Annotated in this window: 190 protein-coding genes, 3 tRNA genes and 1 riboswitch; of the genes, 102 read left to right on the top strand and 91 right to left on the bottom strand. The window is 71.2% G+C overall.

Annotated elements, in window-relative coordinates:
- Positions 1-162: 162 nt before the first annotated feature.
- Positions 163-405: a mycoredoxin gene (locus ACIQ1J_RS20760; RefSeq protein WP_403558542.1), complete on the bottom strand. Its 243-nt coding sequence runs from the start codon at positions 403-405 to the stop codon at positions 163-165.
- Between the two features lie 177 nt (positions 406-582).
- Between ACIQ1J_RS20760 and ACIQ1J_RS20755 the strand changes: the two genes are divergently transcribed.
- The 4 genes from ACIQ1J_RS20755 (at position 583) to ACIQ1J_RS20740 (ending at position 4,145) form a co-directional block, all read left to right on the top strand.
- Positions 583-2,784 (top strand): ATP-dependent DNA helicase UvrD2, encoded by a 2,202-nt coding sequence (locus ACIQ1J_RS20755; protein WP_403558540.1) that lies wholly within the window; start codon positions 583-585, stop codon positions 2,782-2,784.
- A 164-nt stretch (positions 2,785-2,948) separates the two neighbouring features.
- Positions 2,949-3,281, top strand: coding sequence for a hypothetical protein (locus tag ACIQ1J_RS20750; protein WP_403558538.1), 333 nt, complete (start codon positions 2,949-2,951; stop codon positions 3,279-3,281).
- Positions 3,282-3,456: 175 nt separating this feature from the next.
- Complete coding sequence (locus ACIQ1J_RS20745; protein WP_055417960.1) at positions 3,457-3,825, top strand: WhiB family transcriptional regulator; 369 nt, start codon at positions 3,457-3,459, stop codon at positions 3,823-3,825.
- Positions 3,822-4,145: a hypothetical protein gene (locus ACIQ1J_RS20740; RefSeq protein ID WP_403558536.1), complete on the top strand. Its 324-nt coding sequence runs from the start codon at positions 3,822-3,824 to the stop codon at positions 4,143-4,145. The genes ACIQ1J_RS20745 and ACIQ1J_RS20740 overlap by 4 nt, the downstream gene beginning before the upstream one ends.
- A 107-nt stretch (positions 4,146-4,252) precedes the next feature.
- Here the strand turns inward: ACIQ1J_RS20740 and ACIQ1J_RS20735 are convergent, their stop codons facing one another.
- Both ACIQ1J_RS20735 and ACIQ1J_RS20730 read right to left on the bottom strand, forming a co-directional pair.
- A complete protein-coding gene (locus ACIQ1J_RS20735) occupies positions 4,253-5,662 on the bottom strand; it encodes an ABC1 kinase family protein (protein ID WP_403558534.1) in 1,410 nt (469 codons plus the stop codon).
- Positions 5,655-6,869 (bottom strand): TOMM precursor leader peptide-binding protein, encoded by a 1,215-nt coding sequence (locus tag ACIQ1J_RS20730; protein ID WP_403558532.1) that lies wholly within the window; start codon positions 6,867-6,869, stop codon positions 5,655-5,657. Before ACIQ1J_RS20730 ends, ACIQ1J_RS20735 begins: the two co-directional genes overlap by 8 nt.
- A 256-nt stretch (positions 6,870-7,125) precedes the next feature.
- Here ACIQ1J_RS20730 and ACIQ1J_RS20725 point away from each other — a divergent pair, with 256 nt between their 5' ends.
- The 4 genes from ACIQ1J_RS20725 to ACIQ1J_RS20710 all read left to right on the top strand — a co-directional run bounded on the left by ACIQ1J_RS20725 (position 7,126) and on the right by ACIQ1J_RS20710 (position 11,034).
- Positions 7,126-7,722 carry a M48 family metallopeptidase gene (locus ACIQ1J_RS20725; protein WP_210960571.1) on the top strand — a complete coding sequence of 199 codons (597 nt, stop codon included), beginning with the start codon at positions 7,126-7,128 and terminating at the stop codon, positions 7,720-7,722.
- 148 nt (positions 7,723-7,870) lie between these two features.
- Positions 7,871-9,568 (top strand): TerD family protein, encoded by a 1,698-nt coding sequence (locus ACIQ1J_RS20720; protein ID WP_403558530.1) that lies wholly within the window; start codon positions 7,871-7,873, stop codon positions 9,566-9,568.
- Positions 9,569-9,581: 13 nt separating this feature from the next.
- Positions 9,582-10,262 (top strand): AIM24 family protein, encoded by a 681-nt coding sequence (locus tag ACIQ1J_RS20715; protein ID WP_403558528.1) that lies wholly within the window; start codon positions 9,582-9,584, stop codon positions 10,260-10,262.
- A gap of 16 nt (positions 10,263-10,278) precedes the next feature.
- On the top strand, positions 10,279-11,034 hold the full coding sequence (locus ACIQ1J_RS20710) for an AIM24 family protein (RefSeq protein ID WP_210960568.1): 756 nt from the start codon (positions 10,279-10,281) through the stop codon (positions 11,032-11,034).
- A 65-nt stretch (positions 11,035-11,099) separates the two neighbouring features.
- On the opposite strand, the gene ACIQ1J_RS20705 is transcribed toward ACIQ1J_RS20710, so the two are convergent.
- Both ACIQ1J_RS20705 and ACIQ1J_RS20700 read right to left on the bottom strand, forming a co-directional pair.
- A complete protein-coding gene (locus tag ACIQ1J_RS20705) occupies positions 11,100-11,615 on the bottom strand; it encodes an NUDIX hydrolase (protein ID WP_403558525.1) in 516 nt (171 codons plus the stop codon).
- Entirely contained in the window at positions 11,612-13,075 is a 1,464-nt protein-coding gene (locus tag ACIQ1J_RS20700; RefSeq protein ID WP_403558523.1) for a zinc-dependent metalloprotease, read from the bottom strand. Before ACIQ1J_RS20700 ends, ACIQ1J_RS20705 begins: the two co-directional genes overlap by 4 nt.
- 192 nt (positions 13,076-13,267) lie before the next feature.
- Between ACIQ1J_RS20700 and ACIQ1J_RS20695 the strand changes: the two genes are divergently transcribed.
- The 3 genes from ACIQ1J_RS20695 to ACIQ1J_RS20685 all read left to right on the top strand — a co-directional run bounded on the left by ACIQ1J_RS20695 (position 13,268) and on the right by ACIQ1J_RS20685 (position 16,442).
- The gene (locus ACIQ1J_RS20695; protein WP_210960565.1) at positions 13,268-14,389 is read left to right on the top strand and encodes an SDR family oxidoreductase; all 1,122 of its coding nucleotides are present in this window, start codon (positions 13,268-13,270) and stop codon (positions 14,387-14,389) included.
- Between the two features lie 140 nt (positions 14,390-14,529).
- The gene (locus ACIQ1J_RS20690) at positions 14,530-14,991 is read left to right on the top strand and encodes a molybdenum cofactor biosynthesis protein MoaE (RefSeq protein WP_403558521.1); all 462 of its coding nucleotides are present in this window, start codon (positions 14,530-14,532) and stop codon (positions 14,989-14,991) included.
- A gap of 356 nt (positions 14,992-15,347) precedes the next feature.
- Positions 15,348-16,442: a PDZ domain-containing protein gene (locus tag ACIQ1J_RS20685; RefSeq protein WP_403558519.1), complete on the top strand. Its 1,095-nt coding sequence runs from the start codon at positions 15,348-15,350 to the stop codon at positions 16,440-16,442.
- A gap of 31 nt (positions 16,443-16,473) precedes the next feature.
- On the opposite strand, the gene ACIQ1J_RS20680 is transcribed toward ACIQ1J_RS20685, so the two are convergent.
- Positions 16,474-17,016 carry a PPA1309 family protein gene (locus ACIQ1J_RS20680; protein WP_210960562.1) on the bottom strand — a complete coding sequence of 181 codons (543 nt, stop codon included), beginning with the start codon at positions 17,014-17,016 and terminating at the stop codon, positions 16,474-16,476.
- A 164-nt stretch (positions 17,017-17,180) separates the two neighbouring features.
- On the opposite strand from ACIQ1J_RS20680, the gene ACIQ1J_RS20675 reads away from it, so the two are divergent.
- The 4 genes from ACIQ1J_RS20675 (at position 17,181) to ACIQ1J_RS20660 (ending at position 22,747) form a co-directional block, all read left to right on the top strand.
- Complete coding sequence (locus ACIQ1J_RS20675) at positions 17,181-20,165, top strand: UPF0182 family protein (RefSeq protein WP_403558828.1); 2,985 nt, start codon at positions 17,181-17,183, stop codon at positions 20,163-20,165.
- A gap of 74 nt (positions 20,166-20,239) precedes the next feature.
- Positions 20,240-20,313 (top strand) — tRNA-Met (locus ACIQ1J_RS20670).
- A gap of 240 nt (positions 20,314-20,553) precedes the next feature.
- Positions 20,554-22,371 (top strand): tetratricopeptide repeat protein, encoded by a 1,818-nt coding sequence (locus tag ACIQ1J_RS20665; RefSeq protein ID WP_403558516.1) that lies wholly within the window; start codon positions 20,554-20,556, stop codon positions 22,369-22,371.
- A 302-nt stretch (positions 22,372-22,673) separates the two neighbouring features.
- A tRNA-Met gene (locus ACIQ1J_RS20660) sits at positions 22,674-22,747 on the top strand.
- 113 nt (positions 22,748-22,860) lie between these two features.
- Here ACIQ1J_RS20660 and ACIQ1J_RS20655 read toward each other — a convergent pair.
- The gene (locus ACIQ1J_RS20655) at positions 22,861-23,277 is read right to left on the bottom strand and encodes a Fur family transcriptional regulator (protein WP_310871323.1); all 417 of its coding nucleotides are present in this window, start codon (positions 23,275-23,277) and stop codon (positions 22,861-22,863) included.
- 144 nt (positions 23,278-23,421) lie between these two features.
- Here ACIQ1J_RS20655 and ACIQ1J_RS20650 point away from each other — a divergent pair, with 144 nt between their 5' ends.
- The gene (locus ACIQ1J_RS20650) at positions 23,422-24,873 is read left to right on the top strand and encodes a catalase (RefSeq protein WP_403558514.1); all 1,452 of its coding nucleotides are present in this window, start codon (positions 23,422-23,424) and stop codon (positions 24,871-24,873) included.
- A gap of 126 nt (positions 24,874-24,999) precedes the next feature.
- On the opposite strand, the gene ACIQ1J_RS20645 is transcribed toward ACIQ1J_RS20650, so the two are convergent.
- On the bottom strand, positions 25,000-25,407 hold the full coding sequence (locus tag ACIQ1J_RS20645; RefSeq protein ID WP_210960557.1) for a cyclic nucleotide-binding/CBS domain-containing protein: 408 nt from the start codon (positions 25,405-25,407) through the stop codon (positions 25,000-25,002).
- A gap of 142 nt (positions 25,408-25,549) precedes the next feature.
- The gene (gene hisN, locus ACIQ1J_RS20640) at positions 25,550-26,350 is read right to left on the bottom strand and encodes a histidinol-phosphatase (protein WP_403558512.1); all 801 of its coding nucleotides are present in this window, start codon (positions 26,348-26,350) and stop codon (positions 25,550-25,552) included.
- A 471-nt stretch (positions 26,351-26,821) separates the two neighbouring features.
- Between hisN and ACIQ1J_RS20635 the strand changes: the two genes are divergently transcribed.
- Positions 26,822-27,448, top strand: a complete 627-nt coding sequence (locus tag ACIQ1J_RS20635) for a TetR/AcrR family transcriptional regulator (protein WP_403558510.1) — start codon at positions 26,822-26,824, stop codon at positions 27,446-27,448.
- Positions 27,449-27,459: 11 nt separating this feature from the next.
- Here ACIQ1J_RS20635 and ACIQ1J_RS20630 read toward each other — a convergent pair whose 3' ends face one another.
- The 4 genes from ACIQ1J_RS20630 to ACIQ1J_RS20615 form a co-directional block, all read right to left on the bottom strand.
- A complete protein-coding gene (locus ACIQ1J_RS20630) occupies positions 27,460-27,783 on the bottom strand; it encodes a multidrug efflux SMR transporter (RefSeq protein ID WP_121749126.1) in 324 nt (107 codons plus the stop codon).
- 148 nt (positions 27,784-27,931) lie between these two features.
- On the bottom strand, positions 27,932-28,945 hold the full coding sequence (gene rsgA / locus ACIQ1J_RS20625; RefSeq protein ID WP_403558507.1) for a ribosome small subunit-dependent GTPase A: 1,014 nt from the start codon (positions 28,943-28,945) through the stop codon (positions 27,932-27,934).
- Positions 28,946-28,957: 12 nt separating this feature from the next.
- Positions 28,958-30,274, bottom strand: a complete 1,317-nt coding sequence (gene aroA / locus ACIQ1J_RS20620; protein WP_403558505.1) for a 3-phosphoshikimate 1-carboxyvinyltransferase — start codon at positions 30,272-30,274, stop codon at positions 28,958-28,960.
- A gap of 138 nt (positions 30,275-30,412) precedes the next feature.
- Positions 30,413-31,135 carry a M50 family metallopeptidase gene (locus tag ACIQ1J_RS20615; RefSeq protein WP_403558503.1) on the bottom strand — a complete coding sequence of 241 codons (723 nt, stop codon included), beginning with the start codon at positions 31,133-31,135 and terminating at the stop codon, positions 30,413-30,415.
- Positions 31,136-31,239: 104 nt separating this feature from the next.
- On the opposite strand from ACIQ1J_RS20615, the gene ACIQ1J_RS20610 reads away from it, so the two are divergent.
- The 10 genes from ACIQ1J_RS20610 to ACIQ1J_RS20565 all read left to right on the top strand — a co-directional run bounded on the left by ACIQ1J_RS20610 (position 31,240) and on the right by ACIQ1J_RS20565 (position 41,509).
- Entirely contained in the window at positions 31,240-32,055 is an 816-nt protein-coding gene (locus ACIQ1J_RS20610; RefSeq protein WP_403558501.1) for an SOS response-associated peptidase, read from the top strand.
- Between the two features lies 1 nt (position 32,056).
- Positions 32,057-32,695: an alpha/beta family hydrolase gene (locus ACIQ1J_RS20605; protein WP_403558499.1), complete on the top strand. Its 639-nt coding sequence runs from the start codon at positions 32,057-32,059 to the stop codon at positions 32,693-32,695.
- A gap of 257 nt (positions 32,696-32,952) precedes the next feature.
- On the top strand, positions 32,953-33,636 hold the full coding sequence (gene sigR / locus ACIQ1J_RS20600; protein ID WP_003973756.1) for an RNA polymerase sigma factor SigR: 684 nt from the start codon (positions 32,953-32,955) through the stop codon (positions 33,634-33,636).
- Positions 33,633-33,944: a mycothiol system anti-sigma-R factor gene (rsrA, locus tag ACIQ1J_RS20595; protein WP_053136860.1), complete on the top strand. Its 312-nt coding sequence runs from the start codon at positions 33,633-33,635 to the stop codon at positions 33,942-33,944. Before sigR ends, rsrA begins: the two co-directional genes overlap by 4 nt.
- Positions 33,945-34,085: 141 nt before the next feature.
- Complete coding sequence (locus tag ACIQ1J_RS20590; RefSeq protein WP_403558496.1) at positions 34,086-35,408, top strand: HD-GYP domain-containing protein; 1,323 nt, start codon at positions 34,086-34,088, stop codon at positions 35,406-35,408.
- Entirely contained in the window at positions 35,405-36,946 is a 1,542-nt protein-coding gene (locus ACIQ1J_RS20585; RefSeq protein ID WP_403558494.1) for a metal-dependent phosphohydrolase, read from the top strand. Before ACIQ1J_RS20590 ends, ACIQ1J_RS20585 begins: the two co-directional genes overlap by 4 nt.
- 114 nt (positions 36,947-37,060) lie before the next feature.
- Positions 37,061-38,041, top strand: coding sequence for a hypothetical protein (locus ACIQ1J_RS20580; protein WP_210960548.1), 981 nt, complete (start codon positions 37,061-37,063; stop codon positions 38,039-38,041).
- 103 nt (positions 38,042-38,144) lie between these two features.
- The gene (gene def / locus ACIQ1J_RS20575) at positions 38,145-38,795 is read left to right on the top strand and encodes a peptide deformylase (protein ID WP_121749134.1); all 651 of its coding nucleotides are present in this window, start codon (positions 38,145-38,147) and stop codon (positions 38,793-38,795) included.
- A gap of 249 nt (positions 38,796-39,044) precedes the next feature.
- Positions 39,045-40,136 carry an epi-isozizaene synthase gene (cyc1, locus tag ACIQ1J_RS20570; RefSeq protein WP_403558491.1) on the top strand — a complete coding sequence of 364 codons (1,092 nt, stop codon included), beginning with the start codon at positions 39,045-39,047 and terminating at the stop codon, positions 40,134-40,136.
- Positions 40,133-41,509 (top strand): cytochrome P450, encoded by a 1,377-nt coding sequence (locus tag ACIQ1J_RS20565; RefSeq protein ID WP_403558489.1) that lies wholly within the window; start codon positions 40,133-40,135, stop codon positions 41,507-41,509. The genes cyc1 and ACIQ1J_RS20565 overlap by 4 nt, the downstream gene beginning before the upstream one ends.
- A 21-nt stretch (positions 41,510-41,530) precedes the next feature.
- On the opposite strand, the gene ACIQ1J_RS20560 is transcribed toward ACIQ1J_RS20565, so the two are convergent.
- On the bottom strand, positions 41,531-42,499 hold the full coding sequence (locus ACIQ1J_RS20560; protein ID WP_403558487.1) for a GlxA family transcriptional regulator: 969 nt from the start codon (positions 42,497-42,499) through the stop codon (positions 41,531-41,533).
- A gap of 92 nt (positions 42,500-42,591) precedes the next feature.
- Here ACIQ1J_RS20560 and ACIQ1J_RS20555 point away from each other — a divergent pair, with 92 nt between their 5' ends.
- Positions 42,592-42,837, top strand: a complete 246-nt coding sequence (locus ACIQ1J_RS20555) for a hypothetical protein (RefSeq protein ID WP_210960543.1) — start codon at positions 42,592-42,594, stop codon at positions 42,835-42,837.
- On the opposite strand, the gene ACIQ1J_RS20550 is transcribed toward ACIQ1J_RS20555, so the two are convergent.
- From ACIQ1J_RS20550 to ACIQ1J_RS20525, 6 genes are all read right to left on the bottom strand, one after another.
- The gene (locus ACIQ1J_RS20550; protein WP_403558485.1) at positions 42,750-43,781 is read right to left on the bottom strand and encodes a ribonucleotide-diphosphate reductase subunit beta; all 1,032 of its coding nucleotides are present in this window, start codon (positions 43,779-43,781) and stop codon (positions 42,750-42,752) included. The genes ACIQ1J_RS20555 and ACIQ1J_RS20550 overlap by 88 nt on opposite strands.
- Positions 43,781-46,168 (bottom strand): ribonucleoside-diphosphate reductase subunit alpha, encoded by a 2,388-nt coding sequence (locus ACIQ1J_RS20545; RefSeq protein ID WP_403558483.1) that lies wholly within the window; start codon positions 46,166-46,168, stop codon positions 43,781-43,783. Before ACIQ1J_RS20545 ends, ACIQ1J_RS20550 begins: the two co-directional genes overlap by 1 nt.
- 123 nt (positions 46,169-46,291) lie before the next feature.
- Positions 46,292-46,453, bottom strand: a riboswitch (cobalamin riboswitch).
- A 57-nt stretch (positions 46,454-46,510) separates the two neighbouring features.
- Positions 46,511-47,017 (bottom strand): GNAT family N-acetyltransferase, encoded by a 507-nt coding sequence (locus tag ACIQ1J_RS20540; RefSeq protein WP_403558481.1) that lies wholly within the window; start codon positions 47,015-47,017, stop codon positions 46,511-46,513.
- 68 nt (positions 47,018-47,085) lie between these two features.
- On the bottom strand, positions 47,086-48,696 hold the full coding sequence (gene mctP / locus ACIQ1J_RS20535) for a monocarboxylate uptake permease MctP (RefSeq protein WP_403558479.1): 1,611 nt from the start codon (positions 48,694-48,696) through the stop codon (positions 47,086-47,088).
- Entirely contained in the window at positions 48,693-48,950 is a 258-nt protein-coding gene (locus tag ACIQ1J_RS20530; RefSeq protein ID WP_403558477.1) for a DUF3311 domain-containing protein, read from the bottom strand. The genes mctP and ACIQ1J_RS20530 overlap by 4 nt, the downstream gene beginning before the upstream one ends.
- Positions 48,951-49,108: 158 nt before the next feature.
- On the bottom strand, positions 49,109-49,873 hold the full coding sequence (locus ACIQ1J_RS20525; protein WP_053136900.1) for a GntR family transcriptional regulator: 765 nt from the start codon (positions 49,871-49,873) through the stop codon (positions 49,109-49,111).
- Positions 49,874-50,327: 454 nt separating this feature from the next.
- On the opposite strand from ACIQ1J_RS20525, the gene ACIQ1J_RS20520 reads away from it, so the two are divergent.
- From ACIQ1J_RS20520 to ACIQ1J_RS20505, 4 genes are all read left to right on the top strand, one after another.
- Positions 50,328-51,605, top strand: coding sequence for an extracellular solute-binding protein (locus ACIQ1J_RS20520; protein WP_403558474.1), 1,278 nt, complete (start codon positions 50,328-50,330; stop codon positions 51,603-51,605).
- A 109-nt stretch (positions 51,606-51,714) separates the two neighbouring features.
- The gene (locus ACIQ1J_RS20515) at positions 51,715-52,701 is read left to right on the top strand and encodes a sugar ABC transporter permease (protein ID WP_337303943.1); all 987 of its coding nucleotides are present in this window, start codon (positions 51,715-51,717) and stop codon (positions 52,699-52,701) included.
- The gene (locus ACIQ1J_RS20510) at positions 52,698-53,528 is read left to right on the top strand and encodes a carbohydrate ABC transporter permease (protein WP_337303942.1); all 831 of its coding nucleotides are present in this window, start codon (positions 52,698-52,700) and stop codon (positions 53,526-53,528) included. Before ACIQ1J_RS20515 ends, ACIQ1J_RS20510 begins: the two co-directional genes overlap by 4 nt.
- 8 nt (positions 53,529-53,536) lie before the next feature.
- A complete protein-coding gene (locus tag ACIQ1J_RS20505) occupies positions 53,537-55,027 on the top strand; it encodes a glycoside hydrolase family 3 protein (protein ID WP_403558471.1) in 1,491 nt (496 codons plus the stop codon).
- A gap of 327 nt (positions 55,028-55,354) precedes the next feature.
- On the opposite strand, the gene nagB is transcribed toward ACIQ1J_RS20505, so the two are convergent.
- Positions 55,355-56,140 (bottom strand): glucosamine-6-phosphate deaminase, encoded by a 786-nt coding sequence (gene nagB / locus ACIQ1J_RS20500; RefSeq protein ID WP_403558469.1) that lies wholly within the window; start codon positions 56,138-56,140, stop codon positions 55,355-55,357.
- A gap of 132 nt (positions 56,141-56,272) precedes the next feature.
- Positions 56,273-57,025, bottom strand: coding sequence for an SDR family oxidoreductase (locus ACIQ1J_RS20495; protein ID WP_403558467.1), 753 nt, complete (start codon positions 57,023-57,025; stop codon positions 56,273-56,275).
- A gap of 97 nt (positions 57,026-57,122) precedes the next feature.
- On the opposite strand from ACIQ1J_RS20495, the gene ACIQ1J_RS20490 reads away from it, so the two are divergent.
- On the top strand, positions 57,123-57,770 hold the full coding sequence (locus ACIQ1J_RS20490; protein WP_403558465.1) for a TetR/AcrR family transcriptional regulator: 648 nt from the start codon (positions 57,123-57,125) through the stop codon (positions 57,768-57,770).
- A gap of 427 nt (positions 57,771-58,197) precedes the next feature.
- Complete coding sequence (locus ACIQ1J_RS20485; RefSeq protein ID WP_403558463.1) at positions 58,198-59,673, top strand: sensor histidine kinase; 1,476 nt, start codon at positions 58,198-58,200, stop codon at positions 59,671-59,673.
- 201 nt (positions 59,674-59,874) lie between these two features.
- Here ACIQ1J_RS20485 and ACIQ1J_RS20480 read toward each other — a convergent pair whose 3' ends face one another.
- Entirely contained in the window at positions 59,875-60,132 is a 258-nt protein-coding gene (locus ACIQ1J_RS20480) for a WhiB family transcriptional regulator (protein ID WP_003973730.1), read from the bottom strand.
- A gap of 321 nt (positions 60,133-60,453) precedes the next feature.
- Positions 60,454-61,422 (bottom strand): diacylglycerol/lipid kinase family protein, encoded by a 969-nt coding sequence (locus ACIQ1J_RS20475; protein WP_403558461.1) that lies wholly within the window; start codon positions 61,420-61,422, stop codon positions 60,454-60,456.
- A gap of 125 nt (positions 61,423-61,547) precedes the next feature.
- Between ACIQ1J_RS20475 and ACIQ1J_RS20470 the strand changes: the two genes are divergently transcribed.
- A complete protein-coding gene (locus ACIQ1J_RS20470) occupies positions 61,548-61,994 on the top strand; it encodes a hypothetical protein (RefSeq protein ID WP_210960527.1) in 447 nt (148 codons plus the stop codon).
- 60 nt (positions 61,995-62,054) lie between these two features.
- Here ACIQ1J_RS20470 and ACIQ1J_RS20465 read toward each other — a convergent pair whose 3' ends face one another.
- From ACIQ1J_RS20465 to ACIQ1J_RS20455, 3 genes are all read right to left on the bottom strand, one after another.
- A complete protein-coding gene (locus tag ACIQ1J_RS20465) occupies positions 62,055-63,140 on the bottom strand; it encodes an RNA polymerase sigma factor SigF (RefSeq protein WP_210960526.1) in 1,086 nt (361 codons plus the stop codon).
- A complete protein-coding gene (locus ACIQ1J_RS20460) occupies positions 63,137-63,550 on the bottom strand; it encodes an anti-sigma regulatory factor (RefSeq protein WP_210960525.1) in 414 nt (137 codons plus the stop codon). The genes ACIQ1J_RS20465 and ACIQ1J_RS20460 overlap by 4 nt, the downstream gene beginning before the upstream one ends.
- Positions 63,551-63,801: 251 nt before the next feature.
- Entirely contained in the window at positions 63,802-64,062 is a 261-nt protein-coding gene (locus ACIQ1J_RS20455) for a UBP-type zinc finger domain-containing protein (RefSeq protein WP_210960524.1), read from the bottom strand.
- 61 nt (positions 64,063-64,123) lie between these two features.
- On the opposite strand from ACIQ1J_RS20455, the gene ACIQ1J_RS20450 reads away from it, so the two are divergent.
- Positions 64,124-65,716, top strand: a complete 1,593-nt coding sequence (locus ACIQ1J_RS20450; protein WP_403558457.1) for a Na+/H+ antiporter — start codon at positions 64,124-64,126, stop codon at positions 65,714-65,716.
- A gap of 132 nt (positions 65,717-65,848) precedes the next feature.
- Here ACIQ1J_RS20450 and ACIQ1J_RS20445 read toward each other — a convergent pair whose 3' ends face one another.
- Positions 65,849-66,757, bottom strand: a complete 909-nt coding sequence (locus ACIQ1J_RS20445) for a 1-aminocyclopropane-1-carboxylate deaminase/D-cysteine desulfhydrase (RefSeq protein ID WP_403558455.1) — start codon at positions 66,755-66,757, stop codon at positions 65,849-65,851.
- 36 nt (positions 66,758-66,793) lie between these two features.
- Complete coding sequence (locus ACIQ1J_RS20440) at positions 66,794-67,372, bottom strand: N-acetylmuramoyl-L-alanine amidase (protein WP_403558826.1); 579 nt, start codon at positions 67,370-67,372, stop codon at positions 66,794-66,796.
- 328 nt (positions 67,373-67,700) lie between these two features.
- Here ACIQ1J_RS20440 and ACIQ1J_RS20435 point away from each other — a divergent pair, with 328 nt between their 5' ends.
- From ACIQ1J_RS20435 to ACIQ1J_RS20420, 4 genes are all read left to right on the top strand, one after another.
- Positions 67,701-69,107: a family 2B encapsulin nanocompartment shell protein gene (locus tag ACIQ1J_RS20435; RefSeq protein WP_403558453.1), complete on the top strand. Its 1,407-nt coding sequence runs from the start codon at positions 67,701-67,703 to the stop codon at positions 69,105-69,107.
- 87 nt (positions 69,108-69,194) lie between these two features.
- Entirely contained in the window at positions 69,195-70,355 is a 1,161-nt protein-coding gene (locus tag ACIQ1J_RS20430) for a family 2 encapsulin nanocompartment cargo protein polyprenyl transferase (protein WP_210960519.1), read from the top strand.
- Between the two features lie 296 nt (positions 70,356-70,651).
- Positions 70,652-71,287: a GNAT family N-acetyltransferase gene (locus ACIQ1J_RS20425; RefSeq protein ID WP_403558451.1), complete on the top strand. Its 636-nt coding sequence runs from the start codon at positions 70,652-70,654 to the stop codon at positions 71,285-71,287.
- Positions 71,288-71,383: 96 nt separating this feature from the next.
- Entirely contained in the window at positions 71,384-71,968 is a 585-nt protein-coding gene (locus tag ACIQ1J_RS20420) for a dihydrofolate reductase family protein (RefSeq protein ID WP_403558449.1), read from the top strand.
- A gap of 158 nt (positions 71,969-72,126) precedes the next feature.
- Here ACIQ1J_RS20420 and sodN read toward each other — a convergent pair whose 3' ends face one another.
- Positions 72,127-72,522: a superoxide dismutase, Ni gene (gene sodN, locus ACIQ1J_RS20415; RefSeq protein ID WP_064729779.1), complete on the bottom strand. Its 396-nt coding sequence runs from the start codon at positions 72,520-72,522 to the stop codon at positions 72,127-72,129.
- A 145-nt stretch (positions 72,523-72,667) separates the two neighbouring features.
- Here sodN and sodX point away from each other — a divergent pair, with 145 nt between their 5' ends.
- Positions 72,668-73,105, top strand: a complete 438-nt coding sequence (gene sodX / locus ACIQ1J_RS20410; RefSeq protein ID WP_345629966.1) for a nickel-type superoxide dismutase maturation protease — start codon at positions 72,668-72,670, stop codon at positions 73,103-73,105.
- On the opposite strand, the gene ACIQ1J_RS20405 is transcribed toward sodX, so the two are convergent.
- Positions 73,009-73,638 (bottom strand): CGNR zinc finger domain-containing protein, encoded by a 630-nt coding sequence (locus ACIQ1J_RS20405; RefSeq protein WP_403558446.1) that lies wholly within the window; start codon positions 73,636-73,638, stop codon positions 73,009-73,011. The two genes, sodX and ACIQ1J_RS20405, sit on opposite strands and share 97 nt — an antisense overlap.
- A 98-nt stretch (positions 73,639-73,736) precedes the next feature.
- Between ACIQ1J_RS20405 and ACIQ1J_RS20400 the strand changes: the two genes are divergently transcribed.
- Complete coding sequence (locus ACIQ1J_RS20400) at positions 73,737-74,513, top strand: class I SAM-dependent methyltransferase (RefSeq protein ID WP_403558444.1); 777 nt, start codon at positions 73,737-73,739, stop codon at positions 74,511-74,513.
- A 61-nt stretch (positions 74,514-74,574) separates the two neighbouring features.
- Here the strand turns inward: ACIQ1J_RS20400 and ACIQ1J_RS20395 are convergent, their stop codons facing one another.
- The 3 genes from ACIQ1J_RS20395 to ACIQ1J_RS20385 are packed head-to-tail and all read right to left on the bottom strand — an operon-like array spanning position 74,575 to position 77,276.
- The gene (locus ACIQ1J_RS20395) at positions 74,575-75,336 is read right to left on the bottom strand and encodes an amino acid ABC transporter ATP-binding protein (protein WP_403558442.1); all 762 of its coding nucleotides are present in this window, start codon (positions 75,334-75,336) and stop codon (positions 74,575-74,577) included.
- Positions 75,333-76,283, bottom strand: a complete 951-nt coding sequence (locus ACIQ1J_RS20390) for an amino acid ABC transporter permease (protein ID WP_210960513.1) — start codon at positions 76,281-76,283, stop codon at positions 75,333-75,335. Before ACIQ1J_RS20390 ends, ACIQ1J_RS20395 begins: the two co-directional genes overlap by 4 nt.
- A gap of 30 nt (positions 76,284-76,313) precedes the next feature.
- Positions 76,314-77,276, bottom strand: a complete 963-nt coding sequence (locus ACIQ1J_RS20385; protein WP_403558440.1) for an ABC transporter substrate-binding protein — start codon at positions 77,274-77,276, stop codon at positions 76,314-76,316.
- Positions 77,277-77,917: 641 nt separating this feature from the next.
- On the opposite strand from ACIQ1J_RS20385, the gene ACIQ1J_RS20380 reads away from it, so the two are divergent.
- From ACIQ1J_RS20380 to ACIQ1J_RS20365, 4 genes are all read left to right on the top strand, one after another.
- Positions 77,918-79,147, top strand: coding sequence for an NADP-dependent malic enzyme (locus ACIQ1J_RS20380; RefSeq protein WP_403558438.1), 1,230 nt, complete (start codon positions 77,918-77,920; stop codon positions 79,145-79,147).
- A 367-nt stretch (positions 79,148-79,514) separates the two neighbouring features.
- Positions 79,515-80,480 (top strand): zinc-binding dehydrogenase, encoded by a 966-nt coding sequence (locus ACIQ1J_RS20375; RefSeq protein ID WP_403558436.1) that lies wholly within the window; start codon positions 79,515-79,517, stop codon positions 80,478-80,480.
- A gap of 79 nt (positions 80,481-80,559) precedes the next feature.
- Positions 80,560-80,769 carry a helix-turn-helix domain-containing protein gene (locus tag ACIQ1J_RS20370; protein ID WP_403558434.1) on the top strand — a complete coding sequence of 70 codons (210 nt, stop codon included), beginning with the start codon at positions 80,560-80,562 and terminating at the stop codon, positions 80,767-80,769.
- A complete protein-coding gene (locus ACIQ1J_RS20365; RefSeq protein ID WP_403558432.1) occupies positions 80,769-81,335 on the top strand; it encodes a Clp protease N-terminal domain-containing protein in 567 nt (188 codons plus the stop codon). The genes ACIQ1J_RS20370 and ACIQ1J_RS20365 overlap by 1 nt, the downstream gene beginning before the upstream one ends.
- 64 nt (positions 81,336-81,399) lie before the next feature.
- Here ACIQ1J_RS20365 and ACIQ1J_RS20360 read toward each other — a convergent pair whose 3' ends face one another.
- Together ACIQ1J_RS20360 and ACIQ1J_RS20355 are read right to left on the bottom strand one after the other, a co-directional pair.
- Positions 81,400-82,467, bottom strand: a complete 1,068-nt coding sequence (locus ACIQ1J_RS20360) for a helix-turn-helix transcriptional regulator (RefSeq protein WP_403558430.1) — start codon at positions 82,465-82,467, stop codon at positions 81,400-81,402.
- Between the two features lies 1 nt (position 82,468).
- Positions 82,469-83,419 carry a DUF4097 family beta strand repeat-containing protein gene (locus tag ACIQ1J_RS20355; protein ID WP_403558428.1) on the bottom strand — a complete coding sequence of 317 codons (951 nt, stop codon included), beginning with the start codon at positions 83,417-83,419 and terminating at the stop codon, positions 82,469-82,471.
- Positions 83,420-83,556: 137 nt separating this feature from the next.
- Here ACIQ1J_RS20355 and ACIQ1J_RS20350 point away from each other — a divergent pair, with 137 nt between their 5' ends.
- Positions 83,557-84,366: a hypothetical protein gene (locus ACIQ1J_RS20350; protein ID WP_403558426.1), complete on the top strand. Its 810-nt coding sequence runs from the start codon at positions 83,557-83,559 to the stop codon at positions 84,364-84,366.
- A gap of 36 nt (positions 84,367-84,402) precedes the next feature.
- On the opposite strand, the gene ACIQ1J_RS20345 is transcribed toward ACIQ1J_RS20350, so the two are convergent.
- The 5 genes from ACIQ1J_RS20345 to ACIQ1J_RS20325 form a co-directional block, all read right to left on the bottom strand.
- On the bottom strand, positions 84,403-84,588 hold the full coding sequence (locus ACIQ1J_RS20345; RefSeq protein ID WP_010061466.1) for a DUF6104 family protein: 186 nt from the start codon (positions 84,586-84,588) through the stop codon (positions 84,403-84,405).
- A 199-nt stretch (positions 84,589-84,787) separates the two neighbouring features.
- A complete protein-coding gene (locus tag ACIQ1J_RS20340; protein WP_403558423.1) occupies positions 84,788-88,633 on the bottom strand; it encodes a multifunctional oxoglutarate decarboxylase/oxoglutarate dehydrogenase thiamine pyrophosphate-binding subunit/dihydrolipoyllysine-residue succinyltransferase subunit in 3,846 nt (1,281 codons plus the stop codon).
- Between the two features lie 281 nt (positions 88,634-88,914).
- A complete protein-coding gene (locus ACIQ1J_RS20335; protein ID WP_210960504.1) occupies positions 88,915-90,039 on the bottom strand; it encodes a cell wall metabolism sensor histidine kinase WalK in 1,125 nt (374 codons plus the stop codon).
- Positions 90,036-90,776 (bottom strand): response regulator transcription factor, encoded by a 741-nt coding sequence (locus tag ACIQ1J_RS20330; protein ID WP_210960503.1) that lies wholly within the window; start codon positions 90,774-90,776, stop codon positions 90,036-90,038. The genes ACIQ1J_RS20335 and ACIQ1J_RS20330 overlap by 4 nt, the downstream gene beginning before the upstream one ends.
- Before the next feature lie 113 nt (positions 90,777-90,889).
- A complete protein-coding gene (locus ACIQ1J_RS20325; protein ID WP_403558421.1) occupies positions 90,890-91,588 on the bottom strand; it encodes a spermidine synthase in 699 nt (232 codons plus the stop codon).
- 167 nt (positions 91,589-91,755) lie between these two features.
- On the opposite strand from ACIQ1J_RS20325, the gene lon reads away from it, so the two are divergent.
- Positions 91,756-94,236 carry an endopeptidase La gene (lon, locus tag ACIQ1J_RS20320; protein WP_403558419.1) on the top strand — a complete coding sequence of 827 codons (2,481 nt, stop codon included), beginning with the start codon at positions 91,756-91,758 and terminating at the stop codon, positions 94,234-94,236.
- 59 nt (positions 94,237-94,295) lie between these two features.
- Here lon and ACIQ1J_RS20315 read toward each other — a convergent pair whose 3' ends face one another.
- A complete protein-coding gene (locus ACIQ1J_RS20315; protein ID WP_403558417.1) occupies positions 94,296-95,126 on the bottom strand; it encodes a lysozyme in 831 nt (276 codons plus the stop codon).
- A 240-nt stretch (positions 95,127-95,366) separates the two neighbouring features.
- On the opposite strand from ACIQ1J_RS20315, the gene ACIQ1J_RS20310 reads away from it, so the two are divergent.
- Complete coding sequence (locus ACIQ1J_RS20310) at positions 95,367-95,861, top strand: MarR family winged helix-turn-helix transcriptional regulator (RefSeq protein ID WP_210960499.1); 495 nt, start codon at positions 95,367-95,369, stop codon at positions 95,859-95,861.
- 18 nt (positions 95,862-95,879) lie between these two features.
- Here the strand turns inward: ACIQ1J_RS20310 and ACIQ1J_RS20305 are convergent, their stop codons facing one another.
- Positions 95,880-96,671: a protein phosphatase 2C domain-containing protein gene (locus ACIQ1J_RS20305; RefSeq protein ID WP_403558415.1), complete on the bottom strand. Its 792-nt coding sequence runs from the start codon at positions 96,669-96,671 to the stop codon at positions 95,880-95,882.
- 440 nt (positions 96,672-97,111) lie between these two features.
- Here ACIQ1J_RS20305 and ACIQ1J_RS20300 point away from each other — a divergent pair, with 440 nt between their 5' ends.
- Genes ACIQ1J_RS20300 through ACIQ1J_RS20280 form a run of 5 tightly spaced genes read left to right on the top strand, consistent with a single transcriptional unit; the run spans position 97,112 to position 103,171 of the window.
- Positions 97,112-100,318, top strand: a complete 3,207-nt coding sequence (locus tag ACIQ1J_RS20300) for a nitrate- and nitrite sensing domain-containing protein (RefSeq protein ID WP_403558413.1) — start codon at positions 97,112-97,114, stop codon at positions 100,316-100,318.
- Positions 100,315-100,824, top strand: coding sequence for a roadblock/LC7 domain-containing protein (locus ACIQ1J_RS20295; protein ID WP_403558411.1), 510 nt, complete (start codon positions 100,315-100,317; stop codon positions 100,822-100,824). The genes ACIQ1J_RS20300 and ACIQ1J_RS20295 overlap by 4 nt, the downstream gene beginning before the upstream one ends.
- Positions 100,821-101,261, top strand: coding sequence for a DUF742 domain-containing protein (locus ACIQ1J_RS20290; RefSeq protein WP_403558409.1), 441 nt, complete (start codon positions 100,821-100,823; stop codon positions 101,259-101,261). Before ACIQ1J_RS20295 ends, ACIQ1J_RS20290 begins: the two co-directional genes overlap by 4 nt.
- Positions 101,242-101,883, top strand: coding sequence for an ATP/GTP-binding protein (locus ACIQ1J_RS20285; protein WP_210960494.1), 642 nt, complete (start codon positions 101,242-101,244; stop codon positions 101,881-101,883). The genes ACIQ1J_RS20290 and ACIQ1J_RS20285 overlap by 20 nt, the downstream gene beginning before the upstream one ends.
- Before the next feature lie 25 nt (positions 101,884-101,908).
- Entirely contained in the window at positions 101,909-103,171 is a 1,263-nt protein-coding gene (locus ACIQ1J_RS20280; RefSeq protein WP_121749178.1) for a styrene monooxygenase/indole monooxygenase family protein, read from the top strand.
- Here ACIQ1J_RS20280 and ACIQ1J_RS20275 read toward each other — a convergent pair.
- From ACIQ1J_RS20275 to ACIQ1J_RS20225, 11 genes are all read right to left on the bottom strand, one after another.
- Entirely contained in the window at positions 103,135-104,292 is a 1,158-nt protein-coding gene (locus ACIQ1J_RS20275; protein WP_403558407.1) for an NlpC/P60 family protein, read from the bottom strand. The two genes, ACIQ1J_RS20280 and ACIQ1J_RS20275, sit on opposite strands and share 37 nt — an antisense overlap.
- A gap of 103 nt (positions 104,293-104,395) precedes the next feature.
- On the bottom strand, positions 104,396-104,785 hold the full coding sequence (locus ACIQ1J_RS20270) for a hypothetical protein (RefSeq protein WP_403558405.1): 390 nt from the start codon (positions 104,783-104,785) through the stop codon (positions 104,396-104,398).
- A gap of 31 nt (positions 104,786-104,816) precedes the next feature.
- The gene (locus ACIQ1J_RS20265) at positions 104,817-105,470 is read right to left on the bottom strand and encodes a TetR/AcrR family transcriptional regulator (RefSeq protein WP_210960491.1); all 654 of its coding nucleotides are present in this window, start codon (positions 105,468-105,470) and stop codon (positions 104,817-104,819) included.
- A gap of 62 nt (positions 105,471-105,532) precedes the next feature.
- Positions 105,533-106,471 (bottom strand): diiron oxygenase, encoded by a 939-nt coding sequence (locus ACIQ1J_RS20260; RefSeq protein ID WP_403558403.1) that lies wholly within the window; start codon positions 106,469-106,471, stop codon positions 105,533-105,535.
- Between the two features lie 45 nt (positions 106,472-106,516).
- A complete protein-coding gene (locus ACIQ1J_RS20255; RefSeq protein ID WP_403558401.1) occupies positions 106,517-107,020 on the bottom strand; it encodes a DUF3291 domain-containing protein in 504 nt (167 codons plus the stop codon).
- 57 nt (positions 107,021-107,077) lie between these two features.
- Complete coding sequence (locus ACIQ1J_RS20250) at positions 107,078-108,535, bottom strand: penicillin-binding transpeptidase domain-containing protein (RefSeq protein ID WP_403558399.1); 1,458 nt, start codon at positions 108,533-108,535, stop codon at positions 107,078-107,080.
- A 16-nt stretch (positions 108,536-108,551) separates the two neighbouring features.
- Positions 108,552-109,943: an FtsW/RodA/SpoVE family cell cycle protein gene (locus ACIQ1J_RS20245; RefSeq protein WP_403558397.1), complete on the bottom strand. Its 1,392-nt coding sequence runs from the start codon at positions 109,941-109,943 to the stop codon at positions 108,552-108,554.
- Positions 109,944-109,986: 43 nt separating this feature from the next.
- Positions 109,987-110,427 carry an SH3 domain-containing protein gene (locus tag ACIQ1J_RS20240; RefSeq protein ID WP_403558395.1) on the bottom strand — a complete coding sequence of 147 codons (441 nt, stop codon included), beginning with the start codon at positions 110,425-110,427 and terminating at the stop codon, positions 109,987-109,989.
- Positions 110,428-110,546: 119 nt separating this feature from the next.
- Positions 110,547-111,791, bottom strand: a complete 1,245-nt coding sequence (locus tag ACIQ1J_RS20235) for an ATP-binding protein (RefSeq protein ID WP_403558393.1) — start codon at positions 111,789-111,791, stop codon at positions 110,547-110,549.
- Positions 111,788-112,639 (bottom strand): hypothetical protein, encoded by an 852-nt coding sequence (locus ACIQ1J_RS20230; RefSeq protein WP_403558391.1) that lies wholly within the window; start codon positions 112,637-112,639, stop codon positions 111,788-111,790. Before ACIQ1J_RS20230 ends, ACIQ1J_RS20235 begins: the two co-directional genes overlap by 4 nt.
- Before the next feature lie 98 nt (positions 112,640-112,737).
- Positions 112,738-113,244 (bottom strand): dual specificity protein phosphatase family protein, encoded by a 507-nt coding sequence (locus tag ACIQ1J_RS20225; protein WP_403558389.1) that lies wholly within the window; start codon positions 113,242-113,244, stop codon positions 112,738-112,740.
- Positions 113,245-113,352: 108 nt separating this feature from the next.
- Between ACIQ1J_RS20225 and ACIQ1J_RS20220 the strand changes: the two genes are divergently transcribed.
- Positions 113,353-114,156 (top strand): nuclease-related domain-containing protein, encoded by an 804-nt coding sequence (locus ACIQ1J_RS20220; RefSeq protein ID WP_403558387.1) that lies wholly within the window; start codon positions 113,353-113,355, stop codon positions 114,154-114,156.
- A 13-nt stretch (positions 114,157-114,169) separates the two neighbouring features.
- Here the strand turns inward: ACIQ1J_RS20220 and ligD are convergent, their stop codons facing one another.
- Positions 114,170-115,051 carry a non-homologous end-joining DNA ligase gene (gene ligD, locus ACIQ1J_RS20215; protein WP_403558385.1) on the bottom strand — a complete coding sequence of 294 codons (882 nt, stop codon included), beginning with the start codon at positions 115,049-115,051 and terminating at the stop codon, positions 114,170-114,172.
- Between the two features lie 79 nt (positions 115,052-115,130).
- Here ligD and ACIQ1J_RS20210 point away from each other — a divergent pair, with 79 nt between their 5' ends.
- Positions 115,131-116,342, top strand: coding sequence for a Ku protein (locus ACIQ1J_RS20210; protein WP_403558383.1), 1,212 nt, complete (start codon positions 115,131-115,133; stop codon positions 116,340-116,342).
- A 32-nt stretch (positions 116,343-116,374) separates the two neighbouring features.
- Here ACIQ1J_RS20210 and ACIQ1J_RS20205 read toward each other — a convergent pair whose 3' ends face one another.
- Both ACIQ1J_RS20205 and ACIQ1J_RS20200 read right to left on the bottom strand, forming a co-directional pair.
- Positions 116,375-117,031 carry a hypothetical protein gene (locus ACIQ1J_RS20205; RefSeq protein ID WP_403558381.1) on the bottom strand — a complete coding sequence of 219 codons (657 nt, stop codon included), beginning with the start codon at positions 117,029-117,031 and terminating at the stop codon, positions 116,375-116,377.
- Between the two features lie 238 nt (positions 117,032-117,269).
- Positions 117,270-117,785, bottom strand: coding sequence for a nitroreductase family deazaflavin-dependent oxidoreductase (locus ACIQ1J_RS20200; RefSeq protein WP_403558379.1), 516 nt, complete (start codon positions 117,783-117,785; stop codon positions 117,270-117,272).
- 172 nt (positions 117,786-117,957) lie between these two features.
- Here ACIQ1J_RS20200 and ACIQ1J_RS20195 point away from each other — a divergent pair, with 172 nt between their 5' ends.
- Complete coding sequence (locus ACIQ1J_RS20195) at positions 117,958-118,494, top strand: MarR family winged helix-turn-helix transcriptional regulator (RefSeq protein ID WP_403558377.1); 537 nt, start codon at positions 117,958-117,960, stop codon at positions 118,492-118,494.
- Positions 118,495-118,506: 12 nt separating this feature from the next.
- On the opposite strand, the gene ACIQ1J_RS20190 is transcribed toward ACIQ1J_RS20195, so the two are convergent.
- The 10 genes from ACIQ1J_RS20190 to ACIQ1J_RS20145 form a co-directional block, all read right to left on the bottom strand.
- Entirely contained in the window at positions 118,507-119,253 is a 747-nt protein-coding gene (locus ACIQ1J_RS20190; protein ID WP_403558375.1) for a DUF4142 domain-containing protein, read from the bottom strand.
- Positions 119,254-119,450: 197 nt separating this feature from the next.
- On the bottom strand, positions 119,451-119,885 hold the full coding sequence (locus ACIQ1J_RS20185) for a PPOX class F420-dependent oxidoreductase (RefSeq protein WP_403558373.1): 435 nt from the start codon (positions 119,883-119,885) through the stop codon (positions 119,451-119,453).
- A 103-nt stretch (positions 119,886-119,988) separates the two neighbouring features.
- The gene (locus ACIQ1J_RS20180) at positions 119,989-120,909 is read right to left on the bottom strand and encodes a DUF3152 domain-containing protein (RefSeq protein WP_403558371.1); all 921 of its coding nucleotides are present in this window, start codon (positions 120,907-120,909) and stop codon (positions 119,989-119,991) included.
- Between the two features lie 268 nt (positions 120,910-121,177).
- Positions 121,178-121,513 (bottom strand): TcmI family type II polyketide cyclase, encoded by a 336-nt coding sequence (locus ACIQ1J_RS20175; protein ID WP_210960474.1) that lies wholly within the window; start codon positions 121,511-121,513, stop codon positions 121,178-121,180.
- Between the two features lie 85 nt (positions 121,514-121,598).
- The gene (locus tag ACIQ1J_RS20170) at positions 121,599-122,078 is read right to left on the bottom strand and encodes an SRPBCC family protein (RefSeq protein ID WP_210960473.1); all 480 of its coding nucleotides are present in this window, start codon (positions 122,076-122,078) and stop codon (positions 121,599-121,601) included.
- Between the two features lies 1 nt (position 122,079).
- The gene (locus ACIQ1J_RS20165) at positions 122,080-122,349 is read right to left on the bottom strand and encodes an acyl carrier protein (RefSeq protein WP_403558368.1); all 270 of its coding nucleotides are present in this window, start codon (positions 122,347-122,349) and stop codon (positions 122,080-122,082) included.
- A 74-nt stretch (positions 122,350-122,423) separates the two neighbouring features.
- Positions 122,424-123,707, bottom strand: coding sequence for a ketosynthase chain-length factor (locus ACIQ1J_RS20160; protein ID WP_403558366.1), 1,284 nt, complete (start codon positions 123,705-123,707; stop codon positions 122,424-122,426).
- On the bottom strand, positions 123,704-124,975 hold the full coding sequence (locus ACIQ1J_RS20155) for a beta-ketoacyl-[acyl-carrier-protein] synthase family protein (RefSeq protein WP_403558364.1): 1,272 nt from the start codon (positions 124,973-124,975) through the stop codon (positions 123,704-123,706). The genes ACIQ1J_RS20160 and ACIQ1J_RS20155 overlap by 4 nt, the downstream gene beginning before the upstream one ends.
- A complete protein-coding gene (locus ACIQ1J_RS20150; RefSeq protein ID WP_403558362.1) occupies positions 124,972-125,448 on the bottom strand; it encodes a cupin domain-containing protein in 477 nt (158 codons plus the stop codon). Before ACIQ1J_RS20150 ends, ACIQ1J_RS20155 begins: the two co-directional genes overlap by 4 nt.
- 249 nt (positions 125,449-125,697) lie before the next feature.
- Positions 125,698-126,924, bottom strand: a complete 1,227-nt coding sequence (locus tag ACIQ1J_RS20145) for a SchA/CurD-like domain-containing protein (protein ID WP_403558360.1) — start codon at positions 126,922-126,924, stop codon at positions 125,698-125,700.
- A 366-nt stretch (positions 126,925-127,290) separates the two neighbouring features.
- Between ACIQ1J_RS20145 and ACIQ1J_RS20140 the strand changes: the two genes are divergently transcribed.
- The gene (locus ACIQ1J_RS20140; RefSeq protein WP_403558358.1) at positions 127,291-129,228 is read left to right on the top strand and encodes an FAD-dependent oxidoreductase; all 1,938 of its coding nucleotides are present in this window, start codon (positions 127,291-127,293) and stop codon (positions 129,226-129,228) included.
- A 141-nt stretch (positions 129,229-129,369) separates the two neighbouring features.
- Positions 129,370-129,615, top strand: coding sequence for a patatin-like phospholipase family protein (locus tag ACIQ1J_RS20135; RefSeq protein WP_403558356.1), 246 nt, complete (start codon positions 129,370-129,372; stop codon positions 129,613-129,615).
- Between the two features lie 87 nt (positions 129,616-129,702).
- Here ACIQ1J_RS20135 and ACIQ1J_RS20130 read toward each other — a convergent pair whose 3' ends face one another.
- The 3 genes from ACIQ1J_RS20130 to ACIQ1J_RS20120 form a co-directional block, all read right to left on the bottom strand.
- Complete coding sequence (locus tag ACIQ1J_RS20130) at positions 129,703-130,116, bottom strand: DNA-binding protein (RefSeq protein WP_403558354.1); 414 nt, start codon at positions 130,114-130,116, stop codon at positions 129,703-129,705.
- On the bottom strand, positions 130,113-130,376 hold the full coding sequence (locus ACIQ1J_RS20125; protein ID WP_403558352.1) for a CopG family transcriptional regulator: 264 nt from the start codon (positions 130,374-130,376) through the stop codon (positions 130,113-130,115). The genes ACIQ1J_RS20130 and ACIQ1J_RS20125 overlap by 4 nt, the downstream gene beginning before the upstream one ends.
- A gap of 718 nt (positions 130,377-131,094) precedes the next feature.
- Positions 131,095-131,166 (bottom strand) — tRNA-Arg (locus tag ACIQ1J_RS20120).
- 190 nt (positions 131,167-131,356) lie between these two features.
- Here ACIQ1J_RS20120 and ACIQ1J_RS20115 point away from each other — a divergent pair.
- From ACIQ1J_RS20115 to ACIQ1J_RS19990, 26 genes are all read left to right on the top strand, one after another.
- Positions 131,357-131,836: a response regulator gene (locus tag ACIQ1J_RS20115; RefSeq protein WP_403558350.1), complete on the top strand. Its 480-nt coding sequence runs from the start codon at positions 131,357-131,359 to the stop codon at positions 131,834-131,836.
- A 134-nt stretch (positions 131,837-131,970) separates the two neighbouring features.
- Entirely contained in the window at positions 131,971-133,047 is a 1,077-nt protein-coding gene (gene nrtL / locus ACIQ1J_RS20110; protein WP_403558348.1) for an ArgS-related anticodon-binding protein NrtL, read from the top strand.
- Between the two features lie 18 nt (positions 133,048-133,065).
- Entirely contained in the window at positions 133,066-134,457 is a 1,392-nt protein-coding gene (gene lysA / locus ACIQ1J_RS20105; RefSeq protein WP_403558346.1) for a diaminopimelate decarboxylase, read from the top strand.
- Positions 134,458-134,625: 168 nt separating this feature from the next.
- Positions 134,626-135,918 (top strand): homoserine dehydrogenase, encoded by a 1,293-nt coding sequence (locus ACIQ1J_RS20100; RefSeq protein ID WP_403558344.1) that lies wholly within the window; start codon positions 134,626-134,628, stop codon positions 135,916-135,918.
- A gap of 6 nt (positions 135,919-135,924) precedes the next feature.
- Positions 135,925-136,983 carry a threonine synthase gene (gene thrC / locus ACIQ1J_RS20095; RefSeq protein ID WP_121749205.1) on the top strand — a complete coding sequence of 353 codons (1,059 nt, stop codon included), beginning with the start codon at positions 135,925-135,927 and terminating at the stop codon, positions 136,981-136,983.
- Between the two features lie 372 nt (positions 136,984-137,355).
- On the top strand, positions 137,356-138,285 hold the full coding sequence (thrB, locus tag ACIQ1J_RS20090) for a homoserine kinase (RefSeq protein WP_403558342.1): 930 nt from the start codon (positions 137,356-137,358) through the stop codon (positions 138,283-138,285).
- A gap of 411 nt (positions 138,286-138,696) precedes the next feature.
- Positions 138,697-140,808, top strand: coding sequence for a transcription termination factor Rho (gene rho / locus ACIQ1J_RS20085; RefSeq protein ID WP_403558340.1), 2,112 nt, complete (start codon positions 138,697-138,699; stop codon positions 140,806-140,808).
- A gap of 232 nt (positions 140,809-141,040) precedes the next feature.
- Entirely contained in the window at positions 141,041-142,825 is a 1,785-nt protein-coding gene (locus ACIQ1J_RS20080; RefSeq protein WP_403558338.1) for a trypsin-like serine protease, read from the top strand.
- Between the two features lie 342 nt (positions 142,826-143,167).
- Positions 143,168-144,316: an LCP family protein gene (locus tag ACIQ1J_RS20075; protein ID WP_403558336.1), complete on the top strand. Its 1,149-nt coding sequence runs from the start codon at positions 143,168-143,170 to the stop codon at positions 144,314-144,316.
- 124 nt (positions 144,317-144,440) lie between these two features.
- The gene (rpmE, locus tag ACIQ1J_RS20070; protein WP_064729851.1) at positions 144,441-144,665 is read left to right on the top strand and encodes a 50S ribosomal protein L31; all 225 of its coding nucleotides are present in this window, start codon (positions 144,441-144,443) and stop codon (positions 144,663-144,665) included.
- A 108-nt stretch (positions 144,666-144,773) separates the two neighbouring features.
- Positions 144,774-145,850 (top strand): peptide chain release factor 1, encoded by a 1,077-nt coding sequence (prfA, locus tag ACIQ1J_RS20065; protein WP_210960458.1) that lies wholly within the window; start codon positions 144,774-144,776, stop codon positions 145,848-145,850.
- A 46-nt stretch (positions 145,851-145,896) separates the two neighbouring features.
- Positions 145,897-146,742, top strand: coding sequence for a peptide chain release factor N(5)-glutamine methyltransferase (gene prmC, locus ACIQ1J_RS20060; protein ID WP_121749211.1), 846 nt, complete (start codon positions 145,897-145,899; stop codon positions 146,740-146,742).
- A gap of 50 nt (positions 146,743-146,792) precedes the next feature.
- Positions 146,793-147,440 (top strand): L-threonylcarbamoyladenylate synthase, encoded by a 648-nt coding sequence (locus tag ACIQ1J_RS20055; protein ID WP_053137111.1) that lies wholly within the window; start codon positions 146,793-146,795, stop codon positions 147,438-147,440.
- On the top strand, positions 147,437-148,117 hold the full coding sequence (locus ACIQ1J_RS20050) for a protein-tyrosine-phosphatase (RefSeq protein WP_210960457.1): 681 nt from the start codon (positions 147,437-147,439) through the stop codon (positions 148,115-148,117). The genes ACIQ1J_RS20055 and ACIQ1J_RS20050 overlap by 4 nt, the downstream gene beginning before the upstream one ends.
- 81 nt (positions 148,118-148,198) lie before the next feature.
- Positions 148,199-149,455, top strand: a complete 1,257-nt coding sequence (gene glyA, locus ACIQ1J_RS20045; RefSeq protein WP_403558332.1) for a serine hydroxymethyltransferase — start codon at positions 148,199-148,201, stop codon at positions 149,453-149,455.
- Positions 149,456-149,585: 130 nt separating this feature from the next.
- Complete coding sequence (locus ACIQ1J_RS20040) at positions 149,586-150,893, top strand: MraY family glycosyltransferase (RefSeq protein WP_403558330.1); 1,308 nt, start codon at positions 149,586-149,588, stop codon at positions 150,891-150,893.
- 287 nt (positions 150,894-151,180) lie between these two features.
- Positions 151,181-151,615 carry a hypothetical protein gene (locus ACIQ1J_RS20035; RefSeq protein ID WP_121749215.1) on the top strand — a complete coding sequence of 145 codons (435 nt, stop codon included), beginning with the start codon at positions 151,181-151,183 and terminating at the stop codon, positions 151,613-151,615.
- 210 nt (positions 151,616-151,825) lie between these two features.
- Positions 151,826-152,668 carry a F0F1 ATP synthase subunit A gene (gene atpB, locus ACIQ1J_RS20030; RefSeq protein ID WP_403558327.1) on the top strand — a complete coding sequence of 281 codons (843 nt, stop codon included), beginning with the start codon at positions 151,826-151,828 and terminating at the stop codon, positions 152,666-152,668.
- A 79-nt stretch (positions 152,669-152,747) separates the two neighbouring features.
- A complete protein-coding gene (gene atpE / locus ACIQ1J_RS20025; protein ID WP_009321656.1) occupies positions 152,748-152,978 on the top strand; it encodes an ATP synthase F0 subunit C in 231 nt (76 codons plus the stop codon).
- A gap of 40 nt (positions 152,979-153,018) precedes the next feature.
- Positions 153,019-153,573 carry a F0F1 ATP synthase subunit B gene (locus tag ACIQ1J_RS20020; RefSeq protein ID WP_121749216.1) on the top strand — a complete coding sequence of 185 codons (555 nt, stop codon included), beginning with the start codon at positions 153,019-153,021 and terminating at the stop codon, positions 153,571-153,573.
- Complete coding sequence (locus tag ACIQ1J_RS20015; RefSeq protein WP_403558324.1) at positions 153,570-154,385, top strand: F0F1 ATP synthase subunit delta; 816 nt, start codon at positions 153,570-153,572, stop codon at positions 154,383-154,385. The genes ACIQ1J_RS20020 and ACIQ1J_RS20015 overlap by 4 nt, the downstream gene beginning before the upstream one ends.
- Positions 154,386-154,539: 154 nt before the next feature.
- Positions 154,540-156,129, top strand: a complete 1,590-nt coding sequence (gene atpA, locus ACIQ1J_RS20010; protein ID WP_403558322.1) for a F0F1 ATP synthase subunit alpha — start codon at positions 154,540-154,542, stop codon at positions 156,127-156,129.
- A gap of 21 nt (positions 156,130-156,150) precedes the next feature.
- Entirely contained in the window at positions 156,151-157,068 is a 918-nt protein-coding gene (locus ACIQ1J_RS20005; RefSeq protein ID WP_403558320.1) for a F0F1 ATP synthase subunit gamma, read from the top strand.
- Positions 157,068-158,504, top strand: coding sequence for a F0F1 ATP synthase subunit beta (gene atpD / locus ACIQ1J_RS20000; protein WP_210960449.1), 1,437 nt, complete (start codon positions 157,068-157,070; stop codon positions 158,502-158,504). Before ACIQ1J_RS20005 ends, atpD begins: the two co-directional genes overlap by 1 nt.
- A 130-nt stretch (positions 158,505-158,634) precedes the next feature.
- The gene (locus tag ACIQ1J_RS19995) at positions 158,635-159,009 is read left to right on the top strand and encodes a F0F1 ATP synthase subunit epsilon (protein WP_064729863.1); all 375 of its coding nucleotides are present in this window, start codon (positions 158,635-158,637) and stop codon (positions 159,007-159,009) included.
- Positions 159,010-159,138: 129 nt separating this feature from the next.
- Entirely contained in the window at positions 159,139-159,585 is a 447-nt protein-coding gene (locus tag ACIQ1J_RS19990; RefSeq protein WP_210960447.1) for a DUF2550 domain-containing protein, read from the top strand.
- Positions 159,586-159,666: 81 nt separating this feature from the next.
- On the opposite strand, the gene ACIQ1J_RS19985 is transcribed toward ACIQ1J_RS19990, so the two are convergent.
- The 3 genes from ACIQ1J_RS19985 to ACIQ1J_RS19975 form a co-directional block, all read right to left on the bottom strand.
- Positions 159,667-161,493 (bottom strand): glycosyl hydrolase family 18 protein, encoded by a 1,827-nt coding sequence (locus ACIQ1J_RS19985; protein WP_403558317.1) that lies wholly within the window; start codon positions 161,491-161,493, stop codon positions 159,667-159,669.
- Between the two features lie 180 nt (positions 161,494-161,673).
- Positions 161,674-162,315 (bottom strand): response regulator, encoded by a 642-nt coding sequence (locus ACIQ1J_RS19980; RefSeq protein ID WP_403558315.1) that lies wholly within the window; start codon positions 162,313-162,315, stop codon positions 161,674-161,676.
- Positions 162,312-163,508, bottom strand: a complete 1,197-nt coding sequence (locus tag ACIQ1J_RS19975; RefSeq protein WP_403558313.1) for a sensor histidine kinase — start codon at positions 163,506-163,508, stop codon at positions 162,312-162,314. Before ACIQ1J_RS19975 ends, ACIQ1J_RS19980 begins: the two co-directional genes overlap by 4 nt.
- Positions 163,509-163,660: 152 nt before the next feature.
- Between ACIQ1J_RS19975 and ACIQ1J_RS19970 the strand changes: the two genes are divergently transcribed.
- Both ACIQ1J_RS19970 and ACIQ1J_RS19965 read left to right on the top strand, forming a co-directional pair.
- A complete protein-coding gene (locus tag ACIQ1J_RS19970; protein ID WP_403558311.1) occupies positions 163,661-164,251 on the top strand; it encodes a hypothetical protein in 591 nt (196 codons plus the stop codon).
- Positions 164,248-164,439 (top strand): DUF5708 family protein, encoded by a 192-nt coding sequence (locus tag ACIQ1J_RS19965; protein WP_403558309.1) that lies wholly within the window; start codon positions 164,248-164,250, stop codon positions 164,437-164,439. Before ACIQ1J_RS19970 ends, ACIQ1J_RS19965 begins: the two co-directional genes overlap by 4 nt.
- Here the strand turns inward: ACIQ1J_RS19965 and ACIQ1J_RS19960 are convergent.
- The 3 genes from ACIQ1J_RS19960 to ACIQ1J_RS19950 are packed head-to-tail and all read right to left on the bottom strand — an operon-like array spanning position 164,436 to position 166,579.
- On the bottom strand, positions 164,436-165,008 hold the full coding sequence (locus ACIQ1J_RS19960) for a cob(I)yrinic acid a,c-diamide adenosyltransferase (RefSeq protein WP_403558307.1): 573 nt from the start codon (positions 165,006-165,008) through the stop codon (positions 164,436-164,438). The two genes, ACIQ1J_RS19965 and ACIQ1J_RS19960, sit on opposite strands and share 4 nt — an antisense overlap.
- A 13-nt stretch (positions 165,009-165,021) precedes the next feature.
- Positions 165,022-165,771, bottom strand: coding sequence for an ABC transporter permease (locus ACIQ1J_RS19955; protein WP_403558305.1), 750 nt, complete (start codon positions 165,769-165,771; stop codon positions 165,022-165,024).
- A gap of 25 nt (positions 165,772-165,796) precedes the next feature.
- Positions 165,797-166,579 (bottom strand): ABC transporter ATP-binding protein, encoded by a 783-nt coding sequence (locus ACIQ1J_RS19950; RefSeq protein ID WP_403558303.1) that lies wholly within the window; start codon positions 166,577-166,579, stop codon positions 165,797-165,799.
- A 94-nt stretch (positions 166,580-166,673) separates the two neighbouring features.
- Here ACIQ1J_RS19950 and ACIQ1J_RS19945 point away from each other — a divergent pair, with 94 nt between their 5' ends.
- From ACIQ1J_RS19945 to ACIQ1J_RS19930, 4 genes are all read left to right on the top strand, one after another.
- Positions 166,674-167,315 carry a TetR/AcrR family transcriptional regulator gene (locus ACIQ1J_RS19945; RefSeq protein WP_403558299.1) on the top strand — a complete coding sequence of 214 codons (642 nt, stop codon included), beginning with the start codon at positions 166,674-166,676 and terminating at the stop codon, positions 167,313-167,315.
- Between the two features lie 136 nt (positions 167,316-167,451).
- The gene (locus ACIQ1J_RS19940) at positions 167,452-168,300 is read left to right on the top strand and encodes a 3-hydroxyacyl-CoA dehydrogenase family protein (protein ID WP_403558297.1); all 849 of its coding nucleotides are present in this window, start codon (positions 167,452-167,454) and stop codon (positions 168,298-168,300) included.
- A 174-nt stretch (positions 168,301-168,474) separates the two neighbouring features.
- The gene (locus ACIQ1J_RS19935) at positions 168,475-168,798 is read left to right on the top strand and encodes an STAS domain-containing protein (RefSeq protein WP_403558295.1); all 324 of its coding nucleotides are present in this window, start codon (positions 168,475-168,477) and stop codon (positions 168,796-168,798) included.
- Positions 168,799-169,077: 279 nt separating this feature from the next.
- On the top strand, positions 169,078-171,735 hold the full coding sequence (locus ACIQ1J_RS19930; protein WP_403558293.1) for an ATP-binding protein: 2,658 nt from the start codon (positions 169,078-169,080) through the stop codon (positions 171,733-171,735).
- 89 nt (positions 171,736-171,824) lie between these two features.
- Here the strand turns inward: ACIQ1J_RS19930 and nucS are convergent, their stop codons facing one another.
- Positions 171,825-172,496, bottom strand: a complete 672-nt coding sequence (nucS, locus tag ACIQ1J_RS19925) for an endonuclease NucS (RefSeq protein WP_121749232.1) — start codon at positions 172,494-172,496, stop codon at positions 171,825-171,827.
- A 279-nt stretch (positions 172,497-172,775) separates the two neighbouring features.
- Between nucS and ACIQ1J_RS19920 the strand changes: the two genes are divergently transcribed.
- A complete protein-coding gene (locus ACIQ1J_RS19920; protein WP_055421911.1) occupies positions 172,776-173,168 on the top strand; it encodes an SCO5389 family protein in 393 nt (130 codons plus the stop codon).
- Positions 173,169-173,247: 79 nt separating this feature from the next.
- On the opposite strand, the gene ACIQ1J_RS19915 is transcribed toward ACIQ1J_RS19920, so the two are convergent.
- On the bottom strand, positions 173,248-174,276 hold the full coding sequence (locus ACIQ1J_RS19915) for an LLM class flavin-dependent oxidoreductase (protein WP_403558290.1): 1,029 nt from the start codon (positions 174,274-174,276) through the stop codon (positions 173,248-173,250).
- A 265-nt stretch (positions 174,277-174,541) separates the two neighbouring features.
- Here ACIQ1J_RS19915 and ACIQ1J_RS19910 point away from each other — a divergent pair, with 265 nt between their 5' ends.
- Positions 174,542-174,874, top strand: a complete 333-nt coding sequence (locus ACIQ1J_RS19910) for an ATP/GTP-binding protein (RefSeq protein WP_210960433.1) — start codon at positions 174,542-174,544, stop codon at positions 174,872-174,874.
- Positions 174,875-174,880: 6 nt separating this feature from the next.
- On the opposite strand, the gene ACIQ1J_RS19905 is transcribed toward ACIQ1J_RS19910, so the two are convergent.
- The 7 genes from ACIQ1J_RS19905 to mce form a co-directional block, all read right to left on the bottom strand.
- A complete protein-coding gene (locus ACIQ1J_RS19905) occupies positions 174,881-175,750 on the bottom strand; it encodes an ABC transporter permease (protein WP_403558288.1) in 870 nt (289 codons plus the stop codon).
- Positions 175,747-177,024 (bottom strand): ABC transporter ATP-binding protein, encoded by a 1,278-nt coding sequence (locus ACIQ1J_RS19900; RefSeq protein WP_403558286.1) that lies wholly within the window; start codon positions 177,022-177,024, stop codon positions 175,747-175,749. The genes ACIQ1J_RS19905 and ACIQ1J_RS19900 overlap by 4 nt, the downstream gene beginning before the upstream one ends.
- 144 nt (positions 177,025-177,168) lie before the next feature.
- Positions 177,169-177,945 carry an ABC transporter permease gene (locus tag ACIQ1J_RS19895; protein ID WP_210960430.1) on the bottom strand — a complete coding sequence of 259 codons (777 nt, stop codon included), beginning with the start codon at positions 177,943-177,945 and terminating at the stop codon, positions 177,169-177,171.
- Positions 177,942-178,937, bottom strand: coding sequence for an ABC transporter ATP-binding protein (locus tag ACIQ1J_RS19890; protein WP_403558284.1), 996 nt, complete (start codon positions 178,935-178,937; stop codon positions 177,942-177,944). The genes ACIQ1J_RS19895 and ACIQ1J_RS19890 overlap by 4 nt, the downstream gene beginning before the upstream one ends.
- Positions 178,938-179,033: 96 nt before the next feature.
- Entirely contained in the window at positions 179,034-179,969 is a 936-nt protein-coding gene (locus tag ACIQ1J_RS19885) for a cellulose-binding protein (RefSeq protein ID WP_121749238.1), read from the bottom strand.
- A 208-nt stretch (positions 179,970-180,177) separates the two neighbouring features.
- Complete coding sequence (gene scy, locus ACIQ1J_RS19880) at positions 180,178-184,161, bottom strand: polarized growth protein Scy (RefSeq protein ID WP_403558281.1); 3,984 nt, start codon at positions 184,159-184,161, stop codon at positions 180,178-180,180.
- A 233-nt stretch (positions 184,162-184,394) separates the two neighbouring features.
- Positions 184,395-184,835, bottom strand: a complete 441-nt coding sequence (mce, locus tag ACIQ1J_RS19875; protein ID WP_210960426.1) for a methylmalonyl-CoA epimerase — start codon at positions 184,833-184,835, stop codon at positions 184,395-184,397.
- A gap of 149 nt (positions 184,836-184,984) precedes the next feature.
- On the opposite strand from mce, the gene ACIQ1J_RS19870 reads away from it, so the two are divergent.
- Positions 184,985-186,208 (top strand): acetyl-CoA C-acetyltransferase, encoded by a 1,224-nt coding sequence (locus ACIQ1J_RS19870; RefSeq protein ID WP_403558279.1) that lies wholly within the window; start codon positions 184,985-184,987, stop codon positions 186,206-186,208.
- 62 nt (positions 186,209-186,270) lie between these two features.
- Positions 186,271-187,227 (top strand): methylmalonyl Co-A mutase-associated GTPase MeaB, encoded by a 957-nt coding sequence (gene meaB / locus ACIQ1J_RS19865; protein WP_403558277.1) that lies wholly within the window; start codon positions 186,271-186,273, stop codon positions 187,225-187,227.
- A gap of 457 nt (positions 187,228-187,684) precedes the next feature.
- Here the strand turns inward: meaB and ACIQ1J_RS19860 are convergent, their stop codons facing one another.
- Positions 187,685-188,419, bottom strand: coding sequence for a PepSY domain-containing protein (locus ACIQ1J_RS19860; RefSeq protein WP_403558275.1), 735 nt, complete (start codon positions 188,417-188,419; stop codon positions 187,685-187,687).
- Between the two features lie 142 nt (positions 188,420-188,561).
- Here ACIQ1J_RS19860 and ACIQ1J_RS19855 point away from each other — a divergent pair, with 142 nt between their 5' ends.
- Together ACIQ1J_RS19855 and ACIQ1J_RS19850 are read left to right on the top strand one after the other, a co-directional pair.
- Positions 188,562-189,230 carry a response regulator transcription factor gene (locus ACIQ1J_RS19855; protein ID WP_121749245.1) on the top strand — a complete coding sequence of 223 codons (669 nt, stop codon included), beginning with the start codon at positions 188,562-188,564 and terminating at the stop codon, positions 189,228-189,230.
- A complete protein-coding gene (locus ACIQ1J_RS19850; RefSeq protein ID WP_403558272.1) occupies positions 189,227-190,669 on the top strand; it encodes a sensor histidine kinase in 1,443 nt (480 codons plus the stop codon). Before ACIQ1J_RS19855 ends, ACIQ1J_RS19850 begins: the two co-directional genes overlap by 4 nt.
- 28 nt (positions 190,670-190,697) lie before the next feature.
- On the opposite strand, the gene ACIQ1J_RS19845 is transcribed toward ACIQ1J_RS19850, so the two are convergent.
- The 4 genes from ACIQ1J_RS19845 to ACIQ1J_RS19830 all read right to left on the bottom strand — a co-directional run bounded on the left by ACIQ1J_RS19845 (position 190,698) and on the right by ACIQ1J_RS19830 (position 193,335).
- Positions 190,698-191,174, bottom strand: a complete 477-nt coding sequence (locus ACIQ1J_RS19845) for a MarR family winged helix-turn-helix transcriptional regulator (RefSeq protein WP_403558270.1) — start codon at positions 191,172-191,174, stop codon at positions 190,698-190,700.
- A 102-nt stretch (positions 191,175-191,276) separates the two neighbouring features.
- Positions 191,277-192,053: an AIM24 family protein gene (locus ACIQ1J_RS19840; protein WP_403558268.1), complete on the bottom strand. Its 777-nt coding sequence runs from the start codon at positions 192,051-192,053 to the stop codon at positions 191,277-191,279.
- Positions 192,050-192,700, bottom strand: a complete 651-nt coding sequence (locus ACIQ1J_RS19835; RefSeq protein WP_403558266.1) for an AIM24 family protein — start codon at positions 192,698-192,700, stop codon at positions 192,050-192,052. The genes ACIQ1J_RS19840 and ACIQ1J_RS19835 overlap by 4 nt, the downstream gene beginning before the upstream one ends.
- A 2-nt stretch (positions 192,701-192,702) precedes the next feature.
- On the bottom strand, positions 192,703-193,335 hold the full coding sequence (locus ACIQ1J_RS19830; RefSeq protein ID WP_403558264.1) for an AIM24 family protein: 633 nt from the start codon (positions 193,333-193,335) through the stop codon (positions 192,703-192,705).
- Positions 193,336-193,500: 165 nt separating this feature from the next.
- Here ACIQ1J_RS19830 and ACIQ1J_RS19825 point away from each other — a divergent pair, with 165 nt between their 5' ends.
- The 5 genes from ACIQ1J_RS19825 to ACIQ1J_RS19805 all read left to right on the top strand — a co-directional run bounded on the left by ACIQ1J_RS19825 (position 193,501) and on the right by ACIQ1J_RS19805 (position 197,033).
- Entirely contained in the window at positions 193,501-193,845 is a 345-nt protein-coding gene (locus ACIQ1J_RS19825) for a DUF3817 domain-containing protein (RefSeq protein WP_055421893.1), read from the top strand.
- The gene (locus ACIQ1J_RS19820; protein WP_403558261.1) at positions 193,842-194,135 is read left to right on the top strand and encodes an MTH1187 family thiamine-binding protein; all 294 of its coding nucleotides are present in this window, start codon (positions 193,842-193,844) and stop codon (positions 194,133-194,135) included. Before ACIQ1J_RS19825 ends, ACIQ1J_RS19820 begins: the two co-directional genes overlap by 4 nt.
- Positions 194,136-194,212: 77 nt before the next feature.
- Positions 194,213-194,725 (top strand): MarR family winged helix-turn-helix transcriptional regulator, encoded by a 513-nt coding sequence (locus ACIQ1J_RS19815; RefSeq protein WP_403558259.1) that lies wholly within the window; start codon positions 194,213-194,215, stop codon positions 194,723-194,725.
- A 142-nt stretch (positions 194,726-194,867) separates the two neighbouring features.
- Complete coding sequence (locus ACIQ1J_RS19810) at positions 194,868-195,209, top strand: DUF3817 domain-containing protein (protein WP_403558257.1); 342 nt, start codon at positions 194,868-194,870, stop codon at positions 195,207-195,209.
- Between the two features lie 123 nt (positions 195,210-195,332).
- On the top strand, positions 195,333-197,033 hold the full coding sequence (locus ACIQ1J_RS19805) for a methylmalonyl-CoA mutase (protein WP_403558255.1): 1,701 nt from the start codon (positions 195,333-195,335) through the stop codon (positions 197,031-197,033).
- Positions 197,034-197,427: 394 nt separating this feature from the next.
- Here the strand turns inward: ACIQ1J_RS19805 and ACIQ1J_RS19800 are convergent.
- Positions 197,428-198,198, bottom strand: a 771-nt coding sequence (locus tag ACIQ1J_RS19800; protein ID WP_403558253.1) for an IS3 family transposase, incomplete at its 5' end; no start/stop codon positions are given.

The following is a 198,198-nucleotide window of genomic DNA, read 5'->3' as shown; positions in this document are numbered from 1 at the left end:
GGGGCGGGGCCCCCCATCTGGTGGTGGGGGTCCGCCCCGCGGGGGCCGCGGGGGGGGTTTGGGGCGGCCCGCACCTGGTTGGCGGCGTGGGGGGGGGGGGCCCCCCCCCGGGGGGGGCGCCCCACCCCTCTGCACGTCTTGAACGTCTTGCCGTGCCGCCGCTTACGCGCCGACCTTCTGCTTCACCTGCGCCAGCGACGGGTTCGTCAGCGTCGAGCCGTCCGAAAAGAGCACGGTCGGCACCGTCTGGTTTCCGCCATTCGCCTTCTCCACGAACGCGGCGGACTCCGGGTCCTGCTCGATGTTGATCTCGGTGTACGCGATGCCCTCGCGGTCCATCTGGCTCTTCAGCCGACGGCAGTAGCCGCACCACGTGGTGCTGTACATCGTCACAGTGCCCGGCATGTCTATCGCGCTCCTTCGGCGGCTCGGGGATGAGGTCGCAGGGGAGGAACGTCTGTGGAGGCGCCACGATTCCCGATGCTGTTCAGGCGCGTGACGCCTGTCGCATTGATACGACTATCGGTGCCTGCCTGTGGACAACCGACTCACCCGTCTCCCGCGACCTGGCAGCATGGCGGTGTGACAGCAGCAACGCACTCCACCCTCTTCCCGCAGGTACCGGACTCGGCCGACGCGGTGCTCGAAGGGCTCGACCCCGAGCAGCGCGAAGTGGCGACCGCCCTGCGTGGTCCGGTGTGCGTGCTGGCGGGCGCCGGTACCGGCAAGACCCGGGCGATCACCCACCGCATCGCCTACGGCGTACGCGCCGGGATCCTCCAGCCCTCCAGTGTGCTCGCGGTCACCTTCACCAACCGTGCCGCCGGGGAGATGCGCGGCCGACTGCGCCAGCTCGGTGCCGTGGGTGTCCAGGCCCGCACGTTCCACTCGGCGGCGCTGCGCCAGCTCCAGTACTTCTGGCCGAAAGCGATCGGCGGCTCCCTGCCCAGGCTCGTCGACCGCAAGATCCAGCTCGTCGCCGACGCGGCCGCTGCCTGCCGCATCCGCCTCGACCGGGGCGAGCTGCGCGATGCCACCGCCGAGATCGAGTGGTCCAAGGTCACCCAGACCGTCCCCGCCGACTACGCCCTCGCGGCGGCCAAGGCCGGCCGTGAGGCGCCCCGCGACCCGGCCGAGATCGCCCAGCTCTACTCCGCCTACGAGGACCTCAAGCGCGGGCGTGGCGTCATCGACTTCGAGGACGTGCTGCTGCTGACGGTGGCCGTCCTCCAGGACCGTCACGACGTCGCCGAACAGGTCCGCGCCCAGTACCAGCACTTCGTGGTCGACGAGTACCAGGACGTGAGCCCCCTCCAGCAGCGCCTGCTGGAGCTGTGGCTCGGCGACCGCGACGACCTGTGCGTGGTCGGCGACGCCAGCCAGACGATCTATTCGTTCACGGGAGCAACCCCCGACCATCTGCTCGACTTCCGAGAGCGCCACCCCGGCGCCACCGTGGTCAAGCTGGTCCGCGACTACCGATCCACCCCCCAAGTGGTCCACCTCGCCAACGGGCTGCTCGCCCAAGCCCGGGGCCGCGCCGCCGACCACCGTCTGGAGCTGGTCTCCCAGCGTCCCGCGGGCCCCGAGCCCGTCTACACCGAGTACACCGACGAGCCGGCGGAGGCCGAGGGCGCCGCCCGGCGCATCCGTGAGCTCATCGACTCGGGCGTTCCGGCCGCCGAGATCGCGGTCCTGTTCCGCACGAACTCCCAGTCGGAGACCTACGAGCAGGCTCTCGCCGACGCCGGGGCCCCCTACCAGCTGCGCGGTGCGGAGCGCTTCTTCGACCGTCCCGAAGTGCGCAAGGCCGGCAGCTCCCTGCGGGCCGCGGCGCGCTTCGGCGGCAACGACTCCCTCCTCGACGACGCCGTCGACCTGCCCTCCCAGGTGCGTGCGGTGCTGTCGGGGGAGGGATGGACACCGCAGCCCCCGGCCGGGTCGGGCGCCGTCCGCGAGCGCTGGGAGTCACTGGCCGCCCTCGTCAACCTCGCGCAGGACTTCGCCGCCGCGAGAGCGGGCGCCACACTGAGCGACCTGGTGACCGAACTCGACGAGCGTGCGGGCGCCCAGCACGCCCCGACGGTGCAGGGCGTCACCCTCGCCTCCCTGCACTCCGCCAAGGGCCTGGAGTGGGACGTCGTCTTCCTGGTGGGCGTCGCCGAGGGCATGATGCCGATCACCTACGCAAAGACGGATGAGCAGATCGAGGAGGAACGCCGCCTCCTCTACGTCGGCGTCACCCGTGCGCGCGAACGCCTGCACCTGTCTTGGGCACTCGCCCGCTCACCCGGCGGACGTCCCAGCCGCCGTCCCAGCCGCTTCCTGAACGGCTTGCGCCCCGGCTCGGGGACGGCCGGCGGGCGTACGGCCGCGGGCGGGCCCGGAGGCGTGGAGCGTGGCTCCGGGCGCGGCGGCGCCGCGCCCGCCGTCCCGAGGCGGACCCAGCGGACCCCGGCCCGCTGCCGCGTCTGCGGTCGCACGCTCACCGATGCGGGCGAGATGAAGCTGATGCGTTGCGAGGGCTGCCCGTCCGACATGGACGAGGGCGTCTACGAGCGGCTGCGCGAGTGGCGTGCGATCCAGGCGGGGCGCAGCGGGCAGCCCGCGTTCTGCGTCTTCACCGACAAGACGCTGATGGCGATCGCCGAGTCCGTCCCGGAGGACGAGCGCGAGCTGGCACGCATCCCGGGAGTCGGAGCGCGCAAGCTCAACCGCTACGGGGCCGACGTCCTGGCCATCTGCGCAGGCCAGGACGGAGTGGGGTTTGACGAGGACGGCTGATACAAACTCGTCGAGAAAATAGTTTGCGCATGCCCCAGGAATCCCCATAGGTTCTTGGTCACGGGAACAGCGGCCTTCCCGGAGGCCCTGAATCCGTGTTGTACTTGCATATCCGCGGACTGGTTCGTCCCAGTCCCCCGAGACGCCGAGAGGAGGCGAGTCCAGTGATCAGCATCAACACCAGCTCCATCGTCAGCTCCACCGCCAAACTGACCGATCGCTCGGCCGTCTCCCTGTGCATGCTCGGCGTTTCCAACCCGGGCACCGGTCTGTCCGGCATTCGTGCCGTGCGTCCGGCCACCGTCTCCATTGCCCCCGCGGGCCTTCCCGTCCGTGAGCGCAATGAGCGACCGACCAAGGCACTGGAAGCAGCAGTAGAGGCGCAGGCGCAGGCCTATGCCTTTACCGCGACCGGTGCCGGATTCCGGAAGCAGACGACGCAGCACCACCAGATGTGGGCCTTCCGTGGGCCAGAACCCTGGAGTCATCCAGCCTGATCGGCGATCAGGCAGGCGCCTTCAGGGCCGCGGAACCCCACCCGGGATCCGCGGCCCTTCTGTTTGTCCTCGAACGGGGACGGCAGCACGAAGGAGCCTCGGGACAAGAAAAGAACCCGGTACCAAGCCGCCACCCGGCCGACCGGCCGGAACGACCAGACGAGGAAGACCACCCGTGCAACTCGAAGCGCACGCCCCGTCCGTACCGCCTTCCGACACGATCCCCAAGCCCGTCCCCACGGAGGACTCCACCTTGACCCCGCTCACCGCGCTCACCGCGCTCGACGACGCCATCGAGAACCTCGGCGTGCCCGTCCCCTGTCGCTCCTACGACCCGGAAGTCTTCTTCGCCGAGTCGCCGGCGGACGTCGAGTACGCCAAGTCCCTGTGCCGCACCTGCCCGCTGATCGAGGCCTGCCTCGCCGGTGCCAAGGAGCGGCGTGAGCCCTGGGGCGTCTGGGGTGGAGAGCTGTTCGTGCAGGGAGTCGTCGTAGCCCGGAAGCGGCCCCGTGGGCGCCCGCGCAAGAACCCGGTCTCGGCATGAACACCGCAGGAACGATCGACCGCCCCCTCACGTACGACCCCAAGAAGCAGGCCCCGATGAAGCCGTCCACCCACGACATCGCAGGCTCCGCGCCTGAAGACTTCACCACCAGCGACGCGAATGACTCGCGTCAGAACAGGACCCGTGAGATGCAACTCATCCCAGAAGCCCTGGCTCGTGCGCATATGCGCGACCGCCTGCATGAGGCAGAGCGGGAACGCCGGGCCCTGCGTGTGGCGACCGCTCGCCGGTTGCAGCGCCGGGCCGAGCGCGCCTCGCGGCGTGCCCGGCGGGCGCTCGCCATGGCGGTCATGCAGTAACCGAGCACCACCGAAGCGGTAGCCTCCCGGCCCGGAGGCGAAGCTCTCCCGGTAGGGGCCGGTCCGTCCGAACGGACCGGCCCCACGGCGCGTTCAGCCTCGGCGGCTCACGCCTTCGCCGCCGTCTCCTCCGCCTCGTACCCGTCCTCCGCTTCGTACTCGCCGTCCCCCTGCTCGCCTTCCTCCTGGGGGACGAACCCCACCAGCCACTCCTCCAGCTCATCGCGCAGCCGCACCGTTGCTCCCAGCTGGCACAGCACGCCGATGGTGCTCAAGGTCACGCGATGAATCAGCAGGTAGGCCGGCGGCAGGTTGAGCTGCTTGGCCAGTTGGTAGGCGGGGGAGCGGGGATCGCCGATGCGGGCAGCCTGGCTTCGCATCCAGCCACGGGTGAAGGTGAACTCGTCGACCCGGGCCGGTTCGATGATCGGCAGGAGGTAGTCGAGGACGGCGTCGGGGTCGAGCTCTATCGACTCCTTGACGAAACCCTCCGCGCAGAGCATCTCGTAGACGGCGTCCGCCTCGCCGTCCAGCGTCATCCGCAGGGCCGCCCCGATGGGTTCGGGCAGGCCGCCCGGGAGGCGGTCGACCGTGCCGAAGTCCAGGACGCCCAGGCGCCAGTCGTCCTCGCCGTCCGGTCCGCCGGGCAGCAGGCGGAAGTTGCCGGGGTGCGGGTCGGCGTGCAGAAGGCCGGTGCGCGCCGGGCCCGAGAAGAGGAAGTGGGCCAGGAGCTGGCCGGCCCGGTCGCGCTGCTGCGGTGTGCCGTCCGAGATGATCTCCGACAGCGGGATGCCGTCGATCCACTCGGTGACCAGCACCTGGTCGCACTGGTGGACGACGTCCGGCACCACGATGTCCGGGTCGTCCGCGAACTCCTCGGCGTGAGCCCGCTGGGCCTGCGCCTCCAGGTCGTAGTCCAGTTCCTCGGAGACCCGGTCCTTCAGCTCTGTGATCAGCGGCTTGATGTCCATGCCGGGGACCAGCGGGCCGAGCAGGCGGGCGAAGCGGCTGAGCTGGTTCAGGTCGGACAGCAGGGCCTCGCCGGCGCCCGGGTACTGCACCTTGACCGCCACCTCGCGGCCGTCGTGCCACACAGCCCGGTGCACCTGGCCGATCGAGGCGGCCGCGGCGGGCTTGTCCTCGAACTCGAGGAACAGGTCGTGCCAGTCCTCGCCGAGCCGCTCCGCGAGCACGGAGTGCACCGTACGCGTCGGCATCGGCGGTGCGGCCTCCTGCAACTTGGTCAGTGCCGCCCGATAGGGGCCGGCGACCTCCTCGGGCAGCGCCGACTCGAAGACGGACAGGGCCTGTCCGAACTTCATCGCCCCGCCCTTGAGCTCGCCCAGCACCTTGAACAGCTGCTCCGCGGTGCGCTGCTGCAGCTGCTGGCCGACCATCTCCGCGGACTCGCCCACGATTCGCTTGCCGAGCCCCCAGGTCGCCCGCCCGGCGAAGCCGAGCGGGAGCGCGGCGAGCTTGGCGGTCCGGGTGACCGCCTTGCGCGGAAGATCAGACATGCGCCCTCCAAGTCCCAGCCGGCCGCGGCGGTTCTGCCTCATGGCGTGCTTCCGCCGACGGTCCTTGCCCAGCCATTGTCGCGCGCCGCTCCCCATCCCCGGGTGTGTGTTCCTGCTTACCTTTTCCTGCGGCTCCGCACGGGCAAGCGGGATGCGGCCGGACCGGCCGCGTGTGCCACCGCAGACCGGGTAGTGAGACCTCCCAGCGCGCACCGGCGCTCGAAGGCGTGCGGCCGTCCAGGAAGGCGAGCGCGTGGGCCGCCGCGAGCCCGGCGACCGTCGTGGCGAGGGTGAGGTCGCAGGCCCGTACCTGGCGCTGTCGGCCCGAGCGCCACTGCGTCACCAGGCGGGGCCAGGCCGGGTCCCGGTCGGTGCGGTCCGCGTGCAGACAGCCCGCACACCCCGTCTCGCCGGGCAGGACGAGGGGGCCGACGACGCCGGTCCCCTCCACGACGCCGGCGTACAGGTGGGGCGTACCGGAAGCCATGAGCGATTCCGCGGCGGCAGGGTCGGGTGCGTGCACCGCGACGTCGTCGCGCGGCGCGACGATCACCAGGGAGAAGCCCGGTGCGCTCCCCTCGGGCGGCGTCGTGGGACCGCGGCGCGGCGGCCGGCCGGGGGCGGACCGGCGGACCACGCGGCGGGCCGTCTCGTCGCGGCGGTCGCCGACGGACTCGGCGGGCAACCCGCCCGGGGCGACGTCCCACGGCTCGACGCGACCGCCGTCGAGCACGTTGATCTCACCTACGCCCGCGCCCGACAGCAGACCGGCCAGCACCGCGCCCACCCGGCCCGCACCTCTCACCCGCACCCGCAGCGCGCGCCGGGCGGCCAGGTGTCTCATGGCATCCCCCGGTTCGGAGGTGCTCAGGGACAGTGAGGCGAGGTCGGGGCGGAGCCGGTCGAGGACCTCCTTCCTGCCCCGCAGGGCGTCGGCGTCCGGCCCGCCGCCCCGCGAGTCGTCGAGGAGCCCGGCCCGGGCCAGCCCTTCCACCACCCGGTCGACGTGTCCGTCCGGCAGGTCCATGCGCCGCCCCTCCTCGCGCAGGAGCGCCGGCCCGCGGGTGCCGTTGAGCAACTCAAGGAAGCTTCCCGTCGCCGTGTCCACCGGGCCGAGCGTCAGCGCGTGCGCCGGCGTCATCCCGAACTGCACGGTGTTCAGATCGCGCCAGCCGCGCCTGAGCGCGGGCTTCACCATCGGATGCATGCCAGGTCCCCCGTAGGTCTTCGACGGTCTTCCCCGTGTGTCCGGCGGTGGTCGGTCGCGTACCGGTTCCGCGGTCGGTCGCGAATCCGCCGGCGAGTGCCAGCATGCCCGGACGGGCGGCAGGGCGTCGAAAGTTGTCCACAGGCGAGGGGTATTCGTCGTACAAATCAGCCGTCCACCTCAAGGCGGGTGGCGGATCGGCACCGAACCATCGCGGAGCCGGGACTTCCCCGTGTGCAGCGGGTAACGTCGTGGCGTGTCCGCCGACCCACTGCACCGCGCCGGGGCGCCCCAGCGCACACCGACGAATCCGCCGCCGAACGGCTCGGGGGCGAGCGCGATCGAGGTCCGCAGGAGCACCCGGCGACGCCGGACGGTCTCCGCGTACCGCGAGGGCGACCGCACCGTCGTGCTGATCCCCGCCCGGATGTCCGAAGCGGAGGAGCAACGCTGGGTGAGCGTCATGCTGGACAAGCTGGCCGCCCAGGAGAGCAAGCGGGTCCTCGGCGACACTGAGCTGGCCGAGCGCGCGGAGCGCCTGTCGGGTCAGTACTTCGACGGCCGGGCCCGGCCCACCTCGGTCCGCTGGGTCACCAACCAGAACACGCGCTGGGGCTCCTGCACCCCGTCCGAGGGAAGCATCCGGCTGTCGCACCGTCTCCAGGGCATGCCCGAGTACGTCGTCGACTACGTCCTTCTCCACGAACTGGCGCACCTGCTCGTCCCCGGGCACGGGCCACGGTTCTGGCGGCTGCTGGAGGCGTATCCGAGGACCGAGCGGGCCCGCGGCTACCTGGAGGGCGTGGTCGCCGCCGACCGGCTGCCGCACGTACCCGGCGCTCGCAGCGAATAGCGTGCCCCCTCGAGAGTGCTCCGGCGGGGCGTTCGACACGGCCGCGCACGGGTTCTGTACCGGCTCGGTACCGACTTCCTCCCGTGTCCCGGGTTGCCGTTAGCCTGGCGCGACGCACTCGCATTCGGATGGGGGACGGTCGTAACGCATGGCCAGGGAATTCCAACGCGGCCACAAGGCCAGGATCAGTGACCTCACCGCGGGCACGGATCTGTACGTAGGCGTGCAGATCTCCGGCCCCGGACTGAGCTTCGACATCAGCTGCTTCGGTCTTGACGCCGACGAGCGGCTGTCGGACGACCGGTTCTTCGTATTCTTCAATCAACCGAAGACCCCCGAGGAGTCCATCCAGCTCCTGGGTGCGCAGGCGGGTGACACGGAGTCCTTCCGGGTCACCCTCGACAGGATCCCGCCACAGGTACAGAAGCTGTCCTTCACGGCGACGATCGACGGCGCCGGACAGATGTCGCAGGTCGGCCCCGGATACATCCGGATCGTCGCGGGCGGCGAGGAGGTGGCCCGGTATCCGTTCAGCGGCTCGGAGTTCTCCACCGAGCGCGCCGTGATGCTGGGCGACTTCTATCTGAAGGACGTGTGGCGTTTCGCCGCCGTCGGACAGGGCTTCGACGGCGGGCTGGACGCGCTGCTGAGGAACTTCGGCGGCGAGGTGGCCGAGGAGGAGGCGCCCGAGCCGCAGCAGCCGCAGGCCGGCGCCGCCCCGGGCTTCGCTCCGCCCGCCCAGGCCTCGGCGCCGCCGGCGTTCGGCGCGCCCGCCCACGCCCCGGCCCCTGCTCCCGCGCAGCCCGCGCCGCAGGGCTTCGCCCCTCCGCCCGGCGCCACGCCGCCCGCGGCCCCCGCTCCGGCTCCCGGGCCCGACGTGCACGCCGCGCAGACCATCGTCGCGCCCATGAACACGCCGCCCGGCGGTTCCGCGGTGCCGCCCCCTGCCCCGGCGCCCGCGCCGTACGGCCGGCCGGGCCAGCCCGGGCAGCAGCAGCCGCCGTACGGTCAGGTCCCCGGCCAGAGTGCCCCGCCGCCTCCCGGTTACGGCCAGCCGCAGGCCCCCCAGGCCCCGGCTCCGCCTCCCGGTTACGGCCAGCCCGCTCCGCCCCCCGGCTACGGCCAGCAGGCCCCGCAGGGCATGCCTCAGGCCCCGCAGGGCATGCCCCAGGGCGCGCCGCATGGCGCCGGGGTGATGGCCGCGCTCCAGCAGTTCAAGGAGACGGCGACCGGGCAGCGCTGGACCCAGCAGAACAAGAAGCTGGTCCGCGTCGACCTCGGCGCGGAAGGCCACCCCGTGCTGGCCCGGCAGGGCAGCATGGTGCTCTACCAGGGCAAGGTCGATTTCAGCTACAAGGGTGCCGGGTTCGCCGGCCGGGTCGTGGGCAACGCCACCGGCCAGGAGATGCAGCTCATGCGCTGCACCGGCAAGGGACAGGTGTTCCTCGCCGACAACTCCGCGATGCTGCACCCCATCGAGCTCCAGGGCGACGCCGTCTGCGTCTCCGCGGAGAACGTCCTCGCCTTCGACGAGAGCCTTCAGTACGAGGTCCGCCGCATCGAGGGACACGGCATACCCGGGGGCGCGCTGTTCACGATGCAGTTCCAGGGCACCGGCACGATCGTCGTCAAGACGCACGGCGTGCCCGTGGTGCTGCCGGTCACGCCCACCACGTTCGCCGACTGCAACGCCGTCGTCGCCTGGTCGGCAGCCGCCCAGGTGGTCGTCTCCAGCCAGGTGCGGATGCGCCGGAACTCCTACGCGGGCGACACGGGGGAGAGCGTCAACCTGCAGTTCCGGGCGGCGCCCGGCAACTTCGTCATCGTCCAGCCGTACGAGATCTGAGGGAGAGCCCGACATGAACCAGCCGCTCGCGGGCTACGCCCCCGCACCGGTCACCGCACGCATGGAGAACCACGGCAACCACATGCTGAAGGTCGCCATGCAGACCGGGAACGACCTCCTCGCGCGCGTGGGCTCGATGGTCGCCTACGAGGGCTTCGTGCAGTACGAGCCCAATCCGCCTGCCGTCCGCCAGATCGCGAAGGACTGGATGACGGGCGAGGGCGCCCCCCTGATGAAGTGCTCCGGCGACGGGCTGCTCTACCTCGCCGACTACGGTGCGAACGTCGTCGTCATCAACCTCAACGGCGACGGCATCTCCGTCAACGCCACCAACCTGCTCGCCTTCGACGCACAGCTCACGTGGGGCGTGGAGCGGGTCAAGGGCCTGGCGAAGTTCGCCGGACAGGGTCTGTGGAACACCAGGATCTCCGGTCAGGGCTGGGTCGCGCTCACCTCCCGGGGCAAGCCGATCGTGGTCGACTGCGGCGGTGGCGAGGACGAAACGTACGTCGACCCGGACGCGCTCGTCGCCTGGTCCCCGAACCTCAAGGTGAAGGGCAAGCGCAGCTTCAAGGCGCAGTCGCTGATCGGCCGCGGCAGCGGCGAGGCCTACCAGATGGCCTTCTCCGGTCAGGGCATCGTCGTCGTCCAGCCCAGCGAGGACAGCACCGACCGCCTCCGGGCCCGGGGCTAGGGGGAGCCAGAACATCATGCAGAGCCCGCTTTTCGCCTACAACGACCAGCAGACCCAGGAAGCCTGGAGCCTGCAGAACAAGCACATGCTGCGCGTCGCCCTGGAGGGCCACGACGACGTGCTCGCCCGCAAGGGCACGATGGTCGCCTACCAGGGACTCGTCGAGTTCGACGCCGAGTACCAGAGCAACAACCAGTCACGCGCGCGAGCGCACACCGGTGAGGGCCTGGACCTGATGCGCTGCCACGGGCAGGGCACGGTCTTCTTCGCCAACCTCGCCCAGTGCATCCACGTGATGGAGGTCGACCAGGAGGGCCTCACCGTCGACAGCAGCTACGTGCTGGCGATGGACTCGTCCCTGCACCACGAGGTCATCGCGGTCGACAGCCTGTACGGCATCTCCGGCTCGGGGAAGTACCAGCTCAACATCACCGGCCGGGGCAGGGTCGCCCTGATGACCTCGGGTGCCCCGCTGCTGATGCAGGTGACGCCCGACAAGTACGTCAACTGCGACGCCGACGCGATCGTCGCCTGGTCCACGGGTCTGCGCGTGCAGATGCAGGCCCAGACGCACTCCTCCGGAGTGTGGCGGCGCCGCGGCAGCACCGGTGAGGGCTGGGAGCTCAGCTTCATGGGCAGCGGCTTCGCGCTCGTCCAGCCCAGCGAGTTGCTGCCGCCGCAGAACGCCCAGCTCGGGCAGGGGATCGCCGCGCAGTACGGCATGGGCCAGCAGGGCGCCCGCGGCCAGAACCAGGGCAACGTCTGGAGCTGAGCGCGCGGCGCCGTGTCGCACGGCGTGTAAGGGGTGATCGCGAGGGCGGTCACCCCTTACCCGGTTCAGAGGCGGGCGAGGGCGGCCTCCAGCAGGCGTACGACCGACTCGTCTGCCACGTCCGCGACCTCGGCGTACGGGAACCAGCGCAGGTCGAGGGACTCGTCACTGATCGCCTCCACGGCCCCTTCCGGAGCCACCGCCGCGTACTGGACGTCCAGGTGCCAGGCGCAGGGCGTGTGGTGGCGGTCCAGCCGCACCGGGCCGCCGGGGACCAGGGCCAGACCGGTGATGCCGGACTCCTCGGTCCCCTCGCGCAGGGCAGCCTTCGCCAGCGTCTCGTCGACCGGCTCGCAGTGGCCGCCCATCTGCAACCACATCCGCATCTTCTTGTGGAGGGTCAGCAGGACCCGCCCGCGCGACGGGTCGATCACCAGGGCGCTCGCCGTGATGTGCCCGTCCGGGCAGGCCTTCCACATGCCGTCCGGGTGACTCGCGAGGTGGTCCAGGTAGACCTGGCGCAGCTCGTCCTGGCCCTCGTACGCCTTCAGGACCAGGACCGCGTCGTCATGGAGGCTCACTCGGTGCCTTCGCCCTTGCCGTCGGCGTCGTCCCGGCCCTTCTCGTCCTTCTCGTCCTTCTCGTCCTTCTTCTTCAGGTCGGGCTTGCCGGCCGCCTCGCCGAGCATCTTGTCCAGCTCGGAGAAGTCCAGCTGCTCGCGGTGGACAAAACCGTCCGGGTCGTCCAGGTCGATCGCGGTCGGCAGCATGTCCGGGTGGGCCCACAGGCCGTCCCGGCCGTCGACACCGCGCGCGTCCGTCAGGGACGCCCACAGACGGGAGGCGTCGCGCAGGCGGCGCGGGCGCAGCTCCAGGCCGATCAGCGTGGCGAAGGTCTGCTCCGCCGGTCCGCCCGAGGCGCGACGGCGGCGCAGCGTCTCGCGCAACGCGTCGGCGGAGGACAGGCGCGGCTTCGCGGCGGCGTGCACCACCGCGTCCACCCAGCCCTCGACGAGCGCCAGAGCCGTCTCCAGACGGGCCAGGGCCGCCTTCTGCTCCGGGGTGTCCTCCGGCTGGAACATGCCCTGCTGGAGAGCCTCCTGCAGCTGCTCGGGATTCTGCGGGTCGAACTGGCCGACCACGTCCTCCAGCTTGGCCGTGTCGACCTTGATCCCGCGGGCATAGCCGTCGACCGCGCCGAACAGGTGCGCGCGCAGCCACGGCACGTGCGCGAAGAGGCGCTGGTGGGCGGCCTCGCGCAGGGCGAGGTACAGCCGCACCTCCTCCTGCGACACGCCGAGGTCCTTGCCGAACGCCTCGATGTTCACCGGGAGCAGCGCGGCCTTGCCGGCCGGGCCGAGCGGCAGGCCCACGTCGGTCGAGCCGACGACCTCGCCGGCGAGCACGCCGACGGCCTGTCCGATCTGCGTGCCGAACATGGCTCCGCCCATGGACCGCATCATGCCGATCAGCGGGCCGGCCATGGCCTGCATCTCCTCGGGCAGCACGTCGCCCATGGCGGTGCCGACGCGCTCGGCGACCGGGTCGACCAGCTCCCGCCAGGCGGGCAGGGTCGCCTCGACCCACTCCGCGCGGCTCCAGGCCACGGCCGTGCCCGCGCCGGAGGGCAGGGCGGTCGCGTCGTCCAGCCACAGGTCGGCCAGGCGGACGGCCTCCTGGACGGCATTGCGCTCGGCGGGGCCGACGCTGGCGTCCTTCGTGCCGTCCGGCGTGCCCTGGGAGACCGTCTGGCGGGCGATCTGCTTGGCCATGTCCCAGTTCACCGGCCCGCCCTCGTAGGAGAGCATCTGGCCCAGCTGCTGGAACGCGGCGCCCAGGTCGTTGGGGTTCATGGAACCGAACATGGCAGCGAACGGGTTGTCCGCACCGGGGCCGCCGAAGCCTCCGGCTCCGGGCGTCCCGAATCCGAACGGGTTGGCCGGTCCCTGACCACCGCCGCCCTGCTGGTCCTTCTTCTTGCCTTCGTCGCCGTCGTCCGGCTCCTCCGGCGGAAGGCCGAATCCGAATGGGGTGTCACTCACGGGGTTCCTCGGCTGGTAGGGCCGCCGGTTCTTTCCGGCGGCACGGCTGCCCGACTTCACCACCCAGCGTAGACACCCGGGGCGGTTCGGGCCTCGGTGCTTCGCCGACTGACGGCCTGCGGCAGGATGGATGCCACCTGGTACGTACGCGTCGCTCGCGCCCGTACTGAAGACAACCGCTGGAGACGCCCGGTGAGTTCCCCAGATCCGCAGGTTCGCGCAGCGCGAAACCAGTCAACCAGTTCCGCCCGTTCAGGCGCGCGCGGACCCGTCGTCGCGGTCACCGGTGCCGCGTCCGGCGTAGGGGCGCTGCTCACCGAGCGGCTCGCCGCGTCCGACGAGGTCAGACAGGTCGTGGCCATCGACGAACGGCGCGGTGAGTGCGCCGCGGCGCAGTGGCAGATCCTGGACGTGCGGGACCCGGCCATCGCCGAGAAACTGCGTGGTGCGGACGTCGTGGTGCACCTGGCGCTCGACCTCGATCTGGAGACCGACGCGGCCGCCCGGACGGCTTACAACGTCCGGGGGACGCAGACCGTTCTGACCGCCGCCGCGGCGGCCGGCGTGCACCGCGTCGTGCTCTGTACCTCCGCGATGGTCTACGGCGCCCTTCCGGAGAACGAGCTGCCGCTGTCCGAGGACGCCGAGCTGCGCGCCACGGCCGAGGCCACGGGGGTCGGGGACCTGCTGGAGATCGAACGGCTCGCCCGGCGCGCGCCCCGCGCGCACCCCGGACTCAACGTGACCGTCGTCCGGCCCGCGGTGCTGATCGGAGGCATGGACACCGCGCTGACCAGGTACTTCGAGTCGCCCCGGCTACTGGTCGTGGCCGGGTCGCGGCCGGCCTGGCAGTTCTGTCACGTCGACGATCTGTGCAGCGCCCTGGAGTACGCCGTTCTGGAGAAGGCCGAGGGGGAACTGGCCGTCGGCTGCGACGGGTGGCTGGAGCAGGAGGAGGTCGAGGAGCTCAGCGGGATCCGGCGGATGGAGCTGCCGTCGGCGGTCGCGCTCGGCGCGGCGGCCCGGCTGCACCGAATCGGGCTGACGCCGTCCCCGGCCGGGGACCTGGCGTACACGATGTACCCCTGGGTGGTGAGCGGCAGCCGGCTGCACGACGCCGGATGGCGGCCGAAGTACACCAACGAGGAGGTGCTCGCGGAGCTGCTGGAGGAGGTCTCCGGGCGGCACACGGTCGCCGGGCGGCGCCTCGGCCGCAAGGACGCGACGGCGGCGGGAGCCGCGGGCGCGACGGTGGCGCTGCTGGGCGCGGCCGCTGTGGTGCGCCGGGCCCGCAAGGCGCGGCGCAGGATCTGACGCGGGCGCCGTGGCGGCACCGGGACTCCTGCGCCGTACCGACCGCCACGGGTCCCTGTAGGAGGCTCCAAAGCGCTACGCGCGCGTGCCGGGTGATAGCGCTATTCCGCGCCGTCCGTGCCGTGGGGCACGATGGGCGTATGGCAACCACCAACGACCACCCCGGTGAGCTGGCCGCGCCGGACCCCGTCAGGCTGATCGGCATCCGGGAGACGCCCCTGTCCGTGGACGAGGTCTTCCGGGCCGTCGGGGACGACGCGGCCGGCGGGACCGCGCTGTTCGTGGGGACGGTGCGCAACCACGACGACGGGACCGACGTCGACCGGCTCGGGTACTCCTGCCATCCCAGCGCCGAGGCCGAGATGCGGCGGATCGCCGAGAAGGTCGTCGCGGAGTACCCCGTACGGGCGCTCGCGGCGGTACACCGTGTGGGTGACCTGGAGGTCGGGGATCTCGCCGTGGTCGTCGCCGTGTCCTGCCCGCACCGGGGCGAGGCCTTCGACGCCTGCCGGAAGCTGATCGACGACCTGAAGCACGAAGTGCCGATCTGGAAGCACCAGACCTTCTCCGACGGGACCGAGGAATGGGTGGGCGCCTGCTGAAGGCGTCGCGAACACCCTTGCGTGACCACGCGTAGCTCCGGTTGCGTAACCGACCCCCCGGCGTGAGCGTTGTCACTGCGGATGGTTAATCTGCTGATCAGTCAGTCGCGGACGCTCATGGGGTTGGGAGGTCGGCATGGCAGCGCTTGCCTGGTTGCTGATTCCGCTTGTGGCGGCTGTCGGCGCGGGTCTGTGGGGCAGTTGGGCCAATCGGACTCGTAAGGCACGGAGCGACGGGCCCGAGCTGGACGGGTACGCCCGCTTCCGCGAGGCCATGGAGAGGCCCCGAACCGGGGCCTGACCGGACGGCCCAGCCCTGACGGTGTTCTGACAGCTCTGTCCCGTACTGTCGTGCCATGCCACGCCGCACCGCGACGATGCTCGCCTCCACCCTGATGCTGATCGCGCTCCTGTGCGCGGGTGTGTTCATCCCCGTGCCGTACTCGGAGATGTCCCCGGGGCCGACGGTGAACACCCTTGGGGACCACGACGGCGAGCCGGTGCTGCAGATCGACGGGCACAAGACCTATGAGGCGAGCGGCCACCTGAACATGACCACCGTCCGGGTCACCAGCGCCGAGTACAAGATGAACCTCGTGGAGGCGGTCTACGGCTGGCTGGCGCACGACAACCGCGTGGTGCCGCACGAGACCCTCTACCCGGACGGCAAGACCGAGGAAGAGGCCACGCAGGAGAACGCCGAGGAGTTCAGCCAGTCCCAGGAGAGCGCCAAGGTCGCAGCCCTGAAGGCACTCGACATCCCGGTGAAGTCCTGGGTGGTCGTCTCCACGGTCGTCAAGGACTCCCCGGCCGAGGGCCGGCTGCACGCCGGAGACGTGATCAAAGCGGTGGACGGTACGACCGTCAAGAAGCCCGCCGATGTCGCCGAGCTGGTGACCGAGCGCAAACCCGGACAGGACGTCGTCTTCACGATCGTGCCCGCCAAGGAGCAGGCCGCCGCGGAGAAGGAGGGCCGGACACCGACCGAGACGCAGCAGGTCAAGATCACCACCGCGACCTCCGACGACGCCGGCGAGAAGCGCGCCATCGTTGGGATCTCCGCGGGGACCGATCACACCTTCCCGTTCTCCATCGACATCAAGCTGGCCGACGTCGGCGGCCCGAGCGCCGGCCTGATGTTCGCCCTCGGCATCTACGACAAGCTCACCCCGGGCGACCTGACCGGCGGCAAGTTCGTCGCCGGCACCGGGACGGTCGACGACAACGGCAAGGTCGGCCCGATCGGCGGCATCGGAATGAAGACCATCGGCGCTCGCGACAAGGGCGCCCGGTACTTCCTGACGCCCGCCGACAACTGCGAGGCCGCCGCCGAGGACATCCCCGACGGGCTCACCCTCGTGAAGGTGGACACCATCGACGACGCCCTCGGCGCACTGAAGGACATCCGCTCCGGGAAGACCGCCGACCTGCCGAAGTGCCCGACCGGATGACGGACCGAGCAGCCGCGTAGAGCCCCTCGGGCTACTCCTCGAAGGTCGCCGTCAGGGCCTGGGCCAGCCCCGGCACCAGGTCGGAGCCCGTGAGGACCTCCGTGGCCGCGTCCTTCTCCCGCAGGCGCAGGGCCGAGTCGCGGGCACCGTCGCGCAGGACCGCGACCGTCATGCGGACCTCCTGGCGGTCGGGGTGCTCCGCCACCCACTGCGCCAGTTTCGTCTCGGTCAGGCCATCGGGGACCTGCGCCTCGGCGGACGGGGGCAGCATCAGTCGTTCCACCGCGAGCGCGCAGCCGACCACCGCGTCGGGCCAGGCGATGGTGCCCAGGAACTCGTCGAGCGGCTGGTCCGTTGGAATTTCATCCTGCTCGATCGGGGTCAGGCCGGAGCTCTCCGGCTCGTCCCGCAGACCGAGCCGGTCCGCGAGCGAGGGCTGATCGGCCTTCAGCCGTGCGGTGTCGACAAGTGCAAAGAGGCGTGCGGGCTGGTCCCAGCCGAGGCCGGAGACGTACTCGTCGATCTCGAGTACGGCCCGGGTGAGGGGGCTCGCTGCCATGGGGGTGTTGGACATAGTCACAATCCTGCCTCGTTACTGGCCCGAATCGGGAACCGAGTAAACGATGAGTAAGTTGCATAGGTGTGGGCCCACGATCACGGGGGCGCACGGGGGGCCCACGAACCCGAGGGCCTGACGGATCAACAGCGAACTTCGAGGTGCGCACCTTGGCTTTCCAGATGCCGGACCGCGGCGGAGGTCCCCCGACGGGGCCGCGGATCAGAGTGGGCCGCCCGTCCCGGCGTGTCCGAACCTTGCTGATGACACTCGGTGTCCTTGCCGTGCTCGCCATGGCGTTCACCATGTTTGCGGGATTCTGGACGGATTGGCTGTGGTATAGGTCGGTCCACTACTCGTCGGTGTTCAAGACGACCCTGTGGACCAAGATCGGACTTTTCTTCGTCTTCGGTCTGCTGATGGCACTCGCCGTCGGGTTCAACATCTGGCTGGCCCACCGGCTGCGGCCGCCGCTGAGCGCCATGTCGATGGAGCAGCAGAACCTCGACCGGTACCGGATGGGCATCGCCCCGTACAAGAGGTGGCTGCTGCTCGGCATCACGGCCCTGGTCGGCCTGATCGCCGGCGCCTCGGCGTCCGGTCAGTGGCGGACCTGGCTGATGTGGGTCAACGGCGTGCCCTTCGGGCAGAAGGATCCCCAGTTCAAGCTGGACGTCTCCTTCTACGCCTTCGACCTGCCCTGGTACCGCTTCCTGCTCGGCTTCGGCTTCGCCGCCGTGATCATCTCCGTGATCGCCGCCGCGATCACCCATTACCTGTACGGCGGGCTCCGTGTCACCAGCCCGGGCGCGCGCGCCACGGCGGCGGCCACCGGGCACCTGTCGGTGCTCATCGGGGTCTTCGTCGCCCTCAAGGCGGTCGCCTACTGGCTCGACCGGTACGGGTTGGCGGTGAAGTCCAGCGACTTCAAGGCGACCGACAGCTGGACCGGTCTGAGGTACGTCGACGCCAACGCCTACCTGCCGGCCAAGACGATCCTGTTCTGCATCGCCGTCATCTGCGCGCTGCTGTTCTTCGCCACCATCTGGCGGCGCACCTGGCAACTGCCCGTGACCGGCTTCGGTCTGATGGTGCTCTCCGCGATCCTCATCGGCGGTCTGTATCCGGCGCTCGTCCAGAAGTTCCAGGTCCAGCCGAACGAGCAGGCCAAGGAGGCGCCGTACGTCGAGAAGAACCTCAAGGCGACGCGCGACGCCTACGGCATCGCAGGCACCCAGGTCGCCGAGTACCCGGGCGTGAGCCAGACCAAGGACCAGACCAAGCTCCGTGACGACGTGGACGCCGCCGCGTCCATCCGGATCATGGACCCGAACGTCATCTCGCCGACGTTCCAGCAACTCCAGCAGATGAGGAACTACTACGCGTTCCCGAACAACCTGGACGTCGACCGATACAGCAAGGACGGCAAGGACCAGGACACGGTCATCGGTCTGCGTGAGCTGAACCTGGCCGGCATCCCGAAGAAGAACTGGATCAACAACCACTTCCGCTACACCCACGGCTACGGAGTGGTCGCGGCCAAGGGCACCGAGGTCGACTCCGAGGGCCGTCCGGTCTTCACCGAGTCCGACCTGCCGTCCAAGGGCGATCTCGGCACGTACGAGCAGCGGGTCTACTACGGCGAGAAGACCACCACGTACTCGATCGTCGGCGGTCCCCAGAAGGAGATCGACTACTCCGACGACAACGGCGAGAAGACGTTCAGCTACAAGGGCGACGGCGGGGTGGATCTGTCCAACCCGATCAACCGGGCGGCGTACGCGGCAGCGTTCAGCGAGCCGCAGATCCTCTACTCCGGTGCGATCGGCGAGGGCTCGCGGGTCCTGTACAACCGCACACCCAAGGAGCGCGTCGAGGCGGTCGCCCCGTGGCTGACCATCGACGGCGACGCCTATCCAGCGGTGGTGGACGGCCGCATCCAGTGGATCGTCGACGCGTACACGACGACGAACGGATATCCGTACGCCTCGCGTACGACGCTCGGTGACACGACCGCGGACTCGCTGACCGCGGCCAACAACCAGCGCGCGGTGGTGGCCCAGCAGAACCAGGTCAACTACATCCGCAACTCCGTGAAGGCGACCGTCGACGCGTACAGCGGTGACGTCAAGCTCTACCAGTGGGACACCGAGGACCCGGTCCTCAAGACCTGGATGAAGGCGTTCCCGAACACGGTGCAGGACAAGAGCGAGATCTCCGACACGCTGATGGCGCATCTGCGCTATCCGCAGGACCTGTTCAAGGTCCAGCGCGAGCTGCTCACCCGCTACCACGTGAAGGACGCCAACACGTTCCTCAGCGGCAGCGAGGTGTGGCAGGTGCCGGACGACCCGACCAACAAGTCGGGCGACGCGGTACCGCCGTACTACCTGAGCATGAAGATGCCCGATCAGAAGCAACAGGCGTTCTCGCTCACGACGACGTTCACGCCCAACGGACGTGACAACCTCAGTGCGTTCATGGCGGTCGACGCCGAGGCCGGGACAGAGGGCTACGGCAAGATCAGGATCCTGAAACTGCCGACCAGTACGACCGTCAACGGACCGAAGCAGGTCCAGAGCCAGTTGAACTCCGAGCAGGACATCGCCGAGACCATCAGGCTGCTGAGAGGCGGCGACTCCGAGGTCGAGTACGGCAACCTGCTGACGGTGCCGCTCGACGGAGGCCTGTTGTACGTCGAGCCGGTCTATGTGCGCGGTGGCGACCTCAAATACCCGCTGTTGCGCAAGGTCCTGGTGAGCTACGGGGGCAACACCGCCTTCGAGAACACGCTCGACGAGGCCCTCGCCAAGGTCTTCGGGGAGGCGGAGGAAGGCTCGACCCAGCCACCACCGGACGAGGGCGAGGACACCACCGAGCCACCGCCGACCTCCACCAACCCGACGGTCCGGGAAGCGCTCAGCGACGCGCAGAAGGCCTTCGACGCCGGCCAGAAGGCGCTGGAACAGAAGGACCTCGCCGCGTACGCGGAGGCGCAGAAGGATCTGGAGGAGGCACTGCAGCGCGCCGAGGACGCGCAGGCCAGGACCGACGAGAGCGGTGGAAAGAACGGGGACGACAAGAACGGGGACAAGGGCGAGGACGGCAAGGCCAGCCCGAGCCCGGACCCCACCGGAGATTCCGGCTCGGGCCAGGGCAGTGGCTGACCCGTTGCTACGAGCTGAGCGTTAGAGCTGGTCAAAGCCCATCCCGCGCCGTGCTAGGGTTGTGAACACAACGGCGCGGGGTGGAGCAGCTCGGTAGCTCGCTGGGCTCATAACCCAGAGGTCGCAGGTTCAAATCCTGTCCCCGCTACTGAAGTCGTGAGCTACGTGCGAACGGCCATGAAGGCCCGGATTCCGAAAAGGAATCCGGGCCTTTGTGATGTGCGAACGCATGTACCGGTGAGAGCTACGGCCGCGCCGTCAAGGGGAGTTGGGGCGATCTGTGTTTGACTTGTCTCCCTGTGGGCATGTCGACAAAACGCTGAAGTGACCTCACTGGCTGCGGTATACCGGATGTACCCAGGTTGCAGGTGGTGCGACGATGGACGTTATGGGGGACATGGCAAATCTGTTCGGGACAGGGCGTTTTGCGCAGCCGTCCGGTCAGGAGGAAGCCGCGGACGAGGCCCAGGAGGCCGCCGACGAGGCCGCCGAGGAAGTGCGCCTGCGGCTCGCCGTCGAGGCCGGCGAGGTGGAGGCGATGAGCGTCCTCGGGGCGATGCTGCTGCGCCGCGGCGACTTCGACGGAGCCGAATCCCATCTGCGTGCCGCCACCGCGGCCGGTGACCGGGCCGCCGCCAACAACCTGGGCGTCCTGCTGCACCAGCGCGGATACGCCGACGAGGCCGCCGGATGGTGGCGGATCGCCGCCGTCGCCGGGTCCGCCGCGGCCGCCCACGCGCTGGGGCGGCACTTCCGCGAGCGCGGGGACGAGCCCGCCGCCGAGTACTGGCTGTGCCAGTCGGCCGAGCAGGGCCATGTGCTGGGCGCCTACGCGCTCGCCGACCTGCTGGAGCACCGCGGTGACGACGCCGGCGCCGAGCGGTGGATGCGGGCCGCGGCCGACCGCGGGCACCGGGAGGCCGCGTACCGGCTGGCCCGGGCGCTGGACCGGCGAGCCGGGCAGGGCCGGGCCGGTGACGACGGGGCAACGGCCGCCGCGGCCAGGGAGGCCGAGCAGTGGTACCGGCAGGCCGCCGCGCGCGGCCACCGGCGGGCCGCACTGCACCTCGGAACGATCCTGGAGGCGCGGGGCGAGCTCAAGGAGGCCGGTCGCTGGTACCTGACCTCCGCCAAGGACGGCGAGGCCCGCGCCGCCTGCGCGCTCGGCTTCCTTCTGCGGGACGCCGGGGACAGCGAGAGCGCCGCCGTGTGGTGGCTGCGGGCCGCTCAGGACGGAGACGGCAACGCCGCCAACGCGCTGGGCGCGCTGCACGCCGAGCGCGGCGAGACCCAGACCGCCGAACGCTGGTACCGGGCCGCGATGGACGCCGGGGACGACAACGGGGCGTACAACCTCGGGCTCCTCTGCGCCGAGCAGGGGCGCACCACGCAGGCCGAGCAGTGGTACCGGCGGGCCGCGTACGCCGGACACCGGGAGGCCTCCAACGCGCTGGCCATCCTGGTGCTGCGCGGCGGGGACGAGACCGGCGCCGAGCCGTGGTTCTCCAAGGCCGCCGAGGCGGGCAGCGTCGACGCCGCCTTCAACCTCGGGATCCTGCACGCCGGACGGAGCGAGGACCGGGCGGCACTGCGCTGGTACGAGCGGGCCGCCGCCGCCGGGCACACCGAGGCGGCCCTGCAGGTCGGGATGGCGCGCCTGCAGGGCGGCGACGAGCGCGAGGCCGAGCGGTTCCTGCGGTGCGCGGCGGGGGGCGGCAGCGCGGAGGCCGCGTACCGGCTGGCGGCGCTGCTCGACGCACGCCGGCCGCCCGCGCCAGCACACGAGCTGGGGGAGACGGCACAGGAGAAGTCCGAGTGCGAGGAGTGGTACGAGCGGGCGGCCTCCCAGGGGCACCGGCGGGCCCAGGTGCGGGTCGGGATGCTGGCCGCGGCTCGCGGTGACGTGGTGGAGGCGGCGCGTTGGTACCGGGAGGCGGCCGAGGCCGGGTCCCGCAACGGCGCGTTCAACCTCGGGCTGCTGCTGGCCCGGGAGGGGAGCGAGCCGGAGGCCGTCGTGTGGTGGCGCCGGGCGGCGGACGCCGGGCACGGACGGGCGGCGCTGCGGCTGGCGCTGGTCTGCGCGCGGCGCGGGGAACTGGCCGAGGGACAGCGGTGGGCGGACCGGGCGGTGTCGCTGGGTCCGGCGGAGGTGGGAGAGCGGGCGGCTCGGCTGCGGGACGCGTTGCGGCAGGAGTTGTCGGCGTGACGCGTGCCGCTGCGCTGGGCCGGGGTGCTTTGGGGGCGCCGGCGTTTTTCTGGGCGGGGCGGGGCGGGGCGGGTCGGGTGGTCCGGCGCTGCCCGGGTGCCGCTGCGCCCACCCGTGCCGCCCCAGCGGCACGACTGCCCGCGGCGGCGGCGGTGTTGCGGCACGACTGTCCGCGGCTGCGAGGGTGTCGCGGTGGGACTACCTGCGGCTACGGCCGTGTCGCGGCGCGACCGCCCGCCCGCAGGTGTGGTGGAAGCGATTTGCTTCTGGTCGTGGGGTTGACGTAATGTTCCATTCATCGACGCGGGGTGGAGCAGCTCGGTAGCTCGCTGGGCTCATAACCCAGAGGTCGCAGGTTCAAATCCTGTCCCCGCTACTGAAGGCCGAGGGCCGGAATCCGAAAGGGTTCCGGCCCTCGGTGCGTTGGCACCCACGCGAAAGAGCCCCGGCGCCTGTCGGTGCCGGGGCTCTCGTGCGAGGGGAGGGGGCTTACGCCGCCGCGCAGTTCGGGCAGGTGCCGCGGTACGTCACCTCGACGTCCGAGACGGTGAAGCCGAAGCGCTCCGAGTCGGGGAGGTCGGCCAGCGGGTTGCCGATCGGGTGGACGTCGCGGATCGCGCCGCACTGGGCGCAGACCAGGTGGTGGTGCGGCTGGTGCGCGTTCGGGTCGTAGCGCTTGGCGCGCTTGTCCGTCGCGACTTCCAGCACCTCACCGAGCGATACGAGCTCGCCCAGGGTGTTGTAGACGGTCGCCCGGGAGATCTCCGGGAGCTTGCCCACAGCCCTGGCGTGCACCTCGTCGGCCGTCAGGTGGACGTGTTCGCCGTCGAGGACCTCGGCCACGACGCGCCGTTGCGCGGTCATGCGCCAGCCGCGTCCACGCAGCCGTTCCAGTAGGTCACTCATGCACACCAGCCTAACAGCAAGGGGGACCAGGTCCCGAACGTGTGTGACTTTGGAGTCTTACTTGACTTAGACATTGTCCATTGTAGGATCGGTAACGGCATTAGCCAAGGGACAGGTTTTGCAGGATTGGCGCAGGAGGCGTAAGTGACTCAGGGACCGCTCACTACGGAGGCCGGGGCTCCGGTAGCCGACAACCAGAACAGTGAGACCGCGGGCATCGGCGGCCCCGTGCTCGTCCAGGACCAGCTCCTGCTGGAGAAGCTGGCCCACTTCAACCGTGAGCGCATCCCGGAGCGTGTCGTGCACGCCCGTGGCGCCGGTGCCTACGGCACCTTCACGGTCACCGCCGATGTCACCAAGTACACCCGGGCGAAGTTCCTGTCCGAGGTCGGCAAGGAGACGGAGACCTTCCTCCGCTTCTCCACCGTGGCCGGCAACCTGGGCGCGGCGGACGCCGTCCGTGACCCGCGCGGCTTCGCGCTGAAGTTCTACACCGAAGAGGGCAACTACGACCTCGTCGGCAACAACACCCCGGTGTTCTTCATCAGGGACGCCATCAAGTTCCCGGACTTCATCCACACCCAGAAGCGCGACCCCTACACGGGCTCGACGGAGATGGACAACGTCTGGGACTTCTGGAGCCTGTCGCCGGAGTCGACCCACCAGGTGACCTGGCTGTTCGGTGACCGCGGCATCCCGGCGTCGTACCGCCACATGGACGGCTTCGGCTCGCACACCTTCCAGTGGAACAACGAGGCCGGCGAGGCCTTCTGGGTCAAGTACCACTTCAAGACCGACCAGGGCATCAAGTGCCTCACGCAGGCCGAGGCCGACAAGCTCGCCGGTGCGGACCCCGACTCCCACCAGCGCGACCTGCGTCAGGCGATCGAGCGCGGCGACTTCCCGTCCTGGACCGTCGGCGTGCAGATCATGCCCGTCGCCGAGGCCGCGACGTACCGCTTCAACCCGTTCGACCTGACCAAGGTGTGGCCGCACGCGGACTACCCGATCGTCTGGTTCGGCAAGCTGGAGCTCAACCGCAACCCGGAGAACATCTTCGCCGAGGTCGAGCAGTCGATCTTCTCCCCGGCGCACTTCGTGCCCGGCATCGGCCCGTCCCCGGACAAGATGCTCCAGGGCCGCCTGTTCGGCTACGGCGACGCCCACCGCTACCGCGTCGGCATCAACGCCGACCACCTGCCGGTGAACCGTCCGCACGCCACCGAGGCGCGCACCAACTCCCGTGACGGCTACCTGTACGACGGCCGCCACAAGGGTGCGAAGAACTACGAGCCGAACAGCTTCGGCGGCCCCTTCCAGACGGACAAGCCCCTGTGGCAGCCGGTCACTGTCTCCGGCGTCACCGGCGAGACCGCGACTCCGTCGCACGCCGAGGACAACGACTTCGTCCAGGCGGGCAACCTCTACCGGCTGATGACGGACGAGGAGAAGGAGCGGCTGATCAACAACATGGCCGGCGCCCTCTCCGACGTCTCGCGCGACGACATCATCGAGCGCGCGGTCAACAACTTCCGTCAGGCCGACGGTGACTTCGGCAAGCGGCTGGAGGCCGCGGTCCAGGCCCTGCGCGGCTGACGTCCAGCACTGGACCGCTTGTCGTAGCGGCGGGCCGGATCCCCGGGTACGGGGGTCCGGCCCGTTCGTCGTGTCAGCCGGAGTGTGTCCGGGGGTGCCCCCGGCCGCGCCGCCGGCGAGCTGTCGTCAGGCGATCACCGCCGGCGCCTCGGGTCGCGAGCGTTCCGGGGCCCAGCAGCGGATGATGTCGCGGACCGAGACGATGCCCGCGGGCTCGCCGCGGTCGAGGACGATGAGGTGGCGGAAGCCGCCGTGCGCCATCGCCCCGGCCGCCTCCTCCACGGTCCAGGAGGGCGCGGCGAACACGACGTCGGTGGTGGTGTGGGCGTGGGCGCGTTCGGTGTCCGGGTCCTGGCCCATGCCGACGGAGACGAGGACGTCGCGTTCGGTGAGGATGCCGATGCCGCCGGCGTCGGGGTCGTACACCACGGCCGCGCCGACGCGGCGCGCGGACATCAGTGCGGCGGCCTGGCGGAGCGTGTGGGCGGGGCCGATGGTGAGGACTACCGTACTCATGGCTTCGCGGACGAGCATGGGTGGAGCCACCTCCTGCCGGTGATCCATGAGTTAGTTCATGGATTCACAAATTCACAAGTGGGGGACTCTCAGAGTGGCAGGTAAAGCACGGGTCAACAAGAGGGCGGGCGGGAGCGCGTAGGGGGCGTCAGGCAGGCGCTCAGTAGCGCTGGTTGAGATACCCGAGAAGCTCGTCGTGGAGCCGCCCGTTCGACGCCGCCGCGTTGCCGCTGTTCGGACCGTCGCGGCCGTCGAGGCCGGTGAAGGTGCCGCCTGCCTCCGTGACGATGATCGCGGGGGCGGCCATATCCCAGAGAGAGAGCTCGGGTTCGGCGCAGATGTCGACCGAGCCCTCGGCGACCATCATGTACGGCCAGAAGTCGCCGTACGCGCGCGTGCGCCACACCTCGCGGGTCAGGTCGAGGAAACCGTCGAGCCGGCCCTGCTCCTCCCAGCCGCCGAGCGAGGAGTAGGCGAAGGAGGCGTCGGAGAGGGCGGAGACCTGGGAGACCTGGAGCCGGGAGGCCGAGGTCAGGCTGCGGCCGGTGAAGGCGCCGTGGTCCTTCACCGCCCACCAGCGGCGGCCGAGGGCCGGGGCGGAGGCGAGGCCGACGACCGGCTGGTAGCCGCCCTCGCCCGCCTCCATGAGGGAGATGAGGGTGGCCCAGACGGGGACGCCGCGCACGTAGTTCTTGGTGCCGTCGATCGGGTCGATGATCCAGCGGCGGGGGCCGGTGCCCTCGACGCCGTACTCCTCGCCGAGGACCGCGTCGCGGGGGCGGGCGCGGGCGAGGTGGCCGCGGATGAGTTCCTCGGCGGCCTTGTCCGCCTCGCTCACCGGGGTCATGTCCGGCTTGGTCTCGACCTTCAGATCGAGTGCCTTGAAGCGTTCCATCGTCGCGGCGTCGGCGGCGTCCGCGAGGACGTGGGCGAGGCGGAGGTCGTCAAGGTAGTCGGGCATGCGGTCACGGTATCTGTCGGGGGCGGGGCGGGGCTACCAGGGGTTTGGCGGGGCGGAGTGGGATCCGGGGGCGGGTGGTGGCGACGGGCGGGCGTGCGGCCCGGTGTTGGCGGGGTGCGGGTCTGTCCGGTTGGGGGGCGGAGGTGGGTGCGTGGTCCGGCGTGGCGGGGTGCGGGTCTGCCGACGCTGGGCGGAGGCGGGTGCGCGGCCCGGTGTTGACGGGGTGCGGGTCTGTCGGGCCTGGGCGGGGGCCGGTGCGCTGCCCGGCGTCGCGGGGTGCCGCTGCGCCCACCCGTGCCGCCCCAGCGGCACGACTGCCCGCAGCTGAGCCGGGAAGCGACTGCCCGCAGCTGAGCCGGGCAGCGGCTGCCCGCAGCTGCGTCGGGGGAAGCGGCTGCCCGTGCGAGGGCTCTTGACAGTGCCCCCATACCCGTCAAATCTGGGCACCAAGTCGCTCGGCCCGAGGAGGCGATGGTGCCTGCAGCCCGGGAGTCCCTGCTCGACGCCGCCTACACGGCACTGACGCGTCGGCCGTGGTCCGCTGTGCGGATGGTGGACGTGGCGGCGGCGGCCGGGGTGTCCCGGCAGACCCTGTACAACGAGTTCGGGAGCAAGGAGGGCCTCGCCAGGGCACTCGTCCGCAGGGAGGCGGACGGGTATCTGGCCGGCGTCGAGCGTGCGCTCGCCGGTGGTCTGGGCGGTGCCGTCGACCTTCGTGAACGGCTCACCGCCGCCGCGGAGTGGACCACGTCCGCCGCCCGCGAGAACGCGCTGGTACGGGCCATGCTCACCGGCTGCTGGAGCGAGCGGCTGCCCGCCCCGTCCCCGACGGCGGTGCCGTCCTCCTCCGCGGTGCCGGCCCAGCGCTGGGCCGACGGTCCACTGCCTTCGCCCGGGGACTTCGTCGCCCTCGTACGCGACCGTGCCGTGGCGGCCCTGAACGGCGCCGGCCCGGTCCCGAAGCCGAACACCACCGAGCTGGCCCGCTCCTGCGAACTGGCCGTGCGTCTCGCCCTGTCCTGCGTCGCGGCGCCGCCCGTCGAGGGCGGGGTGGCGGAGCTCGTACGCACCGCCCTGCCAGGCCGTTTGACGGCCTAGCGGCGAACGCGTCAGTGCGCCGAGCCCGACAACTGGAGCCCGATCACGCCGATGATGACGAAGCTGATCGAGACGATCTTCAGGGTCGACACCAGATCGCCGAGGAAGACCATGCCGTAGATGGCGGTGCCCGCCGCGCCGATGCCGGTCCACACCGCGTACGCCGGACCGACGTCGAGCTTCTTCAGGGCGAGGGTCAGCAGGCCGAAACTGCCCAGCGCGAAGACGCAGAAGGCAATGGTGGGCCAGAGGCGAGTGAAGCCGTGCGACAGCTTCAGGCAGACGGCGAAGCCGGTTTCGAGCACCCCGGCCACTATGACCAGCAGCCACGCCATGTCTTGTCCTCCCGTAGTCCCGTACCGTGACCGCTGCGTCGCCTGGTCTTCTTCGTATGGTCGCTTCGTCCGGCTTTGCTCAGGCCTGGATCCGGCTTGGTGCGATTATGCACTCACCGGTACCACGGCACGGCAAACAACGCGAAGGTCAGTCGCCTTCCTTCCGCTCCCGCGTCGACAGCAGCCGGCGCAGCGAGTACAGCCGCGCCGGATCCGCGTGTCCCTCGGCGACCCACGTGTCCAGAGCGCAGTCGGGCTCGTCGTGACCGCACGCGCGCGGGCAGCCCTCCGTGCCGGGCACCAGGTCGGGGAAGGCGTTGATCACCCGCGACGGGTCGATGTGCGCCAGACCGAACGACCGTACGCCCGGGGTGTCGACGACCCAGCCGCCCGCCTCGGAGGACAGCGGCAGGGCGAGCGCCGAGGTCGTCGTGTGCCGGCCGCGGCCCGTCACCGCGTTGACGTGGCCCGTCACGCGACGGCGCTCCTCGGGCACCAGCGTGTTCACGAGCGTCGTCTTGCCGACGCCGGAGTGCCCGACGAAGGCCGTGATCTTGCCGTCCAGATGTTCCCGTACGAGGTCGGCTGCGGCGCCGTTCTCCAGGCCCTCGCGGCTGGTGACGACGTAGGGGATGTCCAACGCCCCGTACAGCTCGAGGAGTTCGTCGGGCGGCGCGAGGTCCGACTTGGTCATGACCAGCAGCGGGGTGAGGCCGCCGTCGAACGCCGCGACCAGGCAGCGGTCGATCAGGCGGGGACGCGGCTCGGGGTCGGCGAGGGCGGTGACGATGGCGAGCTGGTCGGCGTTGGCGACGACCACCCGCTCGTAGGGGTCGTCGTCGTCCGCCGTGCGGCGCAGGACGGAGGTGCGCTCCTCGATGCGGACGATGCGGGCGAGGGTGTCCTTCTTGCCGGACATGTCACCGACCAGCGCCACCCGGTCACCGACGATCGCCGCCTTGCGGCCCAGTTCGCGGGCCTTCATCGCCATCACGACCCGGTCCTCGACGAGGCAGGTCAGCCGGCCTCGGTCCACGGTGAGGACCAGGCCCTCGGCGGCGTCCTCGTGTTTGGGCCGGGTGTGGGTGCGCGGCCGGTTGCCCTTGCGGTTGGGGCGGGAGCGGATGTCGTCCTCGTCGGTGTGCTTGCCGTAGCGGCGCATGGCGAACCGTCCCTACGCCCCGAGCATCCCGGTCCACAGGTCGGGGAATTCGGGCAGGGTCTTCGCGGTCGTCGCGACGTTCTCGATCTGCACCCCCTCCACCGCGAGGCCGATGATCGCGCCGGCGGTGGCCATGCGGTGGTCCTCGTAGGTGTGGAAGACCCCGCCGTGCAGCCGGCGCGGGCGGATGTGCAGGCCGTCGGCGGTCTCGGTGACGTCGCCGCCGAGTTCGTTGATCTCCTTGGTGAGCGCGGCCAGGCGGTCCGTCTCGTGCAGGCGCAGGTGCGCGACCCCGCGCAGCGTGGACGGGGTGTCCGCGAGGGCGGCGACGGCGGCGATGCCCGGGGTCAGCTCGCCGACCTCGCCGAGGTCGACGTCGATGCCGTGCACGGCACCCGATCCGGTGAAGACGAGCCCGTAGTCGGTCAGTTCGCAGGAACCGCCCATCTCGGTGAAGATCTCGCGGAGCCGGTCGCCGGGCTGGGTGGTGCGGGACGGCCAGTCGGGGACCACGACCTTCCCGCCGGTGACCAGCGCCGCTGCCAGGAACGGCTGGGCGTTGGACAGGTCCGGCTCGATCGTCAGGTCGCGGCCGAGCAGCGCGCCCGGCGTGACCCGCCAGACGTTCGGCTCGCCGCCGGACTCAGGGGTGTCGACCTGGGCGCCGACCGAGCGCAGCATGTCGACCGTCATGCGGATGTGCGGCATGGACGGCAGCGCGGAACCGGTGTGGCGGACCTCGACACCCTGGTTGAAGCGCGGGCCGGACAGCAGCAGGGCGCTGACGAACTGCGAGGACGACGACGCGTCGATCTCGACCGGGCCGCCCTCCAGGGCGCCGCCGCCGTGCACGGTCATCGGCAGCGTGCCGCGCGCGTCGTCGTCGATGCGGGCACCCAGGACGCGCAGCGCGTCGATCACGCCGTGCAGCGGGCGCTCGTACGAACGCGGGTCGCCGTCGAAGCGGATGGCGCCGTCGGCGAGCGTGGCGACCGGCGGGAGGAAGCGCATGACCGTGCCGGCGTTGCCGACGTCGACCGTGGCCGGGCCGCGCAGGCCGGCCGGGATGACCCGCCAGAACTCACCGGTGCCGTCCGGACCGACGCCCTCCTCGATCTCGACGCCCATCGCGCGCAGCGCCCCGGCCATCAGCAGGGTGTCGCGGGAGCGCAGCGGACGGCGCAGCCAGCCGGGCTCGGAGGCGAGCGCGGCCAGCACCAGGGCGCGGTTGGTGACCGACTTGGAACCGGGCACGTGGACGGTCGCGTCGACGGCCCCGCTCGCGTGCGGGGCGGGCCAGAGGGCGGTGTGCGTGGGGTTCACGGTCATGGGCCCCACTTTAATGGCTGAGGACGAACGGAGATCTTGATCAAAAGCGGCGAAACCTGACCGAAAGCGTGACAGTGCAATTCGACTGTGCAATTGCCCTGCATATATGCGGGAGCGTGGGGCCGGACGCGCCCCGGCTCACAGCTCCAGCAGCCAGCGCCCCCCGCCGATCAGCGAGCACAGCGACACCGCGTGGAACAGGAAGAACCACACCCCCGCCGGCGCGTGGGTCAGGCGGGCCAGCTGGTCCGCGTCCGAGTCCCCGGCGCCGCCCCGTGCCCGCTTCGCCTGCAGTTCGAACGCCGGCCGCACCCCGCCGAGCAGCAGGAACCACACCACCGCGTACGCGAACGCCGCCTGCACCTGCGGCCCGGCCAGCCAGGACACCAGGACGAACGTGGCGCCGGTGAGCACCACCGTCAGTACCCCGTACGCGTTGCGGACCATCACCAGCAGGGCGACGAGCAGTGCCGTCGCCAGCCACAGCAGCAGGGTGATGCGCCCCGCGGCGAGCAGCGCGGCGCCGCCGAGGCCGAGCAGCGGGGGAGCGGTGTAGCCGGAGACCGCGGTCAGGATCATCCCGAGCCCGTGCGGCTTGCCGCGGCTGACCGTCAGGCCGCTGGTGTCCGAGTGCAGCGTGATGCCGGTCAGCGTGCGCCCGGTGAGCAGGGCCACGAGTCCGTGGCCGCCCTCGTGGGCGATGGTGATGGCGTTGCGCGCCATCCGCCACAGCCCGGGCGGCACGACGACGGCGAGCGCGGCGACCAGGGTCGCGATCACCACCCACAGGTCGGGATCGGGCTGGGCGCCGGAGACCTCGTCCCAGAGGGAGGTGAGCGAGGCCGTAGCGAGGTGGTCCATGTTCGGTGAGGGCTCCTCGTATGAGCGGACTGGCGTGTGCGGTGCGCAGCACCTCGTTGAGGGGTGGTGGTCGGGAGAGGGGTGGGCCTGGCAGTGTGGCACGTATGTGCGGACGGTATGCGGCGAGTCGTCGACCCGAGGATCTCGCGGGAATCTTCGAGATCGAGAAGTGGGAGCCGGAGGAGACTCTGGAGCCCGACTACAACGTGGCTCCCACGAAGGAGGTCTACGCCGTCCTGGACCGTCCTCTGAAAGACGTCGAGGATCCGAGGCCGGTTCGCCAGCTGCGCAAGCTCAAGTGGGGCCTCGTCCCTTCCTGGTCCAAGACGCCCGAGGGCGGCGCCCGGATGATCAACGCGCGCGCGGAGACCGTCCACGAGAAGCCGTCCTTCCGTCGTGCGTTCACCACCCGGCGCTGCATCCTGCCCGCCGACGGCTACTACGAGTGGGTCACCGGCCAGCAGGAGCGCGACCTGGAGGTCGAGGGGCGCAGGAAGCGGCCGCGCAAGCAGCCCTACTTCGTGAGCCCGGCCGACGGGTCCGTGTTCGCCATGGCGGGGCTGTACGAGTTCTGGCGGGACAAGACGCTGCCGGACGACCACCCGCGGTCCTGGTGGGTCACCTGCTCGGTGATCACCACCGAGGCGGAGACCTCGCCGCTCGCCGTCGCCCCGGCCGACGGCCCGCACGCCCTGGCCGAGATCCACCCGCGGATGCCGCTGATGCTGACCCCGGACCGATGGGACGACTGGCTCGACCCGGCGCGCACCGACCCCGACGAGCTGACCTCGTTGCTGGCGCCGCCGCCCGCCGGACTGATGCGGGCGTTCCCCGTCTCCACGGCCGTGAGCAGCGTCCGCAACAACGGACCGGAGCTGCTCAAGGAGCTCGAGGCTCCGGAAGAGGGCACACTCTTCTGATGTGACCAGCGACACCACCGAGAGCATCGACACCGAAGCGGGCCCCGCCCGCATCACCTGGCACCCGGCACGGAAGCCCCGCCTCGTCCTCGCCGTCGGCCACGGCGCCGGCGGCGGCATCGAGGCGCGTGACCTGCGGGCGCTGGCGGCCGCACTGCCCGCGCACGATGTGAGCGTCGCCCTCGTCGAGCAGCCGTGGCGGGTGGCCGGCAAGAAGCTGGCGCCCGCGCCGAAGACGCTGGACGTCGGCTGGCGGGGCATCTGGCCCGCGCTCGCCGCGCCGGGGCTGCCGGTGATCTCGGGCGGCCGGAGCGCCGGTGCCCGGGTCGCCTGCCGTACCGCCACCGAACTGGGCGCCCACGCCGTCCTCGCCCTCGGCTTCCCGCTGCACCCACCCGGCAAGCCGGAGAAGTCCCGCGCCGACGAGTTGCTCGGGACCGGCGTGCCCACCCTCGTCGTACAGGGCGGCAACGACCCGTTCGGCAGGCCCCGGGAGTTCCCCGAAGGGGCGTACGACCTGATCGAGGTCCCGCACGGCGACCACGGCTTCGCCGTGCCCAAGCGGGCGGAGACCACGCAGGAACAGGCCCTGGAGCTGATCACCGAGGGTGTCGCGAAGTGGGTCGGCTCACTCGGGTGAACGCCCGGGAATGACCGGCGTGCGCCCACTGTTGTGGCGGACATACGTTGCTGTGAATCAGCACCGACGCCGTAGGAGAGGAAGTCCGCCGCATGGGTTCAGCCTTCTGCCCGAGTCGCAGCAGCCGTGCCGACCTGGACTGGACCGTGCTGCACGCCGCCAAGACCGCCCCTGTTCGGGCGGCGGGCGGACCGGATCGTCGTCTATCCTCCGATTCGAGTGGGACCGGTCTCGGTTTCACGACAACACTGGAGGAGGTGGGTCCGGTCACTGGGACCGACGCAGGGACCGAACACGGCCAGGCGGAGCAGCCCGAGGGCCGGGGCACGGGTGCGGAGTCGACCGCGGAGCGCAGCGCGCGCTTCGAGCGGGACGCGCTCGAGTTCCTCGACCAGATGTACTCGGCCGCGCTGCGCATGACGCGTAATCCGGCCGATGCCGAGGACCTGGTGCAGGAGACCTACGCCAAGGCGTACGCGTCCTTCCACCAGTTCCGCGAGGGCACCAATCTCAAGGCGTGGCTGTACCGCATCCTCACCAACACCTTCATCAACTCGTACCGCAAGAAGCAGCGCGAACCCCAGCGCAGCGCGGCCGAGGAGATCGAGGACTGGCAGCTCGCGCGCGCCGAGTCGCACATGTCGACCGGTCTGCGCTCCGCCGAGTCGCAGGCGCTCGACCACCTGCCCGACTCGGACGTGAAGCAGGCGCTCCAGGCGATCCCCGAGGAGTTCCGCATCGCCGTGTATCTGGCGGATGTGGAGGGCTTTGCCTACAAGGAGATCGCCGACATCATGGGGACACCCATCGGTACGGTGATGTCCCGGCTGCACCGTGGACGCCGTCAGCTGCGCGGCATGCTGGAGGACTACGCCCGCGACCGCGGCCTGGTCCCGGCCGGCGCCGGAGAGTCGAACGAAGCGAAAGGCTCGGGGTCATGAGCTGCGGAGAGCCGCACGAGACGGATTGCAGCGAAATCCTCGATCATCTCTACGAGTTCCTCGACAAAGAGATGCCGGACTCGGACTGCGTGAAGTTCGAGCACCACTTCGAGGAGTGCTCGCCCTGCCTGGAGAAGTACGGACTGGAGCAGGCCGTCAAGAAGCTGGTGAAGCGGTGCTGCGGACAGGACGACGTGCCGGGTGACCTGCGTTCCAAGGTCATGGGCCGGATCGACCTGATCCGCTCCGGGCAGTCCGTGCCCGAGCACGACGTCACGGCCGCGCCGCCGGCTCCGCAGGAGTCCTGAGTCTTCTGACCCGGTCCCGGCCGGGTCGGCCCGTGACGCATCACGTCACCCGTACGTGCTAATCCGCGGGTTATCTGCCCGCCTTCCCCTGCCGCCGTCCTAGGCTCCGGAGCCTGACAGGCATGGCCGGGGGAGGGGCACATGGACGCGGTACCGGCGCGGGCACACGCGTACGTCGCCGGTGTCGTCCTCGCCGCCCTGCTCTGCCTGAGCCCCCTGCCCCAGGTGCATGCGCCCTGGTGGGCCGTGCTGCTCCTCGCCGGGCTCCACGCGGGAAGCGAACTGGTCGCACGGTCCCGTTTCGTCGGGACCTGCTATCCCGTACTGCTGGCCGGGGCCTTCCTGCTGCCGCCGCCCGCCGCCGCACTCGTGGCGCTGCCCGGGGCCCTGCTGTCCCCGGTGGCGCAGCGGCCCTTCGCCCTGCGGCGCGTCTGGCGGGCCGCGCAGCTGACGCTCGCCGTGTGGGCCGCCGCGCGGGTCCACTGGGGGTGCGGCGGGCGGGACGCGGTCGTCGCGCCCGACTTTCCGTACGCGCTCGTGCCGGCCGGGGCCGCGGTACTGGCGTTCTGCCTGGTACTGGCCCTGCTGGACGGCGGCATCCGGGTGCTCGCCGACCGTGTGCCGGCCGGGCGTGCCTGGCGGGGGTTCTCCGGATCGCTCGCGCCGATCGCCGTGCACGGGCTCGCCGGGTTGATGATGGCAGTCCTGTGGCGCAGCCCGTACGGTCCTGTCGCCGCGCTGCTCGTGCTGCTGCCGACGTGCGTGGCGTGGTGGGCGTTCGCCCAGTACCACCGGGAGCGGGCCGCGCACCAGGCGACCATCCGCGCGCTCGTCCAGGCCGTCGACATCAAGGACGGCTACACGCGCGGGCACAGCGAGCGGGTCGGCCAGGCCTCGATGATGATCGCCCGCGAGCTGGGCATGGACGACGAGCGCGTCGAGACCCTCCGCTTCGCCGGGATCCTGCACGACGTCGGCAAACTGGGGGTGCCGACCCGGCTGCTGCGCAAGGACGGGCCGTTGACGCCCGAGGAGCGCCGGGTGATCGAGCTGCATCCCGAGTACGGGCACGAGATGGTGCGCGGCATCCGCTTCCTGGGGGAGGCGCGGGCCGCCGTCCTCCACCACCACGAACGGCTGGACGGCAGCGGCTACCCCTACGGGCTGGTCGGCGACCGGATCCCGGAGTCGGCCCGGGTGGTGGCCGTCGCCGACGCCTTCGACGCGATGACGTCCACGCGCTCCTACAGCAGGGCCCGTCCCGTCGCGGCGGCGGTGGAGGAGCTCCAGCGGTGCGCCGGGGCGCAGTTCGACCCACGGATGGTCCGAGCGCTGGTCCGGTCCCTGGGACGCCACGGCTGGCGTCCGGCGGTGACGGCGGACGGTACGCCGGTCGTGCCCGCCGGCGTGACCCCGGGCCGGGGCGAGGGCGCGTGGGACCGCGCCGGAAGGGGGGCGTCATGACGTCGTACCAGCCCCAGCCCCAGCCCGAGTCCCAGGCCCAGGCCCAGCCCCAGCCCGAGTCCCAGTCCCAGGCCCAGGCCCAGGTCCAGCGCCGATCCGGGCCGCAGGCCCAGGCCGAGTCTCAGGCCCAGGTCCAGCGCCGATCCCGGCCGCAGGCCCAGGCCGAGTCTCAGGCCCAGGTCCAGCACCGATCCGGGCCCCAGCCCCAGCCCGAGTCTCAGGCCCAGGTCCAGCACCGACCCCAGGCCCAGTCCCGGCCTCAGCCCTGGTCCCCGCTCCAGGCCGGGCCGAGGTCCGCGTCCCGGTCCCCGGTGGCTCTTCTCCTGGTTCCCGTCGGCGCGGGGCTCCTCGCGCTCGTCTGTCTCGCCGTGGTGCTGTGGTCGGGGCTGGACGAGCGGCCCGTCGCGCTCGCCTTCGGCGTCCTCGTCGCCCTCGGCGAGGTCATCCGGCGCGCCGGGACCGAGGCCCGGGAGGCCGCGCCGCTCGGGGCCGCCGGGGCGCTGGCGTACGCGCTGCTCGGGGACGTCGCCGGACAGCCCACGCACCACGGCGTCGCCCAGACCGTCACCGTCGTGCTCGCCGCATCACTGCTCGGCAGCGTGCCGTACATCGCGCGTGGCGGCGGGCCCGTGCTGGACCATCTCGCGCGGCGCGTGCTCACCGTCGCCTTCGCCGCCGTGTGCTTCCAGCCGCTGTCCAACCAGGGCGCCTTCCGGGACTGGAGCGGCCCCGCCTACGCGCTGCTGCTGATCTCGCTGCTCGCCCTGACCGCGCTGTGCGACGCCGTGCTCGCCGCGGCACCCGCGCACGCACGCACCGGGTGGCCCTTCGGTCCGCTGCTGCGCGAGGAGCTGCGCGGCATGGTCGGGATCACGTCCGCCGTGTGCGCGACCGGGGCGGTGATGGCCCTCGCGGTGGCCGTCGCGGGACTGTGGGCGCTCCCCGTCTTCTGCGTGCCGCTGCTGCTCACCCAGCTCTCCTACCGGCGGTACGCGGCCGTCCGGGCCACCTACCGGCAGACCATCGCCTCCCTGGCCCGCGCGACCGAGATCGCCGGGTACACCCCCGCCGGGCACGCCCGCCGCGTCGCCGAACTCAGCGGTGCCGTCGGGCGGGACCTGGGGCTGTCCGGGGCCGAGCTGACCGTGCTGGAGTACGCGGCCCTCATGCACGACATCGGCCAGCTGAGTCTGGTCGACCCGGTCCCGGCCGGGGCCACCGCCGGCCTGCCCGCCGCCGAGCAGCGGCGGATCGCGCTGCTCGGCGGGGCCGTAGTCCGCCAGACCGGGGTCGACGCGGCCGTCGCGGTGGTGGTGGAGCGGCAGGCCGACCCCTGCCGGGAGCAGCCGGTCGCCGCGCGGATCGTACGGGCCGTGAACGCCTACGAGGAGAAGGCGAGGGACGCCGGCCCCGGCGGCGGCCTCACGGCACTGGAGGAGCTGCGCCTGGCCACCGCGGGCGACTACGCTCCCGACGTCGTGGAAGCGCTGGCCCGGGTGCTCGCACGCGGCAGTCTTACCTCGCCCGCGGCTGGGTAACCCATGGGTAATGAGCGCCCTTCCAGCCGTACGTGGTTGGATGCGAAGGAGAAGGTGTCCGGGGGCGCGGGAAGGCACAGCCAGCCCACAGAACGGAACTGGCAGGCGGGAATCGTGAGGATCTTCGGCAAGGGACGGCACCGGCCCTCCGCCTCCTGGCGGCAGGCCACCGACCGCGCGTTCACGCTGATCGGCGACGGTCGCTACGAGGACGCGGGCGCTCTGCTGACGCGCGCCGCCGATCTGGAACCCTGGCTGTCGGAGTCGTGGTTCAACCTCGCCCTGCTGCACAAGTTCCGGCACGACTGGGAGCAGGCCAGGGCGGCGGGGCTGAGAGCGGTCGCGCTGCTCGACCGGGACATCGGCGCACCCGACTGGTGGAACGTGGGCATCGCCGCGACCGCCCTCCAGGACTGGCCGCTGGCCCGCCGGGCCTGGCAGGCCTACGGACTGCGCACCCCGGGGGACGCGACGGACGCCGGTGAGCCGCTCGGCATGGACCTCGGCAGCGCGGCCGTACGGCTGTCCCCGGAGGGGGAGGCCGAGGTCGTGTGGGGGCGGCGGCTGGACCCGGCCCGCGTCGAGGTGCTGTCCATCCCGCTGCCCTCCTCCGGCCGCCGCTGGGGCGAGGTCGTCCTGCACGACGGGGTGCCGCACGGGGAGCGGACCACCACCGCCGGGCACGCCTATCCCGTCTTCGACGAGATCGAGCTGTGGGCGCCGTCGCCCGTTCCCACCTGGGTGGTCCTCCTGGAGGCCGCCACCGAGTCCGACCGGGACGCCCTGGAGCAGCTCGCCGCGGACGCCGGTTTCGCCGCCGAGGACTGGTCGTCGTCGGTCCGGCTGCTGTGCCGGATGTGCTCGGAGTCACGGATGCCGTCCGACGAGGGCGAGGGCGAGCACCTCGACCCGCACGACCACAGCGAACCCGGCCACCCCGGGCCGCTCGGCCACCGCACCGACGGGCAGCTGTGGGTGCCGGAGCGGGAGTGCGGGGTGGCCGCGCCGGCCGCGCTGGTGAAGGGGTTGTTGGACGGTTGGGTCGCCGACAGTCCCGACTCCCGGGACTGGCGGGACCTGGAAGAGGTCTGCTGAGCGGCCCCGTAGTCTTTACCGGGGCCTCCGCGACAGCGGTCGCCATCAGTGTCACCCCTAAGTCGCATCACCCTTAGTTGTTCGAGGAAGGCATACGTCGGTCATGGCCCAGCAGGACACCGATCAGCAGCACGCGGGCGTGCTCCCCGTGGACGACGAGGGGTTCGTCGTCGACACCGAGGACTGCGAGGAGCGCGAGGCTGCCTGGCGTGAGCGCGGCACCTCGCGTCCGATCACGGTGGTCGGCAACCCGGTGCTGCACAAGGAGTGCGCGGACGTCACCGACTTCGGTGAGGAGTTCCAGCAGCTGGTCGCGGACATGTTCGCCAGCCAGCGCACCGCCGAGGGTGTGGGCCTGGCCGCCAACCAGATCGGCGTCGGCAAGAAGGTCTTCGTCTACGACTGCCCCGACGACGAGGGCGTCCGGCACGTCGGCGTGGTCTGCAACCCGGTCCTCGTCGAGCTGCCGGCCGACCGGCGCAGCCTGGACGACAGCAACGAGGGCTGCCTGTCCGTGCCGACCGCCTACGCGCCGCTCGCCCGCCCCGACTACGCCGAGGTGACCGGGCAGGACGAGAAGGGCAACCCGATCAAGGTGCGCGGCACCGGGTACTTCGCACGGTGTTTGCAGCACGAGACGGACCACCTGTACGGATACCTCTACATCGACCGGCTCTCCAAGCGCGAGCGCAAGGACGCACTGCGGCAGATGGCCGAGAACGAGCCGCGCTACCCCGTGGTCGCGAACGACTGACACCGCATCACCTGTCACCCATCCCCCGTGCGCACGGCGCCCGTTCGGGTCTCATCCGAGCGGGCGCCGTTGGTCTGCCGGAACCTGCCACACACCAGGAGAATTCCGGCACCGTGGGGTAATGAATGGAGCAAATCCGTTCCCAGGGCAGTCAGTTGTGGTGCTGAATAGGAAGTGCGGGGATACGCAACGGCGCACGCCTCGCTCAGCGAGAGGGGTGCGCCACCGGCGGCTGAGAGGGGTTTGTTCGTGCATGCTTTCGCACACGGCACCACAGCGACACCGATCGCGAGCGCAGTACCGCCATCGCTGCGCCTTCCGGTGATCGAGGCGGTATTTCCCCGGCAACTGCACCCGTATTGGCCGAAGCTCCAGGAGAAGACCCGTACCTGGCTGCTCGAAAAACGGCTCATGCCGGCGGACAAGGTCGAGGAATATGCCGACGGCCTGTGCTACACCGACCTCATGGCGGGCTACTACCTGGGCGCCCCCGACGAGGTCATGCAGGCGATAGCTGACTACAGCGCGTGGTTCTTCGTCTGGGACGACCGGCACGACCGGGACATCGTCCACGGCCGTCCGACCGCCTGGCGGCGTCTGCGGAACCAGCTGCACGCGGCACTCGACTCACCCAGGGACCATCTGCACCACGAGGACACGCTGGTCGCCGGGTTCGCCGACAGTGTGCGGCGGCTCTACGCCTTCCTGCCGCCGCCGGCGACGTGGAACGCCCGGTTCGCCCGGCACTTCCACGCGGTGATCGACGCCTACGACCGGGAATTCCACAACCGCACCCATGGCATCGTGCCCGGCGTCGAGGAGTACCTCGAACTGCGCCGGCTCACCTTCGCGCACTGGATCTGGACCGACCTGCTGGAGCCGAGTGCGGGGTACGAACTGCCGGACACCGTTCGGAAACACCCGGCATATCGCCGGGCAGCGCTGCTGAGCCAGGAATTCGCCGCCTGGTACAACGACCTGTGCTCACTGCCCAAGGAAATAGCAGGCGACGAGGTGCACAATCTCGGGATCAGTCTCATCACACATCATGGGATGACCCTGGAAGAAGCCATCGGAGAAGTAAGGCGACGCGTCGAGGAATGCATCACCGATTTCCTCGCCGTGGAACAGGATGCGTTACGGTTCGCCGACGAACTCGACAACGGCACCGTGCGCGGAAAGGAACTGAGCGGCGCCGTGCAGGTCAACGTCGGCAATATGCGGAACTGGTTCAGTTCCGTCTACTGGTTCCACCACGAGTCCGGCCGGTACATGGTCGACAGCTGGGACGACCGGTCCACGCCCCCGTACGTCAACAACGAAGCGGCAGGTGAGAAATGACCGTCGAGTCCGTCAACCCCGAAACCCGGACCGAAACGACACCGGAGCTGCGCGAGCCGCCCGTCGCGGGCGGCGGTGTCCCGCTCCTCGGCCACGGCTGGAGGCTGGCCCGTGATCCGCTGGGCTTCATGTCCCAGCTGCGCGACCACGGTGACATCGTTCGCATCAAGCTCGGCCCCAAGACCGTCTACGCGGTCACCGCGCCGGAGCTCACCGGCGCACTGGCCCTGAGTCCCGACTACCACATAGCCGGCCCGCTGTGGGAGTCGCTGGAGGGTCTGCTCGGCAAGGAGGGCGTGGCGACCGCCAACGGCCCGCTCCACCGCCGTCAGCGGCGCACCATCCAGCCGGCGTTCAAGCTCGACGCGATCCCCGCCTACGGCCCGATCATGGAGGAGGAGGCGCACGCGCTCGCCGAGCGCTGGCAGCCGGGGCGGACCGTCGACGCCACCTCCGAGTCCTTCCGCGTCGCCGTGCGCGTCGCGGCCCGCTGCCTGCTGCGCGGTCAGTACATGGACGAGCGGGCCGAGCGGCTGTGCGTCGCGCTCGCCACCGTCTTCCGGGGCATGTACCGGCGCATGGTGGTCCCGCTCGGACCGCTCTACCGGCTGCCGCTCCCGGCCAACCGCGAATTCAACAGCGCGCTGGCCGATCTGCACCTCCTGGTCGACGAGATCATCGCCGAGCGCCGCGCATCCGGTCAAAAGCCGGACGATTTGCTGACGGCATTGCTGGAGGCGAAGGACGACAATGGCGACCCCATAGGGGAACAGGAGATCCACGACCAGGTAGTCGCGATACTCACCCCCGGCAGTGAAACCATCGCCTCCACGATCATGTGGTTGCTGCAGGCACTTGCCGAACACCCGGAACATGCCGACCGCATACGCGACGAAGTCGAAGCGGTCACCGGCGGACGCCCCGTGGCATTCGAGGATGTGCGGGGACTCACGCACACCGGCAATGTCATCGTGGAGGCCATGCGTTTGCGTCCCGCCGTGTGGATTCTGACGCGGCGCGCGGTGGTGGAGACCGAACTCGGTGGCTATCGCATTCCGGCCGGGTCGGACATCATCTACAGTCCGTACGCAATCCAACGCGATGCGAAGTCGTACGCGGACAACCTGGAGTTCGACCCGGACCGGTGGATTCCGGACCGTGCGGCGGATGTGCCGAAATACGCCATGAAGCCGTTCAGCGCGGGTAAGCGCAAGTGCCCCAGCGATCACTTCTCCATGGCGCAGCTGACGCTGATCACGGCCGCGCTCGCCACGAAGTACCGCTTCGAGCAGGTGGCGGGCTCGAACGACGCGGTCCGCGTCGGCATCACCCTGCGGCCGCACGACCTGCTGGTCAGGCCCGTCGCACGGTGAGCGGTGCGGTGACGTGGCGGCTCAGGCGACGGCCTCCGGGCCCCGGAAGGTGCGCCGGTAGGCGTGCGGGGTGGTGCCCAGGGACCTGACGAACTGGTGCCGCAGCGCCGCCGCCGTACCGAAGCCGGTGCGCCACGCGATCGCGTCCATCGTCTCGTCCGTCGCCTCCAGCAGCCGCTGGGCCAGCAGCACACGCTGGCGCAGGATCCAGCGGTAGGGCGTCGTACCCGTCTCCTGCTGGAAGCGGCGGGCGAAGGTGCGCGGGGACATCTGCGCCCGGGCCGCGAGCTGCTCGACGGTGACCTCCTCGTCGAGGTGCTGCTCCATCCAGGCCAGCACCTCGCCGACGGTGTCGCAGCGGGAGCGCGGCAGCGGCCGTTCGATGTACTGCGCCTGGCCCCCGTCCCGGTGCGGCGGTACGACCATGCGGCGGGCGATCCGGTTGGCGACCTCCGGCCCCTGTTCCTTGCGGACGATGTGCAGACAGGCGTCGATGCCGGCGGCGGTGCCGGCGCTGGTGAACACCGGGTCCTCGTCCACGTAGAGCACGTCGGGCGAGACGGCCACCCGGGGGTACTGCCGGGCCAGCTCGGCCGCCTGGTGCCAGTGCACCGCGCACCGCCGCCCGTCCAGCAGCCCGGCGGCGCCCAGTACGAACACCCCGGAGCACACGCTCAGTACCCGCGCGCCCCGGTCCACCGCCCGCCGCAGGGCGTCCAGCAGCTCGGGCGGGTACTCCCGGCGGACGTAGTCACTCCCTGCCGGCACGGTGATCAGGTCGGCCTCCTCCAGCCGGTCGAGCCCGTACGGCGTGGAGACGGAGAGCCCGCCGACATGGGTGCTCAGTGACGGGCCCTCCGCGGAGACCACCGCGAAGTCGTACCCCGGCAGGCCCTCGTCGCTCCGGTCGATGCCGAAGACCTCGCAGACCACACCGAGTTCGAAGGGATGCGCGCCGTCCAGCAGGACGGCGGCCACGTTCCGCAGCATGCCCCCAGTGTGCCTCGCAAGTGGCAGGAAATCGAGGTCCTGCGGCAGACCTGCCACTCCCGGTAAGGAGTGTCCGGCACGACACTGGTGTCATGACCGGTAACCAGACAGAAGCCCTGATCGGAATGCTCGTGACCTTCGGACTCCTGGTCCTCATGGTCCTCCCCTCGGTGATCGGCATCGTGCGCGAGCGGCGCATCGACCGTCAGCTCAGGGAGGCCCAGAAGGGTGAGGGGGCGGGGAAGGAGACTCAGAAGTCCTCGGACAGGTCGACGGTGCCCTCCACCGCCACCTGGTACGCCGAGGGACGCCGCTCGAAGAAGTTGGTCAGCTCCTGAACGCCCTGCAGCTCCATGAAGGAGAAGGGGTTCTCGGAGCCGTACACCGGGGCGAAGCCGAGACGCGTCAGGCGCTGATCGGCCACGCACTCCAGGTACTGCCGCATCGAGTCGGTGTTCATGCCCGGGAGGCCGTCACCGCACAGGTCGCGCGCGAACTGCAGCTCGGCCTCGACGGCCTCCCGCAGCATGTCGGTGACCTCCTGCTGGAGCGCGTCGTCGAACAGCTCCGGCTCCTCCTTGCGCACGGTGTCGACGACGTCGAAGGCGAAGGACATGTGCATCGTCTCGTCCCGGAACACCCAGTTGGTGCCGGTGGCCAGGCCGTGCAGCAGCCCCCGGCTGCGGAACCAGTAGACGTAGGCGAAGGCGCCGTAGAAGAACAGGCCCTCGATGCACGCGGCGAAGCAGACGAGGTTGAGCAGGAAACGGCGCCGGTCGGCCTTGGTCTCCAGGCGGTCCATCGACTCGACCGAGTCCATCCACTTGAAGCAGAACCCGGCCTTCTCGCGGATGGAGGGGATGTTCTCCACGGCCGCGAAGGCGGCGGCGCGGTCGTCCGGGTCGGGCAGGTAGGTGTCCAGCAGCGTCAGGTAGAACTGGACGTGGACGGCTTCCTCGAAGAGCTGGCGGGACAGGTAGAGCCGCGCCTCGGGGGAGTTGATGTGCTTGTAGAGGGTGAGTACCAGGTTGTTCGCGACGATCGAGTCACCGGTGGCGAAGAAGGCCACCAGCCGGCCGATCAGGTGCTGCTCCATGGGGCTCAGCTTCGCGAGATCGGCGACGTCCGAGTGGAGGTCGACCTCCTCGACGTGCCAGGTGTTCTTGATGGCGTCCCGGTAGCGCTCGTAGAAGTCCGGGTAGCGCATGGGGCGCAGCGTCAGCTCGAAGCCCGGGTCGAGCAGGTTCTTCGTGGTGGGGGTCGCGGGGGTCTCGGTGGTCATTACTGGCAGGCCTCGCAGGACTCGGGGTTTTCCAGGGAGCAGGCGACCGCTTCGGGGTCCGGTCCGGCCTGCACCGGGACGGTGGCTCGGGCGGCGGCGCGGGCGATGCGGGTCGCCGGGCGGGAGCGCAGGTAGTACGTGGTCTTCAGGCCCTGCTTCCAGGCGTACGCGTACATCGAGGAGAGCTTCCCGATGGTCGGCGTCTCCAGGAACAGGTTCAGCGACTGGGCCTGGTCGAGGTACGGGGTGCGGGCGGCGGCCATGTCGATCAGGCCGCGCTGCGGGATCTCCCAGGCGGTGCGGTACAGCGCGCGGACGTCCTCGGGGATCCAGGTGAAGCCCTGCACCGAGCCGTTGGCCTCGCGCAGCGCCTCGCGGGTGCGGGCGTCCCAGACGCCGAGCCGCTTGAGGTCGTCCACCAGGTACGAGTTGACCTGGAGGAACTCGCCGGAGAGCGTCTCGCGCTTGAACAGGTTGGACACCTGCGGCTCGATGCACTCGTAGACACCCGCGATCGAGGCGATGGTGGCGGTCGGCGCGATGGCGAGGAGCAGGGAGTTGCGCAGGCCGGTCGTGGCCATGCGCTCGCGCAGCGCCGCCCAGCGCTCCGGCCAGGCGGGCTCGACGCCGTAGTGGTCGGGGTGCAGCACACCCCGGGCCGTCCGGGTCTTCTCCCAGGCCGGCAGCGGGCCGTTGCGCTCGGCGAGATCGGCGGAGGTCTCGTACGCGGCGAGCATGACGCGCTCGGCGATGCGGGTCGAGAGGGCCTTCGCCTCGGGCGAGTCGAAGGGCAGGCGCAGCTGGAAGAAGACGTCCTGGAGGCCCATCGCGCCCAGGCCCACCGGGCGCCAGCGGGCGTTGGAGCGGCCCGCCTGCCCGGTCGGGTAGAAGTTGATGTCGACGACCCGGTCCAGGAAGGTGACGGCGGTGCGGACGGTGGCGTCCAGGCGCTCCCAGTCGATGTCGCCCTTGGCCACGTCGACCAGCGCGCCGAGGTTGACCGAGCCCAGGTTGCAGACCGCCGTCTCCCCGTCGTCCGTGACCTCAAGGATCTCCGTGCAGAGGTTGGAGGAGTGGACGACGTGACCGGGCTCGGCGGTCTGGTTGGCGGTGCGGTTGGCGGTGTCCTTGAAGGTCATCCAGCCGTTGCCGGTCTGCGCGAGGGTGCGCATCATGCGGCCGTACAGCTCACGGGCGGGGAGGGTCTTGCGGGCGAGCCCCGCCGCCTCGGCCCCGCGGTAGGCCGCGTCGAACTCCTCGCCCCACAGGTCGACCAGCTCGGGCACGTCGGCGGGCGAGAACAGCGACCACTGTCCGTCGGCGTCCACCCGGCGCATGAACTCGTCCGGCACCCAGTGGGCGAGGTTCAGGTTGTGCGTGCGGCGGGCGTCCTCACCGGTGTTGTCCCGCAGCTCCAGGAACTCCTCGACGTCCGCGTGCCAGGTCTCCAGGTAGACCGCCGCCGCGCCCTTGCGCCGGCCGCCCTGGTTCACGGCGGCGACCGAGGCGTCCAGCGTCTTCAGGAACGGGACGATGCCGTTGGAGTGCCCGTTGGTGCCGCGGATCAGCGAACCCCGGGCGCGGACGCGGGAGTAGGCGATGCCGATGCCGCCGGCGTGCTTGGAGAGGTTGGCGACCTGGTGGAGGCGGTCGTAGATGGAGTCCAGCTCGTCCTTGGGGGAGTCCAGGAGGTAGCAGGACGACATCTGGGCGTGCCGGGTGCCGGAGTTGAACAGGGTGGGGGAGGAGGGCAGGTAGTCGAGGCGGCTCATCAGCCCGTACAGCGCGGCCACCTCGTCGACCGCACGCGTGGTGTCGTCCTCGGCGAGTCCGGCGGCCACCCGCAGCATGAAGTGCTGGGGCGTCTCGACGACCTTGCGGGTGATCGGGTGCCGGAGCAGGTAGCGGCTGTACACGGTGCGCAGGCCGAAGTAGCCGAAGCGGTCGTCGGCGGCCGGGTCGATCAGCGCGTCCAGGCGGTCCGCGTGCAGCCGTACGAACTCGGCGGTGCGGTCGGCGATCAGGCCCTCGCGGTGACCGGTGGCGACCGACCCGGTGAACGAGGTGACGCCCTGGGAAGCCGCCTCGGCGCGGATGCCGATGGTCAGCAGCCGGGCGGCCAGCCTGGAGTAGACCGGGTCCTCCGAGATGAGCCCGGCCGCCGCCTCCGTGGCGAGCTCCCGCAGCTCGGACTCGTCCGCACGGGCGGACCGGCCGCGCAGTGCGGCTGCGGCGACCCGGCCCGGGTCGGCGCCGGGGAGGTCGGCGGTCAGCTCGGTCAGGGTCCGCAGCAACGCGGCACCGGGCCCGTCGGGCTCCTCGGTCACCGGGGTCGCTGAGGTCGTCACCGGGGTCGCTGAAACCGGGTCGGCTGGCGCGATGGTCACGTGGGGGCACTCCCTCGCTCGGCACGGGGCCTGGGGGAGGGCAGGGGCAGCTCACGAGCGCACGCGGCGTCGCGTCCACCGGCCCACTCCACGAGGCCCGGACGTCAGGCACCCGGACCGGGACGGTACGGGCGCACTGTCGGCAGGTCCTCGGACTGGACATGCGTGTGCACACGTGCGGAGACGCGCGGACACACACAAGTACACCGTTGCGGGACAGTTCCGGATTCGCACCGGATTCCCCTGCGGCGACAGCGAGCACGAGCATACATCTTGTGCCGGGTTCGACGAGCACCCCCAGATGTTGTGTCGCGGAGGAGCCGTCGAGGGGTGGTGCCGGCGTCAGAGCGTCAGTTCATAGGTGAGGAGCGTGATGTCGTCCAGCTCCGGCAGCGGGTTCCAGTCGCGGTCGGGCGTACGGGCGAAACCCATCCGCTCGTAGAGGCGGTGGGCGGTGCGCATGGTGCGCTGGGTGGACAGCACCACGCGCGCGCAGCCCTCGACGGCCCGGGACCGGTCGACGCAGGTCCGTACGAGGGCCTCGCCCACCCCGCGTCCGCGTGCCTCGTGGGCGACGGCGAGCATCCGAATCTCGGCCTCGCCGGGCCGGGCGATGTCGGCCATGGGGCCGCCGGACGGCACGAAGGTCACGCCGCCGAGCACCCGGCCGTCCGCGGCGGCGACCAGCACCTCGGCGGCCGCCGCACGCTTGGCGACGTTTCTCAGCTCGCCGAGGTACGCGTCGCTCTCCCCGAAGTCGAGGAGGCCGTCGCGCAGATAGGCCTGCGCGGTGATCTCACCGAGGGTGCCGTACTCGTCCGTCGCCGCCTGCCGGATCACGAAGTCCATGGCGCCGAGTGTGCCCTGCGGGTACGACGACGGGCCGCCGGATCCGGCGGCCCGCCACGTTGCCGGGGTCAGTGCGAGGTGCCCGCCGTGGCCGGCGGCAGCTCCACCTCGACGCCTGGGTCGCCCGCGTCCGCCGTGTAGTCGCCGGGCTTGGTCTCGTCGACGCCGTCGGGGGCCTTGAGGGCCCGCATGACGAAGGTCAGGACCACGGTGACCACGACGTTCAGCACGAAGGCGGTGAGGCCGATGTAGCCGATCTCGCCGATGCCCGGGATCTGATCGGAGGAGCCGCCGAAGTGCTTCTGCGTCGGCGAGGCGACACCGTAGGCGGCGACCGTGCCGTAGACCATGCCGACCGCCCAGCCGCCGAGCAGCGCCCAGCGGTGGAACCAGCGGGTGAACAGGCCGCCGACCAGGGCCGGGAAGGTCTGCAGGATCCAGATGCCGCCGAGCAGCTGGAAGTTGATCGCGACCGTCTTGTCCATGCCCAGGACGAAGACCAGCGCGCCCACCTTCACCAGCAGGGACGTCAGCTTGGAGACCTTCGTCTCCTGGGCCGGGGTGGCGTCCGGCTTGATGAAGTCCTTGTAGATGTTGCGGGTGAAGAGGTTCGCGGCCGCGATCGACATGATCGCCGCCGGGACCAGGGCGCCGATGCCGATCGCCGCGAAGGCCACGCCGGCGAACCAGTCCGGGAACATGTTCTCGAACAGCTGCGGGATCGCCAGCTGCCCGTTCTCCACCTTCACCCCCGCCGCGATCGCCATGAAGCCCAGCAGCGCGAGCAGGCCGAGCATCAGCGAGTACAGCGGCAGGATCGTGGTGTTGCGCCGGATCACCTCACGGCTGCGCGAGGACAGCGTCGCGGTGATCGAGTGCGGGTACATGAAGAGCGCGAGCGCCGAGCCGAGCGCCAGGGTGGCGTACGTCCACTGGCCGCCGTGGTCCGGCACCAGCCCGCCCTTGCCCGACTCGTCGAACTTGTCGCCCGCCGCGGCGAAGATGTCGTCGAACCCGCCGAGCTTGATCGGGATGTAGATGATCGCCACCGCGATCACGATGTAGATCAGCGTGTCCTTCACGAACGCGATCAGCGCGGGCGCGCGCAGCCCCGACGAGTAGGTGTACGCCGCCAGCACACCGAAGGCGATCAGCAGCGGCAGGTCCTTGATGAACCAGTTGGTGTCCTCACCGCCGCCGACGCCCATCACGTCGAGGACGGCCTGGATACCGACCAGCTGGAGCGCGATGTACGGCATCGTCGCCAGGATGCCGGTGACGGCGACCGCCAGCGACAGCCCCTTCGAGCCGAAGCGGCCGCGCACGAAGTCCGAGGTCGTCACGTATCCGTGCTTGTGGGAGACCGACCACAGCCGCGGCAGGAAGGTGAAGATCAGCGGGTAGACCAGGATCGTGTACGGCACCGCGAAGAAGCCGGCCGCGCCCGCCGCGTAGATCGCCGCCGGGACGGCCACGAAGGTGTACGCGGTGTACAGGTCGCCGCCCAGCAGGAACCAGGTGACCCAGGTGCCGAACGAGCGGCCGCCGAGGCCCCACTCGTCGAGGCTCTGGTCGTTCGCGGCCCGGCGCCAGCGGGCGGCCAGGAAGCCCATCGCGGTGACCAGGACGAAGAAGAAGATGAAGACGGCGAGTGCGACGCCGTTCACGCCGTCGTTCACTTGGCCCCGCCTTCCCGGCGGGCGCGCTGGTCACGCTGCCACAGCTTGTAGGCGATCACCGTGAGCACCGTGGAGACGATCACCCACGCCATCTGGTACCAGTAGAAGAACGGTATGCCGATGAGGGCCGGGTCCGTCTTCGCGTACGAGCCGACCCACAGCATGGCGACGAACGGTGCGGCAAGGCAGAGGCCGATGACGACGCGCACCGGCGTCACCGTCGGCCCTCTGCTCACTTCTGGGGCTTGTGACATGCGGTGGCTCCGTCCCCTCGCTGATCACCTCGTGCAGTGCGCACGAAATGTAGGTGACGGTGTCGATACAGCGGAAGACCTCGTCCGTATATCGGTCCTGAACTGCAACTTCGCGGTCACGCGTGCGGGGATTTGCCTGAAACGACCTGCGGCCGGCGTCAGTCCTGGGGACGCTTCAGCCGCGCCACGAACTTGTAGCGGTCGCCCCGGTACACCGAGCGCACCCACTCCACCGGCTGGCCCGTCCGGTCCTGCGAGTGCCGGGAGAGCATCAGCATGGGCAGGCCGACGTCGGTGCCGAGCAGGCCGGCCTCGCGCGGGGTGGCCAGGGAGGTCTCGATGGTCTCCTCGGCCTCGGCGAGATGGACGTCGTACACCTCCGCGAGCGCGGTGTAGAGGGACGTGTACTTCACCAGGGAGCGGCGCAGCGCCGGGAAGCGCTTGGCGCTGAGGTGGGTGGTCTCGATGGCCATCGGCTCGCCGTTGGCCATGCGCAGCCGCTCGATGCGCAGCACCCGCCCGCCGGCCGTGATGTCCAGCAGCCCGGCGAGCCGGTCGTCGGCGGTGATGTAGCCGATGTCCAGCAGCTGCGAGGTGGGTTCGAGACCCTGCGCCCGCATGTCCTCGGTGTACGAGGTGAGTTGCAGCGCCTGCGACACCTTGGGCTTGGCGACGAAGGTGCCCTTGCCCTGGATGCGCTCCAGGCGTCCCTCCACGACCAGTTCCTGAAGGGCCTGGCGCACGGTGGTGCGCGAGGTGTCGAACTCCGCGGCCAGCGTGCGCTCCGGCGGGACCGGCGTACCCGGCGCCTGTGTCCGGGTCATGTCGAGCAGATGCTTCTTCAGACGGTAGTACTTGGGCACGCGCGCGGTACGGACGGTCGCCCCACCCTCGTTCTCCGCACTGCTGACGTCGGTGCTCATGCTCTGCCTTCCCGGCTCCGGGTGCCGAAGCGACCGCTATCCCTGTCGGCCACGGCTCACATCGTGGCACGGCTCCGTGCCGGGTTGGCCCCGCACGCTCCGTGATCCCTTCTGTATACCTCCGGGGCCCTCGTTGGTCTAGTCCACAGCGCCGACCGGCGTCGCTGGTACGCGCGTTCGGAACGGTACCGGCACGTCATTCGGCGGGCGGTGGTACACCCGGTGCCGGTCCGTCCGATCTGTCGCTTGCGCAATGAAAGGTCCCTGCATATCTCGGTCGCATCACGGACGCGGGGAGGCCGGTTGAACACCCTTGACAGCCCTATTGGTCTGGGCCAAGCTCCCCGTACTGGTCTACACCATTGGTCCAGGTCCCGGCCCCATGGGCGGTCCGCGTCGACGAGCAACCGCGGGGAGGCAGGGGGGTTGTGTGGCATCCCTGAGGAGGGTTGGCGTGAAGCGCAAGCTGATAGCCGCGATAGGTATCGCGGGCATGATGGTCTCGGTCGCGGCGTGCGGGGGCGACAGCGGCGACGACGGCAAGAAGGCCGGGGCGGACGGTTACGCCGGCGAGACGCTCACCGTGTGGGTGATGGACGGTTCCTCGCCCGACGACTGGCAGGCGGACCTTGCCAAGGAGTTCGAGGCGAAGACCAAGGCCGAGGTCAAGTTCGAGATCCAGACGTGGAACGGTATCCAGCAGAAGCTGACCACCGCGCTCTCCGAGGAGAACCCCCCCGACGTCTTCGAGGTCGGCAACACCCAGACCCCGGCGTACGCCAAGACCGGCGGCCTCGCGGACCTCACCGACCTCAAGGCAGAGATCGGCACGGACTGGACCGAGTCCATCAACGAGTCCTCCGTCTTCGAGGGCAAGCAGTACGCGGCGCCGTGGTTCGTGGTCAACCGCGTGGTCGTCTACAACAAGAAGGTGTGGGCGGACGCGGGCATCAAGGAAACGCCCAAGACCCGCGACGAGTTCTACGACGCCCTCAAGACGATCGGTGAGAAGACCGACGCCGAGCCGATCTACCTGCCGGGCCAGAACTGGTACCACTTCGTCGGTCTGGCGATCGGCGAGGGCGCCGAGCTGGTCAAGAAGGACGGCGACAAGTACGTCTCCAACCTCGACGACCCGAAGATCGCCGCCGCGACGGAGACCTACAAGAAGTTCCAGTCCCTCTCCAAGGCGCCCCAGGACAAGGACGAGGCCACCCCGCAGCAGGGTGACGTCTTCGCCAAGGGCAACGTCGGCTCCTTCATCGGCATGGGCTGGGAAGCCGCCACCGCGATCAAGGCCAACCCGAAGATCGAGAAGGACATCGGCTACTTCACCATCCCGGGCGAGACCGCCGACAAGCCCGAGGGCGTCTTCCTCGGCGGCTCCAACCTCGCCGTCGCCGCGGGCAGCAAGAAGCAGGAACTCGCCAAGGAGTTCCTGAAGATCGCGCTGTCCGACAAGTTCGAGGGCCAGCTGGCCAAGGCCAACGGCGTCACTCCGAACAAGGAGTCGCTGGTCGGCAACCTGGAGGGCAACCCCGCCGCCGAGGCCGGTTCGCCGGCCGTCGCCTCCGGCGGCACCACGCCGCTGATCCCGGAGTGGGCCGCGGTCGAGAACGCGCCCAACCCGATCAAGACCTACCTGACCGCCGTGCTGAAGGGGAAGTCCCCGGCCGAGGCGGCCAAGCAGGTCGAGGAAGAGTTCAACAAGCGCCTGTCGCAGCAGCAGTAGCACCGGGTGAGCCGGGGCGGGGTGGCCGGACGACGGCTCCCGCCCCGGCGACCGTACGCGAGTCGACGTACGCAGGCCCTCTCGTAGGCCGAGAAGAGAGATCGCGAGCATGACCGTGCAGACCGAACGGCCGCCCTCCGGCCCGGCGGACGTCCGCAAGGCGGACGACGAGGGCAGCGGCGGGCCGAAGCAGAGAGCCGCGTCGCGCGTCGGCGCGCTCGCCCCGTACCTGTTGCTGCTGCCCGCCTGCGCGGCCACCGTGCTGCTGCTGGGCTGGCCGCTGCTGAAGGACCTCCTGCTGTCCTTCCAGAACCTCAACATGACGCAGCTGATCCAGCACGTCACCGAGTGGAACGGCGTCGACAACTACAAGGAGACCCTCACCAGCGAGCACTTCTGGCGGGTCACCCTCCGCTCGATCCTGTTCGCGGCGGTCAACGTCGCCCTGATCATGATCCTGGGCACCCTGATCGGCCTGCTGCTCGCGCGCCTCGGCAAGCGGATGAGATTCACCCTGCTGCTCGGTCTGGTGCTGACCTGGGCCATGCCGATCGTGGCCGCCACCACCGTCTACAAGTGGCTGTTCGCCCAGCGCTTCGGCGTCGTCAACTGGGTCCTGGACAAGCTCGGCTGGCACTCCATGGCCGACTACAGCTGGACCAGCAGCCAGATGTCGACCTTCTTCGTCGTCACCCTGCTGATCGTCTGGATGTCCATCCCGTTCGTCGCGATCAACCTCTACGCGGCGAGCACCACCATCCCGAAGGAGCTCTACGAGGCCGCCTCCCTCGACGGCGCCGGCGCCTGGCGGAGCTTCACCGCGGTCACCATGCCGTTCCTGCGGCCGTTCCTCTACGCGACGACCTTCCTGGAGATCATCTGGGTCTTCAAGGCGTTCGTCCAGGTCTACGTCTACAACCAGGGCGGACCCGACCGGCTCACCGAGATCCTGCCCGTCTACGCCTACGTCGAGGGTGTCGGCAACCAGCACTACGGCATGGGCGCGGCCATTGCCGTGCTGACCATCCTGATCATGCTCGGTCTGACCGCCTACTACCTCAGGATCGTGCTCAAGCAAGGGGAGGACGAGCTGTGAAGCGCTCGCTCTTCGGCCGCCTGTGGCCCAACGCCACGGCCGTCGTCCTGTTCATCGGCTTCGTCTTCCCCGTGTACTGGATGTTCTCCACGGCCTTCAAGCCGACCGGCGACATCATCACGGAGGACCCGGTCTGGTTCCCGACCGACTTCACCTTCGATCATTTCAAGACGGCGACCGAGGCCGACCACTTCTGGTCCTTCGTCACCAACTCGCTGACCGTCACCGTCCTCGCCGTCGTCTTCTCGCTGATCATCGCGCTGGCCGGCTCCTTCGCCCTGGCGCGGATGCGGTTCAAGGGGCGGCGCGGCTTCGTCATCGGCTTCATGCTGGCCCAGATGGCGCCCTGGGAAGTCATGATCATCGCGATGTACATGATCGTGCGCGACGCGTCGATGCTGAACAGCCTCGTGCCGCTCACGCTCTTCTACATGATGATGATCCTGCCCTTCACCATCCTGACGCTGCGCGGCTTCGTCGCCGCCGTGCCGAAGGAGCTGGAGGAGTCGGCGATGGTCGACGGCTGCACCCGCAGCCAGGCGTTCCGCCGGGTCATCCTGCCGCTGCTCGCGCCGGGTCTGATGTCGACCTCACTGTTCGGCTTCATCACCGCCTGGAACGAGTTCGCCCTGGTCCTGGTCCTGAACAAGGACGCCGAGGCCCAGACGCTGCCGGTGTGGCTGACCAGTTTCCAGACCGTCTTCGGCGACGACTGGGGTGCGACCATGGCCGCCTCGTCCCTCTTCGCCGTCCCGATCCTGATCCTCTTCGTCTACCTCCAGCGCAAGGCCGTCAGCGGCCTGACCGCCGGCGCCGTGAAGGGATAACGCGACCGATGACCACCATCGCCAGGGCCACCGACACCCTCACGCGCGACGCGCTCACCGTCCTCCAGCCCGGCTTCACCGGTACCACCGCCCCCGACTGGCTGCTGCGCCGCCTCGGTGAGGGACTGGCCTCCGTCGGTCTGTTCGGGCGCAACATCGCCTCGGCCGAGCAGGTGGCCGCGCTGACCGCACAGCTGCGCGCCGAGCGCGAGGACGTGCTGGTCGCGATCGACGAGGAGAGCGGCGACGTCACCCGGCTCGAGGTGCGCACCGGTTCCTCCTTCCCCGGCAACCTCGCCCTCGGCGCGGTGGACGACGTCGGGCTCACCCGGGAGGTGGCCGCGGAACTGGGCCGCCGGCTCGCCGCCTGCGGCGTCAACCTCAACTGGGCCCCGTCCGCCGACGTCAACTCCAACCCCGACAACCCGGTCATCGGCGTGCGCTCCTTCGGCGCCGGCACCGACCTGGTCGCCCGGCACACTGCCGCCTACGTCACCGGCATGCAGTCGGCGGGCGTGGCCGCCTGTACCAAGCACTTCCCGGGCCACGGCGACACGGGCGTCGACTCGCACCACGCCATGCCGCTCATCGACGTGGACGCCGCGGTGCTGGCGGAACGCGACCTGGTCCCGTTCCGCGCGGCGATCGCCGCCGGCAGCCGCGCGGTGATGAGCGCCCACATCCTGGTCCCGGCCCTGGACCCGGAGTACCCGGCAACGTTGTCCCGCAGCATCCTGACCGACCTGCTCCGCGGCGAACTGGGCTACGACGGCCTGATCGTCACCGACGGCATGGAGATGGGGGCCATCGCGGGCACGTACGGCATCGAACGCGGCAGCGTCCTGGCCATCGCGGCCGGCGCCGACGCGATCTGCGTGGGCGGCGGGCTGTCCGACGAGGGCACCGTGCGGCGGCTGTGCGACGCCCTGGTCGAGGCGGTCCGCGCGGGCGAGCTGCCCGAGGACCGCCTGGCCGACGCGGCGGAACGCGTCCGCGCCCTGGCCCGCTGGACCGCGGCGCACCAGGCCGGCGCCGGGGCGGGGGAGTCCGAGGCCGGCGACGTGGGCCTGCGCGCGGCCCGCCGCGCCCTGCGCGTCACCGTGGCCGACGACTTCGCCCCCCTCAGCGAACCGCCGTACGTCGCCGCCCTCACCCCCGTCGCGAACATCGCGGTCGGCGACGAGACCCCGTGGGGCATCGCCGCCGAGCTCTTCCGCCTGCTTCCCGGCACCGAGACCGGCAGCTTCACCGGACCCGACGCCGGGCACGAGGTACTGGCCGCGGCCGGTCCGCGCCGCGTCGTGGCCGTCGTCCGCGACGAGCACCGGCACCCCTGGATGGCGGCGGCCCTGGACACCCTGCTGGCGGCGCGTCCCGACACGATCGTGGTCGAGATGGGCGTCCCCCGCGCCGAGCCCCGGGGCGCCCTCCATCTGGCCACCCACGGCGCGGCCCGAGTCTGCGGCCGGGCGGCGGCGGAGGCGATCGCGGGCGTGTAGCGGGACACCGCTTCGCCGGGCCCCGCTTGGCCGGCCCGGAGGTCGGGACGTTCGGACGGCCGGGCTCCAGTCGGCCGGGCTCCAGACGGTACGACCAAGGCGCCGGTCCTCCTGGTGGGGGACCGGCGCCTCAGGTTCGCGTGGCGTACGTGACGGGCACGCCGGGCGGGTCCGTCCGGCGATGTGCGTGGGGCCGTGAGAACACCGTGCTGCGCTCGCCGGTACGGAGAAGGCGCCGAACCCCCTGGAGGGGATCGGCGTCCTTCGCCTGCGGCGGCGGCTGTCCGTGTCCGGCCGGTCAGGGCCGGGGCGGACTCGGATCCGGGCTCAGATTCCCTGCCAGTCGGGCTTGTGGGCGTAGGTGTGCCGGAAGTAGTCGGCGAGCTTCAGCTTGGCGGCGGCGGCCTCGTCGACGACCACCGTGGCGTGCGGGTGCAGTTGGAGTGCGGAGGCCGGGCACACGGCCGCGACCGGGCCCTCGACGCTCGCGGCGACCGCGTCCGCCTTGCCCTCGCCGGTGGCGAGGAGCACCACGTGCCGGGCCTCCAGGATGGTGCCGATTCCCTGCGTGATCACGTGGTGCGGCACCTGCTCGATGTCACCGTCGAAGAAGCGCGCGTTGTCGACGCGGGTCTGCTCGGTGAGCGTCTTGATGCGGGTCCGCGAGGCGAGCGAGGAGCACGGCTCGTTGAAACCGATGTGCCCGTCGGTGCCGATGCCCAGCAGCTGGAGGTCGACCCCGCCGGCCCCGCCCAGCGCCTTGTCGTACGCCTCGCACGCCCCCTGCACGTCCGCGGCCGTGCCGTCGGGGCCCATGAACGCGTCGATGCCGATCCCCAGCGGTTCGAGCACCTCGCGTCGCAGGACCGAGCGGTACGACTCCGGGTGCTCGGCGGGGAGTCCCACGTACTCGTCGAGCTGGGCGATCCGCGCCCGCGCGGTGTCCACGACGCCCGAGCGCACCTTGGCCGCCAGCGCCTCGTACACGGGCAGCGGCGTCGAGCCGGTGGCCACCCCGAGCAGGGCCTCGGGCTTGCGTCGGAGCAGCTGTGCCATGGCTTCGGCTATCAGCTCGCCGCCTGCCTTGGCGTCCGGAACGATGACAACTTCCACGCTTGCCTGCCGTTTCGAAGAGAGGACTCACCCGGGGTCCGGGACTGGCTGTGTGGGGCCCTATGTGGTTTAGACCAATCTAACAGAGCTGGGCCCGGCGAGCGCGTCGAAACGGTCAGGTGGCCGGCGGCGTCAGGTCAGCGAACCTCCCGTCGCGTCCACCCAGCTTCCCGTGACCCACCGGCCCCCGTGCGAGGCGAGGAACGCGACCACGTCGGCCACCTCTGCCGGTGCCCCCACCCCGCCCAGCGCGGAGAGCGCCGCCGCCCGGTCCCAGCCGTCCGGGCTCCCGTGCAGCAGCTCGGCCGTGTTGTCCGTTTCTATGATGCCGGGGGCCACCGAGTTCACCGTGATGCCGCGGGTGCCCAGCACCTTGGAGAGGTCACGCGAGAACACGTCCAGCGCGCCTTTCGTCATCGAGTACGCCATGTTGTCCGGCATCACCGCGGTGCGGGACAGTCCCGAGGAGATGTTGATGACCCGGCCGCCGTCCCGCAGGCGGCCCATGCCGTGCTTGAGGATGAAGAACGGTGCCTTCACGTTGACGGTGAAGACCGCGTCGTACTCCGCCTCCCCTATCTCCCCGATGGGGCGCGTGCCGCCGATTCCGGCGTTGTTCACCAGGACGTCCACGCCGTCGGCGTGCCGGTCGAACTCCTCCCACAGGGCCTCGGCGGCCCCGGGGGCGCTCAGGTCGGCCCCGATCGCGAACGCCGAGCCGCCCGCCGCCTCGATCGCGGCGACCGTCTCCTTCGCCGCCGCCTCGTTCCTGCCGTAGTGCACCGCGATCCGTGCGCCGTCCTGGCCCAGTCGCTCCGCGATTCCCCGTCCGATGCCCCTGCTCGCCCCCGTGACGAGAGCCGTCCTGCCCGCAAGCACGCCCATGTCGGCGCCCCCTTCGTATTTCCCTAGCGGTCGCTACAGAAATGACCGTACAGCACTCCGGCGACATTTCTCTAGTGCCCGCTATAAAATGCACTCCATGGTGAGCAGTGAGAAGAGCGGGCAGGCGGAGGCGTCGGCTCCGAAGGCCGCGGCCAGGGGGCGGCGGGGCCGCCCCCGCTCCTTCGACCGGGCGACGGCCCTGGAGAAGGCGCTGATGGCCTTCTGGGAGCACGGCTACGAGGCCACGTCGGTCTCGGATCTCACGCGGGTCATGGATATCGGCGCCCCGAGCCTGTATGCCGCCTTCGGCGACAAGCGCTCGCTCTTCGAGGAGGTCGTCCAGGAGTACGGCGTGCGGTACGGCTCGTTCGGCGGCCGTGCCCTCGCCGAGGAGCCGACCGCCCGCGCGGGGGTGGAGCGGATGCTGCGCGAGGCCGCCGTCGAGTACACGGCTCCCGGCCGGCCGCACGGCTGCCTCGTCATCCACGCGGCCGCCAATTGTTCGACCGCCGAGGTCGAGGAGTCCCTGCGGGAGCGGCGCAACGGCAACATCGCCGCGATCGAGGACCGGATCGGGGCCGACGTGGTCGCGGGCGTGCTGCCGCCGGACACCGACGCGGCCGCCCTCGCCCGGCACACCGGCGCCATGATCCAGGGCATGTCGCAGCAGGCGCGCGACGGCGCGAGCCGGGAGGGGCTGGAGGCACTCGCGGAAATTGCCCTGGCCGTCTGGCCCCGTGTGTGAGCCAACGGGGTTAGGCTTTGGCCGGATGCTCGGATGTCCGAGTAGTCGACGGAACGCGACAACTGCAAACACCGTCCGCCGCATGGACACGATGAGTGGTCTAGTCCACAATGGCGACTGAGACACTTGCCGTGACACTCACGCAAGGTGATCGTCAGGCTTCCGCCTTCCCCGCACAGGAGGGCGGACCGAGGAACCGGTGCTCTCTGCCCTGACTGCTCCGGGTCCTCATCCTTCGGCCGACCGGGACCGCACACCCCACGGCCGTTGTTGCTCCGGGCTGCGGTGCCGGGAGGGTTGAGGGTCCCTCTCAGGCGCCGCGGCCCGCGGGTGTTCCGAGGGCCGGTCCGGGGCTGGACCGGAAGCGGGGACGGTGGAATCCGGCTGCTTTCGATCGCTGTCCGAACCGCCAGGTACGCTCAGCCACGTGCCCTCCATGAACGAACTCGTACGCCAGCACACAGCGCTCGACGACTCCGACCTCGAGTGGCTCCACCTGCTGGTCTCGGAGTGGCAGCTCCTCTCCGACCTCTCCTTCGCCGACCTGGTCCTGTGGGTTCCCACCCGCGACGGCGCCCGCTACGTCTCCGTCGCCCAGATGCGGCCCAACACCGGACCGACCTCGTACCAGGACGACATGGTCGGCCACCTGGTCCCGCGCGGCCGGCGCCCCATGCTGGACGTCGCCCTGGACGAGGGCCGGATCGTGCGCGAGGGCGACCCGGAGTGGCGCGAGGAGGTCCCGGTCCGCGTCGAGTCCATCCCCGTACGACGTCAGGGGCGCGTCCTGGGCGTCATCGCCCGCAACACCAACCTGCTCACCGTGCGCACCCCGAGCCGCCTGGAACTCACGTATCTGCAGAGCGCCTCGGACCTCGCGCAGATGATCGCGGCCGGCGCCTTCCCGTTCGAGAACCAGCAGGTCGACATGGACGCCTCGCCCCGCGTCGGCGACGGCCTGATCCGGCTCGACGCGGACGGCATCGTCCAGTACGCGTCCCCGAACGCGCTGTCGGCCTACCACCACATGGGCCTCGCCGCCGACCTTGTCGGCCATCACCTCGGACGGACCACCGCCGAACTCGCCCCCTCCCGCGGCCCGGTCGACGAGGCACTCGCCAAGGTGGCCAGCGGCTGGGCGCCGCGCGAGTTCGAGATCGAGGCGCACGACGGGGTGATCCAGTTCCGCGCCATCCCGCTCAAGCCGAAGGGCACGCGCATCGGTTCGCTGGTGCTCCTGCGCGACGTCACGGAACTGCGCCGTCGCGAGCGTGAGTTGATCACCAAGGACGCCACGATCCGGGAGATCCACCACCGGGTGAAGAACAACCTGCAGACGGTGGCGGCCCTGCTGCGCCTCCAGGCCCGGCGCATCGAGTCCGACCGGGGACGCGAGGCGCTGGAGGAGGCCGTGCGCCGGGTCGGCTCGATCGCGATCGTGCACGAGACGCTCTCCCAGAACCTGGACGAGCGCGTGGAGTTCGACGAGATCGCCGACCGCGTGCTGGCGATGGTGGCGGAGATCTCGCCGGGCAAGGTCACCGGCCGGCGCACCGGTCGCTTCGGCATTCTGGACGCCGAGGTCGCGACCCCCTTGTCGATGGTGCTGACCGAGGTGCTGCAGAACGCCCTGGAGCACGGTTTCCGCGACGGCGACACCGGCACGGTCGAGGTCTCCGCGGTCCGCGGCGGTACGACGAAGGAGGCCCGGCTCCTGGTCACCGTCCAGGACGACGGCGTCGGTCTGCCCGAGGACTTCGACCCGCACCGCTCCGGCAACCTCGGCCTGCAGATCGTCCGCACCCTGGTGGAGGGCGAGTTGGGCGGGGCCTTCGACATGGTGCCGGCCCCGGACCGCGGCACCCGGGTGATCCTGGACATCCCGGTGCCCGCGGACAAGTAGCGAGCGGGGCCGGGCAGCGGGAGCGGGAGCGGAGCGGGACCGGACAGCAAAAAGCCCCGGACCCGTGAGGGTCCGAGGCCAGTGCTCGTGCGATCCATCGTCCGATGCGCATCGGGGGTACTGCGCGCTGCGGCTCGGGAGCGGGGGTTGCGTACTCGCTGTACGCGCCGCCAAGCTCAGGCTGTCAGCAGGGGTGGATGGTCAGGCGGAGGCCTGACGAGCCCGGTTGCGGGCGGCACGGCGCTTCATTGCGCGGCGCTCGTCCTCGCTGAGACCACCCCAGACGCCGGAGTCCTGGCCGGACTCGAGCGCCCACTGCAGGCACTGCTCCATGACAGGGCAGCGACGGCAGACGGCCTTGGCTTCCTCGATCTGCAGCAGCGCGGGACCGGTGTTGCCGATGGGGAAGAAGAGCTCGGGGTCTTCCTCGCGGCAAACGGCGCGGTGACGCCAGTCCATGGCTGCTACCTCTCCTTGGTATTACATGCTGGGATGCTTGTGAATGTGAACGCTTTCACGAATCCCTCAACAAGGGAAGGGCCTACCGTCAGGTTGCCCTGGCGTGGTCCTGTGGTTTGAAGAGGGGTTCCGGTGATCTGTGAAGGCCGGTGTTGCGGGCCGTTCCGATCGCCAAGAAGAGACTCGCAAACCTCGGCGGCGGATACAACCCCTTCCGGAAAGTTTTTTTTGATTCTTCGGTGTCGACTAGGTCACAGCCGTACTTCTATGGGGTGGACCCTGGCCTAAACGTTCGAGTGAAAGGACTTTCGCCCCTTCTGCTCACACAATCACACGCAGTGCACGGCGAACGCCTGTGAACGTCACGCTGGTCCGCAGTCCCAGGTGGTCACCGTCCATCTGGAGGGGGAGTGGCACCTTCGATTGCAAGGTGAACTCGGTCATGTCGTGCAGGGAGACGGCGTGCCGGCCCCGGGGTCCGCGCGCGGGGGACGAAGTGAGCAACTGGGTGCCATACCGGGCAACCGCGGCCGTCGACAGGCGGTGGAGGCCGAAGACGTCGAGCCCGGTATCGAACGAGGCTTTAGGCGACGCGTAGATCGGGCGATTGCCGAGAAACGTCCACGGGCACGTGTTCGAGACTATGGACAGCACCAGATCGGTGACCGGGTCCTCACCCGCCCGCTCCAGAGTGATCGTCCCGTTGCGGCGGTGCGGCTCGCCGACGAGCGCGCGCATCACCTGGCGGACGTAGAGGGCGTGTGTCGACTTCCTACCGCGCTCACGGTGCTGCTCGACCCGGCCGACCACGCCGGCGTCGAAGCCCAGTCCGGCGTTGAAGGTGAACCAGCGGGCCGGGACCGCCTCGTCCTCCGTGCCCGGCGTACCCGAGGCCAGGCCCAGTCCGACGGTCCGCTCGCTGCCCTCGCGCAGTGCGTCCAGCAGGGCGCCGGTGGCCTCCACCGCGTGGTTGGGCAGGCCGAGGGCGCGGGCGAAGACGTTGGTGGAACCGCCCGGGACCACCGCGAGACGGGGCAGCTTCTCGGGGCAGGGGCCGTCGTGCAGCAGACCGTTGACGACCTCGTTGACCGTGCCGTCGCCGCCGAGTGCCACCACCAGGTCGATGTCGTCGCTCTGTGCCGCCTGCCGGCCGAGGTCGCGCGCGTGGCCGCGGTACTCGGTGGTGACCGCCTCCAGCTTCATCTCGCTCGCGAGCGCGTGGATCAGCACGTCGCGCGTACGCGCACTCGTGGTGGTTGCCGCCGGATTGACCACGAGAAGTGCACGCATGGTTTGCAGGGTACCTACTCAGCGGTACCCGGCCCAGACCGAGGTGGTGATCGCCGAGGGCGCACGGAGCACGGTCCGCCGGACGCGCCCACGGGGCACGGTCTGCCGAGGGCTACCCTTCAGGGGTGAGCAGTGAGCAGACCACCACCCCCGAAGCCGCCGAAGAGGCGGGCCCCCGTCCCGGCCGGCTGACCGCCGCGGCCGCGCTGGCCGCACTGGAGGGGCTGGCGCTCGTCGTCGGCGGCGCCTGGATGCTCGTGGGAGGTCTCACCGGCCACCCCGACGACCGGACCTCGGCCATCACCGGCGGCGTCACCCTGATCGTCCTCGCCCTGCTGCCGCTCCTGGCCGCCCGCGGGCTGATCGGCCGGCGGGGCTGGAGCCGGGGGCCCGCCGTCATCACGCAGATCATGGCGCTGCCGGTGGCCTACAACCTGCTGCAGGCCGACAGCGTGGCCATCCCGGCGGGCATCGTGCTCGGCGTCGTGGCCGTCACGGCACTGGTGCTGCTCGTGAACCCCACGACCACCCAGGCCCTCGGCATCCGGGGGCCCGGCAGCGCCGAGAAGTAGCCGAGGGGCAGCGGCCGTCCGGAGGGTCTCCGCTGCCGGCCACCGACCGGTGCCCGGCCGCTACTCCTCGACCAGCAGCTTCTCCCGCAGCTGCGCCAGTGTGCGGGCCAGCAGCCGCGACACGTGCATCTGCGAGATGCCGACCTCCTGCGCGATCTGCGACTGGGTCATGTTGCCGAAGAAGCGCAGAAGCAGGATCCGTTTCTCCCGCGGCGGCAGGTCCTCCAGCAGTGGCTTGAGCGACTCCCGGTACTCGACGCCCTCCAGGGCCTCGTCCTCGGCGCCCAGGGTGTCCGCGACCGCGGGGGACTCGTCGTCGGTGTCCGGGACGTCCAGGGACAGCGTGGAGTACGCGTTGGCCGACTCCAGGCCCTCCAGTACCTCCTCCTCCGAGATCGCCAGCTTCTCGGCGAGCTCGTGGACCGTGGGGGAGCGCCCGTGCAACTGCGAGAGTTCCGCCGTGGCCGTCGTCAGGGCCAGCCGGAGCTCCTGCAGGCGCCGCGGGACGCGCACCGCCCAGCCCTTGTCCCGGAAATGCCGCTTGATCTCGCCGACGACCGTCGGGGTCGCGTAGGTGGAGAACTCCACCCCGCGGTCCGGGTCGAAGCGGTCGACCGACTTGATCAGTCCGATGGTGGCGACCTGGGTGAGGTCGTCCAAGGGCTCGCCGCGGTTGCGGAAGCGGCGCGCGAGGTGCTCGACGAGCGGCAGGTGCATGCGGACCAGCCGGTTGCGCAGTTCCGCGTACGCCGGGCTGTCCTTCTCGAGCGTGCGCAGCTCGGCGAACAGGAGACGTGCCCCGCTGCGGTCCTGCGGGTCGTGCCGCGTGCCCTGCGTGCCCCGTGCACCCGGCGCGCCGTCCTCGGAGTGTCGCTCGTGCTCGCTCATCGTCCCGCCCGTTGCCCTTTCCCGAGCCCTCGTCTCCGCTCGGACGGGCCGGACGGGGATGTCCCCGGTCCGTTGTCCGTCGTCCGGGACGACGGCCTCGGGGGAGGCCTCGTCCTCCGGATGCGGCCGGGCCTGCTCGGGAATGCCGTCGATGCCGTCCGCCGTGCGCCGGGCCTCGTTCTCAGAACGAGCGCCCTCGGCCGGCAGCTCCCGTGTGCCGCGCTCTTCGTCCCGCACCGGCCCGTCCCCGTTCCTCACGTCGGCCCGGGTCCCGCGCCGCGCTGTTTGTAGAGGCTGATCGAAACGGTTTTGTCCTCGTCCACGGCGGAGGAGACCTTGCCCGCGAGGGCGGACAGCACGGTCCAGGCGAAGGTGTCCCGCGAGGGGGCGTGGCCGTCCGTGGTCGGCGCCGAGACGGTGACCTCGAGCGAGTCGTCGATGAGGCGGAAGACGCAACTGAGCACCGAGCCGGGCACGGCCTGCTGAAGCAGGATCGCGCAGGCCTCGTCGACTGCGATGCGCAGGTCCTCGATCTCGTCGAGGGTGAAGTCCAAACGGGCTGCGAGGCCGGCCGTCGCCGTACGCAGCACCGACAGGTAGGCACCCGCGGCCGGCAGCCGGACTTCGACGAAGTCCTGGGTCGCGGGCTCGCCTGCGATCTGGGACACCCTCACCTCCAAGGTGGTACAAGCGTTACAGGGTCGAGGGCCGCCCCTCGGGGTAACGCGCTACGTGGTTCAGCGGTGACGTTATCGCGCTCCAGAGTTTCCTGTCCCCGAGACCCCAACCCCTTGCTGTCACTCATAGTAAACACATGAACACGCACAGTGGCTAGGGGTTCGGCGGGCCCAAATCGGAAGAGCGCGCGCCGGGTTGACGTACCCAGGCGTCAGAGGGTCGAACCGTCCCTCGGGACAGGTCACACGAGTACGTGATCGACGAAGCACCAGCGCCAGCTCTCACCCGGCTCGAAGGTCCGCATCACCGGGTGGCCGGTCGCCTCGTGGTGGGCCGTCGCGTGCCGCCTCGGCGAGGAGTCGCAGCAGCCCACGTGACCGCAGACGAGGCACAGCCTCAACTGCACCGGGTCCGTGCCCTCGGCCAGACACTCCGGGCAGGTCTCGCCGCGCGGCTCCGGTTCCGGGTGCGGCAGCGCGTCGGCGTGCGTGCACTGTTTCATGATTGCCAGGTTACGACGGGTGTGCGGATGACCGCGCGGGAGAAGAGGGCGGGCGACGACCATGGACGTGATGCCGCTGCTGTTGCTGGTGGCGGGCAGCGCCGCGATCGCCGCGGCGGGGCGGCGCGTGCCGGTGCCGCCACCGCTGCTGCTGGTCGCGGTGGGTCTGGCGGTGAGCTACGTCCCCGGAGTGCCCGACTACACCCTCGACCCGCACATCGTGCTGCCCCTCCTGCTGCCCCCGCTGCTTCACACGGCGGCCACCGACAGCTCCTACCTCGACCTGCGGGCACAGTTGCGGCCCGTGGCGCTGCTGTCCGTGGGCTACGTCCTCTTCGCCACCTTCGTCGTCGGCTGCGCCGCGTACCTGATCGTGCCCGGCCTGCCGCTGACCGCGGCCCTGGTGCTCGGCGCGGTGGTGGCGCCGCCGGACGCCGTCGCGGCCACGGCGGTGGCGCGCCGCGTGGGACTGCCCTCCCGGATCACCACGATCCTCCAGGGCGAGTCACTGGTGAACGACGCCACCGCGATCACCGCCTTCAGGGTGGCGCTCGCGGCGGCGGTCGGCGAGGGTGCCACGTGGGCCGGCGGGATCGCTGAGTTCCTGATCGCGGCCATCGGTGGCGTCGGCGTCGGGCTGGTGCTGATGGTGCCGCTCCACTGGCTGCGCACGCACGTGAAGGAGGCTCTCCTCAAGAACACGCTCTCCCTGCTGATCCCGTTCGTGGCCTACGCCGCCGCCGAGCAGGTGCACGCGTCCGGGGTGCTCGCGGTGGTGGTCGTCGCGCTCTATCTCGGCCACCGCGCGTGGGAGGTCGATTTCGCCACCCGTCTCCAGGAGGAAGCGGTGTGGAAGATGGTCGCCTTCGTCCTGGAGTCGGCCGTGTTCGCCCTGATCGGACTCCAGCTGCCCGTCGTCCTCAAGGGACTCGGGGAGTACGAGGGTGCCGACGCCGCCTGGTACGCGGTCGCCGTCTTCCTGGTGGTCGCCGTGGCGAGGTTCGTGTGGGTGTATCCGGCGACCTTCCTGCCGCGGCTGTCGGCACGCGTACGCGCGCGTGAGGGGGACCTCTCCTGGAAGGGGCCCTTCGTGATCGGCTGGGCCGGGATGCGGGGTGTGGTCTCGCTCGCGATCGCCTTCTCCATCCCGCTCACCGTGCACGGCGGCGAGCCCTTCCCCGAGCGCAACCTCATCCTGTTCCTCACCTTCACCACGGTCATCGGCACGCTGGTCGTCCAGGGCGTCACCCTGCCGCCGCTGATCCGCCTGCTGAAGTTCCCCGCACGCGACGTACAGACCGAGACGCTCGCGGAGGCCAACGCCCAGGCGCAGGCGTCCCGGGCCGCTGAGCAGCGCCTGGACGACCTCCTCGCCGACGAGCGCAACGACCTGCCGGCCCCGCTCGCCAACCGTCTCCGCACGGTCCTGGAACGGCGCCGCAACGCCGTCTGGGAACGGCTCGGACAGGCCAACCCCGTCACCGGGGAGACCGTCGACGACACCTACCGGCGGCTGTCCAGGGAGATGATCGGCGCGGAGCGCGAGGTCTTCGTCCGGCTCCGGGACGGCCGCTACATCGACGACGAGATGCTGCGGACGCTGCTGCGCCGACTGGACCTGGAGGAGGCGGCGGCATACCGGGAGACGGCGTGAGCGGGAGACGGCGTGAGGGCATCACACGCGCGCGTGCGGCGCCGGGCGCGGGCACGGGGGCCGGGGCCGCCCGGTGCGTCCGGGTGAGGCCGTACCGGGCGTGCGGCGCCCGTGACGTCCGGCGGGGGCCGTTCAGGGAAAGGGGCGGCCGGTGATGACCGCCGTCAGGGTCGTGCCCCGCGGGAAGGCGCTCTCCTCGGTGAGGGTGAGCAGGGCGTGCAGCATCTTGGCGACGTAGACGCGTTCCACGGGCAGGCCGTGGCGGTGTTCGAAGTCCTCGGCGAAGGAGTCGAGCTCGGGAGTGGTGCGGGCGTAGCCGCCGTAGTGGAAGCGGTCGTCGACGCTCCAGGCGCCGCGGAGCCCGCCGAAGGCACGGATCTGGAGCCGCCGTATGTCGTCGGCCAGGAAGCCGCCCTTGAGGACGGGTATCCCGAGCGACCGGCGGCCCGGCGGGAGGCCGGCGGCCAGCCCGGCGAGCGTACCGCCGGTGCCGCAGGCGAGCGCGACCACGTCGGCGTGCTCGCCCAGTTCCTCGCCGAGGGCCCGGCAGCCGCGTACGGCCTCCGTGTTGCTGCCGCCCTCGGGGACGACGACCGCGTCCTCGGCGTCCACCGCGCTCAGCAGGGCCGCCAGGGTCTCCGGCTCGGTCTTGCGGCGGTACGTCGCGCGGTCGACGAAGTGCAGCCGCATGCCGTCGGCCGCGCACCGGGCCAGCGAGGCGTTGAGCGGCCGGCCGGCCAGTTCCTGACCGCGCACCACGCCCACCGTGGACAGACCGAGCAGCCGGCCGGCGGCGGCCGTGGCGCGCAGGTGGTTGGAGTAGGCGCCGCCGAACGTGACGACGGTACGACCGTCGGCCATGGCGAGATTCGGTGCGAGTTTGCGCCATTTGTTGCCGACCAGCTCGGGGTGGACGAGATCGTCCCGCTTCAGCAGCAAGCGGACACCGCGACGCCCGAACCGCTCGTCGGCGACCTCCTGAAGGGGAGAGGGCAGGCGGGGGCCCAGGGCGGCGAGGTCGCGGGTGTCGGTGCCGGTCACCCCGCCATTGTCACGCCGTCGCGCGCGGCGGGCACGTCACTTCAGCCGGTCCCGGATCCGCCCGCGCATCGACGCCATGGTGAACCCGCGCGGGTCCACCTTCCCCGGCTGCCATTCGAGGTGGCCGATGACGGATCGTTCGTTCCACCCGTGATGCCGGCAGACCGCGGCGGCGGCCTGTTCGATCGCCTCCAGCTGTGCCGCCGGCCAGGGATCGTCGCCGTCGCCCAGGTTCTCGCACTCGAAGCCGTAGAAGTGCCGGTTACCGTCCGTGTTGGACTCGTTGTCCCGGGGCAGCCCCCTCTCCGCGATCACCGCGCGCAGGACGTCGTCGTCGCCGAGCCCGGCGTGATTGGCCCGGCCGTACCCGACCAGGTGGACCCTGCCGTCCTTGGTGATGACCCCGTGGCACAGCGGTCCCGGCAGGCCTTCGTAGCCCTTGCGGCAGATCTCCACGGTCCGCGCGCTGCCCTTGGTGACCGTGTGGTGGATCATCACGCCGTGCACCGGGCCCCAGGGACCCTTGTGGTTGCGGTTGTGGTCCCGCCAGTCGCCGACCTGGACGACGGTGAGGCCCTCCGCCTTCAGTGCCTTGAGAAAACTGCTCGCGGACATGGGTGAGGCCACGGCCGGCTCCTTCGCGCTGCGCGACGACCGCCCGACGCGACCGCCTCGTAGGGTGCTTCTACCGAAACGGAGCGCTCCCTACTACTTGTCCGGTCCGTGTGCGATCGGATCCGGACAATCCTGTCCCGGCCAACAACGCTGAACTGGGCGGGGCAGGACGCCGAGAAGCCGAAGAAGCACCTATGTGTGCCCCGGTCGGACGTGATCCATTCCCGCTCTTTCGGGTAATAGCACCGGCGCGCTCCTTGAGGAAGGCTGGTCCACGCACATCGATGCCGGGCGTAGCCGTCCGGCATGACCGGGAGGGCAATTCCTTATGTCGGTAGGCGAAGAGGTCCGCACCGAGCAGACCAGGCCGCAGCAGAGCCTCGGCACGGCGGCCGCGCGGAACCTGGCCACCACGACCAAGTCCGTTCCTCAGATGCAGGAGATCAGCTCCCGCTGGCTGCTGCGCACGCTTCCATGGGTGGACATCCAGGGCGGCACGTACCGGGTGAACCGGCGCATGACCTTCGCCGTCGGCGACGGCCGGGTGACGTTCGTGAAGACCGGCGACCGGGTCGAGGTCATCCCCGCCGAACTGGGCGAGCTGCCGGCCCTGCGGTCGTATGAGGACGAGGAGGTGCTCGCGGAACTCGCGCAACGCTGTGAGCAGCGCGAATTCGGTCCCGGCGAGGTGATCGCCTCGTTCGGCGGCCAGGCCGACGAGGTCTACCTGCTGGCGCACGGCAAGGTGGAGAAGGTCGGCACCGGCCCCTACGGCGACGACGCGGTGCTCGGCGTCCTGGCCGACGGGTCCTATTTCGGCGACCAGGCGCTGCTCGACGGGGACGCCATCTGGGAGTACACCGCCCGCACGGTCACCGCCTGCACGGTGCTCGTGCTGCCCCGCCAGGAGGTGGAGCAGGTCGCGGAGCGCGCCGAATCGCTGCGCACGCACCTCGAGGAGCAGCGCTCGATCCCCGAGCAGCGCACCAACAGGTCCGGCGAGAAGGCCATCGACCTCTCCGCCGGCCACAGCGGCGAGCCGGACATCCCGCACACCTTCGTCGACTACGAGGCCCGGCCCCGTGAGTACGAACTGAGCGTCGCCCAGACCGTGCTGCGCATCCACTCGCGCGTGGCCGACCTCTACAACCAGCCGATGAACCAGACCGAGCAGCAGCTCCGGCTGACCGTCGAGGCACTGAAGGAGCGTCAGGAGCACGAGCTCGTCAACAACCGCGAGTTCGGTCTGCTGCACAACTGCGAGTACGACCAGCGGATCCAGCCGCACGACGGCGTGCCCGGTCCGGACGACCTGGACGAGCTGCTCAGCCGCCGGCGCGGCACCAAGCTGCTCCTCGCCCACCCGCGTGCGATCGCCGCGATCGGACGCGAGCTCAACAGGCGCGGACTCGTCCCCGAGACCATCGACATCGCGGGCAACCGCATTCCGACCTGGCGCGGTGTGCCGATCTACCCGTGCAACAAGATCCCGGTCACCGAGGCCCGTACGACCTCGATCATCGCGATGCGCACCGGCGAGCAGGACCAGGGCGTCATCGGCCTGCGCGCCACCGGCATCCCGGACGAGATCGAGCCGAGTCTGTCGGCGCGCTTCATGGGCATCAACGAGCAGGCCATCATCAAGTACCTGGTCACGGCCTACTACTCGGCCGCCGTCCTCGTACCGGACGCGCTCGGCGTCCTGGAGAACGTCGAGATCGGCCGCTGGCAGTGACGCCAGTCTCCCGAACGCCGTGTCCCCGCCCTCCCGGGCGGGTACACCCCGGGGGTACGGAGGCGGGCGTATGGGGGAGGTGAGCTCATGACGGAGGCTCGGCACGGCGCCGCCGACACGCGTCGCCCCACCGGAACGCTGGAAAGGCGCGGGCCCATCGGCACGCAGCGGGAGGAGGAGCCGGGGACGTCGTCCGACGGGCAGGGGCCGGCGGGGGCCGACGGGCACGAGGCGGCGGTGCTCCTGCGCGAGTCCCGGGCGTCGGTCGACCCCGAACTGCGGTCCGCCATCGCGTCACTGCCCGCATCGATGCGCCGGATCGCGCTCTACCACTTCGGCTGGCAGCAGGCGGACGGCACGCCCGCGGCGGGCAACGCGGGCAAGGCGATCCGCCCCGCGCTCGTCCTCACCTCGGCCGCCGCGCTCGGCGGACCCGGGGCCCGGACGGCGGCGGCGCGGGCCGCGGCGGCGGTGGAACTGGTCCACAACTTCACGTTGCTGCACGACGACGTGATGGACCGTGACGCCACCCGGCGCCACCGGCCCACCGCGTGGACCGTGTTCGGCGACGCCGACGCGATCCTCGCGGGAGACGCCCTCCAGGCGCTGGCCCTGGGGCTGCTCGCCGCCGACCCGCACCCGGCGTCCGCGGCGGCGGTCGCCCGGCTCGCCGACTGCGTCGTCGAACTGTGCGAGGGACAGCACGCGGACACGGCGATGGAGCGGCGGGCCCCGGGCGAGGTCACCCTCGACGAGACGCTCGCCATGGCCGAGGCCAAGACGGGCGCCCTGCTGGGATGCGCCTGCGCCCTCGGCGCGCTGTACGCGGGGGCCGCCGCCGAGGACGTCGAGGCACTGGACGCCTTCGGCCGCGAGGCGGGCCTCGCCTTCCAGCTCATCGATGACGTCATCGGTATATGGGGCGACCCGCGCCGTACCGGCAAGCCGGCCGGCGCGGACCTGGCCGCCCGCAAGAAGTCGCTGCCGGTGGTCGCGGCCCTGACCTCCGGCACCCCGGCCGCCGCCGAGCTCGCCGAGCTGTACGCGGCGCCGTACGACGAGGGCAAGGAGGACCTGGAGCGCACCGCACTGGCCGTGGAGCGGGCGGGCGGCCGGGACTGGGCGCAGGCACAGGCGGCCGACCGGATGGCGAGGGCCATGCAGGAACTGGCCCGCGCCGTGCCCGACCCGGAGGCGGCGGGCGGCCTCCTCGCGCTGGCCGAGTTCGTGACCCGGCGCAGCACCTGACGGTCACCCGGGCCGCATCGGCGGCCGCGCGGCGACCGGCGGCCACCGCTCAGCGACCGGTGGCCACGAAGCAAGACCCCGGAGCCCGTGCCGGGCCGTACGGACCTGACCGACGTACGGCCGCACCGCCGAGGGCTCCGGTCCGGCGGGCCCCGCACTTCCCCACGGTGTGCGGGGCCCGCCCCCTTTCCCTTCCGGCACACGGCCGGGAGTACCGCCCATCGGCCGAGGAACCCAGCGGCTAGGCTCAACCGCCGTATGCACCGGCGGTGTTGAGTCGAAAGGGCGGGCGGGACATGGGTGTGGTGATCCGGACGGCGGGGGACGGCGACCGGGAGCTGGTCGTGCGGCTGCTGGACGAGGCCTTCCAGGACGATCCGGTGAGCAGCTGGGTGTTTCCCGATGAGGAGTACCGCCGCCGGACCCACCCCCGGCTCATGGCGGCCTTCACCGACGCCGTGCTCGCCGACGGACGTATCGATCTCACCGAGGACGGCGCGGCCTGCGCGCTGTGGCTGCCCGTGCCGGCGGACGGGAACAGCGGCGACGAGTCCGGCGAGGACCACCGCGAGGGTGCCGACGACGACCCCGTCCAGGTGCGGGAGGCGGTCGACCCGGAGAACGAGCGCGTCGAACTGATAGCCCGGCTGACGGACGGTATCCACCCCTCCGGCCGGGCCCACGAGTATCTGTGGATGATCGGCGTCACCCCCGGTCGGCAGGGCGAGGGGCTGGGCACCGCGCTCATCGAGTCGGTCCTCGACCGCTGCGACCGCGAGGGGCTGCCCGCCTACCTGGAGTCCAGCAGCGCCCGCGGCCGGGGCCTGTACGAACGCCTCGGCTTCGAGTTCACCGGCCGCGCCCTCGATCTGCCGGACGGCCCGCGGATGTGGCCGATGTGGCGCGAGCCGCGGCCGCCGGCGACCGCCTGACCGCCGCGAGCCGCCTCCGCGAATCGAAAACTCACTTGAACCGCACCACTACGGCTGGAGTACTATATTTGGAGTGGTTGAACGAAGGAGACCGACTTGCGCAAGCTCACGTACTTCATCGCCTGCTCGATCGACGGCTTCATCGGCGGTCCGGACGGCGACGCGTCCTTCATGGTCCCGTTCGTCGACGAGGAGTTCTTCGAGTTCCTGAAGTCGGAGTATCCGGAGACGCTGCCGACCCCCGGCCGTCGGCACCTCGGGATCGACGATCTGCCGAACAAGCGGTTCGACACGATCGTCCAGGGCAGGCGCAGCTACGACCTGGCCCTGAAGGAGGGCGTCACCAGCCCGTACGCCCATCTGCGTGAGTACGTCGCCTCAGGCACGCTCACGGAGTCGCCCGACCCGAACGTCGAGATCATCCCGGCGGACCTGGTCGGCAGGGTCCGCGAACTGAAGGCGGAGGACAGCGCCTTCGGTATCTACCTGTGCGGCGGATCGGTCGTCGCCGGCGAGCTGTTCGACGAGGTCGACGAGCTGGTCATCAAGACCTACCCGGTGGTGCTGGGTACGGGCATGCCGATGTTCGGTACCGGGTTCCAGGTCTCGGAGTTCGTCCAGGAGTCGGTGCGGGCCTTCGGCAACGGCGTCGTGGTCCGGACGTACAGCAGGAAGCGCTGAGCCGTCACCCGCTCTACGCTGGGAGCATGTGGTGGTCCGGCCCGCCGGCCACGGAAGCGCCGAAGGGGCCCGGCCGCGATGGCGGCCGGGCCCCTCAGGGCTGTTCCGTGGGCCTGCGATGGTGCACCGATCGCCGGCTCCCGAGTGCTGACCGGGCGTCAGGCCTTCTTGGTCTCCCAGAAGATCTTGTCGATCTGGGCGATGTAGTCCAGGGCCTTCTGGCCGGTCGCCGGGTCGGTCGAGCCCTTGGCGGCCGAGAGGGCCTTCAGGGTGTCGTTGACCAGCTGGTGCAGCTCCGGGTACTTCTCGAAGTGCGGGGGCTTGAAGTAGTCGCTCCACAGCACGGACACGTGGTGCTTCGCGAGCTCGGCGCGCTGCTCCTTGATGACCGTGGCGCGGGCCTGGAAGTGCGGGTCGTCGTTGCCGGCCATCTTTTCCTGGACGGCCTTCACCGACTCCGCCTCGATGCGGGCCTGGGCCGGGTCGTACACGCCGCAGGGCAGGTCGCAGTGGGCGCTGACCGTGACCTTGGGGGCAAACAGGCGGGAAAGCATGGAGCGTTCCTTCCTCGTGATCGTCTTCTCAGGGGGGACATTACTCCCTGGGGGGCCCGTTTTCGCGAGTGCCCCCGTGGGCTTAGGACAAAAGTCCGGGGTGAGACTGAGACTGGTGGAGGAAAGACCGGGGAGGTGCCGGGTCATGCCGGAGCAGCTGTCGCAGGAGACCGAGCGCGCGAGAGGGGCGTTGCCTTTCGGGCCGGCCGAGGTGACCGGGCCGTCGATGGTGCCCACGCTGCACCACGGGGACGTACTCCTGGTGCATTGGGGAGCCAGGGTCAGGCCCGGGGACGTGGTCGTCCTGCGGCACCCCTTCCAGCAGGACCTGCTCGTGGTCAAGCGGGCCGTCGAGCGGCGCGGGGCCGGCTGGTGGGTGCTCGGGGACAACGCGTTCGCCGGCGGGGACAGCACCGACTACGGGGCCGTCCCCCAGGAACTCGTGCTCGGCAGGGCGCGGCTGCGGTACCGGCCGCTGAGGCCGGGTCAGCGCTCGCCCTTCGCCGTGGTCCGCTGGGCGCTGTCGGCGCTCAGGCCGGTGCTGACCGACCGGTCCGCCTCCAGGCGCTTGCGGGCGCGGTAGGCCGCCACGTTGGCGCGGGTGGCGCAGCGGTCCGAGCAGTAGCGCCGGGAGCGGTTGGTGGAGGTGTCCAGGTAGGCGTTGCGGCAGGGGGACGCCTCGCACAGGCCCAGGCGGTCCACGCCGTACTCGGTGAGGTGGAAGGCCAGCCCCATCGCCGCGATGGCGGCGAAACCGGCGGTCGCGTTGGACGGGTGGTCCGCCAGGTGCATGTGCCACAGCGGGCTGCCGTCGTCGTCCCGGACGTCGTGCCCGGAAATTTGCGGGCTCACCGGGAACTCCAGCAGGAGCGAGTTCAGGAGGTCCACGGCGAGGGTCTCGTCGCCGCCGTCGGCCGCCTCGAAGACCGCGCGCAACCGTCCCCGGACCGAACGGAACCGGGTCACGTCGGCGTCCGTGGCGCGCCGGCCCGCCGACTGGTTGGCGCCGAAGAGCTCGCGGACGGCCTCCACCGAGGTCAGTGAGTCCTGCCCCCGGGCCGGTTCCTCGGTGTTGACGAGGCGTACGGCGTAATCCGAGTAATAGGCCAGTTCCACTTGTAGTCCTTACGAAGGGGCTCTATGGTCGTGCCTGCGATCAGGTAACAGTTGATCGTGGTTCCAGGGTATTACTACGCATGCGATGGAGGGGCTCGATGACGGACGCGGAGACCACCACCACCACGCCCGCCGCCGACTGGCACGCCTGGCAGGCCAGCTGGGACCGGCAGCAGGAGTGGTACATGCCGGACCGCGAGGAACGCTTCCGGACCATGCTGGACATGGTCGAGGCCCTGGTCGGCCGCGCACCGCGCGTACTCGACCTCGCCTGCGGCACCGGGACCATCACGGCCCGGCTGCTCGCCCGGTTCCCGGAGGCCACCAGCACTGGCGTGGACCTCGACCCGGCGCTCCTCGCCATCGCCGAGGGCACCTTCGCGGACGACGAACGGGTCTCCCTGGTCACCGCCGACCTCAAGGACCCCGACTGGACGGCGCGGCTGCCGTACGACTCCTACGACGCCGTCCTGACCGCCACGGCCCTGCACTGGTTCCACGCCGAACCCCTCGCGGCCCTCTACGGTCGGGTCGCGGAGCTGGTCCGCGACGGCGGTGTCTTCATGAACGCGGATCACATGATCGACGAGACGACGCCGCGGATCAACGCGGCCGAGCGTGCCCAGCGGCACGCGCAGATGGAGACCGCCAAGCGCGACGGCGCCCTCGACTGGGCCGAATGGTGGCAGCTCGCCGCCAAGGACCCGGTCCTCGCCGGGCCCACGGCCCGCCGCTTCGAGATCTACGGCGAGCACGCCGACGGCGACATGCCCTCGGCGGCGTGGCACGCGCGCGTGCTGCGCGAGAAGGGTTTCGGCGAGGTGCGGCCGGTGTGGTGCTCGCCGTCGGACACCTTGCTGCTGGCGCTGAAGTAGGGACGGACGCGGGGAGGGGCGGCGCGGGACACCCGCGCCGCCCCTCCCCGCGACCGCCCTGTCAGAGGACCTTGGACAGGAACGCCTTCGTCCGCTCGTGCTGCGGGTCGGTCAGGACATCGCGCGGGTTGCCCGACTCGACCACCACGCCGTCGTCCATGAAGACCAGGCTGTCGCCGACCTCGCGGGCGAAGCCCATCTCGTGGGTGACGACGACCATCGTCATACCGGACTCGGCGAGGTCGCGCATGACGTCGAGGACGTCGCCGACCAGCTCCGGGTCCAGGGCCGAGGTCGGCTCGTCGAACAGCATCAGCTTCGGGTCCATGGCGAGGGCCCGCGCGATGGCGACCCGCTGCTGCTGGCCGCCGGAGAGCTGCGAGGGGTAGTTGCCGGCCTTGTCGCCGAGGCCCACCCGCTCCAGGATCTGGCGCGCGCGGTCCCGGGCCTGGGCCCGGCTGACGCCCTTGACCTGGACCGGTGCCTCCATTACGTTCTCGACGGCCGTCATGTGCGGGAACAGGTTGAAGCGCTGGAAGACCATGCCGATGTCCCGGCGCTTGACCGCGACCTCGCTGTCCTTGAGCTCGTAGAGCTTGTCGCCCTTCTGGCGGTAGCCGACCAGCTGGCCGTCGACGTACAGCCGCCCGGCGTTGATCTTCTCCAGGTGGTTGATGCAGCGCAGGAAGGTCGACTTGCCAGAGCCCGAGGGGCCGATGAGGCAGAACACCTCGCCCTGCTTCACCTCCAGGTCGATGCCCTTGAGGACCTCGACGGCGCCGAAGGACTTGTGGACGCCCTCGGCCTTCACCATGGCGGTCATGCCGCGCCTCCCGTCGTGTTGGAGCGGTTCGACAGGGACAGCAGGTTCGCCCTGATCTTCTGCATCGGAGTGGCCGGCAGGCTGCGGCTGGAGCCGCGCGCGTAGTAGCGCTCCAGGTAGTACTGGCCGACGCTGAAGACCGAGGTCAGCAGCAGGTACCAGGCCGCCGCCAGGAACAGCATCTCGGCCGGGGCGCCGGAGGTCTGGCCGATGTCCTGGGCGACCCTGAACAACTCGGCGTACTGGACGACCGACACCAGCGAGGTCGTCTTCAGCATGTTGATGACCTCGTTGCCCGTCGGCGGCACGATCACGCGCATCGCCTGCGGCACCACGATCCGGCGCAGCGTCTTGGTGTGGCTCATGCCGAGCGCGTGCGCCGCCTCGGTCTGGCCCTCGTCGACCGCGAGCAGACCGGCGCGGCAGATCTCCGCCATGTACGCCGCTTCGTTCAGACCGAGACCGAGCAGCGCCGTCAGGAACGGCGTCATGAAGTCCGACCACTCGTCGCGGTAGAACGGGCCGAGGTTGATGTACTCGAAGACCAGGCCCAGGTTGAACCAGACGACCAGCTGCACCAGGACGGGCGTGCCGCGGAAGAACCAGATGTAGAACCACGCGATGGACGAGGTCACCGGGTTCTTCGACAACCGCATGACGGCGAGCAGGATGCCGCCGACGACGCCGATCAGCATCGCCAGGACGGTGATCAGGAGCGTCTTGCCCATGCCGGTCAGGACACGGTCGTCGAAGAAGTAGTCCGGGATCGCACCCCAGTTGATCTTGCCCTGGGAGAACGCGTACACGACGGCGGCCAGCAGCGCGATCGCGACGACCGCGGAGACGTACCGCCCGTAGTGCCGGACCGGAATGGCCTTGATGGCTTCCGGTCCGGCCGGCGGGGTGCCGGCCGGGCCGCCCGCCGTCTTGTCGATGTCAACAGTCACGGATGTTGCCTTTCAGTGCCCGCCGCGCGGTCACTTGCCGCCGTTGATGGTGGCCTCCGTGACGGCGCCTTCCGCCACGCCCCACTTGTCCATGATCTTCTTGTACTCGCCGTTGGCGATCACCGCGTCCAGTGCCGCCTTGAGGGCGTCCCGCAGCTGGGCGTTGTCCTTGGCGACCGCGATGCCGTACGGGGCGGCCTCGACCTGCTCGCCGACGAGCTGGAAGTCGTTGCCGCCGCCGGAGGTCTTCACCGCGTACGCGGCGACCGGGAAGTCGGAGGAACCGGCGTCGGCACCGCCCGCGCGCAGGCGGGTCTGGGCCTGCTGGTCGTTGTCGAACGCCTCCATGGAGATCTTCTGGCCGGCCGGGCACTTCTCGTTCTCGGCCTTGGCGAGGTCCTCCGAGACCGTGCCGCGCTGCAGCACGAGCTTCTTGCCGCACAGGTCCGACCAGGTCTTGATGGCCTGGTCGTCACCCTTCTTGGTGTAGATCGAGACACCGGCGGAGAAGTAGTCCACGAAGTCGACGCCCTGGCCGACCTTCTTGCCGGTGTCCGAGTCGACGCCCTCCTGGCGGTCCTTCGTGTCGGTCATCGCGGACATGGCGATGTCGTACCGCTTTGAGCGCAGACCGGTGATCAGGGTGTCGAAGGTGCCGTTCTCGAACTCGAACTTCACGCCGAGCTGCTTGCCCATGGCGTCCGCGAGGTCCGGGTCGATGCCGACCGTCTCGCCGGACTTGTCCTTGAACTCGACCGGGGCGTAGGCGATGTCAGAGCCGACCTTGATGACGCCCTTGTCGCGGACGGACTGGGGCAGCTTGTCGGCCAGCGGGGCGCCCGCCGCGGACTGGTTGTCGCTGCTGCCGGAGTCGCTGTTCTTGGTCTGGTCGCCGCATCCGGTGAGCAGCAGGGCGCCTGCGACCGCGATCGCACCGACCGCTGCTAGCCGGGAGTGCGCGGCGGTCGTACGACGGGTGGAGCTTGCGGTCATGGTGGTTCCTCCGGCGGATGAAAGGAGATGCCGATGGGGACGGTGGAATTCCGGTAAGACGGGACGCCGACCGGGGGACCGGCAGGCGCGGTGGGTCGACGAGAGCACACGCCTTCGAGTGTCGCGACCTCGTGTGATTACGGCATCTTGCCATTCGGACTCGGCCATTCAGGGGGGACGTCATGTCAAAATCGGATAACGGGTGACCCCCCGAACCGCACCAGGTCGGTACATCACGACCGAACCTTTACGGGAATCTGGCCTTCCGGCCGAAAAATCTTCGGCGTTCCTCGATATGCGGGCACGGATCGGTGGTGCGCGCAGCTGTTGAAGGCTCGTTCTCCGGGCCTGTCAAGGGCTGAGGGGAAGTTGTCCGGATCCCTGGGTATGAGCCATGTCACCGGCATGCGGCGTCCGGGGTCCGACATGTGAGCTTGCCCTTATCGGACTCGTCGCGGTGGGTGTCCGTCGGGTAAGAAGGTTCTTTACACCCCTCATCAGGGGCTCAGGGCGCGTGTGCGGCGCGCCCGTCGCGCAGGGCCTACGTGGCCCCAACGGCCATCCTCCTGCGCGGTCCCCGCCCATTCCTCACCAGGAGTGGACAAACCCTCAAACCATGAACTCTTAAGGGGTAAGACAAAGTGGCAGCGGAGATCGTCAATCCTCGCAGCGACAGCGACGCCAGTACGGAGCAGGAGGCGGGCGCCGAGCCCCTCGACTCCTTCGACCCCGCGTTCGCGCTGCACCGCGGCGGCAAGATGGCCGTGCAGGCCACCGTGCCGGTCCGCGACAAGGACGACCTGTCCCTGGCGTACACGCCCGGCGTCGCGAAAGTGTGCAGCGCGATCGCCGAGCAGCCCGACCTCGTCCACGACTACACCTGGAAGTCGTCGGTCGTGGCGGTCGTGACGGACGGTACGGCCGTTCTGGGCCTCGGGGACATCGGGCCCGAAGCCTCCCTTCCGGTGATGGAAGGGAAGGCGATCCTGTTCAAGCAGTTCGGCGGTGTGGACGCGGTTCCGATCGCGCTCGACTGCACGGACGCCGACGAGATCGTCGAGACGGTGGTGCGGCTCGCGCCCTCCTTCGGCGGCGTGAACCTGGAGGACATCTCGGCGCCGCGGTGCTTCGAGATCGAGCGCAAGCTTCAGGAGCGCCTCGACATCCCGGTCTTCCATGACGACCAGCACGGCACGGCGGTCGTGACGCTGGCGGCGCTGCGGAACGCGGCGCGGCTGAGCGGGCGGACGCTGGGCGAGCTGCGGGCGGTGATCTCGGGCGCGGGCGCGGCCGGTGTCGCCATCGCCAAGATGCTGGTCGAGGCCGGTATCGGGGACGTCGCGGTCGCCGACCGCAAGGGCGTCGTCTCCACCGACCGGGACGACCTGACCCCGGTCAAGCGGGAAGTGGCCTCCTTCACCAACAAGGCGGGGCTGTCCGGCTCCCTGGAGGCCGCCCTGTCCGGTGCCGACGTCTTCATCGGCGTCTCCGGCGGTACGGTGCCGGAGCCGGCGGTCGCCTCGATGGCGAAGGGCGCCTTCGTCTTCGCGATGGCCAACCCGAACCCCGAGGTGCACCCGGAGGTCGCCCACAAGTACGCGGCGGTCGTCGCGACGGGGCGCTCGGACTTCCCGAACCAGATCAACAACGTGCTGGCGTTCCCGGGCATCTTCGCGGGCGCGCTGCAGGTGCGGGCGTCCCGGATCACCGAGGGCATGAAGCTCGCGGCGGCGGAGGCGCTGGCCTCCGTGGTGGGGGAAGACCTCGCCGCGGACTACGTCATCCCGTCGCCCTTCGACGAGCGCGTCGCGCCGGCCGTTACGGCTGCGGTGGCGGCGGCGGCTCGGGCGGAAGGGGTCGCGCGCCGGTGACGGTGTGATCGCCGCGCCGGTGACGGCGCGATGCGGTGTGTGGTGTACGGCCTCGTCCTCGGTGGACGGGGCCGTTCGCTTTCGGTGGGCGGCGTCGGTGCTGGGCGGGGGTGGGCGGCGTGGCCCGGCGCTGCGGGGTGCCGCCGCGCCCACCCGTGCCGCCCTGGGGGTACCTCCCAGGCCGTTCAGGCACTGGGGGAGGCACGACTGCCCGCAGCTACGCGCCACGGCTGCCCGCAGCGGGACAGGGCGGCGCGGGACGGGGCGGCGCGGGACGGGGCGGCGCGGGGCGGCACGGTGACAAGAGGGCGTGTGTCACAGGGCGTCGCGGTTCCGGTTGACGGGTCGGGAACCTATCGTCAAGGTCATGTTCGCTGTCTACGCCGCCCGAATCGACCGCGACCAGCCGCTGACCGGCCTGGAGTTGGGAGAGCGTCCCGCTCCCGAGGCCCGGCCCGGCTGGAGTGTCGTCGATGTCAGGGCCGCCTCCCTCAACCACCACGACCTGTGGTCCCTGCGCGGCGTCGGCCTCCCGGAGGGCCGGCTGCCGATGATCCTCGGCTGTGACGCCGCCGGTGTCGACGAGGACGGCAACGAGGTCGTCCTGCACTCCGTGATCGGTCAGACCGGTCACGGCGTCGGCCCGAAGGAGCCCCGCTCGATTCTCACGGAGCGCTACCAGGGGACGTTCGCCGCGCAGGTCGCCGTGCCGACCTGGAACATCCTGCCCAAGCCGAAGGAGCTCTCCTTCGAGGAGGCGGCCTGTCTGCCGACCGCCTGGCTGACGGCGTACCGGATGCTGTTCACCAACGCCGGGGTGCGTCCCGGTGACTCGGTGCTCGTACAGGGCGCCGGTGGCGGGGTCGCCACGGCCGCGATCGTGCTCGGCAAGGCGGCGGGACTGCGGGTCTTCGCCACCAGCCGGGACGAGGCCAAGCGGAAGCGGGCCCTGGAGTTGGGCGCCGTGGAGGCCGTCGAGCCGGGCGCGCGGCTGCCGCAGCGGGTCGACGCCGTCATTGAGACCGTGGGCGCCGCGACCTGGTCCCACTCGGTGAAGTCGCTGCGCCCCGGGGGCACGCTCGTCATCTCCGGGGCCACCAGTGGCGACCGGCCCTCCCACGCCGAGCTGACCCGGGTCTTCTTCCTGGAGCTCAAGATCGTCGGCTCCACGATGGGCACCAAGGACGAGTTGGAGGACCTGCTCTCCTTCTGTGCCGCGACCGGTGTGCGTCCCGTCATCGACGAGGTGCTTCCGATGGACCGGGCCCGCGAGGGCTTCGAGCGGATGGCCTCCGGAGGACAGTTCGGCAAGATCGTGCTCAGCGGCTCCTGACCCCCCTCCGCGCCTCCGACACCCCGGGGTGTGTCAACTGTTGTTGACATGCCCCGGGGTGTCAACCTATGTTGACACCATGCGTGAAGCAACCGAACTCGCCGCGCGTGCCGGTGATCGCGACCCCCGGGTCGGGCTGCGGGCCGTCGCCGCATTGCGGATGCTGCTGGAGCAGCTGGAGGCGGTGCAGGTGCGCAGCGCGCGCAACCAGGGGTGGTCGTGGCAGGAGATCGCCACGGAACTCGGAGTCAGCAGGCAGGCCGTGCACAAGAAGTACGGGAGGCATTGATGTCCGAGCGATTCACGAAGGATGCCCGGGCCGTGGTGCAGGGGGCGGTCGAGCACGCCGAAGGCGCGCGGGCGCAGACCGTCGACGCCGAGCACCTGCTGCTCGCTCTGCTGGACCGTGAGGGCAGCCGCGCCTCCTTCGCGCTGTCGGCGCTCGGGGCCGGCGAACGCAAGGACGCGGTACGGCAGGCCCTGGCGGAAGCGCGGCGCCGGGCCGGGCTGACGCGGGCCGAGACCGATGCCCTCGCCGGGCTGGGGATCGACGTCTCCGAGATCGTCGCCCGGGTGGAGGAGGCCCACGGCGTTGGTGCGATGTCCGGCGAACGGACGGACAGGCGTTGGTGGTCCGGGCAGCACCGCCGCTTCAGCAAGGGTGCCAAAGGGGTGCTGGAGCAGGCTCTGCGGGCCGCCGTGGCTCGGCGCGACCGGAGTATCGGGGACGAGCACATCCCGCTCGCCCTGACCGTCCGCCCCGGTGTGGCCGCCGAGGTGCTCGCCGACCACGGCGTGACCCACGAGTCGCTGACCAGGGTGCTGGGCGGCGGCACCGGTGAGGCCTGCGCCTGACGTGTGCTGCCTCCCTCCCCGGCCAGGCGTTCGGCGGTGGGCCGGGGGTGTCGCGCCCGAGGGCTCAGGTCTTCGGCGTCCGTAGTATCGCCCCGATGTGCGCCGCCGCGGCCGACAGCCGGAGGCGGGCGTCGCGGAGCTGGTCGGCGGTGACGCCGTGGTCCCGGGCCGCGTCGCGGATGTCGTCCCGGAAGCGGTCGAGCAGCCGGTCGAGGTCGCGAGCCGGATCGCCGGTGGCCTCCGCGGCGTCCTCGTGGGCCCAGGCCGGAGCGTAACCGGCCGGAAAGTCCTCGGGGGTGGCGGAGTACTCGGGCCGGTGGGTGGACTTGTCGGTGTCGGTGCGGCCGAAGCCCCAGTCCTTGCCGAACTCCTTTCCGAAGTCCTTCCCGAAGTCGCCGACCTCCTTGGCCAGTTCGCTCAGGCCCTCGCGCAGACCCGTCGGCCAGTCGCCCCGCGCGAAGTGGTCCTGTACCTGTTCCTGGACCCGCTGGGCGATGCGCTGCACCTCCTCCTGTGCCTGCACCCGGGCCCGCTCCTGGGCCTCCTTGGCCTGGCGCCGGGCCCGCTGGGCCTCGTCCCGTGCGCGGCGGCTCTCGTCCTTGGCGCGGCGGGCCTGCTCCTTCCACTCCTGCTTGACGCGCCGCATCTCCTCCTTGGCGGCGCGCCAGGCCTCGCTGTCGTCGCTGTCCGCGGTGCCGGTGGCGGAGCCGCTCCCCTCGTCGTGCGCTCCCGAGCCGGCGCCCCGATGGGCCGCGCCGGCCGCGGCCCGCATCTCCCGGCGCAGATCGCCCGCGGCACCGCGTACGTCGGCCCGGATCTCGGCGGCGAGCTCGGCCACCGAGTCCCGGATCTCCAGCTCCAGGTCGGCCAGTTCACCACGGCGGTCGGACAGCTCGGCGCGGCCGGCGTCCGTGATGGCGTACACCTTGCGGCCGCCCTCGGTGGTGTGCGTGACCAGACCCTCGGCCTCCAGCTTGGCCAGGCGCGGGTACACCGTGCCCGCCGACGGCGCGTACAGGCCCTGGAAGCGCTCTTCGAGGAGCCGGATCACCTCGTAGCCGTGGCGCGGGGCCTCGTCCAGGAGCTTGAGGAGGTAGAGGCGGAGGCGGCCGTGGGCGAAGACGGGGGACATGTCAGAGCACCTTCTTGTCGGTCGTGCCGTCGGCCGGGGCGCCGGCGGCGCCGTCATCCCGGCCGGAAGCGGAATTGTCCCCCGAGTCGTCCTGTACGTCGTCCGCCGGGCCGGTGCCTCGCGGCTCCCGCTCCCACGGTGTGTCCTCCTCCGCCGGACGGCGCAGCAGGGCGATCGAGCCGGAGACCGTCGTGGCCTTCAGACGGCCGTTGCCCGCGCCGAGCCGGCCGGTGATCCGCTTGGCGCCCCACTGGCCGCCCATCCGGAGGTCCTCGAAGGCGCTGGAGACGGTGCCGCTGGCCGTGTTCGCCTCCACCTCCGCGTCGGCCGGCTGGGGCAGCCGGATGGCGATCTCGCCCGAGACGCTGGTCAGGCTGATATCGGTGGGCCCGCCGGCGGTGTCCAGGTCGACGATCATCGAACCGCTCACCGAGTCGGCCCGGACGGAGGAGCCCGCCTCGACCACCGTCAGGTCGCCGGAGACGGAGTTGAAGCGCAGGTCTCCGGTGAGGGCCTGCGCCTCCACGTTCCCGGAGACGGTGTCGGCGCGGACCGGGCCCGCGAGGCCCACCAGTGTGGTGTCGCCGGAGACGCCCTTCACCTCGGCGCGCCCGTCGAGCCCGGAGACCACGGCCGCGGCGCTGACCACGCCCACCTCCACGCGGGTGCCGGTCGGCACGGCCAGGGAGACCACCGCGCTGCGGCGCCAGCCCTTGCGGTCGAGCCACTTGAGGAAGCCCTTCCAGGGCAGGTCCTCATAGGCCACCGTGAGAACGCCGTCCCGGTGGGTCACGACCAGGGGCGGTCCCTCGATCTCGGAGACCTCCAGGCGGGCGGGACCCTCGTCCGTGCCCACGACGTTCACCGTTCCATTGACGATGCGTACGTGGAGCTCGCTCACGGACTCGTCGAAGGCGAGTTTCCTGGGCTCCGCGACGGACCACTCGGACATGGTGAGACCTCCTCGACCGAACGCGCCATATCGCGTCCTCCCGAGATTCACGATATATCGCGGACGTGGAAAGTCAAGACACCCGTTCTGGTGATCTACGATCGGCCGAGGGTGCTGGATTGCCCTAGCTTGAAAGCATGTCGACGGAAGAGTCCGTGTCCGATCCCGCTGCCGGTGCCCTGCTGCTGTGCCGCGCGGAGCCGGACTCCGTCGCCGCCGTCGCCCCGCTCCTGGGCGAACGCATGCCGCTGGTCCGGGCCGGCGAGGAGTGGAGCGTGCTCGTTCCGCGGGGCACGCCCTGGCGGCACGGCGACGAACCGGTCGACCGCGTGCTCACCGGCTGGGCCGCGGCCCTCGCCGTCGGCGCCCCGTGGCCCGTACTCGCCCTGTGGTGGGACGCCGACTGGGCGGGCTACACCCTCGCGTCCGGATTCCGCCGCCCCGTCGGCTATGTGTGGCTCGCGGACGGCACCCCGGCAGGTGAGGACGAGGCCATGCGGACCTTCGCCGCCCGTCTCGGCCTGGACCCCGTCCTGGACGTCCAGTCGCTGGACCGGCTGACGAAGCCGGACCCCGGGGCCGACGCCCGCACCAGGCTGCGCGGACTGCTCGCGATCCTCACGCGCGCGGGAGTCGCGCTCCCCGCCGGACTCGACCCCGGCCGACCCGCCGACCGCCTCGGCGCGGCCGCCCGCGCTCTGCCCGACGCCCGGCTGACCGAGGCGGCCGCACGCCGCCCCACCGCCGACGAGAGCCGCCTCGCTCCCTGGATCCCCTGGGTGGGCGGCCCCGGCGCCCGTGCCCTGGCGGTGGCCCAGGTGGCGGCCGGCCTGTCGCTCACCGCCTGGGGCCTGCGACGCCGCGCCGGCGGCTGGAGCGCGGCGGGGGCGCTGCTGGTCGCGCACGGCGTGCTCGGGCCGGCGTACGGGCCGGCACGGCGTCCGTGACGGCCTCGGGGCCGCGGCGGCGCGCCCTCGGTGGAACTACTCGTCCTCGTCGTCCTCGTCGTCCAGCCGCGCCAGCCACGTCGCCAGCCGCTCCACCGGAACCTCGAAGTCCGGGTTCAGGTCGACGAAGGTCCGCAGCTGCTCGGCGAGCCACTCGAAGGTGACCTCCTCCTCGCCGCGCCGCTTCTCCAGTTCCTCGATGCCGCGGTCGGTGAAGTACAACGTGCTCTCCGTCGGATGGGTCGAACGATGGGTCGGACGATGGGTCGGACAAGGTCGGATCCGTGGAACCGCTGGTCCCAGGATAGGACGTGGGCATCGGACGTCGACGACGCGCCGAAGGGCCCGGTCCGCGTTCGTCGGAACGCGGACCGGGCCCTTCGCCGTGGCCGTCAGGTCACGTCGGGCCGGTTCTTCGAACTCAGGCCTCGAACACCTCACGCACCAGCTGCTCCTGCTCGGCCTGGTGCCGCTTGGCGGAGCCGACGGCCGGGGACGAGCCGTGCGGACGCGAGATGCGACGCAGGCGCTCGCCGTGCGGGACGTCGGCGCCGACCGCCAGGTCCAGGTGGTCGATCAGGTTGAGCGCGATGAACGGCCAGGCGCCCTGGTTCGCCGGCTCCTCCTGGGTCCACAGGTACTTCTCGGCGTTCGGGTACTTGGCGATCTCCGCCTGGAGCTCGGCACCCGGCAGCGGGTACAGGCGCTCGATGCGGATGATGGCCGTGTCCGTGATGCCGCGCTTCTTCCGCTCGGCGTCGAGGTCGTAGTAGACCTTGCCGGCGCAGAAGACGACCTTCTTGACCGCGGCCGCCTCGACCGAGTCGTCGCCGATGACCGGGCGGAACTGGCCCGTCGTGAACTCCTCCGCCTTCGACGCCGCGGCCTTGAGACGCAGCATCGACTTCGGGGTGAAGACGACCAGCGGCTTGTGGTGCGGGTTGTGCACCTGCCACCGCAGGAGGTGGAAGTAGTTCGACGGCAGGGTCGGCATCGCGACCGTCATGTTGTTCTGCGCGCAGAGCTGGAGGAAGCGCTCCGGGCGGGCCGAGGAGTGGTCCGGGCCCTGGCCCTCGTAGCCGTGCGGGAGCAGGAGCGTCACGCCGCTCGTCTGGTTCCACTTCTGCTCGGCCGACGAGATGAACTCGTCCACCACCGTCTGCGCGCCGTTGACGAAGTCGCCGAACTGCGCCTCCCACATCACCAGCGCGTCGGGGCGGGCCAGCGAGTAGCCGTACTCGAAGCCCATCACCGCGTACTCGGAGAGCAGGGAGTTGTAGACGTTGTACCGGGCCTGGTCCTCGGACAGGTACAGCAGCGGCGTGAACTCGTCGCCGGTCTCGCGGTTGATGAGCACCGCGTGCCGCTGGCCGAAGGTGCCGCGCTGCGAGTCCTGGCCGGACAGCCGGACCGGGACGCCCTCCAGGAGCAGCGAGCCGACGGCGAGGGTCTCGCCCATGCCCCAGTCGATCGTGCCGTCCTCGACCATGGCCGCCCGGCGCTGGAGCTGCGGCAGCAGCCGGGGGTGCACGGTGACGTGGTCGGGGATGTTGACCTGGGACTCGGCGATCCGCTTGACGGTCTCGGCGGTGACCGCGGTGTTCACGGAGACCGGGAACTCGGCCTGCGGGTCCGAGGGCTCCGCCGCGGACGGCTGGGAAGCGGCCTCGCGGACCTCGGTGAAGACCTTCTCCAACTGCCCCTGGTAGTCCTGGAGCGCCTGCTCGGCCTCTTCCAGGGTGATGTCGCCGCGACCGATGAGGGACTCGGTGTACAGCTTGCGCACCGAGCGCTTCTTGTCGATCAGGTCGTACATCAGCGGCTGGGTGAAGGCCGGGTTGTCGGTCTCGTTGTGACCGCGGCGGCGGTAGCAGATGAGGTCGATCACCACGTCCTTGTTGAACGCCTGGCGGAACTCGAAGGCCAGCCGCGCCACGCGGACGCAGGCCTCCGGGTCGTCGCCGTTCACGTGGAAGATCGGGGCCTCGATCATGCGGGCCACGTCGGTGGCGTACATCGAGGAACGCGACGACTCCGGGGCGGCGGTGAAGCCGACCTGGTTGTTGATGACGACGTGGACCGTGCCGCCGGTGCGGTAGCCGCGCAGCTGCGACATGTTCAGGGTCTCGGCCACCACGCCCTGGCCCGCGAAGGCCGCGTCGCCGTGGATCGCCACCGGCAGGACGGTGAAGTCCGTGCCGCCCTTGTTGATGATGTCCTGCTTGGCGCGGGCGACGCCCTCGACGATCGGGTCGACGGCCTCCAGGTGGGACGGGTTCGCGACCAGGCTGACCTTGATCTGCTCGCCGTCCAGGCCGGTGAAGGTGCCCTCGGCGCCCAGGTGGTACTTCACGTCACCGGAGCCGTGCATCGACTTCGGGTCGAGGTTGCCCTCGAACTCGCGGAAGATCTGCGCGTACGACTTGCCGACGACGTTGGCCAGCACGTTCAGCCGGCCGCGGTGGGCCATGCCGACGACGACCTCGTCCAGGCGGGACTCGGCCGCCGAGTCGATGACCGCGTCGAGCAGCGGGATGACGGACTCGCCGCCCTCCAGGGAGAAGCGCTTCTGGCCGACGTACTTGGTCTGCAGGAACGTCTCGAACGCCTCGGCGGCGTTCAGCCGGCGCAGGATGCGCAGCTGCTCCTCGCGCTCCGGCTTGGTGTGCGAGCGCTCGATGCGGTCCTGGATCCACTTGCGCTGCTTCGGGTCCTGGATGTGCATGAACTCGACGCCGGTGGTGCGGCAGTACGAGTCGCGCAGCACGCCGAGGATGTCGCGCAGCTTCATCAGGGACTTGCCGGCGAAGCCGCCGACCGCGAACTCGCGCTCCAGGTCCCACAGGGTGAGCCCGTGCTCGGTGATGTCCAGGTCGGGGTGCTTGCGCTGCTGGTACTCCAGCGGGTCGGTGTCGGCCATGACGTGGCCGCGGACCCGGTAGGAGTGGATCAGCTCGAAGACGCGGGCGGCCTTGGTGACGTCGTCGTCGTGCGAGGCGTCGATGTCCTTGAGCCAGCGGACCGGCTCGTAGGGGATGCGCAGCGCCTCGAAGATCTCGTCGTAGAAGCCGTTCTCGCCGAGGAGCAGGTTGGCGACCTGGCGCAGGAACTCGCCGGAGGCGGCGCCCTGGATGACCCGGTGGTCGTAGGTCGACGTGAGCGTCATGACCTTCGAGATGCCGAGCTTGTTCAGGGTGTCCTGGCTGGTGCCCTGGAACTCCGCCGGGTAGTCCATCGAGCCGACGCCCATGATGACGGCCTGGCCGGGCATCAGGCGCGGCACCGAGTGGACGGTGCCGAGGCCGCCGGGGTTGGTCAGGGAGACCGTGACGCCGGAGAAGTCGTCCATCGTCAGCTTGCCGTCGCGGGCGCGGCGGACGATGTCCTCGTAGGCCTGCCAGAACTCGAAGAAGTTCAGCGTCTCGGCCTTCTTGATCGCCGCGACGACGAGCTGGCGGTCGCCGTTGGGCTTGACCAGGTCGATGGCGAGGCCGAGGTTGACGTGCGCCGGCTTGATGAGCGTCGGCTTGCCGTCCTTCTCGCCGAACGCGTAGTTCATCGACGGCATGGCCTTGATGGCCTGCACCATCGCGTAGCCGATCAGGTGCGTGAAGGAGATCTTCCCGCCCCGGGCGCGCTTGAGGTGGTTGTTGATGACGATGCGGTTGTCGAACAGCAGCTTCACCGGGACCGCGCGCACGGACGTGGCCGTGGGCAGCTCCAGCGAGGCGTTCATGTTCTTCGCGACCGCGGCGGCGGGGCCGCGCAGCGTCACCATCTCGGGACCCGCGGGGCCCTCGGCGGCGGTGGCGTCCTTGGCGGGCGCGGCGGCCTTCGCCTGCGGCTTGGCGGCGGGCTTGGCCGGAGCCTGGGCCGGCTTCGCGGCCGGAGCCGCCGGGGCGGCAGCGGCGGGCTGCGCGGCCGGCTTCGCGGGCGCGGCGGCCTGCTGGGGAGCCGCCGGGGCCTGGGCCGGGGCGGGAGCCTGCTGCTGCGCCTGCTGCTGCGCGGGGGCGGCCTGGGGAGCGCTGCCGGAGTCCGTGCTCGCGGCACCGGAGGCGGACTGGGTCGCGGCCGCTCCTGGCTTGTAGTCGGCGAAGAAGTCCCACCAGGCTCGGTCAACGGAATTGGGGTCCTGGAGGTACTGCTGATAGATCTCGTCGACGAGCCACTCGTTGGCACCGAACGCGGCGGCGGGGTTCTTTCCCGCGTTGCCGGCTTGGTCGGTGTCGGTCGAGATGCTCGAGTTACTGGGGGACTGTGGCGACACGGCGAGAACCGCCCTCTTCCGCTTCACAAGATGGTGGACAGCGGGAATCAAGGCTACGCCTCCCGGACCCGGAAGGTCAGACCGGGCCCGTCCATCGTCGCGTAAGTCACATCGCAGACCGCGTTTCGGCGCTGGAAATGGCGGGAAACAAGCGAGGTTCTGCTGCGCGTGGGAAAGGGAGACCGCGACCCGGCGCCGAGAAAACGCGGGTCTGTGGCTGATCACACGTGTCCGTCAGCGCGGACGCCAGTGGATCTTGAGGCTCCGCTTCGAACCCTACGTCAACTCGACGCCGACGGCAGGCCCGGAAGAGTGATGAGAATCCGGCAGCCCCGCTCGGATTCGGCCACACCGATCCGGCCGCCGTGCAGATCCACCGCCCAGCGTGCGATCGCCAGGCCCAGCCCGGTGCCGCCGTCGCTGCCCGGACCGTGCGGCCGGGACACCGAACCCCGGTTGAACCGCTCGAACACCCGGCGCCACTCCGAGCGCGGAATGCCGGGGCCCTCGTCGAGAACCTCCAGCTCCAGCGACTCCGGCAGTTCCCCGCGCCGCGCCCGGACCGTCACCCGGCCGTGCGGCGGGCTGTGCTTGACCGCGTTGTCGATGAGGTTGGCGACGACCTGGTGGATGCGCTCGGGGTCGGCGTGCGCGGTCAGCTCCGGCGGGAAGACGTCGAGGGCCAGGTGCACGTCGGTGCGGGTGTGGCCGCCGGAGCCGGACGCGAGGCCGGCGCGTGCCGAAGCGACCATGTTGGCCTCCTTCAGCACGCCGGACAGGTACGGCCACACCTCGAAGCGCCGCTTGCGCAGCGGTATGACGCCGTTGTCCAGGCGGGAGAGGTCCAGCAGCGTCTCCACCAGCCGGCCGAGCCGCTCCGTCTGCCCGAGCGCCGTACGCATGGTCTCCGGGTCGGCCTCGGTGACCCCGTCGACGATGTTCTCCAGCACCGCGCGCAGGCCGGCGATGGGGGTGCGCAGCTCGTGCGAGACGTTCGCCACCAGCTCCTTGCGCTGGAGGTCCTGGGCCTCCAGGTCGTCGGCCATGCGGTTGATGGTGACGGCCAGGTCGCCCAGCTCGTCGCGGCGGTTCTCGCGCACCCGGCGCGTGTAGTCGCCGTGCGAGATGGACCGGGCCACGGCGTTCATCTCGTCCAGCGGCGCGGTCAGCCCGTGCGCGACGAACTGCGTGATCAGCAGCGTGGCGATCATCGAGAAGACCGTGATGAAGCGCAGCTCCGTCTTGGTGTGCACCGCTATCACCGAGAGGCCGGTGGTGATCAGTACCGACGTGACGACCAGCGCGCCCAGCTTGGTCTTGATCGAGAACGGGCGTACGCCGCCCCAGGGTTCCCCGGTGCTCCGGGGGCCGGGGCTCCTCCGTGCGGCCTCCCGCCCTCGGCTCATGGCGTCGGTGTCTCCAGCGCGTAGCCCACGCCGTGCACCGTGCGGATGCGCTCGGCCCCGATCTTGCGGCGCAGCGCCTTGATGTGGCTGTCCACGGTCCGGGTGCCGGAGGCGTCCGCCCAGTCCCACACCTCGGCCAGCAGCTGCTCACGGGAGAGCACCGCGCGCGGGGTGTTCGCCAGGCAGACCAGCAGGTCGAACTCGGTGGGGGTGAGGTGCACGTCCTCGCTGCGCACCCGTACCCGGCGCTGTGCGTGGTCGATCTCCAGTTCGCCGAGGCGGAGGATGCCGCTGCGCGGCGTGGAGGCGGCCACCACGGCCCGTTCCACCCGGCGCAGCAGTACGTGCACGCGGGCTGCCAGCTCGCGCATCGAGAACGGCTTGGTCATGTAGTCGTCGGCGCCCACGCCGAGACCGACCAGCATGTCCGTCTCGTCGTCGCGCGCCGTGAGCATCAGCACCGGCACCGGCCGCTGTGCCTGCACGCGCCGGCAGACCTCCAGACCGTCGAAGCCGGGCAGCATGATGTCGAGGATCAGCAGGTCGGGCTGCCAGGCCTCGGCGGTGTCGACCGCGGACGGGCCGTCGCCCGCCGTTTGCACCAGGAACCCCTCGGCGCGCAGGCGGGTCGCGATGGCGTCCACGATCGTCTGGTCGTCCTCGACCACCAGCACTCGTCGCTGCGCGCCCGGAGTAGCCGTCGCCGTGCCGTTGTGGGAGGTCTGTGTCTGCTCCATCGCCCGCCCCTGAAGTGTGCTTTCCGGAATCCGTGGGGTGATCCCATGGCTGCGCTTGACGCTTGAATGATCCGCGTCAGAGCAGCAGCGTACGGGGAGTCGTCGCGCCTTTGCTATCCAGGCCCGACGCCGAGGTGGACGACGTCCGGAACGCCCCGGGCAACGGGGATCTCTTCGGTACGCACCTGCTGGAACCCGGCATTACGCAAGGTTTCTTCGAATTCCGGAGAGGGCTGCGCAGACCATACGGCAAGCACCCCGCCGGGCCTCAACAGCCGGGCACAGCCCGCCAGTCCGGTCGGCGCGTACAGCCCGTCGTTGCCCTCGGTGACGGTCCAGCCGGGGCCGTTGTCGATGTCGAGGCAGAGCGCGTCGTACGTGTCGGATGTCTCATTGACGTACTCCAGGAGGTCCGCTTCGACGATCTTCGTGCGCGGATCGGCCAGTGCTCCCGCGGACAGCGCGGCCAGCGGTCCGTCCCGGTGCCAGTCGATGATGGCGCGCTCGCGCTCGACGACCGCGATCCGGCCCCAGCGGGGGTCGGCGGCCGCGTGTGCGAGCGAGAATCCGACGCCGAGTCCCCCGATGAGGAGGTGGGGCGCACCTTGCCCGCCGGGCGCGGTGAGCGCGTCGGCCGCCGCGTCGACCAGTCGCCGCTCCGAACGCCCGTCGGAGGTGTCCATCAGGAAGCAGCCGTTCGCGATGATCTGCAGCAGCGCCCCGTGCCGGCGCAGGACCACCTCGCCGTGCGGGCCCTCGCGACGGTCCAGCACTTCGGGGATGTCGTGGGAGTCGTGGGAAGTGGTGGGCATCGGCCCATCCTGGCAGGGAATGCCGGAGCGCCCGGCCGCGCTCCCGCATACGTGGCGGCGGCACCCCCGGGCCCTTGATCGCTCAGAGCGAACGCGCTTGGGGGAACAATCGGTGACTCTCTTTCATTGAGTCGGTGTAACTCAACTTGACTGCCGAAGGGGAGATCATGGCTACTGAGTCCGAAGCCTTCACACCGCTCACCCTGCCCGTGCTGCCGCTCGACGACGAAGTGGTCCTGCCCGGAATGGTCGTCCCCCTGGACCTGAGCGACGCCGAGGTGCGGGCCGCGGTGGAGGCCGCCCAGGCCGCCGCCAGGTCCGAGCCCGGCAAGCCCCGGGTCCTCCTCGTCCCGCGCGTCGACGGCACCTACGCCAGGACCGGCGTCCTCGGCACGGTGGAACAGGTCGGCAGGCTGGCCGACGGCGACCCGGGTGCCCTGCTCCGAGGCGTCGGCCGGGTGAAGATCGGCGCCGGCACCACCGGCCCCGGCGCCGCGCTGTGGGTCGAGGGCACGCGCGTCGACGACACCGTGCCCGAGCCGCTGCCCGGCCAGGTCGCCGAGCTGGTGAAGGAGTACAAGGCGCTGGCCACCGCCTGGCTGCGCAAGCGCGGCGCCTGGCAGGTCGTCGACCGCGTCCAGGCCATCGACGACGTCTCCGCGCTCGCCGACAACTCCGGCTACTCGCCCTTCCTCACCACCGAGCAGAAGGTCGAGCTGCTGGAGACCGCCGACGCGGTCGCCCGCCTCAGGCTCGCCACCCAGCAGCTGCGCGACCACCTCGCCGAACAGGACGTCGCCGAGACCATCGCCAAGGACGTCCAGGAGGGCGTCGACAAGCAGCAGCGGGAGTTCCTGCTGCGCCGCCAGCTCGAAGCCGTGCGCAAGGAGCTGCGCGAGCTGAACGGCGAGGCGGGCAAGGACCCGGCTGAGGAGTCCGACGACTACCGCGCCCGCGTCGAGGCCGCGGACCTGCCCGAGAAGGTGCGCGAGGCCGCCCTCAAGGAGGTCGACAAGCTGGAGCGGTCCTCCGACCAGTCGCCCGAGGGCTCCTGGATCCGCACCTGGCTCGACACCGTCCTCGAACTGCCGTGGAACGTACGCACCGCGGACGCCTACGACATCCGGGGCGCCCGGGCCGTCCTCGACGACGAACACGCGGGTCTGGAGGACGTCAAGGAGCGGATCACCGAGTACCTGGCGGTGCGCAAGCGGCGCGGCGACCGGGGCCTCGGCATCGTCGGAGGCCGGCGCGGCGGTGCCGTACTGGCCCTGGTCGGCCCGCCCGGCGTCGGCAAGACCAGCCTCGGCGAGTCCGTCGCCCACGCGATGGGCCGCAAGTTCGTCCGCGTCGCCCTCGGCGGCGTCCGCGACGAGGCCGAGATCCGCGGCCACCGGCGTACCTACGTCGGCGCGCTGCCCGGACGCATCGTGCGCGCCGTCAAGGAGGCCGGGTCCATGAACCCGGTCGTGCTCCTCGACGAGATCGACAAGGTGGGTTCCGACTTCCGGGGCGACCCGGCCGCCGCGCTGCTCGAAGTCCTCGACCCGGCCCAGAACCACACCTTCCGGGACCACTACCTGGAGGTCGAGCTCGACCTGTCCGACGTCGTGTTCCTCGCGACGGCCAACGTCCTGGAGGCCATCCCGGAGGCCCTGCTCGACCGCATGGAGCTGGTCCGTCTCGACGGCTACACCGAGGACGAGAAGATCGTCATCGCCCGCGACCACCTGCTCCCGCGCCAGCTGGAGCGGGCCGGCCTGGACCCGGACGAGGTCACGGTCGAGGAGGGCGCGCTGCGCAGGCTGGCGGGCGAGTACACCCGCGAGGCGGGCGTGCGCACCCTGGAGCGTTCGATCGCCCGGCTGCTGCGCAAGGTGGCGGCCCAGCACGAACTGGGCGACCGGAAGCTGCCCTTCACCGTCACCGACGGCGACCTGCGCGCCCTGATCGGCCGGCCGCACCATGTGCCCGAGTCCGCCCAGGACCCGGCCGAGCGGCGCACCTCGGTGCCCGGTGTGGCCACGGGCCTCGCGGTGACCGGCGCGGGCGGCGACGTCCTGTACGTCGAGGCGTCGCTGGCCGACCCGGAGACGGGCGCGTCGGGACTGACCCTGACCGGTCAGCTGGGCGACGTGATGAAGGAGTCGGCGCAGATCGCGCTGAGCTTCCTGCGCAGCCGCGGCGCCGAGCTGGAGCTGCCGGTGGCCGACCTGAAGGACCGGGGCGTGCACATCCACTTCCCGGCGGGCGCGGTCCCCAAGGACGGCCCGAGCGCCGGCATCACGATGACCACGGCGCTGGCCTCGCTGCTCTCCGGGCGGCTGGTCCGTACGGACGTGGCGATGACCGGCGAGGTCTCGCTGACCGGCCGCGTGCTGCCGATCGGCGGGGTCAAGCAGAAGCTGCTCGCGGCGCACCGGGCGGGCGTCACCACGGTGATCATCCCCAAGCGCAACGAACCCGACCTGGACGACGTACCGGCGGAGGTGCTGGACAAGCTCGACGTCCACGCCGTCACCGACGTCCGACAGGTCCTGGAACTGGCGCTCGCACCGGCGACGAACGGCGCGCGGTCGGAGGTTCCGGTCGCGGCGGTGGGGGCACCTCCCAGGCTTCAGGCACTGGGGGAGGACGCGACCGGATGAGGTGAAGGCCCGGCCCCTTGAACCCAAGAGGAGGGCCGGGCCTTCCCGTACGCCGTGTGTCAGCCGTTCGCGAGCGCCCGGACGCGGTCCAGGGCTCCGTTGAACTTGTTGTGGTCCCCGACCGTCGGCCCGGACGAGGTGTACTGCCACATCGTGTAGTAGCCCCAGCCGGCCGGCAGCGTGCCCACGGCCGAGGCGTACCGGGCGATCCACAGCGGGTTGTTCGCCGCGAAGCCGCCGTAGTCGCCGGTGCACTGGGTCCACCAGCTGGTGGCCGTGTAGATCACGGCGTCGCGGCCGGTGCGCGCCTTGTAGGTGTTCAGGAAGTCGCGGATCCAGGTGACCATCTGGCTCTGCGACTTGCCGTAGCAGGTGGCCCCGTAGGGGTTCCACTCGATGTCCAGCGCGCCCGGCAGCGTCTTGCCGTCGCGGGACCAGCCGCCGCCGTGGTCGACGAAGTAGTTGGCCTGCGCGGCGCCGCTCGTCGTGTCCGGGGTGGCGAAGTGGTAGGCGCCGCGGATCATGCCGACGTTGTACGAGCCGTTGTACTGCTGGGCGAAGTAGGGGTTGGTGTAGTACGTCCCCTCGGTGGCCTTGACGTAGGCCCACTTGACCCCGCTGTTCCACAGGGTCGACCAGGCGACGTTGCCCTGGTGGCTGGAGACGTCGACGCCCTCCGTCTGGGTGGCGTCGCCCGGGACGGGGGTGCCGTGGCGCCCGTCGTGCTCCAGGACGCCCATGCCCAGGTGGGCGGAACCGCGCGGTGGGATGTCGGCGGCCGGCGACGCGTGGGCGGCGGGGAGGGTGGCTACCAGGGAGAACGCGGCGAGCAGGATCCCGGTGACGGCGAAGCGCCGCCCGCGGGCCGATCCGGATCTGTGCACGAGCATGACGTGCCTCCGATGGCTCGGTGGTGCTCGGTGGGGGATGCGCGAGTGGGGAGAACCCGTGGGTGGCGTGGGCATGCCATTCAAGAGGTTCGAGGTAGACGCTACGCACGTAGAACGGGGGGTGGGAAGAGAGACCGGAGGCTGCCGTTGGTCTAAGCCTGCGAAATACTTGCCAAGCTGCGGTGATGCCGGCCCGTGGCGGAAACTTTCAGGACCGGGAAAATCGAGGCAGGGGCTGACGTGCGCGAAAACGGGAACGGCGACGGTCGCGGAGGCGAATTCGACGCGTCCGGCAGTGGTGTGAACCAACCGGAGTTCCTGGCGCTGGAGCGGGAGTTGACGGTCCTGCTCCGGCGGGCGCGGGCGAACCAGGGCGAGATGGCCCGCGAGGTCCACCCCGACCTGGAGTCGTCCGCGTACGGCCTTCTCGTCCGGCTCGGCGAGTGCGGCGGGCAGCGGGCCACGGAGCTGGCCGCCTACATCGGCGTCGGCAAGGCGACGATGTCCCGTCAGCTGCGCGCGCTGGAAGAACTCGGCCTCGTCGCCCGGCAGCCCGACCCCGCCGACGGCCGCGCCTGGCTGATCACCCTGACCCCGGAGGGCCAGTCGCGTGTCAGCCGGGTGCGGGAGGCGCGCCGTGCACGGTACGCCGGACGGCTCGCCGACTGGGACCCGCGCGAGGTCACGGAACTGGCCCGGCTGCTGCGGCAGCTGAACCGGGGGATGGAGAAGTAGGGCCGCGGCACCCGGTCTTCACAGCTCCGCGTACACCACCGTCGCGTCGTCGTGCGCCTTGCCGCGCCCCAGGAACGCCCGGGCCCCCGCAGCGTCCGCCCGTTCCAGCTCCCGCACCCGGTCCACCAACGCCTGGGCGCCCTGCTTCCGTACCAGCGCGAGGCAGTCCGTCCAGTCGCCCTCCCCGAACCTCTCCACCCACCGTGCCGCCCCGTCCGTCAGCGCCGCCAGCGTCCGCACCTCGCCGCGCGGCAGCACGCCCGTCACCGCCCGCGCCGCCACCGCAGGGTCGGCCGCGGCCGTGAAGAAGCCGCCCTCCTTGTTGCGGAGGTTGGCGTCGACCAGCGCGTCCGTGGCGAGGGCCGAGCGGGGCAGCCGGGCCAGCCGGTCGTCCAGGACCGCCGTGACCGTGCCGTCGGGAGCCTCCACCAGCAGGGCCGAGTCCGACAGAACCAGGTACTCGACGGCGGCGGGGGACCAGCGGGCCAGGACCACGGTTGCCTGCGGGGTCCGCGGGTGAGAAAGGTCACAGGTTTCCGCGTGTGCCGCAGAGGTACGAGCGATGGCGCGGGACAGGGCTTCGGCGAGGGGGATTTCCGGGAGTGAAACGGTCAGTTCGGTCAGAGCGCCACCGAGGTGCGCGGTGAACCAGGGCACGGAATGCAGACACCCCGTCGTACTCCGGGGCGGTGTCACGCCGTCCAGCACCACGAGCGAGCCACCCTGTCCCGAGGCCGGTAGTCCGACACTCGCGAAGTCCTCGTTGGGGTGGTCGGTGAGGCCGGGTTCCGAGACGAGTTCCGTGCGCATCCAGCCAGTCTGCACGACCTCTTCACGGCATCCGCAAAAGGCTGGCAACTTCCCCGGGATCGATGCGGGGGCGCAGGTCAGGCGCCTGATTTGGGATGGAATTCGGCACTCAGGCAACGCGTGGCGGCACATAGTGCCACCGCCCGTCGCAGACGTCCAACCGGCGCGCCGCGCAAGCGCGTCGTACGAGCCGGGGGAACTTGCTCCCCAACTCCCGTCCGGGGTTCACTCCTTCGGGTGGCGGGTCGGATGATGCACGCGCACCGCCCACCGGCACTGGGAGGGTCGGGATCCGGTGGGGTGCCTGCCCTGCTCACGCGGTCTCCCCGTCCGATGCGCAGTCGGCGGCCGAGGAGCAGCCCAGAGCGTGGCGGAGGGTGCACGCGCCGACCGGCCAGTTGACGGAGCGCCACCCGGGCCCACGGGTACACGAGTCAGGAATGCGAGCACCGGTGCAGAAGACGCGGCCTCGTCGCACAGGCAAGCAGACGGCCCCCGTGGGGAGCGCGGAGCGCACCCCCGGCACCTCCACCCCGGCGCCGCCGGAGGCCCCCGTCGGCAAGGGGCGTCCGACCCATGTACGCAATCGCCTCATCGCCGCCGTGGCGGTGGTGGCCGCCGCCGTCGCCGGGGCCGGAGCCCCGTCGGTCGTGGCCGCCTCCGGGCAACTGCACGACTCCCAGGAGCTGGTGACGCTCGCCGAGCAGACCCAGGGAGCGCTGACCCTCGCCCACTCCCTCGCCGACGAGCGGGACGAGGTCACCCCGTACATCGCCGCCGGCCGCCCCGAGTCCAAGGCGCCCTCCGAGCAGCGCAGCGCCCGCGTCGACCGGCAGGTGGAGGAGCTGCGTGCCGACACCGACACTCCGGCCTCCCTGCGCGAGGACCTCGACGCCGTAGCGGCGCTGCGCCGCGCGGCGCTCACCGGCAAGAGCACCGCTCTCCAGGCACACGATGCCTACTCGGAGGCGATCGCCGAACTGCACGCCCTCGCCGAGGAGCTGGCCGAGCGGATGCCGCCCCGCGCGGGCGCCGGCGCGTACGCACTGGCCGAGCTGGACACCGCCGTCCAGCAGGCCGCCGCCACTCGCGGCCTGCTGCTCGCGGCCCTGAACGTGCCGAGCAGCACCGAGACCGTCATCGACCCGATCACCGGCCTGCCGACCGAGGCGACCACGTCCTCGGACGCCGACGCGAAGCAGCGCGACGAACTCGCCGCCGCCGCGCAGCAGGCCCGGGTGCGCTCGGACGCCGCCCTCGCCGACTTCCGCGAGGGCGCGCCCAAGGAGGCACGGGGCAGCTTCGACGCCACGGTCGCCGGGCCCGAGGTCAACTCCGCCGACAAATACCTCACCGGTCTCACGGACGAGCCGACGCTCTCCGACGACGACCTCGGCACCAGCACGAAGAGGCTGGACGCCGCGCTCTCCGCCCGCGTCGACGCCATGCGGGGCGCCGAGTCCGCCCTCTACGAGAAGCGCACCACCGCCCTGGAGAAGCTGCGCGACGACGACGTGACCGCGCTGGAGATCCGGATCGCCGCCCTCGGCGCCCTGGTCCTGCTGGCCGTCGGCATCGCCACCGCCATGGCCCGCACCCTGACGCGCCCGCTCTCGGTGCTGCGCCGCGGCTCGGCCCGGCTGGCCGGCGCGGAGGACCCGACGGCCGAAGAGCCCGTCGCCTTCACCGGCCGCAACGACGAGTTCGCCCAGGTCGTCCGCTCGGTCAACGCCCTGCACACGCACGCCGCCACGCTCGCCGAGCGCGTCAACACGCTGGAGGCCGACCGCAAGCACCTGGTCGGCCAGCGGCAGAAGATGGCCGACGCCCGCGAGGGGCTGCGCGCCGAACTCGCCGAGTCCGCCGCCCAGCTGGCGGTGGTGCGCAAGAGCATCGGCTCCACCTTCGTCAACCTCGCGCTGCGCACCCTCGGGCTGGTCGAGCGGCAACTCGCGGTCATCGAGAGCCTGGAGGAGCGCGAGCAGGACCCGGACCGCCTCTCCACCCTGTTCAAGCTCGACCACTTCGCCACGGTCATGCGCCGGCACAGCGAGAACCTCCTCGTCCTCGCGGGCACCGAGCACGTCCAGCACAGCGCCCAACCGGTGCCGCTGGTCGACGTGGTCCGGGCCGCGGTCAGTGAGATCGAGCGGTACGAGCGCGTCCGCATCGCCGCGCTGCCGCCGCACGCGCACGTGGCCGGTTTCGCCGCCGACGACCTCTCCCACCTGCTCGCGGAGCTGATGGAGAACGCCACCTCCTTCTCGCCGCCGGACCTGCCCGTCGAGGTCTCCGGCTGGCTGCTGGAGAACGGTGAGGTGATGCTCTCCGTCCAGGACGAGGGCATCGGCATGACCACCGAGCGGCTCCAGCGGCTCAACGCCCGCCTCACCGACTTCGACCCGGAGGCGCCCTACGACCAGGAGGGCGAGGACGGTCTCGGGCTCGGCCTGTACGTCGTGGCCCGGCTCGCCCACCGGCACGGGGCCCGCGTGCGGCTGCGGGAGCAGAAGCAGGGCGGTGTCGCGGCCGTCGTGGTCCTCCCGAACGCCCTGCTCGCGGCGGCCCCGCCGGCCGCACTCGCCCCGAGCGTGCCCACGCCGGACGGCACGGGGTCCTTCGCCCTGCCGGGCGCCGACGCGGAGGCCAACTCCAACGTCCTGCACGGCCGCGCGGAGAAGGGCACGCGAGAGGGCGTGGACCCGCTGGTCGCCTCCGCGGAACAGGCCGTACGACGCGCGGAGGCCGACGGGGCGGGGGGCGAGGAGAAGGCCCCGGAGGCGGAAGCGGCCCCGGCGCCGGCACCCGCACCGGCCCCCACATCCGCACCGGCACCCGCCCCGGCCACTGCGCCGGCGCCGGATACGCCAACGGAGATGGAGATGGAGAGGGAGACCGGGCAGGCACGGGAAGACGGCCCGGAGTCGGGCCCGGAGTCCGCCCCGGAGGCGGAGGCCACCGAGTCGTCCCGCCCGGGCCGCGATCTCCCCGACGACGCCACGATGGCCCTCCTGCTGCCGGCACAGGCGCAGGCACAGGCACAGGCCCAGGCCCCGGCACCGGCCCAGGCCCCGGCACCGGAGGAGTCCACGCCGGAGCCGGACCCGCGGGAGCCCACCGCGCCCGGACTTCCCGGACAGCGCTCGGCCGGCCCCTACGTCATCGGCCCCGACGTCCACGACCGGACCCCGGACGAGGGCACCGCGCGTGCCGAGGACGCCGGGACCACCGGGACGATCGGGACAACCGGGACCACCGGGATGATCGGTGCCAACGAGGCCACCGAGGCCACCGGGATCACCGAGGCCACCGGGATCACCGAGGCCATCGGGATCACCGAGGCCACCGGGACCACCGAGGCCACCGGGACCACCGAGGCCACCGAGCCCGTCACCGAAAAGGGCCTGCCCAAGCGGACCCCGAAGCTCAGCACACCCGCGGCGGACCCGCGGCCGCGCGCCGCGGGTGCCGTCGACGCCGACGCGCTCCGCCGCCGCCTGGGAGGATTCCGCCGGGGGGCGGAGGCCGGCCGCCGCGACGTCGAGGCGGAGATCGCCGACCAAACCGGTCGGAACGAGGCGCCGGCCGCCGTCGTGGGGACAACCGAAGAAGCCACGGGGGGCACTGTCGAGGAGGCAAGCAGTTGACCGCGCCCAGTACCTTCGGACTCAGCAGTGAAGCCCGCAATCTGCACTGGCTGCTGACCAACCTGGTCGAGGAGGTGCCCGGCATCCTCTCGGTCGCGGTGGTCTCCTCCGACGGCCTGCTGTTGCTCTCCTCCGACCAGGACCGCAACGACGCGGCCCGCGAGGCCCAGGCCGTGCGCCGCACCGGCCCGCGCGGCTCCGCCGCCGACCTCGCCACCGTCGTCTCCGGCGTCGGCAGCCTCACCATCGGGGCCGCCCGGCTGATGGACTTCGGCAACGTGAAGCACACGATGGTCGCCATGGACGAGGGCAGCCTGTTCGTGATGTCGGTCAGCGACGGCTCGCTGCTCGGCGTGCACGGCTCCGCGGACGCCGACATGAGCGTCATCGCCTACCACATGGCGCTCTTCGTCGGCCGCGCCGGACACGTCCTGACCCCCGAACTCCGCAGCGAGCTGCGGAAATCCCTGGAGTCCGAGTCGACCTCTACGGGGAGTACCCGATGAGCAGCAGCCCCAGGAAAGCCCCGAGGAACCTCCCCGTACGCGGCGCCGACCGCAAGCCGGCCCGCGTACGCCCCTACTCGCTCACCGGCGGCCGCACCCGCTTCGGCCACGTCCTGCTCGTCGAGACGTTCGTCGGCGCCACGGCCGGCACCGCCGCGCTGGAAGCCGCCGAGGAGCGCAGGGAACTGACGAACGGCAGCCTCACCTCCCGCGTGATGCCGGAGATGCGGGCCATCGTCGAACTGTGCCGCCGTATGCGTACGGTGGCCGAGATCGCCGCGCTGCTGAAGATGCCGCTCGGCGTGGTCCGCGTGCTCCTCAGCGACCTGGCGGACCAGGGAAAGATCCGTGTGTACGGCACCGGGACCGGCCACGGCACGGGCCGCCCGGACCGCGCTCTGCTCGAAAGGGTGCTCAGTGGACTCCGTCGTCTCTGACGCCGCCGCCTACGGCGTCTCCCCACTCGTCGACCCCGACGAGCCCATGCGGCCCTGGCAGGCGGACCGCACCCGCGCGCCCATCGCCACGAAGATCGTGGTGGCGGGTGGCTTCGGTGTCGGCAAGACCACGCTGGTCACCGCCGTCTCGGAGATCACGCCCCTGCAGACCGAGGCGCTGATGACCGAGGCGAGCGAGGAGACCGACGACCTCACCGCCACCCCGGGCAAGCTCACCACCACCGTGGCCATGGACTTCGGCCGCATCACGCTCGACGACGACCTGGTGCTCTACCTGTTCGGCACGCCGGGCCAGCAGCGATTCTGGTTCATGTGGGACGACCTGGTGCGCGGCGCGATCGGCGCCGTCGTGCTGGCCGACACCCGCCGCCTGAAGGACTGCTTCCCCGCGCTGGACTACTTCGAGAGCTGCGGACTGCCGTACGTCGTCGCCGTGAACCACTTCGACGGCAGTGAGCTGTTCGAGGCGGAGGACGTGCGGGAGGCGTTGACGATCCCCGCGCACATACCTGTAATGATCATGGATGCGCGCCGCCGGATCTCGGCCATCGAGACCCTCTTGTCCCTCGTGGGCCACGCGCTCGACGAAACCCCCGAGTAGTAGTCCCTTTAGGAGCGTCCCCCGCATGCGGAAGATACTCGTCGTCGGAGCCGGCCAGTCCGGTCTCCAGCTCGCCCTCGGCCTCCAGTCGCACGGCTACGAGGTCACCCTGATGTCCAACCGGACCGCGGACGAGATCCGCACGGGCCGGGTCATGTCGACGCAGTGCATGTTCCACACGGCACTCCAGCACGAGCGCGACCTCCAGCTGAACTTCTGGGAGTCCCAGGCCCCGAAGATCGAGGGACTCGGCGTCTCGGTGGCGGCCCCCGGCTCCTTCGACCCGGGCCCCTCGCAGCGCGCGATCGACTGGGTGGGGCACCTCGACGGCATCGCACAGTCGGTCGACCAGCGGGTGAAGATGGCCGGCTGGATGGAGACCTTCGCCCAGCGTGGCGGCCAGCTGGTCATCCACGGCGCGGCCGTCGGCGACCTGGACTACTTCTCCCGCGCCTACGACCTCGTCCTCGTCTCGGCGGGCAAGGGCGAGCTGGTGCAGATGTTCGGCCGCGACGCCTCCCGCTCCCCGTACAGCGAACCGCAGCGCGCCCTCGCGGTGGCCTACGTGCACGGGATGGGCCCGCGTCCGGAGCACCCGGACATGGAGGCGGTCCGCTGCAACCTGGTCCCCGGCGTCGGCGAGATGTTCATCATGCCGACCTTCACCACCTCGGGCCGCGCCGACATCCTGTTCTGGGAGGGCATACCCGGCGGCCCGCTGGACGCCTTCAAGGACGTCAAGGACCCCTCGGAGCACCTCTCCCTGACCCTGGAACTCATGGAGAAGTTCCTCCCCTGGGAGTACGCGCGGGCCACCAAGGTCGAGCTGACCGACGCCGGCGGCACACTCGCCGGCCGCTACGCCCCCACCGTCCGCAACCCGATCGGCCGCCTGCCCAGCGGCGGCCTGGTCCTCGGTGTGGCCGACGTGGTCGTCGCCAACGACCCGATCACCGGCCAGGGCTCCAACTCCGCCTCCAAGTGCGCCGCCTCCTACCTCGCCTCCATCCTGGAGCAGGGGGAGAAGGAGTTCGACGAGGCATGGATGCAGCAGACGTTCGACCGCTACTGGGAGACCGCCCAGCACGTCACCAAGTGGACGAACGCCATGCTCGCCCCGCCGCCGGAGCACATCCTCAACCTGATCGGCGCAGCCGGGCAGCTCCAGCCCGTCGCCGACCGCTTCGCCAACGGGTTCAACGACCCGGCCGACTTCGAGAACTTCTTCTACGACCCGGCGAAGACCGAGGGCTACCTGATGGAGGTCTCGGGCGCGTCGGGCGCGTAGCCGGCGGCGTACCCCTCGTCGGACCCGCCCGTCACCCCCTCGGGGAGCCTCGGCGGCGTGTACCGCCGCAGCGGCTCCCCACCGGGATCGGGCCGTACGGCGCCCAGCACCGGGTTGGCCGCGATCGGCGACACCTTGACCTCGGCGCCGGGGCGCGGTGCCTGGACGACCATTCCGTCGCCGAGGTACATCGCCACATGGGTGGCCTCGGGGAAGTACACGACCAGGTCACCGGGGCGCAGCTCGCCCAGCGGGACGTGGTCCAGCCGCGCCCACTGCTCCTGGCTGGTCCTCGGGATCGGTGTTCCGGCCCGGTCCCAGGCCACGGAGGTCAGGCCCGAGCAGTCGTACGACGCGGGGCCCTCCGCGCCCCACTCGTACGGCTTCCCGAGCTGCTCCACCGCGAAGCGCACCGCGCGGTCGCCCTCGGCGGAGGGCTTGGCGTCGTCGCCGAGCGCGCCGGACGCCATGAACCGCTCCTGCTCCTCGGCGATCCCGCTCCTCTCGAGCTCCGCCAGCGCGGCCAGCTCCTCGGGGGTGAGCGAGGCGAGGAGTTCCTCGACGGCGTGCAGCCGCTCGCGCACGTCGTCCCGCTCCTCCTCCTGCCGCTTCGCGAGGGCGGCTTGCTCGTCCAGGGCCTCGCGCGCCCGCCCCGCCAGCTCGTCGGCCTTCTTCTCCACGCCGGTCAGGCGGCCCACCGTGTCGGCCCGCTCCCGGGCCAGCTGCCCGATCACGTGCCCCTGGTCGAGGGCGTGCCGCGGGTCGCGGGCCAGCAGCAGCCGCAGATAGGGGGAGAGGTCGCCGCTGTCGCGGTACTGCTGCCGGGCCAGCCGGCCGGCCGAGCCGCGGCTGTCGCGCAGGGACAGCCGGGTCCGGGCCAGCTCGGCGTCCAGCCGCTTCACCTCGGCTTGCTGCTCCTTCAGCCGCTCCTCGGTGCCGTTGTAGGTCTCGGTGGCCTTCTCCGCCTCCCGGTACAGTCGCTGAAGGTCCGTCAGCAGCTCGGCCACGGGCCGGTCACCGCCGGCGCCGGGCCCGGGTTCGGCCGCGGCGGGCACGGGCGCGAGGACGATCCCGGCCGCCACCGCCGCCGTACACACCAGACGCAGAAGCCTTCCTGACACGTCATCACCTCCGTCGCGGGGCGGCGGGTCCGCTCCGCACGGTGAGCATGTGACGTGTTCCCGGGGCCCGCGCGCCGAGTGTGCGCGGTTCGGCGCAACGGGGTCACCCGTGGGCGTCGTCCGGCTTGCCACCCGGCGTGGCGTCTGGATCGGCGGCGTCCGGCCTGGCGTCCGGCCTGGCGTCCGGCCTGGCGTCCGGTTCGGCGTCCGGTTCGGCCTCCGGCTTGGACCAGGGCCACTTCCGGCCGGAGCCCTTCCGGCCCGCGCCCTTCTCCCCCTCGGGGGCGTACGCGTACTTCCAGCGGGCGAAGCGCAGCCCGCCGCGGGCGTCCCTGGGCACCCTGCGGTACACGAGCACGGTGGGCGGGCCGCCGTGCGGGTCCGGTACGGGGATGCGGTACGTCTTCGGCGGGTGCCCGGTCATGCCGACCAGCACGGGCAGCACCCGCCCGTCCATCGGGCCGCCCTCGAAGGGGATGTCTTCGCTCTTCACGGCACCAGTGTCAGTGATCCGCGCACCGGTGTCAGATGTCCGCCGCCAGCGCCTCGACCAGCGTCGCGGTCTGCGGGTCGCGGCGGGCGGTGACGGTCAGCACGGCGAGGAACTGCTCCACGAGCCAGTCCCGCAGCTCGTCGACGGGCGGCTGCTTGCCCTCGTCCAGCCAGATCAGCGAGGCCGCCTCCACCGCGGTGATCCACATCCGGACGGTCATCCGCAGCCGAGGGCCGGGCTCGGCGACGTCCAGGTGGCCCATGATGTGGTCGGCGGCGGCCCGGCGCACGCCGTCCACTATGGAGGAGGTCCGGGAGGTCTCCGCCACGCTGCCGCCGCGCAGCAGGGCGCTGAAGCCGGTGTCGTGCTGGTCGACGAAGGTGAGATAGCGGTCCAGGGCGCGGGAGAGCCGCGCCAGCAGCGGGCCCTCGCGGGGCTCGTCGAAGCAGAGCCGCAGCTCGTCGGCGGCGGACCTGAGCGCGGCCTCGTACAGCTGCTGCTTGCCGCCGGGGAAGTACCGGTACACCAGCGGACGCGAGACCCCGGCCTGCTCCGCGACGTCGTCCAGGGAGACCTCCTCCGGCGGCCGGTGCGCGAAGAGGGCGAGCGCCGCGTCGAGCAACTGGACGCGGCGCTCCTCGACGCTGAGCCGGCGGTAGGCGGGGGTGGAGGCCTGCGGGGTCATGAACCGCAGCGTAACCCGCACACCCCCGCGACCTCCCACGTGAGCGGACCGGACCGGTCCGACTACGCCAGCAGCCCCGACGACCTCCACAGCTTCCGTCCGACCCCGCGCAGTACACCGATGTCGTCCAGGAAGTCGGTGAGGCGCTTCGCGCCGGTCTGCATGATCTCCTTGCGGTGCCCGCTGGCCTTGACCTGGGCCAGGGCCTCGCGCTTGTCCAGGCCGACGTTCGTGTAGACCTCGGGGTTGACGAAGGCGTTGGAGAAGACGCGGGCGAACTCGCCGGAGGTGATCCGGGTGAACTCCTGCGACCACTTCGGCGCCGTCACCATCTGGCGGCGCAGCTCCTCACGGGCGTAGCGCACGTGACGGGCCTCCTCCACGACGTGGATGCGCGTGACGCCCCGGACCAGCGGCTGGACCCGCTCGTCGGGGAAGGTCAGGCGCTGCATCCAGTCCAGCACCTCCTCGCCGAGCAGCGTGGCGGTGAACGAGCCGGGCGTGGTGGAGATCGTCTTGAACAGGCGCCCCAGGTGCTGGTGGGCCGGGCTCACCGGGTACCACGGCGTCTCGCCGCGGGATATCAGCCGGGCGAACATCTTCGAGTGCCGGCACTCGTCCTCGATCTCGGTCAGCGCGTAGCGCACGTGCGCGCTCGTCGCCGCCTTGTCGTAGATGTGCCGCACCAGCAGCTGCATGAGGATCAGCTCGAACCAGATGCCGAGGGAGGCGAGCGCGGCGGCCTCGTGCTGCGAGAGCACGATGCGCTGCTCCTCGCTCATCCGCTTCCACATCGGGGTGTCGTACAGCGACACCAGCTCCGGTGGCCAGAACCACTTGCCGTCCTCGAAGGGCGCGTCCCAGTCCAGCTCCTTGTCCGGGTCGAAGGAGTGCTTGGCGGAAGAGTCGAGCAGCCTTTCGGCCACCTGCTCCCGGTCCTTGAGCAGCCCGAGCGCGTCGCGCAGGCCCTCGAGCGCGTCGGCTTCCGTCAGGGTCGTCATGGCTGTCCCACCTCGTCGTACGGTTCGGGTTACCCGCGGTTACTCTCATTTGCTTCGTCTTATGAGACTGCCTGTCAGTAAGCTCGTCAATCCCCTGCGCACGACTTGTTGACCGCGAGTAAAGAAGTGGGAGGCGCTCAGGTTCCCGGACCGAGCAGCCCAGCCCGTCCGGCACGTCGCCCGCCACCGGCGCCGACGCCCCCGCCGCCGGTGCCCCGCCGGGACCCACCACAGGGTGGTGACCGCCTCCGCGAGGCGCTCCAACCACTCCCTGCGCCGCGCCGGCATCTCCCGGTGCCGCCCCTGGTACATGAACGCGGTCAGGGCGTCCGCGTCCAGCCACACCGTCAGGTTGACGATGGGCCGGTCGTCGCCGAAGAAGGGCACGTCCGTCGCGCGGCCCGAGTCGTCCTGAAGTCGCCGCACGAACCCCTCGGCGGCGTCCGCCGCGGCGTTCACCGGGTCGAGCGCGTCCGCGAAGTCCTTCAACTGCGGTGAGTCCAGCGGAACCTTGAGGCCGGCGATGTTGACCTGGGCGAGTTCGTGCACGGCGTCAGTCAGGTACCGAACGTCAGGCCGGGCCGTCGGCGCCTCGGTACGCCCGTCTCAGGACTTGAGCACCGCCTCCATCACCGCCCGCGCGACCGGCGCCGCCATGCCGCCCCCGCTGATGTCCTCGCGGTCCGCCGCCGAACCCTCCACCACCACCGCGACCGCGACCTTCGGCTCCAGGTCGCCGTCGCCCTGCGCCCAGGAGACGAACCACGCGTACGGCGTGCCCGAGTTGCCGACGCCGTGCTGGGCGGTGCCGGTCTTGCCGCCGACGGTGGCGCCGCGGATCGCGGCGTTCGCGCCGGTGCCCTTCTCCACCACGCCGGTCATCAGCTCCTTGAGCCGCGCCGCCGTCGAGGGGCGCATCGCCTCCCGGGCGGGCCGCGAACCGGCGGTCGCCACCACGCTGCCGCCCGCCCGCATCGTCCGTTCCACCAGGTACGGCGAGCGCACCTGGCCGCCGTTGGCCACCGCCGCCGCCACCATCGCCATCTGCAGCGGAGTCGCCCGCGTGTTGTACTGCCCGATCGATGACAGCCCGAGCTGCGCCCGGTCCACCGAGGTGTCGAAGCTGCTGCGCGAGACGGCGAACGGGATGCGCAGCCCGGCGTCGTTGAAGCCGAAGGCCTCCGCAGCGGCCGCCATGTCCCGCACGCCCACGTCCGCGCCGAGCTTGGCGAACACCGTGTTGCAGGACCACTCGAACGCCTCCCGCAGCGAGGCGTCCCGGCAGCCGTCGGCCGCGTTCGTCAGCCGGGTCCGGGTGCCGGGGAGGGTGTACGGGTCGGGCGAGCGGGTCGGCGCGTCGAGGTCCCGGATCACGCCCGCGTCCAGTGCCGCCGCCGTGGTGACCACCTTGAAGGTGGAACCCGGCGGGTAGGTCCGGCGCACCGCCCGGTTCAGCATCGGCTTGTCCGGGTCGCCGTTCAGCCGGTCCCACGTCCGGGTGGCGGCCGTGCTGTTCCCGGAGAGCAGTTGGGGGTCGTACGACGGCGTGGAGACCAGCGCCAGGATCCGGCCGGTCGACGGTTCGACGGCCGCCACCGCCCCTTTGTGCCGGCCGAGCCCCTCGAACGCCGCCCGCTGCGCGTCCCCGTCGATCGTCGTCACCACGTCCCCGCCCGGGTTCTGGGCCCCCGTGACGTCGTTCCAGAGGGGGAGCGGCGCGAGCATCGGGTCCGCGCCGGACAGCAGTCCGTCCTGGGCGTGCTCCAGCAGGGTCGTCCCGTACGCCTGCGAGGCGAAGCCGGTGATCGGCGCGTACAACGGACCCGCCTGGTAGGTCCGTTCGAAACGCAGATGCTCGCCGGTGTCCCGGGAACCGGTGACCGGCTCGCCGCCGACGAGGATGTCGCCGCGCGGCTGCTGGTAGCGGGCGATGTCCGGGCGGCGGTTGGCCGGGTTGTCGTCGTACTCGGGGGCCTGGACGATCTGCACCCGGGCGGCGTTCACCAGCAGGGCGATCAGCAGCAGGGCGCAGAAGGCGGCTGCGTGCCGGATGTACCGGGTCACCGGAGCTGCTCGGCTCTCACGGCGCCACCCGCCCGTCGGCCGGACCGGCCTGTCCGGCCTGGCTGCGGGCCGCGTGGCTGACCCGGATCAGCAGCGCGACGATGGCCCAGTTGGTGACGACCGAGGAGCCGCCCTGGGCCAGGAACGGCATCGCCATGCCGGTCAGCGGAATCAGCCCGGTCACCCCGCCCGCGATGACGAACACCTGGAGCGCCACGATCGAGGAGAGTCCGACCGCGAGCAGCCGGCCGAAGGGATCGCGTGCGGCGAGGCCCGCCCGGTAACCGCGCTCCACCAGCAGCGCGTACAGCAGGAAGATCGCGGTCAGGCCGAGGAAGCCCAGCTCCTCGCCCGCGGTCGCCAGGATGAAGTCGGACTTGACGGCGAAACCGATCAGGACGGAGTGGCCGAGGCCCAGGCCCGTGCCGGTCACCCCGCCCGCCGCGAAGGCGAACAGCGACTGGGCCAGCTGGTTGGGCCCCTGGCCCGCCTCGATCGACGCGAAGGGATGCAGCCAGTCCTCCACCCTGCTGTGCACGTGCGGCTCCAGCCAGCCCACGGCGACCGCGCCCAGCGAGGCCAGCAGCAGGCCGACGGCGATCCAGCCGGTGCGGCCGGTGGCGACGTAGAGCAGGACCACGAACAGGCCGAAGAACAGCAGCGAGGTGCCGAGGTCGCGCTCGAGGACCAGGACGCCGACGCTGACCAGCCAGACGGCGACGATCGGGCCGAGGACGCGGCCGGTGGGGAGCTGGAGGCGCCACACGCGGCGGCCCGCGTACGCCAGCGCGCTGCGGTTCGCGGCCAGGTAGGCGGCGAAGAACACCGCGAGCAGTACCTTCGCGAACTCGCCGGGCTGGATGGAGAAGCCCTCGATCCGGATCCAGATGCGGGCGCCGTTCACGGCCGGGAAGAAGATCGGCACCGTGAGCAGGATGAGCGCGGCGGCGACGCAGACGTACGCGTAGCGCTGGAGCACGCGGTGGTCGCGCAGGAGCAGGACGACCACGATGAACAGTCCGACGCCCAGCGTCGACCACACCAGCTGGGTGGGGGCCGCCCGGTCGCCCGGCGTCTCCAGGTCGAGCCGGTAGATCAGGACCAGGCCGAGGCCGTTGAGCAGCACCCCGATGGGCAGCAGGAGCGGGTCGGCCCAGGGGGCGCGCAGCCGTACCGCCAGATGGGCGAGGAGCGCGAGCACGCCGAGCCCGGCGCCGTAACCGGCGGCGCCGGGCGGGAGGGTGCCGTGCTGGGCGAGGCCGACGTTGCAGTAGCCGAAGACCGACAGCAGGACGGCCATGAGGATCAGCGTGAGTTCGATGCCACGGCGCCGGGGGAGACGGGTGACGGGAGCGGGCGCGTCCGCCTGTGCCACGGTGATTCCGGTTCCGGTTCCGGCCTTGGTCATGTCCGGAACTTACCTAAATGGTGTGGTGTGTGAGTCGTCAGCATCAGCACCAGCGCGGCGCGGGGCCGATGTTGTCGATGTAGCGGGCCGGGCCCCAGGCCCAGGTGCCGTCCGTGAGGAGGTACCAGAGTGGGTTGCCCTGCACCTTGTCGCCGGGAGTCTTGCAGTAGATGCGGACGGTCTCGCCCCGGTGCGCGTACCGGATGACCTGTCCGCCGCGGGTCGGCGAGGTGCGCAGGGCGAGCCGGTCGGCGGTGACGACGCCCCGGTAGCTGCCCTGCTCCTGGCGGCCGTCGTTCCCGCCGCCGTTGCCTCCGGAGGGGCCGGCGGTGGCGCTGCCGGAACCGGAGCCCCCGCCGCCCCATTCGTCGTCCGCGACGGCGGGCGTGCCGGCGGCGGCCGTGGCGAGCGCGCCGGCGGCGACGGCGGTGGCGAGGCCGCGCAGGAGTGGTGAGCGCCTGGAGTGTGCGGACAGCAGGGACATGGGAGTACCTCCCGGGAGCGAACGGGCTGTCAGGTGACTAACCGCCACATTAGGAGCGCCCGGTTCGGACCGCCCGCCGCGCTGAGCCATCGGGGAACCGACCGGTCGCCCGGGGCCCGTCAGGGCTGCTGAGGCAGGGTCAGGGTCGCCAGCGCCCCGCCGTCCGGCGGGTTCGTGAACTCCAGCCGCGCGCCGAGCACCTCCGCCTGCCCCAGGGCGATCGTCAGTCCGAGGCCGTGCCCCTTCGTTCCGCCCTCGGTGCGGAACCGCTGCGGCCCGTGGGCCAGGAGGTACGCCGGATAGCCGTCCCCGTGGTCCCGTACGGTGATCACCGGCCCATCGACGGTCAGCACCACCGGCGCCCGCCCGTGCCGGTGCGCGTTCGCGACCAGGTTGCCGAGCACCCGCTCCAGGCGCCGCCGGTCGGTCTCCACCCGCGTGTCCCGTACGAGGTCGACACGCGTGTAGGTGCCGGAGCCCCGGACGACCCGCCCGGCCAGCGCCCCCAGCTGCTCCGGGTCCACCTCCAGCCGCTCCCGTCCGCTCTCCAGCCGGGAGATCTCCAGAAGGTCCTCGGTGAGCGTGCGCAGGGCCGCCACCCGGTCCTGCACCAGCTCGGTCGGGCGGCCCGGGGGCAGCAGCTCCGCCGCCGCGTGCAGGCCGGTGAGCGGGGTGCGCAGCTCGTGCGCCACGTCCGCCGTGAACCGCTGCTCGGCGAGCAGCTTGCCCTGCAGCGAGGACGCCATGGAGTCCAGTGCGGCGGCGACCGAGGCCACCTCGTCCTGCGGGCGCGTCGGATCCTGCGCACGGTGATCGCCGACCCGCGCGTCCAGGTCGCCCGCGCTGATCCGCCGTGCCACCCGCGCCGTCGTGTGCAGCCGGCGCGTCACCCGCGTCACCGCGAACGCGCCCACCAGCAGCGTCGCCCCGATCGCCAGCGCCGACGACCATACGATCGCGCTGTCCAGGCCGTCGATGGTGCGCTCACCCTGGGAGTGGTCGACCCGCACCGCGAGCGTCCGGCCGCCGTCGGCGGGGCCCGCCGCCCACATCGTGGGGCGCCCGTCGTGCTCGGCGACCATGGTGCCGCGCCGGCCCGAGGCGGCCAGCTCCCGCAGCCGCTCCGGCAGCCCCGGCGGATCGACGCCGGCGCCCCGTCGCAGCGGGTCCCCGGCCTCGTACGCCTCCGTCGCCTCCCCCAGCCGGGACAGGGCGACGTCGCGGGCCTGGCCCACGGTCTGGTTGGTGACCGAGACGTGCACCAGGACGCCGAGCAGGGCGGCGAGGGCGCAGCACATCACGGTGATGAAGACGGCGGCCTTCACGGCGAGCGGTCCGGTCCACCGGGGGAGGGCGAGCCTCACCGGGCGCTCGCCGACGGGGAGGCGGACCGGGACGCCGACGAAGACCGGGACGCCGTCGGGGACGGGGACGCCGTCGGGGACGGGGGCGGTGAGGCGGACGGACGCTTCGTGCGCTTCCCGCCGTCGTCCGTGCGCAGCATCTCGTCGCTCGTGAGGAGCATGGCCCGCTGGTCGGGGTCCCACGTCCACTGGAGCCGGTACTCGTAGCCCGCGACCTCGGAGGGCGACCGGACGATCACTGTCCGCCCGGCCAACTCGACCGCGCTCACCGCGTCGTCGTAGGACATGACCCGCACGAGCCGGTCCTTCTCGACCGTGTAGACACGTACGGCGGTCAGCTTCTCGGGCAGCAGCCGGAAGCCCAGGGTCATCTCGGGGCGCCCGTCGCCGGTCAGGTCGCGGTAGTACGGCCTGAGCACCGGGCACCGGCCGCGCTCACCGCCCGAGCCGTCCGAGCCGTCCGAGCCGTCCGAGTGGCCCGAGCCGCAGTCCGCCATCCGGCGGGCCGTCTCGCGGTACGGCGCCTCGGCGCCCTCGTAGTCGTCCGGGTGCGCGGTGATCTCGGCCCGTACGGCCGCCACCGGGTCGACCTCGCGGATGTCGCCGCCGGGCACGGCGACGCCCGTGACGACCTCGTTGTCCACCTCTCCGATGTCGTAGGCCGGACTCGACGCCGGCGTCAGGTCGGGCCAGAGCCGGGCCGGGCTCTGCGCGGCAGGCGTCGCGCCCGCGCTCCGCAGCCCGCCCGCGTCACCGCAGGCGGTCAGCGCCCCGGCCGCCGCGGCCGCCAGGAGCAGCGCGAGGGCGGCGGGGACGCGGGCGGGGTGCCCGCGGCGGCTCGGGAGCACTGCACTCCTGGGTCTCGGTCATCAGGTGATCGGCATCGGTGATCCGGCACACCTTATTCGGACGGAAGTCCATTTTGTGTGCGTGGAGGCGTGCCGGGCTACTCGGCGAGCTCCTCCAGCAGCCGCGCGGTGACCAGGCCCGCCCGCAGGTACTCCACGAACAGATCGTTGTGCAGCGCCCACGGCGAGCGCCGGGACCGGATCAGCCGGACCGCCTCCTCGGCGGTGCCGCCCCGGCGCATCAGCGTGTGGGCGACGACGAGACCGGAGCGGTTGTACCCGTGGTAACAGCGGACCAGGACCTTGCGGCCCCCGTCCAGCGCCTCACCCGCGGCCTCCGCCAGCCGGATCACCCCCGCGAGCTGCGTCCCGTCGAGGGGGCCGTCGGGGATCGGCCACACATGGTGCTCGACGCCTTCGTCCGGCCCGTGTCCGGGCAGCCGCAGCAGGGTCTGCACCAGATCGAACTCGTCCCGGACGACGGCTGACTCCCGCCTGCCGACCGGCCCTTGGAACTCGTGCCCGCCCATCCACAGGCCCGGCACGATCTCGTCCCACGGCCTGCCCGGAGCCGGAACGTCCGGTCCCTTCCCACGGGTGCGCAACGGTGCCTCCCCATCCCGCCCGAGGGTGTGCCCGACTCCTCCCTAAGGTAACCGGGTTCTTGCCCCCGCAGCACCCCGCCTGTTCCCATGGTCGTGGGGTGATGGTGCATGAACGGACTGCGCGTCATACCGACCTGGCGGCACGGTCAGGAACGGCTGTACGTCTGCCTGGCGGACGGCGGCAACGTCGCCTGGTACGACCGTGAGGCGGCCCGGGTGAACCTGCTGAGCGACGACCGCCGGGACGAGGTCCTCGAAGCGCTGGGTCCCTTCCTCACCGGCCCGGTCACGGTCGGCCCGCCCCCGGTCCCGACCCCCGCCGAGCTGGCCCGGCTCTCCCTCCACCCGGACGACGACCTCGCCCCCAACCGGCCCGGCGAGGCGCTCCTGGTCGCCCTGGAACGCGACCCCGGCCCGGCGCACCGGCTGCGGCCCGACCCGCGGCGCCGGGCGCTGGCGGCCGAGCAGTCGGCGGGGGCGGCCCTCGACCGCCTCGCCGGCGCCGGCTGGCACACCCTGCACTCCGTCCCGCTGCCCGGCGGCGACCGCGTCCACCACCTGGTGATCGGCCCCGGCGGTCTCTTCGCCCTCCACCCGCTGCCCGCCCGCGGGCAGCGGGTGCGCATCACCGACCCCCTGGTAGCGCTGGGCCGCCGCGAACCGCTACCCCTGCTGCGCCGGGTCCGCGCCGACGCCGACCGGGCCTCCTACGCCCTGACGGCCGAGGTGCACCCCGTCCTCGTCCTCTTCGGCCCGGCGAACGTGACCGTCACCGCGCCGCCCCGCTCGGTCCGCGTGCTCACGGACGCGGAGCTGCCGGACCTGGCCCGCCTGGGCGGGACGCTGAAACCGGCGGACGTGGAAGCCCTGCACGCCACGGCCCGGGACCGCGCCACCTGGACCCGCCTCTGAGGGCCGTCGCACGTCAGGGCAGGGCCGCCGCCCGCCGCCGCTCGAACAGCGGAGCCAGCAGGTCGCCGTGGTCCCGCACCCGCGGACCGACGTCCTGCGCCCGGAAGACGAACTGCTCCGCCCGCCGGCACCCGGCCACCTCGTCCCAGGTCACCGGCGTGGAGACCGCCGGTACGGACCGGGCCCGCATCGTGTACGGAGCGGCCGTGGTCTTGCGGGCCGCGTTCTGGCTCCAGTCGACGAACACCTTCCCCGGCCGCAGACTGCGCGTCATCCGGTGCACCACCAGCCGCGGCAGGGCCCGCTCCGCCTCCATCGCCAGCGTCTTCGCGTACTCCGACACCCGCTCCGACGACGACCCCCGCACCCCCGCCAGCAGATGGAGTCCCTTCGCCCCGGACGTCTTGGCGTACGCCTGGATCCCGTCCGCCGCCAGCCGCTCCCGCAACCACAGCGCGACCTCGCAGCAGTGCACGACGGTCGCGGGCGGCCCGGGATCGAGGTCGAACACCAGCCGGTCGGCCTCGTCGGGATCGTCCGCGGTCCACTGGTGCGTGTGGAACTCGGTCACCAGGTTCGCCGCCCACATCAGGGAGGCCAGGTCCTGCACCAGCACCATCCGCGCCGGCCCCTCCGACCGGGGCACCTCGGCCGTGGTGACCCAGTCGGGCGTACCCGGCGGCACGTTCTTGGTGAAGAACACCTGGCCGTCCGGGCCGTCCGGATACCGCAGGAAGGACACCGGCCGGTCCCGCAGGTGCGGCAGCAGGACGTCGGCGGTCGTCGCGTAGTAGTGCAGCAGCTCGCCCTTGGTGAGACCGGTCGCGGGATACAGCACCTTGTCCAGGTTGCTGAGGGCGACCCGTCGCCCCTCCACCTCTGTGATAGGCGCCATACCATGAGAATCTCACGAAACACGCACAAACCGCCCGACGGTCACGCGGCGGGTCGGCCGAGCGGAAAGGGTGCTGCACGTGCGATCCATCTGGAACGGCGCCATCTCCTTCGGCCTGGTCAGCATTCCCGTCAAGCTGGTGAACGCGACCGAGAGCCACGCGGTCTCCTTCCGTCAGATCCACACGGAGGACGGCGGCCGCATCCGCTACCGCAAGGTCTGCGAGCTGGAGGACCGCGAGGTCGCCCAGGACGAGATCGGCAAGGCCTACGAGGACGCCGACGGCTCGATGATCCCGATCACCGACGAGGACCTGTCCCACCTGCCGATCCCGACCGCACGGACGATCGAGATCGTGGCCTTCGTGCCCGAGGAGCGCATCGACCCGCTGCAGATGGGCTCCGCGTACTACCTCGCGGCGAGCGGCGCGCCCGCCGCCAAGCCGTACACACTGCTGCGCGAGGCGCTGGGGCGCAGCAACCGGGTCGCCATCGCCAAGTTCGCCCTGCGGGGCCGTGAGCGCCTCGGCATGCTCCGGGTCGTCGGCGACGCCATCGCGATGCACGGCCTGCTGTGGCCGGACGAGGTGCGCGTCCCCGAGGGCGTCGCCCCGGACGCCGGTGTCACCGTCCGCGAACAGGAGCTGGACCTCGCGGACGCCCTGATGGACACACTCGGCGAAATCGACCTGGATGACCTGCACGACGAGTACCGCGAGGCGCTGGAGCAGGTCATCGCCGCGAAGGCCGCCGGTGAGACGCCTCCGGAGACCCGCGAGGAGGCCGCGCCCGGGAAGGTGCTGGACCTGATGGCCGCGCTGGAGAGCAGCGTGCGGGCGGCGCGGGAGTCACGGGGCGGGGAAGGCGCCGGGCCGGCCGAGGAGGCCGAGGTCAGGACCCTGCCGCAGCGCACGCCGTCCCGGCGGACCCCCAAGCGGACCGGCGGCAAGAAGTCGACCTCGACGGCGGCCGGGAAGACGGCGGCGAGGAAGACGGAAGCGAAGAAGCCGGCGGCGAAGGAGACGGAGGGGAAGGAGACGGAGGGGAAGGAGACGGAGGGGAAGAGGACGGAGGGGAAGGAGACGGAGGGGAAGAGGACGGAGGGGAAGAGGACGGAGGCGAAGAAGTCGACGGCCTCCGCCGCCGGGAAGTCGACGGCGAAGTCCGCGCGGCCCGGGAAGAAGACCGCGGCCAAGAGCGCCACGAAGAAGACGACGGGCAAGAGCGCGCCCGCCAGGAGCACCGCCAAGAGCACCGCCAAGAAGACGCCACCGCGCAAGCGCAGCGCCTGACGCCGCCCGGCGCGAGCGGAGCACGGTGACGCTCAGTTGACCGTCCAGGAGGAGGACGCCCGGGGAACGGCGGACGGGACGGGTTCGTAGACCGCGGGGCTCGCGTCGTCCGAGGCCGTCGGCGCGAGAGAGGCGGTGGTGGGCAGGACGGGGCTCTCCTCCAGGTGCTGCCCGATCGTGTCGGCCGGTCCGCCGCCCGGAGTGCCGGAGCCGGTGGACAGCTGCGACCACGCGGTCAGGGCGAGGGCGACCGCGGCGGCCGTGCCGAGCACCCGGCCGACCCGCCGGACCCGGGCACGGGCGTCCAGCGCACGCCAGGCCGGGCCGTGCCACGGATCCTCCGGGTGCCACGGCTCGCCGACCACGCCGGACGGACTGCCCGCGGGTGCGCCCGTGTCCGTGTTCGTGTCCGTGCCCTCCGGGGGCCGGGGGTGCCAACCGGGTGTCCGGTCCCGCGCGGCGGGTTCCCTGATGAGGGCGGAGGCGCGGATGGCGCGCTCGTCGTCCTCCAGGAACTGCCGCCAGACGTCCTCCGGCACGGACGGCGCACCGCCGGTCTGGTCCGGCTGGTCCGGCTGACCCGGCTGACCCGGCTGACCCGGCTGACCCGGCTGACCCGGCTGGTCGGGCTGGCCGGGCTGGTCGGGCTGATCCGGCGTCGCGCCGCTGCCCGGTCCGGAAGCGGTCATGGTCCCGCTCTTCCTCTCTTCTTCGGCCCGTACGGCGGCCGGGCGGGAGCGGGAGGGGAGCCCGCCGACGGTCGGTGTGCCGTCCTGTGCCGCAGCACCGTTTCGGTGTCACTCCTGGGCGCCGTACGGCAGGCGGCCGCAGACCGGCCCCCCGTCGGATCATTGCACAGTGCAAAAACGGATCGCCAGGGGCTCCGGCCGCTCTCTTCCGCCTGCCGCCGAACCCGGGGCCGGGTGGTCATGGCCGGCGGTCTCCGTCGGCCGCGACCAGCCGCACGAACGGGATGGCCCGTCCGGCCTCACGGAACGACGCCTCGCCGCCGTCCACCGCCAATCCCATGAACGCGCAAAGACGCCGGGCGGTTCCCGGATGCCGCCGGGCGTACTCCGCCATGATCCCGGCGCCCTCCTCGGCGGGCAGGAAGCGGGCGGTGACGGCGTGGTGGCGGTTGCCGAACTGGATGACCGTCTTGGGCTGCTGCCGGATGTTCCGGTACCAGTCCGTCTTCGGGCCGAAGCCGGAGGCGACCGTCCAACTCCGTCCGTGCGGCCCACCGGAGTCGTAGGCGACCACTTCGAGGACGACCCGGCGGTCCCGGCCGCTGATCCGGCCGGTGTGGTGCAGCAGGAGCAGCCGCTTGCCGAACAGGGGGCCGAGCCCCCCGCGGAAGAGGAGGATCGGCAGCCGCGCCGCGGTGCGCCGCAGGCCGACGGGCGGCCGGGGCCGACGGGGTGTCGTGTCCGTGCTTGCCATGCCCACCCTCCTGACTCGGGACTCCACCTCCACCTTTGCACAGGGAAAAGGTCGATGGGCAGTACCCGATGCTCCTTTCGCGCCGGTCCGGTCGCCGCGCGGCCCCGCTCGTCCCCGTTCCGCCTGCGGACCAGGTGAGTGAGCGGGGGCTCCGGCGCGGTAGAAAGGACACATGCCGGAGCGTGAGATGCCCGTCGGGGGCCTGGACGATGTCGACGCGGTCACCAAGGCCGTGCTGGCCGCATCGCGTCTGCTGGTGGCCGTCTCCGCGCGGTCGCTCGCCGAGGTGGAGGAGCGGGTGACGCTGCCCCAGTTCCGGATGCTGATGGTGCTCTCCACGAGAGGCGCGACCAAGCTCGTCGCGCTCGCCGACCACCTCCAGGTCGCCCCGTCGACGGCGATGCGCATGGTCGACCGGCTGATCTCGGCCGGGCTCGCAGACCGGCAGACCAACCCCGGCAACCGGCGCGAAACCCTGCTCCGGCTCACCGACGAGGGCCGGCGCACCGTCGCGAACGTCAGTGCCCGGCGCCGCGCCGAGGTCGCCGCGATCGTCGAACGGCTCGCGCCGGGCCAGCGGGCGGCGCTGGTGGAGGCGCTCACCGCCTTCAGCGAGGCGGGCGGCGAGCCCCTCGCCCCGGCACCGGACGACCCTCAGCCGCATCCGCTCGGCTGGGCCGCGGACGTCACCGCGGCCGGGGACGCCTGACAGCTCCGGCGGTCACGGGGCCGCCGGTGCGGGGGCGGGCGTCGGGGAGGCCGTGTTCACGTTCAGGTCGGGCCGCGGCTTGAGCACCAGCACCCGCTCGCCCGGCTGCGGCGGGGGCGGGGTGACCTTCTCCCTCGGCAGCTTCGCCGGGCCGGTCTGCTGGAAGGTGACCTGGTCGTACTCGACCAGCCCGGTCTTCTCCAGCACCGTGATGTGGTCCAGGACGGTGTCGTTGGCCAGGTCGGCCAGCTGGCGCACCAGCGTGTTCTTCGTGGTGGCCCGGATCTTGGCGATCGCCGGGAAGATCTGACCGTGGGTCACCCGCATGATGTTGACCGCCGACGAGTCGAACTCCCTGCCGCTCTTGGACTTCACCGTCGCCACGAAGTCCTCCTGCTGCGGGGAGGCCCGGTTGGGCAGCGTGATGCCCAGCTCGGGGGAGATCTCGCGGCACATCGCGTCCAGACCGGCGTGGCCGACGACCAGGTGCTCGCCGGCCGTCTTCATCGCCTTCGACGCACCGCGCTCCATCACGATCTCGCCCAGCGGGTACTCCCACAGCCCGGCGGCCCGCACCTTGACCACGAAGTCACGGTCGGCCTCGGTGAGCGGCCCGAACTTGGTGCTGGCGACGACCCGGTCCTGGTTTCCGTCGGCCTTGTCCAGACCGAGCATGGCCGGGAAGGCCAGCGCGGTGAGGGTCAGGGTCATCGCACCGAGCAGGACGACGACTCCGATCCTGCTGCGGGACAGGCGCATGATGCCTCCAGGGGCGATGCGAGCGACTCGCACTCGACGTACTCGACTCGTACTCGTTCGCCAGGAGGTACGGAAACGGCGGCCGGATCTATCACCGCTCCGGCACAATTCTCGCGGCCCGCCGACCGCGTCCGTCCGACCGCGTCCGTCCGACCGCGTCCGTCCGACCGCGTCCGTCCGGCCGTTTCCGGCCGGTGTCAGCCGAGGTCGGCCCCGTACACGCGATCCACCGTCATCGTGAGCAGCACACGGCGGTCGGACACCATCGTCATCCGGTACTCGTCCCAGTCCGGGTGCTCCCCGGCGGCGGCGCGGTAGTACTCCACCAGCGCCTCCACCTCCGGTCCTTGCGGGTCGACGCCCGGCCCGGTCAGGGTCGCGACGCCCTCGGCGGTGGCCCAGGACCTGCCGTCCGGGGCGGTCACCTCCAGAGTGGCCCGCGGGTCCCGGCGCAGGTTCGCCGTCTTGGCCAGTCCCTCGCGGGTGGAGACGCGGATGACGCCGGCCTCCGGGTCGTAGGCGGGCATGACGGGGGAGAGCTGCGGGCGGCCGTCCGACTTGATCGTCGCGAGCACGCCGAGCCGGCTCTCCGCCAGCAGGGTGCGGGGGTCGAAACGCGGAGTGGTGGTCATGGGCCGATCATCACCCCTCGCCCCGCGCGCTGTCCCGCGAACCGTCCGCCGAACGCCCCCGCCGGGCGCACGACCGAGTGCTCGGCAAACCCCGACCGAGTACTCAGGCGACCGAGGGCCCGCCCAGGTACCCGCCGTCGCGGTCGTAGGGCCAGGCGTTGGCGACACACCCCTTGAGGCCCTTGATCTGCTGCATCATCGCCGGGGCAGGCAGACCGGGGCCGGGGCAGGTCTCATGACCGTGGCCGATGCGGTGGCCGACCTCGTGGTTGACGATGAGCGCCCGGTAGTCGCCGATCGGGCCGTCGAACTCGGGTGAGCCCAGGACCCAGCGCTTGAGGTTCACCACGACGTCCGTGCCGACCGCGCAGTTCACCTCGCCCCGGGTGAGCAGGCCGTAGGCGCCGCAGATCTCGTCGACGGTGCCCGGCGTGGCGATCTTCACCACGAAGTCGTACGAGCCGGAGCCGACCAGCCGGAAGGAGTTGGTCCCGTCCGCGGTCCAGCCGCGGCGGTCGGCGAGCACGTCGGAAATCTCGGCCGCGGCGGCGCCCGGCCGGATGTCGATGCCCTCCTCGACCAGGACCTTGTACCGGCGTACGCGGCTGCCGGTGCCCACGGTCGCGCCGTCGGCCTCGGCGGTGACGAAGGTGCCGGGGCCGGTGGCGGGAATGGCGATGGTGGAGGGGGAGGACGAAGGCGAGGGGGAGGCCTTCGCCGACGACGGCGCGGAGGCGCTCGGCGCCCCGGACGGTGTCCCGCCGGTGGCGCCCGGTGCGGCCGTGCGCTCGGCGGCGTCCAGGGCGTCGGCGACATCGGCCACCTGGTCGTCCGTCGGCGGGGGCCGGGTGTCCCGCCAGTACGCGACGGCCGCGCCCGCCGCGAGCAGTACGGCCCCGAAGGTCAGCGCGGCCACGACGACGCGCGCGGGACCGCGGCGTTTCCGTCGCCGGGCACGGGACCTGCGCCCGGCGCCCTTCAACTCGGCTCCTCGGCTGGACCGGCGGGCTGTGGTTCGGCCCACGGCGTGCGTCCTCTCTGTGGGTCGGCGGGGTGCGCACGGTGGGTTCCTGTGTGCTTTTGTGCCCCCAAGATCAAAGCGGAAGGACGTGCGAAACCATCCCAGGACCCCAAGTGGGGCTTCTCACACGTGTGTTCGGCTCCGGCGGTACAACCCTTCGGCGTCCTGAAAGGTCCGCGAGCCACGGTCGTCCCGCACGTGCGCACACGTGCGTCGGGGTCGCCCGACGGAAAGTGGGCGACCCCGACGCGGTGGGGGAGACGAGGGGCCGTCAGCCGACGGTGGTCCGCTCCCAGCGGTAGAAGCAGCGCGCCATCGCGTCCTTCGGACCGCGCCAGGTCGCCGGGTCGTACGCCGAGACGTACGGTTCGAGCCGCTCGCTGACCTGGCGGAACTCCGGGTGCCCGGTCAGGCTGCCGATGGTGGGGGCCGGGTCCTCGTCGCTCTCGATGAGGTGCAGGTACACGCCGTCACCGAACTCGAAGAGACTGCGCCGGTTGACGCCCACCAGGTGCGGCAGCTCGCCGCTGTCGGACTCGGCGAACACCTTCGCGATGTCCGGCGCCGCGCCCGGTGCCATCCGGGCGACGATCAGGGTGTGGTGCATGGAGATGCCCTCCGTCGGTGTCGTTCGGTTCGGCGGTGCCGTTCGCCGGTGTCGTCCGGTCGCCGACGCCGTTCGGTTCGCGGTGTCAGTCGGCGAGCACCGAGGCGGTCCGCCGCTCGCCCGCTGCCTGCTCGATCCGGTCCCGGATCAGGGCCATCTGCGTACGCGAGTTGCGGTTGATGTTGTCCGTCATCCAGGCGTCGTCCACGGGCGCGTCCGGCTTCATCGCGAAGTCCTGGATCCAGCGCATCCGCGTGCCGTCGGCGGTCTCGGCGTACTCCCAGACGATGTTCATGTACTGGAAGGGACCGGTCTCCACCCGGTGGGCGCGCACGGTGCGGGTCGTCGGGTCGGCGACGCGCTCGGAGACCCAGCTCCACACCTTGCCGTCCGCGTCCGGGTGCATGGTGAGCCGGAACGTGACGCGGTCTCCGTCGCGCTCGAGCACGTCCACGGAGGCGTACTCGCTGAACAGCCGGGGCCAGTCGTCGATGTCGTTGGTCATGTCCCAGACCAGCTCCATCGGCGCGGCGATGGTGATCTCGTTGTCGGTGCGGCCTGCCATGTCACACTCCCGTCTTCAGGGCGCCGTTGATCAGCGCGAGGAAATCCGCGGGCGTCTTGCAGCGCTCGGCCTGCTCCGGCAGGCCCAGCCCGTACCGCTTCTCCAGCTCGGCCACGATGCCCAGCAGGCCGAGGGAGTCCAGGCCGAAGGTGTCGAAGCCGTCGTCGGCCTGCTGCCGGAGGGCGACCGGGTCGACGTGCACGCCGGCGGTGCGCTTCATCAGCGCGGCCAGCTCCTCGATGGTCACCTGGCAGTCCAGTTGGTCGGTCATGGGTGTCCTCCTTGACTCGGGTAGGCGCTCGCCCGGAAGCGGCGCTCGGTCGGGTTCGGCGTTGGTCGGGTCGGTCATCGGTCCGCGGACGGTGCGGCGTCGCCCTGCCGCAGGACGAGCGCCGAGTTGGAGCCCATGAGCCCGCGGCCGAGGATCAGGGCCGTGCGCGGCTCGGCGGGGCGGGCCCGGCCGGCCACCACGTCCAGGTCGTGGCACACGTCGACCACGTGCGGGGTGGGTGGGATCAGCCCGTGCTCCATGGCCAGCACCGCCGTCGCCACGTCCAGCACCGGCGCCGCGCAGTACGCCCGTCCGGTGCCGGTCTTGGGCGCGGTGACCGGCACGCGCCGCGCGTGCGGGCCGAGCGCGTCGGCGATGGCCAGAGCCTCGGCCCGGTCGGCCTCCGGGACGCCGAGGGCGTCCGCGAACACCACGTCGACCTCCTCGGGCCGGCAACCGGCCTCGGCCAGCGCGCCCTCGATCGCGTGGGCCAGCCCCTGCCGGGACTCCGCCCAGCGGGACGGGCCGGTGAAGGTCGCCGCGTGCCCGGCCACCGTGGCCCGCACCTCCGCGCCGCGGTCCCGGGCCGCCTCCGCCTCCTCCACCACGAGTACGGCACCGCCCTCGGCCGGCGCGAACCCGCAGGCCGCGCCGGTGAACGGGCGGTAGGCGCGGTCGGCTTCGGTGGCCCGGCTCAGCTCCGGGTAGCCCAGCTGGCAGACGATCGAGTACGGGGCGAGCGGCGCCTCCGTCGCGCCGCAGACCACCGTGTCGGTGCCGTTCCGTACGGACAGCGCGGCGTGCGCCAGGGCGTCCAGGCCGCCCGCCTCGTCGGCGGCCACGACCCCGCAGGGGCCCTTGAAGTCGTTGCGGATGGAGATCTGGCCGGTGCTGGCCGCGTAGAACCAGGCGATCGACTGGTACGGGCCGACATACCTGGACCCCTGGCCCCACAGGTTCTGCAGCTCCCGCTGCCCGAACTCGCCGCCACCCGACCCCGCGGCGGTGACCACGCCGACCGAGAACGGAGACTCGATGTCGGCGCGGCCGAAACGCGCGTCGTCCAGAGCCAGTTGGGTGGCGGTCAGGGCGAAGTGCGTGAACCGGTCGGTCTGGACGAGGTAACGCCCCTCGACCGTCTCGGCCGCGTCGAAGCCGCGCACCTCGCCCGCGATCCGCAGCGGCATGTCCTCGCAGCCCTCCCGGGTGACGGGACCGAGGCTGCTGGTGCCGTCCGCGACCGCTTTCCAGAACGCCTCGACCCCGATCCCGTGCGGGGAGACCACGCCCAGTCCGGTGACGACGGCACGCCTGCTTCCGTCCTGTTGACGGCGCCTGGCCCGTTGTGGTCCGGTCATCGCAGCCCTCCTTCGGAACCGCTCAGTACGACGGCGGACTGGAAGCCGCCGAAGCCGCTGCCCACCGACAGCACGTGCCGCAGCGTCCGCTCCCGTGCCTCGCGCGGCACGTAGTCCAGGTCGCACTCGGGGTCGGGGGTCGTGTAGTTGGCCGTGGGCGGCACCACTTGGTGGGCCATTGCCAGCACGCACGCGGCCAGCTCTATCGAGCCGATCGCACCGAGCGAGTGGCCGACCATGGACTTGATCGAGCTCATCGGTGTCGCGTAGGCGTGCTCGCCCAGCGAGCGTTTGACGGCCGCGGTCTCGTGCCGGTCGTTCTGCTGGGTGCCGGAGCCGTGGGCGTTCACGTAGTCGATGCCGGACCCGTCCAGCTCCGCCATGTCGAGCGCGGTGTCGATGGCCCGCGCCATCTCCAGGCCCTCCTTGGTGAGCCCGGTCATGTGGTACGCGTTGCCGAACGTGGCGTAGCCGGAGATCTCGCAGTACACGTCCGCGCCACGGGCCCGGGCGTGTTCCAGGTCCTCCAGCACCAGCACCGCGGCGCCCTCGCCCATGACGAAGCCGTTGCGGTCGGCGTCGAAGGGGCGGGAGGCGTGTGCGGGGTCGTCGTTGTTGGGCGAGGTCGCCTTGATCGCGTCGAAGCAGGCCATGGTGATCGGCGATATCGGCGAGTCCGCCGCGCCCGCCAGGCACACGTCGACGCGTCCCTCGGCGACCGCGTGGTAGGCGTACCCCACCGCGTCCAGGCCGGACGTGCACCCGGTGGACACCGTCTGCACCGGCCCGTGCACGCCGAACTCCTCGGCCACGGCGGACGACAGCGTCGCCGGGGTGAAGGCGCGCTCCAGGTGCGGCTGGGCCCGCCGGTCGTCCACGTCCCACCGCGAGCCGCGCTCGCTGACGAGGACGTAGTCGTGCTCCAGCCGGGTGGTGCCGCCGACCGCCGTGCCGAGCGTGGCGCCGGCCCGCCAGGGGTTCTCCCGCGCCATGTCGAGGTTCGCGTCCCGCACCGCCTCGGCGGCGGCGACGAGCGCGAACTGCACGTACCGGTCGCACCGCTGGACGGTGGCGAGGTCCAGCCCGTGCTCGGACGGGTCGAAGTCGCACTCGGCGGCGATCTGCGAACGCAGCCCGGCCGGGTCGAACAGGGATATGCGGCGCGTCGCCGTACGGCCGTCGGACAGCAGGCCCCAGAACTGGGGCACGCCGATCCCGCCCGGGGCGACGACGCCTATGCCCGTGACGGCCACCCGACGCCGGGTCATGACACCGCCTCGGCCGCGGTGGCGGGACGCTCGTGCCCGGCGCATCCCGCGTGGTCTTGGTCCCGCTCGTGCGGGAGGGCGTTGCCCGCCGCGTCCTCGGTGTCGACGTGGCCGAGCTCCGGCCGCGGGGCCAGCGGCCCCAGGTGGAAGACGAGGCGCGCCTCGACGTCACCGACGTTGCGGAAACGGTGGCGCACGTCCTGCGGGATCAGCAGTCCCTGCCCGGTGGCGAGGGAGTGTGGCACCCCGTCCAGGTCCACCTCCAGCCCGCCCTCGGTGACGTACACGAACTCCTCGGAGTACGGGTGGTAGTGCTCGGCGATGCGGTCGCCGGGCTGCACGATGGCCACGCCCATGAAGCCACTGGTCGCCCCGGCGGTGGTGGGCGTGAGAAGGGCGCGGAGGTCTCCGCCACGGCGGCGGTTCGGCGCGATGTCGCCGAGGGAGACGATGCGTACCTGCTGGTCTGTCATGTCGTTCACTCCGGGCTCACTGGAGGTGGTGGGGGAGGTCGGGGCGGTCGGGGAGTGCCGCGCGGTCCGGCGGGCGCGCCGTCGGGCCCGGCCGGCCGCGTGGTGCGGCCGCGTGGTTTCGGGTGTGTGGTTCGGACGCGTGCTCGGCCCCTCGGTCCGGCCCCGTGGCCTCGGGCCGTGTGGTCGGGCCGTGTGGTCGGGCCGAGTCATCGGGTCGGGTGGTTCGGCCGGGTGGTTCGACCGTGTGGCTCAGGTGGCGGGCGAACGCCGGTCGGTCAGCGGAGTCATACGGGCCCGTGCGAGCAGCTGCGACAGCGTGCGGGTCTCCGTCAGGGGCCCGTCGATGCCGAGGGCGGCCGTGTCCAGCAGCCGCTCGGCCACGGCGACCCCGGCGCCTCCCGTCGCCCCGGGCCCGTCGGCCGGCCCGTGCAGCCCCAGGACGAACGCGAGCGCGTCGTCCGGGTCGCCGTCCATGTCGACGAGCCGTACGACCAGGTTGTCCCGGTGGAACACGGTGGCGGAGAGGACCGGGTTGTCCGGTACGTGCGCCGCGGCCGCGTCCTGGCGGGCCAGCAGCCGGGCCAGTTCCGGACCGGCGCCGGGGCGGACCGGGTAGAGCAGCGCGACGCGTTGCGGGCGACGCGCGTCCGCCTCATCGCCGGACGCCACATGGTGGACGGCCGGCATGGCCGCCCGGGTGAAGAAGCGCCGGGCGTCCCGGGGGTCGCGGAGGTCCCGCGCCTGCTCCAGATACGGGTTGAGGGCCTCCTCGACGGCCCGCACCGCGGGCTGCCGGGCGACGTGGCGCAGGGCGGTCTGCAGGTCGCCCTGCACCTCCACGGCTCGTACGACCCGGTTGCCGTGCAGGAAGACCGAGGTGCGGAGCAGCCGGCCGGAGTCGTCGACGCGGGCGTCCGGCGGCGCGTAGCCGGCCAGCAGCCGGGCGACCTCCTCCTCACTGCCGGACCGCACGGTGAAGGTCAGGGCGTGCCGTACGACATTGCTCCCGATCCGGGGAGCGGTCAGAAGCGGCTCACCGGCCGCGGCGGACGGGGTCTGTTCGCCGGCGGTCTCCCGAAGGACGCTGTAGCGCAGGGAGTGGGTGTCGCGGACGTAGTCCTGCAGCGGCTCGACGGTCTCCAGGTGCTCTTCGCTGTTGACCCAGGCCAAAAAGGGTTCCGCGCTCTCCCACTCACTGGTGAGGAGCCACTGGGTGGGATTGTCCACCGACTGGCACAGCTGGTCGCTCACGTGTCCCGGGACGGCGGCGACCCGGTCGCGGATGCCGTCGTAGGCGTCCAGGAACTCCTGCTGCATTCCGTCGTGGATGTCCAGCATCAGGACGACCCGCACGCGGGATCCGTCGAACGCGGATACCGATACGCCGACCGCGCTCGCGGTCGACGCCGCCGTGGCGTCTGTGGTCATGGCATCTGCCGACACGGTATCCGTCGCTACGACGGGAGAGACCGTCATCCGGCCCACCTCTTCTCCGGGAACTTCCTCGCGGACTGGGGCGACCGTCGCGGCGTGCGCCATTGCTCCGGCGTGGTGCGGCGGTCGCAGTAAGCACGATCGTGAGCCGTGCCCGCGGGGACCGCGAACCAGGAGGGGTAAGCGGGTGAAGCCTGAGCCGCCGCGGGCCGCAGGGGGCATGCATGAAGACCCCCGGCGCACACCCGCCGCGGGGCGAGACACGCGACGACGGTCCGACGTACGGAGCGCGCACGTCCGTCACCACCGAGGACGACGTACGTCACGACGAAGGGCCACGTCCGTCACAACGGAGGACGACGTCCGTCACGACACCGGACGAACGTCCGTCACAACGGAGGACGAACAATGAACGAAAGAGCCGATCGGTCCGGCGGAGCCGCCCCCGGGGGCGGGGCCCACCGCGTCCCGGTCCTCGTCGTCGGCGGATCCCTCGTGGGCCTGTCGACCTCGGTCTTCCTGGGGCGGCTGGGCATCCGGCACACCCTGGTGGAGCGCCACGCCGGCACCTCCATCCACCCCCGCGGGCGCGGCAACAACGTCCGCACGATGGAGCTCTTCCGCGTGTCCGGCACCGAGCCGGACATCAGGAAGGCCGCCGCCACCCTGGCCGAGAACCACGGCATCTTCCAGACACCCACCCTGGTCGGCGACGCGGGGGAGTGGCTGTTCAAGGAGATGGACGCGGGGGGCGGACTGGCCCGCTTCAGCCCCAGCTCCTGGTGCCTGTGCTCCCAGAACGACCTGGAGCCTGAACTCCTCACCCACGCCACGAACCTCGGCGGCGACCTGCGCTTCGGCACGGAACTGCTGTCGTTCGAGTCCGACGCCGAGGGCGTCACCGCGATCGTGAAGAGCCGGGAGACCGGCGAGCACACCACCATCCGCGCGGACTACATGGTCGCGGCCGACGGCCCCCGCAGCCCCGTCCGCGAGCAGCTCGGCATCGGTCAGAGCGGCCCGGGCGACCTCTTCCACAACGTCAGCATCACCTTCCGCTCCCGCCGCCTCGCCGATGTCGTCGGCGACCGCCGCTTCATCGTCTGCTACCTGACCAGCGAGGACGCGGACGGCGCCCTCCTGCCGGTCGACAACCGCGAGAACTGGGTCTTCCACGCCCCCTGGCACCCCGAACAGGGCGAGACCCTCGAGGACTTCACCGACCAGCGCTGCGCCGACCACATCCGCCGCGCGATCGGCGACCCCGGCCTCGACGTCGAGATCACCGGCAAGGCCCCCTGGCACGCCGCCCAGCGCGTCGCCCGCAGCTACCGCTCCGGCCGCGTCCTCCTGGCCGGCGACTCGGCCCACGAGATGTCCCCCACCGGCGCCTTCGGCTCGAACACCGGCATCCAGGACGCCCACAACCTCGCCTGGAAACTCGCCGCGGTCCTGGAGGGCTGGGCGGGCGACGGTCTCCTGGACACGTACGACGCGGAACGCCGCCCGGTCGCGGAGGCCACCAGCGCCCGAGCCGCGGGCCGCTCGGTGGAACACAGCCACCCGGGCTTCGCACCACCGCCGGGGATGGGGGGCGCGGGGCCGGCGGGCGGCCCTCCGGCGGGTGGTCCCCCGGCGGGTGGTCCCGGCGGTGGTCCTGCGGGTGGTCCCCCGGCGGGCGGTTCTGGCGGTGGTCCGGCGGGCGGTCCCCCTGCGGGCGGTCCTGGCGGTGGTCCGGCGGGCGGTCCGGGCGGTCCCCCTGCGGGTGGTCCCGGCGGTGGCCCTGCGGGCGGCCCAGGGGGCGGCAACGCGGGCGGCCCCACGGGCGGGCCAGGCGGCGGCCCCGGTGGAGGCCCGCAGCGCGGCATCCTCAACGTCGCCCTCGGCTACCGCTACCCCCAGGGCGCGGTGGTCGGCGCCGACCCGGGAACGCCGGTCGTCCCGGAGGGCCTGGACCTCACCGGCGCCCCCGGCAGCAGGGCCCCCCACCTCTGGCTCCGCCGCAGCGACGACAGCGGCGCCCGCATCTCCACCCTGGACCTCTACGAGGACTCCCTGGTCCTGCTCAGCGACGCGGCACAGCCCACCGGTTGGCACGAGGCGGCGACGCACCTGGCGGCCGACATGCGGGTCCCGCTGAAGTCGTACCGCGTGGGCGGAACACCGGAGGCCGACCTGACCCCGGACGACGACGCCACCGACTGGGCCAAGGCCCACGGAGTGACCCGCGGCGGCGCGGTCCTCGTCCGCCCCGACGGTTTCGTGGCATGGCGCTCCCCGGGCCCGGCCCCGGACCCGGAGTCGATGCTGCGCCAAGTCGTGGGGACGGTCCTGGCCCGGACGTGACCTGACAGCCCGGCCCGCCCCACCCCGAACGTGGACCACTCCCCGGTCACCTGCCGGCGTCCCGCTGGAAGATCAGCCGGGGAGCAGTCCCCGTTACATGTTGTTCGGGAGGGGCGGGCATGGTGGACAGGCGGTCACGGCGTGGTGCTGGGCGGAGGAGGCCTGACCGCCTACGCGTGGCAGATCGGCGCACTGGCGGGCCTGGCTGACGCCGGCGTGGACCTGACGGGCACCGACGTCCTCGCCGGCACGTCGGCGGGCGCACTGCCGGCGCTGGACCTGGCGGGCGGATCGGCCCCGGCCGACCTGGACGCGGAACAGGCCGAGCGCAGACAGCCCATGCCGGACGTGGACTTCACCTTCGCGACGACGGCCAATTGCCTGTGAGCCGCGCTGGGTTCACGCGACGAACGAACTCATGACGGAGCGTGAGTGTCCGGCGACGAGTGGCTTGTGCCTGGTCGACGCACGCCGTCAGACCCTGATCACTGTGCTGCGTCCGCCGCACAGCGCTGTGACGTCCTCAGGGTCGGAGGTGAGGATCGTGACCGGGCCGGGCGCCATGAGGGCGGTGGCGCTGAGCATGGCGTCGATGGCGTACTTGTGGCCGTGGAGGCCGGTGTCGGCGAGGAGGGTGGCGGCGTGCCGAGCGATCGACTCGGTGACCGGTTCCACGACGAGGCGGGAAAGGGTCCACTCCAGCGCTGGGCGGTTGATCCGGGGATGGATCACTTCCACGAGAGTGGCCGCCGAAGTGATCACGCGCAGGTCATCGGCGCGGGCCAGGGCGAGCCAGCCGGTCACCGCGCGGTCGCGCCGGGCAGCCTTGGCCAGCCCTTCGCTGTCGAGGACCAGAGTGCCGCCGGGTACGGCGGGTGAACGGGTCACGCTGCGTGCGCTCCGCCCTGCGTCTGCTGCTCGCGTGCCTGGTGGAGCTGGTCCCGCAGGGACTGGATCTCTCCTTCTGTGATGGGGCCGTGCTCGGCCTCGGCCACCTGGATCAGTTCATTGAGGTTGTCCCGTTCGATCTGGCGGGCGACGGCCGCGGCCACATAGGCGGAAAGCCCCGAGTGACCGCTGCGGGCCTTGGCGGCTTCGGCGATGTCGCGCGGCATGGTGATCGAGTACTTACCGGTAGGCTCACTCATGCTACAAATCCTACCTCTTGTAATCCCACGTCGGGTTGATGCACTCTGCCCGTGCCGGCCTTGCTGCTGCTAGTGATGCGTCGACCTCGGGAGAGGCGGTGACCATGCGGAGACTCCGCAGGCAACGGGATGGGATGGGATGGGATGGCACGGTTGCGGCCGCTGAGACACAAGGGCGCAAGCGCATGACGTTCGTGACGCGGTGTGGCAGGCGGCCGATCGGCACGAGCTCCCCGCCGACGCCTTCCCGACATAAGCCGGCGGATCACAGAGAGAAGCGTCAGGCAGAGGTCCCGGGTGGTCGTCCGCCCCGTACGGCAGCCCGGAACCTGCTCCGCGCGGGCACCAGGTGTCAGCGGATACCGGCGCGTGCCAGGCCGTTGGGGGAGCGGAGGCGGGGACGCTTCCACCGTGCCGGGGTGTGACCCATCAGGGGCAACGGCCCGCGCCTCCGTCTGACATGGCCTGCAGCCGATGGGTGAACCTGGAGGTCGGAGAACTCCTGACCTCGAAGCGCGCGATGCGCGTGGAGCTCATGCCCCGCGAGCCTGCGTGTCACGGGATCGGACACGCCGGAGTTCGCGGGCCCGACGTGGTGAATGGCCCAGGGCAGGGTGGTATCGCCGAGGTAGGCGACAGTCAGCTGGGCCGTGTGCGTTCCAGTATGCGCAAAAAGGCCCTGACCGGCGTTACCACTGGTCAGGGCCTTGATTTCCGGTGCCCCCGGCAGGATTCGAACCTGCGCACACGGCTCCGGAGGCCGTTGCTCTATCCCCTGAGCTACGGGGGCGTGTCGGTCGCGTTCGGTGTTGCTCGCGGCGACGGGTAGAACACTACCAGCTCGCCCGGAGTGGTCATGAACGGGTTTTCGCGGGTCGCGCCGCCCGCCGGGGCGTCAGTCGAGGGGGCGTTGTCCCCCGCACGGGGTGGAAGTGGGGAAAACCCGGACGCGGTGGCCGGTCCGGACCTACTCTCGAGTTGTGCCTAGGGCGTCTGGCCGGGTTCTTGTTGTGGACGACAACAAGGTCATCCGGCAGTTGATCAGGGTCAATCTCGAGCTGGAGGGCTTCGAGGTCGTGACCGCGGCCGATGGTGTCGAGTGTCTTGATGTCGTCCATCAGGTGCGGCCCGACGCCGTCACGCTGGACGTGGTCATGCCCCGGCTGGACGGGATCAGGACCGCCGTGCGGCTGCGCGCCGATCCGCGCACGCGGGACCTTCCGCTCGCCATCGTCAGTGCCTGTACGCAGTACGAGGTCGAGGCCGGGTTCGACGCCGGGGTCGACGCCTTCCTCTCCAAACCCTTCGAACCGGCCGAGCTCGTCGGGCTCGTACGGCAGTTGGTCGAGTGGAGGGGCCGCGGAGTCGGTGCGGGGAGTGAGGGGGCGGGGTCCTCCTCGGCTTCTCGTCGCGGCGTCCTCGGCTTCCCCGGGGAGAGTGAATCGCCCGCTCAGGCCTAGTTGCCTCTGGGGGCGGTGCCAGACGCGTCCTCACGAGTGGTCCGCCGGCCGCGTACCTGCGGTTCCCGTCCACATCCCGGGACTGCCACAAACCGGTTCGCCTACCCACCCCCCTCCTCCCATACGCTTGACCCGTGACCCCCGTAGAGCTCTCCCGCACCGTGCTGCACGCGGTGCGGCGCGCTGTCGACGCGGGTGAGCTGAACGTGACCGTCCCGGCGCGGGCCGTGGTCGCTCCGCCGGGGCCCGGAGGGTGCGGGGACTACGCCACCAGCATCGCCCTCCAGCTCGCCCGGCCGGCCGGGCAGCCGTCCCGCCGGGTCGCCGAGGTGCTGCGGCCGTACCTCGTGGCCGCCGACGGCGTCACGGACGTCGTCCTCACCGGGCCGGGGTTCCTCAACATCAGCCTCCACGGCACCGCGCCCGCCGACCTGGTCGCGGAGATCCTGCGGCACGGGCCCCGGTACGGGTACGGGTACGGGTACGGGCAGGGGCGTGCCGACGGCAGCGGCGGGGCAAGCGGCCGCATCGTGCGGCTGCACTGCCCCCACGAGCTCCGTGCCGTCGTCGTCGCCGAGGCCGCTGCCCGCATCCTGCGCTCCCAGGGGGCCCTCGTCCGCACCAGCTGCACCGCCCCGCCCGAGCCCGAGTGGACCGCCATCCTCGGCGTGCGTGTCGACGCGGCCGGTCCGGCGTCCGCGGCTCCGCCGGTCAACGTCCGGCCCGTCCCCGCCCCCGCCGACCCGCTCCGCCTCGGTCGTGACGCCGGTCGCTGGGCCCTGCTCCACCCCGCCGCCCACGACCGGCCCCGGATCGGCGACGAGCACCTCGTCCAGCGTGAGGGCAATCCGCTCTTCCGCGTGCGGTACGCCCACGCCCGCACCCGCGCCCTCTCCCGCAACGCCGCCGACCTCGGCTTCGCCGCCGAACCCGGTCCCGTCTCCGGCACGGCGCAGGAGCTCCTCGTCGCCCTCGCCGACCACCCGCGCGTCCTCGCCGCCGCGGCGGAGCACCGCGCCCCCGACCGGCTCGCCCGGCACCTCGTCACCGTCGGCGACGCCGCGCTGCCCTTCCTGCCCACGGTGCTGCCGCGTGGCGGGGAGAAACCCTCGGCCGCCCACCGTGCCCGGCTGGCCCTCGCCGAAGCCGTCGGGGCGGTGCTGGCCGGCGGCCTGTCCCTTCTCGGTATCGACGCACCCGACCACCTCTGAGAGAGCACAGAAGACGCCATGAGCCGTTCCGCACACCCCGCCGGGCCCCGTCACGCCGACGTCCTCACCGAGGGGCACTACTCCGCACCGCCCGCCGACCTCAACGCCCTCGACCCCAAGGTCTGGGCCCAGACCGTCGAGCGGGACGCCGACGGAGTCGTCACCGTCGGCGGGATGGCCGTCACACGGCTCGCCGAGGAGTACGGCACCCCCGCGTACGTACTCGACGAGGCCGACTTCCGGGCCCGGGCGCGGGCCTGGCGTACCGCCTTCGGGACGGATGCCGACGTCTTCTACGCGGGCAAGGCCTTCCTGTCGCGCGCGGTCGTGCGGTGGCTGGACGAGGAGGGGCTGAACCTCGACGTGTGCTCGGGCGGTGAGCTGGCCACCGCGCTCTCCGCCGGGATGCCCGCCGACCGCATCGCCTTCCACGGCAACAACAAGTCGCCGGAGGAGATCGAGCGGGCCGTGCGCGCCGGGGTCGGGCGGATCGTGCTCGACTCGTTCCAGGAGATCGTGCGGGTTGCCCACATCGCCCAGTCCCTCGGGGTCCGGCAGCGGGTGCAGATCCGGATCACGGTGGGCGTCGAGGCGCACACGCACGAGTTCATCGCCACGGCCCACGAGGACCAGAAGTTCGGGATCCCGCTGGCCGGCGGGCAGGCGGCGGAAGCCGTGCGGCGGGCGCTCCAGCTGGACGGGCTCGAGGTGATCGGGATCCACTCGCACATCGGGTCGCAGATCTTCGACATGTCCGGCTTCGAGGTCGCCGCCCACCGGGTGGTCGGGCTGCTCAAGGACATCCGCGACGAGCACGGGGTCGAGCTGCCCGAGATCGACCTCGGCGGCGGGCTCGGGATCGCGTACACGAGTGACGACGACCCCCGTGAGCCGCACGAGATCGCCAAGGCGCTGACCGAGATCGTGACGCGGGAGTGCGAGGGCGCGCGGCTGCGTACGCCTCGTATCTCCGTCGAGCCCGGGCGCGCCATCGTCGGGCCCACCGCCTTCACGCTCTACGAGGTCGGCACCGTCAAGCCCCTCGACGGGCTGCGTACGTACGTCTCCGTCGACGGCGGCATGTCCGACAACATCCGCACCGCGCTGTACGACGCCGAGTACAGCGTCGCCCTCGTCTCCCGCGCCTCCGACGCCGAGTCCATGCTCGTGCGGGTCGTCGGCAAGCACTGCGAGAGCGGGGACATCGTGGTCAAGGACGCCTTCCTGCCGGGCGACCTGGCGCCCGGTGACCTCATCGCCGTACCGGCGACGGGGGCGTACTGCCGTTCCATGGCCAGCAACTACAACCACGTGCTGCGTCCGCCCGTCGTCGCCGTACGGGACGGCGAGGCGCGGATCATCGTGCGGCGGGAGACCGAGGAGGATCTGCTGCGTCTCGACGTCGGATGAGGGCGCGGCCGGGACCGGGTGGCGGTCCCCCGCGGGGGACGCAAGATCTTTCGTCCTCCGCCCCTGCGAAAATGAAATAAACGTCTCACGATCCGGACGAAAGGCAGAAAATCCCGTCCGGTGCGTGAGACTGGTCCAACCGTAGACGGTATGAGGAAACGAGGTCGGATGATGCGTACGCGTCCGCTGAAGGTGGCGCTGCTGGGCTGTGGAGTGGTCGGCTCAGAGGTGGCGCGCATCATGACGACGCACGCCGACGACCTCGCCGCCCGGATCGGGGCCCCGGTGGAGCTCGCGGGCGTGGCCGTACGGCGGCCCGACCGGGTGCGGGAGGGCATCGCCCCCGACCTCGTCACCACCGACGCCACCGCCCTGGTCAAACGCGGGGACATCGACGTCGTGGTCGAGGTCATCGGCGGGATCGAGCCCGCCCGGACCCTCATCACCACCGCCTTCGAGCACGGCGCATCCGTCGTCTCCGCCAACAAGGCCCTTCTCGCCCAGGACGGTGCCGCGCTGCACGCCGCGGCGGACGCCAATGGCAAGGACCTGTACTACGAGGCCGCCGTCGCCGGTGCCATCCCGCTGATCCGGCCGCTGCGCGAGTCCCTCGCCGGCGACAAGGTCAACCGGGTGCTCGGCATCGTCAACGGGACGACCAACTTCATCCTCGACGCCATGGACACCACCGGCGCCGGGTACCAGGAGGCGCTCGACGAGGCCACCGCCCTCGGGTACGCGGAGGCCGACCCGACCGCCGACGTCGAGGGCTTCGACGCCGCCGCCAAGGCCGCCATCCTCGCCGGGATCGCCTTCCACACGCGCGTGCGCCTCGACGACGTCTACCGCGAGGGCATGACCGAGGTCACCGCCGCCGACTTCGCCTCCGCCAAGGAGATGAACTGCACCATCAAGCTCCTCGCCATCTGCGAGCGGGCGGCGGACGGGGCGTCGGTCACCGCGCGCGTGCACCCCGCGATGATCCCGCTCAGCCACCCGCTGGCGAACGTGCGCGGGGCCTACAACGCCGTCTTCGTCGAGTCCGACGCCGCCGGGCAGCTCATGTTCTACGGGCCCGGCGCCGGCGGCTCGCCGACCGCGTCCGCCGTGCTCGGCGACCTCGTGGCCGTCTGCCGCAACCGGATCGGCGGCGCGACCGGACCCGGCGAGTCCGCGTACGCGGCGCTTCCCGTCTCCCCGATGGGCGACGTCGTCACGCGGTACCACATCAGCCTCGACGTGGCCGACAAACCGGGCGTGCTCGCCCAGGTCGCGACCGTGTTCGCGGAGCACGGTGTCTCCATCGACACCGTGCGGCAGTCCGGCAAGGACGGCGAGGCCTCCCTCGTCGTCGTCACCCACCGTGCGTCCGACGCCGCCCTCGGCGGTACGGTCGAGGCGCTGCGCAAGCTCGACACCGTGCGGGGTGTCGCCAGCATCATGCGGGTTGAAGGAGAGTAACCAGCAATGACCCACCAGTGGCGCGGAATCATCGAGGAGTACCGGGACAGGTTGCCCGTCTCCGACAGCACGCCCGTCGTGACGCTCCGCGAGGGCGGCACGCCGCTCGTGCCCGCGCAGGTGCTCTCCGAGCGCACGGGCTGCGAGGTCCACCTCAAGGTGGAAGGTGCCAACCCGACCGGGTCCTTCAAGGACCGCGGCATGACCATGGCCATCAGCAAGGCCAAGGAGGAGGGTGCGCAGGCCGTCATCTGCGCGTCCACCGGCAACACGTCCGCCTCCGCCGCCGCGTACGGGGTGCGGGCCGGGATGGTCTCCGCCGTCCTCGTGCCGCAGGGCAAGATCGCGCTCGGCAAGATGGGCCAGGCCCTCGTGCACGGCGCGAAGATCCTCCAGGTCGACGGCAACTTCGACGACTGCCTCACGCTCGCCCGCGCGCTGAGCGACAACTACCCCGTGGCGCTGGTCAATTCGGTCAACCCAGTGCGCATCGAGGGGCAGAAGACGGCCGCCTTCGAGATCGTGGACATGCTCGGCGACGCCCCCGACATCCACGTCCTGCCGGTGGGCAACGCGGGCAACATCACCGCGTACTGGAAGGGGTACCGGGAGTACGCCGCCGACGGGGTGAGCACGAAGGCGCCGCGCATGTGGGGGTTCCAGGCCTCCGGCAGCGCCCCGATCGTGCGCGGCGAGGTCGTCAAGGACCCGTCGACCATCGCCACCGCCATCCGCATCGGCAACCCCGCCTCGTGGGACTTCGCGCTCGCCGCGCGGGATGAGTCCGGCGGCGCCATCGATGAGGTGACGGACCGTGAGATCCTGCGCGCCTACCGGCTGTTGGCTTCCCAGGAGGGCGTCTTCGTGGAGCCCGCGTCCGCCGCGTCGGTGGCCGGTCTGCTGAAGGCCGCCGAGCAGGGCAAGGTCGACCCGGGGCAGCGGATCGTGTGCACCGTCACCGGCAACGGGCTGAAGGACCCGGACTGGGCCGTCGCCGGTGCCCCGCAGCCGGTCACCGTCCCGGTCGACGCGGCGACGGCGGCCGAGCGGCTCGGACTGATCTGAGAGCCCGGTCCGTGCCGGGCCCGGGAAGGCCCGTGCCGGGCCCGGAAACGCGCCCAGCGTAAGAAGAGGGCGTAAGAGGCGCCCAGCCGGGAAAGTCACCTTTGGGAGGGTGCACAGGGGGCTTACGACACGCATCGTGCGCCTCCTGTGCGCCCTATGTCGCCACAGAACCTTCCTTCGATAGGCTGTACCGAACCCGCCCGCCGCATATGCCGCGGTGCCGCGCCGTCTCCACGGTCGGGAAGCGGCCGGGAGCCGTCGGCCGTTGGGTAGGCAGCGGTCGGTCGCCCGGCAGCCAGTGGCGAACCCGAGGTTCCGTACGTCATCGAATGTCATTCGACAGTCACGCAGCTCAAGGAGAGTCATCAAGCGATGGCCGGTCCAGCGTTCCGCGCCGCCGCCGTCCGGGTGCGCGTCCCCGCCACCAGCGCCAACCTCGGTCCGGGCTTCGACGCCCTCGGGCTCGCGCTGGGTTTGTACGACGACGTGGTCGTCCGGGTGGCCGACTCAGGGCTGCACATCGACATCGCGGGTGAGGGCAGCGAGACGCTGCCGCGCGACGAGAAGCACCTCCTCGTCCGCTCCCTGCGTACCGCCTTCGACCTCCTGGGTGGTCAGCCCCGCGGCCTGGAGATCGTCTGCGCCAACCGCATCCCGCACGGCCGTGGCCTCGGCTCCTCCTCCGCCGCCATCTGCGCCGGCATCGTGGCCGCGCGCGCGGTGACCATAGGCGGCGAGGCCCGCCTCGACGACGCCGCGCTGCTCGATCTCGCCACCGAGATCGAGGGTCACCCCGACAACGTGGCGGCCTGTCTGCTGGGCGGTTTCACCCTGTCCTGGATGGATTCCGGCGCCGCCCGGGCGATCAGGATGGAGCCCGCCGATTCCATCGTTCCGGTGGTTTTCGTGCCCGGAAAGCCGGTACTGACGGAGACCGCGCGCGGTCTGCTCCCGCGCAGCGTCCCGCACGTCGACGCCGCCACCAACGCCGGCCGCGCCGCGCTGCTCGTCGAGGCGATCACCAGGCGCCCCGAGCTGCTGCTGCCGGCCACCGAGGACCGCCTGCACCAGGAGTACCGCGCCCCGGCCATGCCGGAGAGCGCGGCACTGGTGGAGCGGCTGCGCGGCGACGGCATCCCCGCGGTGATCTCGGGTGCCGGGCCCACGGTGATGGCACTGGCCGACGCCGACACGGCCGACAAGGTCGAGGCGCTGGCCGGGACGGAATGGGCGGCCAACCGGCTCAGCCTGGACCAGCAGGGCGCGAGCGTCCTGCCCCTGGCAACCTCCAGCGACATTTAGACGCGCACGGTTGCCGGATTTCGAGAGGGGGAATGTTTGTTGGATCCGGTAGTGTTAACCTCAAGTCTGCACCCGACCCCACCATGGCGAGGTGCCTCGTGTCCCCCTCCGGGACAGACATTCTTCCGGGAGCCCCCCAAGCCGCATTGTGCAGTGGATGCCGTACGTGATCAGTACGGCCGACACGGACACTGAGCGGCCCGCCGGGCACGTTTCGGAGCCGGTGCGACCACGCCGCATGACACAGACACTGGGTGCCACGGCTAGGGGAAGCGCCATCACCAGATATCTCTTCCGCCGTTCAGGCGGACCACCGCCCCGGCTCGGTTCGCACAGCAAGGACCGATGCCGGACAGCACAACCGGTCGCCGAGCCAGACAGGCCGACGTCCGCTCCAGGGAAGGACCCTTCGTGAGCGACACCACCGATCTGATGGGCGCACGTGTCGAGGAGACCGCTGCCGCGCCCTCCACGGACGCCTCCGCGCCTGCCACCGGTGCCGGCTCCCGGCGGCGCCGCGGTACCGGCCTCGAGGGCATGGTGCTGGCCGAGCTGCAGCAGGTCGCATCCGGCCTCGGCATCAGGGGCACCGCGCGGATGCGCAAGAGCCAGCTGATCGAGGTCATCAAGGAAGCGCAGGCCGCGGGGGGAGCCCCCGCCAAGGCCGCGCCCGCCGCGGACGCCGCCGGCGAGACCAAGCCGAAGCGCCGCAGTACCTCCCGGTCCCGTACGGGTGACGAGGCCCCCGCCGAGAAGGCGGAGAAGGCCCGCAAGGCCGAGAAGAAGGCGGACAGGACGGCCGCCGACAAGGCCGCCGCCCAGCAGCAGATCGACATCCCCGGCCAGCCGTCCCCCAAGGTCTCGCCCTCGGCCGACCAGGCCGGCGCCCCCGCCGACGACGCCCCCTCCGAGCGCCGTCGTCGCCGGGCCACCGCCGACGCGGGCAGCCCGTCCGCCGCCACCGAGACGGTGGCCGTCGAGACGAAGAGCGAGCCGAAGGCCGACTCCTCCGCCCAGCAGCAGTCGCAGGGCCACCAGCAGGGCCAGGGCGACGCCCGCTCCGACGGTGAGGGCGGCGAGGGCCGCCGCCGCGACCGCCGGGACCGCGGCGACCGCGACCGCGACCGTGGTGACCGCGACCGCGGTGACCGCGGACGTGACCGTGGTGACCGCGACCGCCGCAACAAGGGCGACGACCAGCAGAACCAGGGCGGCGGTCAGCGCCGTCAGCAGGGCGGCGGCCAGGACCGTCAGCAGCAGCGGGCCGACGAGGACGGGGACGACTTCGAGGGCGGCCGTCGCGGCCGTCGCGGCCGCTACCGGGACCGCCGTGGCCGCCGTGGGCGCGACGACATCCAGCAGGAGCCGCAGATCAACGAGGACGACGTCCTCATCCCGGTCGCCGGCATCCTCGACATCCTCGACAACTACGCGTTCATCCGGACCTCCGGCTACCTGCCCGGCCCGAACGACGTATACGTCTCCCTCGCCCAGGTCCGCAAGAACGGCCTGCGCAAGGGCGACCACCTCACCGGTGCCGTGCGCCAGCCCAAGGAGGGCGAGCGCCGCGAGAAGTTCAACGCGCTGGTGCGCCTGGACTCCCAGAACGGCATGGCGCCCGAATCCGGGCGCGGGCGGCCGGAGTTCAACAAGCTCACGCCGCTGTACCCGCAGGACCGCCTCCGCCTGGAGACGGACCCCGGCGTCCTCACCACCCGCATCATCGACCTCGTCGCGCCCATCGGTAAGGGTCAGCGCGGTCTGATCGTGGCCCCGCCGAAGACCGGCAAGACCATGATCATGCAGGCGATCGCCAACGCGATCACGCACAACAACCCCGAGTGCCACCTGATGGTCGTCCTGGTCGACGAGCGTCCGGAAGAGGTCACCGACATGCAGCGGTCGGTGAAGGGCGAGGTCATCTCCTCGACCTTCGACCGTCCGGCGGAGGACCACACCACGGTCGCCGAGCTCGCCATCGAGCGCGCCAAGCGCCTGGTGGAGCTGGGCCACGACGTGGTCGTCCTGCTCGACTCGATCACGCGTCTGGGCCGTGCGTACAACCTCGCCGCCCCGGCCTCCGGCCGCATCCTGTCCGGTGGTGTCGACTCGACCGCCCTGTACCCGCCGAAGCGCTTCTTCGGTGCGGCCCGCAACATCGAGGACGGCGGCTCGCTGACCATCCTCGCCACCGCCCTGGTGGACACCGGGTCCCGCATGGACGAGGTCATCTTCGAGGAGTTCAAGGGCACCGGCAACGCCGAGCTCAAGCTCGACCGGAAGCTCGCCGACAAGCGCATCTTCCCGGCGGTGGACGTCGACGCGTCCGGCACCCGCAAGGAAGAGATCCTGCTCGGCAGCGACGAGCTCGCCATCACCTGGAAGCTGCGCCGGGTGCTGCACGCGCTCGACCAGCAGCAGGCGATCGAGCTGCTCCTCGACAAGATGAAGCAGACCAAGTCGAACGCGGAGTTCCTGCTGCAGATCCAGAAGACGACTCCGACGCCCGGCAACGGCGACTGAGGCGCAGCCGCCCCACTCCGGCGCGGTCCGAAGTCCCGCCCCGTCACACAGGTGACGGGGCGGGACTTCTGCCTTGTAGGATCAGCGCACTGCAGTGGGGGGGAACGTATTTTCGGGTACGCCCACGGGCGATTCGCGCTGCCTGCACGGGCCTGCGCCTGCCGGGCTCTTCCGGGCCTGCGCCTGCCGGGCTCCTCTCTCCTGCGAGCAATCACTTCGACAGGAGACCTGAGTGACATCAACTCCCCGAAGAGCCCGCCTGGCTCTTCCCGCGGCCACCGCCGCACTCGCCCTGTCGGGCGCGGTCCTCGCGGCCGCCCCCGCCCAGGCGTCGGGCACGACCCCGGGCCCGCCCCAGCCGACGGTCACCGAGCAGCCGGCCGCCTCCCGGGTCGAGCTGCTGCAGCGCGTCAAGGGCTCGGGGGCCGCGCTCAGGGGCGACACCGCCGCCGCTCCCGGGCAGCCGAAGCCCACGCCGAGCGCCGAGGCCCCGTCCACCGCCGCCGACCCGAAGATCATCGGCGGCAAGGACGCGACCATCTCCGAGGCGCCGTGGATGGTGCAGCTGCACTACTACGACGACAAGGGCACCGCGGACACCGCCGACGACGACGGCTACTTCTGCGGCGGCACCCTGGTGGCCCCGGCGAAGGTCCTGACCGCCGCGCACTGCGTGTACGGCCTGGACTGGTCGGAGAACGGAGCCGTCCTCGCCGGCACGGCCAAGCTGCCCGAGGGCGACGACCTGCACGGCGGCCGGGTCGCCGGCGTGTGGCGCCAGTGGGTCAACCCCACGTACCGGCCGAGCACCATCGCGGGCGGTGACCTCGCGGTGCTCACGCTGACCGAGGCGCTGCCGTACAAGACGCTCCGGCCGACCTCGAGCAGCGACACCGCCTCCTACGCCAACGGCACCCCGGCGACCGTGTACGGCTGGGGGCGCACCAGCTCCACCAGCGACGACATCTCGCCGACGCTGAAGAAGGCGACCGTGCCGATGCGGTCGGACGCCGCCTGCACCTCGTACTGGGGCTCCGACTTCGTGGCCGGCCAGATGGCCTGCGCCGGCGACCCGGCCTCCGGTCAGGACGCCGGCACGGTCTCCCCGTGCAACGGCGACTCCGGTGGCCCGCTCGTGGTCAACGGCCGGATCGCCGGCGTCGTTTCCTGGGGCGTCACGGACTGCGTCGCGTCGGGCGCCTACGGCGTCTACGCCAAGACCCGCACCTACGCCGGCGAGGTCAACGCCCGCGTCGACGACACCGACCTCGACTTCGACGGTCTGGCGGACCTCTTCGTCCGCACGCCCGGCGGCAAGGCCTACGAGTACTACTCGCTCGGCAACCGGTGGCCCTACCTGGGCGGCCGCGTCGAACTGGGCGACTGGAGCGGGCTGAGCCTGGTCCGCCAGGGGGACCTGGACCGCGACTTCTACCAGGACTACCTGTACCGCACCCCGGACGGCGTGCTGTACACCTTCGCGTTCAACGGCTCCGACCGCTACGAGCCGATCCGCGTCGGCGGCGGCTGGAACGCGATGAAGGACATCCGCGTCCCGGGCGACCTGTCCGGTGACGCCCTGCCCGACCTGGTCGCCAAGGACAAGTACGGCGTCCTGTGGCTCTACCCCGGCAAGGGCGACGGAGTGTTCGGCACCCGCGTCCGGATCGGCGGCGGCTGGGCCAAGTACACGATCACCGGCAAGGGCGACTACAACCGCGACGGCAAGTCCGACCTGCTGGCGCGGGACGGCTCCGGCGTCCTGTGGCTGTACCCGGGCACCGGCAAGGCCTCCCCGGCGCTCGGCAGCCGGAGCAGGGTCGGCGGCGGCTGGTCCGTGTACAACGCCTTCGCCGCCGCCGGTGACGTCACCGGCGACGGCAGGCCCGACCTGCTCGCCCGGGACACCTCCGGGGTGCTGTGGCTGTACAAGGGCACCGGGGGTACGGGTTCGGCGACGTTCAAGGACCGCAGCAGGGTCGGCGGCGGCTGGGGGGCGTTCGACCTCTTCGGCTGATCCCGCCGGGACCGGCCGATTCCGTGCCAGGGGCCGTCTCCGTCCAGGGGGCGGCCCCGCGCGCTGGGATCTTCACCACATGGGCCGGTGCCGCCACCGTCCGTGGGTACCCGCAGGAGTGCCCGCGGATCCCCAGGTCAGCCCCGCGAGTGTGGCCATACCGAGTACGGTCCGTGACCATTTCCCCACCCGGCCGCCACAGACCGTTGTGCAACCCTGTCCCGAGTTCCGCCGTCTCAGCTACGGAGGGACGATGGTGAGGTACCGGTGGAAACCGCCGGAGCCCACCGACCCGACCCTGAGCGCAGGGGGTAACCGACCGGACGAACACCCGAGGAGCACATGTCCGCCGAGAGCACGCCGGATCCCGCGATACCCGGCCCCGGGGAGTCCCGCACCGCCGACTCCCGCCGCCGGGGCAAGGGCCGCCGCCGCAGGCCCCGCGCCAAGCGGCGCAAGGCACTCCTCGTCGCGGCCTGGAGCGCCGCGGGCATCGTCGTCCTGGGCGGCACCGGAGCCGGGGTCCTGTTCTTCAAGCTCAACGGCAACCTCACGAGCCTCGACATCGACCAGGCCCTCGGCACCGACCGGCCGGAGAAGGCCGACAACGGCTCCCAGAACATCCTCGTCCTGGGCTCGGACACCCGCTCCGGCGGCAACGAGAAGCTCGGCGGCGGCGCCGACGACGGCACCGCCCGCTCCGACACGGCGATGGTCGTGCACGTCCACAAGGGACACAAGAAGGCCAGCGTGGTCTCCATCCCGCGCGACACCCTCATCGACCGCCCCGAGTGCACCGACACCGACGGCGGCGAGCACCCCGCCGCCCACGACGTCATGTTCAACTCCGCCTACTCCACCGGTGGCGCCGCCTGCGCCGTGAAGACCGTGGAGTCGATCAGCGGGCTGCGCATGGACCACTACCTGGAAGTCGACTTCAGCGGCTTCCAGAAGCTCATCGACAACCTCGGCGGCGTCGACATCACCACCACCGAGGCGATCAAGGACCCCGACAGCCACCTCGACCTGCCGGCCGGCGCCCACACGCTCGACGGTGAGCAGGCCCTCGGCCTGGTCCGCACCCGGCACGGCGTCGGCGACGGCTCCGACCTCGGCCGTATCCAGCTCCAGCAGGCCTTCGTCAAGGCCCTGGCCGACCGAGTCAAGGACATCGGACTGCTCGGCAACCCCAAGAAGCTGTACGACGTCGCCGACACCGCCACCAAGACCGTCACCACCGACTCCGACCTGGGCTCGGTGAACTCCCTGATGTCCTTCGCGAGCGGTCTCAAGGGCATCGGCCCGGACAGCATGAACATGGTCACCATGCCGGTCGTCTACGACCCCGCGGACCCGAACCGGGTCCTGCTGGAGGAGGCCAAGGCGGACCAGGTCTGGAAGGCTCTGAAGAGCGACGAGCCGATCCCGGAGAACGCCACCGAGGGAACGGCGACCGGCGGGGCCAAGGGTGTCGTGAACGCCGCGGAATAGATGGCGGCGGCCCCCGGTTTTGGGAGTGGACCCCAGTCCTGGCAGACTGGTACGTCGGCTCCGGTTCACGCTCCCGCATCCCGCGGCAGCGACCCGGCGCCCTCCCGGAACACTAGGAGACACCTTGAAGCGCGACATCCACCCCGAGTACGTCGAGACGCAGGTCAGCTGCACCTGTGGCGCGTCGTTCACCACCCGCAGCACCATCGAGTCCGGCACCGTCCGGGCCGAGGTCTGCTCCGAGTGCCACCCGTTCTACACGGGCAAGCAGAAGATCCTCGACACCGGTGGCCGCGTGGCCCGCTTCGAGGCCCGCTTCGGCAAGGCTTCCGCCGGCTCCAAGAAGTAGCGAGCCCCCAACCGCCGGTCCACGGCCGCGCCCCCAGCCGGGGGAGCGCCGGGACCGGCGTTTTTGGTCGCCCGCCTTCCCCTTCCCAAGCAGTAGCAGGAGCCCAAGATGTTCGAGGCCGTCGAGGAACTCGTCGCCGAGCACGCCGACCTGGAGAAGAAGCTCGCCGACCCGTCGGTCCACTCCGACCAGGCCAACGCGCGCAAGCTGAACAAGCGTTACGCCGAGCTCACCCCGATCGTCGCCACGTTCCGCTCCTGGAAGCAGACGGGCGACGACATGGAGACCGCGCGCGAGCTGGCCGCCGACGACCCGGACTTCGCCGCCGAGGTCAAGGAACTGGACAAGCAGCGCGACGAGCTCACCGAGAAGCTCCGCCTGCTGCTCGTCCCGCGCGACCCCAGCGACGACAAGGACGTCATCCTGGAGGTCAAGGCGGGCGCGGGCGGCGACGAGTCGGCGCTCTTCGCCGGTGACCTGCTGCGCATGTACCTGCGCTACGCCGAGCGGGTCGGCTGGAAGACCGAGATCATCGACTCCACCGAGTCCGAACTGGGCGGCTACAAGGACGTCCAGGTCGCCGTGAAGACCAAGGGCGGCCAGGGCGCCACCGAGCCGGGACAGGGCGTCTGGGCGCGGCTGAAGTACGAGGGCGGGGTGCACCGCGTGCAGCGGGTGCCCGCGACCGAGTCCCAGGGCCGTATCCACACCTCCGCGGCCGGCGTGCTCGTCACGCCCGAGGCCGAGGAGATCGACGTCGAGATCAACCCCAACGACCTGCGCATCGACGTCTACCGGTCCTCCGGCCCCGGCGGCCAGTCCGTCAACACCACCGACTCCGCCGTGCGCATCACGCACATTCCCACCGGAGTCGTCGCCTCCTGCCAGAACGAGAAGAGCCAGTTGCAGAACAAGGAGCAGGCGATGCGTATCCTGCGCTCCAGGCTGCTCGCGGCGGCGCAGGAGGAGGCGGAGAAGGAGGCCGCGGACGCCCGGCGCAGCCAGGTCCGCACCGTCGACCGCTCCGAGAAGATCCGTACGTACAACTTCCCGGAGAACCGCATCTCGGACCACCGCGTCGGCTTCAAGGCGTACAACCTGGACCAGGTCCTGGACGGCGACCTCGACCCGGTGATCCAGGCCTGCGTCGACGCCGACTCGGCGGCCAAGCTCGCCGCCGCCTAAACGCCACCACCCGCACCGGACCACAGCTCAGCCCCGGAGGACCAGCGTGAACCTGCTGCTCATGGAGGTGGCCCAGGCCACCCAGCGGCTGGCCGACGCCGGCGTGCCCTCGCCGCGCACCGACGCGGAGGAACTCGCCGCGTATCTGCACGGCGTCAAGCGGGGCGAGCTGCACACCGTGCCGGACGCGGACTTCGACGCCCGGTACTGGGAGGTCGTCGCCCGCCGTGAGGCGCGCGAGCCGCTCCAGCACATCACCGGCCGCGCCTACTTCCGCTACCTGGAGCTCCAGGTCGGCCCCGGCGTCTTCGTGCCCCGCCCCGAGACCGAGTCGGTCGTCGGCTGGGCCATAGACGCCGTGCGCGCCATGGACGTCGTCGAGCCCTGCATCGTCGACCTGTGCACCGGCTCGGGCGCCATCGCGCTCGCGCTCGCCCAGGAGGTGCCGCGCTCGCGCGTGTACGCCGTGGAGCTGTCCGAGGACGCCCTGGTGTGGACGCGGAAGAACATGGAGGGGTCCAGGGTCGAGCTGCGCCAGGGCGACGCCCTGACGGCGTTCCCGGACCTCGACGGCCAGGTCGACCTGGTCGTCTCCAACCCGCCGTACATCCCGCTCACCGAGTGGGAGTACGTCGCTCCCGAGGCCCGCGACCACGATCCCCAGCTGGCCCTGTTCTCCGGCGAGGACGGCCTCGACCTGATCCGCGGCCTGGAACGCACCGCGCACCGCCTGCTGCGCCCCGGCGGGGTCGTCGTCGTCGAGCACGCCGACACCCAGGGCGGCCAGGTGCCGTGGATCTTCACCGAGGAGCGGGGCTGGGCCGACGCGGCCGACCACCCCGACCTCAACAACCGCCCCCGCTTCGCGACGGCCCGCAAGGCGCTGCCGTGAGCACCGCCCCGACTTCAACCCCGCAGTACGTGTACGAGGAGGCCCGCTAGATGGCACGGCGATACGACACCAACGACGCGACCGACCGTGTGACCGGTCTGCGCGAGGCCGCGTCCGCCGTCCGCCGTGGCGAGCTCGTGGTGCTGCCGACGGACACCGTGTACGGCATCGGCGCCGACGCGTTCACCGGGGAGGCCGTCGCCGACCTGCTGGACGCCAAGGGCCGGGGCCGCAACATGCCCACCCCCGTCCTCATCGGCTCGCCGAACACCCTGCACGGCCTGGTCACCGACTTCTCCGAGCTGGCCTGGGAGCTGGTCGACGCCTTCTGGCCGGGCGCGCTGACGCTGGTCGCCAAGCACCAGCCGTCCCTCCAGTGGGACCTCGGCGACACCCGCGGCACGGTCGCCGTCCGCATGCCGCTGCACCCCGTCGCCATCGAGCTGCTCACCGAGGTCGGCCCCATGGCCGTCTCCTCCGCCAACCTCACCGGCCACCCGGCGCCGGAGGACTGCGACGCCGCCCAGCAGATGCTCGGCGACTCCGTCTCCGTCTACCTCGACGGCGGCCCCACCCCCGGCAACGTCCCGTCGTCCATCGTCGACGTCACCCGCGAGGTGCCGGTGCTGCTGCGCGCGGGCGCGCTGTCGGCCGAGGAGCTGCGCAAGGTGGTACCCGACCTCGAGGTGGCGAATTGACGGCCCCTGGGACGGGGCGTGGCATAGGCAACGGGGAACGCGCCGCGGAGATCACGACGACGTTCGTCGGCCTTCCGCGCGACAGCTTCCGCATCCTCCACGTCAGCACCGGCAACGTCTGCCGCTCGCCCATCACCGAGCGGCTGACCCGGCATTTCGTGACGGAGCGGCTCGGCGTGCTGGGCGGCGGCCTCATCGTGGAGAGCGCGGGCACCTGGGGCCACGAGGGCGCGCCCATGGAGACCAACGCGGAGACGGTCCTCGCGGACTTCGGCGCGGACGCGGCCGGCTTCACCGGGCGTGAGCTGCTGGACGAGCACGTGATCCGCGCGGACCTGGTGCTGACGGCGACGCGGGACCACCGCGCCCAGGTCATCTCCATGGGGCACTCGGCGGGGCTGCGCACCTTCACCCTCAAGGAGTTCACCCGCCTGGTGAACGCCATCGACCCGGCCACACTGCCCTCCCTGGACGAGGGCGTGGTCGCGCGTGCGCGTGCCCTGGTGCGTGCCGCGGCGGCTCTACGCGGGTGGCTGCTGGCGCCGACGGCGGAGGCGGACGAGGTGTACGACCCGTACGGGGCGCCGCTGCCCTTCTTCCGGTCGATCGGGGACGAGATACACCAGGCGCTGGATCCCGTGGTGACGGCGCTCACGGGGGTACCCACGAGGACGTGAGGGGCGCGACGGCCGAGCGCACCGCCGGCGCCGGGCCTACATTGGTCGTACGTCACCGTCGACGCACGCCCGGAGCGCATCATGTCGGTCACCCACGACATCCTTGAGGCCGATGACAGCACGCTGGGGGTCCTGCTGCGCCAGGACCCCCAGCTGGCCGAGATCCTGCGCGCCGAAAGCCGCCGGCAGTCGACGACCCTCCAGCTGATCGCCGCCGAGAACTTCACGTCCCCCGCCGTGCTGGCCGCCCTCGGCTCCCCGCTGGCCAACAAGTACGCCGAGGGCTACCCGGGCGCCCGGCACCACGGCGGCTGCGAGATCGTCGACGTCGCCGAGCGGCTCGCCGTCGAGCGCGCCCAGGACCTCTTCGGCGCCGAGCACGCCAACGTGCAGTCCCACTCCGGCTCCTCCGCCGTGCTGGCCGCCTACGCCGCGCTGCTGCGCCCCGGCGACACCGTCCTCGCCCTCGGCCTGCCGTACGGCGGCCACCTCACGCACGGCTCACCGGCGAACTTCTCCGGCCGCTGGTTCGACTTCGTCGGCTACGGCGTGGACGCGGAGACCGGCCTGATCGACTACGACCAGGTGCGCACCCTGGCCCGCGCCCACCGCCCCAAGGCGATCGTGTGCGGCTCGATCGCCTATCCCCGCCACCCCGACTACGCGACCTTCCGCGACATCGCCGACGAGGTGGGCGCCTACCTCGTCGCGGACGCCGCCCACCCGATCGGTCTGGTCGCCGGGGGAGCGGCGCCCAGCCCGGTGCCGTACGCCGACGTCGTCTGCGCCACCACGCACAAGGTGCTGCGCGGGCCGCGCGGCGGCATGATCCTGTGCGGGAGCGAACTGGCCGAGCGGGTCGACCGGGCCGTGTTCCCGTTCACCCAGGGCGGCGCGCAGATGCACACCATCGCGGCCAAGGCGGTCGCGTTCGGCGAGGCGGCAACCCCGGCCTTCGCCGCGTACGCCCATCAGGTGATCGCCAACGCCCGCACCCTCGCGGCCCACCTGGCCGCCGAGGGACTGGTCGTCACCACCGGCGGCACCGACACCCACCTGATCACCGCCGACCCCGCCCCGCTGGGCGTCGACGGGAGAACCGCGCGGGGCCGGCTCGCGGCGGCCGGAATCGTCCTGGACTGCTGTGCGCTGCCGCACGACGACGCCCGCGGCCTGCGCCTGGGCACGGCGGCCCTCACCACGCAGGGCATGGGGGAGCGGGAGATGCGGGCGGTGGCCACCCTGCTCGCGGAGGTGCTCCGGGGTGGCACGGACGCCGCCGCGGCGCGGGACGACGTACGGGATCTGGTCACGGGATTTCCACCGTATCCGGACTGAGGCGGGGTAGGCGCACACGCGTGCACCGCCACACGTGCAACCATCGTCGCTACCCGGAAGTCCCCAACCACATGCGCGCATCGCTAGGGTGGTGGGCCGGGAATGGCCAGCGAGACCTGTGGGGAAGCCCGTGCGTGAATACCTGCTGACGCTCTGCGTCACGGCCGCGGTGACGTATCTGCTGACAGGGCCGGTACGTAAGTTCGCGATCGTGGCGGGGGCGATGCCGGAGATCCGGGCACGTGACGTGCACCGGGAGCCCACTCCGCGCCTCGGCGGGATCGCGATGTTCTTCGGACTCTGCGCGGGCCTGCTGGTCGCCGACCACCTCACCAATCTCAGTGAGGTCTTCGAGACCTCGAACGAGCCGCGGGCCCTGCTCTCCGGGGCGGCCGTGATCTGGCTGATCGGCGTCCTGGACGACAAGTTCGAGATCGATGCCCTGATCAAGCTGGGCGGGCAGATGATCGCCGCCGGCGTGATGGTGGTGCAGGGTCTGACGATCCTGTGGATTCCCCTCCCGGGCGTCGGCAACGTGGCGCTGACCCAGTGGCAGGGCACCCTGCTGACGGTGGCGCTCGTCGTCATCACCATCAACGCGGTCAACTTCGTGGACGGCCTCGACGGTCTCGCGGCCGGCATGGTGTGCATCGCGGCGGCGGCGTTCTTCATGTACGCCTACCGGATCTGGTACTCGTACGGCATCGAGGCGGCGGCGCCCGCCTCGCTGTTCGCGGCCATCCTCATGGGCATGTGCCTGGGCTTCCTGCCGCACAACATGCACCCCGCCCGGATCTTCATGGGCGACTCGGGGTCGATGCTGATCGGCCTGGTGCTGGCGGCGGGCGCGATCTCGGTGACGGGGCAGGTGGACCCGGACGCGATGCGGCTGTTCTCGGGGTCCGAGCGCAACACCGTGCACCAGATGGTGCCCGTCTACATCCCGCTGCTGATGCCGCTGACCATCATCGCCATCCCGGCCGCCGACCTGATCCTGGCGATCGTCCGGCGCACCTGGCGCGGCCAGTCGCCGTTCGCCGCGGACCGCGGGCACCTGCACCACCGGCTGCTGGAGATCGGGCACTCGCACAGCCGCGCGGTGCTGATCATGTACTTCTTCTCGGCGCTGATCGCGTTCGGCGCGCTCGCGTACTCCGTGAACGCCGCTTCCATGTGGATCGTGCTGAGCGTCGTCTTCCTCAGCGCGATCGGCCTGGTCCTGCTCCTGCTGCCGCGCTTCACACCCCGCGCCCCGCGCTGGGCAGAGCGCTTCGTTCCGCCCCGCTACCGCCGCCGCGGGGCCCCGGCGGCCGTCGAGTCCGAGCCCGCCGTGGTGGCGGACGAGACGGACGGGACGGATGAGCGCGTCCCGGTCGCCGCGGGTGTCTCGGGCGTCAACGGGGCAACCGCCGTCGGCCCCCGTTCGCGCGCAAGGTAAGAATCTGACTAGAGCATTGCCAACTCGTGGGGGAACGAAGCACCCCATTACCAGACAAGTAGGTGCAGTAATCGCTCAGGCGCGCACTGTCACTCTCATGTGTGACAGTAAGCACACCGGCAGGTAAAGACCTCATCAAATAGTTTGTGATACGGTTCACGAGAACCCGGGTAGAGCCGAAGGACCGCAGTGCGACGGTCTCTTGGGCGTGAGGACTCCGTTCGGCCCGGGATTACGCTCGTCCATGACGACACCTGCCCCCTGTGTGTGAAAGCGGAGTTGCCGCCATGCCGTCCAATGACGTCCGGATCCTGCTTCAGGCTGCCGTGCCCACGGCTGCCGTCGGCGCTGTAGCCGCCGTCGTCAGCGCCGTGGTCGCCGGTGGCAAGGGGGCGATCGGTGCCGTGGTGGGGACGCTCGTGGTGATCCTCTTCATGGGGCTCGGTCTCTACATCCTGCAGCGCACCGCCAAATCGCTTCCGCACCTCTTCCAGGCCATGGGCCTGATGCTCTATGCGGCACAGATTCTTCTGCTGTTCATTTTCGTCGCCGCGTTCAAGAACACGACGCTGTTCAACTCCCGGGCCTTCGCGCTCACCCTGGTCGCCGGCACCCTCGCCTGGATCGCCGCCCAGACGCGCGCCCACATGAAGTCCAAAATTCTCTACGTCGAACCCGAATCTTCGGGCGAAAAGCCCGAAAAGACGGGCCACTCGTCGTGAGGGGTAGGGCCGGGATAAAGAGGCATGTGAAGTCCTGCTATCGTCCGGTGCCAACTGCGGCATCGCGGGCGCGGGCATCCCAGCTGACGCCTGCTCAATCGCGAGGCGAGATGCCCCACAGCCGCCCCCACACCCGTAACACCAGTCCCGTGCCGAACTGCGGCCCCGCGCCGCGCCGACACAACGAGGTTGCCGTACCCATGCGCCACGATGAAGGAGCCCGCGGTGAGTGCTGACCCGACACAGGTGCTCGCCTTCGACACCAACTGTCACATCTTTGACGGCTGCGGCTTCGCCGAGGTCTCCCCGGGCCTGCACTCGTTCCTGTTCCAGCCCCTTCTGGGCGATGGGGACAGCAACCTGTACTTCAACAAGACGATGCTGCTGGCGCTGCTCGGCTCGATCATCATCGTCGGCTTCTTCTGGGCTGCCTTCCGCAAGCCGAAGGTGGTCCCGGGCAAGCTCCAGATGACGGCCGAGGCGGGGTACGACTTCATCCGGCGCGGTGTCGTCTACGAGACCATCGGCAAGAAGGAGGGCGAGAAGTACGTCCCTCTCGTGGTCTCGCTGTTCTTCTTCGTATGGATGATGAACCTCTGGTCGATCATTCCGGTCGCCCAGTTCCCGGTCACCTCGATCATCGCCTACCCGATGGTCCTGGCCCTGGTCGTCTACGTTCTGTGGGTCTCGCTCACCTTCAAGCGGCACGGCTTCGTCGGCTTCTGGAAGAACGTCACCGGCTACGACAAGTCGCTCGGCGCGGTGCTTCCGCTGGCCATGCTGATCGAGCTCTTCTCGAACCTGCTGATCCGGCCGTTCACCCACGCCGTGCGACTGTTCGCGAACATGTTCGCCGGGCACACCCTGCTGCTCCTGTTCACGATCGCCAGCTGGTACCTGCTGAACGGCGTCGGTATCGCCTACGCGGGCGTCTCGTTCGTGATGGTCATCGTGATGACCGCGTTCGAGCTTTTCATCCAGGCCCTGCAGGCGTACGTGTTCGTCCTGCTCACGTGCACCTACATCCAGGGCGCGCTGGCCGAGCACCACTGAGCCGGCCCTCAACCCGCCCTCAACCAAGTCGTCCGGTGGCCAACCCCCACCGGTCCGTAAAGGAAAAGGAAGAACTGGCATGTCCCAGACCCTTGCTGCCGTCGAAGGTTCCCTCGGTTCCATCGGTTACGGTCTCGCCGCGATCGGCCCCGGCGTCGGCGTCGGCATCATCTTCGGTAACGGCACCCAGGCCCTGGCCCGTCAGCCCGAGGCTGCCGGCCTGATCCGTGCCAACCAGATCCTCGGCTTCGCCTTCTGTGAGGCGCTCGCCCTGATCGGTCTGGTCATGCCGTTCGTCTACGGCTACTGATCGCTGACACAGACCAGCCGACTAGACGAAAGGCACCCCCATGAGCCAGCTGCTCACGATCGCGGCATCAGAGGGTGAGAACCCTCTCATTCCGCCGATCCCCGAGCTTGTCATCGGCCTGATCGCCTTCGTCATCGTCTTCGGCTTCCTCGCCAAGAAGCTGCTCCCGAACATCAACAAGGTTCTGGAAGAGCGTCGCGAGGCCATCGAGGGCGGTATCGAGAAGGCCGAGGCCGCGCAGACCGAGGCCCAGAGCGTCCTTGAGCAGTACAAGGCCCAGCTCGCCGAGGCCCGGCACGAGGCCGCGCGCCTGCGTCAGGAGGCGCAGGAGCAGGGCGCCACGCTCATCGCCGAGATGCGCGCGGAAGGCCAGCGGCAGCGTGAGGAGATCATCGCCGCCGGTCACGCCCAGATCCAGGCCGACCGCAAGGCCGCCGCGTCCGCGCTGCGCCAGGACGTCGGACAGCTGGCCACTCAGCTGGCCGGCAAGCTCGTCGGTGAGTCCCTCGAGGACCACGCCCGGCAGAGCCGCGTCATCGACCGCTTCCTGGACGAGCTGGACGACAAGGCGACGAAGGCAGAGGCGACCCGATGAACGGAGCGAGCCGCGAGGCCCTAGCCGCCGCACGTGAGCGTCTCGACGCGCTGACGGACTCCACGTCCGTGGACGCCGGCTCGCTCGCCGACGAGCTGGCCGCAGTCACCGCGCTGCTCCACCGCGAGGTGTCGCTGCGTCGGGTCCTCACCGACCCGGCGCAGGCCGGCGAGGCCAAGGCCGAGCTCGCCCAGCGCCTCCTCGGCACCCAGGTCAGCGGTCCCGCCGCCGACCTGGTGGCCGGCATGGTGCGCTCCCGCTGGTCGCAGTCGCGCGACCTGGTGGACGCGCTGGAGGAGCTGGCGAACACCGCCGACCTCACCGCCGCGCAGAAGGCGGGCCGGCTCGACGACGTCGAGGACGAGCTGTTCCGGTTCGGCCGGATCGTCTCCTCGAACACCGAGCTGCGCGCCGCGCTGACCAACCGCTCGGCCACCACCTCGGCCAAGGGTGAGCTGCTGCGCAGCCTGCTCGGCGGCCGGGCGGTCGTGACCACCGAGCGTCTGGTGACGCGCCTTGTCACCGTGCCGCGGGGACGTAGCCTGGAGTCGGGACTCGAATCCCTGTCCAGGCTCGCCGCCGACCGGCGGGACCGGATGGTCGCCGTCGTCACCTCGGCGGTGCCGCTGAGCGACACGCAGAAGCAGCGCCTCGGCGCGGCCCTCGCGAAGGTCTACGGCCGCCCGATGCACCTCAACCTCGACGTGGACCCCGAGGTCCTCGGCGGGATCCGGGTGCAGGTCGGTGACGAGGTCATCAACGGCTCCATCGCGGACCGCCTGGAGGACGCCGGCCGCCGGATGGCGAGCTGACGGCCCCGAGACAACAGCACAGCAAGCAGTACGTACTTACGACGGCCCTGGTTGGGCCGTGCAGAGGATTCACCTCTTTTTGGGGGGAGTCCCCGACTCGTGGAATACCCCCCAAGTGAAACTTCGGGCCCAACAAGGAGAGCAGGGAACTCAGATGGCGGAGCTCACGATCCGGCCGGAGGAGATCCGGGACGCGCTGGAGAACTTCGTCCAGTCGTACAAGCCGGACGCGGCCTCGCGCGAGGAAGTCGGTACGGTCACCCTTGCCGGCGACGGCATCGCGAAGGTCGAGGGTCTTCCCTCGGCCATGGCCAACGAACTGCTGAAGTTCGAGGACGGCACCCTCGGCCTCGCCCTCAACCTCGAGGAGCGCGAGATCGGTTGCGTGGTCCTCGGTGAGTTCAGCGGTATCGAGGAGGGCCAGCCGGTCACCCGTACCGGCGAGGTCCTGTCGGTCGCCGTCGGCGAGGGCTACCTCGGCCGTGTCGTCGACCCCCTCGGCAACCCGATCGACGGCCTCGGCGAGATCGAGACGGAGGGCCGCCGCGCCCTCGAACTGCAGGCCCCCACGGTCATGCAGCGCAAGTCGGTGCACGAGCCGATGGAGACGGGCTACAAGGCCGTCGACGCCATGACCCCGATCGGCCGTGGTCAGCGTCAGCTGGTCATCGGCGACCGCCAGACCGGCAAGACCGCGCTGGCCGTCGACACGATCATCAACCAGCGTGACAACTGGCGCACCGGCGACCCGAGCAAGCAGGTCCGCTGCATCTACGTCGCCATCGGCCAGAAGGGCTCGACGATCGCGTCGGTCCGCGGCGCGCTGGAGGAGAACGGCGCGCTGGAGTACACGACCATCGTGGCCGCCCCGGCGTCCGACCCGGCCGGCTTCAAGTACCTGGCGCCGTACACCGGCTCGGCCATCGGCCAGCAGTGGATGTACGAGGGCAAGCACGTCCTGATCATCTTCGACGACCTGTCGAAGCAGGCCGACGCCTACCGCGCCGTGTCGCTGCTGCTGCGCCGCCCGCCGGGCCGCGAGGCCTACCCCGGTGACGTCTTCTACCTGCACTCCCGTCTGCTGGAGCGCTGCGCGAAGCTCTCCGACGCCGAGGGCGCCGGTTCGATGACGGGTCTGCCGATCGTCGAGACCAAGGCCAACGACGTGTCGGCGTTCATCCCGACCAACGTCATCTCCATCACCGACGGCCAGTGCTTCCTGGAGTCCGACCTGTTCAACGCCGGTCAGCGTCCGGCCCTGAACGTCGGTATCTCGGTCTCCCGCGTCGGTGGCTCCGCCCAGCACAAGGCCCTGCGGCAGGTCTCCGGCCGACTGCGCGTGGACCTCGCCCAGTTCCGTGAGATGGAGGCGTTCGCCGCCTTCGGTTCCGACCTGGACGCCGCGTCGAAGGCGCAGCTTGAGCGCGGTCAGCGCATGGTCGAGCTGCTGAAGCAGGACCAGTACCAGCCGATGTCCACCGAGGACCAGGTCGTCTCCGTCTGGGCCGGCACCACCGGCAAGATGGACGAGGTGCCGGTCTCGGACATCCGCCGCTTCGAGAAGGAGCTCCTCGAGTACCTGCACCGCCAGGAGCAGGGCCTCATGACCTCCATCCGCGAGGGCGCCAAGATGTCCGACGACACCTTGCAGGCCATCGCCGAGGCGATCGCGGCATTCAAGAAGCAGTTCGAGACCTCGGACGGCAGGCTGCTCGGCGAGGACGCCCCGTCCGCCGCCAAGTGACGTAAGGAAGGGACCTGACTCATGGGAGCCCAGCTCCGGGTCTACAAGCGTCGCATCCGATCCGTCACCGCGACCAAGAAGATCACCAAGGCGATGGAGATGATCGCCGCCTCGCGCGTCGTCAAGGCGCAGCGCAAGGTGGCGGCCTCCACGCCGTACGCGCAGGAACTGACCCGCGCGGTCACGGCGGTCGGTACCGGTTCGAACACCAAGCACCCGCTGACCACGGAGGCGGAGAACCCGACCCGTGCCGCGGTCCTGCTCCTCACGAGCGACCGCGGTCTGGCCGGCGCCTTCAACTCCAACGCCATCAAGGCGGCGGAGCGGCTGACCGAGCGCCTCGAGCGTGAGGGCAGGCAGGTCGACACGTACATCGTCGGCCGGCGCGGTCTCGCCCACTACAACTTCCGCGAGCGCAAGGTCGCGGAGTCGTTCACGGGCTTCACCGACGAGCCCTCGTACGCGGACGCCAAGAAGGTCGCGGCGCCGCTGATCGAGGCCATCGAGAAGGAGACGGCGGAGGGCGGCGTGGACGAGCTCCACATCGTCTACACCGAGTTCGTCTCGATGATGACGCAGACGGCGGTCGATTCCCGGCTGCTGCCGCTGAGTCTCGACGAGGTCGCGACGGAGTCGGCGACGAAGGACGAGATCCTTCCGCTGTACGACTTCGAGCCGTCGGCGGAGGACGTCCTCGACGCCCTGCTGCCGCGCTACGTCGAGAGCCGCGTCTACAACGCGCTGCTGCAGTCGGCCGCTTCCAAGCACGCCGCCACGCGGCGCGCGATGAAGTCGGCCACCGACAACGCGGGCGAGCTGATCAACACGCTCTCCCGTCTTGCCAACGCGGCCCGCCAGGCCGAAATCACCCAGGAAATCAGCGAGATCGTCGGTGGCGCCAGTGCCCTGGCCGACGCGAACGCGGGGAGTGACAACTAATGACCACCACTGTTGAGACCGCGACGGCCACGGGCCGCGTCGCCCGGGTCATCGGCCCGGTCGTCGACGTGGAGTTCCCCGTCGACGCGATGCCGGAGATCTACAACGCCCTCCACGTCGAGGTCGCCGACCCGGCGCAGGCGGGCGAGCTGAAGAAGCTGACCCTGGAGGTCGCCCAGCACCTGGGTGACGGCCTGGTCCGCACCATCTCGATGCAGCCCACCGACGGTCTGGTCCGCCAGGCCGCGGTGACCGACACGGGTTCGGCCATCTCCGTCCCCGTCGGCGACTTCACCAAGGGCAAGGTTTTCAACACCCTCGGTGAGGTGCTGAACGTCGACGAGCAGTACACCGGTGAGCGCTGGCCGATCCACCGCAAGGCGCCGAACTTCGACGAGCTCGAGTCGAAGACCGAGATGTTCGAGACCGGCGTCAAGGTCATCGACCTGCTGACCCCGTACGTCAAGGGCGGCAAGATCGGTCTGTTCGGCGGTGCCGGCGTCGGCAAGACGGTGCTCATCCAGGAGATGATCTACCGCGTCGCCAACAACCACGACGGTGTCTCCGTGTTCGCCGGTGTCGGTGAGCGCACCCGTGAGGGCAACGACCTCATCGACGAGATGAGCGAGTCCGGCGTCATCGACAAGACCGCGCTGGTCTTCGGTCAGATGGACGAGCCGCCGGGCACCCGTCTGCGCGTCGCGCTGGCCGGCCTGACCATGGCCGAGTACTTCCGTGACGTCCAGAAGCAGGACGTGCTGTTCTTCATCGACAACATCTTCCGCTTCACCCAGGCGGGCTCCGAGGTGTCGACCCTGCTCGGCCGCATGCCCTCCGCGGTGGGCTACCAGCCGAACCTGGCCGACGAGATGGGTCTCCTCCAGGAGCGCATCACCTCGACCCGTGGTCACTCGATCACCTCGATGCAGGCGATCTACGTCCCCGCGGACGACCTGACCGACCCGGCCCCGGCCACCACCTTCGCCCACCTCGACGCGACGACGGTGCTCTCCCGTCCGATCTCCGAGAAGGGCATCTACCCGGCCGTGGACCCGCTGGACTCGACGTCCCGCATCCTCGACCCGCGGTACATCGCGGCGGACCACTACCAGGCCGCGATGCGCGTGAAGAGCATCCTGCAGAAGTACAAGGACCTGCAGGACATCATCGCGATCCTCGGTATCGACGAGCTCGGCGAGGAGGACAAGCTCGTCGTCCACCGTGCCCGTCGCGTGGAGCGCTTCCTGTCCCAGAACACCCACGTCGCCAAGCAGTTCACCGGCGTCGACGGGTCGGACGTCCCGCTGGACGAGTCGATCGCGGCCTTCAACTCGATCTGCGACGGCGAGTACGACCACTTCCCGGAGCAGGCGTTCTTCATGTGCGGTGGCATCGAGGACCTGAAGAACAACGCCAAGGAGCTCGGCGTCTCCTGAGCCTCGTGCTCATCGTGAGCCCCAGGGCTCGCACCGGAGGGGGCGGGCACGTCCCGCCCCCTCCGTCACGCCTATTAGACTTGTAACCAACACCCGGCTCTCCGGCCGGGTGGTGACCCGAGGAGCCACCTTGGCTGCTGATCTGCACGTCGCGCTGGTCGCGGCCGACCGAGAGGTCTGGTCCGGCGAGGCCACCCTGGTCGTCGCGCGCACCACGTCCGGCGACATCGGCGTCATGCCCGGTCACCAGCCGCTGCTCGGTGTGCTGGAGTCGGGCCCGGTGACCATTCGTACGAGTGACGGTGGGACGGTCGTCGCCGCGGTGCACGGCGGTTTCATCTCGTTCGCGGACAACAAGCTGTCGCTGCTGGCCGAGATCGCCGAGCTGTCGGACGAGATCGACGTCCAGCGCGCGGAGCGGGAGCTCGAGCGCGCGAAGGCGGAGGGCGACGCCCACGCCGAGCGACGCGCGGACGTCCGACTGCGCGCGGCGGCGGGGCGCTGATCCAGGGCGCTGTGCTATGACGTCACTCAGCCGCGGCTGGGACCGGAGCTATCCGGACCCGGCCGCGGCTGAGGCAGATCCGGGTGGTTTTTCCGTTCCGTTACCTAGGAGACGAGGAGGTCGGTGTCGATGGTCCTCGCTCTGACTGTGTGCGGAATTGTCGTCGCCCTGGTGGTGATCGGGCTCTTCGTCTTCGGTCTGCGCCGCCGGCTGATCCAGCGATCGGGTGGCACCTTCGACTGCTCCCTGCGCTGGGACGCCCCCGAGGAGGGCGACGGCGCCGGCAAGGGCTGGTCCTACGGAGTGGCCCGCTACAACGGTGACCGGGTCGAGTGGTACCGGGTCTTCTCGTACTCCCCCCGCCCGCGCCGGGTCCTGGAGCGCTCCGCGATCGAGGTGGCCGGCCGCCGTGTCCCGGACGGCGAGGAGGAGCTGGCGCTGCTCTCGGACGCCGTCGTGCTCGCCTGTCTCCATCGGGGCACGCGGCTCGAACTGGCGATGAGCGATGACGCGCTGACCGGATTCCTCGCGTGGCTCGAGGCAGCCCCGCCCGGACAGCGAGTGAATGTGGCGTAGCCACATTCACTCGCTGGGTGGGGGTCCTCCCGGACGAAGTCCGGGAGAGCGTCAATGTCGCTTAGGTGACTCTTCCGAGTACTACTTCAGCCCGCTGTCGATGGCGCTCACCAGCTCGCCGTTCGCGGTGTCGCCGCTGAACTCCCAGAAGAAGGCGCCGCCCAGCTTCTGCTGCTCGGCCCAGTCCATCTTGGACTTGACGGTGGCCGGAGTGTCGTAGGACCACCAGTTGCTGCCGCAGTGCGCGTACGCGGTGCCGGCGACGGTGCCGGTGGCCGGGCAGCTGTTCCTGAGGACCTTGTAGTCCTCGATGCCCGCCTCGTACGTGCCGGTCGCCGGGCCGGTCGCCGTGCCGCCGGGCGCGGACTGGGTGACGCCGGTCCAGCCGCGGCCGTAGAAGCCGATGCCGAGGAGCAGCTTGGCGGCCGGCACGCCCACCGCCTTGAACTTCGCGATCGCCTCGGCGGAGTTGAAGCCCTGCTGCGGGATGCCGTTGTACGAGGTCAGCGGCGAGTGCGGAGCGGTCGGACCGTTCTTCGCCCAGGCGCCGAAGAAGTCGTACGTCATCACGTTGTACCAGTCGATGTACTGCGCGGCGGTGCCGTAGTCGGCGGCCTCGATCTTGCCGCCGTCGGAGGCGTCGGCGGTGACGGCCGCGGTGACCAGGTCGTCGCCGAACTCGGTGCGCATGGCCTTCATCATGGTGCTGAAGGCGTTCGGTGCGCTGGTCGTGTCACAGCTGAGACCGCAGGCGTTCGGGTACTCCCAGTCCAGGTCGATGCCGTCGAAGACGTCGGCCCAGCGCGGGTCCTCGACCAGGTCGTGGCAGGACTTCGCGAAGGCGGCGGGGTTCTTCACCGCGTCGGGGAAGCCGCCGGACCAGGTCCAGCCGCCGAAGGAGAACAGCACCTTGATGTGCGGGTACTGGGCCTTCAGCTTGCGCAGCTGGTTGAAGTTGCCGCGCAGCGGCTGGTCCCAGGTGTCGGCGACGCCGTCGACGGACTGGTCGGCGGTGTACGCCTTGTCGTAGTCGGCGTAGGCGTCACCGATGGTGCACTTGCCGCCCTGGACGTTGCCGAAGGCGTAGTTGATGTGGGTGATCTTCTCGGCGGAGCCGGAGGTGACCAGGTTCTTCACGTGGTAGTTGCGCCCGTAGACGCCCCAGTTGGTGAAGTAGCCGAGCTTGACCTCTTCGCCCGGCTGCGGGCCGGGGCCGCCGCCGCCACCGGTGGTGGTGACCTTCACCGCGCCGCTGACCGGTCCGGTCTGGTCGGCGGTGTCGCGGGCCTGGACGGTGTAGGAGTAGTCGGTGCCGGCGGTCAGGCCGGTGTTGGTGTAAGTGGTGCCGGTGACCGTGGCGACCTTGGCGCCGTCGCGCAGGACGTCGTAGTTCTTGACGCCCTTGTCGTCGGTCGCCGCGGACCAGGACAGTTTCACCGAGGTGTCGGTGATGCCGGAGGCGGTGGGTGTCCCGGGAGCCGAGGGTGCCTTGTCGCCGGGTACGGAGGTGCCGTCGCAGCTGCCGCCGTTGAGCTTGCAGTTGGACGGGGAGCCGGGGCCGCTGCCGTTGAAGCCGAAGGAGACCGACGCCCCGGGGGCGAGGGTGCCGTTCCAGCCGACGTTCTTGGCGGTCCAGTGGTTACCGGAGTTGGTGACCGTGGCGTCCCAGGCGGAGGTGACCTTGGTGCCGGAGGGGAAGTCCCACTCGACGTTCCAGGAGTTGATGGTGGTGGTTCCGGTGTTTTTCACCGTCCACTTGCCGCCGAAGCCGGTGCCCCAGTCCGAGGTTTTGGCGAAGACGGCCGTCGCACTCGTCGCGGCCTGGGCCGGACTCGCGAGGCCGACCAGACCGGCCAGCGGGAGCGACAGCGTCGCGACCAGTGCCGCGACTCTGTGTCTGAAGCGCATGCTGCGCCTCCTTATGTGGGGTTGTGTCGTGGGCATGACTGAGCCTCATGCCCGCAGTGCCGCGAGAATAGAAAGGTCTGGACCATAGGTCAATAGGTCTGGACCAGTGCTCCATTGTTTCCGGGCGTGGGAGAAGCTGTCTCCGGGCGTGGGAGAAGCTGTCTCCGGGCGTGGGAAAAGCTAGATCCCCAACTCCTGCGCGAGCACCGCCGCTTGCACCCGGCTGCGCAGCCCCAGCTTCCCCAGCAGGCGGCTGACGTGCGTCTTCACCGTGGCTTCCGCCATGTCCAGCCGCTCGGCGATCGCCGCGTTGGACAGCCCCTCGCCGAGACAGGACAGCACCTCGCGCTCGCGCCGGGTGAGGTCCTCCAGCACCGACGGATCGGCGGTCGGCTCCCGGACCGGTTTCGCGGCGAACTCGGCGATCAGCCGCCGGGTGACGGCCGGGGCGACGATCCCCTCACCGCCCGCCACCGTGCGCACGGCCGCGAGGAGGTCCTTCGCCTCCGTGTTCTTCAGCAGGAACCCGGCGGCCCCCGCCCGCAGCGCGCCGAAGACGTACTCGTCCAGGTCGAAGGTGGTCAGTACGAGCACGTCGGCCAGCTGCTCGGCGACCACTCGCCGGGTCGCCGACACCCCGTCCAGCCGGGGCATCTGGACGTCCATCAGCACCACGTCCGGACGCAGTTCCCGGGCCAGCGCCACCGCCTGCTCGCCGTCCGCCGCCTCCCCGGCCACCTCGATGTCCGGGGCGCTGCTCAGGATCAGCACCAGTCCGGCGCGGACGGCGGACTGGTCCTCGGCGACGAGGACGCGGATCATGCGAGGTCTCCTTCGGTCAGGGGCAGGGTGGCGCGTACGGTCCAGATCTTGCCGCCCGTCGAGCCGGGGTCCGCCACCGGCCCGGACTCGAACGTGCCGTGCAGCAGCGCCGCCCGCTCCCGCATGCCGACCAGGCCGGCACCGGAGCCGGGGGCACGCGGCGCCTCCCGGTCGCCGTAAGGGCTGGTGACCAGGACGCGCAGCACGTCGTCGTGCCGGGCCAGCTCGACCCGTACCGTCCCCTGGGAGGCGTGCTTGAGCGCGTTGGTGAGCGACTCCTGCACGATCCGGTACGCGGCCAGCTCGACCGGCGCGGGCAGCCCCTCGCCCGGTGCCGCCTCCAGGGTGACGTCGAGGCCGTTGGCGCGGGCGCCGTCGGCCAGCGCGCCGAGCCCGTCGAGGGTGGGGGCGGCGGCCGGTTCGGTGTCCTCGCCGGTGTCCCGCAGGATGCCGATCAGGCGTCGCATCTCGGCCAGTCCCTCGACGCTGTTCTCGCGGATGACGCCGAGCGCCTGCCGGGTGGTGGCCGGGTCGTCCAGGGAGAGCGCGGCCGTGGAGTGGATGGCGATCGCGGAGAGGTGGTTGGCGACCATGTCGTGCAGCTCGCGGGCCATCCGGGAACGCTCCGCGGTCACCGCCTGGACCCGGTCCATCTCGGCCAGCAGCGCGGTCTGCTCGGCGCGCAGCAGGGCGGCGTCGGCGGCCTCGCGGTGATTGCGCACGATCAGGCCCGTGGAGGCGGGCGCGAACGACACGACTCCGACGGCGACACCGATCAGCAGCGCCTCGGGCACCCGCCACAGCGCGAACGGCACGATGGTCCCGGCCACGGTGAGCAGCCCGGTGATCCACGGGATGCGGCGGGCCGAGGCGGGCGGGCCGTACAGCACGGCGGCGTACATCAGGTCGGTGTACATGATCACCGTGACCAGGCTGCCCTGCGTGAACGTGTCCCCGATCAGCGCGGCCGTGCCGATCAGCAGACCGGTGCGCGGCGCGGCCCGGCGCAGCAGCTCGCAGCCCGCTATGACGGCGAGCGGGACCAGCAGCGGCCAGCGGCCGTCGAACAGCACGATCGGTGCGTCGGCGGGCCGCACACCCAGGCCGATGCCCCACAGGAGCAGCCCGCCGAGCAGACCGGCCGACGCGGCGTACACGTCGAAGCGGCGCGGGCGGGGGAGTCGTACGGCCATGCCACCATCCAACACGCCCCCCGCCCCGCCCGCCTGGTCCCGGGGAACGGTCCGGCACTGCATCCTTCGATGTACCGGAGGTTCGTCACCGGCGACGACGATCCGACCGCTCCGGCGGGAGAGCCTGGAAGGGCGATCGAGAGGAGCGAACCGTGATCGTCACCCTGATCATCGTCTGTGAGATCGGCTTCTGGGTACTGCTGGCGGCCGGACTGGCCGTCCGCTACCTGCTGAAGATGCCGCGCGCGGGCATGGCGCTGCTGCTGTGCGAGCCGCTGCTCGAGGTCGTGCTGCTGGTCGTCACCGCGCTGGACCTGAGGAACGGTGCCGACCCGAGCTGGAAGCACGGCCTGGCGGCCCTGTACATCGGTTACACGGTGGGGCACGGCCACCGCACCGTGAAGTGGCTCGACGGCCACGCCGCCCACCGGCTGGGCGAAGCGCCGAAACCGGTCGGCCCGCCGCGCTACGGCATGGCCCGCGCCCGGCACGAGGGCAAGGTGTGGCTCGGCACGCTGCTCGCCGCCGCCGTGGCGACCGGACTGCTCCGGATCGCCATGTGGTACGTCGGCGACCCGAGCCGCACCGGCTCCCTGGAGAGCTGGCAGGCCACGGCCTGGCGCGCCGCCGGCATCCACGGGCTGATCGCGCTGACCTACGCGGTCTGGCCGAAGAAGGCCCCGGCCGGGACGGCGGCGGTCTCACCCGAGGCGACGAAGGAACCGGAGGACGCGCGCCGATGAGGTACCTGCCGGAGCGGAACCTGTGGGAGGGCGGCGCCACCTTCGTGGCCGGCCTCGCCCTCTCGCTGTTCGCCGGGGGCGTGGAGGTCCCCGTCGTCGACCTGACGAAGGCCGGCATCGTGATGATGTGTGTCGGCGGCGCGCAGACCGTCTGGGGCCTGTTCCGGTCGGCGCGCCGACAGGCCTAGCGCTCCCCGCCCGGCACCCACAGCACGTCCCCGACCTCCTTGTTGGCCACGCGGGCGAGGATGAAGAGCAGGTCGGAGAGACGGTTCAGGTAGGTCGCGGTGAGCGCGTTCATCGACTCGCCGTGGACCTCCAGCGCCGCCCACGTCGAGCGCTCGGCCCGCCGGACCACCGTGCACGCCTGGTGCAGCAGGGCCGCGCCGGGCGTGCCGCCGGGCAGGATGAAGGAGCGGAGCTTCTCCACGTCGGCGAGGAAGCGGTCGCAGTCCGCCTCCAGCTTGTCGACGTAGAACTGCTCGACCCGCAGCGGCGGGAACTCCGGGTTCTCCACCACCGGCGTCGACAGGTCCGCGCCCACGTCGAACAGGTCGTTCTGGACGCGGACGAGGACCTTGACGACCTCCTCGTGCAGGCCGCCGAGGGCGATCGCCGTGCCGATCACCGCGTTCGCCTCGTTGGCGTCGGCGTACGCGGAGATGCGGAGGTCGGTCTTGGGGACCCGGCTCATGTCGCCGAGGGCGGTGGTGCCCTGGTCGCCGGTCCGGGTGTAGATGCGCGTCAGGTTGACCATGGGGCCAGCGTAGTTAGGCTCCGGCGGTACGGAACACGCGTGTGCCCACCGTCACGGCCAGCGCGGTGAAGGCGAGGGCGACCAGGACGCCGTAGAACATGTGCGGCGTCGCGTAGCTGCCGACGTACGCGTCCCGTACCGCGTCGACCAGATAGCGGAACGGCATCAGGTGCGAGAGCCCGTCCAGCCACGCCGGCCCCAGCGTCATCGGCAGCATCAGGCCGGACAGCAGCATCGACGGCATGGTCAGCGCGTTGACGGCCGGCCCGAACTCCTGCGGCGTACGGACCTTCATCGCCAGCGCGTACGACAGCGACGCCAGCGAGACCGTGAGCAGGGCGACGAAAGCGAAGCCGATGAGCACGCCGGGCAGGGGCGCGCGCAGGCCCATCACGACCGCCGCCAGCACCAGCAGCACTGCCTGGAAGACGAAGACCGTGGCGTCCCGCAGCACCCGGCCCAGCAGCAGCGCCAGGCGGCTGACGGGCGTGACGCGCATGCGCTCGACCACCCCCTGGCCGTTCTCGATGATGACCGAGAAGCCTGCGAAGGACGCACCGAACAGGCCGAGTTGGAGCAGCAGGCCGGGGACGAGCACCTGCCAGGAGCTGCCCTGTCCGCCGAGCGGCAGATCGGTCAGCAGGGGGCCGAAGAAGAGCAGGTACAGCAGCGGCATCAGCACGCCGAAGAGCAGTGCGAAGCGGGAGCGCAGGGACTGGCGCAGGTAGCGGCCGAAGATGAGGCCGGTGTCGTGGAGCAGCATCGGGGGTCCTCGGATCCTGGGAGTTCTATACGGCTACGGGGGTGACGTCGGCCGGTGCCGCACTGCGTCCGGTGACCGCGAGGAACGTGTCCTGGAGCGAGGCGTCGAGCGAGCCGCCGTACTCCAGCTTCAGGGCGGCCGGCGTGCCCTCGGCGGCCACCACGCCCCGGTCCACGACCACCAGGCGGTCGGAGAGGGCGTCGGCCTCGTCGAGGTAGTGGGTGGTCAGGAAGACCGTGGTGCCGTGCTCGTCGCGCAGCCGGCGGACCAGGTCCCACAGGCCGGCACGGCCGGCCGGGTCCAGGCCGGTGGTCGGCTCGTCCAGGAAGAGCACCCCGGGGCGGTGCGTGAGCGCCATCGCGATGTCCAGCCGGCGCCGCTGACCGCCGGAGAGCGCGCCGCACCTGCGGTCGAGCAGCTCGGTCAGGTCCAGGTCGCGGGCCAGCTCCCCGGCGCGCTCGACGGCCCGCGCCCTGGACAGGCGGTACAGGCGGCCCTGGGTCACCAGTTCCTCCCGCACGGTGATCTGCGCGTCCACGCCGCCCGACTGCGCCACGTATCCACACGTCGCTCGCACTCCGGCCGGGTCGGTCGCCAGGTCGTGGCCGGCGACGGTGGCCGCGCCGCCGGTGGGGGCGAGCAGCGTCGTGAGCATCCGGAGGGTGGTGGTCTTGCCGGCGCCGTTGGGGCCGAGCAAGCCGAGGATCTCGCCCTCGCGGACGGTCAGGTCGATGCCGCGCACCGCCTCGACCGGGCCGCGCTTCGTCGCGAAGGTACGGGCCAGGCCGGCCGTACTGATGATTGCCATGCGATCCAGAAAAACAGAGTCAACTGAAATTTTGCAACGGCCCCAAGTTTTCAGCGATACCAGAGAGAGGCGCCGGCGAAGCTAGGATGCGGGGATGGCCGAGGGACTCAGGGAACGGAAGAAGCGGCAGACCCGGCAGTACATCTCGGATGTCGCCACGGGCCTGTTCCTGGAACGCGGCTTCGAGGCCGTGACGGTGGCGGAGGTCGCGGACGCCGCGAACGTCTCCGTCAACACCGTCTACAACTACTTCCCGGCCAAGGAGGACCTCTTCCTCGACCGGTCCAAGGGTGTGATCGACCGGCTCTCCCGCTGGGTGCGCGGGCGCCGTGACGGCGAGTCGGCGGCGCGGGCCGTGCTGCGCGAGCTGCGCGAGGAGGTCGAGACGGTCTCGCCCCGGGTCGGCCTGATGGACGGTTACGCGAAGTTCATGAAGGTGATCCAGGATTCGCCCGACCTGCGCTCACGGATGTGGGCGATCGGCCAGGAGGTGCTCCTGAACCTGGAGCAGACCCTGCGCGAGGAGACCGGCAGCGCGGACGACGACATGACGCCCGCCTTGATGGCGGGTCAGGTCAACTGGCTGCACGGAACCGTCATCGCGGCCATCGGGCAGCGGATGCTCGCGGGCGGGAGGCCGTCGGAGGTCTCCCGCGACGTCCTGCTGCTGCTGGACGAAATGGAGGAGCTGTTGAGCGAGAAGGTGCTCAACTACGCCGTACGGGGCGCGGTCTGACACCCGAATGGCACCCCTCGGTGTGATGTCCGTCATCTGAGACGTGACGCGCGTTACTAACCGGTCACACAGCCCCTCACGCCCGCTAATCTCCGGCCGAGAGAAGAGAAACAGCGCGTATCAGGGGAGTCGCACAGTGGCACGGAAGCTCGCCGTCATCGGAGCCGGTCTCATGGGGTCCGGAATCGCCCAGGTCTCCGCCCAGGCGGGCTGGGACGTCGTCCTGCGCGACGTCACCGACGAGGCGCTCCGGCGCGGCACCGACGGCATCAAGGCGTCGTACGACAAGTTCGTCGCCAAGGGGAAGCTCGCCGCCGACGACGCCGAGGCCGCCCTCGCGCGCATCACCGCCACCACCGACCTGGAGGCCGCCGCCGACGCGGACGTCGTCGTCGAGGCCGTCTTCGAGAAGCTGGAGATCAAGCACGAGATCTTCCGCGCCCTCGACAAGCTGGTGAAGGACGAGGCGATCCTCGCGTCCAACACCTCCGCCATCCCGATCACCAAGATCGCGGCCGTGACGGAGCGACCCGAACGGGTCGTCGGCGCCCACTTCTTCTCCCCGGTCCCGATGATGCAGCTGTGCGAGCTGGTGCGCGGCTACAAGACCAGCGACGAAACGCTCGCCACCGCACGGGAGTTCGCCGAGTCCACCGGCAAGACCTGCATCGTCGTCAACCGCGACGTCGCCGGCTTCGTGACCACCCGTCTCATCTCCGCCCTCGTGGTCGAGGCCGCGAAGCTGTACGAGTCGGGCGTCGCGACCGCCGAGGACATCGACCTTGCCTGCAAGCTGGGCTTCGGCCACGCCATGGGACCGCTGGCCACCGCCGACCTGACGGGCGTCGACATCCTGCTGCACGCCACCGGCAACATCTACACCGAGTCCCAGGACGAGAAGTTCGCCCCGCCGGAGCTGATGCGCCGGATGGTGGACGCCGGTGACATCGGCCGCAAGAGCGGGCAGGGCTTCTACAAGCACTGAGGTCGCATCGGCCCCGGGAAACGTCACACGCCGGGGTGAATTCGGTATCGGTTCGCTTACAGGCGGCAACCTCCGATCGTTTCGGCCAGTCAGAGGTTGCAACACCTGATATCGCCGAGAGATCACGCAGAAGAATCGACGAGACGAAACAGAGACGCACGCCGGGGAGCGCATATGTACATCAGGGGCGACCACGTCGAGCTGGTCGTCGGGGGCCGCCTCGACGTCCGCAGCGCGGCGGACGCCCGTACGGTCCTGCACTCGGCCGTCGATGACGGAACCGGCGACCTGGTGCTGGACCTGTCCGAACTGGACTCCTGGGACGCCACCGGACTCGGCGTGATCATGGGGGCCCACCGGCGGGCCGGACGCTGCGGCCGGCGGCTGGTGCTGCGTGACGTACCGCCGCAGATGCAGCGCCTGCTGGTGGCCACACGGCTGCACCGGATCCTGGCCATCGAGGGCGGCATCGGCGTGGAGACCCTGCCCAGGGTGTGACGCCACGGGCCGGTGTGGTCCGGTGGACCGGGGGGACCCGGACACCGCTCGGCGAAACGCCCGACGCGCGCAATCCTCACGAGACTGTGACGTCTCGGACGGGCCGGTACCCCGGGCTGTCGGAGATACTGAGCGAAGGTTTAGGGTCTGGCTGCCCGCCCTCTTGCGAACCCATCTGGCGGGCCCGGACCAGAAGCGACAGCGCGGTGTGCGGCAAGGCCGGGAGAGGGTGGTCCCGACCGGGGCCCTGCACACGACGCTTTTGGGGGGCTTGAACCTATGGACCCGAACAACCGGGGACCCGAGGAGCACGGCCGAGACGGCGACCACCAGGCGCCGCGCCCACGCCCGCCCAGGGACTCCCTCACAACCGACCTCGGACAGCACGTGCCCGCGCCGGCCCGCACGGTGCAGCTGGTGTCCGGCGACTTCCTGCTCACCGTCAACCCCGTCGACGGCAGCGAGATCGAGGTCTGCCCGCCCGCGGAGCGGCCCGCCCGGCCCGAGAAGCTCACCGCGGCCGAACGCGCCGAGGCGGAGCGCGCCGGGAGGCCGCCCGTCCCGCCGGGACCGGTCCGGACCGTGCTCGGCCTGCTGGCCCGCGAGGACGAGCGCGAACGCCTGGTGCGGCTGCTCGCCCGCGGCCGTTCCGTCCGCCTCACCGGCCCCGCCGGCTCCGGACGCACCAGCCTCCTCGACGTCGTCGCCGAGGACTGCGCGGGCCTCGCACCCGACGGCGTGGTCCGGCTCAGCGGCTTCCGCCGCACGGCCGACGACCTCCTGTACGACCTCTTCCACGCCGTCCACCGCGCGCCGCTGCACCGCCCGGACCGGGAGGAACTGCTCGGCCGTCTGAGGGACGTCGGCGCGGTCGTCGTCCTGGACGACGTCGAGTTCGGCGGCACCGCCCTCGACGAGCTGCTGGACGCCACCCCCGAGTGCGCCTTCCTCATCGGCGCCACCCCGGACGTGCCCGCGCCCTCCGCCGACTCGGCCGTCGAGGAGGTCTTCCTCACCGGCCTGGACCGCTCGGACGGCGTGGAACTGCTGGAGCGCGCCGCCGGCCGGACCCTCACCGAGGAGGAGGCCAACTGGACCGGCGACCTCTGGTTCGAGTCCGAGGGCCTGCCGCTGCGCTTCGTCCAGGCCGGTGCCCTGCTGCGCCGGCGCGACCGGCAGCGGGCCGGCGCCGACGCCGTCGACGAGTTCGGCGTCTTCGTCGACGCCCGTCCGGCCGACGACACGCCCTACGACGCCGCCGAGGCCGACGAGGTGCCCCTGCCGTCCCTCGGTGAGGCCGCGGCGCCCGCGCCGCTGCTCGCCTCCCGGCTCAGCGCCTCGGCCCGCTCCACCCTGGAGTTCGCCGTCGCGCTCGGCGGCGAGGTGCCGCACCAGGCGCACCTGCCCGCCCTGGTCGGCGACACCCACGCGGACGCCGCCCTCGGCGAGCTGACCGACTGCGGACTGGTCTCGCCGGTCGGCTCCCGCTACCGGCTGGCCGCCGGGGTGCTCACCCAGCTGGAGAGCGCCGGATACGCCGACGACGTACGGGAGAGGGCGCTGGCCGCCGCCCAGCACTACGCCTGGTGGGCCGGCCACCCCTCGGTGACCCCGGAGCGGGTCTGTGCCGAGGCCGACGCCGTGCTGAGCGCCCTGGCCGTGCTGGTGCCGACGACGACCCCGCCCGCGGGCGACGAGGAGAGCCCCGCCGTCCAGCTGGCCCGCACCGCGGCACCGGCATTCGCCGCCGGGCTGCACTGGAGCGCCTGGCAACGGGCGCTGCGCTCCGGTACCGAGGCCTCCCGGCTCGCCGGTGACGTCGCGGAACAGGCCTACTTCCACCACGAACTCGGTGTCCTCGCGCTGTGCGAGGGCCACCTCGACCGGGCCCGCGCCGAGCTGGAGGCCTCCATCGGGCTGCGCGGCGCGCTCTCCGACAAGCGCGGCGCCGTCGCGGGCCGCCGTGCCCTCGCGCTGGTCGCCGACCGGAGCGGGGACACCCCCGGCCTCGGCACCGGCGCCGGCGCGTTCGGTGGAGCGGGGGCCGCTGCCGGGTTCGGCGTCGCCGGTCTCGGCCCGACCGCGGGGGAGGAGGTGCCCGACGCCCGGAACGAGGAGTCGGCGTCGCCGCCCGCGGGCGTACCCGCGCCCTTCCCGCCCCTCCAGCCGCCCCCGCAGTCGTCGACCCTGGTCACCAGCCCGGAGGCGTCCACCGGGCCGTCCCGCAAGGCGGGCGTCGGTATCAAGGGCTTCGCGCGGCGCAACCTCGTCGCCGCCGGAGCGGGCGCGCTGCTCGTCGCCGTGCTCGGCACGGTGGTGACCCTCGGCGCCACGTCGGAGAACGACGCCGGCGATCCCTCGGACCAGGTCGGTGTCAATCCGTCGGCCAGCCAGGGTGTCGACGACGGCGGCCTGGGCGCGGACCGGCCGTCCGACGACGGCGCGAAACCGGGAGACACCGGCCGGCCCGCCGACCCCGGCCCGGACGGCACCGTCGGCACGTCGGACGACCCGACGCCGAGCGAGTCGGCGGGCCCGTCGGACGGCCCGAGCGACTCGGGCGAGCCCGACGACCCGAGTTCACCGGACCCGGGCGACTCGAACGAGCCGGACGACCCGTCCTCGCCGTCCAAGCCGCCGACGTCCGACAAGCCGTCGGATCCCCCTTCGTCGCCGGAGCCCAGCGACTCCGAGACGGAGACCGATCCCGGAACGCCGACGCCCACCGACCCGAGTCCCAGCGAGAGCCAGACCACCTCGCCGTCGGTCCCGGAGACGTCCAACAGCGCCACCGGCCCCGGCACGTCCCCCACCGCCGCCAGTTCCCCCGCCGACAGCACCGCGACCGCCTCGCAGAGCAGCACCGCGACCAGCGGCACGGGCACCGGCACGGGAACGCCGAGCGGCTCGGGCCCGGCGACGGGTCAGCTCATCTGACGTTCCCCGGAACAGGCACGGAACAGCACAGGAGGGCCGGGTCCGCCAACGCGGACCCGGCCCTCTCGTACGCCGTGGGCGACGCCCGTTCAGAACAGCCGCAGCTTGTCGTCCTCGATGCCCCGCATGGCGTTGTAGTCCAGCACCTGGCAGCCGATGCCGCGGTCCGTGGCGAGGACGCGGGCCTGCGGCTTGATCTCCTGGGCGGCGAAGACGCCGCGCACCGGGGCGAGATGGGGATCGCGGTTCAACAGCTCCAGGTAGCGCGTGAGTTGCTCCACGCCGTCGATCTCGCCGCGCCGCTTGATCTCGACCGCGACGGTCCGGCCCTCGGCGTCCCGGCACAGGATGTCGACGGGGCCGATGGCGGTCATGTACTCGCGGCGGATGAGCGTGTAGCCCTCACCCAGCGTCTCGATACGGTCGGCGAGCAGCTCCTGGAGGTGCGCTTCCACGCCGTCCTTGATCAGGCCCGGGTCGACGCCCAGTTCGTGCGAGGAGTCGTGGAGGATCTCCTCCATCGTGATGATGAGCTTCTCGCCCGCCTTGTTGACGACGGTCCAGACGCCCTCCTCCTCGCCCGTGCCCTCCTTCAGGGCGCAGGGCGGCGACATCCAGTTGAGGGGCTTGTAGGCCCGGTCGTCGGCGTGGATCGAGACGCTGCCGTCAGCCTTGACCAGGATCAGCCGGGGAGCCGAGGGCAGGTGGGCGGTGAGCCGCCCGGCGTAGTCGACGGAGCAGCGGGCAATGACGAGACGCATGGTCGGCAACGCTACTCGACGTGCCGGGCCCGACGCGATTCGCCCGTGCCCCGGCGGCCCCGGGCGCTGTCCCACTTCTCCCATTGGCCCCGTCTTGCGCACTGGCCGATTGTGTGCCTACCGGATGGTGCCCATATAGGCATTCTCCTGGTGCGGTCACGATCGGTTGCTTACGGTATTGAACGGGAGGTCGCGAGGTGTGTACGCAGCGTGTCCGAAATCGCGCTCCCTTTAACTGTCCGGCAACCCCTGCCAGTCGGGGGTGCGAGAGGAGAACCCATGTCGCTCGACGTCTCACCGGCCCTACTCGAACAGGCCGAGCGAGGCGAGGTCGACGAAGCAGCCTTCGTCGACTGCGTCCGGACTTCCCTGCCTTACGCATGGGAGATGGTCAGCTCCCTGGTGGCACAGCTGAAGGTCGACGGCGGAGCGTTCGCCGACAACCAGACGCCCCCGCCGGACGAGCAGGCGCGCGGCCAGCTGCTGCGTGCGCTGGCGAGTGACGCCATCCGCGGTGCACTGCAGCGCCACTTCGGGGTGCGGCTGGCCTTCCAGAACTGCCACCGGGTGGCGGTGTTCCCGTTGGACTCCTCTGTCGACGAGAAGCTGACCCGCTTCACCTCGGTACGCAGCCAGGTGCTGAACCAGTCGCCCGAGTTCCGCGACTGCTGACGCCACGGTCGTCCGCTTGCCGTTCCGTACGCGGGAGGTGCAGTTCTGTACCGGAGCGGCAAGCTCCCCGCCCACTTGCTCAGCGGAGCTGGGGGAGGACCTCGGCCCCGAGCCGCCGTACGTTCTCCTCGGTCGCCGCGAGGTCTCCGGACCCCTCGACGAGCAGGGCGAAGCGGTTGATGCCGGTCCGCTCGCCGGTCGCCGCGAGCCGGTCCGCGCAGAGCCGGGGCGGGCCCACCGGGTGCAGTCCGCAGAGCAGTTCGGTGTACGCGTGCGGGTCGCGCATCCGCCGGGCGCGGCCGTCCACCGTGACGTGGGCGCCCAGGCCCTGACGCAGCCAGCCGGGCATCGCCTTGAGCAGGGTCTCCGCCGCGTCGACGCGCCGGTCCGCGATCTGGCAGACGCCGGCCGAGACATGGGCCGCGCCGTGGATCTCCGCCGCCGGCCGCCCGGCCGCGCGTGCGTGCTGCCGCCACAGGGCGACCATCTCGGCCTTCTCCTCGTCGCCGACGTGCATGCCGAGCAGCATCGGCAGCCCCCGCTCGGCCGCCATGCGCACGCTGGCCGGGGAGGTGCAGGCGACGACGACCTCGGGGCCCGCCCCTTCGGTGAGGGACTCCGAGGGGCGCGGGACGACGGGCACCTCGCGGAACCGGAAGCGTTCGCCCGAGGCGCCGACGGCCGGTTCGCGCAGCCAGCGGACCAGCAGATCGAGTGACTCCGGGAAGCCCTTCTCGTACGCCTCCAGGCCCGCGCCGAACACCTCCAGGTCCACCCACGGGCCGCCCCGGCCCACGCCCAGCGAGAACCGGCCGCCGCTCGCGACGTGGAGCAGCGCGGCCTGCTCGCCGAGGGCCACGGGGTGGACGGTGGGCAGCACGCTGACCGCGGTGCCGACCCGGATGCGACGGGTGCGGCCCAGCAGCAGCGCGGCCAGCGTCACGGCCGAAGGACACGTGCCGTACGGCACGAAGTGGTGCTCGGCCAGCCAGACCGTGTCGAGGCCCGCCTCCTCGGCGACCTCGGCCGAGCGGACCGCGCGGTGCAGCGCCTCACCCTGGCCCTGGCCCGGGAACTGGGCGCCCAACACGAAACTTCCTACGCGCATTGCTCTTCCTGCTTCCTCGGCTCCGACCCGGAGCTCCCCCACAGGGCATAACCGTCTGACACGTGCCGAGGACACGGCCGGGCGGAGAGATTTGCGGATTGTCTGCAGAATCGGCCGTTGTGGAGGGTCTTCGACGGTTTTCGACGGCCCCCGCAGCAGCTCCACTCGGGGGAGTCGCGGTGGTTCGCGGCGTACGCGTACCCCTGTCCGTGCCGCGTAGGCTGGTCGCCGCCCGTATTCCCTGTATAGCTCCGTGAGGTGTCCTGTGTCCCCGCGTCGCAACCGACCCAAGGGAGCCGGTTCGTCCGGCCGGAGCGCCGAGGACGACGGCTCCGGGCGCTACGGCGGCTGGCAGTCGTCGGAGAACTGGCAGGGCGAGGACTGGAGCGTACGGCACGTGGCGGGCGCGAGCGCGCAGGGGAAGGCGTACCGCTGCCCGGGCTGCGACCAGCTGATCCCGGACGGTGTCCCGCACGTGGTGGCCTGGCCGGCGCACTCGGGCGTCGACGACCGCCGGCACTGGCACAAGTCCTGCTGGAACGCGAAGGACCGCCGCACCACGCGGGTGCAGCGGTCCCGTAACGCGCCGAAGTTCTGAACCCCTCTACACGTCCCGCTTCTCCAGCAGCGCGAACGCGCCGGCGAACGCGGCGGCCGTCACGCCGAGCATGATCCACAGCGGGTCCCAGCCGGACGGGCCCGAGTCGCTGAGCGAGTTGGCGTAGAAGATGCTCATCTGGTTGGGGATCGAGTACTCGAACAGGGCCTGCTGTACGCGATTCAGCGACTCCGCGAACATGAACAGAGCGATCACCAGCGGGGCGAGCAGCGTGCCGACCATGATCGTGATGGCGCCCGCGGAGTGCCGGATGATCGAACCGATGGCGAGCGAGAGCAGTCCGAGCAGCGCGACGTAGAGCGAGACACCGACCGTGGCCTTCAGCCACTCGCCTCCGGTGGGCTCGTCGGCGCCGTTGCCCTCCAGGAGCGCCATGTGCATGAGGGCGACGAGCGCGGCGGACACCAGCGTCACGACGAACGCCACCAGGAAGAACACGATCCCCTTGGCCGCGAGGACCCGGCCGCGGCTCGGGCAGGCGGTCATCGTGGTCCGCACCATGCCGGTGCCGTACTCCGACGCGGTGGTCATCACGCCGAGCGTGATGACGCAGATGCTGCCGAGGAGCAGTCCGAAGAAGCCCAGCTCCAGCGAGTTCGAGCCGGCTAGGTCGGTCGAGGAGCTCGCCACCACCAGGCCGGTCAGCAGGCCGATGCCGACGACCAGCAGGACGAACACGCCCAGCGTCCACATCGTCGAGCGCACCGACTTGATCTTCGTCCACTCGGAGGCGAGCGCATGCCCGAGGTGCGTGCGCACCACCGGGATCGGCGACGTGTACGTCGGGTACGGCGACCCGGGCGACGCCTGCCACTCGGGTGCGGCCTGCTGCATCGGGGGCTGGGGCGTGCTCATCGGGCGTCCTCGGGCTTGGTCGGGTCGGTGACGGGCGCGGGGGCGGAAGCGGGCGAGGGGGCGGAAGCGGGCGCGGGGGCGGCGCCGAGCGGTGCCGAGGCCGGGGCGGGCGCCTGCGGGGCCTGCGGGGCCGCGTACGGGTTGACGGGCTGACCGCCCGGCACCGCACCGGGCGCGGCCGGGGCGCCGTACGGTCCCGCCGGGGCCTGGCCCGGCGCGCCCTGGGGCGCGGGGAAGGGCTGACCGGCCTGCTGGGGCGGCGGCGGGGCGTACCAGTCGGGCTGGCCCTGTCCGGGCACCGGCATCGGCGGCTGCGCGCCGGGCGGCAGCGGCTGCTGGAGCCCGGCCTTCTGGTCGGCGGTCGACCGGTAGTCGACGGCGCCCTGCGTCATCCGCATGTACGCCTCCTCCAGCGAGGCCTGGTGCGGCGACAGCTCCCACAGCCGTACGTCGGTGCCGTGCGCGATGTCGCTGATCCGGGGGAGCGCCAGCCCGGTCACCCGCAGCGCGCCGTCCTGCTCGGACATCACGTGCCCGCCCGCCTCGGTCAGCGCGGACGTCAGCTTCTCGCGCAGCTGCGGCTCGCTGTCCGGTGTCCGCACACGCGCGAAGTCGGCGGAGTTGGCCGAGATGAAGTCCTTCACGCTCATGTCGGAGAGCAGCTGGCCCCGCCCGATGACGATCAGGTGGTCTGCGGTCAGCGCCATCTCGCTCATCAGGTGCGAGGAGACGAAGACGGTACGGCCCTCCGCAGCGAGCGCCTTCATCAGGTTGCGCACCCAGTGGATGCCCTCGGGGTCGAGGCCGTTGACCGGCTCGTCGAACAGCAGTACCTGCGGGTCGCCGAGCAGCGCGGCGGCGATGCCGAGCCGCTGGCCCATGCCGAGGGAGAAGCCCTTGGAACGCCGCCGGGCCACGTCCTGGAGGCCGACCACGCCGAGCACCTCGTCCACGCGCCGGGCCGGGATGCCCGACAGCTGGGCCAGGCTCAGCAGGTGGTTGCGGGCGGAGCGGCCGCCGTGCACCGCCTTGGCGTCGAGGAGCGCGCCGACCTGGCGGGCGGCGTTGGGCAGCTTGCGGTAGGGGTGGCCGCCGATGGTCACGTGTCCGGCGGTGGGATTGTCCAGGCCGAGGATCATGCGCATCGTCGTCGACTTGCCCGAGCCGTTGGGCCCGAGGAAGCCGGTGACGGCGCCGGGCCGCACCTGGAAGGAGAGGTTGTGCACTGCGGTCTTGTCGCCGTAGCGCTTGGTCAGGCCGACAGCCTCGATCATGCTCCGCACCCATCGGAAGGTTCAGGACAGCAGGGCACACGCCCCCGTAAGGGTTAGGAGGATATCGAGGCGCTGACGGTTCCGTTCAAGCCCGGGCAAAATCCGGGCTCGGACGGAACACTTCCAGCGTCTGCCCGATCCTCGTCAGGCGTCCCGCCTCTTCAGCACAACGTACCCGCCGACGAGGGCCGCGATCACCCACAGTGCCATGATCCCGAGGCCGCCCCACGGGCCGTAGGGGACGTCGTCGTCGATCGGCGCCACCACCTGCATGATCTTGCTGCCCGCCTGGTCGGGCAGGAACCGGCCGACCTTCTCCGTCGCCGGGACGTTGCCCAGGATGTTGGAGATCAGGAAGAAGAAGGGCATCAGGATGCCCAGCGACAGCATCGGCGAGCGCAGCATCGCGGCGACGCCCATCGAGAACACCGCGATGAGCGTCATGTACAGGCCGCCGCCGATGACCGCGCGCAGCACGCCCGGATCGCCGATCGACGCCTTCAGGTCGCCGAGCATCGCCTGGCCGAGGAAGAAGGTGGCGAAGCTGGTGACCATGCTCACGACGAGGGCGAGAGCGGTGGCCACCGCGATCTTGCTGAACAGGAAGGTGCCGCGCCGCGGCACGGCGGCCAGCGAGGTGCGGATCATGCCGGAGCTGTACTCGTTCGCCACCACCAGCACCCCGAACACGATCATCGCCAGCTGACCGAGGCTCGTTCCGGCGAAGCTGATGAAGGTCGGGTCGAAGGTGAGCTGGTCCCGCTCGCCCAGGTTGCCGAACTCGCTCTTCGACAGCGCCGAGATCAGCATGCCGAGGGCGATGGTGACGACCACGGCGAGGCCCAGCGTCCACACGGTGGACGCGACCGACCGGATCTTGGTCCACTCGGACCGTACGACCTGTGTCGCCGCCATGCTCATCCCTTCCTCCAGTCGCTGCCCCACTGCTGCTGCCCCTGCTGCCGTCCTTGTTGCTGCTGGTGCGGCGGCACCGGACCGGGCGGCTGCCCGTCGTGCGCGTGGTACTCCACGGACTCCGCGGTCAGCTGCATGAACGCCTCCTCCAGCGAGGCCCGCTGCGGGCTCAGCTCGTGCAGCACGATCTGGTGCCGCGCCGCCAGCTCCCCGATCGCCTCCGACTTGTCGCCGTCCACCTCCAGGACCTCGGACCCGGGCTCCGCGACCGTGATGCCGTCCCCGTGCAGTACGTCGAGCAGCCGCTCGCGCTGCGGAGTGCGGATCCGGACGTAGCTGCGCGAGTTCTCCGCGATGAACTCGGCCATCGAGGTGTCCGCCAGCAGCCTGCCCTGGCCGATGACCACCAGATGGTCCGCCGTCAGCGCCATCTCGCTCATCAGATGGGAGGAGACGAAGACCGTACGGCCCTGGGAGGCCAGGGTCTTCATCAGATTGCGGATCCAGTGGATGCCCTCGGGATCGAGGCCGTTGACCGGCTCGTCGAACATCAGGATCCGCGGGTCGCCGAGCAGCGCGCCGGCGATGCCGAGCCGCTGGCCCATGCCGAGGGAGAAACCCTTCGTCTTCTTCCGGGCGACCGCCGAGAGCCCCACCGTGTCCAGCACTTCGCGCACCCGGTTCGCCGGGATGCCGTTGCTCTGCGCGAGGCACAGGAGGTGGTTGTAGGCGCTGCGCCCCCCGTGCCAGGCCTTGGCCTCCAGCAGTGCGCCGATGTACGTCAGCGGGTCCTTGAGCTGGTCGTAGTGCTTGCCGTCGATCCGGACGTCCCCGGCGGTGGGACGGTCCAGGCCCAGCACCATCCGCATGGTGGTCGACTTGCCCGCGCCGTTGGGACCCAGGAAGCCCGTGATGATGCCGGGTCTGACGGTGAAGGAGAGATTATTGACCGCCACCTTCTCGCCGTACCGCTTGGTCAGCCCCTCGAGCTCGATCATGGCGCCCACGCTAAAACGCGACGAAGCCCTCTGCCACCCCAGTGACAGAAGGCTCCGTACTTGTTACGCCCTTGTTGGGTCGGCGTACGTCCCGGGTCAGCGGGACTGCTGGGCCGGCACCCCGCGGGAGACGGGCTCGTCCTCGGCCGGCGTACCGGCGGCGGCCACCGCGGCGCCCGTGAGGGTCGCCAGCATCTCGCGCACGTTGGTCAGCTGCGCGTTGATGGAGTCGCGGCGGTTGGTGAGGGCCGCCAGCTCGCGCTCCGATTCCGAACGGATGCGGTCCGCCTTGGCGTTGGCGTCGGCCACGATGTCCTCGGCCTGGCGCTGTGCCGTCTCGACGGTCTGGCGGGCGCGGCGCTCGGCGTCCGTGCGCAGCTTCTCCGCCTCCAGGCGAAGCTGCTCCGCGCGGTGCTCGATCTCCGCGAGGCGCTTCTCGGCCTTGGCCTGACGGGAGGCCAGGTCGCGCTCGGACTGCTCGCGGCGCTTGGCGAGGTTCGTCTCGAAGTCGGCGGCGGCCTGCGCGGCCTTGGCGCGGGTCTCCTCGAAGAGGGCGTCCGCCTCCTCGCGCTTGGACTGCGCGTCCTTCTGCGCCTCGGAACGCAGCTGCGAGGCGTCGCTCTTGGCCTTCTCGACGATCCGGACGCCCTCGTCCTCGGACTTGGCCTTGCGCTCGGCGGCGTACGACTCCGCGTCGTTGCGCACCTGCTGGGCCGCCGACTCGGCGAGCTCGCGGTGCTGCTCGGCCGCGCGCCGGGCCTCCTCGCGCAGGTCCTTCGCCTCTTCCTCGGCGAGGCGCAGGATCTTCTCGACCCGGGCGCCGAGACCGGCGTACGACGGCTCGGCGTCGTTGACCTGGGCCTGGGCGTTCTGGGTTTCGAGGTGGAGCTCCTCGATGCGCTTTTCCAGAGCGGTGATGCGGGCGAGAGCGCTGTCACGGTCGGAGACGAGCTTGGAGATACGTTCGTCCACCTGAGCGCGGTCGTACCCACGCCGCACAAGCTCGAAGCCGTAGGGGGAAGTGTCGCTCATGGGGTTCCTGTCGAAAGAGACCGGTGAGGTGATAGAGGGAATCCTAGGCGCCGATGCGGTGTGTCATCGAGCGGATGCACGTTTGATACGGAGAATGACACCTCTTTTGAGTGGCTGACCCACGGATGGCTTGCCAAAGTTCTGGTCAAGGGTCTGGTCAGGACTCCGGCCAAAGGTCTCCAGCAGATCATTGAATCCACCCCGGGCGCTAGCCGTCTGACGACTTGCCACCCGAACGTGGGGCGCCCACCGTGGCACCGGCCTTGACCCCGTTGTCCTTGCCGCCGCCCGTCGGCGCCTCGAAGGACTCCAGCGCCTCCAGCACGTCCTGCACCCGGGAGATCTCCGCGTTGATGTCCTCGCGGCGCCGCACCAGGATCTCCAGCTCGCGCTTGCCCTCCTCGACCGTCTGCCGGGCCTCGCGGACCGCCTCGGCCTTGAGCTCCTCGGCCTCCCGGACCAGGGACGCCTTCTTCTGCTCGGCCTCCTTGAGCAGCCCCTCCGCCTTCTTGACGGCGGCGATGCGCACCTTGCCGGCCTCGGAGTTGGCCTCCGACACCAGCTCCTTGGCCTTCGCCTCCGCCTTGGCGAGCTGCTCCTCGGCGGCCTTGATGAGCGCGTCGCAGCGGTCGCCGGCCGACTTCATCGTCTCGGCGGCCTCGCGGCGGGCCCGCTCGTGCAACTCCTCGATCTCGGAGGTGAGCCGCTCGCGCAGCTCCTCCGCGCGCTCCCTTATGGCGGTCGCGTCCCGGCGGGCGCCGACCAGCAGCTCGTCCGCGTCCGTACGGGCCTTCTCCACCCGGGTGTTGCCCTCGACCGTCGCCTGCGCGACGATCCGGTCGGCCTCCGTGCGCGCCGCGCCGACCATCGTGTCGGCCTGCGACTCGGCCTCCGCGGTGGCCTTCTGGGCCTGCTGCTGGGCCTCGGTGAGCAGCTTGTCGGCCTCGGCCGTGGTCTCCGTGATGAGCGTGTCGACCTGCTCGGCCGCCTCGGAGCGCCGCTTGTTGGCGTCCTTGCGGGCCTCGTCGAGGGTGCGCTCGGCCTCCTCGCGGGCGGCCGCGGTGACCCGCTCGGCCTCCGCCGCCGTCTCGGCCCGGAGACGCTCCGCCTCGGCGCGGACGCGCTCGGCGTGCTGCTGCGCGGAGCCGACCGTCTCGGCGGCCTCGGCCCGCAGCCGCTCGGCCTCGCCGGTGGCGTCCGAGACCAGCTGCTCGGCCCGGGCACTGGCCTCGGTCCTGACCCGGTCCGCCTCGGCGACCGTCTCGGTCCGCAGCCGCTCCGCCTCGTCGGCCGCCTCCGTCCGGACCCGCGCGGCCTCGTTCGCCGCCTCGGTGCGGACGCGCTCCGCCTCCGCGACCGTCTCCGTCCGGATCCGGTCGGTCTCGGCCGCGGTCTCCGTGGTGAGCCGCTCCGCCTCGGAGCGCGCCTCGGTGATCAGGGTGTCCGCCTGCGTCGCCGCGTCGGACCGGATGCGGTTGGCGTCCTCGCGGGCGTCCGCCCGGGTCCGCGACGCGGACTGCTCGGCCTCGGCGATGGCGTCGGAGGCCTCCGTGCGCACCCGCTGGGCGTGCTCGGAGACGTCCGTGCGGATCCGCTCGGCCTCCGTGATGGCCTCGGACACCGTCCGCTCGGCCAGCGCCTTGGCGGCCTCCGTCTCCTCCCGCGCCTCGCGCCTGAGCCGTCCGGAGTCCTCGCTCGCCCGCTCCCGCTCCGCGTAGGCGTCGGCGCGGACCCGGTCCGCCTCCTCCTCGGCCTCGCGCCGGGTGCGCTCCGCCGCGTGCTCGGCGGCGCTGCGCAGCCCGGTGATCTCCTCCTGGGCCTGCTCGTGCAGCCCGGCGACCGACTCCCGTACCTGCTGGGCGTGCTGCTCGGCGGCCGACACCATCTCGGTCGCGCGCCGGTCGGCCTCCTCGACCAGCCTGGTCGCCTCGGCCTGCGCCTCCTCCACGCGGTTGCGCGCCGAGGCCAGCAGCTCCTCGCTCTGCTCGCGGGCCCGCTCGCGCTCCTGGTCCGCCTCCTGCCGGGCGTCGGCGAGCAGTTCCTCGGCCTCGCGCCGGCGCCGGGCGGCCTCCTCCTGCGCGGCGGCCAGCGCCTCGGACGCCTCGGCGGCGATGCGCTCGGCGGCGGACTGCGCCTCCGCCCGCACCCGGTCGGCGCTCTCCTGCGCCTCCGACTTCAGCCGCTCCGCCTCGCTGGCGGCCTCCGACCGCAGGCGTACGGCGATGTTCTCGCCCTCCGCGCGGGAGGCGGAAGCGTCCGCGGCGGCCTCGGTGCGCAGCCGCTCGGCCTCCGTCTCGGCCTGCTGCTGGAGCGTACGGATCCGCTCCGCCGCGTCCGTGCGCAGCCGCTCGCTCTCCTCGGCCGCCTCGCGGCGGATCCGCTCGCCCTCCTCACGGGCCTCGGTCAGCGCCTGCTCGGCGGCGGTGCGGCGCTCCTCCGCCTCGGTGTGCAGCCGCGTCAGCTCCTCGGCGGCCTCCACCCGCCGGGCCTCGACGGCGCGCTCGGTCTCCTCGCGCAGCTCGCGGGCGGCCCGCTCGGCCTCCGCCTGGAGCTCCTCGGCGAGCTCGGCGGCCTCCGCGCGGTGCCGCTCGGCCTCGGCGCGGGTGCGCTCCAGGGTCTCCTCGGCCTGCCGGCGCAGGGTCGTCGCCCGCTCGATGGCCTCGGCGCGGACCTTCTCGCCGTCCGTCGTCGCGGTCTGCCGCAGCTCGTCGGCGTCCGCCTTGGCCTTGGCGAGCAGCTCCTCGGCGGTCTTCGCCGCCTCCTCGATCTGCGCCACGGCCTCCTTGCGGGCCTCGGCGCGGATCTTCTCGCCCTCGGCGACGGCGTCGGCGCGCAGCTGCTCGGCCTCGCCGCGCAGCCGGCGTGCCTCCTCCTGCAGCTCGACGGTCTTGGCGCGGTACTCCTTGGTGTCGTCCTTCGCCGCGCCCTTGAGCTCGGCGGCGATGTCGTGCGCCTCGGCGCGCAGCCGGTCCGCCTCGGCCTCGGCCTCGGTGCGGATCCGCTCGGCCTCCTCGGTGGCGGCCTTCGTGGTCCGCTTGGCGTCCTCAGACGCCTTGTTCAGCACGTCCTCGGCGGTCTTGGCCGCCTTCGACAGCTGGGTGGCCGACTCCTCGGCGGTGAGTGTACGGGCCTTCTCGACCGCCTCGGCGACGGTCTTCTCGGCCTCGGCGCGGGCGTCCGCGACCAGCTGCTCGGCCTCGCTCTTGGTGGTCTCGGCGTCCTTGGTGGCCTCGCCGACCAGCCGGGCGACCTGCTCCTTGGCGGTGCGGGTGCGCTGCTCGTTGGTCTGCTCGGCGCTCGCGAGGGCCTTGGCCGCGGACTCCTTGGCCTCGGCGACCACCTTCTCGGCCTCGGCCTGCGCCTTGCGCAGCGCCTCCTCGGCCTCGGACATCCGCTGCTCGGCGGCCCGGCTCAGCTCCTGGACCTGGCGGCGGGTCGACTCCGACTCGGTGGCGGTGGAGCTGCGCAGCTGCTCGGCGTGGTCGGTGGCCTCCTGCGCCTGCGTGGAGGCGGCGTTCAGCAGCCGCTCGGCGTCGGTGCGGGCGCGGCGCAGGATCTGCTCGGCCTCGCTGCGGGCGCTCTCGGCGTCGTCCCGCAGCCGCTGCCGGGCCTCGGACGTCAGCCGCTTCGCCTCGGCGCGGGCCGCGGCCAGGGACTGCTCGGCCTCGGCACGGGACTCGTCGAGCAGCCGGCGGGCCTGCTGTTCGGTGCGGGCACGCAGCTGCTCGGCCCAGGCCACGTTCTCGTTGACGTGCGACTCGACGGTCTGCCGGCGCTCGGCCAGCTCCTGGTCCAGCTGCTGGCGGCGGGTCACCGCCTCCTGGTGCAGCTCGGCCTGGAGCCGGGCGGCCTGCTCGGCGTGCTCCTGGAGGATGCGCTGCGTCTGCGCGCGGGCCTGGCTCAGCTCCCGCTCGGCGTCCGAGCGCAGCTGGTCGGCCTGCGTCTGCGCGTTGCGCAGCAACTGCTCGGCCTGGTACCCGATGTCGCCGCCGTCGAAGGCGGGCCGGGACATGATGGTGCGCCGCGCCTCGTGCAACTTGGCGCGCAGCACCTCGACCTGGTAGCCGAGGTCCTCGGCGTGCTGGATCGCCTTTTCCCGCTCGGTCTTCAGCCGCTTCATCTCGGCCTCGAACCGAGAGAGGTGGTCGACGTCAGCCGCCGGCTCTCGCTCCTGGCTCTCGTAGCCCCGCACTGCGCGGTCCCATCCGTCCCCTGGTCGCAAATCTTCCCGAACGAGCTCCGTCCGTCCAACGGACGGGGCCCCCGGGGAATGGTGTCAGATCAACGGCGGAGCATGCGCTTCTGCCCCGGCGTCCGCCCCCCGAAACACGACCCCGGCGGTCCCGCCACCACAGACGACAGGACCGGGTCACCCTGGACTGAGCGGCGACCGCGCCCAACCCTACCGGCCCATATGTACGAGAGTCAGTGCTCAGGTGACTCAACGGCCGCCGAAGTGACCAGTTCTGTCAGTACGCCATGGCAGTCCTTGGGGTGCAGGAAGGTGATCCGCGACCCCATGGAACCGCGCCGGGGCTCGTCGTACAGAACGCGTACGCCCTTGCCCCGGATGTCCGCGGCGTCGGCGTCCACGTCCGCCGTACCGAAGGCGATGTGGTGGACGCCCTCGCCGTTCTTGGCGAGCCACTTCCCGACCGCGGAGTCCTCCCGGGTCGGCTCCAGCAGCTGGAGGTACGAGGCTCCGCCGTCCGACGTATCGTTGATCTTGAGCATGGCCTCACGTACGCCCTGCTCCTCGTTGACCTCGGTGTGGAACACCTCGAAGCCATAGGTGGCACGGTAGAACTCGACGGTGGTGTCGAGGTCGCGGCAGGCGATTCCGATGTGGTCGATTCGCGTCAGCATGGATTCAGTGCAGCGCTCCGGAGGTGGTTACGCAACGTGCGCGCGATCACACCGACCGCCGGGTGACGGGCGGGATACCGCTCAGTACATTCGAGTAAACCCTCGTTCACTCCTCGGCCTGTGCGGGCCGGAAAAGGGGATCGCAGCTCATGTCTTCTGGAATCTCTGAAACCTCTGGAACGAACGGCACGACCTCCGTCATCGTCGCGGGTGCCCGTACCCCGATGGGGCGGCTCCTCGGCTCGCTGAAGTCCTTCTCCGGGGCCGACCTCGGCGGCTTCGCGATCAAGGCCGCCCTCGACCGCGCGGGGATCGGCGGCGACCAGGTCCAGTACGTGATCATGGGCCAGGTGCTCCAGGCCGGCGCGGGGCAGATCCCGGCCCGCCAGGCCGCCGTCAAGGCCGGCATCCCCATGGACGTCCCGGCGCTCACGGTCAACAAGGTCTGCCTCTCCGGCCTCGACGCCATCGCGCTCGCCGACCAGCTCATTCGCGCCGGTGAATTCGACGTGGTCGTGGCCGGCGGCCAGGAGTCCATGACCAACGCGCCGCACCTGCTGCCGAAGTCCCGCGAGGGCTACAAGTACGGCGCGGTTCAGATGGTCGACGCCATGGCGTACGACGGTCTGACCGACTCCTTCGAGGGCGTCGCCATGGGCGAGTCCACCGAGAAGCACAACACCCGCCTCGGCATCGAGCGCGGCGTCCAGGACGAGATCGCCGCCCTGTCCCACCAGCGCGCCGCCGCCGCCCAGAAGAACGGCGTCTACGAGGCCGAGATCACCCCGGTCGAGATCCCGCAGCGCAAGGGCGACCCGGTGCTGTTCAGCACGGACGAGGGCATCCGCGGCGACACCACCGCCGAGTCGCTGGGCAGGCTGCGCCCGGCGTTCTCCAAGGACGGCACGATCACCGCGGGCTCGGCCTCGCAGATCTCCGACGGCGCCGCGGCCGTGGTCGTCATGAGCAAGGCCAAGGCGCAGGAACTGGGCCTGGAGTGGATCGCGGAGATCGGCGCCCACGGCAACGTCGCCGGGCCGGACAACTCTTTGCAGTCGCAGCCGTCCAACGCCATCCGGCACGCCCTGAAGAAGGAGGGCCTTCAGGTCGAGGACCTCGACCTGATCGAGATCAACGAGGCTTTCGCGGCCGTCGCCGTGCAGTCAATGAAGGACCTCGGCGTCTCCACCGAAAAGGTGAACGTCAACGGCGGCGCCATTGCCCTGGGCCACCCCATCGGCATGTCCGGTGCCCGGCTCGTGCTGCACCTGGCGCTGGAACTGAAGCGGCGCGGCGGCGGGGTCGGCGCGGCGGCGCTGTGCGGCGGCGGCGGCCAGGGTGACGCGCTGATCGTGCGGGTACCCAAGGCCTGAGCGCGCGATACGCCTTCTGGCCTTCCCGCCTTCAACACCGAACGAAGCCGAACGGAGCTGTGATGCAGGACGTCTCCTCGCTGGTCGCCCAGGCCAGGGAAGGCCGGCCGCGGGCCGTGGCCCGGCTGATCTCCCTGGTGGAGGGGGCGTCCCCGCAGCTCAGGGAGGTCATGGCGGCCCTCGCGCCGCTGACCGGCGGGGCATACGTGGTCGGTCTTACCGGCTCGCCGGGTGTCGGCAAGTCCACCTCCACCTCGGCGCTGGTGACGGCGTACCGCAAGCAGGGCAAGCGGGTCGGCGTGCTCGCCGTCGACCCGTCCTCCCCCTTCTCCGGCGGCGCCCTGCTCGGCGACCGCGTCCGGATGTCGGAGCACGCGTCCGACCCGGGCGTCTACATCCGCTCGATGGCGACCCGCGGCCACCTCGGCGGCCTCGCCTGGGCCGCGCCGCAGGCGATCCGCGTCCTCGACGCGGCGGGCTGCGACGTGATCCTGGTCGAGACGGTGGGCGTGGGCCAGTCGGAGGTCGAGATCGCCTCCCAGGCCGACACCTCCGTCGTCCTCCTCGCCCCGGGCATGGGCGACGGCATCCAGGCGGCCAAGGCCGGAATCCTGGAGATCGGCGACGTCTACGTCGTCAACAAGGCCGACCGCGACGGCGCGGACGCGACCGCCCGCGAGCTGAACCACATGCTGGGTCTCGGCGAGTCCCGCGGCCCCGGCGACTGGCGCCCGCCCATCGTCAAGACGGTCGCCGCGCGCGGCGAGGGCGTGGACGAGGTCGTCGAGGCCCTCGAGAAGCACCGCGCGTGGATGGAGGAACGGGACGTCCTGGCCGAACGCCGCCGCACCCGCGCCGCCCGCGAGGTCGAGACGATCGCCGTCACCACCCTGCGCGAACGCATCGGCGACCTCCACGGCGACCGCCGCCTGGGCGCGCTGGCGGAACGCATCGTCGGGGGGGAACTGGATCCCTACCGTGCCGCGGACGAGTTGGTGGCAGGGCTGACGAAGGGCTGAGCGGACGCGGGCGGCTTTCTGGCTGGGGCTTCCCGCGTCCCCGCCGCGGCCCCGGGCGCGCCTGGTGCGACACGGCCTCGCATCCTCCCGTCCCGAAAGGGAAGGGGATTCCCGGCTCGGGCCGCCTCCTGGAGCGGCGCTCCAGGAGGTCTTGTGCCATCGACTGAGATGTCCTGGTGGGCCTTGGCGCGGGAGCGGCCGAAGTCGCCGGGTGATCCCCTGCCGGGGAACGCACGAGCCCGCCCGCGGCCACGGCGTACGGGCGCGGGCCTCGGTCGGTATCCCGTCGATCCCGCAACCGCCACCTCGGCCGGCGACCCCACGCACACACGTTCGCGTCGCCTTTGCGTGCCGGGACGTCCGGCGGGCGCGGTCGTCCGTGGGCCGCCGGACGTGCCGGGGCGCTGTCAGGAGGCGGCGCGTCGCGGCCGGTGGTCCGCCGAGCGGCCGGGGCCGATCAGTCGTCGTCCGAGCCGGAGTCGTCCGAACCGGCGGAGTCCGAACCGCCGGAGTCCGGGCCGTGCGAGCGGTCGGCCGTGACCTCGCCGGACTTCAAGCCGACCCGCCAGTCCCGCTCGCCGTTGCCGGAGGACCGCGTCTCGACCTCCCAGGCCGCCCTGCCGTCGCCGTAGTGGCCGTCGTCGTCCAGCTCCACGGAGGTCACGGTGCCGTGGCCGGCCGCCGCCTGCGCGGCCTCGGCGGCGTCCACGGACGAGCCCTTCAGGGCGGCCCGCACCTCGTCGGTGTCGTCCTCGTCGTCCGTCTCCGAGCCGAGGACCTTGCCGTCGGCCGGGTCGATCCGCACGCTGTGCCAGGTGCCGTCACCGGCGAGGACGTCGACCTCCCAGGCCGCGCGCTCACCGTCGTCGTCGCCGTCCTCGTCGTCCAGTTCGGCGGAGACGGCGGTGCCCGGCGCCTTCTTCAGGGCGGAGGCGATGGCGTCTGCCGCCGTCACCTTCGCGGAGGCGGCGCGCTCACCGTCGTCGTCACGGTCGCGGGAACCGTCCCGGTCACCGGCGTCGTCGTCCGTCCCGTCACCGGCGTCGTCGTTCGCGTCGTCGTCCGAGGCCCGGACGTCCGCCTGCCGCGTCGTACCCGGGTCGTCGTTCCCCGAGGTCGCCAGAGCCGTCGCCGTACCGCCTCCGATCAGTGCGGCGGCGGTGACGACGGCGATCACGATGTTGCGCTTCATGCGGTTCCTCCCGGGACATGGAAGTCGTACGAGTTCGTTCGAGTCGATGTGATTTCGACGCCTTCACTGTCGCGGACCGACGCTGAGGCCGAGCTGAAGCCGCCTGAAGGGAACTTCAGCTTGGTTTTGGGACCCTCTACCCATGCGCCTGTTGATCGTGGAGGACGAGAAGCGTCTCGCCGTGTCGCTCGCCAAGGGCCTCACCGCCGAGGGCTACGCCGTGGACGTCGTCCACGACGGCCTGGAGGGCCTGCACCGGGCCGGCGAGGGCACGTACGACCTCGTCATCCTCGACATCATGCTGCCCGGCCTCAACGGCTACCGGGTCTGCGCCGCCCTGCGCGCCGCCGGGCACGACGTGCCGATCCTCATGCTCACCGCCAAGGACGGCGAGTACGACGAGGCGGAGGGGTTGGACACGGGCGCGGACGACTACCTCACCAAGCCCTTCTCGTACGTCGTCCTCGTCGCCCGGGTGAAGGCCCTGCTGCGGCGCCGGGCGCAGGGCGCGGGCGCCTCGCCCGTGCACGTCCACGGCGACCTGAAGGTCGACACCGCCGCCCGCCGGGTCTTCCTGGGCGAACGCGAAGTCACCCTCACCGCGAAGGAGTTCGCCGTCCTGGAGCAGCTCGTGGTGCGGGCCGGACAGGTCGTGTCCAAGGCGGAGATCCTGGAGCACGTCTGGGACTTCGCCTACGAGGGCGACCCCAACATCGTCGAGGTGTACGTCAGCGCCCTGCGGCGCAAACTGCGCGCAGGTCTCATCCGCACCGTGCGCGGCGCCGGCTACCGGCTGGAGGTCGAGCGATGAGCCGGCTCCTCGGGTCGGTCCGGGCCCGGGCCACGCTGGGCGCCACCCTCGTGGTCGCCGTCGCCCTCGTCGCGGCCGGTACCGCCGTCCTGCTGTCCCTGCGCTCCAACCTGCTCGGCGAGGCCGGCACCCAGGCGGAGCGCTCCGCGCGGGAGGTCGCCACCGAACTGGCCGTCGGGACGCCGTACGCCGAACTGTCGCTGGACGTGGACGACCGTCCGGTGCAGGTCGTCGACGAGGACGGCGGGCTGGTCGCCGCCAGCGAGGACCTGGAGCGGATCAGCGGTACCGGTGTCGACGCGGTGAAGCCGCAGCCCAGTCCCACCGGCGACGACGACTCGGACGACGACTCGGACGACGACGACTCGGACGACGACGACTCCGGCGAGTCGCTGGCGCCCGGCGGGATCGGCGAGCGAACCACCGTCAGCGACGGTTCCGCGACGATCGACGGCGACACGGAGGACTACCGCTTCGCCGCAGTGCCCGTGCAGAACCGGGCCGGGGAAGACCTCACCGTCTACGCCGGCGCCCCGCTGTCCGCCGAACACGGCGCCGTGAACACCGCGCTGACCGTCATGCTGATCGGCTTCCCGCTGCTGCTCGCGGTCGTCGGGTGGGTGACCTGGCTGGTCACCGGGCGCGCGCTGCGCCCCGTGGCGGGCATCCGCCGGGAGATGACCGCGATCACCGCGAGCGAGGACCTCGCGCGCCGCGTCCCGGTGCCGGACACGCACGACGAGGTCGCCCGGCTCGCCTCGACGACCAACCGGACGCTGGCCGCCCTGGAGTCCTCGGTGGAGCGGCAGCGGCGTTTCGTCGCCGACGCCTCGCACGAGCTGCGCAGCCCGATCGCCTCGCTGCGCACCCAGCTGGAGGTGGCCGCCGCCCACCCGGAGCTGCTCGACCTCGACGGCGCCGTGGAGGACACCGTACGGCTGCAGCGGCTCGCCGCCGACCTGTTGCTGCTGGCCAGGCTGGACGCGGGGGAGCGGCCCGCCGACGCGCGCGTCGACCTCGCGGCGCTCGCGCGGGAGGAGGCCGGGGGCCGGAGCGGGGTGAGCGTGCGGGCCGAGGACGATGTCGCGGGCGAGGTGACGGTGGCCGGGTCGCGGGGGCAGCTGGGGCGGGTGCTGGCCAACCTGCTCGACAACGCGCAGCGGCACGCCCGCTCGGCGGTGGAGGTGTCCGTCCGGCGGGACGGCGGCACGGCCGTGGTCGCGGTGGCCGACGACGGGGAGGGCGTGCCGGCGGCCGACCGGGAGCGAATCTTCGAGAGGTTCGTACGGCTCGACGCCGCCCGCAGCCGCGACGACGGCGGGGCGGGGCTGGGGCTGGCCATCGCCCGTGACGTCGCCGTGCGGCACGGCGGCACGCTCACCGTCCACGAAGCACCGGCAGGCGGCGCCCTGTTCGAGCTCCGCCTGCCGGGTGCCTAGGCCGCCTTCACGGCCCGCGAGGGCGTGATCAGGGGCGTCCTCGCTGCCCGCGCAGGTGCTCCGCGATCGGCTTGAGCGCCTTGTCGAGCTCGGTCAGGGCCTCGGGGGCCAGCAGGTCGATGAAATGCCTGCGCACGGACGCCACGTGGTGCGGCGCGACCTTCCGCATCGTCTCCAGGCCGTGCTCGGTGAGGACGGCGTAGAGACCGCGGCGGTCGGACTCGCAGTTCTCCCGCCGGACCAGGTCCGCGTTCTCCATGCGGGTGACCTGGTGGGAGAGGCGGCTCTTGGACTGCATCGTGGCAGTGGCCAGGTCGCTCATCCGCATTCTGTCGCCCTCCGACTCGGAGAGGTTCACCAGGATTTCGTAGTCGTTCATTGTCAGGCCGAACGGCTGCAGGTCCTTCTCGAGCTGGTGCGTCAACAGCTTGTTGACCTCCAGGTGGGTGCGCCAAGCACACTGCTCCGTATCGGTCAGCCAGCGGGTGGCCGTCTCGGTCTCCATGAATGAAGTCTACCTAAAAGGTTGAAAGGCGAACTAGTGAAGGGTTTTCCGTGACGGTGACGAGTGCGCACGCGTTCGATGTCACACTCCGCAGATTACCGCTCACAGCCCGAAGCGGCGCTGGAGGTCCCCCAGCTGTCCGGGAAGCCCCGGTACCCCGGACCGGCCTCCGGCCGCTCCGGACGCGCCACCGCCGGGCACCCCCGCCTGTTGCGGAGTGGCCCCCGTGGCCTGCTCCGCCATCAGCGCCTCGCTCGACTGCAGCAGCACCGTCCCCGCCCCCACGAACTCGAACTGGTGCTCCTCCCCGGAGGCCCCGCCGAGCCCCGTCATCGCACGTAGACCGCCCATCAGGCCGGTCATGTACCCGTGGTCGTAGTGATGGCACGGCGACGGGCAGTCGGCCCAGCCGACCAGGGCCTGGGGGTCGACCCGGATCGGGGGTTCCATGAACACCACCGGGCCGTTCGACGCGGCCACGAACTTTCCGGTTCCGACGAGTGTCAGGAAACCCGGCACGATCGACTGCTTGAGGGCGAGACTTGGCTGAAATGCAAGCAAGTTGCCCGAGCGAATGGTCAGGTTGCCGTCTTCAAGGTCATATGAATTCACATCGAAGGCCCGGTCGGCGAGGAGCATCTTGCCCGAGCCCTCCGCCACGACCCAGTCGCTCGCGTGCAGAGGCGAATGGAAGGACGTGCGCATCAGACGGTCCAGCCGGCCGTGCCCGATCCCGTTGAACTCGATCGTCCCGTAGTAGGCGATCATCTTCCCCTTCTGCAGGAACCACTGGCTCCCCCTGAGCTCCACGCAGAAGGTGTACGCGTTGACGTTGTCGTCGGCCGGCAGCGTCGCCGGGTCGTGGTGGACCGTGCTCAAAGCTTCTCCTCGGACGCCTGGACGAACACCGTGCCGCTGCCGCTCAGCTCCAGCTGGAACGCCTCGCCGGAGCCGCGCCCCACCATGTCCCGCCAGCCCATCGCCGTGGACAGCTTGTTGCGTACGTCGCCGTGGTGGGCGACGTAGGCCTGCGGGTCGACGCGCACCGGGCGCTGCGGGGTGATGGGGATCTCGAAGACGCCCCCGTGGGCCATCACCGCCACCGAGCCGTGGCCCTTCAGCGTCGTCGTGAACAGCCCCTGACCGCTGACCTGCCCGCGCACCATGCCCATGACCCCGCCCTGCGACCCCAGGAACACGGTGCCCTGCTCCAGGGTGCCCTCGAAGGCGAGGAGGCGGTCCGCCTCGACGTACAGGGTGTCGCCGGCGAGGCCGATCACCTGGACGTGGTGGCCGCCGTGCCCGAAGAGCACGGTGCCGCTGCCCTCGACGGTCATCAGCGGCGTGTCCTCGTTCGCCACCCGGCGGCCGATCATCGACATGACGCCGCCCTGGCCGCCGGACATGTTCGGGGTGAAGGACACGTCCCCCTGGTAGGCGAGCATCGCGCCGCGCTGACTGAACAGCCGCTGTCCCGGCGCGACGGTCGCCTGCACCATCTTGGAGTTGATCTCCTGGAAGGCCATGGTCAGACATCCCCCGCGATCGTGTTCCGCTCGCTCGGCTGCACGTACACCAGACCGTCGCCCTCGAAGCGGATCTGGAAGGCCTCGCCGCCGCCCTCACCGAACAGCGTGTGGAAGGTCACACCCGACTGGAAGGACTGCCGCAGGTTCCCCTGGTGCGCGACGTACGCGCCCGGGTCGACCGTCAGCGGGTACTGGGCGCTGACCCGCAGCACCACCGCCGGCCCGTCCGACATGATCGCCACCTGCCCGTGCCCCTCCACGGTCGTGGTGAACAGCCCGTTGCCCTGGGAGGCCCCGCGCGTTCCCGTGAAGCTGGTGCCCGTCCGCAGCCCGGCGTCGGCCGCCAGGAAGTTGCTGGACTCGACGTACAGCGTGTCGCCCTGGAGACCCACGAGGCTGATCTCCGAGGCCCGGTCCGCGAACCAGCAGGTCCCGCGCCCCTTCACCTCCATCACCGTCATCTGCTCGCCGGTGATCCGCCGGGTCACCATGCCCCGGAGCCCCTCACCGCCGCCGCTCAGCTTCTTGAAGGCCATCTCGCCGTCGTACGCGACCATCGAGCCGTTCTTCGCCTTCACGGCGTCCCCGGTCATGTCGACGGCGAGTACCTTGCTGTCTTGAAGTCGGAACATCGCCACAAATGTGACGGTAGCCCGCCGAGCGGGCCCGCCAACAGGTTCCCGCCCCCCTCGCCCGGGCGCGTCGGCGGTTTGCCACAATGGACGCGCGCTTGTGCGCACGTTCACAAACCCCAGCTCGTCGTGCAGGCACGGCGACTCTCCCACCGAAGGTGACCCGTGGACCTCAAGACCGCCTCCGCCCTCCGCCGCCTCCGCCTGGTCTCCGGCCCCGAGGCGATCTCGTTCCTCCTGCTGCTGGTCTGCTCCGTCCTGAAGCGGACCACTGACTTCAACGCGGTGCCCGTGATGGGCATGGTCCACGGCGTTCTCTTCGTCCTCTACGTGATCTTCTGGGCGGACGCCTGGAACCGCGCCAAGTGGTCCTTCGGCACCGCCGCCTTCTACTTCGTCATGTCCGTCCTGCCGACCGGCGGCTTCTTCGCCGAGCGCAGGCTCAAGCGTGAGGCCGAGAGCGCGGTCATCGCCTCCCGCGCCCGCCAGGAAGGGGTCGTGGGCGCGTGATCGTCGCCTTCTCAGTGACGCCGCTCGGCGTCGGCGAGGACGTGGGGGAGTACGTCGCCGACGCCGTCCGGGTGGTCCGCGAGTCGGGCCTGCCGAACCGCACCGACGCTATGTTCACGTCCGTGGAGGGTGGGTGGGACGAGGTCATGGACGTCGTCCGGCGGGCCGTCGCCGCCGTCGAGGCGCGGGCGCCGCGCGTCTCCCTGGTCCTCAAGGCGGACATCCGCCCCGGCGTGGCGGACGGCCTGACGTCGAAGGTGGAGACGGTGGAGCGGCACCTCGCCGAGTAGCGGCGTGTCGCGGGCGGTGGTATCGAAAGGCGAGACGGGGCTGACCGACATGTGACCGGCCGGTATGGTCTGTTGCCGTGCCGAAGCCCCTCAGTCTCTCCTTCGATCCCATCGCCCGTGCCGACGAACTCTGGAAGCAGCGCTGGGGCGGCGTGCCCTCCATGTCCGCCATCACCTCGATCATGCGGGCGCACCAGATCCTGCTGGCCGAGGTGGACGCGGTGGTCAAGCCGTACGGACTGACCTTCGCGCGCTACGAGGCGCTGGTACTGCTCACCTTCTCCAAGTCGGGCGAACTGCCGATGTCCAAGATCGGTGAGCGCCTCATGGTGCACCCCACCTCCGTGACGAACACCGTCGACCGGCTGGTGAGGTCGGGCCTGGTGGACAAGCGCCCCAACCCGAACGACGGCCGCGGCACGCTCGCCACCATCACCGACAAGGGCCGTGAGGTGGTCGAGGCGGCCACCCGCGACCTCATGGCGATGGACTTCGGCCTGGGCGCGTACGACGCGGAGGAGTGCGGCGAGATCTTCGCGATGCTGCGCCCCTTGCGGGTGGCGGCCGGGGATTTCGCAGACACGGACTGAGCGGCGCCCTTACGCTCGTCGTGGGTCAGCACGCTGCTCTCCGCCGATGCGGAGATGTTCCCACGAGGTAGACCACGGATAGCCAGCCGTGTGTGTGCTCCCCGCCTCTGCGGGGATTTTTCGGGCGGTTACGCTCGTATGCATGAAACGAAGCGTGCTGACCCGCTACCGCGCCATGGCGTACGTCACCGGTGTGCTGCTGATCCTGCTCTGCCTCGGCATGATCGCCAAGTACCTGCTGGACATGGACGGTGCCGCCGACTTCACCCGCATCGTCAGCATCGCGCACGGCTGGCTCTATGTCGTCTACCTGGTTGTCGCCTTCGACCTGGGCGCCAAGGCGAAGTGGAAGGTCAGCAAGCAGCTGTGGGTGCTGCTGGCCGGGACCATCCCGACCGCCGCGTTCTTCGTGGAGCGCAAGGTCAGCCAGGAGCTGGAGGCCAAGGTCGCCGCGGCCGAGGCGCCCGCGGTCGCCAAGGCCTAGCCAAGTGCTGCCGGGCGCTGCCGGGTCCTGACCGGCCCTGTCAAGCCCTCTCACCGCCGTACGGGCACCCGTACGGCGGTACCCCATCGACATTTACTTGGACGTCCTAGTAAATTCGAGGGTATGGACGCTCACGCCATAGAGGAGGGCCGCCTTCGCTGGCAGGCCCGGTACGACGCGGCGCGCAAGCGCGACGCGGACTTCACCACGCTCTCCGGCGATCCCGTGGAGCCGGTGTACGGGCCCCGGCCCGGGGACGAGTACGAGGGCTTCGAGCGGATCGGCTGGCCGGGGGAGTACCCCTTCACCCGCGGCCTGCATCCGACCGGTTACCGAGGCCGGACGTGGACCATCCGGCAGTTCGCCGGGTTCGGCAACGCCGAGCAGACCAACGAGCGCTACAAGATGATCCTCCGCAACGGCGGAGGCGGGCTCTCGGTCGCCTTCGACATGCCGACGCTGATGGGCCGCGACTCCGACGACCCCCGCTCCCTGGGCGAGGTCGGGCACTGCGGGGTGGCCATCGACTCGGCCGCCGACATGGAGGTGCTCTTCGACGACATCCCGCTCGGGGACGTGACGACCTCCATGACGATCAGCGGGCCCGCCGTGCCCGTCTTCTGCATGTACCTGGTCGCCGCGGAACGGCAGGGCGTGGACGCGTCCGTGCTCAACGGCACGCTCCAGACCGACATCTTCAAGGAGTACATCGCCCAGAAGGAGTGGCTCTTCCAGCCCGAGCCGCACCTGCGCCTGATCGGCGACCTGATGGAGTACTGCGCGGCCGGCATCCCCGACTACAAGCCGCTCTCCGTCTCCGGCTACCACATCCGCGAGGCCGGCTCGACGGCCGCGCAGGAACTGGCGTACACGCTGGCGGACGGCTTCGGGTACGTGGAGCTGGGCCTGTCCCGCGGGCTGGACGTCGACGTCTTCGCCCCCGGCCTCTCCTTCTTCTTCGACGCGCACCTCGACTTCTTCGAGGAGATCGCCAAGTTCCGCGCGGCGCGGCGCATCTGGGCCCGCTGGATGCGGGACGTGTACGGCGCGCGGTCCGACAAGGCGCAGTGGCTGCGTTTCCACACGCAGACCGCCGGCGTCTCGCTCACCGCCCAGCAGCCCTACAACAACGTGGTCCGTACGGCGGTGGAGGCGCTCGCGGCGGTCCTCGGCGGCACCAACTCCCTGCACACCAACGCCCTGGACGAGACCCTCGCCCTGCCCAGCGAGCAGGCCGCCGAGATCGCCCTGCGCACCCAGCAGGTGCTGATGGAGGAGACCGGCGTCGCCAACGTCGCCGACCCGCTGGGCGGTTCCTGGTTCGTCGAGCAGCTCACGGACCGGATCGAGGCGGACGCGGAGAAGATCTTCGAGCAGATCAAGGAACGGGGGCTCAGGGCCCACCCCGACGGACAGCATCCGATCGGGCCGATCACCTCCGGCATCCTGCGCGGCATCGAGGACGGCTGGTTCACCGGCGAGATCGCCGAGTCCGCCTTCCGCTACCAGCAGTCCCTGGAGAAGGACGACAAGCGGGTCGTCGGCGTCAACGTCCACACGGGTTCCGTCACCGGTGACCTGGAGATCCTGCGGGTCAGTCACGAGGTCGAGCGGGAGCAGGTGCGGGTGCTCGGCGAGCGCAGGGCGGCCCGCGACGACGGGGCCGTACGCGCGGCTCTGGACGGCATGCTGGCCGCGGCCCGCTCCGGGGGCAACATGATCGAGCCGATGCTGGACGCGGTGCGCGCGGAGGCGACGCTGGGGGAGATCTGTGGCGTGCTGCGGGACGAGTGGGGGGTGTATACGGAACCGGCGGGGTTCTAGCACCAGTTGGCTGACGTCTACGTTTGTCGAGCCTGCTGAAGCCCGGTGCGCCACCAGGTTGCTACGGTGCTGACCGGGGCACCCTGTGATACGGCAGGTGCCCCGGTCAGCGTGCAGTGTCAGCTACCGCCGCTCTTTCGGCTCCGTCGGACTGCGTCCGTTGCAAACGAGGCGCAGGCCACTGCGAGGAGGAGAGCCAGGGCGACGTCCTGTTGGGCCGCGAGTGTGACGGCCAGGGCTGCCAAGACCACAGCAGCGCCTATCTCCAGGGATAGCGTCAACCGACGCTTTGATGAGTCAGTTGGCTGGTTCAGCATCGTCGTGTCCAGATGGTAGGAGGCAGGGGGATGATGAGGGGCCTCGCGGTTTCCGGACAGGCTTCTGACCGTCTATTTCACGCGGCGATTCGCAACTTCTCGTACTCGGCGTGGACTTCGCGCGGAGGGCGGTAACCCACCGCCGAGTGGAGGCGTTTGCGATTGTACCAGAATTCGATGTAGCGAGTGATGTCCTGCCGGGCGGCCTCACGGGTCAGGTAAGTCACCCTTGATACGCGCTCGTTCTTCAGGGCGCCGAAGAATGATTCGGCCATGGCGTTGTCGAAACAGATCCCGGTGCGACCGGAAGATCTGCGGAGCCCGAACCGGTCGAGCGTCTTCCCGAACTCGGCTGACATGTAGTTACTCCCGCGGTCGGAGTGAAATATCGCGCTGGCCGAGAGGTTCCTGTTCCGTGATGCGTTGCGGATCGCCCTGGATATCAGCGGAGTCTGGTAGTGGTCGTCCATCGCGTAGCCGATCACTTCTTTCGTGCAACAGTCGATGACCGTCGCGAGATACAGCCAGCCTTCCCCAGTCGCGATGTAAGTAATGTCGCCGACGAGCTTTTCGCCTGGCGCATCCGCGGTGAAGTCGCGGCCGACGAGGTCTGGCACCTGGCCGGCCGCAGCCTGAGTGAGGTTGTACCTCTTCGGGCGTGGCTGGCAGGGCACCAGGCCCAGTTCACGCATGAGGCGGCGGACCAGCTCCACGCCTGCGGCCACGCCCCAGCGGTGCAGCTGGGCCTGGATGCGCCGGTGCCCGTAGGTGCTGTCGGACATATCGAAGACCTTCTCGATGAGCAATTGCAGTTCTTCGCGCCGCTGGGCTGTCGCGGATTCCGGGCG

This window comes from Streptomyces sp. NPDC097107 (assembly GCF_044762405.1).
Classification (GTDB): domain Bacteria; phylum Actinomycetota; class Actinomycetes; order Streptomycetales; family Streptomycetaceae; genus Streptomyces; species Streptomyces thinghirensis.
This window is presented reverse-complemented; position numbering and strand designations above follow the sequence as displayed.

Coding starts and splice junctions, on each gene's coding strand:
- ACIQ1J_RS20335 (WP_210960504.1), bottom strand. CDS start 90,039: ATGAGCCGAGGGCGGGAGGCCGCACGGAGGAGCCCCGGCCCCCGGAGC.
- lysA (WP_403558346.1), top strand. CDS start 133,066: ATGAGCCGTTCCGCACACCCCGCCGGGCCCCGTCACGCCGACGTCCTC.
- ACIQ1J_RS20490 (WP_403558465.1), top strand. CDS start 57,123: ATGGTGAGCAGTGAGAAGAGCGGGCAGGCGGAGGCGTCGGCTCCGAAG.
- ACIQ1J_RS20185 (WP_403558373.1), bottom strand. CDS start 119,885: ATGACCACCACTCCGCGTTTCGACCCCCGCACCCTGCTGGCGGAGAGC.
- ACIQ1J_RS20555 (WP_210960543.1), top strand. CDS start 42,592: ATGACCGGTAACCAGACAGAAGCCCTGATCGGAATGCTCGTGACCTTC.
- ACIQ1J_RS20395 (WP_403558442.1), bottom strand. CDS start 75,336: ATGACCGCCATGGTGAAGGCCGAGGGCGTCCACAAGTCCTTCGGCGCC.
- ACIQ1J_RS20360 (WP_403558430.1), bottom strand. CDS start 82,467: ATGTCCCCCGTCTTCGCCCACGGCCGCCTCCGCCTCTACCTCCTCAAG.
- ACIQ1J_RS20735 (WP_403558534.1), bottom strand. CDS start 5,662: ATGTCTGATCTTCCGCGCAAGGCGGTCACCCGGACCGCCAAGCTCGCC.
- sodN (WP_064729779.1), bottom strand. CDS start 72,522: ATGCTTTCCCGCCTGTTTGCCCCCAAGGTCACGGTCAGCGCCCACTGC.
- ACIQ1J_RS20685 (WP_403558519.1), top strand. CDS start 15,348: ATGCCACGCCGCACCGCGACGATGCTCGCCTCCACCCTGATGCTGATC.
- ACIQ1J_RS20760 (WP_403558542.1), bottom strand. CDS start 405: ATGCCGGGCACTGTGACGATGTACAGCACCACGTGGTGCGGCTACTGC.
- ACIQ1J_RS19915 (WP_403558290.1), bottom strand. CDS start 174,276: ATGCGCGTAGGAAGTTTCGTGTTGGGCGCCCAGTTCCCGGGCCAGGGC.
- ACIQ1J_RS20495 (WP_403558467.1), bottom strand. CDS start 57,025: ATGGGCGTGCTTGCGGGCAGGACGGCTCTCGTCACGGGGGCGAGCAGG.
- ACIQ1J_RS20435 (WP_403558453.1), top strand. CDS start 67,701: ATGTCGGTAGGCGAAGAGGTCCGCACCGAGCAGACCAGGCCGCAGCAG.
- ACIQ1J_RS20590 (WP_403558496.1), top strand. CDS start 34,086: ATGGACGCGGTACCGGCGCGGGCACACGCGTACGTCGCCGGTGTCGTC.
- ACIQ1J_RS20690 (WP_403558521.1), top strand. CDS start 14,530: ATGGCAACCACCAACGACCACCCCGGTGAGCTGGCCGCGCCGGACCCC.
- ACIQ1J_RS20385 (WP_403558440.1), bottom strand. CDS start 77,276: ATGACCGCAAGCTCCACCCGTCGTACGACCGCCGCGCACTCCCGGCTA.
- thrC (WP_121749205.1), top strand. CDS start 135,925: ATGACCCACCAGTGGCGCGGAATCATCGAGGAGTACCGGGACAGGTTG.
- ACIQ1J_RS19900 (WP_403558286.1), bottom strand. CDS start 177,024: ATGATCGAGGCTGTCGGCCTGACCAAGCGCTACGGCGACAAGACCGCA.
- ACIQ1J_RS20020 (WP_121749216.1), top strand. CDS start 153,019: ATGAGCCAGCTGCTCACGATCGCGGCATCAGAGGGTGAGAACCCTCTC.
- ACIQ1J_RS19850 (WP_403558272.1), top strand. CDS start 189,227: ATGAGCCGGCTCCTCGGGTCGGTCCGGGCCCGGGCCACGCTGGGCGCC.
- ACIQ1J_RS20140 (WP_403558358.1), top strand. CDS start 127,291: ATGAACGAAAGAGCCGATCGGTCCGGCGGAGCCGCCCCCGGGGGCGGG.
- ACIQ1J_RS20305 (WP_403558415.1), bottom strand. CDS start 96,671: ATGCGCACGGAACTCGTCTCGGAACCCGGCCTCACCGACCACCCCAAC.
- ACIQ1J_RS19870 (WP_403558279.1), top strand. CDS start 184,985: ATGTCTTCTGGAATCTCTGAAACCTCTGGAACGAACGGCACGACCTCC.
- ACIQ1J_RS20035 (WP_121749215.1), top strand. CDS start 151,181: ATGCCGTCCAATGACGTCCGGATCCTGCTTCAGGCTGCCGTGCCCACG.
- ACIQ1J_RS19975 (WP_403558313.1), bottom strand. CDS start 163,508: ATGGCCGTACGACTCCCCCGCCCGCGCCGCTTCGACGTGTACGCCGCG.
- ACIQ1J_RS20245 (WP_403558397.1), bottom strand. CDS start 109,943: ATGACCAAGGCCGGAACCGGAACCGGAATCACCGTGGCACAGGCGGAC.
- atpB (WP_403558327.1), top strand. CDS start 151,826: ATGAAGGAGCCCGCGGTGAGTGCTGACCCGACACAGGTGCTCGCCTTC.
- ACIQ1J_RS20475 (WP_403558461.1), bottom strand. CDS start 61,422: ATGCGTGCACTTCTCGTGGTCAATCCGGCGGCAACCACCACGAGTGCG.
- ACIQ1J_RS19985 (WP_403558317.1), bottom strand. CDS start 161,493: ATGCGCTTCAGACACAGAGTCGCGGCACTGGTCGCGACGCTGTCGCTC.
- ACIQ1J_RS20430 (WP_210960519.1), top strand. CDS start 69,195: ATGACGGAGGCTCGGCACGGCGCCGCCGACACGCGTCGCCCCACCGGA.
- ACIQ1J_RS20635 (WP_403558510.1), top strand. CDS start 26,822: ATGGTGCCTGCAGCCCGGGAGTCCCTGCTCGACGCCGCCTACACGGCA.
- ACIQ1J_RS19965 (WP_403558309.1), top strand. CDS start 164,248: ATGAGGTACCTGCCGGAGCGGAACCTGTGGGAGGGCGGCGCCACCTTC.
- aroA (WP_403558505.1), bottom strand. CDS start 30,274: ATGACCGTGAACCCCACGCACACCGCCCTCTGGCCCGCCCCGCACGCG.
- ACIQ1J_RS20330 (WP_210960503.1), bottom strand. CDS start 90,776: ATGGAGCAGACACAGACCTCCCACAACGGCACGGCGACGGCTACTCCG.
- ACIQ1J_RS20540 (WP_403558481.1), bottom strand. CDS start 47,017: ATGGACTTCGTGATCCGGCAGGCGGCGACGGACGAGTACGGCACCCTC.
- ACIQ1J_RS20005 (WP_403558320.1), top strand. CDS start 156,151: ATGGGAGCCCAGCTCCGGGTCTACAAGCGTCGCATCCGATCCGTCACC.
- ACIQ1J_RS20680 (WP_210960562.1), bottom strand. CDS start 17,016: ATGTCCAACACCCCCATGGCAGCGAGCCCCCTCACCCGGGCCGTACTC.
- ACIQ1J_RS20550 (WP_403558485.1), bottom strand. CDS start 43,781: ATGACCACCGAGACCCCCGCGACCCCCACCACGAAGAACCTGCTCGAC.
- glyA (WP_403558332.1), top strand. CDS start 148,199: ATGTCGGTCACCCACGACATCCTTGAGGCCGATGACAGCACGCTGGGG.
- ACIQ1J_RS20710 (WP_210960568.1), top strand. CDS start 10,279: ATGCAGAGCCCGCTTTTCGCCTACAACGACCAGCAGACCCAGGAAGCC.
- ACIQ1J_RS20480 (WP_003973730.1), bottom strand. CDS start 60,132: ATGGACTGGCGTCACCGCGCCGTTTGCCGCGAGGAAGACCCCGAGCTC.
- ACIQ1J_RS20630 (WP_121749126.1), bottom strand. CDS start 27,783: ATGGCGTGGCTGCTGGTCATAGTGGCCGGGGTGCTCGAAACCGGCTTC.
- ACIQ1J_RS20265 (WP_210960491.1), bottom strand. CDS start 105,470: ATGACCCCGCAGGCCTCCACCCCCGCCTACCGCCGGCTCAGCGTCGAG.
- ACIQ1J_RS20515 (WP_337303943.1), top strand. CDS start 51,715: ATGACCGTGCAGACCGAACGGCCGCCCTCCGGCCCGGCGGACGTCCGC.
- sodX (WP_345629966.1), top strand. CDS start 72,668: ATGCCGGAGCAGCTGTCGCAGGAGACCGAGCGCGCGAGAGGGGCGTTG.
- ACIQ1J_RS19950 (WP_403558303.1), bottom strand. CDS start 166,579: ATGGCAATCATCAGTACGGCCGGCCTGGCCCGTACCTTCGCGACGAAG.
- ACIQ1J_RS20015 (WP_403558324.1), top strand. CDS start 153,570: ATGAACGGAGCGAGCCGCGAGGCCCTAGCCGCCGCACGTGAGCGTCTC.
- ACIQ1J_RS20165 (WP_403558368.1), bottom strand. CDS start 122,349: ATGACCGACCAACTGGACTGCCAGGTGACCATCGAGGAGCTGGCCGCG.
- ACIQ1J_RS20125 (WP_403558352.1), bottom strand. CDS start 130,376: ATGAGTGAGCCTACCGGTAAGTACTCGATCACCATGCCGCGCGACATC.
- ACIQ1J_RS20100 (WP_403558344.1), top strand. CDS start 134,626: ATGATGCGTACGCGTCCGCTGAAGGTGGCGCTGCTGGGCTGTGGAGTG.
- nucS (WP_121749232.1), bottom strand. CDS start 172,496: ATGCGTCTCGTCATTGCCCGCTGCTCCGTCGACTACGCCGGGCGGCTC.
- ACIQ1J_RS19935 (WP_403558295.1), top strand. CDS start 168,475: ATGTACATCAGGGGCGACCACGTCGAGCTGGTCGTCGGGGGCCGCCTC.
- ACIQ1J_RS20560 (WP_403558487.1), bottom strand. CDS start 42,499: ATGCTGCGGAACGTGGCCGCCGTCCTGCTGGACGGCGCGCATCCCTTC.
- ACIQ1J_RS19905 (WP_403558288.1), bottom strand. CDS start 175,750: ATGAGCACGCCCCAGCCCCCGATGCAGCAGGCCGCACCCGAGTGGCAG.
- ACIQ1J_RS19845 (WP_403558270.1), bottom strand. CDS start 191,174: ATGGAGACCGAGACGGCCACCCGCTGGCTGACCGATACGGAGCAGTGT.
- ACIQ1J_RS20325 (WP_403558421.1), bottom strand. CDS start 91,588: ATGCCCACCACTTCCCACGACTCCCACGACATCCCCGAAGTGCTGGAC.
- ACIQ1J_RS20665 (WP_403558516.1), top strand. CDS start 20,554: ATGGGGGACATGGCAAATCTGTTCGGGACAGGGCGTTTTGCGCAGCCG.
- ACIQ1J_RS20315 (WP_403558417.1), bottom strand. CDS start 95,126: ATGCTCGTGCACAGATCCGGATCGGCCCGCGGGCGGCGCTTCGCCGTC.
- ACIQ1J_RS19855 (WP_121749245.1), top strand. CDS start 188,562: ATGCGCCTGTTGATCGTGGAGGACGAGAAGCGTCTCGCCGTGTCGCTC.
- ACIQ1J_RS20290 (WP_403558409.1), top strand. CDS start 100,821: ATGAGCAGCAGCCCCAGGAAAGCCCCGAGGAACCTCCCCGTACGCGGC.
- ACIQ1J_RS20645 (WP_210960557.1), bottom strand. CDS start 25,407: ATGCTCGTCCGCGAAGCCATGAGTACGGTAGTCCTCACCATCGGCCCC.
- ACIQ1J_RS19830 (WP_403558264.1), bottom strand. CDS start 193,335: ATGTTCCGACTTCAAGACAGCAAGGTACTCGCCGTCGACATGACCGGG.
- ACIQ1J_RS20610 (WP_403558501.1), top strand. CDS start 31,240: ATGTGCGGACGGTATGCGGCGAGTCGTCGACCCGAGGATCTCGCGGGA.
- ACIQ1J_RS19955 (WP_403558305.1), bottom strand. CDS start 165,771: ATGCTGCTCCACGACACCGGCCTCATCTTCGGCCGCTACCTGCGCCAG.
- ACIQ1J_RS19805 (WP_403558255.1), top strand. CDS start 195,333: ATGGACGCTCACGCCATAGAGGAGGGCCGCCTTCGCTGGCAGGCCCGG.
- ACIQ1J_RS20440 (WP_403558826.1), bottom strand. CDS start 67,372: ATGTCCGCGAGCAGTTTTCTCAAGGCACTGAAGGCGGAGGGCCTCACC.
- hisN (WP_403558512.1), bottom strand. CDS start 26,350: ATGCCCGACTACCTTGACGACCTCCGCCTCGCCCACGTCCTCGCGGAC.
- ACIQ1J_RS20720 (WP_403558530.1), top strand. CDS start 7,871: ATGGCCAGGGAATTCCAACGCGGCCACAAGGCCAGGATCAGTGACCTC.
- ACIQ1J_RS20730 (WP_403558532.1), bottom strand. CDS start 6,869: ATGCATCCGATGGTGAAGCCCGCGCTCAGGCGCGGCTGGCGCGATCTG.
- ACIQ1J_RS20240 (WP_403558395.1), bottom strand. CDS start 110,427: ATGTCCCTGCTGTCCGCACACTCCAGGCGCTCACCACTCCTGCGCGGC.
- ACIQ1J_RS19960 (WP_403558307.1), bottom strand. CDS start 165,008: ATGGTCAACCTGACGCGCATCTACACCCGGACCGGCGACCAGGGCACC.
- ACIQ1J_RS20075 (WP_403558336.1), top strand. CDS start 143,168: ATGTCCGCCGAGAGCACGCCGGATCCCGCGATACCCGGCCCCGGGGAG.
- ACIQ1J_RS19810 (WP_403558257.1), top strand. CDS start 194,868: ATGAAACGAAGCGTGCTGACCCGCTACCGCGCCATGGCGTACGTCACC.
- ACIQ1J_RS19860 (WP_403558275.1), bottom strand. CDS start 188,419: ATGAAGCGCAACATCGTGATCGCCGTCGTCACCGCCGCCGCACTGATC.
- ACIQ1J_RS20565 (WP_403558489.1), top strand. CDS start 40,133: ATGACCGTCGAGTCCGTCAACCCCGAAACCCGGACCGAAACGACACCG.
- ACIQ1J_RS20200 (WP_403558379.1), bottom strand. CDS start 117,785: ATGGCAAGCACGGACACGACACCCCGTCGGCCCCGGCCGCCCGTCGGC.
- ACIQ1J_RS20280 (WP_121749178.1), top strand. CDS start 101,909: ATGCGGAAGATACTCGTCGTCGGAGCCGGCCAGTCCGGTCTCCAGCTC.
- ACIQ1J_RS20355 (WP_403558428.1), bottom strand. CDS start 83,419: ATGTCCGAGTGGTCCGTCGCGGAGCCCAGGAAACTCGCCTTCGACGAG.
- ACIQ1J_RS19890 (WP_403558284.1), bottom strand. CDS start 178,937: ATGATCGAGCTCGAGGGGCTGACCAAGCGGTACGGCGAGAAGGTGGCG.
- ACIQ1J_RS19920 (WP_055421911.1), top strand. CDS start 172,776: ATGTCGCTCGACGTCTCACCGGCCCTACTCGAACAGGCCGAGCGAGGC.
- thrB (WP_403558342.1), top strand. CDS start 137,356: ATGGCCGGTCCAGCGTTCCGCGCCGCCGCCGTCCGGGTGCGCGTCCCC.
- ACIQ1J_RS19835 (WP_403558266.1), bottom strand. CDS start 192,700: ATGGCCTTCCAGGAGATCAACTCCAAGATGGTGCAGGCGACCGTCGCG.
- ACIQ1J_RS20155 (WP_403558364.1), bottom strand. CDS start 124,975: ATGACCCGGCGTCGGGTGGCCGTCACGGGCATAGGCGTCGTCGCCCCG.
- atpD (WP_210960449.1), top strand. CDS start 157,068: ATGACCACCACTGTTGAGACCGCGACGGCCACGGGCCGCGTCGCCCGG.
- ACIQ1J_RS20425 (WP_403558451.1), top strand. CDS start 70,652: ATGGGTGTGGTGATCCGGACGGCGGGGGACGGCGACCGGGAGCTGGTC.
- ACIQ1J_RS19990 (WP_210960447.1), top strand. CDS start 159,139: ATGGTCCTCGCTCTGACTGTGTGCGGAATTGTCGTCGCCCTGGTGGTG.
- def (WP_121749134.1), top strand. CDS start 38,145: ATGGCCCAGCAGGACACCGATCAGCAGCACGCGGGCGTGCTCCCCGTG.
- rsrA (WP_053136860.1), top strand. CDS start 33,633: ATGAGCTGCGGAGAGCCGCACGAGACGGATTGCAGCGAAATCCTCGAT.
- ACIQ1J_RS20375 (WP_403558436.1), top strand. CDS start 79,515: ATGTTCGCTGTCTACGCCGCCCGAATCGACCGCGACCAGCCGCTGACC.
- ACIQ1J_RS20400 (WP_403558444.1), top strand. CDS start 73,737: ATGACGGACGCGGAGACCACCACCACCACGCCCGCCGCCGACTGGCAC.
- ACIQ1J_RS20525 (WP_053136900.1), bottom strand. CDS start 49,873: ATGAGCACCGACGTCAGCAGTGCGGAGAACGAGGGTGGGGCGACCGTC.
- ACIQ1J_RS20170 (WP_210960473.1), bottom strand. CDS start 122,078: ATGGCAGGCCGCACCGACAACGAGATCACCATCGCCGCGCCGATGGAG.
- ACIQ1J_RS20160 (WP_403558366.1), bottom strand. CDS start 123,707: ATGACCGGACCACAACGGGCCAGGCGCCGTCAACAGGACGGAAGCAGG.
- ACIQ1J_RS20450 (WP_403558457.1), top strand. CDS start 64,124: ATGGACGTGATGCCGCTGCTGTTGCTGGTGGCGGGCAGCGCCGCGATC.
- ACIQ1J_RS20190 (WP_403558375.1), bottom strand. CDS start 119,253: ATGCGCCTGTCCCGCAGCAGGATCGGAGTCGTCGTCCTGCTCGGTGCG.
- lon (WP_403558419.1), top strand. CDS start 91,756: ATGGCTACTGAGTCCGAAGCCTTCACACCGCTCACCCTGCCCGTGCTG.
- ACIQ1J_RS20715 (WP_403558528.1), top strand. CDS start 9,582: ATGAACCAGCCGCTCGCGGGCTACGCCCCCGCACCGGTCACCGCACGC.
- ACIQ1J_RS20350 (WP_403558426.1), top strand. CDS start 83,557: ATGTCGACGGAAGAGTCCGTGTCCGATCCCGCTGCCGGTGCCCTGCTG.
- ligD (WP_403558385.1), bottom strand. CDS start 115,051: ATGGCGCCTATCACAGAGGTGGAGGGGCGACGGGTCGCCCTCAGCAAC.
- ACIQ1J_RS20205 (WP_403558381.1), bottom strand. CDS start 117,031: ATGACCGCTTCCGGACCGGGCAGCGGCGCGACGCCGGATCAGCCCGAC.
- ACIQ1J_RS19885 (WP_121749238.1), bottom strand. CDS start 179,969: ATGAGCGACACTTCCCCCTACGGCTTCGAGCTTGTGCGGCGTGGGTAC.
- ACIQ1J_RS20365 (WP_403558432.1), top strand. CDS start 80,769: ATGTCCGAGCGATTCACGAAGGATGCCCGGGCCGTGGTGCAGGGGGCG.
- ACIQ1J_RS19930 (WP_403558293.1), top strand. CDS start 169,078: ATGGACCCGAACAACCGGGGACCCGAGGAGCACGGCCGAGACGGCGAC.
- ACIQ1J_RS20740 (WP_403558536.1), top strand. CDS start 3,822: ATGAACACCGCAGGAACGATCGACCGCCCCCTCACGTACGACCCCAAG.
- rsgA (WP_403558507.1), bottom strand. CDS start 28,945: ATGCGCCGCTACGGCAAGCACACCGACGAGGACGACATCCGCTCCCGC.
- ACIQ1J_RS20370 (WP_403558434.1), top strand. CDS start 80,560: ATGCGTGAAGCAACCGAACTCGCCGCGCGTGCCGGTGATCGCGACCCC.
- ACIQ1J_RS20055 (WP_053137111.1), top strand. CDS start 146,793: ATGGCACGGCGATACGACACCAACGACGCGACCGACCGTGTGACCGGT.
- ACIQ1J_RS20145 (WP_403558360.1), bottom strand. CDS start 126,924: ATGACGGTCTCTCCCGTCGTAGCGACGGATACCGTGTCGGCAGATGCC.
- prfA (WP_210960458.1), top strand. CDS start 144,774: ATGTTCGAGGCCGTCGAGGAACTCGTCGCCGAGCACGCCGACCTGGAG.
- ACIQ1J_RS19980 (WP_403558315.1), bottom strand. CDS start 162,315: ATGATCCGCGTCCTCGTCGCCGAGGACCAGTCCGCCGTCCGCGCCGGA.
- mce (WP_210960426.1), bottom strand. CDS start 184,835: ATGCTGACGCGAATCGACCACATCGGAATCGCCTGCCGCGACCTCGAC.
- ACIQ1J_RS20300 (WP_403558413.1), top strand. CDS start 97,112: ATGCGAGCACCGGTGCAGAAGACGCGGCCTCGTCGCACAGGCAAGCAG.
- ACIQ1J_RS20195 (WP_403558377.1), top strand. CDS start 117,958: ATGCCGGAGCGTGAGATGCCCGTCGGGGGCCTGGACGATGTCGACGCG.
- ACIQ1J_RS20530 (WP_403558477.1), bottom strand. CDS start 48,950: ATGTCACAAGCCCCAGAAGTGAGCAGAGGGCCGACGGTGACGCCGGTG.
- ACIQ1J_RS20150 (WP_403558362.1), bottom strand. CDS start 125,448: ATGACAGACCAGCAGGTACGCATCGTCTCCCTCGGCGACATCGCGCCG.
- ACIQ1J_RS20220 (WP_403558387.1), top strand. CDS start 113,353: ATGAACGGACTGCGCGTCATACCGACCTGGCGGCACGGTCAGGAACGG.
- ACIQ1J_RS20655 (WP_310871323.1), bottom strand. CDS start 23,277: ATGAGTGACCTACTGGAACGGCTGCGTGGACGCGGCTGGCGCATGACC.
- ACIQ1J_RS20455 (WP_210960524.1), bottom strand. CDS start 64,062: ATGAAACAGTGCACGCACGCCGACGCGCTGCCGCACCCGGAACCGGAG.
- ACIQ1J_RS20675 (WP_403558828.1), top strand. CDS start 17,181: ATGCCGGACCGCGGCGGAGGTCCCCCGACGGGGCCGCGGATCAGAGTG.
- atpE (WP_009321656.1), top strand. CDS start 152,748: ATGTCCCAGACCCTTGCTGCCGTCGAAGGTTCCCTCGGTTCCATCGGT.
- ACIQ1J_RS20505 (WP_403558471.1), top strand. CDS start 53,537: ATGACCACCATCGCCAGGGCCACCGACACCCTCACGCGCGACGCGCTC.
- ACIQ1J_RS20175 (WP_210960474.1), bottom strand. CDS start 121,513: ATGCACCACACCCTGATCGTCGCCCGGATGGCACCGGGCGCGGCGCCG.
- ACIQ1J_RS20615 (WP_403558503.1), bottom strand. CDS start 31,135: ATGGACCACCTCGCTACGGCCTCGCTCACCTCCCTCTGGGACGAGGTC.
- atpA (WP_403558322.1), top strand. CDS start 154,540: ATGGCGGAGCTCACGATCCGGCCGGAGGAGATCCGGGACGCGCTGGAG.
- ACIQ1J_RS19895 (WP_210960430.1), bottom strand. CDS start 177,945: ATGAGCATGGCGGCGACACAGGTCGTACGGTCCGAGTGGACCAAGATC.
- meaB (WP_403558277.1), top strand. CDS start 186,271: ATGCAGGACGTCTCCTCGCTGGTCGCCCAGGCCAGGGAAGGCCGGCCG.
- ACIQ1J_RS20585 (WP_403558494.1), top strand. CDS start 35,405: ATGACGTCGTACCAGCCCCAGCCCCAGCCCGAGTCCCAGGCCCAGGCC.
- ACIQ1J_RS19945 (WP_403558299.1), top strand. CDS start 166,674: ATGGCCGAGGGACTCAGGGAACGGAAGAAGCGGCAGACCCGGCAGTAC.
- ACIQ1J_RS20260 (WP_403558403.1), bottom strand. CDS start 106,471: ATGACGACCCTGACGGAAGCCGACGCGCTCGAGGGCCTGCGCGACGCG.